The organism is Bradyrhizobium sp. cir1 (assembly GCF_014198245.1).
GTDB lineage: Bacteria > Pseudomonadota > Alphaproteobacteria > Rhizobiales > Xanthobacteraceae > Bradyrhizobium.
Genome location: NZ_JACIHE010000007.1, coordinates 115,343 through 332,960, shown reverse-complemented (window position 1 = coordinate 332,960; position 217,618 = coordinate 115,343). Strand labels below are relative to the sequence as shown.

The 217,618-nt window shown below is 62.5% G+C and carries 200 protein-coding genes, 1 tRNA gene and 2 pseudogenes (1 of these 203 only partly in view); 127 read left to right on the top strand and 76 right to left on the bottom strand.

Annotation, left to right across the window (positions count from 1 at the left end):
* Positions 1–203 precede the first annotated feature (203 nt).
* Entirely contained in the window at positions 204–1,046 is an 843-nt protein-coding gene (locus GGD63_RS17825) for an alpha/beta fold hydrolase (protein WP_183244192.1), read from the bottom strand.
* Between the two features lie 282 nt (positions 1,047–1,328).
* Here GGD63_RS17825 and GGD63_RS17820 point away from each other — a divergent pair, with 282 nt between their 5' ends.
* The 3 genes from GGD63_RS17820 (at position 1,329) to GGD63_RS17810 (ending at position 5,056) form a co-directional block, all read left to right on the top strand.
* Complete coding sequence (locus GGD63_RS17820) at positions 1,329–1,649, top strand: BA14K family protein (RefSeq protein WP_183244191.1); 321 nt, start codon at positions 1,329–1,331, stop codon at positions 1,647–1,649.
* A gap of 178 nt (positions 1,650–1,827) precedes the next feature.
* On the top strand, positions 1,828–3,033 hold the full coding sequence (locus GGD63_RS17815; protein WP_183244189.1) for an ABC transporter substrate-binding protein: 1,206 nt from the start codon (positions 1,828–1,830) through the stop codon (positions 3,031–3,033).
* A gap of 232 nt (positions 3,034–3,265) precedes the next feature.
* Complete coding sequence (locus tag GGD63_RS17810; protein WP_183244186.1) at positions 3,266–5,056, top strand: hypothetical protein; 1,791 nt, start codon at positions 3,266–3,268, stop codon at positions 5,054–5,056.
* 106 nt (positions 5,057–5,162) lie between these two features.
* On the opposite strand, the gene GGD63_RS17805 is transcribed toward GGD63_RS17810, so the two are convergent.
* The gene (locus tag GGD63_RS17805; RefSeq protein WP_183244184.1) at positions 5,163–6,629 is read right to left on the bottom strand and encodes a hypothetical protein; all 1,467 of its coding nucleotides are present in this window, start codon (positions 6,627–6,629) and stop codon (positions 5,163–5,165) included.
* Positions 6,630–6,919: 290 nt separating this feature from the next.
* Between GGD63_RS17805 and GGD63_RS17800 the strand changes: the two genes are divergently transcribed.
* A complete protein-coding gene (locus tag GGD63_RS17800) occupies positions 6,920–7,084 on the top strand; it encodes a Flp family type IVb pilin (protein ID WP_018641576.1) in 165 nt (54 codons plus the stop codon).
* Between the two features lie 264 nt (positions 7,085–7,348).
* Here the strand turns inward: GGD63_RS17800 and GGD63_RS17795 are convergent, their stop codons facing one another.
* Complete coding sequence (locus tag GGD63_RS17795; protein ID WP_183244182.1) at positions 7,349–8,332, bottom strand: phosphatase PAP2 family protein; 984 nt, start codon at positions 8,330–8,332, stop codon at positions 7,349–7,351.
* A 267-nt stretch (positions 8,333–8,599) separates the two neighbouring features.
* On the opposite strand from GGD63_RS17795, the gene GGD63_RS17790 reads away from it, so the two are divergent.
* Positions 8,600–9,280 (top strand): TetR/AcrR family transcriptional regulator, encoded by a 681-nt coding sequence (locus tag GGD63_RS17790; protein WP_008136878.1) that lies wholly within the window; start codon positions 8,600–8,602, stop codon positions 9,278–9,280.
* A 155-nt stretch (positions 9,281–9,435) separates the two neighbouring features.
* Here the strand turns inward: GGD63_RS17790 and pyk are convergent, their stop codons facing one another.
* Positions 9,436–10,872 carry a pyruvate kinase gene (gene pyk, locus GGD63_RS17785; protein ID WP_183244180.1) on the bottom strand — a complete coding sequence of 479 codons (1,437 nt, stop codon included), beginning with the start codon at positions 10,870–10,872 and terminating at the stop codon, positions 9,436–9,438.
* A complete protein-coding gene (locus tag GGD63_RS17780) occupies positions 10,869–11,450 on the bottom strand; it encodes a DUF1036 domain-containing protein (RefSeq protein WP_183244178.1) in 582 nt (193 codons plus the stop codon). The genes pyk and GGD63_RS17780 overlap by 4 nt, the downstream gene beginning before the upstream one ends.
* A gap of 179 nt (positions 11,451–11,629) precedes the next feature.
* On the opposite strand from GGD63_RS17780, the gene GGD63_RS17775 reads away from it, so the two are divergent.
* The 3 genes from GGD63_RS17775 to GGD63_RS17765 all read left to right on the top strand — a co-directional run bounded on the left by GGD63_RS17775 (position 11,630) and on the right by GGD63_RS17765 (position 14,286).
* Complete coding sequence (locus GGD63_RS17775; RefSeq protein WP_183244176.1) at positions 11,630–11,935, top strand: DUF1244 domain-containing protein; 306 nt, start codon at positions 11,630–11,632, stop codon at positions 11,933–11,935.
* A gap of 194 nt (positions 11,936–12,129) precedes the next feature.
* Positions 12,130–12,402: a DUF2312 domain-containing protein gene (locus tag GGD63_RS17770; RefSeq protein ID WP_018641571.1), complete on the top strand. Its 273-nt coding sequence runs from the start codon at positions 12,130–12,132 to the stop codon at positions 12,400–12,402.
* 117 nt (positions 12,403–12,519) lie between these two features.
* A complete protein-coding gene (locus GGD63_RS17765; RefSeq protein ID WP_183244174.1) occupies positions 12,520–14,286 on the top strand; it encodes an adenylate/guanylate cyclase domain-containing protein in 1,767 nt (588 codons plus the stop codon).
* A 157-nt stretch (positions 14,287–14,443) separates the two neighbouring features.
* Here the strand turns inward: GGD63_RS17765 and GGD63_RS17760 are convergent, their stop codons facing one another.
* The 3 genes from GGD63_RS17760 to GGD63_RS17750 form a co-directional block, all read right to left on the bottom strand.
* The gene (locus GGD63_RS17760) at positions 14,444–16,054 is read right to left on the bottom strand and encodes a DUF882 domain-containing protein (RefSeq protein ID WP_183244172.1); all 1,611 of its coding nucleotides are present in this window, start codon (positions 16,052–16,054) and stop codon (positions 14,444–14,446) included.
* A gap of 273 nt (positions 16,055–16,327) precedes the next feature.
* Positions 16,328–18,544 (bottom strand): murein L,D-transpeptidase, encoded by a 2,217-nt coding sequence (locus GGD63_RS17755; RefSeq protein ID WP_183244170.1) that lies wholly within the window; start codon positions 18,542–18,544, stop codon positions 16,328–16,330.
* Positions 18,545–18,890: 346 nt separating this feature from the next.
* Complete coding sequence (locus tag GGD63_RS17750; protein WP_183244168.1) at positions 18,891–20,387, bottom strand: sigma-54 dependent transcriptional regulator; 1,497 nt, start codon at positions 20,385–20,387, stop codon at positions 18,891–18,893.
* 127 nt (positions 20,388–20,514) lie between these two features.
* Here GGD63_RS17750 and GGD63_RS17745 point away from each other — a divergent pair, with 127 nt between their 5' ends.
* The 13 genes from GGD63_RS17745 (at position 20,515) to GGD63_RS17685 (ending at position 31,294) form a co-directional block, all read left to right on the top strand.
* A complete protein-coding gene (locus tag GGD63_RS17745; RefSeq protein WP_183244167.1) occupies positions 20,515–22,434 on the top strand; it encodes a M3 family oligoendopeptidase in 1,920 nt (639 codons plus the stop codon).
* Positions 22,435–22,526: 92 nt separating this feature from the next.
* The gene (locus tag GGD63_RS17740; protein ID WP_027545558.1) at positions 22,527–22,751 is read left to right on the top strand and encodes an AbrB family transcriptional regulator; all 225 of its coding nucleotides are present in this window, start codon (positions 22,527–22,529) and stop codon (positions 22,749–22,751) included.
* Positions 22,752–22,762: 11 nt separating this feature from the next.
* Complete coding sequence (locus tag GGD63_RS17735) at positions 22,763–23,158, top strand: type II toxin-antitoxin system death-on-curing family toxin (RefSeq protein WP_183244165.1); 396 nt, start codon at positions 22,763–22,765, stop codon at positions 23,156–23,158.
* Between the two features lie 97 nt (positions 23,159–23,255).
* Positions 23,256–23,408, top strand: coding sequence for an aa3-type cytochrome c oxidase subunit IV (locus GGD63_RS17730; protein WP_008136857.1), 153 nt, complete (start codon positions 23,256–23,258; stop codon positions 23,406–23,408).
* Positions 23,409–23,545: 137 nt separating this feature from the next.
* Positions 23,546–24,673, top strand: a complete 1,128-nt coding sequence (locus tag GGD63_RS17725; RefSeq protein WP_183244163.1) for a Re/Si-specific NAD(P)(+) transhydrogenase subunit alpha — start codon at positions 23,546–23,548, stop codon at positions 24,671–24,673.
* A 12-nt stretch (positions 24,674–24,685) separates the two neighbouring features.
* A complete protein-coding gene (locus GGD63_RS17720) occupies positions 24,686–25,003 on the top strand; it encodes a proton-translocating transhydrogenase family protein (RefSeq protein WP_014492434.1) in 318 nt (105 codons plus the stop codon).
* A gap of 39 nt (positions 25,004–25,042) precedes the next feature.
* Positions 25,043–26,440, top strand: coding sequence for an NAD(P)(+) transhydrogenase (Re/Si-specific) subunit beta (locus GGD63_RS17715; RefSeq protein WP_183244161.1), 1,398 nt, complete (start codon positions 25,043–25,045; stop codon positions 26,438–26,440).
* A 13-nt stretch (positions 26,441–26,453) separates the two neighbouring features.
* Complete coding sequence (locus GGD63_RS17710) at positions 26,454–26,624, top strand: hypothetical protein (protein ID WP_183244159.1); 171 nt, start codon at positions 26,454–26,456, stop codon at positions 26,622–26,624.
* Between the two features lie 22 nt (positions 26,625–26,646).
* A complete protein-coding gene (locus GGD63_RS17705) occupies positions 26,647–27,444 on the top strand; it encodes an alpha/beta hydrolase (protein WP_183244157.1) in 798 nt (265 codons plus the stop codon).
* On the top strand, positions 27,398–28,876 hold the full coding sequence (locus GGD63_RS17700; RefSeq protein ID WP_183244155.1) for a sodium:proton antiporter: 1,479 nt from the start codon (positions 27,398–27,400) through the stop codon (positions 28,874–28,876). The genes GGD63_RS17705 and GGD63_RS17700 overlap by 47 nt, the downstream gene beginning before the upstream one ends.
* A 49-nt stretch (positions 28,877–28,925) precedes the next feature.
* Positions 28,926–30,023, top strand: a complete 1,098-nt coding sequence (locus GGD63_RS17695; protein ID WP_183244153.1) for a calcium:proton antiporter — start codon at positions 28,926–28,928, stop codon at positions 30,021–30,023.
* Positions 30,024–30,035: 12 nt separating this feature from the next.
* Positions 30,036–30,320, top strand: a complete 285-nt coding sequence (locus GGD63_RS17690; protein ID WP_183244151.1) for a cupin domain-containing protein — start codon at positions 30,036–30,038, stop codon at positions 30,318–30,320.
* An 89-nt stretch (positions 30,321–30,409) separates the two neighbouring features.
* Entirely contained in the window at positions 30,410–31,294 is an 885-nt protein-coding gene (locus tag GGD63_RS17685; protein WP_183244149.1) for a hypothetical protein, read from the top strand.
* A 20-nt stretch (positions 31,295–31,314) separates the two neighbouring features.
* On the opposite strand, the gene GGD63_RS17680 is transcribed toward GGD63_RS17685, so the two are convergent.
* Positions 31,315–31,965: a tetratricopeptide repeat protein gene (locus GGD63_RS17680; protein WP_183244147.1), complete on the bottom strand. Its 651-nt coding sequence runs from the start codon at positions 31,963–31,965 to the stop codon at positions 31,315–31,317.
* Positions 31,966–32,092: 127 nt separating this feature from the next.
* Positions 32,093–32,389 carry a 30S ribosomal protein S21 gene (rpsU, locus tag GGD63_RS17675; RefSeq protein WP_027545547.1) on the bottom strand — a complete coding sequence of 99 codons (297 nt, stop codon included), beginning with the start codon at positions 32,387–32,389 and terminating at the stop codon, positions 32,093–32,095.
* Between the two features lie 260 nt (positions 32,390–32,649).
* Here rpsU and aqpZ point away from each other — a divergent pair, with 260 nt between their 5' ends.
* Positions 32,650–33,372 (top strand): aquaporin Z, encoded by a 723-nt coding sequence (aqpZ, locus tag GGD63_RS17670; protein ID WP_183244145.1) that lies wholly within the window; start codon positions 32,650–32,652, stop codon positions 33,370–33,372.
* Between the two features lie 51 nt (positions 33,373–33,423).
* Here the strand turns inward: aqpZ and GGD63_RS17665 are convergent, their stop codons facing one another.
* Positions 33,424–34,530: a 5-(carboxyamino)imidazole ribonucleotide synthase gene (locus tag GGD63_RS17665; protein ID WP_183244143.1), complete on the bottom strand. Its 1,107-nt coding sequence runs from the start codon at positions 34,528–34,530 to the stop codon at positions 33,424–33,426.
* The gene (gene purE, locus GGD63_RS17660) at positions 34,527–35,015 is read right to left on the bottom strand and encodes a 5-(carboxyamino)imidazole ribonucleotide mutase (protein WP_183244140.1); all 489 of its coding nucleotides are present in this window, start codon (positions 35,013–35,015) and stop codon (positions 34,527–34,529) included. The genes GGD63_RS17665 and purE overlap by 4 nt, the downstream gene beginning before the upstream one ends.
* 142 nt (positions 35,016–35,157) lie before the next feature.
* Here purE and GGD63_RS17655 point away from each other — a divergent pair, with 142 nt between their 5' ends.
* Complete coding sequence (locus tag GGD63_RS17655) at positions 35,158–35,859, top strand: GGDEF domain-containing protein (RefSeq protein ID WP_183244138.1); 702 nt, start codon at positions 35,158–35,160, stop codon at positions 35,857–35,859.
* 2 nt (positions 35,860–35,861) lie between these two features.
* Here GGD63_RS17655 and GGD63_RS17650 read toward each other — a convergent pair whose 3' ends face one another.
* The 3 genes from GGD63_RS17650 to GGD63_RS17640 all read right to left on the bottom strand — a co-directional run bounded on the left by GGD63_RS17650 (position 35,862) and on the right by GGD63_RS17640 (position 36,701).
* Positions 35,862–36,113, bottom strand: a complete 252-nt coding sequence (locus tag GGD63_RS17650) for a hypothetical protein (protein WP_183244136.1) — start codon at positions 36,111–36,113, stop codon at positions 35,862–35,864.
* Positions 36,114–36,135: 22 nt separating this feature from the next.
* Complete coding sequence (locus tag GGD63_RS17645) at positions 36,136–36,354, bottom strand: hypothetical protein (protein WP_018641548.1); 219 nt, start codon at positions 36,352–36,354, stop codon at positions 36,136–36,138.
* 140 nt (positions 36,355–36,494) lie between these two features.
* Positions 36,495–36,701: a YdcH family protein gene (locus GGD63_RS17640; protein ID WP_018641547.1), complete on the bottom strand. Its 207-nt coding sequence runs from the start codon at positions 36,699–36,701 to the stop codon at positions 36,495–36,497.
* A gap of 328 nt (positions 36,702–37,029) precedes the next feature.
* Here GGD63_RS17640 and GGD63_RS17635 point away from each other — a divergent pair, with 328 nt between their 5' ends.
* Complete coding sequence (locus tag GGD63_RS17635) at positions 37,030–37,209, top strand: YdcH family protein (RefSeq protein WP_183244134.1); 180 nt, start codon at positions 37,030–37,032, stop codon at positions 37,207–37,209.
* A 215-nt stretch (positions 37,210–37,424) separates the two neighbouring features.
* Here GGD63_RS17635 and GGD63_RS17630 read toward each other — a convergent pair whose 3' ends face one another.
* Positions 37,425–38,528: an NAD(P)/FAD-dependent oxidoreductase gene (locus tag GGD63_RS17630; RefSeq protein WP_183244132.1), complete on the bottom strand. Its 1,104-nt coding sequence runs from the start codon at positions 38,526–38,528 to the stop codon at positions 37,425–37,427.
* A gap of 202 nt (positions 38,529–38,730) precedes the next feature.
* On the opposite strand from GGD63_RS17630, the gene GGD63_RS17625 reads away from it, so the two are divergent.
* Together GGD63_RS17625 and GGD63_RS17620 are read left to right on the top strand one after the other, a co-directional pair.
* Positions 38,731–41,418, top strand: a complete 2,688-nt coding sequence (locus GGD63_RS17625) for an EAL domain-containing protein (RefSeq protein WP_183244130.1) — start codon at positions 38,731–38,733, stop codon at positions 41,416–41,418.
* A gap of 142 nt (positions 41,419–41,560) precedes the next feature.
* Positions 41,561–43,021 (top strand): glycerol-3-phosphate dehydrogenase, encoded by a 1,461-nt coding sequence (locus tag GGD63_RS17620; RefSeq protein ID WP_183244128.1) that lies wholly within the window; start codon positions 41,561–41,563, stop codon positions 43,019–43,021.
* Here GGD63_RS17620 and GGD63_RS17615 read toward each other — a convergent pair.
* Together GGD63_RS17615 and GGD63_RS17610 are read right to left on the bottom strand one after the other, a co-directional pair.
* Entirely contained in the window at positions 43,018–43,320 is a 303-nt protein-coding gene (locus tag GGD63_RS17615; protein ID WP_183244126.1) for a type II toxin-antitoxin system RelE/ParE family toxin, read from the bottom strand. The genes GGD63_RS17620 and GGD63_RS17615 overlap by 4 nt on opposite strands.
* Complete coding sequence (locus GGD63_RS17610; RefSeq protein ID WP_183244124.1) at positions 43,317–43,547, bottom strand: hypothetical protein; 231 nt, start codon at positions 43,545–43,547, stop codon at positions 43,317–43,319. The genes GGD63_RS17615 and GGD63_RS17610 overlap by 4 nt, the downstream gene beginning before the upstream one ends.
* Before the next feature lie 122 nt (positions 43,548–43,669).
* Here GGD63_RS17610 and GGD63_RS17605 point away from each other — a divergent pair, with 122 nt between their 5' ends.
* The 3 genes from GGD63_RS17605 to GGD63_RS17595 are packed head-to-tail and all read left to right on the top strand — an operon-like array spanning position 43,670 to position 46,570.
* Complete coding sequence (locus GGD63_RS17605) at positions 43,670–44,842, top strand: ABC transporter ATP-binding protein (protein ID WP_183244122.1); 1,173 nt, start codon at positions 43,670–43,672, stop codon at positions 44,840–44,842.
* The gene (locus GGD63_RS17600; RefSeq protein ID WP_183244120.1) at positions 44,839–45,753 is read left to right on the top strand and encodes an ABC transporter permease; all 915 of its coding nucleotides are present in this window, start codon (positions 44,839–44,841) and stop codon (positions 45,751–45,753) included. Before GGD63_RS17605 ends, GGD63_RS17600 begins: the two co-directional genes overlap by 4 nt.
* Before the next feature lie 4 nt (positions 45,754–45,757).
* Positions 45,758–46,570: an ABC transporter permease gene (locus GGD63_RS17595; protein ID WP_183244118.1), complete on the top strand. Its 813-nt coding sequence runs from the start codon at positions 45,758–45,760 to the stop codon at positions 46,568–46,570.
* 115 nt (positions 46,571–46,685) lie between these two features.
* Here GGD63_RS17595 and GGD63_RS17590 read toward each other — a convergent pair whose 3' ends face one another.
* The 4 genes from GGD63_RS17590 to GGD63_RS17575 form a co-directional block, all read right to left on the bottom strand.
* A complete protein-coding gene (locus tag GGD63_RS17590; protein WP_018641536.1) occupies positions 46,686–47,537 on the bottom strand; it encodes a carbohydrate ABC transporter permease in 852 nt (283 codons plus the stop codon).
* A complete protein-coding gene (locus tag GGD63_RS17585) occupies positions 47,534–48,406 on the bottom strand; it encodes a carbohydrate ABC transporter permease (protein ID WP_183244116.1) in 873 nt (290 codons plus the stop codon). Before GGD63_RS17585 ends, GGD63_RS17590 begins: the two co-directional genes overlap by 4 nt.
* 99 nt (positions 48,407–48,505) lie before the next feature.
* Positions 48,506–49,891, bottom strand: a complete 1,386-nt coding sequence (locus tag GGD63_RS17580) for an ABC transporter substrate-binding protein (protein WP_183244114.1) — start codon at positions 49,889–49,891, stop codon at positions 48,506–48,508.
* Between the two features lie 397 nt (positions 49,892–50,288).
* The gene (locus GGD63_RS17575) at positions 50,289–51,269 is read right to left on the bottom strand and encodes a LysR family transcriptional regulator (protein ID WP_183244112.1); all 981 of its coding nucleotides are present in this window, start codon (positions 51,267–51,269) and stop codon (positions 50,289–50,291) included.
* A 118-nt stretch (positions 51,270–51,387) separates the two neighbouring features.
* On the opposite strand from GGD63_RS17575, the gene GGD63_RS17570 reads away from it, so the two are divergent.
* A complete protein-coding gene (locus GGD63_RS17570; protein ID WP_183244110.1) occupies positions 51,388–52,461 on the top strand; it encodes a 4-oxalomesaconate tautomerase in 1,074 nt (357 codons plus the stop codon).
* A gap of 54 nt (positions 52,462–52,515) precedes the next feature.
* Complete coding sequence (gene dctA / locus GGD63_RS17565) at positions 52,516–53,901, top strand: C4-dicarboxylate transporter DctA (protein ID WP_183244108.1); 1,386 nt, start codon at positions 52,516–52,518, stop codon at positions 53,899–53,901.
* Positions 53,902–54,043: 142 nt separating this feature from the next.
* Here dctA (GGD63_RS17565) and GGD63_RS17560 read toward each other — a convergent pair whose 3' ends face one another.
* Positions 54,044–55,972 (bottom strand): AsmA family protein, encoded by a 1,929-nt coding sequence (locus GGD63_RS17560; RefSeq protein WP_183244246.1) that lies wholly within the window; start codon positions 55,970–55,972, stop codon positions 54,044–54,046.
* A gap of 304 nt (positions 55,973–56,276) precedes the next feature.
* Here GGD63_RS17560 and GGD63_RS17555 point away from each other — a divergent pair, with 304 nt between their 5' ends.
* Both GGD63_RS17555 and GGD63_RS17550 read left to right on the top strand, forming a co-directional pair.
* Positions 56,277–57,014 (top strand): CoA transferase subunit A, encoded by a 738-nt coding sequence (locus GGD63_RS17555; RefSeq protein ID WP_183244105.1) that lies wholly within the window; start codon positions 56,277–56,279, stop codon positions 57,012–57,014.
* Complete coding sequence (locus GGD63_RS17550; protein WP_183244103.1) at positions 57,014–57,664, top strand: CoA transferase subunit B; 651 nt, start codon at positions 57,014–57,016, stop codon at positions 57,662–57,664. Before GGD63_RS17555 ends, GGD63_RS17550 begins: the two co-directional genes overlap by 1 nt.
* A gap of 411 nt (positions 57,665–58,075) precedes the next feature.
* Here GGD63_RS17550 and GGD63_RS17545 read toward each other — a convergent pair whose 3' ends face one another.
* The 3 genes from GGD63_RS17545 to GGD63_RS17535 form a co-directional block, all read right to left on the bottom strand.
* Complete coding sequence (locus tag GGD63_RS17545) at positions 58,076–58,954, bottom strand: SUMF1/EgtB/PvdO family nonheme iron enzyme (protein ID WP_183244101.1); 879 nt, start codon at positions 58,952–58,954, stop codon at positions 58,076–58,078.
* A gap of 54 nt (positions 58,955–59,008) precedes the next feature.
* Complete coding sequence (gene nirK / locus GGD63_RS17540) at positions 59,009–60,103, bottom strand: copper-containing nitrite reductase (protein ID WP_183244090.1); 1,095 nt, start codon at positions 60,101–60,103, stop codon at positions 59,009–59,011.
* A 243-nt stretch (positions 60,104–60,346) separates the two neighbouring features.
* Complete coding sequence (locus GGD63_RS17535) at positions 60,347–60,553, bottom strand: hypothetical protein (RefSeq protein WP_183244088.1); 207 nt, start codon at positions 60,551–60,553, stop codon at positions 60,347–60,349.
* Between the two features lie 162 nt (positions 60,554–60,715).
* Between GGD63_RS17535 and hemN the strand changes: the two genes are divergently transcribed.
* Together hemN and GGD63_RS17525 are read left to right on the top strand one after the other, a co-directional pair.
* The gene (hemN, locus tag GGD63_RS17530) at positions 60,716–62,068 is read left to right on the top strand and encodes an oxygen-independent coproporphyrinogen III oxidase (protein WP_183244086.1); all 1,353 of its coding nucleotides are present in this window, start codon (positions 60,716–60,718) and stop codon (positions 62,066–62,068) included.
* A gap of 318 nt (positions 62,069–62,386) precedes the next feature.
* Positions 62,387–62,584: a DUF1858 domain-containing protein gene (locus GGD63_RS17525; RefSeq protein ID WP_011089822.1), complete on the top strand. Its 198-nt coding sequence runs from the start codon at positions 62,387–62,389 to the stop codon at positions 62,582–62,584.
* 106 nt (positions 62,585–62,690) lie between these two features.
* Here GGD63_RS17525 and GGD63_RS17520 read toward each other — a convergent pair whose 3' ends face one another.
* Positions 62,691–63,401: a Crp/Fnr family transcriptional regulator gene (locus tag GGD63_RS17520; RefSeq protein WP_183244084.1), complete on the bottom strand. Its 711-nt coding sequence runs from the start codon at positions 63,399–63,401 to the stop codon at positions 62,691–62,693.
* A 130-nt stretch (positions 63,402–63,531) separates the two neighbouring features.
* Here GGD63_RS17520 and GGD63_RS17515 point away from each other — a divergent pair, with 130 nt between their 5' ends.
* Positions 63,532–64,743: an NnrS family protein gene (locus GGD63_RS17515; protein WP_183244083.1), complete on the top strand. Its 1,212-nt coding sequence runs from the start codon at positions 63,532–63,534 to the stop codon at positions 64,741–64,743.
* A 3-nt stretch (positions 64,744–64,746) separates the two neighbouring features.
* On the opposite strand, the gene GGD63_RS17510 is transcribed toward GGD63_RS17515, so the two are convergent.
* Complete coding sequence (locus tag GGD63_RS17510) at positions 64,747–65,784, bottom strand: AraC family transcriptional regulator (RefSeq protein ID WP_183244081.1); 1,038 nt, start codon at positions 65,782–65,784, stop codon at positions 64,747–64,749.
* Between the two features lie 198 nt (positions 65,785–65,982).
* Here GGD63_RS17510 and GGD63_RS17505 point away from each other — a divergent pair, with 198 nt between their 5' ends.
* Positions 65,983–66,603, top strand: a complete 621-nt coding sequence (locus tag GGD63_RS17505; RefSeq protein ID WP_183244079.1) for a response regulator transcription factor — start codon at positions 65,983–65,985, stop codon at positions 66,601–66,603.
* Here the strand turns inward: GGD63_RS17505 and GGD63_RS17500 are convergent.
* Positions 66,600–66,890, bottom strand: coding sequence for a hypothetical protein (locus tag GGD63_RS17500; protein ID WP_183244248.1), 291 nt, complete (start codon positions 66,888–66,890; stop codon positions 66,600–66,602). The two genes, GGD63_RS17505 and GGD63_RS17500, sit on opposite strands and share 4 nt — an antisense overlap.
* Between GGD63_RS17500 and GGD63_RS17495 the strand changes: the two genes are divergently transcribed.
* On the top strand, positions 66,775–68,457 hold the full coding sequence (locus GGD63_RS17495; RefSeq protein ID WP_183244077.1) for a mucoidy inhibitor MuiA family protein: 1,683 nt from the start codon (positions 66,775–66,777) through the stop codon (positions 68,455–68,457). The genes GGD63_RS17500 and GGD63_RS17495 overlap by 116 nt on opposite strands.
* Positions 68,458–68,634: 177 nt before the next feature.
* Here GGD63_RS17495 and GGD63_RS17490 read toward each other — a convergent pair whose 3' ends face one another.
* The 4 genes from GGD63_RS17490 to GGD63_RS39980 are packed head-to-tail and all read right to left on the bottom strand — an operon-like array spanning position 68,635 to position 71,686.
* The gene (locus GGD63_RS17490) at positions 68,635–69,438 is read right to left on the bottom strand and encodes a heme ABC transporter ATP-binding protein (RefSeq protein WP_183244075.1); all 804 of its coding nucleotides are present in this window, start codon (positions 69,436–69,438) and stop codon (positions 68,635–68,637) included.
* Entirely contained in the window at positions 69,435–70,526 is a 1,092-nt protein-coding gene (locus GGD63_RS17485; RefSeq protein WP_183244073.1) for an iron ABC transporter permease, read from the bottom strand. The genes GGD63_RS17490 and GGD63_RS17485 overlap by 4 nt, the downstream gene beginning before the upstream one ends.
* Positions 70,523–71,473 (bottom strand): hemin ABC transporter substrate-binding protein, encoded by a 951-nt coding sequence (locus tag GGD63_RS17480; RefSeq protein WP_183244071.1) that lies wholly within the window; start codon positions 71,471–71,473, stop codon positions 70,523–70,525. The genes GGD63_RS17485 and GGD63_RS17480 overlap by 4 nt, the downstream gene beginning before the upstream one ends.
* Positions 71,474–71,479: 6 nt before the next feature.
* Entirely contained in the window at positions 71,480–71,686 is a 207-nt protein-coding gene (locus GGD63_RS39980; RefSeq protein ID WP_210315860.1) for a hemin uptake protein HemP, read from the bottom strand.
* A 262-nt stretch (positions 71,687–71,948) separates the two neighbouring features.
* Here GGD63_RS39980 and GGD63_RS17470 point away from each other — a divergent pair, with 262 nt between their 5' ends.
* From GGD63_RS17470 to GGD63_RS17445, 6 genes are all read left to right on the top strand, one after another.
* On the top strand, positions 71,949–74,288 hold the full coding sequence (locus GGD63_RS17470; protein WP_183244069.1) for a TonB-dependent hemoglobin/transferrin/lactoferrin family receptor: 2,340 nt from the start codon (positions 71,949–71,951) through the stop codon (positions 74,286–74,288).
* Positions 74,289–74,387: 99 nt separating this feature from the next.
* Positions 74,388–74,723 (top strand): antibiotic biosynthesis monooxygenase, encoded by a 336-nt coding sequence (locus GGD63_RS17465; RefSeq protein ID WP_183244067.1) that lies wholly within the window; start codon positions 74,388–74,390, stop codon positions 74,721–74,723.
* Positions 74,724–74,751: 28 nt separating this feature from the next.
* Positions 74,752–75,255, top strand: a complete 504-nt coding sequence (hutX, locus tag GGD63_RS17460) for a heme utilization cystosolic carrier protein HutX (protein WP_183244065.1) — start codon at positions 74,752–74,754, stop codon at positions 75,253–75,255.
* Between the two features lie 24 nt (positions 75,256–75,279).
* Complete coding sequence (gene exbB, locus GGD63_RS17455; RefSeq protein WP_183244063.1) at positions 75,280–76,056, top strand: tonB-system energizer ExbB; 777 nt, start codon at positions 75,280–75,282, stop codon at positions 76,054–76,056.
* Positions 76,057–76,059: 3 nt separating this feature from the next.
* Complete coding sequence (gene exbD, locus GGD63_RS17450; RefSeq protein ID WP_183244061.1) at positions 76,060–76,506, top strand: TonB system transport protein ExbD; 447 nt, start codon at positions 76,060–76,062, stop codon at positions 76,504–76,506.
* Positions 76,506–77,330 carry an energy transducer TonB gene (locus GGD63_RS17445; RefSeq protein ID WP_183244059.1) on the top strand — a complete coding sequence of 275 codons (825 nt, stop codon included), beginning with the start codon at positions 76,506–76,508 and terminating at the stop codon, positions 77,328–77,330. The genes exbD and GGD63_RS17445 overlap by 1 nt, the downstream gene beginning before the upstream one ends.
* A 198-nt stretch (positions 77,331–77,528) precedes the next feature.
* On the opposite strand, the gene GGD63_RS17440 is transcribed toward GGD63_RS17445, so the two are convergent.
* The 5 genes from GGD63_RS17440 to GGD63_RS17420 form a co-directional block, all read right to left on the bottom strand.
* The gene (locus GGD63_RS17440; protein WP_183244057.1) at positions 77,529–78,884 is read right to left on the bottom strand and encodes an esterase-like activity of phytase family protein; all 1,356 of its coding nucleotides are present in this window, start codon (positions 78,882–78,884) and stop codon (positions 77,529–77,531) included.
* 85 nt (positions 78,885–78,969) lie between these two features.
* Positions 78,970–79,866, bottom strand: a complete 897-nt coding sequence (locus GGD63_RS17435) for a carbohydrate ABC transporter permease (RefSeq protein ID WP_183244055.1) — start codon at positions 79,864–79,866, stop codon at positions 78,970–78,972.
* Entirely contained in the window at positions 79,859–80,815 is a 957-nt protein-coding gene (locus GGD63_RS17430; protein WP_183244053.1) for a carbohydrate ABC transporter permease, read from the bottom strand. The genes GGD63_RS17435 and GGD63_RS17430 overlap by 8 nt, the downstream gene beginning before the upstream one ends.
* A gap of 163 nt (positions 80,816–80,978) precedes the next feature.
* Positions 80,979–82,319 carry an ABC transporter substrate-binding protein gene (locus tag GGD63_RS17425; protein WP_183244051.1) on the bottom strand — a complete coding sequence of 447 codons (1,341 nt, stop codon included), beginning with the start codon at positions 82,317–82,319 and terminating at the stop codon, positions 80,979–80,981.
* Positions 82,320–82,408: 89 nt separating this feature from the next.
* Complete coding sequence (locus tag GGD63_RS17420; protein ID WP_183244049.1) at positions 82,409–83,452, bottom strand: C-terminal binding protein; 1,044 nt, start codon at positions 83,450–83,452, stop codon at positions 82,409–82,411.
* 252 nt (positions 83,453–83,704) lie between these two features.
* On the opposite strand from GGD63_RS17420, the gene GGD63_RS17415 reads away from it, so the two are divergent.
* The gene (locus GGD63_RS17415; protein ID WP_183244047.1) at positions 83,705–85,390 is read left to right on the top strand and encodes a methyl-accepting chemotaxis protein; all 1,686 of its coding nucleotides are present in this window, start codon (positions 83,705–83,707) and stop codon (positions 85,388–85,390) included.
* A 214-nt stretch (positions 85,391–85,604) separates the two neighbouring features.
* Here the strand turns inward: GGD63_RS17415 and GGD63_RS17410 are convergent, their stop codons facing one another.
* The 4 genes from GGD63_RS17410 to mgtA form a co-directional block, all read right to left on the bottom strand.
* Positions 85,605–86,579: a tripartite tricarboxylate transporter substrate binding protein gene (locus GGD63_RS17410; protein ID WP_183244045.1), complete on the bottom strand. Its 975-nt coding sequence runs from the start codon at positions 86,577–86,579 to the stop codon at positions 85,605–85,607.
* Between the two features lie 90 nt (positions 86,580–86,669).
* Positions 86,670–87,605, bottom strand: a complete 936-nt coding sequence (locus GGD63_RS17405; protein ID WP_183244043.1) for a DMT family transporter — start codon at positions 87,603–87,605, stop codon at positions 86,670–86,672.
* A 295-nt stretch (positions 87,606–87,900) separates the two neighbouring features.
* A complete protein-coding gene (locus tag GGD63_RS17400) occupies positions 87,901–88,830 on the bottom strand; it encodes a DMT family transporter (RefSeq protein ID WP_183244041.1) in 930 nt (309 codons plus the stop codon).
* 157 nt (positions 88,831–88,987) lie between these two features.
* Complete coding sequence (gene mgtA, locus GGD63_RS17395; protein WP_183244039.1) at positions 88,988–91,486, bottom strand: magnesium-translocating P-type ATPase; 2,499 nt, start codon at positions 91,484–91,486, stop codon at positions 88,988–88,990.
* Between the two features lie 373 nt (positions 91,487–91,859).
* On the opposite strand from mgtA, the gene GGD63_RS17390 reads away from it, so the two are divergent.
* Both GGD63_RS17390 and GGD63_RS17385 read left to right on the top strand, forming a co-directional pair.
* Entirely contained in the window at positions 91,860–93,152 is a 1,293-nt protein-coding gene (locus GGD63_RS17390) for an adenylosuccinate synthase (protein ID WP_183244037.1), read from the top strand.
* 37 nt (positions 93,153–93,189) lie between these two features.
* The gene (locus tag GGD63_RS17385; RefSeq protein ID WP_183244035.1) at positions 93,190–94,806 is read left to right on the top strand and encodes a hypothetical protein; all 1,617 of its coding nucleotides are present in this window, start codon (positions 93,190–93,192) and stop codon (positions 94,804–94,806) included.
* Between the two features lie 126 nt (positions 94,807–94,932).
* Here GGD63_RS17385 and GGD63_RS17380 read toward each other — a convergent pair whose 3' ends face one another.
* The 3 genes from GGD63_RS17380 to GGD63_RS17370 all read right to left on the bottom strand — a co-directional run bounded on the left by GGD63_RS17380 (position 94,933) and on the right by GGD63_RS17370 (position 95,973).
* Positions 94,933–95,205: a hypothetical protein gene (locus GGD63_RS17380; RefSeq protein ID WP_210315841.1), complete on the bottom strand. Its 273-nt coding sequence runs from the start codon at positions 95,203–95,205 to the stop codon at positions 94,933–94,935.
* 258 nt (positions 95,206–95,463) lie between these two features.
* Positions 95,464–95,694, bottom strand: coding sequence for a hypothetical protein (locus tag GGD63_RS17375; protein ID WP_183244033.1), 231 nt, complete (start codon positions 95,692–95,694; stop codon positions 95,464–95,466).
* Positions 95,695–95,730: 36 nt separating this feature from the next.
* On the bottom strand, positions 95,731–95,973 hold the full coding sequence (locus tag GGD63_RS17370) for a cysteine rich repeat-containing protein (protein WP_183244031.1): 243 nt from the start codon (positions 95,971–95,973) through the stop codon (positions 95,731–95,733).
* Between the two features lie 147 nt (positions 95,974–96,120).
* Here GGD63_RS17370 and GGD63_RS17365 point away from each other — a divergent pair, with 147 nt between their 5' ends.
* Together GGD63_RS17365 and GGD63_RS17360 are read left to right on the top strand one after the other, a co-directional pair.
* Positions 96,121–96,546 (top strand): DUF5413 family protein, encoded by a 426-nt coding sequence (locus tag GGD63_RS17365; RefSeq protein WP_183244029.1) that lies wholly within the window; start codon positions 96,121–96,123, stop codon positions 96,544–96,546.
* Positions 96,547–96,607: 61 nt separating this feature from the next.
* Positions 96,608–97,150 carry a DUF4112 domain-containing protein gene (locus GGD63_RS17360; RefSeq protein WP_183244027.1) on the top strand — a complete coding sequence of 181 codons (543 nt, stop codon included), beginning with the start codon at positions 96,608–96,610 and terminating at the stop codon, positions 97,148–97,150.
* A 128-nt stretch (positions 97,151–97,278) separates the two neighbouring features.
* Here GGD63_RS17360 and GGD63_RS17355 read toward each other — a convergent pair whose 3' ends face one another.
* From GGD63_RS17355 to msrA, 4 genes are all read right to left on the bottom strand, one after another.
* On the bottom strand, positions 97,279–97,572 hold the full coding sequence (locus GGD63_RS17355; protein ID WP_183244025.1) for a hypothetical protein: 294 nt from the start codon (positions 97,570–97,572) through the stop codon (positions 97,279–97,281).
* Between the two features lie 214 nt (positions 97,573–97,786).
* Positions 97,787–97,951 carry a DUF3309 family protein gene (locus tag GGD63_RS17350; RefSeq protein WP_183244023.1) on the bottom strand — a complete coding sequence of 55 codons (165 nt, stop codon included), beginning with the start codon at positions 97,949–97,951 and terminating at the stop codon, positions 97,787–97,789.
* Between the two features lie 107 nt (positions 97,952–98,058).
* Positions 98,059–98,478, bottom strand: coding sequence for a peptide-methionine (R)-S-oxide reductase MsrB (gene msrB / locus GGD63_RS17345; protein WP_183244021.1), 420 nt, complete (start codon positions 98,476–98,478; stop codon positions 98,059–98,061).
* A gap of 45 nt (positions 98,479–98,523) precedes the next feature.
* Entirely contained in the window at positions 98,524–99,228 is a 705-nt protein-coding gene (gene msrA, locus GGD63_RS17340) for a peptide-methionine (S)-S-oxide reductase MsrA (protein WP_183244019.1), read from the bottom strand.
* Between the two features lie 307 nt (positions 99,229–99,535).
* Here msrA and GGD63_RS17335 point away from each other — a divergent pair, with 307 nt between their 5' ends.
* Positions 99,536–101,221: a caspase family protein gene (locus tag GGD63_RS17335; RefSeq protein WP_183244017.1), complete on the top strand. Its 1,686-nt coding sequence runs from the start codon at positions 99,536–99,538 to the stop codon at positions 101,219–101,221.
* Between the two features lie 223 nt (positions 101,222–101,444).
* Here GGD63_RS17335 and GGD63_RS17330 read toward each other — a convergent pair whose 3' ends face one another.
* From GGD63_RS17330 to napE, 6 genes are all read right to left on the bottom strand, one after another.
* Positions 101,445–102,560 (bottom strand): ATP-dependent RecD-like DNA helicase, encoded by a 1,116-nt coding sequence (locus GGD63_RS17330; protein WP_183244015.1) that lies wholly within the window; start codon positions 102,558–102,560, stop codon positions 101,445–101,447.
* Between the two features lie 278 nt (positions 102,561–102,838).
* A complete protein-coding gene (locus GGD63_RS17325) occupies positions 102,839–103,492 on the bottom strand; it encodes a NapC/NirT family cytochrome c (RefSeq protein ID WP_246785529.1) in 654 nt (217 codons plus the stop codon).
* A complete protein-coding gene (locus GGD63_RS17320; protein WP_026311763.1) occupies positions 103,489–103,959 on the bottom strand; it encodes a nitrate reductase cytochrome c-type subunit in 471 nt (156 codons plus the stop codon). Before GGD63_RS17320 ends, GGD63_RS17325 begins: the two co-directional genes overlap by 4 nt.
* Positions 103,956–106,469: a nitrate reductase catalytic subunit NapA gene (napA, locus tag GGD63_RS17315; RefSeq protein WP_183244013.1), complete on the bottom strand. Its 2,514-nt coding sequence runs from the start codon at positions 106,467–106,469 to the stop codon at positions 103,956–103,958. Before napA ends, GGD63_RS17320 begins: the two co-directional genes overlap by 4 nt.
* Positions 106,470–106,485: 16 nt before the next feature.
* Positions 106,486–106,815 (bottom strand): chaperone NapD, encoded by a 330-nt coding sequence (locus GGD63_RS17310; RefSeq protein ID WP_183244011.1) that lies wholly within the window; start codon positions 106,813–106,815, stop codon positions 106,486–106,488.
* Positions 106,816–106,842: 27 nt separating this feature from the next.
* Positions 106,843–107,028, bottom strand: coding sequence for a periplasmic nitrate reductase, NapE protein (gene napE, locus GGD63_RS17305; protein WP_018641487.1), 186 nt, complete (start codon positions 107,026–107,028; stop codon positions 106,843–106,845).
* 270 nt (positions 107,029–107,298) lie between these two features.
* On the opposite strand from napE, the gene GGD63_RS17300 reads away from it, so the two are divergent.
* From GGD63_RS17300 to GGD63_RS17285, 4 genes are all read left to right on the top strand, one after another.
* Positions 107,299–108,504 carry an LLM class flavin-dependent oxidoreductase gene (locus GGD63_RS17300; protein WP_183244009.1) on the top strand — a complete coding sequence of 402 codons (1,206 nt, stop codon included), beginning with the start codon at positions 107,299–107,301 and terminating at the stop codon, positions 108,502–108,504.
* 215 nt (positions 108,505–108,719) lie between these two features.
* Positions 108,720–109,214: a septal ring lytic transglycosylase RlpA family protein gene (locus tag GGD63_RS17295; RefSeq protein ID WP_183244007.1), complete on the top strand. Its 495-nt coding sequence runs from the start codon at positions 108,720–108,722 to the stop codon at positions 109,212–109,214.
* Positions 109,215–109,250: 36 nt separating this feature from the next.
* Positions 109,251–109,583, top strand: coding sequence for a hypothetical protein (locus GGD63_RS17290; RefSeq protein WP_183244006.1), 333 nt, complete (start codon positions 109,251–109,253; stop codon positions 109,581–109,583).
* A 372-nt stretch (positions 109,584–109,955) separates the two neighbouring features.
* A complete protein-coding gene (locus tag GGD63_RS17285; RefSeq protein ID WP_183244003.1) occupies positions 109,956–110,738 on the top strand; it encodes a LuxR C-terminal-related transcriptional regulator in 783 nt (260 codons plus the stop codon).
* A gap of 472 nt (positions 110,739–111,210) precedes the next feature.
* On the opposite strand, the gene GGD63_RS17280 is transcribed toward GGD63_RS17285, so the two are convergent.
* The gene (locus GGD63_RS17280; protein WP_183244001.1) at positions 111,211–112,323 is read right to left on the bottom strand and encodes a helix-turn-helix transcriptional regulator; all 1,113 of its coding nucleotides are present in this window, start codon (positions 112,321–112,323) and stop codon (positions 111,211–111,213) included.
* Between the two features lie 567 nt (positions 112,324–112,890).
* On the opposite strand from GGD63_RS17280, the gene GGD63_RS17275 reads away from it, so the two are divergent.
* The 11 genes and pseudogenes from GGD63_RS17275 to GGD63_RS17230 all read left to right on the top strand — a co-directional run bounded on the left by GGD63_RS17275 (position 112,891) and on the right by GGD63_RS17230 (position 122,642).
* Complete coding sequence (locus GGD63_RS17275; protein WP_183243999.1) at positions 112,891–113,070, top strand: hypothetical protein; 180 nt, start codon at positions 112,891–112,893, stop codon at positions 113,068–113,070.
* A 413-nt stretch (positions 113,071–113,483) separates the two neighbouring features.
* Positions 113,484–113,768 (top strand): annotated as a pseudogene (locus tag GGD63_RS17270) (cytochrome P450); the annotation flags it as partial.
* Positions 113,769–114,032: 264 nt separating this feature from the next.
* On the top strand, positions 114,033–115,820 hold the full coding sequence (locus tag GGD63_RS17265) for a sulfatase-like hydrolase/transferase (RefSeq protein ID WP_183243997.1): 1,788 nt from the start codon (positions 114,033–114,035) through the stop codon (positions 115,818–115,820).
* A gap of 512 nt (positions 115,821–116,332) precedes the next feature.
* The gene (locus GGD63_RS17260; RefSeq protein WP_183243995.1) at positions 116,333–117,499 is read left to right on the top strand and encodes a cytochrome P450; all 1,167 of its coding nucleotides are present in this window, start codon (positions 116,333–116,335) and stop codon (positions 117,497–117,499) included.
* A gap of 370 nt (positions 117,500–117,869) precedes the next feature.
* On the top strand, positions 117,870–118,820 hold the full coding sequence (locus GGD63_RS17255) for a sulfonate ABC transporter substrate-binding protein (protein WP_183243993.1): 951 nt from the start codon (positions 117,870–117,872) through the stop codon (positions 118,818–118,820).
* Between the two features lie 2 nt (positions 118,821–118,822).
* Positions 118,823–118,945, top strand: a complete 123-nt coding sequence (locus GGD63_RS40595; RefSeq protein ID WP_283811960.1) for a hypothetical protein — start codon at positions 118,823–118,825, stop codon at positions 118,943–118,945.
* A 10-nt stretch (positions 118,946–118,955) separates the two neighbouring features.
* Positions 118,956–120,119: an FMNH2-dependent alkanesulfonate monooxygenase gene (gene ssuD / locus GGD63_RS17250; protein ID WP_183243990.1), complete on the top strand. Its 1,164-nt coding sequence runs from the start codon at positions 118,956–118,958 to the stop codon at positions 120,117–120,119.
* Positions 120,116–120,922, top strand: coding sequence for an ABC transporter permease subunit (locus GGD63_RS17245; RefSeq protein WP_183243988.1), 807 nt, complete (start codon positions 120,116–120,118; stop codon positions 120,920–120,922). Before ssuD ends, GGD63_RS17245 begins: the two co-directional genes overlap by 4 nt.
* A 20-nt stretch (positions 120,923–120,942) precedes the next feature.
* Entirely contained in the window at positions 120,943–121,779 is an 837-nt protein-coding gene (locus GGD63_RS17240) for an ATP-binding cassette domain-containing protein (protein WP_183243986.1), read from the top strand.
* 32 nt (positions 121,780–121,811) lie between these two features.
* Positions 121,812–122,393, top strand: coding sequence for a flavin reductase family protein (locus GGD63_RS17235; protein WP_183243984.1), 582 nt, complete (start codon positions 121,812–121,814; stop codon positions 122,391–122,393).
* 93 nt (positions 122,394–122,486) lie between these two features.
* The gene (locus tag GGD63_RS17230) at positions 122,487–122,642 is read left to right on the top strand and encodes a hypothetical protein (RefSeq protein ID WP_167523728.1); all 156 of its coding nucleotides are present in this window, start codon (positions 122,487–122,489) and stop codon (positions 122,640–122,642) included.
* Between the two features lie 129 nt (positions 122,643–122,771).
* On the opposite strand, the gene GGD63_RS17225 is transcribed toward GGD63_RS17230, so the two are convergent.
* Together GGD63_RS17225 and GGD63_RS17220 are read right to left on the bottom strand one after the other, a co-directional pair.
* Positions 122,772–123,920 (bottom strand): M20 family metallopeptidase, encoded by a 1,149-nt coding sequence (locus GGD63_RS17225; RefSeq protein ID WP_183243982.1) that lies wholly within the window; start codon positions 123,918–123,920, stop codon positions 122,772–122,774.
* Positions 123,921–124,027: 107 nt separating this feature from the next.
* A complete protein-coding gene (locus GGD63_RS17220; protein WP_183243980.1) occupies positions 124,028–125,278 on the bottom strand; it encodes a vanadium-dependent haloperoxidase in 1,251 nt (416 codons plus the stop codon).
* Between the two features lie 344 nt (positions 125,279–125,622).
* Between GGD63_RS17220 and GGD63_RS17215 the strand changes: the two genes are divergently transcribed.
* The gene (locus tag GGD63_RS17215; protein ID WP_183243978.1) at positions 125,623–125,955 is read left to right on the top strand and encodes a GYD domain-containing protein; all 333 of its coding nucleotides are present in this window, start codon (positions 125,623–125,625) and stop codon (positions 125,953–125,955) included.
* 107 nt (positions 125,956–126,062) lie between these two features.
* Here the strand turns inward: GGD63_RS17215 and GGD63_RS17210 are convergent, their stop codons facing one another.
* The 8 genes from GGD63_RS17210 to GGD63_RS17175 form a co-directional block, all read right to left on the bottom strand.
* Entirely contained in the window at positions 126,063–127,445 is a 1,383-nt protein-coding gene (locus tag GGD63_RS17210) for a sigma-54-dependent Fis family transcriptional regulator (RefSeq protein WP_183243976.1), read from the bottom strand.
* Positions 127,446–127,484: 39 nt separating this feature from the next.
* Positions 127,485–127,835 (bottom strand): flagellar motor switch protein FliN, encoded by a 351-nt coding sequence (gene fliN, locus GGD63_RS17205; protein WP_018641467.1) that lies wholly within the window; start codon positions 127,833–127,835, stop codon positions 127,485–127,487.
* Positions 127,836–127,838: 3 nt separating this feature from the next.
* The gene (locus GGD63_RS17200; RefSeq protein ID WP_183243974.1) at positions 127,839–128,462 is read right to left on the bottom strand and encodes a FliH/SctL family protein; all 624 of its coding nucleotides are present in this window, start codon (positions 128,460–128,462) and stop codon (positions 127,839–127,841) included.
* Positions 128,462–129,559, bottom strand: a complete 1,098-nt coding sequence (gene fliG / locus GGD63_RS17195) for a flagellar motor switch protein FliG (protein WP_183243972.1) — start codon at positions 129,557–129,559, stop codon at positions 128,462–128,464. Before fliG ends, GGD63_RS17200 begins: the two co-directional genes overlap by 1 nt.
* A 29-nt stretch (positions 129,560–129,588) precedes the next feature.
* Positions 129,589–131,196, bottom strand: a complete 1,608-nt coding sequence (gene fliF / locus GGD63_RS17190; RefSeq protein WP_183243970.1) for a flagellar basal-body MS-ring/collar protein FliF — start codon at positions 131,194–131,196, stop codon at positions 129,589–129,591.
* Between the two features lie 179 nt (positions 131,197–131,375).
* Entirely contained in the window at positions 131,376–131,651 is a 276-nt protein-coding gene (locus GGD63_RS17185) for a DUF1153 domain-containing protein (RefSeq protein WP_002714638.1), read from the bottom strand.
* Positions 131,652–132,057: 406 nt separating this feature from the next.
* Positions 132,058–132,765 carry a flagellar hook assembly protein FlgD gene (locus GGD63_RS17180; protein WP_183243968.1) on the bottom strand — a complete coding sequence of 236 codons (708 nt, stop codon included), beginning with the start codon at positions 132,763–132,765 and terminating at the stop codon, positions 132,058–132,060.
* A 13-nt stretch (positions 132,766–132,778) separates the two neighbouring features.
* On the bottom strand, positions 132,779–134,398 hold the full coding sequence (locus GGD63_RS17175) for a flagellar hook-length control protein FliK (RefSeq protein ID WP_183243965.1): 1,620 nt from the start codon (positions 134,396–134,398) through the stop codon (positions 132,779–132,781).
* Between the two features lie 344 nt (positions 134,399–134,742).
* Here GGD63_RS17175 and mnmA point away from each other — a divergent pair, with 344 nt between their 5' ends.
* The 4 genes from mnmA to GGD63_RS17155 all read left to right on the top strand — a co-directional run bounded on the left by mnmA (position 134,743) and on the right by GGD63_RS17155 (position 137,547).
* Positions 134,743–135,924, top strand: coding sequence for a tRNA 2-thiouridine(34) synthase MnmA (gene mnmA / locus GGD63_RS17170; protein ID WP_183243963.1), 1,182 nt, complete (start codon positions 134,743–134,745; stop codon positions 135,922–135,924).
* Between the two features lie 233 nt (positions 135,925–136,157).
* On the top strand, positions 136,158–136,796 hold the full coding sequence (locus tag GGD63_RS17165) for a class I SAM-dependent methyltransferase (protein WP_183243961.1): 639 nt from the start codon (positions 136,158–136,160) through the stop codon (positions 136,794–136,796).
* 44 nt (positions 136,797–136,840) lie between these two features.
* On the top strand, positions 136,841–137,197 hold the full coding sequence (locus tag GGD63_RS17160) for a hypothetical protein (RefSeq protein WP_183243959.1): 357 nt from the start codon (positions 136,841–136,843) through the stop codon (positions 137,195–137,197).
* Positions 137,198–137,470: 273 nt separating this feature from the next.
* A tRNA-Met gene (locus tag GGD63_RS17155) sits at positions 137,471–137,547 on the top strand.
* On the opposite strand, the gene GGD63_RS17150 is transcribed toward GGD63_RS17155, so the two are convergent.
* The gene (locus GGD63_RS17150; protein ID WP_183244240.1) at positions 137,504–139,219 is read right to left on the bottom strand and encodes a recombinase family protein; all 1,716 of its coding nucleotides are present in this window, start codon (positions 139,217–139,219) and stop codon (positions 137,504–137,506) included. The genes GGD63_RS17155 and GGD63_RS17150 overlap by 44 nt on opposite strands.
* Positions 139,220–142,292: 3,073 nt before the next feature.
* Between GGD63_RS17150 and GGD63_RS17145 the strand changes: the two genes are divergently transcribed.
* From GGD63_RS17145 to GGD63_RS17130, 4 genes are all read left to right on the top strand, one after another.
* Positions 142,293–142,517: a hypothetical protein gene (locus tag GGD63_RS17145; RefSeq protein WP_183243957.1), complete on the top strand. Its 225-nt coding sequence runs from the start codon at positions 142,293–142,295 to the stop codon at positions 142,515–142,517.
* Positions 142,518–143,041: 524 nt separating this feature from the next.
* Entirely contained in the window at positions 143,042–143,404 is a 363-nt protein-coding gene (locus tag GGD63_RS17140; RefSeq protein ID WP_183243955.1) for a hypothetical protein, read from the top strand.
* 2,559 nt (positions 143,405–145,963) lie between these two features.
* On the top strand, positions 145,964–149,065 hold the full coding sequence (locus GGD63_RS17135; protein WP_183243953.1) for an efflux RND transporter permease subunit: 3,102 nt from the start codon (positions 145,964–145,966) through the stop codon (positions 149,063–149,065).
* A gap of 1,276 nt (positions 149,066–150,341) precedes the next feature.
* Entirely contained in the window at positions 150,342–151,481 is a 1,140-nt protein-coding gene (locus GGD63_RS17130; protein ID WP_183244238.1) for an MFS transporter, read from the top strand.
* A 309-nt stretch (positions 151,482–151,790) separates the two neighbouring features.
* On the opposite strand, the gene GGD63_RS17125 is transcribed toward GGD63_RS17130, so the two are convergent.
* Positions 151,791–152,768: a GDP-L-fucose synthase family protein gene (locus GGD63_RS17125; RefSeq protein ID WP_409334075.1), complete on the bottom strand. Its 978-nt coding sequence runs from the start codon at positions 152,766–152,768 to the stop codon at positions 151,791–151,793.
* Complete coding sequence (gene gmd / locus GGD63_RS17120) at positions 152,749–153,834, bottom strand: GDP-mannose 4,6-dehydratase (RefSeq protein ID WP_183243952.1); 1,086 nt, start codon at positions 153,832–153,834, stop codon at positions 152,749–152,751. The genes GGD63_RS17125 and gmd overlap by 20 nt, the downstream gene beginning before the upstream one ends.
* Positions 153,835–154,814: 980 nt before the next feature.
* On the opposite strand from gmd, the gene glmS reads away from it, so the two are divergent.
* Together glmS and GGD63_RS17110 are read left to right on the top strand one after the other, a co-directional pair.
* A complete protein-coding gene (gene glmS / locus GGD63_RS17115; RefSeq protein WP_183244234.1) occupies positions 154,815–156,641 on the top strand; it encodes a glutamine--fructose-6-phosphate transaminase (isomerizing) in 1,827 nt (608 codons plus the stop codon).
* Positions 156,642–157,642: 1,001 nt separating this feature from the next.
* Positions 157,643–158,296: a beta-L-arabinofuranosidase domain-containing protein gene (locus GGD63_RS17110; RefSeq protein ID WP_409334074.1), complete on the top strand. Its 654-nt coding sequence runs from the start codon at positions 157,643–157,645 to the stop codon at positions 158,294–158,296.
* 1,070 nt (positions 158,297–159,366) lie between these two features.
* Here the strand turns inward: GGD63_RS17110 and GGD63_RS17105 are convergent.
* The 4 genes from GGD63_RS17105 to dctA (GGD63_RS17090) form a co-directional block, all read right to left on the bottom strand.
* A complete protein-coding gene (locus tag GGD63_RS17105; protein WP_246785527.1) occupies positions 159,367–159,753 on the bottom strand; it encodes a response regulator transcription factor in 387 nt (128 codons plus the stop codon).
* 85 nt (positions 159,754–159,838) lie between these two features.
* Positions 159,839–160,522 (bottom strand): response regulator transcription factor, encoded by a 684-nt coding sequence (locus GGD63_RS17100; protein WP_409334073.1) that lies wholly within the window; start codon positions 160,520–160,522, stop codon positions 159,839–159,841.
* Positions 160,519–163,194 carry a PAS domain-containing protein gene (locus GGD63_RS17095; protein WP_183243947.1) on the bottom strand — a complete coding sequence of 892 codons (2,676 nt, stop codon included), beginning with the start codon at positions 163,192–163,194 and terminating at the stop codon, positions 160,519–160,521. The genes GGD63_RS17100 and GGD63_RS17095 overlap by 4 nt, the downstream gene beginning before the upstream one ends.
* Positions 163,195–164,277: 1,083 nt before the next feature.
* Entirely contained in the window at positions 164,278–165,588 is a 1,311-nt protein-coding gene (gene dctA / locus GGD63_RS17090) for a C4-dicarboxylate transporter DctA (RefSeq protein WP_183243945.1), read from the bottom strand.
* Between the two features lie 1,176 nt (positions 165,589–166,764).
* Here dctA (GGD63_RS17090) and GGD63_RS17085 point away from each other — a divergent pair.
* The 33 genes and pseudogenes from GGD63_RS17085 (at position 166,765) to GGD63_RS16925 (ending at position 200,832) form a co-directional block, all read left to right on the top strand.
* Positions 166,765–167,454 carry a molybdenum ABC transporter permease gene (locus tag GGD63_RS17085; protein WP_183244230.1) on the top strand — a complete coding sequence of 230 codons (690 nt, stop codon included), beginning with the start codon at positions 166,765–166,767 and terminating at the stop codon, positions 167,452–167,454.
* A gap of 78 nt (positions 167,455–167,532) precedes the next feature.
* Positions 167,533–168,795, top strand: a complete 1,263-nt coding sequence (locus GGD63_RS17080; protein WP_183243944.1) for a serine hydrolase — start codon at positions 167,533–167,535, stop codon at positions 168,793–168,795.
* Positions 168,796–169,580: 785 nt separating this feature from the next.
* A complete protein-coding gene (locus tag GGD63_RS17075) occupies positions 169,581–170,681 on the top strand; it encodes a hydrogenase small subunit (protein ID WP_183244226.1) in 1,101 nt (366 codons plus the stop codon).
* Between the two features lie 13 nt (positions 170,682–170,694).
* Entirely contained in the window at positions 170,695–172,485 is a 1,791-nt protein-coding gene (locus GGD63_RS17070) for a nickel-dependent hydrogenase large subunit (RefSeq protein ID WP_100233595.1), read from the top strand.
* 4 nt (positions 172,486–172,489) lie between these two features.
* A pseudogene (gene cybH / locus GGD63_RS17065) lies at positions 172,490–173,199 on the top strand (Ni/Fe-hydrogenase, b-type cytochrome subunit).
* Between the two features lie 11 nt (positions 173,200–173,210).
* The gene (locus tag GGD63_RS17060; RefSeq protein ID WP_183243943.1) at positions 173,211–173,795 is read left to right on the top strand and encodes a HyaD/HybD family hydrogenase maturation endopeptidase; all 585 of its coding nucleotides are present in this window, start codon (positions 173,211–173,213) and stop codon (positions 173,793–173,795) included.
* 16 nt (positions 173,796–173,811) lie between these two features.
* Positions 173,812–174,102 carry a HypC/HybG/HupF family hydrogenase formation chaperone gene (locus GGD63_RS17055; protein WP_183243942.1) on the top strand — a complete coding sequence of 97 codons (291 nt, stop codon included), beginning with the start codon at positions 173,812–173,814 and terminating at the stop codon, positions 174,100–174,102.
* A 156-nt stretch (positions 174,103–174,258) separates the two neighbouring features.
* Entirely contained in the window at positions 174,259–174,615 is a 357-nt protein-coding gene (locus GGD63_RS17050) for a hypothetical protein (RefSeq protein WP_183243941.1), read from the top strand.
* Positions 174,612–175,475 (top strand): hydrogenase expression/formation protein, encoded by an 864-nt coding sequence (locus GGD63_RS17045; protein ID WP_183243940.1) that lies wholly within the window; start codon positions 174,612–174,614, stop codon positions 175,473–175,475. The genes GGD63_RS17050 and GGD63_RS17045 overlap by 4 nt, the downstream gene beginning before the upstream one ends.
* Before the next feature lie 100 nt (positions 175,476–175,575).
* The gene (locus GGD63_RS17040) at positions 175,576–176,670 is read left to right on the top strand and encodes a hypothetical protein (protein ID WP_183243938.1); all 1,095 of its coding nucleotides are present in this window, start codon (positions 175,576–175,578) and stop codon (positions 176,668–176,670) included.
* Positions 176,663–177,004: a hydrogenase maturation nickel metallochaperone HypA gene (hypA, locus tag GGD63_RS17035; RefSeq protein WP_183243936.1), complete on the top strand. Its 342-nt coding sequence runs from the start codon at positions 176,663–176,665 to the stop codon at positions 177,002–177,004. Before GGD63_RS17040 ends, hypA begins: the two co-directional genes overlap by 8 nt.
* Positions 177,004–177,963, top strand: coding sequence for a hydrogenase nickel incorporation protein HypB (hypB, locus tag GGD63_RS17030; RefSeq protein WP_246785526.1), 960 nt, complete (start codon positions 177,004–177,006; stop codon positions 177,961–177,963). The genes hypA and hypB overlap by 1 nt, the downstream gene beginning before the upstream one ends.
* Complete coding sequence (hypF, locus tag GGD63_RS17025; protein ID WP_183243934.1) at positions 177,960–180,215, top strand: carbamoyltransferase HypF; 2,256 nt, start codon at positions 177,960–177,962, stop codon at positions 180,213–180,215. Before hypB ends, hypF begins: the two co-directional genes overlap by 4 nt.
* A gap of 49 nt (positions 180,216–180,264) precedes the next feature.
* Positions 180,265–180,450: a HypC/HybG/HupF family hydrogenase formation chaperone gene (locus tag GGD63_RS17020; protein WP_312013319.1), complete on the top strand. Its 186-nt coding sequence runs from the start codon at positions 180,265–180,267 to the stop codon at positions 180,448–180,450.
* A complete protein-coding gene (gene hypD / locus GGD63_RS17015; RefSeq protein WP_183243930.1) occupies positions 180,447–181,589 on the top strand; it encodes a hydrogenase formation protein HypD in 1,143 nt (380 codons plus the stop codon). The genes GGD63_RS17020 and hypD overlap by 4 nt, the downstream gene beginning before the upstream one ends.
* Entirely contained in the window at positions 181,586–182,632 is a 1,047-nt protein-coding gene (gene hypE, locus GGD63_RS17010) for a hydrogenase expression/formation protein HypE (RefSeq protein ID WP_183243929.1), read from the top strand. The genes hypD and hypE overlap by 4 nt, the downstream gene beginning before the upstream one ends.
* Positions 182,633–183,028: 396 nt before the next feature.
* Entirely contained in the window at positions 183,029–184,141 is a 1,113-nt protein-coding gene (gene ald / locus GGD63_RS17005) for an alanine dehydrogenase (RefSeq protein ID WP_183243927.1), read from the top strand.
* Between the two features lie 748 nt (positions 184,142–184,889).
* Positions 184,890–185,084, top strand: coding sequence for a 4Fe-4S binding protein (locus GGD63_RS17000; RefSeq protein WP_091956552.1), 195 nt, complete (start codon positions 184,890–184,892; stop codon positions 185,082–185,084).
* A 194-nt stretch (positions 185,085–185,278) separates the two neighbouring features.
* Positions 185,279–186,775 (top strand): Fe-S cluster assembly protein SufB, encoded by a 1,497-nt coding sequence (gene sufB, locus GGD63_RS16995; RefSeq protein ID WP_183243925.1) that lies wholly within the window; start codon positions 185,279–185,281, stop codon positions 186,773–186,775.
* A gap of 64 nt (positions 186,776–186,839) precedes the next feature.
* Positions 186,840–187,592 carry a Fe-S cluster assembly ATPase SufC gene (gene sufC / locus GGD63_RS16990; RefSeq protein WP_183243923.1) on the top strand — a complete coding sequence of 251 codons (753 nt, stop codon included), beginning with the start codon at positions 186,840–186,842 and terminating at the stop codon, positions 187,590–187,592.
* 17 nt (positions 187,593–187,609) lie between these two features.
* Positions 187,610–188,932, top strand: a complete 1,323-nt coding sequence (sufD, locus tag GGD63_RS16985) for a Fe-S cluster assembly protein SufD (RefSeq protein WP_183243921.1) — start codon at positions 187,610–187,612, stop codon at positions 188,930–188,932.
* Entirely contained in the window at positions 188,929–190,176 is a 1,248-nt protein-coding gene (locus GGD63_RS16980; RefSeq protein ID WP_183243919.1) for a cysteine desulfurase, read from the top strand. The genes sufD and GGD63_RS16980 overlap by 4 nt, the downstream gene beginning before the upstream one ends.
* 434 nt (positions 190,177–190,610) lie before the next feature.
* Positions 190,611–192,113: a nitrogenase molybdenum-iron protein alpha chain gene (nifD, locus tag GGD63_RS16975; protein ID WP_183244222.1), complete on the top strand. Its 1,503-nt coding sequence runs from the start codon at positions 190,611–190,613 to the stop codon at positions 192,111–192,113.
* Positions 192,114–192,179: 66 nt separating this feature from the next.
* A complete protein-coding gene (nifK, locus tag GGD63_RS16970; RefSeq protein ID WP_183243917.1) occupies positions 192,180–193,736 on the top strand; it encodes a nitrogenase molybdenum-iron protein subunit beta in 1,557 nt (518 codons plus the stop codon).
* Positions 193,737–193,834: 98 nt separating this feature from the next.
* A complete protein-coding gene (gene nifE, locus GGD63_RS16965; protein ID WP_183243915.1) occupies positions 193,835–195,481 on the top strand; it encodes a nitrogenase iron-molybdenum cofactor biosynthesis protein NifE in 1,647 nt (548 codons plus the stop codon).
* A gap of 9 nt (positions 195,482–195,490) precedes the next feature.
* The gene (gene nifN, locus GGD63_RS16960; protein WP_183243913.1) at positions 195,491–196,900 is read left to right on the top strand and encodes a nitrogenase iron-molybdenum cofactor biosynthesis protein NifN; all 1,410 of its coding nucleotides are present in this window, start codon (positions 195,491–195,493) and stop codon (positions 196,898–196,900) included.
* Positions 196,897–197,292 carry a nitrogen fixation protein NifX gene (gene nifX / locus GGD63_RS16955; protein ID WP_183243911.1) on the top strand — a complete coding sequence of 132 codons (396 nt, stop codon included), beginning with the start codon at positions 196,897–196,899 and terminating at the stop codon, positions 197,290–197,292. Before nifN ends, nifX begins: the two co-directional genes overlap by 4 nt.
* Before the next feature lie 6 nt (positions 197,293–197,298).
* The gene (locus GGD63_RS16950; RefSeq protein WP_183243909.1) at positions 197,299–197,775 is read left to right on the top strand and encodes a NifX-associated nitrogen fixation protein; all 477 of its coding nucleotides are present in this window, start codon (positions 197,299–197,301) and stop codon (positions 197,773–197,775) included.
* On the top strand, positions 197,772–197,972 hold the full coding sequence (locus tag GGD63_RS16945) for a CCE_0567 family metalloprotein (protein ID WP_183243907.1): 201 nt from the start codon (positions 197,772–197,774) through the stop codon (positions 197,970–197,972). Before GGD63_RS16950 ends, GGD63_RS16945 begins: the two co-directional genes overlap by 4 nt.
* 11 nt (positions 197,973–197,983) lie before the next feature.
* Positions 197,984–198,280 carry a ferredoxin III, nif-specific gene (gene fdxB / locus GGD63_RS16940; protein WP_183243905.1) on the top strand — a complete coding sequence of 99 codons (297 nt, stop codon included), beginning with the start codon at positions 197,984–197,986 and terminating at the stop codon, positions 198,278–198,280.
* 1,072 nt (positions 198,281–199,352) lie between these two features.
* Entirely contained in the window at positions 199,353–199,976 is a 624-nt protein-coding gene (locus GGD63_RS16935; protein WP_246785525.1) for a host specificity protein, read from the top strand.
* Positions 199,977–200,148: 172 nt separating this feature from the next.
* A complete protein-coding gene (locus tag GGD63_RS16930) occupies positions 200,149–200,391 on the top strand; it encodes a hypothetical protein (RefSeq protein WP_183243903.1) in 243 nt (80 codons plus the stop codon).
* A 45-nt stretch (positions 200,392–200,436) separates the two neighbouring features.
* Complete coding sequence (locus GGD63_RS16925; RefSeq protein WP_183243901.1) at positions 200,437–200,832, top strand: Rieske 2Fe-2S domain-containing protein; 396 nt, start codon at positions 200,437–200,439, stop codon at positions 200,830–200,832.
* 9 nt (positions 200,833–200,841) lie between these two features.
* Here GGD63_RS16925 and GGD63_RS16920 read toward each other — a convergent pair whose 3' ends face one another.
* Positions 200,842–201,432, bottom strand: coding sequence for a hypothetical protein (locus tag GGD63_RS16920; protein WP_183243899.1), 591 nt, complete (start codon positions 201,430–201,432; stop codon positions 200,842–200,844).
* A gap of 272 nt (positions 201,433–201,704) precedes the next feature.
* Between GGD63_RS16920 and GGD63_RS16915 the strand changes: the two genes are divergently transcribed.
* From GGD63_RS16915 to GGD63_RS16845, 15 genes are all read left to right on the top strand, one after another.
* The gene (locus GGD63_RS16915) at positions 201,705–202,025 is read left to right on the top strand and encodes an iron-sulfur cluster assembly accessory protein (protein ID WP_183243897.1); all 321 of its coding nucleotides are present in this window, start codon (positions 201,705–201,707) and stop codon (positions 202,023–202,025) included.
* A gap of 41 nt (positions 202,026–202,066) precedes the next feature.
* On the top strand, positions 202,067–202,354 hold the full coding sequence (locus GGD63_RS16910; protein WP_183244218.1) for a NifU family protein: 288 nt from the start codon (positions 202,067–202,069) through the stop codon (positions 202,352–202,354).
* Positions 202,351–203,523, top strand: coding sequence for a cysteine desulfurase NifS (gene nifS, locus GGD63_RS16905; protein WP_183243895.1), 1,173 nt, complete (start codon positions 202,351–202,353; stop codon positions 203,521–203,523). The genes GGD63_RS16910 and nifS overlap by 4 nt, the downstream gene beginning before the upstream one ends.
* Before the next feature lie 4 nt (positions 203,524–203,527).
* Positions 203,528–203,752: a putative nitrogen fixation protein NifT gene (nifT, locus tag GGD63_RS16900; protein ID WP_183243893.1), complete on the top strand. Its 225-nt coding sequence runs from the start codon at positions 203,528–203,530 to the stop codon at positions 203,750–203,752.
* The gene (locus GGD63_RS16895; RefSeq protein ID WP_183243891.1) at positions 203,749–204,609 is read left to right on the top strand and encodes an SIR2 family protein; all 861 of its coding nucleotides are present in this window, start codon (positions 203,749–203,751) and stop codon (positions 204,607–204,609) included. Before nifT ends, GGD63_RS16895 begins: the two co-directional genes overlap by 4 nt.
* Positions 204,610–204,953: 344 nt before the next feature.
* Entirely contained in the window at positions 204,954–206,510 is a 1,557-nt protein-coding gene (gene nifB / locus GGD63_RS16890) for a nitrogenase cofactor biosynthesis protein NifB (protein ID WP_183243889.1), read from the top strand.
* Between the two features lie 11 nt (positions 206,511–206,521).
* Entirely contained in the window at positions 206,522–206,746 is a 225-nt protein-coding gene (locus GGD63_RS16885; protein ID WP_183243887.1) for a 4Fe-4S binding protein, read from the top strand.
* 356 nt (positions 206,747–207,102) lie between these two features.
* Positions 207,103–207,417, top strand: a complete 315-nt coding sequence (locus GGD63_RS16880; RefSeq protein ID WP_183243885.1) for a nitrogen fixation protein NifZ — start codon at positions 207,103–207,105, stop codon at positions 207,415–207,417.
* The gene (locus tag GGD63_RS16875; RefSeq protein ID WP_126261658.1) at positions 207,414–207,653 is read left to right on the top strand and encodes a nitrogen fixation protein NifZ; all 240 of its coding nucleotides are present in this window, start codon (positions 207,414–207,416) and stop codon (positions 207,651–207,653) included. The genes GGD63_RS16880 and GGD63_RS16875 overlap by 4 nt, the downstream gene beginning before the upstream one ends.
* A gap of 15 nt (positions 207,654–207,668) precedes the next feature.
* A complete protein-coding gene (locus GGD63_RS16870) occupies positions 207,669–208,028 on the top strand; it encodes a DUF3024 domain-containing protein (RefSeq protein ID WP_183243883.1) in 360 nt (119 codons plus the stop codon).
* Positions 208,029–208,060: 32 nt separating this feature from the next.
* Positions 208,061–208,330: a hypothetical protein gene (locus tag GGD63_RS16865; RefSeq protein WP_183243881.1), complete on the top strand. Its 270-nt coding sequence runs from the start codon at positions 208,061–208,063 to the stop codon at positions 208,328–208,330.
* Positions 208,331–208,371: 41 nt separating this feature from the next.
* Complete coding sequence (locus GGD63_RS16860; RefSeq protein WP_183244216.1) at positions 208,372–209,526, top strand: DegT/DnrJ/EryC1/StrS aminotransferase family protein; 1,155 nt, start codon at positions 208,372–208,374, stop codon at positions 209,524–209,526.
* Between the two features lie 358 nt (positions 209,527–209,884).
* Positions 209,885–210,106 (top strand): hypothetical protein, encoded by a 222-nt coding sequence (locus tag GGD63_RS16855; RefSeq protein ID WP_183243879.1) that lies wholly within the window; start codon positions 209,885–209,887, stop codon positions 210,104–210,106.
* A gap of 22 nt (positions 210,107–210,128) precedes the next feature.
* On the top strand, positions 210,129–210,575 hold the full coding sequence (locus tag GGD63_RS16850; protein WP_183243877.1) for a Rieske 2Fe-2S domain-containing protein: 447 nt from the start codon (positions 210,129–210,131) through the stop codon (positions 210,573–210,575).
* A 1,382-nt stretch (positions 210,576–211,957) separates the two neighbouring features.
* Positions 211,958–212,305, top strand: coding sequence for a ferredoxin (locus tag GGD63_RS16845; protein ID WP_126261662.1), 348 nt, complete (start codon positions 211,958–211,960; stop codon positions 212,303–212,305).
* A gap of 419 nt (positions 212,306–212,724) precedes the next feature.
* Here GGD63_RS16845 and GGD63_RS16840 read toward each other — a convergent pair whose 3' ends face one another.
* Both GGD63_RS16840 and GGD63_RS16835 read right to left on the bottom strand, forming a co-directional pair.
* On the bottom strand, positions 212,725–213,468 hold the full coding sequence (locus GGD63_RS16840) for an OmpW family protein (RefSeq protein ID WP_183243875.1): 744 nt from the start codon (positions 213,466–213,468) through the stop codon (positions 212,725–212,727).
* A gap of 446 nt (positions 213,469–213,914) precedes the next feature.
* A complete protein-coding gene (locus GGD63_RS16835) occupies positions 213,915–214,328 on the bottom strand; it encodes an ArsC/Spx/MgsR family protein (protein WP_183243873.1) in 414 nt (137 codons plus the stop codon).
* A gap of 553 nt (positions 214,329–214,881) precedes the next feature.
* Here GGD63_RS16835 and nifH point away from each other — a divergent pair.
* The 3 genes from nifH to nifV all read left to right on the top strand — a co-directional run.
* Positions 214,882–215,766, top strand: a complete 885-nt coding sequence (gene nifH, locus GGD63_RS16830; protein WP_092218329.1) for a nitrogenase iron protein — start codon at positions 214,882–214,884, stop codon at positions 215,764–215,766.
* A gap of 175 nt (positions 215,767–215,941) precedes the next feature.
* Entirely contained in the window at positions 215,942–216,706 is a 765-nt protein-coding gene (locus GGD63_RS16825; protein WP_210315851.1) for a nitrogen fixation protein NifQ, read from the top strand.
* A gap of 217 nt (positions 216,707–216,923) precedes the next feature.
* Positions 216,924–217,618: the 5' portion of a homocitrate synthase gene (gene nifV / locus GGD63_RS16820; RefSeq protein ID WP_409334072.1), read on the top strand. The gene runs 496 nt beyond the window's last position; 695 of the gene's 1,191 nt are visible here — the first part of the coding sequence; its start codon is at positions 216,924–216,926; its stop codon lies off the right edge, out of view.

Here is a 217,618-nt window from a genome sequence, read left to right as displayed (position 1 = left end):
GCAGCCCAGCTCGGGCGGCCACCCGGGCTGGGCCATTCCTCACGGAACGAGGCCATTCTAATCCAGTGCGCTAAAACAAGGGTGGGCAAAGGCGCTCTTGCGCCGTGCCCACCATCTCTCTCGGGTGTTCATGCAAGAGATGGTGGGCACGCTGTCGCTTTGCCCACCCTACGATATCTCACTACGCGGCCGCTGCTGGCCTCTCACCGCCGCCGCAGAAAACGCAGCACATCGTCGTTGAACTGCTCCGGATCCTGCAGGAACGAGAAGTGGCTGACCTCCGGCTGAATCAAGAGGCCGGCCCCCGGAATGTTCGCCGCCATGAATTCGGTGTTCTCGCGCTTGATCGCCTCGTCGTGGTCGCCGTCCACGATCCAGGTCGGCACCTTGATCGCCGCGAGGTCCGAGGCCGTCCATTTCGGCTGGCTCTCCCACATCTTGGTGATCTCGTCGACGAAGCCCTTGTACTGCGTCGGCGTCGGCGAGAGGCGCTTGTACTCTTCGCCGGCCCGCGCGATGTAGGCGTTGAAGACCTCGCTTGAGGCGATGTCGGCAACGCCTGACGGATCCGAGTTCGCCGCGAAGGCGAACAGCTTGTTCACCCGCTCCGGATGCTTCATGGCGATGTCGAGACCGATGATCGCGCCGTCGCTCCAGCCGACGATCGCCGCCTTCCTGATCTTGAGACGGTCGAGCAACCCGACCACGTCCGAGGCCATCAGATCGTAGCCATAGGGCTCCTGGTTGCGACTGCTGCGCCCGTGTCCGCGGCTTTCCATGACGATGACCTGATAATGTCGTTGCAGCGCGCGGACCTGGTGGCCCCAATAGTTGGCGTTGGCGAGACCGCCATGCAGTAGCAGCACGGGCTCACCGCGGCCGTACACGGCGTACCAGACCTTGATGCCGTTGACCGGCGCAATGCCGCTCTGTGCCGCCTTGGGCAAGGTCGGCGTCGGCGGCAGGTTCAGCCATCGCGGCGCCGCATGCGCGGCCGTGATCGAGATCGTGACGAGCAATGCGGCGAAGAGATTGCGAAAGATCATGATGCGCCTTCCTGTTCGATCGCCGGATATTAGCGCATTGCGACGCCGGCGCGTCAGTCTCGAGGCAGCGTCGCACCGAGACGTGAAGACGGCAGAGATCGCGGCCCCGCGGAGATGGATCCTTCGTTGCGTTCCGCAAACAAACGACTCTTTCTGCATTTGAACGGCGACATTGCGTTCGGCCGCGCGTATCGGGCGCGTCGGGCTTGTCCGGTGCACCATGTCGATCCACTTCCTGCCGCACCGGCCGCGCGATGCACCGGCCCATGATGGAGATCGACCATGACTGGATTCAAGACTTTCGCTGCCGTGGCTTTGTTGTCGGCCCTGACCGCAACCACCGCCTACGCGCAATCCGGCTTTGCAAGCAGCCATCCGGATACGTACGAGGCGGAGAACCCCAATCGCAACCTGAATGGCACGCTGACGCCGGCAGGCCGGCTGGGCCTCGAACTGCCGGACGGCGCAGCGCGTGCGCAAGGCGTGGACAACGTTCTGGCTCGCGCGGATGGCTCGCGGTCCTGCGCCGAGCGCTATCGTTCCTTCGACCTGGCCAGCGGCACCTATCTGGGCTTCGACGGCAGCCGTCATCCCTGCAGGTAATGCGCCGCGCAGGTCACCGATCCGGATAGCGAGACGCAGGGTGGGCAAAGGCGCTTTTGCGCCGTGCCCGCCCTGCCATCGCCGGTCGATAATGATTGGAGTTCGCCCCGATGTCATGGCATGCTCCTCCCAAATAAAGGTGCGACGCGATCGCACCAATAGTGGGGAGGGGAAGCCGATGCGCGTTAAGGCGACATTGGGCGCGCTTGGCGCCGTTTCATTCCTGCTGTGGCCTGCTGCTTCCTTCGCCGCCGAGATGCGCGGCGTCACCGCGACCGAAATCAGGATCGGCCAGACCATGCCCTATAGCGGCCCGGTGTCGGCCTTCGGCGCGCTCGGCAAGGGCGAGGTCGGCTATTTCAAGATGCTGAACGAGAAGGGCGGCATCAACGGCCGCAAGGTCAATCTGATCTCGCTCGACGACAGCTACGCGCCGCCGAAATCGGTCGAGCAGACGCGCCGCCTGGTCGAGAGCGACGAGGTCGCGTTGATCTTCTCCTCGATCGGCACCGCCCACAACACCGCGATCGCAAAATATCTCCAGTCCAAGAACGTGCCGCAGCTCTTTATCGGCTCCGGCGCCTCGAAATTCGCCGACATCGCACAATATCCGCAGGCGACCATGGGCGTGCAGGCGCCGTTCCGCTACGAGGCGCGGCTGTACGCGCGCTATGCGCTGGCGAAGAATCCCAACGCGAAATTCGCGGTCATCTCCCAGAATGACGATTACGGCCGCGACTATCTCGCCGGGCTGAAGGACGTGCTCGGCGAAAAATACGAGTCCGTGGTCACCAATGCCACCTATGAAATCCAGGATCCGACCATCGATTCCCAGATCGTGAAGCTGAAGGCTTCGGGCGCCGACGTGTTCGTGATCGCGGCGACGCCGAAATTCGCGGCGCAGGCGATCCGCAAATCCTTCGAGATCAACTGGCGGCCGATGACGTTCCTCTCGAACGTGTCGGTATGGGTCTCGACCGTGATGGAGCCGGCCGGGCTGGAAGCCGGCACCGGCATTCTCTCCACCGCCTATGTCAAGGATCCCGACGATCCCGCCTGGAAGGACGATCCCGGCGTCAAGGTCTGGCGCGAGTTCATGACCAGATACATGCCGGAGGCCGATCAGCACGACACCAACTACGTCAATTCCTACAACAGCGCGATGGCGCTGGAGGCGGTGCTGAGAGCCTGCGGCGACGATCTGTCGACCGAGAACATCCTGAAGCAGGCGTTTGCGATCCGCGATCTCGAATTGCCGATGCTGCTGCCCGGCATCAAGGTCAACACCAGCCCGACCGATCACGTTCCGGTCGATCAGATGCAGTTCATGCGCTTTAACGGCAAGAGCTGGCAGCGCTTTGGCGAGCTGCAGACGGGAAATTGACCTGTCCCGGAATGGAGCGATCGTGCCGCGGGCCTTAGCCCGGCATTTACCATCAGCCCGTGTGCCAGTTCCGAGACGTCGCTTAAGCCGCCCTTAGCGTTTGTGGTTTAGCTCTGCTGCTGTCCGTCCTCATCGCTCTGCGCGGGCAAGCCAGGCGGGCGCTTTCGGACGGATCGCCGGCATGGCGCTCGACCGAGGCTGATCCGCAGCGGTCGCTTTCACCGGCAGTTGAATGGCAGACGTCGACGTCACCTCTGACATGATCGGCCGCGATCGCGCGGTCCGCACCTCGAATTCCTGGGTCGAGATATTTTCGGTCGCCGTCTTCGCGTCGGCGGTTTCGGTGTTGCGGACGGGATTCGTCTTCGGCCTCACCAACAACCTCTATCACCTTCCGATCGTTGCCGGTCTCTACAATGAGCCGCAATACGCGGATGACCGGTTCATCCAGTCGTTGCGCTATTTTGCGTCCGGTGTCTGGCTGATCCTGAGCGGCGTCGAACGATACTTTGACAACGTTCCGTTGCTGTTCCTCGTTCTGTTCTTCCTGTCCCGGCTGCTCAGCTTTGTCGGATTCCTGTGTTGCGCTTCGCTGCTGGGGGTCACGGAGCAACGCGACAGGATCGTCTTCAGCCTGATCCTCTGCTTCGTTGCGTTTCTTGACGGCTACAGCTATGCCGGCTCCGGTGGCCTGTTCATCAACACCTTCACCCATTCGGAGATGGCGAATGGCGTGGCCCTGCTGGCGATCTACTTTGCCGCCCGGGGCCGCTTCACCGCGGCGGCGGTTGCTGTCGGGATCACGTTCTTCATCAACGCCTTCTTTGCCGTCTGGCTCGTGCTGCCGTTGGGGCTGATCGGGATACGCTTCCTGTCGCAGCGCAGGGCGACATTCGGCGAGATCTCCTCGCGCGTGCTGATCGGTCTCGTCCTGTGCCTGCCGCTTGCGTTTGCAGTGCTTCACGGCTTCCTGGCAAATCCGGAGTTCGGTCGTCCGTTCGGCTTCGATTATGCCGAGTTCCTGCGTCAGTACTTTCCCGGTCACGTGCTGATCGACTCGACCTCGCCAGGCGATCTTGTCGGGCTCCTGGGCGTCACCGTCATTGGAGCGCTCGCGTTTTTCCTGCTGAGGCAGGCTGCCGCGGAATTGCGGGCGGCCTATGCGGGCGCGATCCTGGTCTATCTGATCGGCATCGTCGTTCCTTTCGCCACGGGATCGCCGTTCATCCTCAACCTTCATTTCCTGCGATCGAGCACGGTCATTCATCTCCTGGCCGCCCTCGCGATCGCGGCATTGGCGACGAAGTGGCTGCGACGGGACACGGAGGCGACTTTCCTTCCTGCCTGTCTCATCGTGCTGTTCCTGAGCTTCGACGGCTGGGCCGGCCTCGCCTTTGTCATCGCCGCCTTGATGTATGTTGTTCGAGCGACCGGATCGACACCGGTCCCATCCTATCAGCGCACCATGGGCCATCTGGTGCTCGCCACGACAGTCTTGCTCGCTTACCCGCTCGCGATCCGGTCCAGTCTCAACTTCAACCGGATCTGCAACGAAGCTATCGAAGAGTGGGGCGCCGTCGGCGCATGGGCGCGCAGCAACACGCCTTTGAATGCCATGTTTCTCACCCCAAGGCGGCCGGGACTTGATGGCCACTCGGAGGTGAGCACCGCCGACATGGCGCTCGATCGCGCCAGCGTCTTTGAATACGTCTCGCACCGCCGCGTCTGGATCGATCACAAGCGCGGCGGAACCGCGATGTGGATGCCGTCCTATTACCAGACGTGGCGAAGCAAGTTGACGGATGTCGACAGTTTGAATTCGCTGGACGAGCGACTGGCCTATGCGTCGCGCAACGGCATCGGTTATGTCATCGATATCTGCGAGAGCCCGGACGTGCAGAGCGGCGCGCTCTATCGAACGAAACGGCTCTGCGTATTTTCCGCGGGTGCGAGCGAACTTCCTGAGCGGAAGAACGCTTCGTCGGTGACAGAGCGGTTGAGCAGCCGGGCGTCGCGCGCGTGAGCCGGCTAAAGCATGGGCCGGAAAAGTGCGAAGCGGTTTTCCGGAAAGATCATGCGCAAACAACAACCTAAAGCGCGATGATGATTCATTCCAATCTCATCGCGCTTTAAGGCGCGTCCTCCCGCACATGGATCACCGCGATATCGTCCGCATAGATCCGCTTCCACCCCTTGAGGTGATCGAGGATCTGGGGGCCCGGGGCATCGGCGGCCAGCAGCGTCGCGTCGATCCTGTACTCCTCGAGCATCCGGGGCAGCAGTTCGGGCTTTTTCCCCTCGGTCGCCTTGAAGAAGTCCATCACGAACTTCTCGCCATAGAGTTCGGCGCGGCCGTCGATGAAGACCGGGATGTCGCGCCCGATCAGGTAGCCGCCGAACCTGTAGGCGTTGAAGATGCGCTGCGCTCCACGCTTCTCGAGCAGGTCGGTCGCCGCGACCGGCGTCTGATCCATCGTGAAGTTGAAGCGATGGTGCGACATGAAGATCGAGGTCGAGGTCCAGCTTGCTGCCACGATCATCAACGCGCCCGCTGCAGTTAGGTACCGGGCAGGCCAGCTCTCGTCAGTCTGCGCATCGGCTTGCGGCAGGGACGATTTCTCGCCGAGCGGCTTGGCCAGCACCAGCGGCACCAGGAAGGCAAAGGCCTCGATGCTCCTGACATGGCTGAGCGCCATCCAGGTCAGCAGCAGGATCAGCAGAATGCGCGGCGGCGACAGTGTCAGGCCGCGATAGAGCCCGATCGCGATCAGGCCGAGCAGCGCGCCTTCGAACGCGGTGAAGGATGCGAAGTTGGCCGGCGACCATTCGGAAATGACCGTCAACAGCTCGCCGAGATTGAGGATGTTGGTCGCACCCAGCAGCGTGCGCCAGCCATAGGGCGTGACGCAGCTCGCGGCGAGGGCCGCAACGCCGAACAGGAACCAGCGCAGCAGCAGCCGGACCTGCTTGTTGGACTCCAGGCCCCACAGCGCCACGAACGACATCGGGCCGATCAGTGCGAGACCCAGCGCGAAGCCGCCGTGCAGGTTCGCCCACAGCGACATCAGCGGCAGCCAGTGCCATGACGGCGTGCCCCTGCGATCGGCTGCCGCCATCAGCATGCCGACCCATGCGATCATCACGGGCAGCGCCAGCATGTGCGGGCGCGCCAGGATGTGATGCAGCGACAGCACGACCGCCAGCATCGCGAACAGCACCGAGCGCGGCATCTCCAGATGCGCGTCGAGCAGATAGACGAGGACCGCCGCCGACAATGCGACCGCGACCGCGGTGAGGATCACCGGGCCGGCCCAGCCCCATTGTGTATAGGAGAGCGCGAACGCGACCTGCGACAGCCATGAGGTTGAAACCCAGGGCGCCCCGGGCCGCGTGAAGGAATAGAAGTCGGTGTAGGGCAGGGCGCGGTGATCGAGGATCCATTGTCCGATCTTGATCTGCCAGAACGAGTCGGAGTCCTGAAGCAGCGTATCGCCGACACAGAGGAAGAAGAGATAGGCGCCCGCTCCGACGCAGAGCGGTACCAGCGCGCGCGCGCGGCTCTGTACTGCGATGCTGTTGGCAAAGGAAAGGGACATGCCGCCTCGTCGTCCTGCTTGTTCTTGTCGGATTGGCGAGCGGCATTGGACCACGTTGGTCATAACTTCGGGTAAACCGCGACGACCGTGTGATGTCGTTACAATTTAACGGATTGTTTTCAATTTCGATTTACCATCGGCGGATACTCGCAAACCGCCGTTTGTTTCCGCAGTCGAATTAACTGCGGCGCAATTCTTTGCCTCTAGGTTCGGTTCCATGGTCGGACGGCGCTGGGAAGCCGAAGAGACCAGACCAGTTGTAGCCTTGTGTACTTTTTTGGGAGCACTCTATGAAGAACCTTGTTGCGCGTTTCGTGAAGGATGAATCCGGCGCCACCGCCATTGAATACGGCCTGATCGCTGCCGGCATCGCGCTCGCGATCATCACCGTGGTCAACAACCTCGGCAGCACGCTGAACACCAAGTTCGGCTCGATCTCGTCCAGCCTCAAGTAAGGCCGAACGACCTGGGAATTCTGAGAGCCTCGTCTTCGACGAGGCTCTTTTCTTTTGGGGGGCCCACGCCGTCATTGCGAGCGCAGCGAAGCAATCCAGGGTCTCTCCGCGGTGGCAGTCTGGATTGCTTCGCTGCGCTCGCAATGACGAGGAAGTGTCAGCGGGCCATCACTTCTATAGCGGTTGCGGAGAGATGGTGGGCACGGCGCGATGCGCCTTTGCCCACCCTACAGCAGCGTGCTTGTGACGGCGAATCTCGCGCCGCTATTCCGCGAGGCTGGGTTGCCAGACCGGCGGTAGCGCAGGTGCGGCGGACACAGGCGCCGTGCGGCCGAGTCGTTCAACATAGAACTTCGTTACCCAGATCGAGGCTGCGGCGAGGGCGATGCCGCCGGCGACGTCGATGAGGTAATGTGCACCGATCGCCGGTGTCGCCGCGATCATCAACAGGTTGAGCGCGGCTGCGATGCCGCCGATGCCGCGCACCGGCCACAGCGCCCACATGTAGAGCACGGCGGATGCGGCGTGAAAGCTCGGAAACGAGACGATGCCGGAGAGGAAGAACAGCCGCAGCTCGTGCAGGCTGCCGTCGCGCAGTGCGAGGATGTCGCGCAGCTGACCGGCATAGACTGCGGTGTTGATCTCGGGGAAATGCGCGGCCGGCAATTGCAGCCCGTAATAGGTGCCGATCGCCGGCACCATTGCGGAGATCGCAATGGTAACCGCGAGCGCAAGGCTCATCGCCAGCATGAACATCTGTAGCCGTACATGACGCGCCGTCAGCGTCAGCACGACGGGAACGCCGAGCAGAGGCCATTTGATCAGCCCGTAGCCGCGGGCCAGGACGTCCGCCAGCCAGGGATGGTCGTTGATGTAACGCGCGATCGGTTCGGGATCGAGGCCGAGCGCACGGTCGATCGCAAGCAGCGCCTCGTCCTGCAGCGGCCAGTTCAGTCTGCCCGCGACATAGCTCAGCGGCCCGACGATGGCGCAGGTGAGAATGACTTGGCCGATCGTGCCGAGCGAGAACACCAGCTTCGGATCGGCAAGCTCTCCCTTGGTCAGGCGGTGGCCACAGGCGACGCCGACCAGGATGGCCGCGATGGCCAGCGTGATGCTGTAGGCGACAGGCTCGAGGCTCAGACCGGTCGCGGGGAGGCCGAACGCCAGCAGGCTGCCCATGGCAACGATGGGAAGCCAGTTCAGGTGGAAGAGCCGCCAGGCGGTTCGGGCGTCCGAATCGAGCATGCTGCACCGAGGTGGGATCGCATTCCGCCGGTAAGGTCGCGGACCTGCTTTAAGATGGCGGTAACAATCGTGGTTAGCCGTCCATCAACCGGCTCTCGCACTTTGCGCATTTGTCGCCTGCGGCTTTGGCGTGACGCTTTGCGCAAATGCATCTTGTCTTCCTTCCTGAATAGTTGTTCAGTCCTTGCGGGGCGATTTGCATCTTTTAAGTGACGAAGCGTTCGGCCGCGGGGCGTGCGGACGGCGTGGTGGGACAGGAAGCGCGCCATGGTTTATCGGCGGACGCATCAAGTGGTTAAGCGCCTTGCGGCCCGGCGCAGTGCGATATTGGCGGCGGCGCGGGAGGCGGCGGCGGAAGGCGGGATGGCGGCGGTGCAGATCGCGCCGGTCGCGGTCCGGGCCAATGTCGCGGCCGGCACGGTCTACCGCTACTTCCCCTCCAAGGCCGAGCTGATCTCCGAATTGATCGCCGAGGTCTCCCGCGACGAGCTCGCGGCGATCCGCCGGGCGGCCGACGCCGCGCCGGGCCCGTCCTCGGCGCTGGCAGCCGCGGTCACCACGGTGGCGGTCCATACCCTGTCGCAGCGGCGGCTCGCCTGGGGCATCCTGGCCGAGCCTGTCGATGTCGATGTCAGCGCCTCCCGCCTCGCCAGCCGGCGCGAGATCGCCGGCGAGATCGCGGGCCGCATCGACGCTGCCGTGCGCGCCGGTCATCTGCCGGCGCAGGATACCGCCCTTGCCGCGACCGCGCTGCTCGGGGCGCTGCACGAGGCTCTGGTCGGGCCGCTCGCGCCCGACAATCTCGAAGATCCCGTCAAGATGCGCGATGCGGTGCAGACCGTGACGCTGCTGGCGCTGCGCGCCGTCGGCGTCATGGACGCCCGCGCCCGCGGCCTCGTGGTCCAGCAGACGCTGCTCCCGACGACCAAGGCGCTGGTTGGGGCGTAACATTCGCGCCGCGACGACCGGGGTGTCGCCCTGAGCGTGCTCAGGTCATTGCCTGAGCGCGCCTTTTCGCGAAACCCCGGCAAAGCCCGCCAGACCGGCCGGCTACTGTGCATGGGGTTGTTTTTCGACTTTTTTGTTTGGCCGCGCCGGCGGACCTAAATGTTCGCGTCGCCCTCGGGGCCGACCGAAGCGATGCGCACCATGTTGGTGGTGCCGGGGATGCCGAGCGGCACGCCGGCGACGATGATTACGCGCTGGCCGGCGCGGACGAAACCGTCGCGGAAGGCGATCTGGCCGGCGCGGCTCACCATGTCGTCCTGGTCGCGCGCGTCTTCCGCCACGACGCAATGCACGCCCCAGGCGACGGCGAGCCGGCGGCCGGCGGTGATGTTCGGCGTGATCGCCACGATCGGCGGCTTCGGCCGCTCGCGCGCCACGCGCACGGCGGTCGAGCCCGATGAGGTCCAGCAGATCAGGGCCGGCAGGTCCAGCGTCTCGGCGATCACGCGCGCGGCGTCCGCGATCGCATCGCCTACCGTCGATTCCGGGTCCGGCCGCTGCGCCGTGATCACCGAACGATAGGTCGGGTCGCGCTCGACCTCCTCGCCGATGCGGTTCATGGTCGAGACCGCCTCGACCGGGAATTTGCCGGCCGCCGATTCCGCCGACAGCATGATGGCATCGGCGCCTTCATAGACGGCGGTGGCGACGTCGGAGACTTCGGCGCGGGTCGGCACCGGCGACTGGATCATCGATTCCAGCATCTGGGTCGCGATCACCACCGGCTTGCCGGCGCGGCGCGCCATCCGCGTCATCTGCTTCTGCAGGCTCGGCACGCGCTCCAGCGGCAGCTCGACGCCGAGGTCGCCGCGCGCCACCATCAGCGCATCGGAGGCCTCGATGATGTCGGCGAGGCGGTCGATCGCCTGCGGCTTCTCGATCTTGGCCATGACGGCGGCGCGGCCGCGGATCATCTTCTTGGCCTCGATCACGTCGTCGGCACGCTGCACGAAGGACAGCGCGATCCAGTCGACGCCGGTGACCAGTGCCGCCTCGAGGTCGGCGCGGTCCTTGGGTGTCATCGCCGAGACCGGCAGGTCGGTGTCGGGCAGGCTGACGCCCTTGCGGTCGCTCATCTTGCCGCCGACCACGACGCGCGTCACCGCGTGCTCCTTGGAGGTCTCCTCCGCGATCAGCCGCACCTTTCCGTCGTCGAGCAGCAGCGCATGGCCGGGCCTGAGCGCGGCCAGGATCTCCGGATGCGGGAGGTGGACGCGCGTGGCATCGCCCGGCGCCTTGTCGGAATCCAGGGTAAAGGTCTGGCCGTTCTGGAGCTGGACGGCGCCTTCGGCGAAGGCGCCGAGCCTGAGCTTGGGGCCTTGGAGGTCGACCAGGATGCCGATCGGCCGGCCGTAGCTGCTCTCGACATTGCGGATCGTCGCCACCAGCTCCCGCATCTTGTCATGCGGGGTGTGGCTCATGTTGATGCGGAACAGATCGGCGCCAGCCTCGAACAGGCGGCGGATCATCGCGAGGTCTGAAGAGGCGGGTCCCAGGGTCGCGAGAATCTTGATACGGCGAAGACGCCTCATGGCTTATTTCCAGACGGGGGTGGCAGGCCGGGCGAGCCCGGGGGCGTAGCACCGGGCGGGCCATTGGGCAAACCCGGAACGCCGCCCGGGCCAACCGGTCCGGGCAGGCCAGGCACGCGCTGCTGCGCCGGCTGTTCGTTGGCGTCAGTGAGCTGCACCGTCCAGGCGCGCTGCTCGCCGGTATCGACCTCGAAATAGCCGGTGCGGTCATAGCCGCGTGCCAGGCAGTCCTCGGTGCCGCGGATGGTGAACTCCTTGTCGCGCGAGCACATGAAGGCCTGGCCCGACCATTCGCCGCCGCGGTCATAGTCGATGGCGTAGATGTAGTAATAACGGGCGACCAGCGTGCCCCGCAGCAGCGTCTCGCAGGAGCGGGACGAGATGTTCCACCAGCCCTCCGTGGTCCAGCCCTCGGCGTCCTTGTAGCCGAGCGCGATGCCGACCCGGCTCGAGGTGTTGTTGCAGAGGCGGAAGTCGGCCGAGGCCGGGCTGCTCCAGAGGCACAGCAGGACGACCGCCAGCACCGGGACCAACCGGGCGAGCAGGCGAAGCGGGGAGCGGGGAGATTCGGCAATCATTGTCGCGGAAGCTATACCAGATCATTGACGATTTGGCGTAGGGCCGGGGAACCGCCCCAAAGTGGCTCACCGCCCGTTTGCCGCCCGTTTGCGCCGCGATATGGCAAAATCTGTGACAGGACCCCACCTGATCCCGTAAGGGTGACCGCCATCGGGCCGGAGCTTTAAGGAATTCAGTTATGGCAATCGACGACAAAACCAGAACGGAGCTCGAGGCCGCCGCTTTCCGGCGCCTGGTCGACCATCTGCGGAGCCGGACGGACGTCCAGAACATCGATCTGATGAATCTGGCCGGCTTCTGCCGCAACTGCCTGTCCAACTGGCTCAAGGACGCCGCAGACGCGCAAGGGGTCGCCTTGAGCAAGGATGAGAGCCGGGAGGCCGTCTACGGCATGCCCTACGAGACCTGGAAGGCGAAGTACCAGGGCACGGCCACGCCCGAGCAGCTCGAGGCGATGAAGAAGGTCCATCCGCACGGGCATTGACTAATTTCGTCCCGTCATTCCGGGTTCGCCCTTCGGGCGCCCCGGAACGACGACGTCATCTCCTGTGGGCGCGCTGTGGACGAGCACGATGCTTGCTTGAACGCCGGGGGCGCCGACCCTAAGGGTCTACCCAGCACGCGCGGTGAGGGATGCCGGCGTCACCTCGTTTTGCCAGTTCCATTGGGAGTACCAAGATGGCCACCTCCGCCGCCGTCCGCGACGATGAGCCCGCGACGAAATTTGCCAAGGACCAGCTCAAATCCATCATCGAGCGCATCGAGCGGCTGGAGGAAGAGAAGAAGGCGATCTCCGACGACATCCGCGACGTTTATGCCGAGAGCAAGGGCAACGGCTATGACGTCAAGGCGCTGCGCACCATCGTGCGCCTGCGCAAGCAGGACCCCAACGAGCGCGCCGAGGCCGAGACCATCCTCGAGACCTACATGCAGGCGCTGGGGATGCTCTGAAGGCGACAGGACCGCGCCTCATCCGTAAGACTACCTCGCCGGGCCGCAATTTGCGGACGGCCTGCGCTTGGGTAAAATCCGCTGGTCTGCTAGAATGCTCGGTAAAGGGACCGAGCTATGGATGTGCCTGGACCAGAGCGCAGGCTCGCCGCGGTCCTCGCGGCTGACATGGTCGGCTTTAGTCGGCTCATGGAGGTCGACGAGGGTGGCACGCTCGCGCGTCTCAAGACCCACCGGATCGAACTCATCGATCCGGCGATTGCCAAAAACCACGGCCGCATCATCAAGACCACGGGCGACGGCCTGCTCGTCGAATTCCACAGCGTCGTCGACGCAGTGTCATGCGCTGCTGAAATTCAGAGCCGGATGGGGCGCCGCAACGCCGATGTCCCGCCGCCGCGATGGATACAATTCCGCATCGGTATCAATCTGGGCGACGTGATCGTCGACCAGAACGACATTTTCGGCGACGGTGTCAACGTCGCGGCACGGTTGGAGGCGCTGGCCGAGCCTGGAGGCATCTGCATCTCCAGCGCGGTGCGCGACCAGCTGGGCCAGCGTCTCGATGGTGTCGCATTCGAAGACATCGGCGAGCAGAACGTCAAGAACATCGCGCGTTCCATCCGCGTCTACCGGATTCGATTGGAGGATGGGCTGGCAAGCGCGCCAGCCGGCACGACGGGCGCCGCAAAGGCGACTGGCAAGTCGAAGAAGCCGTCCATCGCCGTGCTGCCCTTCGCCAATATGAGCGGCGATCCGGAGCAGGAGTTCTTTGCGGACGGTTTGACCGAGGACATCATCACGGAGCTTTCACGCTTCCACGACCTGCTGGTGATCTCGCGCAACTCGACCTTCGTGTACAAGGGAAAGTCGGTCAAGGTGCAGGATGTCGGCCGCGAATTCGGTGTCGACTACGTCATCGAGGGAAGCGTGCGAAAGGCCGGAGATCGCGTCCGCGTCACCGTGCAGCTGATCGATGCGGAGACCGACCGGCATATTTGGGCCGAGCGCTATGACGGCGAGCTTAAGGACATCTTCGCGATCCAGGACGAGATGACCCGGGCGATCGTCGCCACGCTGCCCGGCCGTGTCGAGGCGGCGACGCACGATCGGGCGAACCGCAAGCCGACGGACAACATGGCGGCCTATGAATGCGTGCTGGCCGCAAAGGTCTTGCACCATCGCTCCAATCGCGAAGACAATGCGCGGGCGCAACTTCTGCTCGACCGGGCGCTCGAACTCGACGCGAACTATGCGCACGCACACGCGTGGAAGGCGTGCGTTCTGGGCCAGACCTGGGTCTATAGCTGGTGCGCGGATCGCGACGCCACCTTCCAGCAGGTGGCCTCGGAGCTGGAGACCGCGCTGGTCCTCGACGACAATGACAGCGATGTCCACCGCATTCTCGCCGCACTCAATCTGAACCGCGACGACCATGATAAGGCCACTTACCATCAGGAGCGTGCGCTCGCGCTCAACCCGAACTATGACCTCGTGGTGGTGCAGCAGGGCGAACTGCTGACCTGGCTGGGGAGGCCGGAGGAAGGCATCGACTGGATCAAGAAGGCGATGCGGCTCAACCCGTATCATCCGGAACGATTCTGGAGCCATCTCGGGCGTGCCTATTACTGTGCCGAGAAATACGCCGAAGCCGCCGAAGCCTTCTCGAGGATCTCACGCCCCGATCATACCCATCATGCGTTCCTTGCCGGGATCTTCGCGCAGATGGGCAATGCAGTGGCTGCCGGCGCGCACGCGGCCGAAGTGCTCAAGCGTGAGCCGGCATTCTCGGTGGCCAATCATCTTGCGACCCAGCACTACAAGCGGCAGGTCGATCGTCAGCGCTATGAGGCAGGCCTTCTCCGGGCAGGCCTGCCGGCTTGATCCGGCGCACGGCGGAGACCGATTGCGAGATAAAAGCCGCAGACTTGTAGCCCGGATGAGCGTAGCGATATCCGGGAACGCAACGCGCGGCAGATTCCCGGATGTCGCTATGCTCATCCGGGCTACGAGACCGCGTTCGTGGAAATAGTATGGGCTATCAGCGCAGCGCCGCAGTACGCATGACGAAGGACGTCGTCTCGAGCTTCGCGGTCGCGCTGCCCGAGAAACTGTCGCAGGACAGGCCCGGCATCGGATCGTCGGTGAAGCCCATCGCGATCACCGTCTGCGGCTTGACGAAATAGCCGCGCAGCGCCGCCGTATCGAGCTCGCCCATCAGCGTGACCGACATCGCGCGGCTGGCGCTCGGCGACAGCATCACGATCTTGAGCCAGATGCTCTCGTTCTTGGCCGCGGACAGGCGGGTCGCGGTCGCGACCATGCCGTCGACGCTCTTGCCGACCACACTGTTGATCTCGGTGGCGGGCGCAGCGCTTCGCGCGCCGGGACGGGGAGAGCGCGGGATCGGCGCGGAGGCGGCGACGACATTGGCGCGATCGACCGGGGAGGCGGCAGGCGCGTAGGCCAGCGCCTGAAGAGTTGCGCTGGACACGCTCGCGGTGGGTTGCGGATCGGTCGCGGAGGCAAGCGCCTGGCGGGCCTTCAGCGCCGCGACCTGCGCCGGCGTCGCCTGCTGCGGCGTGGCGGGCGTATCCCAGAAGCCGCGGGCATTGATGATGTCGGCCGGGGTCTCAGGCTTGCCGGCGGCAGGCTTGTCAGCCACGGGTGCGGGCTTCGGCTTGGGCGGCGCGACGAGCTGCGCATCGGCCGAGGCGAGCTGGAGGGTGGCTGCGGCCTGCGGCTTGGCGCGCGGCGTCGGCACCGGATCGGCCGGCCTGGCTGCGGCGGCGACCACGGTCGGCGCGGACGACTTCGCGGCCGGGGCCGGCGCGCCCTCGTCATCCTCGTCGCTGCTGGCGGCGGCCGGAGCTGACTTGCTCTTGAACAGGGCGGCGAAGAAGTTCGGCTTGCTGGCGCCGTCATCGCCGCTGCCGCGACGCTCGATCTCGGCCTTGGCGAGCTCATAACCCTTCAGCGGCGTGCCGTCGGTCGGCAGATGCACCGTCTTTCCGTCCGGGAAGACGCGGGCGAGCTGGTCATGCGTCATCCGCGGCCAGTGCCGGATGCTGCCGGTGTCCAGATGCACGAAAGGCGAGCCCGAGGTCGGATAGAAGCCGACGCCGCCGCGCTGCAGGCGCAGGCCGGCGAAGCGGATCTGCTCCAGCGCCACGCCCGGAATGTAGAAGTCCATCGCATGTCCCAGCATGTGCTGGCTGAAGCGCGCCACGCCGGAGGAGCGGCGGCGGAGCATGGCGTTGGTGGCGGGGGAGCGGTAGGAGGAGATGATCTGGATCGGCTGCTTGCCGTCGACGTCGCGGTAGACTTCCCAGAGGATGTCGAAGAGGTGACGGTCCATGACCGTCTCGTCCTGGGTGCGCCAGTCGCGCAGGAAATGATTGAGTTGCTTCAGCGCGCCTTCGTCATAGCGCCCGTCGCGCTTGAAGGTGACGGTGAGGTCTTCGCCGGAATGGGTGTGGTGGAAGGTGAGCGTCTTGGTCTCGTTCAGCGCGGCGGCGTTGTGGACTGAACCTGCGGCAGCCAGCAGCAATACGGAAGCGAGGCCGATCCTGGATCCGACCTTCACTCCCGCATGGGACAACGACAGCACAGCAAATTGGCGTGCGAGACCAGTCAGCACGTATGAGCCCACCCAGTCGACGAGCGTTCAAAATGGACTCTCCCGCCAACCCCGTTAGCGCGCGAAAGAGGGTGAACGCTTTCTTAAAGCAAGAAGGTTAATTTGAGGTTGACCTTCCCGCCCCCAAACCAAGTCAGAATACAAACCTAAACGGTTGACTGTGGCGAAAAAACGCCCGCTGCCCGAGGGCAGGTTGGAGGATGGTTAACGTTGAGCGCCCCCATCCTGGGGATGGGAGCGCTGATTTCATTGTAGAATTTCAGGCGATGAGGCGCCGGGCGGGCCTCAGCGGGTGAACACCCGCTGCGGCCGGCGGCCGACCGGAGCCGGCGGCACGGTCGGGGTCGGGGCCCCGAACAGCCGCTCGAAGAAGTTCGGACCCGACGAGCCGAAGCCGCCATTGTTGGCCACCGCAACGCCCGAGGGCAGCGTCGTCGCCGGGCGCGAATAGCTCGGCTGCGAGTGCGCGACGATGTTCTCGAGGTCCTTGCCGCGGCCGTTCTTCAGGATGTTGAGCATGGTCGCGTCGCGGCCATAGACGTCCTTGCGGAATTGCAGCTTGCCGGCATCGTCCACGAACGCGGTCTGGTAGGTGATGTTGACCGGGATCGGCGTCGGGAATTTCAGGTCGATCTCGCTCTTGCCGTACATGCTGCGCACGCGCTCCGGCGTGTACTTCTCGTTCGGCATGGTGATGTTGAGCAGCACGGAGGCGTACTGGTCCGGGTTCTGCACGCGCATGCAGCCATGGCTGAAGGCGCGGTCTTCCCTGGCGAACAGGTTCTTGTCCGGCGTGTCGTGCTGATAGACCAGGAACTTGTTCGGGAAGTTGAAGCGGATGCGGCCGAGCGCGTTGGCTTCACCCGGCGGCTGCGAGATGTGCACCGAGCCGTCGCGGTTCTGCTCGAGCTTCAGGCCCATGCGCTGGAGCACGGTCGGGTCCTGCTGAAGCGCCGGCAGATATTCGTTGTAGACGATCGACGGCGGCACGTTCCAGGTCGGGTTGACCGTGATGTACTTCATCGTCTCGGTCAGCAGCGGGGTGGCGTGCTGGCCCGGCTTGCCGGTGACGACGCGGGTGGTCCAGACCGGCTGGCCGCGCTGCATCACCTTCAGCGTGTAATCGGGAATGTTCAGGATGACATAGGCATCGCCCAGCGAGGGCACGCCGAGGTCGCGCGGCAGCCAGCGCCAGCGCTCCATGTTCACCAGCACGGTGTCGATCTGCTTGTCGCGCTTGGGGGTGTTGAGCGCCTTGACCGTCTTGTCGTCGAGGATGCCGGTCGGCTTCATCTCGGCGCCGTTCTGGAATTTGCGCACGGCCTCGGCGACCGTCGCGTCATAGCGGGTGTCGCTGGCGTTCTCGGTGATGCCGAGCTTGGCGCGCAGCTGCGGCACGCGCGGATCGTCGACGACGATCTCAGCCTGCTTCTTGCCGGCGGGGGTGTATTTCAGCGCCGGACCGTCGGCGATCTCGATCACCGGGCCGCCGCCCTGGCCGCGCAGTTCCGCGAGCTTGGCCTTCAGCTCCCTGTAGAGCTTCTGCGGCGGGTTGTAGCTGTCGAGTGCCGCGGAAGCATCCGTCGCGGTCGTGACCTTGGTCAGCACCTCGCTCGGATCGGTGGGATGCTCGGGATAGAGGATGTCGGCGCTGACCTGCGACCAATGCATGCGGCCGCTCTGCGCCTGGCGCGCATAGTCGAACATGCTGGCGGTCAGCTTCAGCTCGGCGTCGGCGAGCGCATCGGGCGTCGTGGCGGCGGCGAAATCCGGCACCGGATAGTCGGCGGGATTGAGACCGTCGGAGGCGGCATCCTTGAGCCGTGCGATTACGCCCTTGGCAGCACTGGTCAGGCTGCCGCCTTGCGTCCAGACCGGCGCGAAATCGCGTGCGCCGTAGAACTTCTCGATCGCCGCACGCTCGTTCTTGCGGTCGAAATGGCGCGAGGTCTTGGCGCCGATGATATCCTTGAGCTTGTCGGCGACCGGCTGGTCGGCGGCGGGAACGTTGCTGGCGGCCTTGACCGGCTCGGCGGCCGGAGCCGCCGCAGTGGCAGGTGCTGCGGGCGCGGCCGGCGCCGTCGCAGTGTCGGCCTTGGCGGGCTCGGTCTTTGCAGGTTCTGTCTTGGCCGTCTCGCTCTTCGGCGCCTCGGGGGCGGGCGTGGTGGCGACGTCGGACGGCTTGGTCTCGACCTTGTCCGGCGCGGGCGCGGCGTCCGCCTTGGCCGGCTCCTTGACAGTTTCCTTCACAGTTTCCTTGGCAGTTTCCTTCGCCGGATCCTGCACCGTGGCGGTGGTGTCGAGCTTGATGTCGGCTGCGGTCGGGGGCGAGACGTTGGCAGGCTCGGGGCGCGGGATCGCTGCGTCGATCGCGAGCTCGGCAGCGCTGCTGCGCGCCTGATCCTGCGCCAGCGCTGAGCTGGCCGACACCGTGAGGAAGGTTGCCGCGACCGTCATCAAGACACGGTCAAAGCCTGCACGGTGGTTCAAACAGTCACGCATTGTGTCACACCCCTCGGGTGAACTGCCCCTCGTGGGACAGCTTTGTTATCGCCTAATTGAGCTTCGGCTAATCGCGCCGGCCTCTCGAAAGTCGCACGCCTGCACGCAACGATTCCTACGCCAGACGATATACAGGCCCCGATTTTGCAGCCAGCGCTACCGGGGACAACTCACGACAAACTGACTTCAAGGGAGCCTCTTGGCAACGGATTGTGCGCTTGCGGCACGCGCTTTTCCCTCTGTCTGTCACTTCCAAGTCACGGTTCAAGTCGCAGTCAATTTTGCCGTCATGCGAACGGCTTACGGCCGCGTCCCAGTCTCGCGCGAACCTCCGTTCGCATCAGGCTCAGTGCGTCTCCTCGCCGCTTTTCCCGCCATGGCCGGGAACCCCGGCTTCGTCGAGTTTCCGGTAGAGGGTGGACCGGCCGATTTTGAGGCGGCGGGCGACTTCCGACATCTGTCCGCGATAATGCGAGATCGCAAAGCGGATGATCTCGTTCTCCATGTCCTCCAGCGGGCGGACGTCGCCGGTCGCCGTCAGCATCGACAAGCTTCCCGCCAGGGGCAGCGGCGCAATCGGTATTTCGCTACCCGATACCAGCGAAGGCGCCGCGATCGGCTCCAGCATCAGCGGTGCGGTCGGGATGTCCGTTGCGGCATGCGGCTGGGCGGTGAGCAGGGGGAAGTCGGCGAGGCCGAGCTGGTCGCCGTCGCTCATCACCACGGCGCGGTAGACCGCGTTCTCGAGCTGTCGAATGTTGCCGGGCCAGTCGAGCTGGGCGAGGTGCGCCATGGCCTCGCCGCTGATGCCGGTGATGGGGCGGTTCTCCTCGGCGGCAAAGCGCGCGAGGAAATGCCGGAGCAGATGCGGAATGTCCTCGCGCCGGGCGCGGAGCGAGGGGATCGTCAGCGGCAGCACATGGAGGCGGTAGAACAGGTCTTCCCGGAAGTGGCCCTGCTTCACCCGCTCCAGCAGCTTGCGGTTGGTGGCGGAGACGATGCGGACGTCGACCTTGACGGGCTTGCGGCCGCCGACCGCCTCGACCGCGCCTTCCTGCAGCGCGCGCAGCAGCTTGACCTGCGCGGTCAGCGGCAGCTCACTGACCTCGTCGAGGAACAGCGTGCCGCCGTGGGCCTCGACGAACTTGCCGGTGTGGCGTTCGGTGGCGCCGGTGAAGGCACCCTTCTCGTGACCGAACAGGATGGACTCGACGAGGTTGTCGGGGATCGCGCCGCAATTGACCGCGACGAAGGGCTTTGCCTTGCGCTCGCCGCTGCCATGGATGGCGCGCGCGAACATCTCCTTGCCGACGCCGGACTCGCCTTCGATCAACACGGGGATCGAGGAATTCGCCGCCTTCTGCGCCGCGCGCATGACGGGTGCCATCGCCTCGGCACGGGTGATGATGTCGGAGAAGGTCAGCCGGCCCTCGCGGCTGTGACGGATGCGCTGCAATTCGCCTTTGAGCGCGGAGGTGTTGAGCGCGTTGCGCAAGCTGACCTGGAGCCGCTCCATGCCGACCGGCTTGACCACGAAATCGGCGGCGCCTGCGCGCATCGCCGAGATCACATTGTCAATGCCGCCATGGGCGGTCTGCACGATGACTGGCACGGAGAGGCCCGCTTCGCGGATTTTCGCCAGCACGCCCATGCCGTCGAGGCCGGGCATCACGAGATCGAGGATGACGCCGTCGATGGCAGGCGCGTCGGGCGCGGTGAGGGTGGCGATCGCGGCGTCGCCGGACTCCACGACGATCGTTTCATAGCCGCATTTCTGCACCATGTTCTCGACCAGCCGGCGGGCTACAGCGTCGTCGTCGGCGATCAAAATACTGGCAGCCATGGTGTTCCCCGCACGCTACAACTATCTGTCTCGAATCGGGGCACTCTGGCCGAAGCCGATTAACGCACTCTTAAACCTTGATGCCCCCGCCCGCCGCCGCGCTTGTTGAACACAGGTTTCCCACACAATGAATTCGCGCTCCAAGTCTGCCTTGAACAAGCCCGCTCTCAAAAAGCCCGCTCTCCGCAAGTCAGCTACCAAGACATCCGTCGCCAAGAAATCCGCCAAGGCAAAGCCCTCCAAAACCTCACTCGCAAAGCCCGCCAGCAAGACCGGCAAGCTTCCGGAGTGGAACCTCGCCGATCTCTATTCCGGGATCGATGCGCCGGAAGTGGCGCGCGATCTCGAGAAGATGGATGCCGATTGCGTCGCGTTCGAGACCGACTACAAGGGCAAGCTCGCGACAGGGACAGCAAACGAAGATGGCGGAAAATGGCTCGCTGAGGCCGTGCGACGCTATGAGGCGATCGACGATCTCGCCGGCCGTCTCGGCTCCTATGCCGGTCTTGTCCATGCCGGCGACAGCGTTGATCCCAAGATTTCAAAGTTTTACGGCGATGTGTCCGAACGCCTGACGGCGGCGTCCACGCACCTTCTGTTCTTCGCGCTCGAGCTCAACCGTATCGATGACGATATTTTGACCCGCGCGATGCAGGCCCCGGAGCTGGCGTATTACCGTCCGTGGATCGAGGATCTGCGCAAGGAGAAGCCGTACCAGCTCGACGACAAGCTCGAGCAGCTCTTCCTGGAGAAGGCGCAGACCGGCTATTCCGCCTTCAACCGCCTGTTCGACCAGACCATCTCCAGCCTGCGCTTCAAGGTCGGGGCCAAGGAGCTCGCGATCGAGCCGACGCTCAACCTGCTGCAGGACCGCGACGGCTCAAAGCGCAAGAGCGCGGCGGAGGCGCTGGCGAAGACCTTCAAGGCCAATGAGCGCACCTTCGCGCTGATCACCAACACGCTCGCCAAGGACAAGGACATCTCCGATCGCTGGCGCGGTTTCAAGGACGTCGCGGATTCCCGCCATCTGAACAACCGCGTCGAGCGCGAGGTGGTGGATGCGCTGGTCGCCTCGGTCCGCGCCGCCTATCCAAAGCTGTCGCATCGCTATTACGCGCTGAAGGCAAAGTGGTTCGGCAAGAAGCGCCTGGCCTATTGGGATCGCAACGCGCCGCTGCCGTTCGCGGCGACCGACGTCATCGGCTGGCCCGATGCGCGCAACATGGTGCTGACGGCCTATCGGGGCTTCTCGCCTGAGATGGCCGACATCGCCGAGCGCTTCTTCACCGATCGCTGGATCGATGCGCCGGTGCGTCCGGGCAAGGTGCCGGGCGCGTTCTCGCATCCGACCACGCCGTCGGCGCACCCCTACGTGCTGATGAACTACCAGGGCAAGCCGCGCGACGTGATGACGCTCGCCCATGAGCTCGGCCATGGCGTGCATCAGGTGCTGGCGGCGAAGAACGGCGCGCTGATGGCGCCGACGCCGCTGACGCTGGCGGAGACCGCGAGCGTGTTCGGCGAGATGCTCACCTTCAAGCGGCTGCTTGCCCAGACCAAAAACGCAAGACAGCGCCAGGCGCTGCTCGCCGGCAAGGTCGAGGACATGATCAACACCGTGGTGCGGCAGATCGCGTTCTATTCCTTTGAGCGCGCGGTCCACACCGAGCGCAAGAACGGCGAGCTCACCGCGACGCGGCTCGGCGAGATCTGGCTGTCGGTGCAGGGCGAGAGCCTGGGGCCGGCGATCGAGATCAAGTCGGGCTACGAGAACTACTGGATGTACATCCCGCACTTCATCCATTCGCCGTTCTACGTCTACGCCTATGCCTTCGGCGATTGCCTCGTGAACTCGCTCTACGCCGTCTACGAGAACGCGGCCGAAGGCTTTGCCGAGCGCTATCTCGACATGCTCGCCGCCGGCGGCACCAAGCACTATTCCGAACTGCTGCGGCCGTTCGGGTTAGATGCCAAGGATCCCAAATTCTGGGATGGCGGCCTCTCGGTCATCGCCGGCATGATCGACGAGCTGGAGGCGATGGGCTGAGGCGGCGGGCGCCCTTGCGGCACGTAAAACATCTGTTGAACCAGGTCTTCGGCGATGTTATACATATGTATAACGCGCTGGAGCCAAGGGCCATGAAAATTGAGATCAAGAAGATCGGCAATTCAGACGGACTGCTGCTGCCGCGCGAATTGATGCAGCGGCTCGATCTCAAGCGCGGGCAGCAACTGCATATCGTGGAATTGCCCGGCGGTGGCTTCCAGGCGCTGCCCTACGATCCCGACTTCGAGCGGACGATGGAAATCGCCGACGAAGTGATGGACAAGTATCGCGACACGCTCGCGGCGCTTGCGAAATAATCGGCCATGCAATGAGCGATCCTCAGGAGCCGCTCTGGATCACTTACGAGCAGGCCGTCGCCATTCACAGTCGGCAACTCCGACGCTTCGGAGGCGCGCCTGGACTGCGTGACGCAGGCATGTTGCGGTCGGCGCTCGATCGCCCGATCAACAAATGGCGCTACGAGCAGGCGCCGTTGGACGAACTTGCCGCAGCCAATGCATTCGGGCTCGCGAAGAACCATGCATTTGTCGATGGAAACAAGCGCATTGCCTTCTTGGCGATGATGATCTTTCTGCACAAGAATGGTGTGGCGTTCAGTCCCGATCCGGCGGAAGCGACAACCATCATGCTCTCTCTCGCCGCCGGCGAAGTCAGCGAGCAGAGTCTCACGCGCTGGATCCGCGACAATCGGAATTCCAAATGACCCGATTTGCGGGAAAACCGCGCCTGCCTGCCGTTGCCCTGCCCGAAAGATTAAGGTATCCCAGCCCGAGAATTCGACTTTCGACTGGGGACAATCCATGGCTGACCATAGCGAAGTGGCGTACACCACTGCCGACGGCAACGACTACGTTGCCCACGAGCAGACCTATGAGGGCTTCATCAAGCTGGTGAAGTACGGCACGGCCTCGGTCGCGCTCATCGTGATCCTGATGGCGATCTTCCTCACCTGATCCATCGCCTGGTGCACCGCCAGCGTCGTCGGTGCTCATAAAATTTGCATTCAAGCCGGTACCAAAACCGGTATCCAACGTTGCGGGAGTGACGCTAAGTTTGCGTGCGCGCTTTTTCCCGCGCCGCCGGAGGGACTATGAAGATCGCCGTTGCCAAGGAAATCGATCCGTCGGAGCCGCGTGTCGCCGCTTCGCCTGATACGGTGAAGAAATTCAAGGCGCTGGGCGCCGAAATCGCCGTGGAGCCGGGCGCCGGCATCAAGTCGGGCCTGCCGGATTCCGAATTCACCGCCGTGGGTGCCACCGTCAGCGCTGACGCGCTCAAGGACGCCGACATCATCATCAAGGTGAAGCGCCCCGAGGCCTCCGAGCTTGCGCAGTACAAGCGCGGCGCGCTCGTCATCGCCATCATGGACCCCTACGGCAACGAGGCCGCGCTGAAGACGATGGCTGATGCCGGCGTCGCCGCTTTCGCGATGGAACTGATGCCGCGCATCACCCGCGCGCAGGTGATGGACGTGCTGTCCTCGCAGGCCAACCTCGCCGGCTACCGCGCCGTGATCGAGGGCGCCGAGGCCTTCGGCCGCGCCTTTCCGATGATGATGACCGCGGCCGGAACCGTGCCTGCCGCCAAGGTGTTCGTGATGGGCGTCGGCGTCGCCGGCCTGCAGGCGATCGCGACCGCGCGCCGTCTCGGCGCGGTGGTGACCGCGACCGACGTCCGGCCCGCGACGAAGGAGCAGGTGGAATCGCTCGGTGCGAAATTCCTCGCCGTCGAGGACGAGGAGTTCAAGAACGCGCAGACCGCCGGCGGCTACGCCAAGGAAATGTCCAGGGAATACCAGGCCAAGCAGGCCGCGCTCACCGCCGAGCACATCAAGAAGCAGGACATCGTCATCACCACCGCGCTGATTCCGGGCCGGCCGGCGCCCAAGCTCGTGTCCGGCGAGATGGTCAAGTCGATGAAGCCCGGCTCGGTGCTGGTCGATCTCGCCGTCGAGCGCGGCGGCAATGTCGAAGGCGCCAAGGCCGGCGAGGTCGTCGACCTCGATGGCATCAAGATCGTCGGCTACACCAACGTCGCCGGCCGCGTCGCGGCCTCTGCCTCCAGCCTCTATGCGCGCAATCTGTTCTCCTTCATCGAGACCATGGTCGACAAGAAGGAGAAGAAGCTCGCCGTGAACTGGGATGACGAGCTGGTCAAGGCCACTGCGCTGACCAAGGATGGCGCCGTCATTCACCCGAACTTCCAGCCGAAAGCGTAAGGAGAGATCGCCATGGAGCATGCTGCACAGGTCGTCGACCCCTTCATCTTCCGGCTGTCGATCTTCGTTCTCGCCGTCTTCGTCGGCTATTTCGTGGTGTGGTCGGTGACCCCGGCGCTGCACACGCCGCTGATGAGCGTGACTAACGCGATCTCCTCGGTGATCGTGGTCGGTGCGCTGCTTGCCGGCGGCGTCGCCAATGTTTCGAGCGGCTCGGGCTGGGCGCGCGCCTTCGGCTTCGTTGCGCTGATCTTTGCCTGCATCAACATCTTCGGCGGCTTCCTTGTCACCCAGCGCATGCTGGCGATGTACAAGAAGAAGTCGAAGTAAGCGGCCACCTCGGGCTGATGGGATCAATGGGGACCTGAGATGAGCGCCAACCTCTCTGCATTTCTGTATCTCGTGGCGGGAGTGCTGTTCATCCTGTCGCTGCGCGGGCTGTCGAGCCCGGCTTCGTCGCGCCAGGGCAATTTGTTCGGCATGATCGGCATGGCGATCGCGGTCGCCACCACGCTTGCCAATCATCCGCCGGCAGACGGTCTGGCCTGGGTGCTGGTGATTGTCGGCATCGCGATCGGCGCTGCGATCGGCGCGGTGATTGCGCGGCGCGTGCCGATGACGTCGATGCCGGAGCTCGTCGCGGCCTTCCACTCGCTGGTCGGCATGGCCGCGGTGCTGGTCGCCGCCGGTGCGTTCTATGCGCCCGAGGCTTTCGACATCGGTACGCCCGGCAATATCCACACCCAGAGCCTGGTCGAAATGTCGCTCGGCGTCGCCATCGGCGCGCTGACCTTCACCGGCTCGGTGATCGCATTCCTGAAGCTGTCGGCGCGGATGAGCGGCGCTCCGATCATCCTGCCGGCCCGCCACGTGATCAACGTCGTGCTCGCGGTGGCGCTGGTCGCCTGCATCGTCGGCCTCGTCATCACCGGCAGCCCCGTGTTCTTCTGGCTGAACGTGATCCTGGCGCTGCTGCTCGGCGTCCTCATGATCATCCCGATCGGCGGCGCCGACATGCCGGTCGTGATCTCGATGCTGAACTCCTATTCGGGGTGGGCCGCGGCCGGCATCGGCTTCACGTTGGGTAACTCGGCGCTGATCATCACCGGCGCGCTGGTCGGCTCGTCCGGTGCGATCCTGTCCTACATCATGTGCCACGCGATGAACCGGTCCTTCATCTCGGTCATCCTCGGTGGCTTCGGCGGCGAGACCGCCGCAGCCGGCGGCGGTACGGGCGAGCAGAAGCCCGCCAAGCTCGGCTCGGCGGACGATGCCGCCTTCATCATGAAGAACGCCTCCAAGGTCATCATCGTGCCCGGCTACGGCATGGCGGTGGCGCAGGCCCAGCACGCGCTGCGCGAGATGGCCGACATCCTGAAGAAGGAAGGCGTCGAGGTGAAATACGCCATTCACCCGGTCGCGGGCCGCATGCCCGGCCACATGAACGTCCTGCTGGCCGAAGCCAACGTGCCCTACGACGAGGTGTTCGAGCTCGAGGACATCAACTCCGAATTCGCGCAGGCCGACATCGCCTTCGTGATCGGCGCCAACGACGTCACCAACCCGGCGGCCGAAGAGGACAAGACCTCGCCGATCTACGGCATGCCGGTGCTCCAGGTCTGGAAGGCCGGAACGGTGATGTTCATCAAGCGGTCGCTGGCGTCGGGTTACGCGGGCATCGACAACCCGCTGTTCTACCGGGACAACACCATGATGCTGCTCGGCGACGCCAAGAAGGTCACCGAGAACATCGTCAAGGCGATGTAACGCGGGAGGGACCGTGGCCATCAACAAGGATTGGCACCGGTCCCATCGCATGCCGCCCAAGGCGACGCGCGAGCGGCGCATCGCCTGGCACGCCGCCCACAAGGCGGCGTGCGGCTGTCGCGACGTTCCGGCGAGTCTGCGGCCCGACGTCATGAAATTGCTGCGGAGCAGTCGCAAGCCCTGAGGTGGAGACCGGCCGCCTCATCATGACCATCGTCAAGTGGATCGCAATTCTGCTCGTGACCGTCTATCTTGTCGGTCTCGTCGTGCTGTATGTCCGCCAGCGCGAGATGCTGTTTCCGATCCCGCCGGTCGGCCGCACCGCACCCGATGCCGCTGGCATTCCCGAGGCGGAAGAGCATGTCCTGACCACGTCGGATGGTGAGAAGGTCATTGTCTGGCACGTGCCGGCCAAGCCGGGCCGTCCGGTCATCCTCTATTTCCCGGGGAACGGCGATTTTCTTGCGGGCGGCGTCAGCCGCTTCAAGGCGATGACCGCGGATGGGACCGGCCTCGTGGCGCTGTCCTATCGCGGCTATGCCGGCTCGAGCGGGGCGCCGAGCGAGGAGGGGCTGTTGCGCGATGCCGCTGCCGCCTACGCCTTCACCACTGCCCGCTATGCCGCCGAGCGAATCGTTGCCTGGGGCTTTTCGCTCGGGACGGGCGTCGCGGTTGCCATCGCGTCCGAACATCCCGTCGGCAAATTGATCCTGGAGGCGCCGTACACCTCGACGGTCGATGTCGCTGCCGCGGCGTTCCGCTTCGTTCCGGTCCGCCTCCTGATGCGCGATCAGTTTCGCTCCGACGAGCGGATCGCGCGCGTCACGGTGCCGCTATTGGTGATGCATGGCACCAATGACCTTGCCATTTCGCTCGTGTTCGGAGAGCGTCTGTGCGCGCTCGCGCATGAACCGAAGCAGTTCGTTCGCTTTGCGGGCGGCGGACACGACAACCTCGATGCGTTCGGCGCGATCGAGACAGCGAGGCGCTTCATTGAATCCTGAGCGACTCGTCACGCGGCTCCGGGGCGTATGCTTCGCCGCCATCCTCACTTTGTTGCCGCAGCAGGCATGGGCCGCGACCGAGCTCGACGGTGCGGCGATGCGCTGGCCCTATGCGCTGCCCTTTGCCGGCCTGTTGTTGTCGATCGCGCTCGGACCGCTGCTGTTTCCGAAGATCTGGCACCATCATTACGGCAAGATCGCCGCGGCTTGGTCGCTGCTGGCGCTCGTCTCGCTCGCCATCTTTGCCGGAACCATGGCGGCACTGGCGACGCTGGTCCATGCTCTGCTTGCCGAATATCTCGGCTTCATCGTGCTGCTGTTCTCGCTCTACGTCGTGGCCGGCGGCATTCTCATCACTGGCGACATCAAGGCCACGCCGGCGACCAATGTCGGCATCCTCGCACTCGGCACGTTGGGGGCGAGCATTGTCGGCACCACCGGAGCCGCGATGATCCTGATCCGCCCCCTGATCCGCGCCAACCGGCCGCGGCGCCACAACGCTCATGTCGTCATCTTCTTCATCATCCTGGTCGCCAATGTCGGCGGCGCGCTGAGCCCGCTTGGCGATCCCCCGCTGTTCGTAGGCTTCCTGCACGGCGTCGACTTCTTCTGGACCACGCGGAACATCTGGCTGCAGACGGTGATCGTTGCCGGACTGCTGCTCGTCATTTTCGCCGCCGTCGACGTCTGGCGTTTCAGGAGCGAGCCGGTGCTCAGCGACGCGGGTCCTGCGGAGCCGGTGCGGATCCGCGGCCTCGTCAATCTGGTGCTGATCGCAGCCATCGTCGCCAGCCTGCTGGTGTCGGCGATGTGGAAGCCCGGCATCGCCTTCGACGTTCTCGGAACGAAGCTGGAGCTGGAAGACGCCGCCCGCAACGTGGCGCTGCTGGCGATTGCGGCGCTGTCGGTGTGGCTGACGCCGGACGAGCACCGGCAGGCCAACGGTTTCACCTGGGAGCCGATCCGCGAGGTCGCAAAGCTGTTCGCGGCCATCTTCGTCGCCATCATTCCGGTCATTGCCATGCTCAATGCCGGCCATCACGGCGCCTTCGCCTGGCTGTTGTCGGCCGTGACGGCGCCGGACGGCGCGCCGCGCGAGGTCGCCTATTTCTGGTGCACCGGCCTGATGTCGGCGTTCCTCGACAATGCGCCGACCTATCTGTTGTTCTTCGAGCTGGCGGGCGGGGACCCGCAAGTGCTGATGCATGCCTTGTCCGGCACGCTCGCCTCCATCTCCATGGGCGCGGTCTACATGGGCGCGCTCACCTATATCGGCAATGCGCCGAACTTCATGGTCAGCAGCATCGCCAATGAGAACGGCATCGAGATGCCGAGCTTCTTCGGCTATCTCCTGCGCGCCGGCGCCGTGCTGATCCCGCTGTTCCTGCTGCTGACCTTGCTGCCGATCGCGCCGATCCTGCACTTGCATTGAATCTCGCGCCTGATTTGATACTGCTCACTCGAGCAAATGGAAGCGGTTGATGAGCGCGCATAGTCCGATGCCCCGGTCGGCCTGGATCTTCCCGGCGCTGGCCGTGCTGTTGTTCGCAGCCGTGAGTGTGACGGATTACGTCTTCACGCTGTCGCTGGCCGGGCTCGTCTTCGCCATCGTCCTGCTGGTCATCCTATTCGGCACGGTGTTCGCCGCCGTCCACCATGCCGAGGTGATCGCCGAACGGGTCGGCGAGCCCTATGGCACGCTGGTGCTGACGCTCTCGGTGACCATCATCGAGGTGGCGCTGATCACCACGATCATGCTGGGCGACAAGCCGGCGCCGGAACTGGCGCGCGACACGGTGTTCGCGGTGGTCATGATCGTCTGCAACGGCCTCGTCGGGCTCTGCATCTTCATCGGCGGCCTGCGCTATCGCGAGCAGGGCTTTCAGCTCTCCGGCGCCAACGTCTATCTCAGCGTCCTGTTCGCGCTCGCGACCATCACGCTGATCATGCCGAACTACACGACCACCACGCCGGGACCGGTCTATTCGACCGTCCAGCTCGGCTTCGTCGATGTGGTTACGCTCGCGCTTTACGCGGTGTTCCTCTACACCCAGACCGTCCTGCACAAGGATTACTTCGTTCATGAACGGGCCGAGGGCGAGGGCGGGGCGGTGCACCTGTCGGTCGGAGCGCTCGCGCTCACCGTGGCGCTGCTCCTGGTCTCGCTGCTGGCGGTCGTGCTGCTGGCCAAGAAGTTCTCGCTGGTGGTCGATGCCGTGGGCGCCAGGATCGGCGCGCCACCGGCCTTCGCCGGCCTTCTGGTCGCGCTGCTGATCCTGATGCCGGAGGGTGTCGCGGCCATTGCGGCCGCCCGCAAGAACGACCTCCAGAAGAGCATCAATCTCGCCCTCGGGTCCTCGCTGGCGACCATCGGCCTGACCATCCCCGCGGTCGGCGTCGCCACCTACGCGCTCGACAAGGAGCTTGAGCTCGGCCTCAGCGCCCAGGGCAGCGTCCTTTTGCTGCTGACCTTCTTCCTGAGCATGCTGACCTTCGGCACGGGCAGGACCAATGTCCTGTTCGGCCTGGTCCATATGGTGGTATTTGCCGTCTACGTGTTCATGGTTTTCGTGCCGTAGAAGGAACTCCCGATGCTTGCCGCCAAGTCTGACGTCCAGATCGACAACGAACAGGTCCGGGTGACCGAGTGGCGGCTCGCCCCGGGCAGCGCGACCGGGCACCACACCCACGGGATGGACTATGTGATTGTTCCCGTCGTCGCCGGCGAAATGACCATCGTGGCGCCCGGGGGCGAGCGTTCCAAGGCGCAGCTTGCGGCCGGGAAATCCTACTTCCGCAAGGCCGGCGTCCAACACGACGTACTTAACGAAACCTCAACTGAGATCGTGTTCCTTGAGATCGAGCTGAAGGCGTAGGGTTACCCTTTGCCATCGATCCGTCGCAGTTGATCCCTTACAATTGCCCCAAAGTTCCCGCATCTGGTCGCGCGGGGAGTGGCCGAGAAATGCTGAAATACCTCGCTAAAATCTCGATGGATATTTTCCCCTCGGTGCTCGCGACGATCATCGGGGCCTACATCGTTAACCACTACATCAACGCCAAGCCGGCGGCCGACACCCCTACGGCGGTGGTAGCACCTGCCGAGGCCGGCAAGGACGCCAAGCCGACGGACACCGCCAAGCTTCCCGCGCCCAACGTCAAGGCCAAGGGCGTCTCCGAGAAGAGCGTGACGGACAAGGCTGCGGCCGAGAAGCCCGCCGACAAGCCTGAGACCAAGGCTGCGGACGTCGCTCCCGCGGACACCGCCTCGCACGGCCGCCCCCCGGCGCGCGAGAAGGCAGCCGCGAAGTCGACCCCGGCCGCCACCGCTCCGGTGGTGGAGGCTAACTCCGCGCCGGCCGCTGCATCCGCGGCTGCGACCCCCGACGCCAACGATCTGGCGCGGGCCGCCATTGAGCGTCTTCGCAAATCGCCTGAGGGCAAAGCTGCCGAAGCCAAGGCTGCCGAGACCAGGCCGGTCGAACGGACTCCCGAGCCCGCGGTGCGCGAAGCCACCCGCGTCCCCGAGGCCCCGCGTGTCGTCACGACGGAGCCGTCCGCGGTCCGTCCGTTGCCGCCGCCGATCACGGTGTCCACGCCCTCACCCGAGGCGTATGGCAATGCCGGTTCGCCGCCGTCCTACACGGCCTCGGTCGGCATCGACGATCCGAATCGGATCACGCCGCCGGCTGACATTCCCGTGCCGGTGATCGCGCCGCCGCTCGACCTGCGTGCCGATGCCGGTGGGGCCATGCCTCGGCCGAAGAAGACCAACGTCGCGGACGAGATGCTGTCGGGCATGAAGTCGATGTTCCACTCCGTCCTGCCCAAGAGCTCCACCCCCGACTAAGGCGCTGGCTTAGGGCGTTTTCAGCCGCCGACGCGGGTGAGGCCGCTGCGGGCGGCATCGTCGCGTGGACGAAGGGCAACCGCCTTGTTGTAGGATGCCGCCGCCTTGGCCCTGTCGCCGAGCCGCTCATAAGCCTGCCCGCGCGCGGTCCAGACCTGGGCGTTGTGCGGGTCGGCCTCGGAGGCTTCATCCAGGTCGGCCGCGGCTTCCTTGAGCTTGCCGAGCGCGAGATAGCTGGTGGCGCGGCCGAGCAGCGGCTCGGCCTTTTGCGGGTTGAGCCCGCTCGCCGCGCTGAAATCGGCAACGGCGAAATCGTGCTGGTTATTGCCCTGGTAGATCAGCGCGCGGCCATAGAGCGCCTGCGCATTGTAGGGATCGAGCCCGACGGCGCGATTGAACTCGTCGAGCGCTGCTGCCGTCTCGCCTGACTTGGCGAGGGACTGGGCCTTTGCGGTGTGGGCCTGGGCCTCGGTGACGTTGCCGGCGCTGACCGCGCTCTCGGCAGTTGGCGCCGCCTTCGGTGCCTCCTGCGGCTTCTCCTTCTCCGGCATCAGCGATCCCAGATCGAAGGAGCAGCCGCACAGTGCGATCCCCGTCAAGGCCAGCGCGAGCGGCTGCTGCCAGGTTCGGCGTCGTCGCGCCAAGCCGCGCTCGGGGAAAGGGGAGGCCATCTACGGGTTCGCTCGCGCTGGTGCCGCACCGGTAAGTGCCCCGTCCCAGAAAAGGCACCGCTCACAAACAATAACGCGGGCCAAGGGCCCGCGTCATCGAAAACTGAGGTCTCAAAGCTTCGGCAAATCAGCGCGGTCCGCGCGGACCTGCACCCGGGCCGCCACGACCACCACGCTCGCCACCGGGGCCGGCGCCGAACACCGGCTTCGGCTTCATCGGCAGCAGGCCTTCGCGCTGCAGCTTCTTGCGGGCCAGCTTGCGCGCGCGGCGCACGGCCTCGGCCTTTTCGCGGGCCTTCTTCTCGGAGGGCTTTTCGTAGTGACCGCGGAGCTTCATCTCGCGGAAAATCCCCTCGCGCTGCATCTTCTTCTTCAGCGCCTTGAGGGCTTGATCGACGTTGTTATCGCGAACGAGAACCTGCACGCGGCATCCTCTTCAGTGGATCGGATTTGAATTCTGGTAAGTCAAAGGGGATGGCGAAACGCGCAAGCCCTTAACCTTGAGCGCGCGGATGTATCAGACAAAACCCGGGATGTCCACCGGCCAAGCGGGTTTTCGGGCCAAGTTCGGCCATTAAATGCGGCGAAAATACCTTTGTGCGGCCCCGATTTGGGAGATTTGGCGCCCTTAGCGGGGCCGCGACCGGAGCTTTGTTCCGGAATCTTTGAAATGAGGGGACGACAATGGATATGAAAAAATATGCTGCCGAGGCTATCGGCACCTTCTGGCTCACATTCGCAGGTTGTGGCAGCGCGGTGATCGCGGCCGGCTTCCCGCAAGTCGGAATAGGTCTGGTCGGCGTGTCCCTGGCTTTCGGTTTGAGCGTCGTCACGATGGCCTACGCGATCGGCCATATCTCGGGCTGTCATCTCAATCCGGCTGTCACGGTCGGCCTTGCCGCCGGCGGGCGCTTTCCCGCCGGCCAGATCCTGCCTTACGTGGTCGCGCAGGTGGCCGGCGCGATCGTGGCCGCCTGGCTCCTCTATGTCATCGCGAGCGGGGCCCCCGGCTTCGACGTCACCAAGGGCTTCGCGTCGAACGGATACGATGCGCATTCGCCCGGTCAGTACAGCATGATGGTCTGCTTCCTCACCGAGGTGGTGATGACCATGATGTTCCTGTTCATCATCATGGGTGCGACCCACGGTCGCGCGCCCGCGGGCTTCGCGCCGCTCGCGATCGGGCTTGCGCTGGTGATGATCCATCTCGTCAGCATTCCCGTCACCAACACGTCGGTGAACCCGGCGCGCAGCACCGGTCCCGCGCTGTTCGTCGGCGGCTGGGCGCTGTCGCAGCTCTGGCTGTTCTGGGTTGCGCCGCTGATCGGCGGTGCGCTCGGCGGGGTGATCTATCGCTGGCTCAGCGAGGAGCCCACGGGCGTCGTTGCAGGCGTAAAGACGGCGTAATTATCGAGCGGGATTGCAGCCTCTGCTGCAGTCCCCTCACTTGCCCTTGATTCACTTGCCTTTGGGCGGCCGAACTTCGGTGACGTGGCCCATCTTGCGGCCGGGGCGCGGCGCGCCCTTGCCGTAGATGTGCACCGTGGCGCCCGGGACGGTCAGCCACTTTTCGTAGTCGTTGATCTCGTCGCCGATCAGATTGGTCATGGTGACGATCTCGCCGTGGCGCACCGGCTTGCCGAGCGGCCAGCCGGCAATGGCGCGGATGTGCTGCTCGAACTGCGAGACGGAGGCGCCGTCCAGCGTCCAGTGCCCGGAATTGTGCACGCGCGGGGCGATCTCGTTGACCAGCACTTTCGGTCCGGTGCCGTTGGCGAGCACGAACATCTCCACCGCCAGCACGCCGACATAGTCGAGCGCAGTCGCGATCTTGCTCGCGACGTTGCGCGCTTCGTCCGCGAGCGCGTCCGGGATCGGCGCGGGCGCGCGCGATACTTTCAGGATGTGGTCGCGGTGCTCGTTCTCGGTCACGTCGAAACACTCGACCTCACCTGTGGCCGCGCGCGCGGCGATCACCGAGATCTCGCGCTCGAACGGCACGAAGGCCTCCAGGATTGCCGATTTGGTGGCGAGGCTGGTCCACACCTTGGCGATGTCGTCGCCCTCGCGGATGATGGTCTGGCCCTTGCCGTCATAGCCGAAGCGGCGGGTCTTCAGGACCGCCGGGAGGCCGATCCTCAGGATCGCCTCGCGCAGCGCGGAGACGGAGGTGACGTCAGCATAGGCCGCAGTGCCGATGCCGAGCTTCGTCACAAAATCCTTCTCGGCGAGTCGATCCTGGGTGGTCTCGAGGACCTTGCGATTGGGCAGCACCGGGCGGCGCGCGTCCAGCACCATCGCGGCGGCCGCCGGTACGTTCTCGAATTCGTAGGTGATGACGTCGACGTCGCTCGCGAACAACTCCAGCGCTTCGACGTCGGCATATTCGGCGCAGGTCGCATTCAGCACGACGTCGAAGGCCGGCGAATCCGGATCGGGCGAGAACACCTGGCAGCGAAGGCCGAGCCGCGCCGCAGCCATCGCCAGCATCCGCCCCAATTGTCCGCCGCCGAGGATTCCGATGGTGTCGCCGGGCTTCAGCTTCACCTGCTTTGCGTCAGTCACGCCTTGTCCTCCGGACGCTCGGCAACCGCGTCGCTCTGCGCCTTGCGCCAGGCGGCGAGACGGTCGGACAGGGCCGGGTCGGCCAATGCCAGCACGGCAGCCGCAAGCAGCGCCGCGTTGATCGCGCCGGCCTTGCCGATGGCGAGGGTGCCTACCGGGATGCCCGCGGGCATCTGCACGATCGAATAGAGCGAATCGAGGCCCTTGAGAGTCTTCGATTCGACGGGAACGCCGAACACCGGGAGTTCCGTCAGCGCCGCCGTCATGCCCGGCAGATGCGCAGCGCCGCCGGCGCCGGCGATGATGACCTTGTAACCCGTCGCCTTGGCGCCCTTGGCGAAGGCAAACAGCCGGTCAGGGGTGCGGTGGGCCGAAACGATGCGGGTCTCGGCGGCGATGCCGAGCGCATCGAGCGTCTCGGCGGCATGCCGCATCGTGTCCCAATCCGACTGGCTTCCCATGATGATGGCGATCGGCGCGGTCATGACGTCAATTGTGCTCGGGAAAACAGAAACATAGGCCAGATTAACGGTTCCGGCCGGCGGCTCGCAAGGCGGTGGCAAGGAGAAGGGAATGCACTATCCTGTCTTGGTGAATCCCCGCAAGCCTTCATTGAGCAGGAAGCCCATGAAGAAATCAAAAAGGGCGAGCGCTGCGAAGGCCCAAAAGGGCCGGAAGACCAGCGCCGGCCGATCCAAAGCCGTCTCGAATCGCCCGGCCAAGCCGGCCTCGCGCAGAGCGCCGGTTGCCGGCGACAGCAAGGCGACCATCCGCGGCCTCAAGGGTAAGCTCAAGGCGGCCCTGCTGCGGGTCTCGGAACTCGAGGCGGCCGCCGACACCGACTTCCTGCTCGAGATTCCGAACCGGCGCGGCTTCGAGCGCGAGCTCACGCGCGCCATTGCCTACATGAAGCGGTATCGCGCCAGCGGTGCGCTGATCGTGCTCGATGTCGACCGGCTGAAGCCGATCAACGATTCCTTCGGCCATGCCGCCGGCGACGAGGTGCTGAAGGCGATTGTCGCGACGCTGACGCGGCAGGTCCGCGCCTCCGACGTTGTCGGCCGGCTCGGCGGCGACGAGTTCGCACTGCTGTTGTGGAATCTCAACGAGACCGATGCCAAGGCGAAGGCCGCGACCTTCGAGCAGGCGATCGACGAATTGTCCTTCGCGTTCCGCGGCCAGCACGTGACGGCGGGCGCCTCCGCCGGTGTCGCCTTGCTCGGTCCGCACTCCGACCCAGCCAGCGCCCTGGAAGAGGCCGATGCCGCCATGTATCTGCGCAAGGCGCGCCGCCGGCACGAGCCGCCGATCAGGCTCGTCAGCAGCTGATCCTACAGCGCGGCAAGATCTTCCGGCACGTTGCCGAATTTGCGCAGCAGTGTCGCGTCGCCAAATTCGCCGGTCATGGGATCGCCGCTGCGGCTGAAGGCGACCGCGCCGATATGGCCGGCACCGCGCGCCAGAATCTCGGCGCGCCGGAGTGCCGCCGATGAGGACTGACACTCTTCCGCCGCGCCTGCGACGGGAGATCCGTCGGCATCGATCAAAAAGGGCATTGCAACGTAGTAGGTCACGTCCGACATGGCGTTGCTCCAATGTTGAAAGTTAAGCGGCGCTGCTCTTGCTCCGCACCTTGCTGCGCGTGGTCTCGGGAATGCAGCCGGCAGAAATCGCCGCCTGCAACTCTTCCAGCTCCGCCTCCAGATACTCGTTGGCCATGATCAGCGCCTTGATGGTGCTGCGCAGATTGCCGTCGCACATCGCGATCGCCTGATCGCAGGCCTGTTCGTAATGGCTGTTGTCCAAAAGGGCTGGTGCGGGCATCTGCGTTGTCCTTGTGAGTTTCCTTGGGTGTTTCCCTTGGGCGTTTCCTGGGGCGTCTGGCGCAGGAATGTTCCTATTTTGTTCTTTTTGAGTCAAGCGGATTCAGACGCGGGAACGCGTCTCGGCAGCGCGGGGGCCGATCAGGCGATGATGTCGGGCGTGATCTGGTCTTCGATGAACGCGATGCGGTCGCGCAACAACAGCTTGCGCTTCTTCAACCGCTGCAACCGCAACAGGTCGGGGGCAGGCGATTGATGCAGTGCATCGATCGCGGCATCGAGATCTCGGTGTTCCTGCTGCAACCGGGTGAGCTCGGCTTCGAGCTCACGCTCGTCTTCATGGGTCATGTCTGCGGTGGCCGAAAACCGATAGGCGTGTGATCTGGGCTGTGGATGCCCTGTGGAAATTATCGTCCTTGCGCGGCGTGACCGCAAGCGATCTCGGGCCGTCGCTCACCGATCTCTCGCAAGATATTTCGAGGGTTCGCTGCGGCGCTGCGCAAGCGCATTGATATCATGGATTTTTCCCGCGCGGTTCCGTACTCACGCTTCATTACATATGAATTTTCAAAAATGACACCGCGACGACGGATACCCATCGACAGAACGAATCGGTGATGTAGACTTCGCCGTCCGGATCGAATCCTGAGGTTCACCCCTACCGAGGAGGTTTCGAATGACAATTCAGGCACATCTTGTTGAATTGGAGCGGAAACACAAACTTCTCGAAAACGAATTGCACGAAGCTCTCGTGCACCTTTCAACAGACGACCTGCAAATTGTTGAGTTGAAGCGCCGGAAGTTGTTGGTCAAGGACCAGATCGAGCGTCTGAAGCAAGGCGATACGCTCCACTAGTAACCCCCATAACAGTGTTGAGTTGATCGTACCCTTTCAGGCAGGGATGAGAGCCTTTGAGCTCATCCCTGCTGCAAGGTGCGAGACCCCGCGCAATCATCGTTGCGTGTGGCCTAAAGCGCGATGGGATCAGGATGAATCGCCATCGCGCTTTAGGTTATTCGTTTGAGCATGATCTTTTCGGAAAACCGCTGCACACTTTTCCGGATCATGCTCTAGATCTCTGCGAGCTCGGCGACGTGATCGGCGATCGCGAGCGAGGACGTCAGTCCCGGCGATTCGATGCCGAACAGGTTGATCAGACCTGCGACGCCGTGATCGCGCGGCCCCTGCATCAGGAAATCCTGCGTGGCCACGGCCGGCGGCACGATCTTCGGGCGGATGCCCGAATAGCTCGGCATCAATGCGCCGTCGGGCAGCGTCGGCCAGTATTTGCGGATGGCCGGGTAGAAGCGCTCGGCGCGTGATGGATCGACCTCGTAGTTGATCGTCTCGATCCACTCGACATCAGGACCGAAACGCGCCTGCCCTGCCATGTCCAGTGTCAAATGTACCCCTAGCCCGCCGGGCTCGGGCACCGGATAGATCAGGCGAGAGAACGGCGCCCTGGCGTTGCAGCTGAAGTAGTTTCCCTTGGCGAGATAGGCCGGCGGAATCCGGTCCAGCGGCATGCCCTCGATATTGCGCGCGACCGTCGTCGCCGAGAGACCCGCGGCGTTGACGAGGAGGCTGCATTGCAGCGTCATCGGCGCATCGCCACCGGCCTCGACCTCGATCATGCCGGCCGCCGCCTTGGCGCGGACCAGCGGAGTGTGAAACGCGAAGGCCGCGCCGGCTTCCTCGGCCTCGCCGCGCAGCGAGAGCATGTAGGCGTGGCTGTCGATGATGCCGGTCGAGGGCGAGAGCAGCGCGGCGTCGCAGGCGAGGGCAGGCTCCAGCGCGCGTGCGGCCTCGCCCGTGAGCAGCTGCATGTCGAGCACGCCATTGGCCTCGGCGTGCGCCTTGATCGATTGCAGCTTCTCGGTCTCTTTCGCATTGGTCGCGACGATCAGCTTGCCGCAATTCTTGTGGGGGATGCCGCGCTCGGCGCAGTAGCGATAGAGCGCGTGCTTGCCGCTGACGCACATCCGCGCCATCCAACTCCCGGCGCGGTAGTAGATGCCGGCATGGATCACCTCGCTGTTGCGCGAGGAGGTGATGGTGCCGATGGCCTCGGCCTCCTCGAGCACGATGACCTCGCGCCCGGCCTGGGCAAGCTTCCGGGCCACCGCGAGCCCGACCACGCCGGCTCCGATGACGATGCAGTCGACCTTATCCATGGTTGTGCAGGATGTCCGCTGGAAGCGCCGGTGGCATTGGACCTGAGAACGAGGGCTTGGGGCCGTTTTCCGTTAAGGAGGCATTTATCATGTCAGGGCAATTGCCGTGTTTGGCGTCACATTTTTCTGTTGCGCGTACAGGCGTTTACCCGATCCAAACCCGCGAGGCCAGACAATCCGACGTTGAAATCGCGGGTGGCTGATGGCTGAGAAGAACTGGCACGTGGGCGGCACGCTTCCGATTGCTGTGCAGGCCGTTGCGTGCCTGGCCGGCGCGGTCGTGCCCGCACGCGCCTTTGCACTCTCGGACAGCCACGTCCCGCCGAGCTATCTCGGCCAGCTCGATCCCAACGTGATCTGGGAAGCCCTGATCGCGGGCATCGTCGTCTGCGCATTCCTCGCCGCGATCGCGCTGTGGATCCATTCCTCGCTGCGCCGGACCCGGCGTCTGCAGCTGCGGCGCAACGCCTTCGTCTCCTCCGCCATGAACAATCTCAACCAGGGCGTGGTCATGACGGATGCGCAGCGGCGCATCATCTTCTGCAATGACCGCTATCTCGATATCTACGGCCTGGCGCGGTCGGATCTCTGGGCCGACATGAACGGCCACGAGCTCCTCGATCTGCGACGCAAGCGCGGCGTGCTCGGCGGGGTCTCCGACGGCGAGTTCTTCGAGAAGGCGGCGAGCCCCAACGGCCTGATCACGGAACTGCCGGATGGCCGTGCCATCCTGGTGAAATATTACGTGCTGCCGAACGGCGGCTCGGTGGCGACGCATCTGGACGTCAGCGAGCAGCGCAGGCTGTCGCGGCAGCTCGCCTCGACCAAGCAGTTCCTGGAAACCGTGCTGGACAATGTGCCGGCCTGCGTCGCCGCCAAGAACATCGAGGACGGCCGCTACATTTTCGCCAACAGCGCCTATGAGCGGTTCTGGGGGTTCTCGCGGGATCATGTCGTCGGCAAGAATGCGCGCGAGCTGTTCGCGCCGATCTCGGCCGCCAGCATCGAGGCGACCGACCGGGCGGCGCTCAATTCGCCGGACGGCCAGTTCCGCAATGAGTTCGAGGTCGACCGCGGCGGGGAGCGGCGCATGGTGGCCTCGATCCGGATCGTCGTCCGCAACGAGAGCAACAAGCCCGAATTCCTGATGCTGGTGTTCGAGGACATCACGGACCGCCGCTCGCTGTCGCAGGAGCTGGAGAGCACCAAGAAGTTCCTCGAGCTCGTGGTCGACAACATCCCGGTCGCGCTGATCGTGGAGCAGGTCAAGGACGGCCGTTATCTCCTCGCCAACCGCAGCGCCGAGACGATCCTCAACCGCCGGCGCGAGGAAGCCACGGGCCTGACCGCATCCGACATCTTCAATCCCAAGGAAGCCAAGCTGATCATCGCGCGCGACGAGGCGGCGATCAAGAAGCGCGGGATGATCACCGAGGAACATCCGATCTCCACCAAGGACGGCCTGCGGCTGTTCCTGACCCGCCGCGCCACCGTGCTCAGCGATGCCGGTGAGCCGCAATATCTGATCAAGACCCACGAGGACGTCACCGACCGCCGGCAGACCGAGTCGCGCATGGCGCACATGGCCTATCATGACGGTCTCACGGACTTGCCGAACCGCGCCGCCTTCCTGCAGGCGCTGACCCAGATGATCGAGGCCTGCGAAGGCACCGGCGAGGAGTTCGCCGTCCTCTGCATCGACCTCGACGGGCTCAAGGAGGTCAACGACGTCTTCGGCCATGCGCTCGGCGACAAGCTCCTGATCGAGGTGGCCCAGCGGCTCCAGGACTCCGCGCGGGGCGGCGTGGTGGCGCGCCTGTCCGGTGACGAGTTCGGCCTGATCATCGACGGCAAGCAGCCGGAAGCGGGTCTCGCGCTGGCGCAGCTGATCGGCGAAGCCGTCGCGCAGGAGTTCCAGATCGATGGCCGGCCGGTCCGTGCCGGTGTCACCACCGGCATGTCGATCTTCCCGCACAACGGCGCTGATGGTGCCTCGCTGCTCGCCAATGCCGGCGCGGCGCTGTTCCGCGCCAAGCAGAAGTCGCGCGGCACCATCAGCCTCTACCAGCCGGAGATGGACCAGCAGATCCGCGATCGCCGCGTGCTGCATCAGGACCTCTCGATGGCGATCAAGAACGGCGAGCTCTCGCTCGCCTTCCAGCCGCAGGGGGCCGCGGGCCTCAGCGTCGCCGAGAGCGAGATCATCGGCTTCGAGGCGCTGGCGCGCTGGCAGCATCCGGTGCGCGGCCAGGTCTCGCCGGCCGAATTCATCCCGATCGCCGAGGAGAGCGGCCTGATCGTCGAGATGGGCGAGTGGATCTTGCGTGAGGCCTGCCGCGAGGCGGCGTCCTGGCCAAAGCCGCTCCAGGTCGCGGTCAATTTGTCGCCGGCGCAGTTCATGCACGGCGACGTGGTCGGGCTGGTCCACTCGATCCTGATCGAGACGGGGCTTGCGCCCGGCCGGCTCGAGCTCGAGATCACCGAGGGCGTGCTGATCGAGGACTTCGACCGGGGCCTTGCGCTGCTGCGCCGCCTCAAGGCGCTCGGCGTGCGCATTTCCATGGACGATTTCGGCAGCGGCTATTCCTCGCTGAGCTATCTCCAGGCGTTCCCGTTCGACAAGATCAAGATCGACCGCGCCTTCATCATCAATCTCGGCCGCAACCCGCAATCGGCGGCGATCGTGCGCGCCGTGATCGATCTCGGCCACGGCCTCGAAATGTCGATTATCGCTGAGGGCGTCGAGACGGTCGAACAGCTCACCTTCCTCGCCAAGGAGGGCTGCGACGGCGTGCAGGGCTATCTGCTCGGCAAGCCCCTGCCGATCGGCAAATATGCCGATCTCGTCGGCCGCGACGAGACCATGGAGCTCGCGCTCAAGACCGGTTAGCTCGTTTTCGAGCGAAGTGGATACCGGTTCGCGTCAAGGAAAACGCGTCAAAATAAGAATCTAGAGCCCCGTTCCGATTTCATCGGAACGAAAATGGCTCTAGGGATGAGAGCGTTTCGTTTCGCGCCCTCTCGACGGTTTCATGGCGGACTATGACCTTGCGATCATCGGCGGCGGCCTGAACGGTGTCAGCCTCGCGCGCGATGCGGCCGGCCGCGGTCTGCGCGTGATTCTGTTCGAGCAGGGCGATCTTGCCGGCGCTGCGTCGTCGGCGACACCGCGGCTGATCCATGGCGACCTGTCGGTGCTGGAGCGCCGCGGCTTCTGGCGGGTGCGCCGGGCGCTCGCCGAGCGCCGGATCTGGCTCCGGATCGCGCCGCACCTGGTCCGGCCGATGCGCTTCGTGATCCCCGCGCATTCCGAGGAGCGTCCGCCATGGCTATTGCGCGCCGGTCTCTATGTTTATGACGGCATCACGAACCGGGGCGGCCTGCCGCCCTCAGTGACCCTCGACATCACGCATCATCCGGTCGGCAACGCGCTGAAACGTCCGTTCGGCACGGCGTTCGAATATTCGGACTGCGTCGTCGACGATTCCCGCCTGGTCGTGCTCACGGCGCTGGATGCCGCCGAACGTGGCGCGGCGATCCGGACCGGGGCGCGCTGCGTCCGTGCCGATCGAACCGAGACCTGGCGGCTCGCTGTGGTCGATCGCGGCCATCGCCGTACGGTCACGGCGCGGGCACTGGCCAACGCCACCGGCGCCTGGACCGCGATGGTCGCGGAGACCGTGCTGCGGCAGCCGCAGCCGGCGATGGCGGCCATGCAGATGAGCCAGATCGTCGTGCCGCGCCTGTTCGATTGTGAAAACGTGTACGTCTTTCAGAACAATGATGGGCGGCTGATCTTCGCCCGGCCCTTCGAGCGGGACTTCACGCTGATCGGGACGGTCACGCATGCTTTCACCGGCGACCCCGCGATCGTCGCGATGCCGGGCGCCGACGTCAGCTATCTCTGCGAGGCCGCCAGCCGCTATTTCCGCGAGCGCGTTGCCCCGACCGACGTGGTCCGCACGGTGTCCGGCGTCAATTTGGCGCTGGCGTCCGCGCGCGGGCGCGAGGGCGCGACGTTGTTCCATGCGCGCCGGCGCAAGGCGCCGCTGCTGACGATGTTCGGCGGCGATGTCACCACCTCGCGCCTGCGCGCGGAGCGGGCGGTGACGAAGCTGACCCCGTTCTATCCGATGTCGCCGCCCTGGACCGCCGGCGCGGCGCTGCCCGGTGGAGATTTCGCCTGGGACCGTTTCGACACCGAGGTCGACCTCGCGCGCGACAGCTGGCGCTTTCTGTCGGAGCCAGAGGCCCAGCGGCTGGTCGCGGCCTATGGCTCGCGATTGCCGGCAATGCTGGGCGAAGCGAAGACGCGCGAGGAGCTCGGCCCAGCCTTTGGTCCCGAACTGACCGGTGCCGAGGTGCGTTATCTTATGGCCAACGAATGGGCGCGCTTTCCGGACGACATCCTTTGGCGCCGTTCCAAGCTGGGCCTGACAATGCCTCCAGCGGACCGCGACGCGCTGGCCGCGTTCATGGCGAATGTGAGCTAGTCGGAATCTCGCGCACCCGGCATCCTTCCGGGATCGCGAGCCCCATGGCGGATAGCATGGATGATGATCTCCTGAGTCCCGATCTCGTAAATGACGAGAAACGGGTAGGGCGTTGTGGTCAATCTCCGGATATCCGGATCGTCAGTTCGCAGACCGATCTCGGGATGTGCCAGCAGCAGACCAATAACGTCCTGAATGCGCTTTTGGACGCGTGCCGCTCCCTGAGGAGACGCTTCTGCAATGTAAGTCAGAATGGAATCGAGGTCGGCGAGCGCCGGAAGTGTGTAGCGAATATTCACAGGCCGTGTTTGGCCCAAGTCGCTCGGACCTGAGCCTCGGTTGCGAATTCACCCCGTTTAGCCGCAGCCTTCGATGCGGCAATTGCCGATCTTTCATCATCCGACAGGATGACAGGAGGCGCTGCCTCGGCACCGGCGAGCTGGAGTACGATCCGGGCAATGTCGTCCTGCGCGTCCGAAGGCAGACTGCGCGCGATCTCCAGGGCCTGATCCAGCAACTTGGTCATGTCGCGATCATACGCCCTTTGGCGCCCCGCATGAAGGCCAATTTGGGCTGATCCACCCTGTAGCGGTTGAGCAAAGGCCGATCGGCCGCTAGCGTGCGGCGGAATCGGGGTTGGCAGGGACCATGGCGGAAGAGTTACCCGGAACGAATTTGGCGGCGGATGCAGCTGCCAGAGATGCATTTCCGGCCGCGGGCCAGCCGCTGCTGCGCATCGAGGCTGTCGCCAAGACCTTTGGGACGTTCCGGGCCGTGGACGGCGTGTCGCTCGACATCAAGGCCGGCGAGTTCTTCGCGCTGCTGGGCCCCAGCGGCTGCGGCAAGACCACGCTCTTGCGCATGCTCGCGGGCTTCGAGGCGCCGGATGGGGGGCGCATCCTGCTCGGCGGCAAGGATATCGCGCAGGCGCTGCCGCACGAGCGCCCGATCAACATGATGTTCCAGAACTACGCGCTGTTTCCGCATCTGTCGGTGCGCGACAACATCGCCTTCGGCCTGAAGCGCGCCGGCATGGCGCGCGCCGACATCGCCACGCGTGTTGCGGAGATGGTCGCGCTGGTGAAGCTCGAGGGCCTGGAGAAGCGCAAGCCGGACCAGCTTTCCGGCGGCCAGCGCCAGCGCGTCGCGCTCGCCCGCGCCCTGGCGCGACGGCCGCAATTGTTGCTGCTCGACGAGCCGCTCGCAGCCCTGGACAAGAAGCTGCGCGAGAGCACGCAAGGCGAGCTGATGGAGCTGCAGCGGCGGCTCGGCATGACTTTCATCATCGTCACCCACGACCAGGAGGAGGCGATGACGATGGCGAGCCGGATCGGCGTGATGAAAGCCGGCAAGCTCGCCCAGGTCGCGAGCCCCCGCGAGCTCTACGAGGCGCCGCGCTCGCGCTGGATCGCGGAGTTCGTCGGCGACATCAATTTGTTCGACGGCGAGTCCAAATTGCGCGATGGCCATCGTCTGGTCATTGGCACGCGCGATGCGGGTGCGCTGGTGGTGGCCGAACCACGCGAGCCGGTCGGCACCGGAAGATTCACGGTCGCGATTCGCCCCGAGAAGGTCAAGCTCTCGCGCCGCGGCCCGGTGAGCGAGGCCGGTCGTGAGACGGCGATCAACACCCTCGACGGCGTGATCGCCGACATCTGCTATCTCGGCGGCACCACCACCTACAAGGTAAAGCTCGACACCGGCGGGATGCTGCAGGCTTCGGTCGCCAACAGTGCGCGCATCGATGTCGACGCCTACAGCCTGAACCAGAATGTCGTCGCCTGGTTCACGCCCGACGATTGCGTGGTGCTGCCGTCATGAGCTCCCGCCGCATTTTCGCGCGACCGGCGCGCTTTGCCGCGATCGCACCCTATGTCTGGATGGCGCTGTTCTTCCTGGTGCCGTTCGCTTTCGTGCTCAAGATCAGCCTGTCGCAGACCGCAATCGCGCAGCCGCCTTACGAGCCTGTGTTCGACCTGACGGCGGGATGGGAAGCGCTCAAGGCCGCCTTCGCCGCGCTGTCGGTCGACAATTTCAGGCTGCTTGGCTCCGACGACATCTATGTGTTCGCCTATGTGCGCAGTCTCACCGTTGCCGTCACAGCGACCGCGCTGCTGCTTCTGATCGGCTATCCCATTGCCTATGGCATGGCGCGATTGCCGAAGCGCTGGCAGGCCATAGCGATGGTGCTGGTGATCGTGCCGTTCTGGACCTCGTTCCTGATCCGCATCTATGCCTGGATCAACATCCTCCAGCATGACGGCCTGCTCAACCAGATCCTGCTGGCGCTGCATCTGGTCAGCCAGCCCGTGGTGTGGCTCTCCACAGATACCGCGATGTATATCGGCATCGTCTATTCGTATTTGCCGTTCATGATCCTGCCGCTCTACGCCACACTCGCCAAGATGGAGCCGGTGCTGGAGGAGGCGGCCTCCGATCTCGGCGCGCCGCCGTGGCAGGTGTTCTGGCTCGTCACCTTTCCGCTGTCGCTGCCCGGCGTCGGTGCCGGCGTGCTGCTGTGCTTCATCCCCATCGTCGGCGAGTTCGTCATCCCTGATCTCCTGGCCGGCTCCAATTCGCTGATGATCGGCCAGACCCTGTGGCTCGAATTCTTCACCAACAAGGACTGGCCGGTCGCCTCCGCCGCGGCCATCGTGCTGCTGGTGGTGCTGCTGCTGCCGCTGCTGCTCTACGAGCGGCTGCAGAAGCGGCAGCTCGAACAGGGAAGGTAGGGCGATGCGCAAGGTCTCCCGCCTGTCCCGCTTCAACATCGCCTCGCTGGCGCTGGGGCTGGCGTTCCTTTACTTGCCGATCCTGATCCTCGTTCTCTACTCCTTCAACGCCTCGCGGCTGGTGACAGTGTGGGGCGGCTGGTCGCTGCGCTGGTATCGCGAATTCTTCAACGACCGCGCCATGATCGAGGCGGCCTGGATGAGCCTACGGGTTGCGGTCTGCTCCGCGACGATCGCCACGCTGCTCGGCACGCTCGCGGCGGTGGCGCTGTCGCGCGGCGAGCGGTTCCGCGGCCGCACGCTGTTCTCCGGCATGCTCTATGCGCCGCTGGTGATGCCGGAGGTGATCACAGGACTGTCGCTGCTGCTGCTGTTCGTGGCGCTGAACGCCGAGCGCGGCTTCTGGACGGTGACGATCGCCCACACCACGCTGACCATGTGCTTTGTCGCGGTGGTCGTGCAGTCCCGCATCGGCTCGCTCGACCGTTCGCTGGAGGAGGCGGCGATGGACCTCGGCTGCAACCCGGTCCGCGCGTTCGTCGCCGTGACGCTGCCGCTGATCGCGCCGGCGATCGTCGCCGGCTGGATGCTGGCGTTCACGCTGTCGCTGGACGATCTCGTGATCGCGAGCTTCACCACCGGTCCCGGCTCGGCGACGCTGCCGATCCGGATCTATTCGGAGGTCCGGCTCGGGGTGAAGCCGGAGATCAACGCGATCTGCACGCTGGTGATCGCCCTGATCGCGGTCGTCATCGTCATCGCCTCGCTCGCCTCAAAACTGTCGAGCTCGCAGGGCGAGAGCGCGGCGCCGCTATAGGGGAGAGCGTCATTCCGGGGCGATGCGAAGCATCGAACTCAGGTGCGCAATTGCGCACCTGAGAATCTCGAGATTCCGGGTCTGGTCCTCGGACCATCCCGGAATGACGGCCTGTTTACGACTTCACCGCGCCCGCCGTGAGTCCGCCCACCATGTAGCGGCGGAAGGCGTAATAGACCGCGGCCGGCGGCAGCGCGTAGATGAAGCCGGTGGTCATCAGCAGCTCCCACGGCGAGTCGTCGGCGGCAAGGAAGTTGCCGAGCGCGACGGGGAGGGTGATCTCACGGTCGTTCGAGAGCAGCAGGAACGCGTAGAGATATTCGTTCCAGGCGAGCAACACTGCGTAGGTGCCGATCGCGACCAGCGAGGGCATCATCAGCGGCAGATAGACCAGGCGGAAGATCTGCAGCGTCGTGGCGCCGTCCATGACCGCTGCTTCATCCAGCTCGACCGGCAGCTTGTCGGAGGCCTGCTTGAGCACCCAGATCGCGTAGGGGCTGGCGATCGTCACCATGGCCAGGATCAGCGACCAGTGATTGTTGAGCAGGCCGTAATTGCCCATGGTGCGATACATCGGCACCGCGAGGAACGCCGCGGGGATGAAATAGGTGAAGAGCGCGAGGTTGAGCACCATGCGCCCGCCCGGCACTTTCAGCCGCGAGATCGAGAACGCCGCGGCGGTGGCGATGAACAGCGTCAGCACGCCGACGGCCGCCGCGATCAGCGTCGAATTCCAGAACTGGACGTAGAAGTCGCGCAGGAAGTAATGCTGCTGCTTGAACACGATCTCGAAGTTGTGCAGCGTCGGATGGTCCGGCCACAGTTTGCCCGAGAACGCGTCCTCCTTCGGCGAGATCGCGAACAGGAACATGTGGTAGATCGGGATCATCGTCCACAGGAAGACGGGAATGCCGATCAGGAGCAGCCGCGCTTCCGTCGCGACGTCACGGAGAGAGGGAAGCTTCATCGCGACAACCGTTTCATCATGAAGTACACGAGCGGCAGGACGAACGGCATCGCGCAGACGATGGAGGCCATCGCGAGCGAGAGCTGGTCGAGCCGGAGATAGCGGATACCGAGCGTCGACAGCACGTGCGTGAGGTCGGCCGGGCCACCGCCGGTGAGCAGGTAGACGCTGTTGAAATCGCCGAGCGTCCAGATCATCGAGAGCAGCGTGCAGGTCACGTAGAGCGTCTGCATCGACGGCCAGGTGATGTAGCGGAATTTCTGCCACAAGCTGGCGCCGTCCACCTCGGCGGCCTCGAACAGGTCGTGCGAGATCGCAAGGCGTCCGGTGATCAGGATCAGCGTCCAGAACGGCAGCGACTTCCAGATGTGCACGCCGATCGCCATGCTGAGCGCCACGGTCGGGTCGTTCAGCCAGTTCGGGCCGTCATCGCCGGTGAAGGAGAAGATGAGGTGGTTGATGACGCCCCACTCGGGATTGAGCATGAAGCGCACCGACAGGATGGTCGGGATCGACGGCACCGCCCAGGGCAGGATGAAGATCACCGAGAGCCATTTGATCCAGGTGCGCTGCTGCGCGAAGAATCCCGACAAGAGCAGCGCGATCAGCATCTTGATGTTGATGCCGATGACCAGGAAGATCAGCGTGTTGACCGCGGCACGCGCAAAGATCGGATCGTTGTACAGCGCGACATAGTTCGCGGGGGCCCGCGCCAGCCATAGCCCGTAGCAGACGGGATAGACGACGAAGGCGAGAAAAACCAGCAGATAGGGCGCGAGCAGAATGATGCCCCAGACCTGCGCCGGGGTCAGCCGCGACGACAAGGGCGGTGCGGGGATCGACTGATCGCCAGAGAGCGTGATCGCCATTCTTTCGAAACTCTTTGAAAGGACTTCCGGCCGCACGAGGCGGCCGGTGTTAGCGTTTCACCTCTCCCCGCGAGGCGCGGGGAGAGGGAGGGATAGACCTTAGCCCGCGACCTGCTTGATGCGGGCGATCAGTTCGTCGACGGCCTTGTCGACCGGAACCTTCTCGCTGACGACGCGGTTCATCGCCTTGGCCCAGACGTTCTCGTTGTTCAGAATCGTGAACTTCCAGTTCTTGGTGAAGTCAAACGCCGCGGTGCCGCCCTTGAACTGGGCGTAGACCGCCTTGCGGTGCTTGTCAGCCTGCCAGAACGGGCTTTCCTGGCTTTCCTTCGTCACCGGGAACCAGCGGCCGAGCGCGCCCTCGATGTAGGGACGGACGTTCTCTTCCTGGAGCAGGAAGCTGATGAACTGCTTGGCCTCGGCCTTGTTCTTGGCCGCGGTGAAGACCAGTCCGGTCTTGACGTCGGAGCGGTAGCGGATGGTCGAGCCGTCCGGAGCCTTCGGGAAGGACGCCGTGATGATGTCCTGCTCATAGGCCTTCTTGCCGGCGTCGCGTTGCTCCTGGGTCAGGGCCTGGTTCTGGGAGTCCTCGAACCACTTCGCAGCGATCGAGATCGTGAAGTTGTGAGTCATCACGATGGTCTTGTTGTGGAAGGCGACGTTGTTGTCCGGGTCCTTCCAGGTGGTCGAGGAGGGCGGCGTGCAGCCCTTGATATAGGTGTCGGTGTAGTCCTTCATCGCCTTGATCAGGTTCTCGCGAACCGTGGGATCGTCGACCAGGAGCTTGCCGTCGTTGTCGACCAGCTTGACGTGGTAGGCGTCCATGAAGGTGTAGAACGACTGGAAGGCGTCGGTGGATTCCACGCCCATCGGCTGGCCGACGGCGTAGATGCGCTGGCCGGTGGCCTTGCGGATCCCCGGCTGCACCTTGTCGCACCAGAACGTCCAATAGCCCGTCCAGTCGTTCGGGATGTCGCTCTGCTTGAAGCCGGCCTTCTCCAGCATGTCGTTCCAGATCTGGACGTGCATGCTCTGCTGCTTCAGCGGGAAGCCGTAATAGGCCTTCTTCTTGGCGACGTCGTTATAGAGGATCGAGGCATCCAGCGTGTTCTGCACGAACCGGTCCTTGATCGGCTCCATGACGTCCGTGAGGTCCTCGAGCTTGCCCTCATAGGCCCACTTGCCCTGCGCCTGCACGTCATAGGAATCGGAATAGGCCACATCGGGCACGGTGCCGGCATCGAGCGCGGCAACCGTCTTCGGAATCATGTCCTGGATCGCGTATTGCGACAATTCGACCTTGATGCCGGTCTTGGCTTCGAATTTCTTGATCGTATCGATCAGCGCGTCGTCTTCGGAGCGATAGAAGCCCTTGCCCCACCAGACCGTAATCGTCTTCTGCTGCGCAAAGGCAGGTGCAGTGACCGCGAACAGCCCAACCGCAGCGACCGCCAGTGACACTGCGCCAATAACCTTGGATCTCACGTTTTTCTCCCTCAAACGGCCGGTGTTTTTAACCGGTCGTGTAAAACACTAGCGCATGGCGGTGAGCCGATCTAGCGGCATCTTGTCAGACCTATGTTGTGGGATATCGGGGCGAAGGAGATGCTTAACCCGCGCATCGATCCAATCGCCGCATCAATTCGCGGCAATCAATTCGGGTTCTGCGTTCTGATCGCCTGACCATGTGCAATTCCGTACCTGCTCGCGACTGGCGAAGCCGGGCTTTGTAAGCGGTATGAAGACCGAACGCAACGCACTTGGCTGGCCACACCACACCGCTGTGTCCGGAGGAGCTGGAATGCCTCTGAAAAGGCAGGGCTGATCCGAGGAACTTCCGTTTCGACGGGAACGGTCCTCGCACCGCTGCGCCGCCGAGCTATCAGCGTTTTCCCTTCCGGCCCGCCGAAACGGCATTCGAATTTGCCTGAGCCGATCGGGACCGCGGCTTGTCTTGCCCGCTCGGCCCGGAAGGCGTGTGCCAGGCCTCGAGGAGCATCTTGAGAAACTGGCTGGCATGAGGAGATAGTGTGGCCCCGTGCCTGCGCACGATTCCGATCGTCCGCGACACTTCCGGCTCGTTTAAGCGAATGGTGTGGATGATGGGATGACCGGCCGCGGGCGTCGCGAGCCTCGGCAGTACGGCGATGCCAAGTCCCGCTTCGACGAGGCCAAGCGAGCCGGAGAGGTGAGCGACTTCATAGGACCAGTTCAGCTGCAGGCCATGCCGCGCCAGCGCATTGTCGATCAGCGCGCGATTGCCGCTGTTGCGACCGACGGTGATGACCCGGTGCGACACGATCTCCGACCAGCTGACCTGTTTGCGCGATGCCAACGGATGATCATGACGACAGGCCAGGACGAAGGGATCCTCGACCAGTTTCTCGAATTCGATTTCGGCATGCGATGCACCGATGAAATTGATGCCGAAATCGGCTTCTCCGCGCGCGACCGCCTCCAATCCCTCATTGGCACCGATGTCCAGAATCCGGATGCGAATGCGCGGATAAGCTTCGGCAAACCGGCCGATCGCACGCGGCAGGAAATAGAACACCGCCGTCGGCACCGCAGCCACAGAGACGAGGCCTGAACTTCGCGCGCCGATATCGTGGATGGCGAGCACCGAGGTCTCGAACTCATCGATGAGGCGGCGCACCTTCGGCAGGAAGTCGCGCCCCGTCATGGTGAGATTGACGTGGCGCGTCGACCGCTCGAGCAACGGCGCACCGAGGCCTTCTTCCAGTTTCTGAATGCGCCGGCTGAGCGCCGGCTGCGACAGGTTCAGCGCCCTGGCGGTACGGACGAAACTTCCCGTCTCCGCCACGGTGATGAACGCCTTGAGGTCGAGCAGTTCCGCGTTCATGGCAAGGCTCCATTATATCGGTAACTGGAATAATACCTCAGATATTTGCATTTCACAAAAGAGTTCTGGTCGACGATGCTTCGGCTCGGGCGAAGTTGTCGCCGAACGGAACAGCCTCATGAACGATCAGATTGCCATTCCCTGTGTGGTCATGCGCGGGGGTACCTCGCGCGGGCCGTTTTTCCTGGCCCGCGATCTTCCGGCCGATCCCAGACTGCGCGACGCGATCCTGCTGTCTGTGATGGGAGGGGGACACGATCTTGGAATCGACGGGATCGGCGGTGGCAATGCCGTCATCAACAAGGTCGCGATCGTCGGACCGGCATCGGTGCCCGGCGCCGATGTCGATTATCTGTTCGCCCAGGTGCGTGTTCGTGAAGGCATCGTGGATACCTCGCCGAACTGCGGAAACATGCTGGCGGCGGTTGGGCCGTTCGCAATCGAAGCCGGCCTGGTCGCCGCCGCCGCAGACCGCACCCATGTGCGGATCCACAACGTCAATACCGGCAAGCTGATTGATGCGACCGTGCCGACCCCCGCAGGGCGCGTGACTTACGACGGCGAGGCGCGGATCGACGGTGTGCCGGGAACGGCCGCGCCGATCGAACTGTCGTTTCCCAACGCGGCCGGCGCACGCACCGGTCGTCTCCTGCCCACCGGACGACCGGTCGATCGCATCGAAGGGATCGATGTGACCTGCATCGACGCGGCGATGCCCGTCATGTTGGTCCGCGCGGCGGATCTGGGATGGACCGGCCGCGAGGCTCCCTCGGATTTCGCCGACGGCAGCTTTCGCGCGCGTCTCGAAGTTTTGCGCATCGAGGCCGGACGCCGGATGGGCTTTCCAGATTCCGCGGCAATGGTGATCCCGAAGCCGGTCCTGATTGCGCGCGGGGGCGAGGCGACGTTGACCACCAGATACTTCATGCCGCACGACTGCCATAGCGCGCTGGCGGTGACCGGCGCCGTCGCGATCGCGACGGCATGCGTCACGCCCGGGACGATCGCGGCAGAGATGGTCGGACCACTGGCGCCGCCGGTGCCGATCACCCTCGCCCATCCCTCCGGCCAACTCGTGGTTCGGCTGGAGCCCGGCCCGGTTGCCAGGGTGCTGCGGACAGCCCGGCGAATCTTCGAGGGCCACGTCTTCGCCCGTCGATCACACGTGCCTCATTCGGTGCTGGCGGCCTGAAGCCCGCCGTTTCCGAAGCCATCACAAAAAATCAGAGCCATGGGAGAAATGAGAATGCACAAGGAAGCGCCGGTTGGACACCCGAACACCGAGACTGGAAAGCCCTTCTACCGGATTCTGTATGTCCAGGTGCTGATCGGCCTGATGCTGGGTGTCCTCACCGGCCATTTCTGGCCCGAATTCGGCGCCGCGCTGAAGCCCTTTGGCGACGGCTTCGTCAAGCTGGTGAAGATGATGATCGCGCCGATCGTGTTCTGCACCATCGTGAGCGGCATCAACAGCATCAGCGATTCCCGCGAGGTTGGCCGCACGCTGGTGAAGTCCATGGCGCTGTTTTACCTGCTGACGGTGCTCGCACTGCTGGCCGGGTTGATGGCCGTGTCGCTGATCCAGCCGGGCGTCGGCATGCATGTTGCGGTCAATACGCTGGATCCGTCAGTGGCCGCGAAATTCACCAAGCAGGCAGGTGCGACCGGATTTACGGACTTCATGCTGCACATCATCCCGCACTCCTTCTTTGGTGCGTTTGCTGATGGCGAAGTGCTGCCGGTCCTGTTGATCTCCATTCTGATCGCCTTTGGCCTGAGCCGCGCCGGCGACGGCGGCGTTGTGGTGACGAAGGCAGTGGAGTCCTTTTCACAAGTGCTTTTCGTGTCCTTCGGCTTCATCATGAAGCTCGCTCCGCTCGGCGCCTTTGGGGCCATGGCTTTCACGGTGGGCCGCTACGGCATCCGTTCGATCGGCTCGCTCGGACTGCTGATCCTGACCTTCTATATCGCCTGCTCCGTTTTCGTGGTGGTCGTGCTTGGTACGCTGGCGCGGCTGAACGGCTTCAGCCTGTGGAAGACGATCCGCTACTTCAAGGAAGAGCTGCTGATCGTGCTCGGCACGTCGTCGTCCGAGCCGGCGCTGCCTGGCGCCCTGCGCAAGCTGGAGCAGCTCGGATGCCGGAAAGGCGTGTCAGGGCTCGTGTTGCCGATGGGCTATTCCTTCAATCTGGACGGCAGCGCCATCTATCTCACCCTGGCCTCCATCTTCATCGCGCAGGCCTGCGACATTCATCTGTCGTGGGGGCAGATCGCGGCGATGCTCGGATTGATGCTGCTGACGTCCAAAGGGGCGGCTGGTGTCACCGGCAGCGGCTTCGTCGCCCTTGTCGCGACCCTCTCCGTCATGCCGGATCTGCCCGTGACCGGCGTGGCGCTGCTCGTCGGCATCGACCGCTTCATGTCGGAAGCGCGGGCGCTGACCAGCATGATCAGCAACTGTGTCGCATCCATCACCATTTCGCTGTGGGAGGATGCCTGTGACCGCGAGGTGTTGGCCCGTGAACTGGGGCAGGGTGCCACTCTCAAGGCCGCGGCCGGGACGACGATCGGCGAAGCACCAGTGGTGCAGGAGAACAAGAGCTGGATTTCGACAACGCAATCGGCCGCTTGAACCCGAAGAGAGCGACGCCGATCACTCTAAAGCGCGATGAGAAAAGCGCGATGAGATTCGGATGAATCGTCATCGCGCTTTCGGTTGTTGTTTACGCATGATCTTTCCGGAAAAACCGCTTCGCACTTTTCCGGATCATGCCTTAGTTCGACTTGGCGTTTTCCTTGGCGTTCTCCGCCGTCGGCGATTCTGCCGGCGCGGGTCGCTTGCCTGCGCCGGTGATGCGCTCGATGGCGGAGCGCACGGCATCGCTCCCCTTGCGGTCCTTGAGCATGTCGAGCAGCGGGGCGGAGGCCGGCGAGCGGCGGATCAGGCTTTCCGGATCTGGGAAGATCAGGGGATCATCCCAGGGCCCCTGCACCACGAAGGGCAGTTCGAAGCCCGACGCACTGTTGAGGCTCGCCACGCCCTTCATGTCGTATTCGCGCGTCGGCACCGATGCGGTGCCGGTGAGCGTGATCTTCGCCGCCGGCCCTTCGACGCGGATGTCCTCGGCGGTGGCGACGCCATCGGAGAATTTCACGGCGATGGTGAGGTTGTCGTAGGGGGTCGAGCCGCTACGGAAATTGCCGCCGCCCGACAGCGGCCGCCGCTCCAGCCGCTTCAGGAGCTGCTCGGCGTTGAAGCCCGCGATCGCGCCGTCATGGCCGGTGACCGTGGCACTGCCGTCGAGCGACTGCACGAGGCCGAACGGGCTCGAGCCGGAGGCAAGGAGGGAGACGTTGATGTTGCCGCGTCCGGACAGCTTGTTGAGGCCGAACAGCTCGGTTGCGCAGGCCTGCAGGTCGACGTCGGTGAACTGAAACTGCGCCTTGATGTCGGCGACGCTGTCGGTGCGGGCGATGCCGAACGAACCCTTGGCGATGCCGCCATAGACCTGGGCCTCACCTACCGAGAGCGCCAGCGTGCCGTTGCGCAAATTGGTGCCGATCGCGGTCCGGCCGAGCTTCGTTGGTCCGACGGTCAGCCGAGCGGCCGACAGGCGCATGTCGAGGTCGGTGGTCGACAGCCCGTTGAGATCGAACAGCTGCCTGTTCCAGTCCCGGGCGCCGCTCGCGAGCAGGCGGAAGGTCGAGATATAAGGTGTGAAGTCGAGCGCGTCGGCGGCGAGCGTCGCCTGTAGCATCTGCCGGCCGTTGTTGGCGTAGGTCATGACGCCTTCGGCGGTGTTGCCGTCGAGCTCGACATTGACATTGGTGAGCGCGATCGAGGCGCCCACCACATTGGCGCGGGCTTTCAGCGCGAAGCGGCCGAAGCCGCCGCTGGCCGGCTGCGGCTGTCCGGTCCAGCGCAGCGCGTTGCGCAGGGACGGGCTGTCGATGGTGAGCGTGCCCTCCATCATCGGGCTGGTGCGGTTGGCAACGCTCCCGTCGAAGGCGAGCTTGAGCGGAGCGCTGGCGATCCGCGCCTTCAGGCCGGACCGGTCGCCGGAGAGGGCGGCGACGAAATCGGAGAAGCTGATCGAGCCGTCGACGCGCTCGCCGCGCCAGTCGAATTGCCCGGTCGCGGCAAAGGAGCGCGAGATCGACGGCCAGGCCAGCGACAGGTCGATGTCCTCGAACTTCTCGATGGCGTGGGTGGCGGCGTCCTCGTAATTGAGCACGCCATCCTGGATCCGGATTTCGGAGAACGACACCTGGTTGTCGGCCCCGGGCTTCATGGTGCGCGCAATGGTCTGGATGAAGGGCGTCCAGTTGCTCTCGCCGTCCGGCTTCAGGCTGATATGGATGCGCGGCCTGAGCAGCGTCAGGTCGGCGATCTCGAACCGCTGCAGCAGCAGCGGCAGCAGCCGCAGATTCGCGGTGAGCACGTCGACATGGAGCGCGGGATCGCTGGTGCCGCCACCCTTCAGGCCGACGTCACGGAAGGAGATGTAGCTCGCCGGCAGCACCGAGATGTCGATACTGCCCGCGACATTGAGCTCCAGGCCGGTGACGTCGCGGATCTGTGCTTCCACCGCCTTGCGCAACGCGTCGCGGTTGATGAGCCATGAGGTCGCGATCAGGGCGATCAGCGCAACGCCGAGCAGCGCCGCGATCGGCGTCCCGAGGCGCTTCATTCCTTGGGCCATGGTCAATGGCATGTCCTGATCGGGTTGGTCGTTGGAGCCAGAAGGGCGGGCCGGGCAACCTGCGCACCCCACGTCCAAGCCTTGTTAGGTTACAAGTCCTGTTACGTTAAGTGCCGCAACTTGATGGGTTTTCTTGTCGCTTTCAAGGCCGCGGGCGGTTCTGCCCACGGCGTGGGCAGCTTCTACCACCGACCCGCGGAGCCGAGAACCCCGTATCATTGACGGCTTTGGAGGATTTCGCCTAATAATCGCCGCCAATAGGGTGCGACGGCTGCAAGCCGAAGGTTCAGTCGAGGTTTTTTGCATGAACAAGGTCTATCCCGACGCCAAGTCGGCGCTCGACGGCATTTTGAAGGACAACATGATGATCATGTCGGGGGGCTTCGGCCTCTGCGGCATTGCCGAGGCGCTGTCGGACGCGATCCGCGAATCGGGCGTCAAGGGGCTGACGGTCGTCTCCAACAATGCCGGCGTCGACGGCATCGGGCTCAGCCGCCTGTTGGAAACCCGGCAGATCAAGAAGATGATCTCGTCCTATGTGGGCGAGAACAAGCTGTTCGCCCAGCAATTCCTCGCCGGCGAGCTGGAACTCGAATTCAACCCGCAGGGCACGCTGGCCGAGCGCATCCGCGCCGGCGGCGCCGGCATCCCGGCCTTCTACACCAAGACCGGCGTCGGCACGCTCATCGCCGAAGGCAAGGAAGTGAAGGAGTTCGACGGCGAGAAGTATCTGATGGAGCGTGGCCTGTTCGCCGACCTTGCCATCGTGCACGCCTGGAAGGGCGATACCGCCGGCAACCTCATCTATCGCAAGACCGCGCGCAACTTTAACCCGATGATGGCAACCGCCGCCAAGATCACGGTGGCCGAGGTCGAGCATCTGGTTCCGGCCGGTGAACTCAATCCCGACCACATCCACACGCCCGGCATCTTCGTGAAGCGCATCGTCGAGGTCGGTACGGCCAAGAAGCGCATCGAATTCCGCAACACTCGCCCGCGTCCGACGACGGCGCCGGCGGCCGGCACTGGAGTTGAAATCTGATGGCCTGGACCCGTGAACAGATGGCCGCGCGCGCCGCGAAGGAATTGCGCGACGGCTACTACGTCAATCTCGGCATCGGCATCCCGACGCTGGTCTCGAACTACATTCCCGACGGCATGGACGTCAGCCTGCAGAGCGAGAACGGCATGCTCGGTATGGGCCCGTTCCCCTATGAGGGCGAGGAAGACGCCGATCTCATCAACGCCGGCAAGCAGACCGTGAGCGAGCTGCCCTCGACCTCGTATTTCTCGAGCGCGGATTCCTTCGGCATGATCCGCGGCGGCCACATGGATCTGTCGATCCTCGGCGCCATGCAGGTGGCCCAGAACGGCGATCTCGCCAACTGGATGATCCCCGGCAAGATGGTCAAGGGCATGGGCGGCGCGATGGATCTCGTCGCCGGCGTCAAGCGCGTCGTCGTGGTGATGGAGCATTCGGCCAAGGACGGCGCCAAGCTGCTGAAGCAGTGCAATTTGCCGCTGACCGGCGAGCGCGTGGTCGACATGGTCGTCACGGATCTCGCCGTCTTCACCATCGACAAGCACGGCGACGGCGGCATGGCCCTGATCGAGCTCGCCGACGGCGTCTCGCTCGACGAGGTCAAGTCCAAGACCGAAGCCGAATTCCGCGTCGCGCTGAAGAACACCTAAGGTAGTTAAAGCAGCTGCGAATGGCCGGGCTTGCCCGGCCATTTTCGTTGGAACGACGGTAGCCCGCGACGATCGCTCCTACGAGGCGGTGAGGCAGGAGATTCTCTCCTCATCTCCGCTGTCGTCCTGGCGAAAGCCAGGACCCATACCGCGAGGTCCATCGATTTGCGGTCGGTGATCGTCCCGAACGACCGGCCTTCGCCAAACTCTGTTCGGTGGTTATGGGTCCTGGCCTTCGCCGGGACGACGTTGGAGAGGCATGGGCGCGCTGCCTCCACACCGTCATTGCGAGGAACTCTTGCGACGAAGCAATCCAGGCTGCTTCCGCGGAGAGATTCTGGATTGCTTTGCTTCGCTCGCAATGACGGAGTGCGAGGCGCGGCCGAGTTTCCATTTCATCATCAGTGCCGGCTACGACCTCGAGGCCCACACCTTGCCCCACCGCGCCGACACGTTCGCCATCCACGTCCGTTCCTCCCGCACCAGGCGGAAGCCGAGATTGGCGGGCGGCACGCCTTGCGCGCAGCCGCCGGCGCGGGCGTCGCGGATGAAGTCGGTGACATAGGCGCGGTGCGCGCCTTCCGCGATGCGCACGCCGCAATTCACGGTCGGCCGGCCGGCGTTGCCGGCCTCGTCGACCCGCGAGCGCACAAAGCAGGTCGAGGTCCACTCCCAGACATTGCCGGCGAGATCTTCGATGCCGTGCTCGTTCGCGCCGAACTTGCCGAACGGATGCGCCGCGGTGTCGAAGGGGTCGCGCTCGGACTCGCGCTCATAACGGCTGATCCAGCGCTTCGAAGGATCTCCTGCGTCCACCGCTGCGCCGTCGTCCTTGAATCTGGAGCCCGCCGCAAACGCCCACTCCTCGTCGCTGGGCAGGCGGTAGTGCTGGCCGGTCTTGCGCGAGAGCCAGCCGGCATAGGCCTCGGCATCGTGCCAGTTCACCTGCACCGCGGGACGATCGATGGCGACCGCCACGCCGCGATCGAGCGCGCGGCAGCCGCCGTCCTGCACGCAGATCTGATAGTCGGATGACGAGACCTGATTCCGCATGATGTGCAGCGGATTCGTGAAGCGCATCGCGCGCAGCGGCGCTTCCGCCTGCTGCCCGCCACGCGTGAAATCGCCGGCCTCGCGATAGGAGAAATTGCCCGCCGCGATCCTGACGATCGCGGGCTCCGCCGCCGTACCGTGGACCGCCATGTCCGAGGCCAGGGGTGCTATTGCGATCGGCCCCGCGAGCCCGGCGGCGCAGGCGAGCAGCAGCTTCAGCTTGAATGCGATCAGCATGGTCGTCCCCCGAAAGGAAGAAGGGGCCGGTGGATCACCGGCCCCTTGTCGCGTCTAGTTGGTGGCGGCCGGGATTTCCGCAGGCGCCTTCACCTGGGTCATCAGATCGTCGTTCCACTTGCCTTCGACCTTGAAGTGCGCGGTGGCGCCGAGATCGGCGGCCTCGATCAGGTTATGCGTGACATAGGCGTAGATGCCGGGCTGCTGGAATTTGTACAGCGCAGCTCCCGCCGAACCACCGCGGATGAACCAGGTCTCGAGCCCGATCTCGGGCGCATTGCCGAACTTGCCGGTCTCCCAGACATAGTCGCCATGGCCGCCGATCAGGTGCGGACGGCTGTCGCGATTGGCCTGCGAGTGCACGATCAGCACGTTCTCGCCCACATTGGCGGTCAGCGCGTTCTTGCCGGTGAGTGAGCCCACCTTGCCGTTGAACACGACGTGGGTCGGCGTGAGCTTCTTCATCACCTCTTCGGTCTCGGTGAAGGCTTCGTCCGGCGATTCATAGGACTTGAAGTTGCCCTTCTCGTCGCGCGGCACGTACATGTCCTGCTCGCCGATATAGTAGACCTTGTCGTACTTCAGTGCGTGGCCCTTGCCGTCGTTCAGTCCCTCGCGCGGCAGCACCATCACGGCACCGTTCATGCCGGAGACGACGTGCCAGGGGATCATCGGGCCGCCCGGTGCGCAGTGATAGACGAACACGCCGGTCTTGGTTGCCTTCCAGCGCAGCACGACCTGTTCGCCGGGATTGATCAGCGTGAGCGCGCCGCCGCCGAGCGCACCGGTCGCGGAATGGAAGTCGATGTTGTGCGGCATGGTGTTGGTGGCGGGATTGACCAGCGTCGTCTCGACGTAGTCGCCCTCATGCACGACCATCAGCGGGCCCGGCATCGAGCCGTTGAAGGTCATGGCCTGGAAGGTCGTGCCCTTCTCGTCGATGACGACCTTCTTCTCCTCGATCGTGAGCTTGAACTCGATGATCTTGGGGCCCTGCTTGGTCGCCTGCTCGTGCGCATGCACGAACGGCGGAGCGACCAGCTCGACCTTCTGACGCGGCAGTTTGAGATCATCGGCAGCCAAGGCGGGTGTCGCCAGCATCAGGGCGGTCGCGGCAGCGCTGATCAATGCGGCTCTGCGGGTGAACATCGGAAGCATCCTTCATCTGAAATGGTCTTGATGACGGAATGCAGTGTGCGCCTGTTACGGCAAGCGTGTTTGCGCTGCGACAAGCTTTTGCCGGATTCGTCTTCGCGGAGATACTTAAGAGGTTCGCCGAAGCACCGGCGAGAGAAAGGGCGAGATATGGACATGGCGCAGCGTCAACAGCGCCAACGGCAACTCGTTCGCATGTTCAGCTGCATTCGGTCGCGCGCGTATGGAAGCATCCGATCAGAGCAGGTGTATCGCCATCCAGACTGTGCCCCAGACCGCGAGCGACAGCGCGGTGAAGACGGCAGCCATGAGGGCCAGGACCCGTGCGAGGTGGCTGGCGCCGGTTGCGGGCGCGGCGGGGACAGGACGAAAATCGTCGAAGCGCGGGATATGGCCACGAATGCCGGTGAGCCAGAGAACGAGATCGAGCGCGAACAACGCCATGGCCTATCTCCCAGAGGGCAATGATTAAACGTCACAATGGCCCAGATCCGGCGCCCGAACTTTGAGCGAGCGCAATGTGAGCGCGCCGCAAGCGGGTAAATTGAGGATTATCCGGGACTTGCCGCGATGGTTCGCGGTCGGAATTTACGAACGGGTAAGAGCATGAGGACTGATCTCGCAGCGAGTTACGGCGAAGAAAGATTGCCGCGCTATACGAGCTATCCGACCGCGCCGCACTTCTCGCCGGCGATCGGTGCCGATACCTATGCCCGGTGGCTGTCCGAGCTCCCTGCCGGCGCCAGCGCGTCGCTCTATCTGCACGTGCCGTTCTGCCGCGAGATGTGCTGGTATTGCGGTTGCCATACCCAGATCGTCCGGCGCGACGAATTGATCGAGGCCTACCAGCGGACGCTGCGCAGCGAGATCGCGCTGGTCGCCGAAACCATCGGCCGCCGCATCAAGGTCGAGCATATCCATTTCGGCGGCGGCACGCCGACGATCATGGCGCCGGAGGCTTTTGCCGAGTTGATGGCGGCGATGCGCCAGTCGTTCTTCGTGCTGCCGTCGGCGGAGATCGCGGTCGAGATTGACCCGAGAACGCTGACCGCCGACATGGTCGAGGCCATGCGGCTTTCCGGCGTCAACCGCGCGAGCCTTGGCGTGCAGAGCTTCGATCCCGTCGTGCAGCGTGCGATCAACCGCGTGCAAAGTTTTGAGCAGACCGCTTCCGTCGTGGACATGCTCAGGGGCGCCGGCATCGCAGGAATCAACTTCGACCTGATCTACGGGCTGCCGTATCAGACCGTCGCCTCCTGCCTCGACACGGTGCGGCGCAGCCTCTCGCTCGCGCCCGACCGCTTCTCGGTGTTCGGCTATGCGCACGTGCCGAGCTTCAAGAAGCACCAGCGCTTGATCAGCGAGGCCGCTCTGCCCGACGGTCTGGCGCGTCACGACCAGGCCTGCGCGATCGCCAATGCGCTGAAGGAGGCCGGTTACGTGCAGATCGGGCTCGATCATTTCGCGCGGCCCGACGATGCCATGGCCGTGGCCTTCGAGGAGCACACGCTGCGGCGCAATTTCCAGGGCTATACCACCGACAAAGGCGAAGTCCTGCTCGGCTTCGGCGCCAGTGCCATCGGGCACCTGCCGCAGGGATATGTGCAGAATGAGGTGCAGATCGGCGCCTACGCGCAAAGCATCACCAGCGGCCGCCTCGCCACCGCCAAGGGCTATGGGCTCACCGACGACGACCGGCTGCGTGCCGACATCATCGAGCGCATCATGTGCGAGTTCAGCGCCGATCTCGGCGACATCTGCGCGCGCCATGGGGTCGAGGCCGGCGCGATGCTGAAATCGGCCTCCCGTCTGAAGCCGCTGATCTCAGACGGCGTCGTGAGGCTGGATGGCGACCGGCTCGCCGTCGCAAACGACTCGCGCTTCCTGGTCCGCAGCGTCGCCGCCGCGTTCGACGCGCATCTGGATCCTGGAAAGCAGTTGCACAGCAGGGCGGTATAGTCACCTCTCCCCGCTTGCGGAAGGGCTTTCGCGTATGCGCGTGGCGAGGCCTGAGCAAGCGCCTCGTCCTTCGAGACGACCGCTCCGCGGTCTCCTCAGGATGAGGCTGAGTGGCAGTTTTGCTTGTCGAAATTGCAGCTCTGCACTCCGTCCTCATCCTGAGGGCCCGCCGAAGGCGGGCGTCTCGAAGGATGCGCCACAGGCAAGCTTCTCGTCACGCAAGTACGATCGTGAGAGGAAGAAGCGACCACGCAGCTTGCGCTCCAACAAAGAAACCGGCACCCGCTCCGCTATCGTCGTTTCGGAACGGAGTTGTCCATGCCTTTTGGATCCGACGATCTGGTCGATGACATCATGCGCACGGCGCCGCACACGATCCGCGTGTTTCTTGCTTTCAGGCTGGCCTGCGTCGGCTGCCCGATCGCAACCTTCCACACGGTGGAAGACGCCTGCCGCGAGCACGGCATCGACCGCGACAAATTCCTCGCTGCGCTCTGCGACTGCGTGCCGGCGTAAGACGATCCGGAGTTCGCGCGGGCGCGTGCGAAGTCCCGGGTGAGGGCGGCTTTCGCCGTAAGCGTAAGCTCCCTCACCCCTGTCTTCAGAGGCAGCGGAGCGGTGCTCACGCCGCGCCGCTGTCGGGAGTCCGCTCCGCCAGCACGACGATCTTGTGCGGTTCGCGCAGGATGATGCGCTGGCGGCCGCTCTCGACGAGGCCCTGGCTTTCCCAGCCGCTCAGGATACGGCTCACGGTGTGCAGGGTGGTGCCGGTCATCTGCGCGATGTCCTGGCGGCTGATCGGGAAGTCGATCTCGATGCCCTGGTCGAGCTTCTTGCCGGACTGTTTGGCGAGGCGCAGCAGCGCATGGGCGATGCGCTGCTCGACCTGCTGGGTCGACATTTCCAGGATGCGGGTGTGACTCTCCTGCAGCCGCGTCCCGACGGTCTGCAGCGTATTGGCGGCGAGCGCCGGAAACCGCTCGACCAGCCGCGGCCAGGCCGAGGTCGGCCAGATCAGCACCACGCTGTCATCGACAGCCATCGCGGTTGCCGGGTAGCGCGCGGCTCCGATCGCCATCGCGAGCCCGAACGTCTCGCCGGGCGCGACATAGCGCACCACGATCTGCTCGCCGGTCGGGGTGGTCTTGGCCGCGCGGACGTGGCCGTGCAGCAGCAGGAAGAACGACTGCGCGTCTGCGCCCTGCTCGAAGATGGCGCTGTTCTTCGGGTAGCGCGCCGAACGGGCCTCGCGCAGGATCTCGTCCAGGGCTTCCGGCGCGACCCCGGCAAACAGCGGCAAATGCGCAACCAGCGATGTGTCGACCTTGGCCATTCTGCCTCCTTGGCGCTCCGGAGTTTGATGGCACCTGCAATCGTCCTGCAATTTGCGATAGCGCAAAACCGGCTGCCCGGGGCGGCAGTATTTTTCCAATTAACGGTCTGAATTTACAGGAGTTGCCCCCATGGCTGGCGCCCGATCCCGCAATTTTGCGGGCTGGCCGCTGTTCGCGAACAGTTTTCGGCCCTTCTTTCTGCTCGCCGCCATTCAGGCCGGGCTGTCGATTCTGGCCTGGCTGCCGATGTTCTACGGTGAATTGTCTGTGACGTCAGCCTTCGCGCCGCGCGACTGGCACGTCCACGAGATGCTCTATGGCTTCCTGCCGGCGGTGATTACCGGGTTCCTGTTCACGGCGATCCCGAACTGGACCGGGCGGCTGCCGATCCAGGGGACGTCGCTCGCAGCACTGCTGATGGTCTGGCTCGCCGGTCGCGCCGCGATGACCTTGTCCGCGGAGATCGGCTGGGGCTTTGCGCTCACCGTCGATGCCGCTTTCCTGGCGCTTGTCGTCGCGGCTGCGACGCGCGAGATCATCGCGGGCGGGAACTGGCGCAACCTGCCGGTGGTGGTGCTGGTGCTCATGCTGCTCGCCGGCAATGTCGGTTTTCATCTCGAAGCGCACTACGAAGGCGCGGCCGATGTCAGCATCCGCGTCGGCATCGCCGTAGTCGTGCTGCTGATCGCGCTGATTGGCGGCCGCATCATTCCGAGCTTCACCCGCAACTGGCTGGTCAAGTTCAACCCCGGACGCCTGCCGGTGCCGTTCGGACGTTTTGACGGCGCGGTGATCGGATCGAGCGCGCTGGCGCTGATCGCGTGGATCGTGGCACCGCTGAACATGATGACCGGTGTCCTGATGGCGTTGGTCGGCGTGCTGCATCTGGTTCGGCTCGCGCGCTGGGCTGGCGATCGCACCACGCGCGAGCGGCTGCTGCTGATCCTGCATGTCGGTTATGTCTTCTTGCCGTTTGGCTTCCTGCTGCATGCCCTGGCGGCCTTCGGCGTGTTGCCTCCGAGTGCCGGCATTCATGCCTGGATGGCCGGCGCGGCCGGAACCATGACGCTTGCGGTGATGACGCGTGCAAGCCTCGGTCACACCGGACAGGCGCTGACCGCCTCGCCGGCGACGCAAGCCATTTATGTCGCGATCGTCGTCGCGGCACTGGCGCGGGTCTGCGCAGTGATCGTGCCCGCGCATGGTGATGTGCTGCTGCACGTTGCGGCCTTCGGCTGGGTCGCTGCATTCCTCGGCTTTGCCGTCGCATTCGGCCCGCTGCTCGCCGGCAGCCGCCGGCGCGCGCTCGCCATCATGGGCGTGCCGGCCCCGGCACGCTGAATCCTAGGCGGCCGACGCCGAAGCGGTTTCGTCCGGCTTTGCCAGCGGTCGCACGCCCTTGCGCCATGCGGTGATGGTGCAGCCGAAGCGGGCGCGGAACCAGCGGGCCATCGCGCTTTGCGCGGAGAAGCCGAGCTGCGCGGCGATATTGGCCAGCGGCCGGTCGGGATCGTCGATCAGCTGGATCACGAGATCGGCGCGCCGCGCGTCGAGGATGGCCGAGAAGCTGGTGCCAGACGCGGCGAGGCGACGGTGGATGGTGCGGCGGGTACAGGCGAGATGCTCGGCCACGCGCTCGATAGTACAGTCGCTACTGGCGAGCAGGGTCCGCACGACCTCGTCGACCTTCTCCTCCCAGCTCGCCGGTCTGCTCTCGATCGCCTCGATCCGCTTGCGCAGATAATTCGCGATCAAGGGATGTGCGCTCGGAATCCGCCGCTCCATGTCGTGCGCCGACAGCAGGATCGAATCGTCATCCGCATTGAAGGTCACCCGGCATCCGAAGAAGTCGCGGTAGCGCTTGCGGTCGTGCGGTGGCGGATAATGCAGATGCACCTCCTGCGGCCGCCAATCGCTGCCGAACAGCGACTGGATGATGCGGTGGACGCTGCCGAGCGCCATGTCGATCGACTGCCGCGGCGCGCGCGGCTGCCGGCCGCGCAGGTGCAGCGTGATGGCCACGGTCTGCTTGCCACGCGTGATGTCGAGCCGCATGCCGTCATGATGGATATGAATGAAACGCGAGAATGCTTCGATCGCTTCGCCGACGGTCGCCTGTTCGCGCACGATCAGGCCGACTGCGCCAAAATTGGTGAGGCCGCCGCGCTCGGCGAGGCGCAGACCAAAATCTTCGGCACCGGAAGCCTCTGCCGACAATTCCAGCAGGCGACGCAGGCCGGTGACGGCGATGGGGATGTCCGGCTTGTCGAGGCAGGCCAGCGGCAGCCTGACCTTGCGCATCATTTGTCTGGGGTCGAGCCCGACCGACCGGGCGACCTCCGGGTAGTAGCTCAGGCCTGCGCTGCGAACGAGGTCGGTCATGCGAACCGGTCCTGCCAGCCATTCCCGCAGATGTCCCGAAATGTAAAGTTTCTGTCCCCATCCGTCAAATCCGGGAACAGGACGGAACATACATAGGGGAAACCGAAGCACTGGCGTGAATGCCGTGCGCGATGGCGGGCGCGACGGGGCCCCCGGCCGTCTCGGCCCATTTGACCAAGACATTGCTGGATCGGGATTATGCCGGGGAACACGCTTTCCAAGGGCGAGGTATTCGTCATCGACACTGACGCCGCCTCCCGCGAGCAACTCTCCACCGCGCTGCGACAGAGCGCCTATAACGTGATCTGCTTCGCCGATGGCGCATCGCTGTTGTCGGAAGCCAGGACGCGGATGCCGGCTTGCGTGCTGCTGGAGATGCCGCCGGATCGCTCCGCCCTCGACGTGCTCAAGCGGCTGCGCGAGGAGAACTGCATGGCGCCGGTCCTGGTGACCTCGGCGAACGGCAGCATCGCCATGGCGGTCGACGCGATCAAGAGCGGCGCGACCGACTTCATCGAAAAGCCGTTCCGCACCCATGACATCGTTGGCCGGATCGATGCCGCCATCGACGAGGTCGCGCAGCCCGGCGCGAGCCGCCAGCGCTGGCTGTCCGGTTGCGAGCCCCTGACGGAGCGCGAAGGCGACGTGCTCGAGCATCTTGCCGCCGGCCTCACCAACAAGGAGATCGCCCGGCGCATGCATCTGAGCGCCCGGACAGTCGAGGGCTACCGCGCCAGCATCCTGAAGAAGGCCGGCGCAAAGAACGTGACTGATCTGCTGCGCCGCATCTTCGGCCAGGGCTCGCCCGCTCAGGCCTAACGGCTCCGCCGCAGGACGATGATGCGTTCCGTGGCCATGGTGCCGCCGCAGCGGCGCCCCACGGAAACCCCAATCGAACCGGTTCCTTCGCTGCCGCGTCCAACCATGTTGGCGAGGCATTTGATCGCGCGTCCGGCTGGCGGCGCGGCGATACCGGCAGGAGGGATTTTGATGCGCATCACCGCAAAATGTTTGGCAACGACGAGCCTGGTTCTGGTGACCACGGCATTCGCGTTGCCGTCATGGGCTGCCGACGTGGACGCTATGTCGGCCATCGACACCGTCACGGTTTATCCTGACGGCGCCACCGTCACCCGCGTCATTTCGCTGGACCTTGCCTCCGGCGACTCAACGCTGGTTGCGAAGGATTTTCCGCTGTCGCTCGATCCGTCCTCCCTCCGCGTCGAAGGCGAGGCGGGGGCCAAGCTCACCATCGGCACGATCGACGCACGGCCGCCGCGTGCGGCACCTCCCGTCAACCTGCCCGAGCTCGACAAGCGCATCGAGGCGCTGAAGGACCGGCGCGCCGACCTGCAGGGGGCGATCGATTCCGCCGCGGCGCGGCGCAAATTCGCGCAGCATTTTGCCGAAGCCTCGCCGGCCGGCCTCGGGGAGAAGGGTGAGGCGAGACCGATCACCGAATGGCGCGCGGCCTTTGCGGCGGTTGCCGAGGAGATCGCGACCGCCGACACCGCAATTCGCGATGCCACGCGAAAGCAGCGCGAGATCGATCGCCAGATTGCGCAATTGGAAGCCGAGCGCTCGGCCAAGCCGCCGAGCAAGCTCGAGGTTCGCATCGACGTCGCCTCGGCGGCCGCGACCAAGGCGACGCTGCGGGTGACTTACGCCGTGCGCAACGCGCGCTGGCTGCCGCTCTATGACGCCCGGCTCGACACCGGCGCCAAGGACCGCAAGCCGCAGCTTGAGCTGGTTCGCCGCGCCGAGGTCACGCAGTCGACCGGCGAGGACTGGTCGAACGTGACGCTCGGTGTCTCCACGGTCCGCATCAGCCGAGGCGGCAGCGCGCCGGAGCTGGGTTCGCTGGTGGCACAATATCCGCAGGTGCCGAAGCCGCTGGCGCTCGGGACTGCGTCGGACTTGGCGCGGCCCGCGCCAGCCATGCGGGAGCGTTCTGCGCAAGTTATGCCATTGTCCAAGGCCCTCGAAGCCGAGCCGCGCGAACGCGCAGACGAGCAGCAGGCCATTGCCGAGATCGGCGACTTCCAGGCCACCTTCAAGATTCCCGGCCGTGTCAGCCTCGGCGCCGCCGAGGGCGCCAAGAGCCTGAAAATCGCTTCTGTGAGCGTGCCCGCCGATCTCGCAGTCCGCGCAGCGCCTGTGATGGATACCACCGCCTTTCTCGAAGCCAGCTTCAAGCAGACTGACGACACCACCCTGCTGCCGGGCAAGGTCGCGATCTATCGCGACGGCGTCTTCGTCGGCCGCGGCAGGATTTCGGCGTCGGCCAAGGACGAAATCGTACGGCTCGGCGTCGGCGCCGACGACAAGGTTAGAATCGAGCGCGCCGTGCTCAAGCGCAACGAAGGCTCGGCGGGCCTCTTGGTCACGACGTCGAAGACCGACGAGCGCTCGTTCAAGACCACGATCCGCAACGGTCACGATTTCCCGATCAAGGTCGCGATCGAGGACCAGTTGCCGGTGAGCGAGAACGAGGACATCGTCGTCGAGATGCTGCCCTCGACCACGCCGCCGACCGCGAGCAACATCCGCGACAAGCGCGGCGTGCTGGAGTGGTCGTTCGACGCCAAGCCCGGCGAAGTCAAGGACATCAATTTCGCCTGGCGCATCCGCTGGCCCAAGGACAAGAGCATGGTGATCGTGCCGGCGGGGTAGCCTTTCGTCACAGGCGGCGCTTCCTTACCTCGCCCCGCTTGCGGGGAGAGGTCGAATTCGATCGCAGATCGAATTCGGGTGAGGGGGACTCTCCGCGAGTCCAACTCTCACCGTCCCCGCGGAGACTCCCCCTCACCCCAACCCTCTCCCCGCAAAGCGGGGCGAGGGAGTGCACCGTCATCGCGAAGCGGACGCCGCCGCCCGCATCGATTGCGGCAGCACATACGGCACCCCGTCGGCCTCGTGAACGACGGCGTCGATCTCGAAAATATCGCGGATCATCTCGCGCGTGACGACCTCGGTGCGCGGGCCGTCGGCGGCGAGCCTGCCGCCGCTCAGCACGACCAGCCGGTCGGCGAAGCGGGTCGCGAGGTTGAGGTCGTGCAGGATCGCGATCACGGCGGTGCCGCTGCCAGCGCGGCGGCGCGCCGCTTCGACGAGGTCGATCTGGTGGCGGAGATCGAGGCTCGAGGTCGGCTCGTCCAGCAGCAGAAGTCCCGGCCCATGCTCGGCCTCGCCGCAGGCGAGCTGCACCAGGACGCGGGCGAAATGGGCGCGCTGCTGCTCACCGCCCGACAGCGTCGGCAATTGCCGTTCGCGGAAATGCGCTAGGCCCACCTCATCCAGCGCGGCGTCGACGAGCCGGCTTGCCTCGCGCGGACTGCGCTCGCCCGCGCCCATCAGCACGATCTCTTCCACGGTGAACGGGAAGGTGACGTTGACGTGCTGGGACAGCATGGCGCGCCGCGCGGCAAGCTCGCGCGGCGTATAGCTGCCGATGTCGCGCTGCTTCAGCCGCACCTCGCCCTGGTTCGGGCGGAGATCGCCGGAGAGCAGCCGCAGCAGCGTCGACTTGCCGGCGCCGTTCGGGCCGATGATGGCGACCATCTCGCCGGCCGCAACCGTTAGACCGACGCCATCAAGCAATGTGGCGCGGCCGGCGCGCTTGCTTAATTGTCGCGCCTCGATCACGGCGCTCATAGCGCGGCGAGCCCGCGCTGCCGCAGCAGGATGCCGAGGAAGACAGGCGCGCCGACGGCGGCGGTCAAAATGCCGATCGGCATCTCCGCCGGCGCCACGATGGTGCGCGCCAGCGTGTCGGCGCCGACCATCAGGATTGCACCGAGCAGCACCGAGCCTGGCAGCAGCAGCCGATGCGCCGGTCCAATGACAAGGCGCAGCAGATGCGGCACGACGATGCCGACGAAACCGATCACGCCGCTGATCGACACCGCGACGCCGGTCATGGCCGAGACCATGACGATCGAGATCTTCTTGAGGCGCTCGACATCGACCCCGCCGTGAAAGGCGTCGGCCTCGCCGAGCACAAGCAGATCGAGGCCGCGCGCGATGTACGCACAGGCGCCAAGCCCGATGATGAGGATCGGCGCGAGCACCACGGTCTTGGTCCAGGTCGCCCCGCTCATCGAGCCCAGCAGCCAGAACGTGATGTCGCGCAGCTGGCGGTCGTCGGCGATGAACACCAGGAGCCCGATGCCCGCGTTGGCGATCGCGGTGATGGCGACGCCGGCAAGCAGGAAGATCGCAATCGAGGTCCGCCCCGAGCGGCTGGAGATGCCGTAGAGGACAGCCGTCGTGGCAAGCGAACCTGCGAAGGCCGCGAGCGGCAACAGCTCGGTCTGGAGGAAGCGCAGCGCCTCGCCGAAACGTGAATCCGTGAACACGATCGCGCTTGCGGCCGCCAGCGCGCCGCCGCTGGAGACGCCGACCAGCGCCGGATCGGCGAGCGGATTGCGGAACAGCCCCTGCATGATTGCGCCGGCCGCCGCAAGCAGGCCGCCGACTATCGCAGTCGCCACGATGCGGGGGATACGGATCGACCACAGCACGAGCTGGTCGCGGGCCGTCATGGCATCGGCGGCGGGGCTGCTGGTCAAGCCAAGCGCCGCAGGCAGCCGGGACAGGGGAATGCCGGCTGCACCGACTGTCAGGGCGACGATGGCGGTAGCGAACAGCAGCGCAAGCAGAAGAGGGATCGCGAACGATGCGGATCGCCTTCCTGCATGTCGTCGCAGGCTTCGTGCCTCGGTCCCGATCGCCACGCTCATTGCCGGCAGTTCGCCGCCGACAGAGCCGACGTGAATGCGCCGCCATCGGCCAAGGCCGGATAGAGCTTGACCGAGAGATCGCGCGCCGCCGCCGCCGTGCGCGGCCCGAAGCCGAGCAGATAAAGCCCGTCCATCGTGACAAAACTCTTGTTGGCCGCGACCGGCGTCAGCGCAAAGCCGGGGTGCGCATAGACTGCATCGGCTTGCAGCGAATCCTTGCCGCGCTCGATCGACAGCACGACGTCCGGCTTAGCGGCCACGATCGCCTCGTCCCCGATGATCTTGTAGCCGTCGTAGTCGTCGACCGCGTTGGCGGCGCCCGCGAGCTGGATGATCTCGTCGGCCGCGGTCTTGTGACCGGCGACCATCGCGCGACCGTTCTGGAGCGACATCACGAACATCACGCGCACCGGCTTTTTCACCCTCGCGCGCAGCGCGCGGAGCTGGGCGAGATCGGCGCCGACGGCAGTGCTAAGGCATTCAGCGCGTGCATCGACGCCCATGGCATGGCCCACCAGCTTGATCTTCTCGATCAATCCGTCCTCGGAGAAGGTCTCGGGCACCAGCACCAGCGGCACCTTCGCCGTCTCCAGGATGTCCATGGTCTCGCGCGGGCCCGAGCCCTGGATCGCCAGGATCAGCGTCGGGTTGAGGCCGAGCACGCCCTCGGCCGAAATCTGGCGCATGTAGCCGACATTGGGTTTGTCGTGCAGCGCCGCCGCCGGATAAAGGCTCGTGGTGTCGACGCCGACCAGCCGGCTTTCCAGCCCGAGCGCATAGAGGATCTCGGTGATGGCGCCGCCGATCGAGACCGTGCGGGCAAAATCGGTGACCGCGACATCGCGATTGCGCGCATCATGCACCGTGATGCCTGCGGCGTGCGCGCTGGACGCAAGCGTGATGGTGCCTGACAGCACGAGGTTTGCAAGGGTGCGACAAAATGTCATTACAGGTTACTTCGTCAGGATCAGCTTGTTCTGCGAGGTCAGGCGAAGCCGATAGCTGTCCGCGCCATGTGCGATGATGATCTCGCGCTCATGCGCGAACAGCTCGCGGCTTTCGATCCGGCTTCCTCGCACGATGAGGGTTCTCGTTGTTGCAGAAGGGTTTTGTGCCGGCCCTGCCGCATCGCCGCGGTCGTCTCCTGATGTTGCCGACATAGTGGGTGTGATGCGCTTTCGAAATTCCGGATGCTGCTTGTTTGTATAAGCGGCATGAGGCGCATTCCAACGGCGGCAATTTACAATTGATATAAACTGCAACCTGCGGTCATTGACCGTCAGAGTGTTGCCACGTAACCAAATATGGCGGCGGGACGGCATGTCCGCGCCTTGAGAAATTCAGCCAGCCAGTCGCCGCGTCGTGCGGCGCACGCCAGCCAGTCGACAACAAAACTGAAGTGAAGTGCAGGCTGGGGCTGATATGGCTGACGGGGCTAGGTATTCGCGCGCCCTGATTTTGGGCGCGTCGGTGGTTTCAATTGCGGCAGTGATGCCGGCAAGCGGCTTTGCGCAGACCGCATCGCCGCAGGCCGAAAACGCGTCGCCGAAGCAGGCCAAGCGCAAGCCGCCCAAGCCGCAAGCCGCACAGCAGGCAACGCCTGACGTCCTGAACGCCCGCGCCCAGGCCGGTGGCACGGCGCCCGTTCAGGTGCTCGACACCATTACCGTCGCCGCAACCAAGACCAAGGAGCGCGCCATCGATGCGCTCGCGCCCGTCAGCTCCATTTCGCTCGACCAGATCCAGGGGATTCAGCCCAACCGGTTGTCCGGCATCTTCTATGCGGTGCCTGGCGTGTCGTTCCAGGAGCGCGGCGACGATCCCGCGACGGTCATCAACATCCGCGGCCTGCAGGATTTCGGCCGCGTCGCAGTCGTCGTCGACGGTGCGCGACAGAATTACCAGCGCACCGGTCATAACGCCAACGGCTCCTTCTTCCTCGATCCTGAATTGATCGGCGGCGTCGACGTCGTGCGGGGCCCGACCGCGAACATCTACGGCTCCGGCGCGATCGGCGGCGTGGTCTCGTTCCGGACCAAGGACATCAACGACGTGCTGCGTCCCGGCGAGCGCTGGGGCGTCGATCTCTCCGGCACCTACGGCACCAACAACAATCGCGGCCTCGGCTCGGTTTTCGGCGGCGTACGCGCCACGCCCGACGTCGATATCTTCGGCGGCGCGGTCTACCGCACGCAAGGCAACTACAAGGACGGCAACGGCACCGAGATCGGCAACACCGGCAACCAGGTCGAAGCCGGGCTGATGAAGCTCACGGTGCGGCCAGCCCTCGGTCACGAGGTCAAGTTCGGCGCGGTGTTCCAGGACTATCAATACGATATCGGCCAGCTCAATCGCGGCCCGGTGGCAACCGCGGCCCAGCGCGCGCTCTATCAGGGCTCGTCGGTCTATGCGTCTGACGCGAAGAACTACACGGGAACGGTGACCTGGAACTACTCGCTGCCGAGCGACAATCTGTTCGACACGCACGTATCGATCTACGGCAATCGCGTCGATAACGACCAGACCAAGACTTATCACTATTCGACGTCGGGCGCGGCCTATTGCGGCACCGGCAATTTCGGCAATAACATCTCCGGCTGCGTCGGCGACAAGCGCGGCTATACGCTCAACACCGTCGGCTTCGACGCCAACAACACCACGCGCTTCAACGTCGGCGACTGGCGCAATGCCGTGACCTACGGCGTCGATGCGTTCCAGGACGACGTGATCACGACCGACAGCCGCGGCAATTCCAACATCACGACGCCGAGCGGTATCCGCACCGTGTCGGGCGGCTTCCTCCAGCTCAAGCAGAACTACAGCACATGGTTCGAGGCCGTCAGCGCGATCCGCTATGACCGCTACAATCTGCAGTCGGGCACGACGAATACCGGCGGCGACCGCTTCTCGCCGAAGATCACGCTCGGCGTCACGCCGGTCCCGGGCTTCCAGCCCTATGTCAGCTATGCCGAAGGCTATCGCGCGCCCTCGATCACCGAGACCGTGATCTCCGGTGCCCATGCCACCGGCGGCGGTCCCGCCTTCTTCGTCTGCCCGGACGGCACCAGCGGCCTGTTCTGTTTCTTGCCCAATCCGAACCTTCGTCCTGAAGTCGGCAAGAACAAGGAAGTCGGCTTTAACCTGAAATACGACAACATCTTCACCGCGTCGGACTCGTTCCGCGGCAAGATCAACCTGTTCCGCAACGACGTCTCCGACTACATCGACCTCGTCGCCTCGACACCGGTCCCGACCGGGTTCGGATCGTTCAGCCAGTTCTACCAGTACCAGAACATCGCCAATGCCCGCATCGAAGGCTTCGAGGCCGAGACGATGTACGATGCCGGCGACTGGTTCATCGGCGTCGCCGGTCACTACATCAAGGGCAAGAACGTCCAGACCAATATCGGGCTCGCAACCATCACCCCGACCAAGGTTGTCACGACCGGCGGTGTCCGCCTGCTCGATCGCACCCTGATCCTGTCGGCGCAGTGGGCCTCGTACGGTCCGAACAACGACGTGCCCGCCAACTATATCCCGTCGACCGGGTACGACCTGGTCAATCTGTACCTGACCTACAACGCGACCAGAGACATCGTGTTCTCGGCCGCGATCGACAACCTCCTGAACCAGTACTACCGGCCTTACGCCATTCCCGGCAGTTCGACCGACGGCACGTCGCAGAACGATGTGCTGTGGACGAGCCCGGGACCGGGCAGGATCTACAAGGCTGGCATGAAGATCCACTTTGGAGGTGCGTAAGCCGGGAGGCGCCGCAACGTCGTAAACTTCCGCCGGGCCGCGCTGATGCTCCAGCGCGGCCTCAGTGTGTTTTCGTCTTGATAACAAGGAGAGACCTTTATGTTCATCGCCATGAATCGTTTCCAGGTGAAGCTCGGCTCGGAAGCCGCGTTCGAGACCGTCTGGCGCACCCGTGAATCCTATCTCGGCAGCATGGCCGGCTTCGTCGAATTCCACCTGCTCAAGGGGCCGGTCGCCGAGGACCACACGCTATATTCCTCGCACACGGTGTGGGTCGACAAGGCGGCCTTCGAGGCCTGGACGCGTTCGGAGGAATTCCGCCGCGCGCATGCGCGCGCCGACAACAAGACCGGCGAAAGCCTCTATCTCGGTCACCCCAGGTTTGAGGGGTTCGAGGTCATCATGACCGAGCGCACGACGAACGCGGCTGCCTGAGGTGGCCGATCACGAAAGGGAGCCGGACATGTTGAGCAAGGATCTCGCCGATCTCAGAGCGCATATGGCCGACAATCCCGGCGCGGTGATCGAGGACGTCGCGCGCGAGCGCAAGGTCACCCCGCGTGCGGTGATCGAGGCGCTGCCTCCGTCGATGGTGCGCATCGGCGGCGGCGAGCATTTCGCCGCGGCCATGCAGGACATTGCCCGGTGGGGCGAGGTCACGCTGATCGTCCACACGGATGACACGATCTTCGAGTTCACCGGCACAATTCCCGCGGGCGAGATCGGCCGCGGCTACTTCAACCTGATGCAGCCCAAGGGATTGCACGGTCATCTCCGCCACGAGCGTTGCGCGGCCGTTGCCTTCGTCGAGCGGCCCTTCATGGGCAAGAGCTCGGCCTTCATTGCTTTCGTCAATGCCGATGGCGGCATCATGTTCAAGGTGTTCGTCGGCCGCGACGAGACCCGGGCGCTACGCAGCGACCAGCTGGTGCGGTTTCGCCAGCTCGCAGATCGGATCGCGGCGTAGCTTCTTTTCTGTCGGGAGATCAGGATGCAGAGCAATTTCGGGCTTCGGCACGTGATCCTAGCAACCGCGCTGACGCTCATGCCGGCGCCGGCCTTCGCGATCGACGAGGCACTGTTGCCGCGCAATTTGTCGCCCTGGGGCATGTTTCTCGGTGCCGACATCGTCGTGAAGACGGTGATGGTCGGGCTCGCAATTGCCTCGCTGGTGACGTGGACGGTGTGGCTCGCCAAGAGCATCGAGCTGCGCCGCAAGAGCGCGCTGGCCGTGCAGCGTACGCGCGCGCTCGAAGGCCGGATCAAGCTGGCTGAAGCGGCGGAGCGGACCAGGGATGCGCACGATGCCGTCGCCCAGCTCATCCAGTCCTGCGCGAAGGAGGCGGAGCTCTCCGGCGGCATCATCGATGACGGCCTTCAGGAGCGGGTGGCGCTGCGGCTGGAGCGCGTCGAGGCGGCGATGTCCCGGCAGATCGCGCGCGGCACCGGCGCGCTTGCGACCATCGGCGCCACCGCTCCCTTCGTCGGCCTGTTCGGCACGGTCTGGGGCATCATGAACTCGTTCATCGGCATCTCCGAGAGCCACACGACCAGCCTTGCAGTGGTCGCGCCGGGCATCGCGGAGGCGCTGCTCGCCACCGCGCTCGGCCTGGTCGCCGCGATTCCGGCGGTGGTCATCTACAATCATCTGGTCCGCGGTATCGCCAACTATCGGGCGCTGCTCAGCGACGCCTCGGCGCAGCTGATGCTGCTGGTCAGCCGTCAGCGTGACCACAGGGAGTTCCGCCTGGCACGGGCGGCGGAGTAGGCCATGGCTGCGAAGCTCGGCGCACGTTCTCCATCGCCGCTCAGGCGCGGCGACCCCGGTGATCTCGACGTCACCCATGAAATCAACGTCACGCCGTTCATCGACGTGATGCTCGTACTCTTGATCATCTTCATGGTGGCCGCCCCGCTCGCCACCGTCGACATCGGCGTCGAGCTGCCGGCGACCGCGGCCGAGCCGCAGCCGCGGCCGGACAAGCCGACCTTCGTGACGGTGAAGCCGGATCTCACAATTGCCGTCGGCGAGGACACAATGACCCGCGATGGTCTCGTCCACGCGCTCGAGGCCGCCACCAAGGGACGTAAGGACGAGCGCATCTATCTACGCGCCGACAAGGCCGTCTCCTATGGTGACCTGATGGAAGTGATGAACACCTTGCGCAATGCCGGCTATCTCAAGGTCGCCCTCGTCGGCCTCGACGGACGCAACTGATGGCAGCGAACGCCTTCGCCTTGCATGAGCCGCTCAGCGAGCGTGAAACCGCGCGCTGGGGCGTATCGGCGGGCGTGATCGTGGCGTTGCATGTTGCCGCCGCGCTGCTTGCGATGAGCTGGCTGAGGTCGCCACCGCAGCAGGGCGTCAGCCTGCCGGCGATCATGGTCGACATGTCGCCGGTGACATCGGCGCCGCAGCCGACGCTGGACAACGTCGCGCCGGGGCCGCTGATGCAGGAGGCGGATGCCTCGCCGCCGGAGCCGGTGCAGCGGCAGACGGTCGAGGAGACCATCGCGCCGACGCTGCCGCAGGAAAAGCCGGACGTGGTGGCGCCGCCGGAACAGAAACTGGAGCCGACGCCGGCCAAACCCGAGCCGGCGAAGATCGTGCGGCAAGAGAAGCCGGCGCCTGAAAAGGTGGTCCGCCGCGAGGCGAAGAAACCGTCCGATGCGCCTCCCGCGCCGCGCACCAGCGCGCCGCCGCGTGCCGAGCGTGAGGCGCCGGCGGCGTCCGCCATGAGCGCGGGTGCGGTGGCCTCCGCGATCGCGTCCTACAATCAACGCGTTCGCGCGCATCTGATGCGCTTCCATCAATACCCGTCCGCCGGTGGCGGCGCGCGCGGCGTTGCAAGGCTGAGTTTCACTCTCAGCCGGAGCGGGCAGGTCATATCCAGCCGTCTTGCCGGCTCGTCCGGCGTTGCCGCCTTCGACGCCCAGGCCATGTCGATGATCCGCCAGGCCTCGCCGTTTCCGTCGATCCCGGATGAGATCAAGAACGGTTCGATGAGCTTTTCGATTCCGGTGGAGTTTACGGTGAGGTAGGGGCAGTCTCCGCGGGCCCATCGAGAGTGCGGAAATGCAGTCCTATCCTCGTCATTGCGAGCGCAGCGAAGCAATCCAGACTTACCCCCCGGAAAGGACTCTGGATTGCTTCGCTGTGCTCGCAATGACGGAGGTTGGAGTGACGCTGTCGTCTCCAATCCTCTCCCGCGCCAGGCGGGAGAGGAGAGAGCGTCGGCCTTACTTCGCCTTCAGGAAATCCGCGACTTCGAGCAGCATGAACTCGTCGTCATCGGCCTTGTTGGGATCGCGGCTGGAGGAGAACGGCAGGTTGTTGTCGTTGCCGACGATGATGTGGGTGTCGTCGACGCGATCGACGTTCTCGATGGTGAAGAACGGGAAGGTGTAGACGCCGTCGTTGAGAGGCTTCTTCGCCTTCTTGTCGGGATCCTGGATCTTCATCAGGTCGATATAGCCAATCTTGCGCACGGGCTTGCCGACATTGGCGTCCGTCAGCTCGATCTTGTAGATGCGCTTGAACTTGGCGAGATCGGGGAAGCAGTTCTCGCCGCGCTGGCCTTGCGGGCAGGCCTTGTCGGCGGTGCCTTCGCCATTGTCGCGCTCGATGATGAGGCCGGAGGCCTGATCGATCATGTTGAAGTCGCCGATGGCGTTGCCGTTCTGCTCGAACACATATTGCCAGTAGCGGCCGGTGAATTTTTCGGCAGCGACGTCGAATTCGAGGATGCGGGAGGCTTCCTTGCCGTCGACCTTCTCCCAGTCCTTCTTGTCGGCGTCCCACAGCGGCCCCTCGAGCAGGCCGTAGAGGAATTTGCCGTCCTTCGACGAGGCGAAGCCCTCATAGCCCTTGGAGCGGCGGAGGTTGACATTGGTGTAGGTCGCGCCTGGTGCGCCGGGCGTCGCGACGGCCCAGTTGTCCGGCGAGCGCACCGGCTTGCCGTCGGCAACCGTCTCGAACACGCCGAGGATCTTTCCGGTCTTGTCCGCCTTCAGGATGTAGGGGCCGAACTCGTCACCGATCCAGAAGACATCACCGATGATCTGGAAGCCCTCGGTGTCGAAGTCCGAGCCGGTGAGGTAGCGCTTCTGGGTGTCCTCATGCACGATGCGGAAGGGTACCTTCTTGTCGGGATCGTGCAGGAAGATGGTCTCCAGGCGCTCGATCTTGCCGTTCGCCCAGTCCATCTTGTAGCGGTTGAGGTACAGCATCGAGTCCGGCGAGTTGGCGCGCGCGCCCATGCCGTTGTCGGTGATCACCCAGAAGCTGCCGTCGGGCATGGTCTTGATGCCGGAATGGCCCTGCAGCGGCTGGCCCTTGAACGGCAGCGACACGCCGGTCGGACGCTCATAGGACTTGCCCATGACGGTGCCGAGCGCGTCGACGCGTTTTCCCGTGGTGTACTTGCCCGAGGTCTTGAGATCGGCCGGCGCATCTGCCGGCGCGTCGATGAAGGTGGCGGCCGGCATCACCACGTGGCCGGCGAGCTTGGCCGGAAATTCGCCCTCGTTCTGGGCGAGCGCGGTGCTCGCGGTGAGAATGACCGTTGCGACGGTGCTGAGAAAAGTCGCGCGCATGTGCGTCTCCTGTTGGCGGACGCACGCCTTATGCGGATCGCGTGTTGCAGTTTTGTGAAGCCGGGCGAAAGGCCGCAGCCGCGATCTACTCCTTTACCGCGCCTGTCAGCGACGACACGTAGTAGTCCACGAACAGCGAGTAGAAGATCGCGACCGGCAGCGAGCCGAGCAGCGAGCCCGCCATCAGCGCGCCCCACTGGTAGACGTCGCCGGTGACGAGCTCGGTCAGGATCGCGACCGGCACGGTCTTGTTGGCGCCGCTCTGGATGAAGGCGAGCGCGTAGATGAACTCGTTCCAGGACAGCGTGAAGGAGAAGATGCCGGCCGAGATCAGGCCGGGGACGGCCAGCGGCAGCGTGATCCGGCGCAGGATCTGAAGCCGCGTCGCGCCATCGACCAGCGCGCATTCCTCGAGCTCGTAGGGGATCGACTTGAAATAGCCGATCAGGAGCCAGGTGCAGAACGGCACCAGGAAGGTCGGATACACCAGGATCAGGGCCAGCGGCGAGTCGAACAGGCCGAACTGCACGACGACGGTCGCGAGCGGAATGAACAGGATCGAGGGCGGCACGAGATAGGCGAGATAGATGCCGAGGCCGACATAGGGACTGCCGCGGAAACGCAGGCGTTCGATCGCATAGGCCGCCAGCGTGCTCGCGATCAGCGACAGCGTGGTCGAGCCGATCGCGACCAGCATCGTCGTCTTCAGCCAGCGCGGATAGGCAGTGTCGAACAACAGATGCTTGATGTGGGCGAGCGTCGGCGAGGAGATCCAGAACGGATTATGATCCTTGTAGTTCATCAGCTCCGCGTTCGGCTTGAACGAGGTGATCGCCATCCAGTAGAACGGGAACAGCAGGATCAGCACGAAGCAGCCGAGCGGCAGATAGATCATCATCAGCCGCCGCAGCCCGGAATCCCAGGCCATGGTGTCGGGTGCGGCTTTGGCGACGGCGGAGCCTTGCGCGACGGTGTCAGTCATTGGCCTCTCCCTGCTGCCATTTGCGGCGCGCCAGGCCGAAATAGGAAAACAGCGTCGCGAACACCAGGAACGGGATCATCGACACTGCGATCGCGGCACCTTCGCCGAGCTCGCCGCCGGCAATGCCGCGCTGGAACGCCAGCGTCGCGAGCAGGTGGGTCGAGTTCACGGGTCCGCCGCGGGTGATGGCGTAGACGAGCTGGAAGTCGGTGAAGGTGAAGATGATCGAGAACGTCATGACGATGGCGAGGATCGGCATCATCATCGGGAAGGTAATGTAGCGGAAGCGCTGCCAGGCGCTGGCGCCGTCGAGCATCGCGGCCTCGTAGAGCGAGGGCGAGATGGTCTGCAGGCCCGCCAGCAGCGAGATCGCGACGAAGGGGATGCCGCGCCAGATGTTGGCTGCGATCAGCGAGAACCGCGCCGGCCAGGGCGAGCCGAGGAAGTCGATATTGCTCGACCTCCAGTGCAGCACGTCGACCAGGAGGTACGAGATGATCGAGAATTGCGGATCGTAGATCCACCAGAACGCCAGCGCCGAGAGCACCGTCGGCACGATCCAGGGCAACAGCACGATGGCGCGCAGCACGCTCTTGAACGGGAAATGATTGTTGAGCAGCAGCGCGAGCCAGAAGCCGAGCGCGAACTTCCCGAAGGTCGCGACTGCCGTGTAGAACACGCTGTAGAACACCGCGTTCCACCACAGGGGATCGGTGAGCAGATACTGGAAATTCTCGAGACCGACGAAGATGCCGCGTCGTCCGATCGTGGTGTCGGTGAAGGCAAGCCAGACACCGAGGCCGAGCGGATAGGTGAGGAATACGGCGAGCAGCCCGAGCGCCGGTGCAAGGCACATCACGATCAGGAACGGCTTGTAGTCGAACAGCCGCACGAGCCAGTTCGGCTGCCGCTGCGCCAGCGCGGGGGAGGAGAATGTGGTCACGGACATCAGTCTGTTGTCCTGCTCTAGAAAGTCACTCCACCGTCATTGCGAGGAGCCCGCGACAAAATTGCGAAGCAATTTTGCGCTGGTGCGACGAAGCAATCCAGACTGCTTCCGCGGAGGGATTCTGGATTGCTTCGCTTCGCTCGCAATGACGGCCTATCGGCCATCACTTCTGCCGCCGGAAGTAGCGCTTGCAGCGCTGCTCGGCTTCCGCGGCCGCGGCTTCCGGCGTGGCAGCGCCGGTGGCGACGGACGCGCACATCTGAATCAGCACATAATCGGCGCTGACCGCGCCGGTCGCGGTCGAGATCGGGCCCTTGTAGCCGTCATAGTAGGTGCTGTTCATCGTGTTCTTGAACAGGCTCACCTTCGGATCCTGCGACCACACGGCGGCCTCGGTATAGGCGGCCAGCGGCTGGGACCAGTAGCCGGAGTTGGCATTGAGCCACGGCTCGTATTGGTCCTTTTCCAGCATGTATTGCAGGAAGGCCTTGGCGGCGTTGGGGTACGGGCTGTGCTTGAACACCATGGCGTTCAGCGTCAGGCCCGCCATCGGAGAGACCTTGGCCAGGCCCTTGGGCAGCAGCTGATGCTCGCTATCCTCGGCGATCGCCTTGGTCGCCGGGTCGTTCTTGAGCGAGAAGTACAGCGAGACGCCGTTGGCCGTCAGCGAGATTTCCTGCGAGGAATAGGCGCGATTGTTGCTGACGTCGTTCCATGACGGCGTGCCGGCGATGAAGGTCGGGTACTGCTCCTTGACCCAGTTCAGCGCGGCGATCGTCTCCTTGCTGTTGATGGTGACGTTGCCCTCCTCGTCGAGCAGGGCGGCATTGTGCGACCACAGCGCCCAGTTGGCGAAGCCGTTGCCGTCGCCCTTGGCGTTGCCGAGCGCGAAGCCGGCCGGCTTGCCGGCCTTGTGCAGCTTGCGGCACAGGTCGAGCACGCCGGCATGGTCTTCCGGCACCTTGTCGAAGCCGACCGATTGCAGGATCGACTTGCGGTAGATCAGGGGACCCGCAGTGGCGCCGAACGGCAGTCCGATCCAGGACTCGCTCTTGTGCTTCTTGCCGTAGCGCTGCGCCAGCGGCAGCCAGCCCCCGTACCGCTTGCCGAGATAGTCGGCGACGTCGGTGAGCTCGATCAGCTCGTCGATGTAGATATGAGGCGCGTCGGAGAAGCCGATGATGATGTCGGGCCCGGCGCCGGAGTTCGAGGTCACCGCGGTCTGCTGGTTGATGTCTTCCCAGCCGACGAAGTCGACCTTGACCTCGACCCCGGTGTCCTTGGTGAACTTTGCCGCATTGGCGCGGAACACGTCCTCGTCGGCCTGGACGAAGCGCACCGGGCGCAGCATGCGTAAGGATGCGCCCTTCTCGATCTCGCGCTTGGGTGCCGGGACATCGGCAGCTCTAATATTGGATGTTTGCGCTGCAGCACCGGTGGCCACGAGCGTTGCAGCGGACAGGCCCAGCGCCAAGGCATCACGACGTGTGATGTCGTTCCTCATCAGTACCTCCCTATATATATGTTCCCTTCCCGGCGTTGATCGCCGGTGAAGGGCCGTTTCGGTCTTCGGCGCGTTTGGCGCCGGCCCCCCTAGCTGTTCGGTCCGCGATCCATGCTGACGGGCTGCCAGCGGCGGAGCGCGGTGTTTTGCAGCACCGACGGGTTGACGCAGCTTACCGGCCACATGCCCTGAAGCACCAGTGACAATTCGTAGCCCACGCGGCGCTTGCGCGCCTCGTCGAACCGTGCCGAGGCCGAGGCGACATGGGCGGTCAGGGTCACGTTCTCCATGCCGAGCAGCGGATTGTTGTGCGAGGGCGGCTCCTTCTCCAGCACGTCGAGGGCGGCGTGCGCGATCCAGCCGTCCTGCAGCGCCTTGATCAGGCTCTCCTCGTCCACCGTGGCGCCGCGACCGGTGTTGATGAAGATCGAGCCCTTCTTCATCTGCCGGAAGTGCTTCTCGGTCAGCATGTGATGCACCTCGGGTCTTGCAGGGGCGTGCATCGAGACGAAGTCGGACTGCGACAGCACCTCGTTCAGCGTCGCGGGGATGACGCCGTGGTCGTACATCAGCGTTTCCTGGATGAAGGGATCGTAGGCCATCATGCGCAGGCCGAACGGCGCGGCGCGTTTCGCAACCGCACGCGCCACGCGTCCGAACGAGATGAAGCCGAGCGTCTGGCCCATCAGCCTCGGAATCTTGAGCAGCGCCGGCCGGCCCTCGGCCCAGCGGCCGTCGCGTACCATGCGGTCCTGCTCGACCAGGCGGCGGAAGCCGGCGAGCAGCAGCATCATGGCGTGGTCGGCGACCTCCTCGATGAAGGTGTCGGGAATGTTGGTCACCGGAATTCCGCGGGCGGTGGCGGCCTTCACGTCGACGCTGTCGACGCCGACCGAGCCGAGCGTGATGACCTTGCAGCTCTGCAGGCTGTCGATGATGGTCTTGGTGATCGGGATGCCCTTGGCATAGATGGCGTCGGCATCCTTCGCGGCGGCGATGAACTCGGCCTCGTTCGCGGGGGCCTCGACGATCTCGGCATCGATCGGATCGAGCGCCTCGCGCTCAAAGGAATAATCGCTGCCCGCGACCGTGAAGCTCGCACCCTTCGGCGTCACCACCCTGTATTTCGGCATTTCCTGCTCCCGATTTGGTTTCTTGTTGTGACCCGGCCTTCTCCCGGGCCTTTGCGTCTTTTACGCGAAATCGAGGCGGGTGCGTACAATTGCCGGTTGTCCGGAGCGATGAATATTGCCGTTTTCGCCGGCATTTGTCGGGGCTTCTACGGAGGCGCGTAAGTAACTTGCTAAGGGGTCGCTCCCTAAAAGTTGATTCAATTTCGATCCATTCGCTCGCGTACCCGTATCCTTTTTTGCCGGAGCTATCCCGTGAAGTTGAGCAATCTGAAGATCGCCCCCAAGCTTGGCATTCTTGTCGGCGTCACCCTGTTCGGCCTTTGCATCTCCGGAGTTCTCGCCGGCTACCTGATGAAGCGCGAGATGGTGAATGCACGCATCGACCAGACCAAGGCGATCGTCGAGATGGCGCGCAACTATGCGGCTGCCTTGATGAAGCGCGTCAATGCCGGCGAGATGACGAAGGATGCCGCGTTCGCGGAGCTTCGTCGTTACGGCAATGCCATGACCTACGACAAGAACACCGGTTATCTGTTCGGCACGTCCTATGACGGCATCACGCAGCTTGCGCCCGATCCGAAGATGATCGGCCAGAACCGCATGGACACGGAGACGAACGGACGGAAGCTGTCGCGCGAGCTCATGGACGGGGTCAAGGCCAACGGCGAGATCCTGCTGTTCTATGAATATATGAAGCCCGGTCAGGACAAGCCCATTCGCAAGCTCGGCTACGCCGTCGCGGTGCCCGGTTTCGAGATGTACCTCGGCACCGGCGCCTATCTCGAGGACATCGACGAGAAGATGGGTCCGGTCTACTGGCTGCTCGGCCTTGCCATGCTCGGCATCGTCATCGTTGCCGGCAGCGTCGCCTGGATGATCGGTCGCAGCATCAGCCGTCCGTTGGCGCTGCTCGGCATGCGCATGAAGGATCTCGCCGACGGCAAGCTCGAGGGTGACATTCCCGGCGTCGGCCGCGCCGACGAGGTCGGCGCGATGGCCTCGACCGTCCAGATCTTCAAGGACAACGCGGTCCGCATCCGCGACCTCGAGAAGACCGAGGCGGATACCAAGGAGCGCGCCGCGGCGGAACGTCGCAGCGCCATGGAAGAGATCGCCAACGACTTCGAGCGCAGCGTCAACGGCATCGTCCGCTCGGTCTCCTCGGCCGCGGCCGGCATGCAGAGCACGGCGCAGTCGATGACCGCGACCGCGAGCGACGCCTCCTCGCGCGCGGCGACCGTCGGTGCCGCCTCGCAGAAGGCGTCCGGCAACGTCGGCACCGTTGCGGCCGCCGCCGAGGAGCTGTCGAGCTCCGTTGCGGAAATCTCCCGCCAGGTGACGCGCTCGACTGAAGTTGCGAGCCGTGCCGTCAGCGATGCCGAGCGCACCAACGCCACGGTGCAGGAGCTCTCCACCGGTGCCGAGAAGATCGGCGAGGTGGTCAAGCTCATTCACTCGATCGCGGCGCAGACCAATCTCCTGGCGCTCAACGCCACCATCGAGGCGGCGCGCGCCGGCGAGTCCGGCCGCGGCTTCGCCGTCGTCGCCTCCGAGGTCAAGGCGCTCGCCAACCAGACCGCCAAGGCGACCGAGGAAATCTCGGCCCAGGTGGCGGCGATGCAGACCTCGACCAGCGACGCGGTCGCGGCGATCGGCGGCATCACCCAGACCATCGCCGAGATGAGCGAAATCACGGCGGGCATTTCCGCCTCGATCGAGCAGCAGGGCGAGGCGACGCGCGAGATCGCCCGCAACATCCAATCGGTCGCGGCCGGCTCGAGCGAGATCAACGCCAATATCGGCAGCGTCACCTCGGCCGCGGAAGCGACCGGCACCGCGGCCGGCGACGTGCTCACCAACGCCCGCGAGCTGGACAGCCAATCCGGCGCGTTGCGCAATGCGGTGGACGGCTTCCTCGCCAAGGTTCGCGCGGCGTAAATTCTTGCGCTGAATTCGTAAGGTGGGCAAAGAGGCGAAAGCGTCGTGCCCACCTTTTCGTTTTTGAGCGACCGTCATGCCCCGCGAAGGCGGGGCATCCAGTACGCCGCGGCCCATCGGTTCAATCACAACCGTCTCGGATTGCTGGATCGTCCGCCCCAGTGCGCAATTGCGCATAAGGCGGACGATGACAGCATCACCGGAGTTCGCACCTCTACTGCTTCTCGATCCCCGCGTCGCGGATCAGTCTCTCCCACAACACCAACTGCTCGTTCACGAACGTGCCGAGCTGCTCCGGCGTGCCCGAGAAGGCATCCATGCCGAGCGTCGCCAGCTGGGCCTTGATCTCCGGCTTCTCGACGATCTTGCGGATCTCGGCGTTGAGCCGCGTCACGATCTCCTTCGGCATGCCGGCGGGACCGAAATAGCCCTGCCACGACGAGATGTCGAAATCGGGCACGCCGGCCTCCTGCATCGAGGGCAGGTTCGGCACCAGCGGCGAGCGGTCCTTGGTGGTGACGGCGAGCGCGCGCAGCGCGTTGCCCTGGACGTGCGGCAGGCCGGTCAGGATGTCCACGAACATCATCGAGACGCGCCCGCCCATGACGTCGTTGAGCGCCGGCGGCGAGCTCTTGTAGGGCACGTGCAAGAGGTCGAGCCCGGCATTGTGCGCAAACGTCGCACCCGACACGATCGCCGAGGACGAGCCCGAGGCGTAGCTCAGCTTGCCCGGATTGGCCTTGCCGTAGGCGACGAGCTCGCCGACGGTCTTGGCGGGCACCTCGGGGTGAACGACCAGCATGAAGGGCAGGTCGCCGGTGCGGGCGATCGGGGTGAAATCCTTGACGGGATCGTAAGTGAGGCTCTTGAGCAGATAGGGATTGGCCGAATGCGTGGTGTTGGTCGTCACCAGCAGCGTGTAGCCGTCGGGTGCGGCGCGCGCGACATAGGTCGCCGCGATCATGCCGTTGGCGCCGGCCTTGTTCTCGATCACGATGCCGACGCCGAGCGCCTGCGACAGATGCTGCGAGATCAGCCGCGTCGTGGTGTCGGTGCCGCTGCCGGCCGCGAACGGCAGCACCAGCGTGATGTTGCGGCTGGGGTAATTGTCGGCCTGGGCAGCGGACGCGCCGAGACAAAGCGCGGCCGTGCCGATGATGCGCAGGTTTCGAATCAACGCTGAAAGCATGTCTGGTCGTTCCCTCTTTTTCGTTGGCGGGGAACCTAGCTTCTCTTCGCTGAAATCGGAAGGCGGGAGTTTGTCGCCCGCGCCACGGAATTACTTCGCCGCCGGGCCCTGGCGCGAGGCGATCACGACGCCGGCGAGCACCAGGGCGTAGCCGATCAGGTGAAACGGCTGCAGCTTTTCGCCGAGCAGCAGGATCGCCATCGCCGAGCCGAACACCGGCACCAGATGGAAGAACGGTGCGGCCCGGTTCGGGCCGATCAGCGCGACGCCGCGGTTGAAGAAGAGATAAGCCAGCGTCGACGGAAAGATCAGGATGTAGCCCAGCGTTGCCAGCGTCACGGTGTCGAATTGCAGGATGCGGCCGCTGGAGGCTTCCCAGGCTGCCGCGGGCAGCAGCATCATCGCGCCGCAGCAGGTGGTGAAGGACAGAAAGGACAGCTGGTGGATCCTGGGCCGGCGCGGGATGAAGGCGGAGTAGAGGCCGAAGGCGATCAGCGAGGAGGCGAACATGAGATCGCCCCGGTTGAAGCTGATGCCGGCCAGCGCCGCGAGATCGCCGCGCAGGATGATGATCAGCACGCCGAGCAGCGAGATCGCGATGCCGGCGAGCTGCCCGCCGGTCAGCCGCACGCCGAACAGCACCAGCGACCACAGCGCCACGAACAGGGGACCCGCCGATTGGATCAGCAGCGCATTCAGCGCCTCGGTGTACTGCATCGCCCAGTACGAGATCGCGTTGTTGAAGGCGAAGCCCACCAGCGACAGGAACAGCATCAGCGGCAGGCTCCTGCGCAAAGCGGGCCAGTCGCGCTTCAGGTGCGGCCAGGCGAACGGCAACAGGATCAGGAACACGCCGAACCAGCGGATCGTGGTCATCGTCAGCGGCGGCACATGCGCGCCGACATGGCGCGCGAGCACGATGTTGCCGGCCCAGAACAGCGAGCTCAGGCTGAGCAGCAGATAAGGCTGGTTGTTGAGCCAACTGGCCGGACTGGCGGCCGGTGGCGCGGGCGAAGCAATCGTCATGGGTGTCTGATGCAACCTTGCCCCTGATCGCGACGGTGGCACAAGTCACGCCGCCGCAATGCTACAATGCAGGCATGAGCCGGGGCGCGGCGTCCGCGGCTAATATGTTGGACGCGTCCTTGATGCAGTGCGCGCTCTTCCCCTCTCCCCTTGCGGGAGAGGGTGGCTCGCCGCGGAGCGGCGAGACGGGTGAGGGGTACCTGTCCGCGAGTCCAATTCTAATTTGAATGCGCGGATAGATACCCCTCATCCGGCGCTTCGTGCCACCTTCTCCCACAAGGGGAGGAGGAAGAAACTACCCCGCCTGCTTCCTTGACGCGGCGAACACGCCCGACAGCACCAGCGCGAAGCCGATGAAGTGGAACGCTTGCGGGTGCTCACCCAGGAACACCATTGCCATGATCGAGCCGAACACCGGTACGACGTGGAAGAACGGCGCGGCGCGGTTGGCGCCGATCAGGCGCACGCCGCGATTGAAGCAGAGATAGGCGAGCGTGGAGGGAAACACCGCGACATAGAACAAGGTGAGCAGGTTCGGCGCATCGAGCTTCATCACCGGACGCGCGGAGAGCTCCCAGATCTCCAGCGGGATCAGGCATGCGGCGCCGGCGCCGAAGGTGAAGGCGAGGAACGACAGGCCATGCATCGCCGGCCGCTTCAGGCTCAGCACCGAATAAAGCGCGAAGATCAACAGCGCGAGCAGGAAGATGAGGTCGCCCTTGTTGAACTCGATATTCGACAGCGTGGTGAAGTCGCCATGCAGGAGGATGGTCAGCACGCCGCACATCGACAGCAGCACGCCGAAGGCCTGCGCCGCGGTGAGGCGGATGCCGAGGATGACCAGCGACCACAGCGCCACCAGCAGCGGCGCGGCCGACTGCAGCAGCAGCGTGTTGAGCGCCTGCGTGTGCTCGAGCGCCCAGTATTGCAGCGTGTTGAAGGCGCCGATGCCGGTGACCGAGAGCGTGACCATCAGGCCGAGCCGCCCGCGGATCGCGGGCCAGTCCTGCACCAGATGTTTCCAGGCGAACGGCAGCACCAGCAGGAACGCGAACAGCCAGCGCAGGAATGACAGCGTCACCGGCGGGATGTGGCCCGCGGCGAGCCGGCCGACGATGGCGTTGCCGGCCCAGCACAGCGCGGTGATGCTGAGCAGCAGGTAAGGCTGGTTGGCGACCCAGTGACCGGATGTGTCGGCGCTCGTGGTCTGGCCGGTGGCGGACATTGTGGTTGTTATGGCCCCGCATCATGCGCCGAGGCCCCGGCCCGGCGATATCCGGGCCGGCTTCAATCGCCCGGCCAGCCCAAAGACACGGAAATGTCCCCGATATCAATGGGGCGAGGCGCATCGCCTCCATGCGCAGGCGATACGGCAGGAACCGTCAGTGCTTTCGTCGGCTGCGGATCGCGAAGGGCTTCACGAACTCGGCGCAGGCGAGATAGACGACGACGAGCAGCGCGATGCCGGCCATCATGGCCGGCGGCGGCGTGACGAAGCCGAACCAGGCCCCGAGCGGCGTGAACGGCAGCACCATCGCGGCGAGCAGTGCGACCAGCGAGGACGCCGCGAGCGCGGGATCGGGCCAGTTGCGCCAGGGCCGGCCATTGGTGCGGATGATGAAGATCACGAGGATCTGCGTCGCCATCGATTCCACGAACCAGGCCGTGCGGAATTCCTCGGGCGAGGCCTTGAACAGCACCAGCAGCGCGACGAAGGTCAGGGCGTCGAACACCGACGACAGTAGTCCCATGATCGCGGCGAACCGCACCAGGCGCGACATGCTCCACACCTGCGGCCGGGCCGTTGCCTGTGCCGAGACCCGGTCGAAGGGAATGCCGAGCTCGGAGAGATCGTAGAGCAGATTGTTGAGCAGGATCTGCGTCGGCAGCATCGGCAGGAACGGCAGGGCGATCGAGGCGGCCGCCATCGACAGCATGTTGCCGAAATTGGAGCTGGCGCCCATGCGGACATATTTGAGGATGTTGGCGAAGGTGCGCCGTCCTTCCTCGACACCGTCGGCGACGACTTCGAGGTCCGAAGCCAGCAGGATCATGTCGGCGGCGGCCTGCGCCACGCCGGTCGCGCCGTCGACCGACAAGCCGACATCGGCGACCTTCAGGGCCGGTGCGTCGTTGATGCCGTCGCCGAGGAAGCCGACCACCTCGCCGCCGGCCTGCAGCGCCTTCACGATGCGTGACTTCTGGTCCGGCGCGAGGCGGCCGAACGCATCGCTGGAGCGCACCTGCACCGCGAGGGCCTCGTCGCTGAGCGCGGCAATGTCGGCCCCCGACAGCACGCGCTCGGGATTGAGCCCGACCAGGCCCGCAAGCCGCTTCACCACCACGGGATCGTCGCCCGAGAGGATTTTCAGCCGCACGCCGCTGGCAGCGAGCTGCGCAATCGCTGCCGCAGCGGTCGGCTTCGGCGGATCGGCAAAGGCGCAAAGACCTTCGAAGGCGAGATCGATCTCATCCTCCGTCTCGACCTCGCGCAGCGTACCGATCCACGCCCGCGAGGCGATCGCCACGGTCCGCAGGCCCTCGCGTGCGAGCTCGCGCACGCGTGCCATGGCCGCCTCGCGCGCGCGGTCGTCCATCGTGCACAATGCGAGCACCGCTTCCGGCGCGCCCTTGACGATCAGCAGCGCACCTTCCGGGCCGGTGGCGAGCACCGATCCCAGCCGGCGCGAGAAGTCGAACGCCTGCCGCCCGGCGAGCCGCCAGCCTTGCGCGGCATCTACCCGGCCGGCGGTGAGGGCGGCATCGAGCGAGCCGCGGCCGCCGCCGAGCGATGCGGCGATGGCGCCGAGCTGCGCTGCGCGCGGCTCGTCCTTGCCCTCGGCATCGATGCTCCTGGCGAGCGTGATCTCGGCGGAAGTCAGCGTGCCGGTCTTGTCCGTGCACAGCACCGTCATGGCCCCGAGGTCGTGGATCGCAGCCAGCCGCTTCACGATCACCTTGCGGCCGGCCATGCGCAGCGCGCCGCGCGACAGCGTCACCGTAGTGATCATCGGCAGCAGTTCCGGCGTCAGCCCGACCGCGAGCGCGACCGCGAACAGCAGCGAATCCAGGATCTCGCGGCCGAGCAGGACGCGAACGGTGAGCACGACCAGCACCAGCGCCAGCGTGGCGCGCGCCACCACGAAGCCGAATTCGCGCAGGTCGCGCTCGAAGGGGGAGGGAGCCTGCGTCTCGGCAAGCGCCGCGGCCGCCGCGCCGAACACGCTGTTGCGGCCGGTCCCGACCACGAGCGCGATCGCCTCGCCGGTCTGCGCCACGGCGCCGCGGAACAGCGCGTTCGAGGTGTCGTCGGGATCGGTGACGGCGCCGGCGTGCTTCTGCACCGGATAGGGCTCGCCCGTCAGCGCCGCTTCACCCGCGGCGAAGGCGGTGCTCTCCAGCACCAGCGCGTCGGCAGGGATGATGTCGCCGGCGCGGACGCGCAGGAGATCGCCGGGAACGACGCGCTCGACGTCGATCTCGCGGAAGGCGCCGTCACGCTTGACCTCAGCCTTCAGCGCCACCGAGCGGCGAAGGATCTCGGCGGCACGGACCGCATGCCCCTCCTGGACGGTGTCGAGCCCGATCGAGCCTGCGAGGATCAGCACGATGATGAGCCCGCCGATGTCGTCGCCGGTCAGCATCGAGACGATGCCGGCGACCAGCAGGATCAGCGACAGCGGCTCCAGCAGCCGGCGCAGGATCGCGCGCATCGTGCCCTCGATGCGCGGCGGCGCATCGCTGTTCGGTCCGAAACGGCCGAGGCGTTCGGCGGCTTCGCTGGCGCTCAAGCCCTGCAGGGAGCAGCCGAGCCGGGCGCAGAGCGCATCGGTCGACAGGCGCCAGAACTGGCTCGCTTGGCTGTCCGGTGGCTTGGTCACGGCATGTCCGAAAAATCGAGGGTTCAAGGATTGGGAAGGGTAAGCTGCGGAGGTGACAGCCGTCCCTTGGCTATCCCTTGGCGCAATTGCGGGCCGGAACGGTTGATGCGGGTCAATCGGGCTGCCTGCCGGCTGCCAAGGTTGCGAGATTTTAAGGGGATATCAAAGGCTTGGGGGGCCTTTCGGACCCCGAAAAAGCCTCGTTCTTGCTTGCCTAGAGGGGCCGCTTCCTTTATCCGGTTGGCTGCCTTGCGTGCGAGCGGTCCTGGGCCGCGGATTGGCTGGGCGTCAGGCATGATCCCGGAAAAGTGGGCACCGGTTTTCCGCGAGGATCATGCCTCCTTGAGACAGATTGAACAGGGATTACCCGCGAATGGCCAACGTTGTCGTCGTCGGCGCCCAGTGGGGCGACGAAGGGAAGGGCAAGATCGTCGACTGGTTGTCGGAGCAGGCGGACATCGTCGTCCGCTTCCAGGGCGGCCATAACGCCGGCCACACGCTGGTCATCAACGGCAAGACCTACAAGCTCGCGCTGCTGCCCTCCGGCGTGCTGCGCGACCAGAAACTGTCGGTGATCGGCAACGGCGTGGTGTTCGATCCCGCCGCCTTCCTCGACGAGGTCACCAAGCTGCGCTCGCAGGGCGTCGCAGTCTCGCCCGATAATCTGCGTGTCGCCGAGAACGTCACCCTGATCCTGCCGCTGCACCGCGAACTCGACGCCTTGCGCGAGTCCTCCAACGCGGCGACTGCGATCGGCACCACCCGCCGCGGTATTGGCCCGGCGTATGAAGACAAGGTCGGCCGCCGCGCCATCCGCCTGATGGACCTCGCCGATCTCAACACCCTGCCGCACAAGATCGACCGGCTGCTGGCGCACCACAACGCCTTGCGCCGCGGTCTCAACCTGCCGGAGTTCGACGGCAAGGAGATCCTGAAAGAGCTGAGCGCGCTGGCGCCGCAGCTGCTGCCTTATGCAGAGACGGTGTGGCGCCTGCTCGACATCGAGCGGCGCGCCGGCAAGCGCATGCTGTTCGAGGGCGCGCAGGGCGCGCTGCTCGACGTCGACCACGGCACCTATCCCTACGTCACATCGTCCAACACGGTGGCGGCGCAGGCTGCGACCGGCGCCGGCCTCGGGCCGGGCGCGGTCGGTTATGTGCTTGGCCTGTGCAAGGCCTACACGACCCGCGTCGGCCAGGGCCCGTTCCCGACCGAGCAGGACAACGAGATCGGCCGCAAGATCGGCGAGCGCGGCCGCGAGTTCGGCACCAATACCGGCCGGCCCCGCCGCTGCGGCTGGTTCGACGCCGTGCTGGTCCGCCAGGCGGTCCGCACCTGCGGCATCAACGGCCTCGCGCTGACCAAGCTCGACATCCTCGACGGCTTCGATTCGATCGAGGTCTGCACCGGCTACAAGCTCGACGGCAAGGAGATCGACCATTTCCCGGCCGGCGAGGGCGCCCAGGCCCGGGTCGAGCCGATCTACGAGACCATCGAGGGCTGGAAGGAGCCGACCGCCAACGCCCGGTCATGGGCTCAGCTGCCGGCCCAGGCCATCAAATATGTCCGCCGGATCGAGGAATTGGTGGGGTGCCCCGTCGCGCTGCTTTCCACCAGCCCCGAACGCGAGGATACTATCCTGGTGCAAAATCCGTTTGAGGCTTAACGATATCTTACCGGGACGCGCGCATAGTTGAGTAGAAATGGCTGATTACTATCCGCTGATCGCCCGCGCTATTGCCGCCCTGGACCCCAACGCTCCCGGCGAAAGCCGTCGCGCGCTCTATGAGCGGGCGCGCACGGCCCTGATCGCGCAGCTGCGCAGCGTGCAGCCGCCGCTTTCCGAATCCGAGATCACCCGCGAACGGCTGTCGCTGGAAGAGGCCGTCCGCAAGGTCGAATCGGAGGCGGCCCAGCGCGCCCGCGACGCCTCGCGCCCCGGCGGGGCGGGGCGCAGCGGCGGCAGCGGCGACGCCTTCCGCCGCGCCAGCACCCGTGCCGCCGAGGGCAATCCGCCCGCATCCCAGCCCGGTGCACCGCCGCGCACCCGTCCGGCCCCGCCGCCGCCGCGGGCCGACCGTCCGTCCTTCAACGTCGATGACCAGGGCGGCGATGCCCAGCGTCCGCCGCGCGCGCCGCGTTTCGACGCGCCGCGCCAGCCCGGTCCGCCCGCGCCGCCATCGATGCCGGAGCCGCCGCCGGCCGGCCGCGATCGTGCGGGTGGGCGCCGTCCGCCGGACATCGGACCGCCGCCGGCGCTGCCGCCGGCTCCGGGGGTGCGCGGTTTCCGCGACATCACGGCCGATGCCAACGATCTCGGCGGCGCTGCCGCACAGGCCAACCGCGCCGCACGCCGCACCTATGCCAACGTACCCTCGCCCTCGCCGGAATTCGACCGGCTCGAGCCGAGCCTGGAGAACCGCGCCGGCGAGCAGGACGCGCCCTATTCCTATGACGAGTCGATCGAGGAGGCCGAGCGCTACGCGCCGCAGCCGCCTTCGCCGCGTCCGCGTATCGCGCCCGACCGCGACGCCAAGAAGGCCAAGCGCGGCGGCTCCGCGTTCCCGTTCAAGAGTGCGATCGCCGTCGGCATCGTGCTGATCCTGGTCGGCGCCGGCATCCTCTGGGGCAAGCCGTTGCTCCAGACCGCCACCAACCTGTTCAAGTCCTCACCGACCCAGGTGGTGGAGGCGCCGAAGGATTCGTCGCAGCCGCAGAGCAAGCCGAAGATCCCCGACCGCGTCGGCCAGCCCTCGGCGAGCGACCAGCCGGTTGCGCCGGTGGCGCAGAAGGTCGTGCTCTATGACGAGGACCCGTCCGACCCGAAGGGCAAGCAATATGTCGGCTCGGTGGTGTGGCGGCTCGAGCCGATCAAGGCGTCGGGCAACCAGAAGGCCGACGTCGCCGTGCGCGCCGAGATCGAGATCCCCGACCGCAAGTTCAAGATGACGATGTCGTTCCGCCGCAATACCGACTCCTCGCTGCCGGCGAGCCACACCGCGGAACTGACCTTCATCCTGCCGCCGGATTTTCCGGGCGGCAGCGTCTCCAACGTGCCGGGCATCCTGATGAAGTCGAACGAGCAGGCGCGCGGCACGCCGCTCGCCGGCCTCGCGGTCAAGGTCACCGACGGCTTCTTCCTGGTCGGCCTCTCCAATGTCGACGCCGACCGCGCCCGCAACGTCCAGCTCCTGAAGGAGCGTTCCTGGTTCGACGTGCCCCTGGTCTACGCCAACCAGCGCCGCGCCATCATCGCCATCGAGAAGGGCGCCCCCGGCGAGCGCGCCTTCAACGACGCCTTCGCGCAGTGGGGCGATTGAGGCGCTGCTGTCATTCCGGGGCGTGCGAAGCACGAACCCGGAATCCATTGCGCAGCACGTGACGTCAGAAGTGGATTCCGGGTTCGGTGCTGCGCACCGCCCCGGAATGACATCCTGGATGGATGACTACTGCGCCGCCGCTTCCCGCTTGCGGGCTGCCGCGGCGGCGGCGTGCTCGCGGTCCATCACGGCGCGGCAGCCGGGGCTGACATGCGCCTTGTTCCTGACCATGCAGGCGGTAATGCGCGGGATGTCAGGGATTTCACTGGAGCACAGCCGCATCGCGTCGGCCGAGCACATCTGCTGCGCTTCGGACGAGAAGGCGAGGCCGGGCGATGTCTGGAGTGCGATGGCAGCGGAGAAGGCGAACAGCGAAGCGATGGTTTGATAGCGTGTCATGAAGGATGGGTCCCCGAGTTCCCTAGGGCTTGAGCCGCTTGGTTTTGGGGCGCCGCACGCGGCTTGACCTGCCGCATGTCACAGCCTTCACGCCGGGATCCTAATCCCGCATGTGGTCGCTCGATTACGTGTGATGTCGAATCGAAAGTGCTGCGCCGCCCGAGCGAAGTATGCGCCATTGTCACGGGCCTGCAATGGTCATCGCAAAGGAATTCGCAATTGTTGCGCGCACGTCACGCAGCAAGCGGGGTGGGGCGATCAGATCAGCCGGTCGGATGATGCGCTCGCTTGTTCCGTATCGCTCGCACCGAGCGAGGCGGCATGTTCCTCGACCGCCGTGACGCCCTTCGCGGTGAGCTCGAACAGATCGCCGTCCTTCATCACATAGCCGGCGGCGATCAGCTCGCCGATCTTGCCGTGGCGGTCGTCGGCGAAGGCAATGGACTGGCTGATGTCCCTGAGGATCGAGAGTTGTTCGTCGCGCAGCATGGCTTCACTTTCCGTTCACAGGGCTGTTTCCGATCCTCACATGCCGTGGCTGGCGAACACCTTGCTGCATGATCTCGACAGCTTGGCCCGGTTGGCCTGCAGGCAGCTCTGCACTGCGCCGTCATTGCCGAGTTCCTTGCGGCAGAGCCGCGACGCATCGCGCGAGCAGGCATTCTGCTCCTGCGGCGTGCCCATGTGGCCTTGGGCGAAAGCGGGTGCGCCCGACGGGCCGCTCAGCGCGACCAGCGTGATCGTCGCCAGGATAAATTTACGGGACATCGGCGGCTCCAGTCCGACTGGGATGATTTCCAGGTCCTGTCTGAACTCGTCGCCTTGCCACTTGTTCCCCTCAAGGCGGCCCGCCGCCCCGCTGTTCAAGGTTCCCGCCGCGCTGCTATAACGGGGGCGACGTGTGAGGGGTATTTGATGAAACGCTATCTGGTGTTTGCGCTGGTCGGCCCGTTCGTCGGCGGGTTCCTGCTGCTGCTGACGACGACCTACCAGTCCGGCTATTGGACCCAGACCAGTCTCGGCGAGGTCGGCAAGCTGTTCGTGGTGTTCTTCAAGACCCTGCAATACAGCTATCTGTTCGGCTTCCTGCCCTCGCTGATGATCGGCGCGGTCGACGACATCCTGATCCATGTCCGCCGGATCGGCCCGGGCCTGCGGATGCTCCTCGTCGGCCTGTTCGCCTTCGTGCTGGCCTCGCTGACCTACAGCTCGCGCGGGCCGGATTCGGGGGTGGTGCAGTTCATCCTGTACGGCATGGTCGGCTTCGTGCCGTCGGTGATTTCCTCCTGGCTCGTGCATAGATATGTCGAGGAGCCGCAAGCGGCGGCGGCACCGACCTGAACGCGCGGCGTTCGGGCGCGGCGCAGCAACCCTGCCGGCGCATGCGCGTTTGCTCTGGACGATGACCATGTCTGACGATGACATTGTGACGAGACGCGGGCCCCGTTCCGGGCGAGCCTCGCATGCGAGCTTCTCGGGTGCCGAGGCGCGCGGGCCGATCATCGACCAGGACGGCCATGAGATCCGGCCCGAGACGCTGGAGCAGGGATTTCGCGAGTTTCGTTTCGAGTTCGGGCAAGCAGGCCCATTCGGCAATCTCACCCGCGAGCAACGGATCGCGCGGATCGAGGCCATCGCAAAACTGCTCGACGTTGCCTTCATCCTGCCCGGCACCAACATCCGCTACGGCATCGACGGGCTGATCGGGCTGATCCCCGTGGTCGGCGACATCATCACCACCGCGATCTCGCTGTGGCTGGTGCGCGAGGCGCGGGCGCTGGGCGCGCCCTGGTACATCACCGCGCGCATGCTCGGCAATGTCGCGGTCGACGGCGTGGTCGGCATGGTCCCGTTCGCAGGCGATGCCTTCGACGTCATGTTCCGCGCCAACATGCGCAACGTGCGGCTCTTGCGCCGCTGGCTCGACAAGCAGCCGCGGATGTAGCGGCCTCTTCGCCTCTCCCCGCAAGAGCGGGGCGAGGGAGATGACAGAGCGTGCCTCCAAAACGCAAAAAGCGCGACGGCCTTTCGGCCATCGCGCTTTCCGCGCACATCGTAAGGCTTGGCGAAAACTTACGCCGCGTCGGCGTCGGTCTGGGCGGCCGGCGCGGGCTTGGGCCGGCGGGGCAGCGGGAAGGCTTCACTCTCATAGAGCGAGCGGATGCCGTTCTGGTCGAAGCGCGCTTCCTCGACCTGGAGATAGGCGCCGTTCAGCGAATCCGTCGGCAACTGCTCCATCGCGAACTGCACGGCTTCGGCCGCGGTGCCGAACCGGCGATAGGTGAAGCCCGCACGCTTCTTCTTGCGGATCGCGGCGGGAAAGAGTTCGGCGGAGGTGTTGAAGTTGAACGGACGCAGTGGACGCATGGTCAAAGACCTCGTGATCTTCTCTGGGGCTTTAAGCGCGTGGGGTTTGGGAGGGCAGGGGCCACACTCGAGCGAGCCCGCCGCACATGTCATTTTCGCCCCCTAATATAGGCCGTTTTGACAAAAATGCGACCCCTGCGATGCGAGATGATGAATCCACGCATGGCAGCCCCGCAATCGCGGTAATCGAAGCTATTTCAATGACTTAGATGGTTTACACTTTGCCAGCAAGCAGCAGCACGATCAGCACCACCAGCACGACCCCGCCGATGCCCATGCCGGAATGGCCGAGGCCATAGCCGTAGCCACCGAACCGGCCGGACAGGCCGCCGAGCAGATAGATGATCACGAGGATGATCAGGATGGTCCCAAGCGTCATGGCATCCTCCCTGGCGGCCACCGAAATGCGATGATCGGCCGGACCGCCAGAGGAGAAAAGCACATCGCGCGGCCGGGTTCCACGGGGGAACCCGGCCGCGCGCCGGGTTATTTGGGCTCGAGCTTGAGCGCCGCGGAGTTGATGCAGTAGCGCAGGCCGGTCGGCCCGGGGCCGTCGGGGAAGACGTGGCCGAGATGGCCGCTGCACTTGGAGCAGAGCACCTCGGTGCGGATCATGCCGTGGCTCAGATCCCGCTCCTCGTCGATATGGCTCTCGGCGGCGGGCTGGGTGAAGCTCGGCCAGCCGCAGCCGGAATCGAACTTGGCATCGGACTCGAACAGCACGTTGCCGCACCCGGCGCAGACATAGGTGCCGGCACGGTGGTCGTGCTCATATTCGCCGGAGAAGGGACGCTCGGTCGCCTTCTCGCGCAGCACCGCGTACTGCATCGGCGTCAACTCGCGCCGCCACTGCTCGTCGCTCTTGATGACCTTGTCGTCGGTGGTTTTTGTTCTGGTGTCGGGCATGGGTCTCCCGTTTCTTCGATGATCTTGCTTTCGGTGATCTTGCGATCAGTTGGTAGCCTTGCTGGCATTCACCAGCGTCGGCTTCTCGATGTAGTTATCCGCGAACAGCTTTTTCAGGTTCTCGACCTTGGGCAGGTCGTTATAGGCGATGTAGGGCTGGTTCGGGTGCAGCGTCAGATAATCCTGGTGGTAGGCCTCCGCCGGATAGAACGCCTCCAGCGCGCCGACCTTGGTCACGATCGGCTTGCCGAACACCTTGGCGCCGTTGAGCTGGGCGATATAGGCCTCCGCCACCTTCTTCTGCTCGTCCGAGGTGGTGAAGATCGCCGAGCGATACTGCGTGCCGATGTCGGGGCCCTGGCGGTTGAGCTGGGTCGGGTCGTGCACCACCGAGAAGTAGATCTGGAGGATCTTTCCGTAAGAGATCTTCTTCGGGTCGTACTTGATCTCGACCGATTCCGCGTGGCCGGTCCGGCCGCTCGAGACGGTCTGATAGTCGGCGGTCGCCTTGGTGCCGCCGGCATAACCGGAGACCGCGTTGACGACGCCGGCGGTGTGCTGGAAGACGCCCTGCACGCCCCAGAAGCAGCCGCCGGCAACCACCGCGGTCTGGATGCCGCTTGCGGGTGCTGCGTCCACGGCGGGGGCGGGGATCACGACGGCGTCCTCGGCGGCGCGGGACGGCATGGCAAAGGCCAATGTCGCGGCGGCGGTGGCGGCGAGCAGGGTCAGGAGGGCAGGACGACGCATGGCGGAGGCCTCTTTCCGGATGGTGGAGCAGTCTAGGTCGGTTGGCGCCGGGCGAACAGCCTGCCCGGCCGCATTTCAGTCACCGGAGATACGGCGACAGGCACCGATTGTTACGCCGGCACGGACACGAGTCTGTGAAAGCGGCGGCCTGAGACAGCCGGCTTGGCGGGGTGGGGAGCTCCGCGCTAAGAGCATGATCCGAAAAAGTGTGAAGCGGTTTTCCGCAAAGATCATGCTCAAACAAGTGATGAACCCGCGCCATCGACGATAGACCTGGAAAAGTGCTGGCTGGAGCTGACCTGACAACATGCTGCGCGTCGTTTCCCTGACCCTCGTTACCCTGATTGCCAGTGTTGCGCTCGCCGCGGCAGATCAAGTCAGCGACGATCTCGCCATCTGCCGCGATCGCCAGGCGGACATGCAGGCCCGCGCACCGGCCTGCGACAATCTGCTCAACGCCGATCGCCTCACCGGCAAGGACAAGGCCATCGCGCTGTCCGTGCGCGGCAATACCCTGATCAACAAGCGCGACTACGTCCACGCCATCGAGACCCTGTCCATCGCCGTCGACCTCGATCCTGATTACGTCATTGCGCTCAACCTGCGCGGCCTTGCCTATGAGCGCAAGGGCCAGGACGATCTCGCGATGGCCGACTACAACCTCGCGCTCCAGAAGCGGCCGACCTACGGTGTCCCCTACAACAATCGCGGCGTCATCCACGCGCGCCGGGGCGCGCTGCAAAGCGCGCTCGACGATTTCAACCTGTCGATCAAATACACCCCGAAATTCCTGCTCGGCTGGACCAATCGTGCCCGCGTGCGCACGCTGATGAAGGATTTCAATGGCGCGATCGCCGACTTTGCGGAAGCGGAGAAGATCGATCCGGCCGCGCCGCAGATCGCCAGCAACCGCTGCATCACCTGGGGCATGATGGGCAAGTATGAGCAGGCCTTCGCCGACTGCAACGGCCTGATCGAGCGACAGCCGAAGAACGTGTACGCGATCAACAACCGCGCCGACGTCAGCATGATGAAGGGCGACCTCGAGGCCGCGCTGAAGGACTACAACACGGCGATCGAGATCAACCCGAACAATGTCCGCGCCCATTCCGGCCGCGGCCAGATCTACGAGCGCAAGAAGGATCTCGCCCAGGCTAGAGCCGACTATCGCGCGGCGGCCTACTCGCTGACGAGGTTCGACGAGATCGATGTCGCGCGCGCCCGCACCATAGCGCAGGAGCGGCTCGCCGCGCTGACGCCGCAAGCGCCGGCGGGTGCGCCCGGCGGGCGCCGCGTCGCGCTGGTGATCGGCAACGGCGCCTACAAGAACGTCCACGCTCTGCCCAATCCGCCGCGAGATTCGAAATTGATCGCAGGCGTGCTGCGCGATGTCGGCTTCCAGACCGTGATCTCCGTCAGCGATCTCACCCGCGACAAGTTCTTCGACGCACTGAAGGCCTTCGCGGAGGAAGCGGAGAAGGCCGACTGGGCCGTGGTCTATTACGCCGGCCACGGTTTTGAGATCGGCGGCGTGAACTATCTCGTTCCGGTCGATGCCAGGCTTGCCGCCGACAGGGACGCCGAGACGCAGGCGGTCGCGCTGGAGCAGGTGATCGCCGCAGTCGGTGCCGCGCGAAAGATGCGTCTGGTGGTCCTGGATGCCTGCCGTGACAATCCGTTCGCGCCGACCATGCAGCGCACCTTGTCGCTGAAGCTGGTCGACAAGGGCTTTTCCAACATCGAGCCCGGCGCCGGCTTCATGGTGGTCTACGCCGCCAAGCACGGCGAGACCGCGATGGACGGCGACGGCAGCGCCAACAGCCCGTTCGCCACCGCGCTCGCCCGCGAGATCAGGGAGCCGCGCGTCGAGATCAGAAAGCTGTTCGACATCATCCGCGACGACGTCTGGGCCGCCACCAGGCACGAGCAGCAGCCCTTCACCTATGGCTCGCCGCCGGGGCGTGAGGACTTCTATTTCGTTGCGGGGAAGTGACGAATTGGGTTGCTGAGCAACTCAATTCGTCATTCCGGGTTCGATGCTTCGCATCGCCCCGGAATGACAGGGTAGGCAGTGGTGCCGTCAGGGTGGGCAAAGCGACTTGTCCGCCGTAGCTCGAAGAGCGAAGGCGGAAGCGTGCCCACGCGTTTATTTGCTTATGGAGAGAGATGGTGGGCACGGCGCGCTGCGCCTTTGCCCACCCGACGGCAGCGGAGTTCTAAACGACGATACTCAGCCTTTTCGCCGCGCGCGTAATGCCCGTATACAGCCACCGTGCCCGGCTATCCCCAAACGCAAAGCTCTCGTCGAACAACACGACGTCGTCCCATTGCGAGCCCTGCGATTTGTGCACGGTCAGCACGTAGCCGTAGTCGAACTCGTCGTAAGGCTTGCGCTGCTCCCAGGCGATCTGCTCGACGCCGCCCTCGAAGCAGTCGGCGCGCACGGACACCTTGGTCACCTTGTGCCCGAAATCCTCGTCCGGTGACAGCCGCATGGAGAGGATGCGCGATTTCGAGCGCGAGGTGTTGCGCGACTTCACGCGCCACAGGCCGCCGTTGAACAGACCCTTCTTGCGGTTGTTGCGCAGGCACACCAGCTTGTCGCCGGCGACGGGAAATTGATCCTCGATGTTCTGGCGCTGGCGCACCCGCATGTTGTACGCGCGTCGCGTGTTGTTGCGCCCGACCAGGACCTGATCGGCGCCCATGACGCGATCGGGGTCGAGCTCTTTCCGCGACACCACCTCGCTCTCGCCGTAGCGGCCGATGTCGAGCTCGCGGCCCTCGCGCACGTCCATCGACATCCGCACGATCGGATCGTCCTGGGCCTGGCGGTGCACCTCGGTCAGCATCGCGTCGGGCTCTGAATTGGTGAAGAAGCCGCCGCCCTGGATCGGCGGCAGCTGCGCGGGATCGCCCAGCACCAGCAGCGGACAGTCGAACGACATCAGGTCGCGGCCGAGCTCGGCATCGACCATGGAGCATTCGTCGATCACGATCAGCTTGGCCTTCGAGGCCGGCGCGTCGTCCCACAATTCGAAGCTCGGCTGCTCCTCGCCGGATTCGCGGGCGCGGTAGATCAGCGAGTGGATGGTGGAGGCCTCGTCGCAGCCCTTGTTGCGCATGACGAGGGCCGCCTTGCCGGTGAAGGCGGCGAATTTCACCTCGCCGTCCACACCCTCGGCGATATGCCGCGCCAGCGTGGTCTTGCCGGTGCCGGCAAAGCCGAACAGGCGGAAGACCGGCGGCGTGCCGTTGCGGCCGGGTTTGGCTTTGAGCCAGTCGCCGACGGCCTTGAGAGCGGCATCCTGATGCGGGGTGAAAGTGGCCATGTCTGTCTTGAGAGGTGCGAAACGACGCGATTCGCCACCCCCAAAACTAACCATTCCCCCCGCCGGTTCAAGCGCGGGGAGGCCGTCTCCGTGCGGCCCATCCTTCGAGACACCCGCCTTTGGCGGGCCCTCAGGATGAGGACGGAGTGCGCGGCGGCAGTTTCGGCAGGCAAGGACGCCACTCAGCCTCATCCTGAGGAGACCGCGTAAGCGGTCGTCTCGAAGGACGAGGCGCTTGCTCGGACCTCGCCAAAACGCCGCTAGGAAGAGGCCGGCCCCTACTGCCAGCCGGGAACGCCGCGCATGTCGGGCAGCTGGTGGGCGATGCCCTTGTGGCAGTCGATGCAGGTCTTTTCCTTGGTGAACAGGAAGCGCTGGTGCGCCACCGAGGCCCGCGGCGACTGTTTGGTGATGTCCATGGAATCGGCGCTGTGGCAGTTGCGGCATTCCAGGGAATCATTGGCCTTGAAGCGCGCCCATTCATGCGCGGCGAGCTCGAGCCGGTGGTCAAGGAATTTCTCTCTCGTGTCGATCGTGCCGAAGATCTTGCCCCAGACCTCCTTGGAGGCCTGCATCTTGCGCGCGATCTTGTCGGTCCAGTTGTGCGGCACGTGGCAGTCCGGGCAGGTCGCGCGCACGCCGGAGCGGTTGGTGAAGTGGATGGTCGACTTCAGCTCGGCGAAGACGTTGTCCTTCATCTCGTGGCAGCCGGTGCAGAACTTCTCGGTGTTGGTGATTTCCAGCGCGGTGTTGAAGCCGCCCCAGAAGATCACGCCGGCCATGAAGCCCGCGAGCACCAGCGTGCCGAGCGCAAACACCGAGCTCGGCCGGGTCAGCACGCCCCAGAGTTCGCGCACGAAATCCCCGCTTCGCGCGATGAAGCCGCGCTTGGCTTTCAGTTCTGCATTGGGCTCGTCAGCAGTCGTCGTCATCGGCGGCCACCGGGGCTTGCGCGCGACAGCAGCGTGTCGATGTCGGTGAAGTCGTTGCTGACGGGCGGATTGGCCGTGTTCTGCGGCACATGGCATTCGGTGCAGAAGAAGCGGCGCGGCGAGATCGAGGCCAGGAACTGGCCGTCGCGGTCCATGAAGTGCGTGATCGACACCATCGGCGCCTGCGATTCCGCGGTGCGCGCCCGCGCGTGGCAGGACAGGCATTTGTTGCCGTTGAGGTCGATCTGGTAGCCGTCGATCGTGTGCGGGATGACGGGCGGCTGCTCCGGATAGTTGCGCACCTCCTTCTCGGACGTATTGCGGTTGGGCAGCATCGGCGGTGCCGGGCCCTCGTCATTGAGCGGCGCGGCGCCGCGCAGCCCCGAAGTCACCGTCTGCGCGGTCAGCGAACTCGCGCCGGCGGCAATCGCGACCGCGAGCAGGGCGATACCAAATCGTTTCATCATGACACGTTCACCCGCTCGATGCGCACGGCGCATTTCTTGAAATCGGTTTGCAGCGAGATCGGATCGGTGGCGTCCAGCGTCACCTTGTTGATCAGCTTGGATTCGTCGAACCACGGCACGAACACGAGGCCGCGCGGCGGCCGGTCGCGGCCGCGCGTCTCGACGCGGGCGCGGATGAAGCCGCGGCGCGAGACCACCTTCACCTCATCGCCGCGCCGCAGCTTCATGTCCTGCGCGTCGTCCGGATGCATGAAGCACACCGCCTCGGGGAATGCCTTGTAGAGCTCGGGCACGCGGCGCGTCATGGTGCCGGAATGCCAGTGCTCCAGCACGCGGCCGGTCGAGAGCCAGTAGGGATATTCGTTGTCGGGGGATTCCGCCGGCGGCTCGTAAGGCAGCGCGAAGATGCGCGCCTTGCCGTCGGGATAGCCGTAGAACTGCACGTCGGTGCCCTGCTTGACATAGGGGTCGCTGCCCTCGCGGAAACGCCACTTCGTTTCCTGGCCGTTGACCACCGGCCAGCGCAGGCCGCGCTCCCGGTGATAGGCGTCGAACGGCGCGAGGTCGTGGCCATGGCCGCGGCCGAAGCTGGCGTATTCCTCGAACAGGCCCTTGTGGACGTAGAAGCCGAACGCCTTGGACTCGTCGTTGAGATAGCCCGCCTCGATGTCGGTCACAGGGAATTTGTCGACCTGGCCGTTCCTGTAGAGCACGTCGAACAGCGTCTTGCCGCGATATTCCGGCTTCTTGGCGATCAGCTCCTCGGGCCAGACCTCCTCGATCTTGAAGCGCTTGGAGAACTCCATGAGCTGCCAGAGATCCGACTTCGACTCGCCGGGCGCGGAGACGAGCTGGTGCCAGAACTGGGTGCGCCGCTCGGCATTGCCATAGGCGCCTTCCTTCTCCACCCACATCGCGGTTGGCAGGATCAAATCGGCCGCGAGCGCCGTCACCGACGGATAGGCATCCGACACCACGATGAAATTGTCGGGGTTTCGGAAGCCCGGATAGGTCTCCTCGTTGGCGTTGGGGCCGGCCTGGAGGTTGTTGTTGACCTGCACCCAATAGGCGTTGATCAGGCCGTCCTTCAGCATCCGGCTCTGCAGCACGGCGTGCGCGCCGGGCTTGTCGGGAATGGTGCCCGCGGGCAGCTGCCAGATGTGCTCGGCGTGGTCGCGATGCGCCTTGTTGGTCACGACCATGTCGGCGGGCAGGCGGTGTGAGAACGTGCCGACCTCGCGCGCGGTGCCGCAGGCGGAGGGCTGGCCGGTCAGCGAGAACGGACTGTTGCCGGGCGCGGAGATCTTTCCGGTCAGAAGGTGGATGTTGTAGACGAGGTTGTTGCACCAGACGCCGCGGGTGTGCTGGTTGAACCCCATGGTCCAGAACGAGACCACTTTTGTTTTTGGATCGGCGTAGAGCTCGGCGAGCGCTTCCAGCCGGTTCAGCGGCACGCCGGACATCTCGGCGGCCTTCTCCAGCGTGTATTCCGAGACGAACTTGACGTACTCGTCATAGCTCATGTCGGTGGAGTCGTTTGGCTTCGCCGCGCCCGTCGCCTTCTTCTGCAGCGGGTGCTCGGGCCGCAGGCCATAGCCGATGTCGGTCTGGCCACGCTTGAACACCGTATGCGCGGCAACAAAATCCTTTTTGACGCGGCCGGTCTTGATGATGTGGTTGGCGATGGCGTTGAGGATGTAGAGATCGGTCTGCGGCTTGAACACCATGCCGATGTCGGCGAGGTCGAACGAGCGGTGCTCGAAGGTGGAGAGCACGGCGACGCGGACATGCGGCGCGGACAGCCGGCGGTCGGTCAGGCGCGTCCACAGAATCGGGTGCATCTCCGCCATGTTGGAGCCCCACAGCACGAAGGCGTCGGTGGCCTCGATGTCGTCATAGCAGCCGGGCGGCTCGTCGATGCCGAAGGTGCGCATCATGCCGGCGACGGCCGAGGCCATGCAGTGCCGCGCATTGGGGTCGATGTTGTTGGTGCGGAAGCCGGCCTTGAACAGCTTCGACGCCGCATAGCCCTCCCAGATCGTCCACTGGCCGGAGCCGAACATGGCGACGCCGTTCGGCCCGCGCTTCCTGATCGCCTCCTTCCACTTCAGCTCCATGATGTCGAAGGCTTCGGTCCAGGACACGGGCGTGAAGTCGCCGTTCTTGTCGTACTTGCCGCCTCTCTTGCGCAGCATCGGCTGGGTCAGGCGGTCGTGGCCGTACATGATCTTGGAGAGGAAGTAGCCCTTGACGCAGTTGAGGCCGCGATTGACCTCGGCCTTGATGTCGCCGTGCGTGGCGACGACGCGGTTGTCCTTGGTCGCGACCATCACCGAGCAGCCGGTGCCGCAGAAGCGGCAGGCGGCCTTGTCCCATTTCAATTCGCTCACCTCGCGCTCGGCGGCGAGGTTGGCGGCGAGCGCCGGTGCCGGGAGGCCGGCGGCGGCCGCGGCGATCGCGGCGGCCTCGAGCTTCAGCATCTGGCGGCGGTCGAGCTTCGGCGATGTCATGATGGCTCTTCCTGACTCAGGCGGTTTCGATGGCGTGGAAGACCAGCGCCGCGGAATAGACGTGTTGCAGCGACTGGATGGTGTTGAGCATGGTGCCGAGGCTGCCGGCATCGGGCGCTTCGGTCACGACGACGAGCTTGCCGCGCGGGTCGCGGCCGTGAATCTCGCAGCCGGGCAGCGCCGTGATCTCGGCTTCGACCTCGGCGAGCCGCTCGGGGCGCGCCTGCACGATGATGCTGGCGATCTCGGCGCCCGGCGGCGGCACGATGCGGTCGGCGCTGAGCACGCGGCCGGTGATCAGTGCACGGCGGTTGAGTGCGGTTCTGTTGACTGTGGCTTGGGCCATGATGCCTGTCTTTCGCTGTTCGAACGATCAATGCGCGGAGGTCGGCGGGCCGGGAGGGCCGGCAAACATCTGGTAGATCCAGACGCCGAGCCCGTAGGAGCCGACCGTTCCGACCGCGAGGACGGGCATCACGACCGCGGTCAGAAACAGGAAAGCGAAAATCTCCATGCGCTTACGGCGCACGCGCGACGTCGTGTCGTCAGGGGCCGACATATTCGGTCTCTTCGGGATGGTAATGATGGGGAATCGGGACGGCATCCGGGCCGTTGCCTTGATGCACATTTGAGGCATTCGGGCCGTTGCGGCGTTGATCTGGATCAACCTGTCGACTTGCGCGGATGTCGCAGCGGCAGTGCCGAGGGCGGACATGCGCGGCGATGCCAGGCTCGGAATCATTCTCCCGCGCCGCGGAATTGCGACTGCGTAGACAGCTCCGCTTCACACTTTAAGATGACCTCAACAACAAGAAGCGGGAGAGGCGTCATGAAGTTCGGCATCTTCTATGAGCTGCAGCTGCCGCGGCCCTGGGTGGCCGGCGACGAGCTCAGACTCTACCAGAATGCCCTCTCGCAGATGGAACTCGCCGACAGGCTCGGCTACGACCACGCCTGGGTCGTCGAGCATCACTTCCTCGAGGAATATTCCCACTCGCCCTCGCCGGAATCCTTCCTGGCCGCCGCGAGCCAGCGCACGAAGAACATCCGCCTCGGCCACGGCATCCTCCAGCTCACCACCAATCACCCGGCGCGCGTCGCCGAACGTGTCGCGGTGCTCGATCTGCTCAGCAACGGGCGCTGCGAGTTCGGCATGGGCGAGAGCGCGTCCATCACCGAGCTCGAGCCGTTCGGCCGCGACATGGAGACCAAGAAGGAGGTGTTCGAGGAGGCCGTCGCTGCGATCTTCCCGATGTTCAGGGATGCAGGCGCCGAGCACCACGGCAAGTATTTCGACATTCCCCTGCGCAACGTCGTGCCGAAGCCGGTGCAGAAGCCGCATCCGCCGCTGTGGATGGCCTGCTCGCAGCTGCCGACCATCGAGCGCGCCGGCCGTCATGGATTCGGCGCGCTCGGCTTCCAGTTCGTCAGCGCCGATGCTGCGCATGCCTGGGTGCACGCCTATTACAATGCCATGACCAAGCGCCTGCACAAGCTTGCCGACTACGAGATCAACCCGAACGTGGCGCTGGTCTCGTTCTTCATGTGCGCGAAGACGGATGAAGAGGCGCGTGCGCGCGCCGACGGCGCCACCTTCTTCCAGTTCGCGCTGCGCTACTACGGCGCCTCGCAGAACCGCCAGCGTCCCGCGCCCTACACCGTCAACATGTGGGACGAGTACAACAAGTGGAAGCGCGACAATCCGGAAGCGCAGGAGGCCGCGCTGCGCGGCGGCCTGATCGGCTCGCCCGAGACGATCCGAAAGAAGCTGAAGCGCTTCCAGGCTTCGCATATCGACCAGGTCATCCTGCTCAACCAGGCCGGCAAGAACAGCCACGAGCACATCTGCGAATCGCTCGAGCTGTTCGGCCGCGAGGTGATGCCGGAGTTCCAGAACGATCCGGCGCAGGCGGCGTGGAAACAGGGCGTAATGAGCGGCGAAATCAAGCTGGAAGAGATCGACACCCGGGCTTTTACGGATCGCTACGGCAAGCTCGCGATCAATGTCGCCCCAGTGAAGACCGCTGCAGAATAGGATGCTCGTTAAGTCATGTTGCTGACGCATTCTCTGTCTTAGTCGGGACAACGTAAAACACTGCGTGGGAACCACTCTGGTTCGCACATCGGTTCCATAGCCAAGGGGTTGGCACGAACCCGTAAAAATCCGGTGCAAGCTTCATGAACGCGTCCGCGTTCGCTTGTGCTTGTTTGCGGTGTCGGGAACCGGCGATCTAAAAAATCACAGGAGTTATGATGCTGTTCCGCTCGAGCGCCGCATTCTGCGGCGCCCTGGTTGCGCTTGCCGTTTCTGTCACTGTTGCCCGAAGTGAATCGCGTGAATTTCACGCAAATGCCGTCGTCGATGCCGCTTCCGGGGATGCGGTCGTCGGCGCTGCATCCACCTACAATCCGTTCAAGCCCGGCAAGGAGGAGGGCGGTCCGCGCACAGCCTCCGGAGAGCGTTATGATCCCTCTGCCTGGACGGCTGCCATCAAGACGACTCTGCGCCGGAAATTCGGAGGGGTCCAATTCGGTGTGAGGCCGACATATGCCCTCGTCGAGGCCGTCGGCAAGAAGGTCATCGTCAAGATCAATGACGTGGGACCGCTCAGGCCCGGCCGCATCATCGACCTCAACGAGCGGACGATGCGCCATTTCGATCCGAGCATGGAGCGCGGAGTGATCAAGGACGTGAAAGTCAGCCCGCTTTCAGGAGACGATTGGACATTGGGACCGGTGGGCTGAACATGCCGCGCGGAAGCTCAAGTCCCGAGCTTCGTCTTGCTCGGACAATCGCATCACGAACCGACGCGGCAGCTCCTAACTGCTGCCGTGCTGGTCTTGATCGTAGGACTGCAGGATCCGGACAAAATCAGCCATGCTGGATCGATCCCGGTTTTCGGCAACAGCCGCAACCTGAGTATCGGATGCGGGCTGGCTCTCTTGCCAGAACCGCATGAGGAGATCGGCGATGTTTCTCATGGCGTGTTCTCTGCGGCCAAGCGTGGCAGTAGACACCAATTGAGCGGCAATGCGCCGCTAAAGCATGATCCGGACCCGAAGGGCCGCGCTAGCGCAAAGTGCGAAGCGGTTTTCCGGAAAGATCATGCGTAAACAAACAACCTAAAGGTCGAGAAAGGCCGGCGGGCGTTACGCCGCCGACCCCGCTCCGCAACTGCCGGCTCGCGGGCCCGGTTCCGTTGCTTTTCACTCTGGATTTATTGGTAGCATCGGCATTCGCTTGGCTCCATTGCGCACGGGTATGAAGGGGCCATACCTAGGTAGGCTTGGACTGGTGAATCGGAATCGATCGACCGGGTATCGAATTCCGTTGATGCCCCGGAGCCGACCTGCCTGACGCTTCTCGTCGCCCTTGCGTACTCCCGGAACGTGATCGGGGCCTGTGTCCGCAGACACAGGCCCCTCTGCCTTCCGCAAAAATCACCTTGCTGCTATCCTCCCGCAAAACGACTTGCGGAGGAAACAATGCGGTCTCGGGCGGTGCCCACAAATCCGTCGGCGGGTGATGTCACGTCCGCGGTGCTCGCCATCGGCCGCTCCGATTTCCCAAAGATCCTGATCGACACGCTGCGCCGGCAGGCGGACGTCGGTCATTGCATGGTGTTTTCGCTGAGCCGCGGCGGTGCCGCACACTGCCTGCTCGATGCCGGCAATATCCCGATCGGCGGCGATCTCGGCGCGGCCTATGCCGGCCAGTTTCACGAATCCGATCCGAACCGCGATGCGCTGTTCGAAGGCGAGGGCGGCGCGCCGATCATGCTGCCGGCGTTCGCGCCGCGCATGTACGGCGCGCGCTACCGCAAGATCTTCTTCCAGGATTCCGGCATCGTCGACAAATGCGCGACCGCGATCTGGACCGGCGACACCTGCTTCTATGTCAATTTCTACCGCATCGCCGCGCAGGGCCGTTTCAGCGCTGCGCAGCGCGAGCGGCTTGGAGCGATCGCGCCGGCGATCGTGGCCAGCGTCGCGCGTCATTTCCAGCGGGCGGAGACCGCGACGCCCGACCAGAACCTCGCCGCGTTGTTCGCCACGCGCGCGCCGCTCTCCGCGCTGACGCCGCGCGAGCAGGAAGTCTGCCGCCGCATCCTCGCAGGCTTCAGCTCCGAGGCGATCTCGCAAGCGCTCGGCATCAGCCTGCATTCGACGCTGACCTACCGCAAGCGCGCCTATGAGCGGCTCGGCATCTCCTCGCAGAGCGAGCTGTTTGCGATCGTGCTGCGTCTGCTCACGCGCAGCCTGAACTAGAGCATGATCCGGAAAAGTGCGAAGCGGTTTTCCGGAAAGATCATGCGTAGACAACAACCTAAAGCGCGATGACGATTCATCCAAATCTCATCGTGCTTTAGGCGCCGGCAAACCCTGCAGCCTCAACGAGCGCCTTGCTATACGGAAAGCCGCGACCGGTAGGGCGCGGTGAGCAGCAGCATGAAAAGCGCTCTTTCGGCCTGGTACTTTGCGGCGGGTCGACTGGATTCCCGGCCCTGCATCACGACCGCGCCTTGGACGGTGCAGACGCTCCAGCTCCAACTCCTCCGCCTGCGCTGTGCCAGGGTCACTTCGAAAATCGGAAATTCCGGTGCCACCATCCCCGCCGCTCGTCAGACATCCAACTGAGGCGGAGTTGAACCCGGAGGGCCGATCTGTGTCTTCACCCATTTGGGTGAAGGCGAGCTTGCCGGTACCAGGGTAAATCCGGTCTGGCTGGATAAGTCTGGCCTCAGTCCTTAAGCGGCAATCTGGGGATGGCACCGAAGAGCGCAGCTGCGCTCTTCTGGTTGCGTGCTCCCGTCTTGGCAAGGACGGCCTTGATCTGCGTGCGGATCGTCTCGCGACTTAGTCCGTGATGCGCCGCGATGTCGCCGATCGTCTGTCCTTGCGCGATTCCGCGCGCAACGCGCGCCTCGCTGGGGGTGAGATCGAACAGGCCACGAATGAGCGCCAGGCTCGGCGCCTGGGAGGCGGTGACTGGCGTCGCAATGAGAAGGCCAACCGCCCCGTCAAACAGATCGCGTGCTTCACCCGGCATCGAAACGAGATGAAGGACCACCCGATCAAGATCGCTTGTGCGACGCGCGGCGAAGGAGCAGACGGCTTTGTCCGGCGAATCCAGTTGAGCCAGGCCGGCGCGCAGCAGCGTGTCGGCCGCGCGGTCTTTTATGGCGATCCGGTCCTTCGGCAACCAGTGCAGAACGTCCGTCATGCCCTCGATCAGGGCGTTCGCTGCCAGAACCCGTCCGGAGCGCGTGATCGCGAGGGCCGGCAAACCGACCAGCGACAACGCCTCGGTCGCCGCCCGCATCCGGGTGAGACGCCAGCGCGTTGACAGCAGAGCCGCCCGCGCGAGATGGGGGCGAAACCGGTCGAGAAAATCGACGTCTTGCCGCGAAAAGGCGGGGCGGCCGGCCAATCTTTCCATATGGAAGACGATGATCTCACCGGAAGGGCTGCGGACCGCCGTCGCGCAAGCGTGCTCGAAGCCCCACTTCTTGCTCCATTCCATCCGATATGGATCGCGCTCCCATTCCTCCGGCGAAAACGCCTCCTGCTCGCCAACGAAGCCGGGGTGATCAAGCGCCAGGAGTCGCGGGGTCGTCTCCGTCCGGCTGGAGAGGTCGCTATGCAGGAACGCCGAGAAGGCCTCGCGGATCGACGGCGACGTCACGACACCATTCCAGACGCCGGACCACTGATCGGAGTCCGTGGTGATCATGACCATGCCGTGCGCACCTGCGGCATGAGCGATGTCTTCCAGAACGTCCGGCCAGAGCTCGGGAGCAGTCGCAGCCTCGTGGATGCGATCCACAATGTGCTCGAAATCGATGCCCGTCATTGCCACGATGGACCCATCAGATTCGACCGATCTTTCAGACGCGCGACGTGCATTTCCGCATGAGGCTTCGTGCTCGTCCAGGGCCTTGATACCAACCCGCTTCAGGGGAACTCAATTGCTACTTTTTCCCGATATGGCCCGGCTGGACGGCTGGCAGAAAACATGTCCATATTTCAACTATTTGAGAGGTCTGAGGTTATCCCGGCACAGGTGATCGCCGGGCTCCAGCCGGCCGTTGGCGGGGCGCCTCTGTTTGAAACCATGCCGGCGAGCGGAAAACGTCGGCTTGTCGCCGCAGATCGAAAATGGCGCGCAGGGGCAGACCGGCGTGATACCCGAAGGCGAACATCGCCATCGTGTCCAGCGTGTCCGCGGCTGAGACCAGACCGCCCAGTGGGGAGACGTGGGCAAGCCGACGCGAGTGACCCGAATGCGACGAACTCGGACACGCGTCTCTAGCTCGTCTGACAGAGATGACCGGACCTCGCCCGCGGCGGCAGCCAATTTCGTGTCTGCTCCGCCGAATAGGGGTAGAGTGTCCCAGGGTCACATCCGAGGAGCAACAACATGACCCTACTTCCTGAGCTGGTTACTGCTGGGATCGACCGGCATGTCTTCGCGGTCATGACCAACACGATGCCGCCCCGAGATCCTGATGACGACGAAGAGGATGAGGAGGACGAGCAAGACGATGAAGAAAACCAAACCGACGAACCGGCGGTCGTGCGCGAGCCGGACGAGGACTAAGCAGGACGCTTGGACATAGTCTGAGCTTCGGTGAGTGCGATCTCCAGCCTGCGTGCAGCGCGCTGGTCCGCCCGGCGGCTTTCAAGGTCGGTCTGATTCCGAGAGCAGCGGGCAGACGTTGAATGGACCACGGTTCTCGGCGCAGCAATCTATCGGCGTTCGCGGATAGAGGAGGTGAGCATGACTCTCATATGGCTTGGAGTGCTCCTTGTTTTCGGCGGCATCTTCCAAATGGCGTATCAGCCCATTTGGCGAGGCCGATTCAGCGGTGGGAAGTGGCTTCGCTCCGGGCGTGACACGCTGGAGCCTGAAAGGCCCGGTAGCGGCTTCGGCGTCAAATCGAACTGGCCTGGACTGGTGATGGTCGCGCTTGGCGGCGCTTTCTTGCTGGCCGGAGCTGCCATCTGAGTTGCAAGGCGATCGCAGCCACGGTCTGGGCGCTGCTGAGCCATCCGGAGCAACTCGATCTCGTGCGCAAGTGTGAGGTGACCTGGCTCCAGGCGTTCGAGGAATATGCCCGCTGGATCTCGCTGATCGGCATGTCGCCGCGGCGTATCGCAAAGCCCTGGACCATCCGCGACGTATCTTTTGAGCCGGATGAGCGCGTGTTCCTGATGTTCGGCTTCGCCACTGCGCCTCGCGCTATGATCGCCGATGTCGCGCTGCCGACCGTGTTCGCGCGTGCCGGGCGCATCGATTGAGGGCGACGTTCACACCCGATGAGCACACACTCGAAGGTGAGCACCAAATGCGGCTGACACAATCAAGCAGCACGGTAGAGCAGTCCGGCCGCGTCCCGACAACTGGTTGTCTCAAACGACTGCCTGACGGATGCCTCACCATTGTACCGGCTTGGACGACTTGAGTGGCGCGGCAATCTAAGCTCTGATCCATTCAATACGCCGATGAAGATAATCGAAGGATTTTCAGCTCGTGTAGCAATAATTCTATTGGAGGCGGCGATGAAGGACGACGGCACGGCATCCGGAGGGAGTTCGAGACGCGAATTTCTTGGGCTAGCCGGCGCGGCAGCGGCGGCCATGGGGGGCACGACGTTGGATTCCGCGCTGCGGACGGCGCAGGCGGAAACGTCGCCTGAATTGCCGCGCAAGCGGACGAGCCAGGGCAGACCCAACATTCTCTTTATCTTCACGGACCAGGAGCGCTACAGCACGAAATGGGCTCCGGGTCTGTCCTTGCCCGCTCATGAGCGCCTGCAGAAAACGGGCGTAACCTTTCACCATCACTATTGTCCGGCGGTGATGTGCACGTCTTCGCGTGCTGTGCTCTTGACCGGACTTCAAACACCCGACAACCGGATGTTCGAAAATTGCGACGTGCCATGGGTCAAGAATCTCTCGACCAAGATACCGACCATCGGCCACATGTTGCGGAAGGCCGGCTACTACACGGCTTATAAGGGCAAATGGCACCTGAACCGCAAGTTCGACAGCGAGGATCCGGACCGGCTGTTCACCAAGGAAATGGATGAATACGGCTTCTCGGATTATTTCTCCGCCGGCGACATCATCGGTCACACGCTCGGCGGATATCAGTTCGATCCGTTGATTGCCAGCAGCGCGATCACCTGGCTGCGCCGCCATGGACGTCCGCTGACCGATGACAGCAAGCCGTGGGCCCTGTTCGTGAGCCTCGTCAATCCGCACGACGTCATGTATTTCAATACTGATCGTCCCGGGGAAAAGGTCCAGGACACCGGGGCCTTGATCAAGCACGCGGCGCGCGCGCCCGAGCACCAGATGTTCAAGGCCACCTGGGACGTCTCACTGCCGAAGAACATCAAGGAGCCCATGGACGCAACCGGGCGCCCGAAGGCTCACGGCGAATTTCTGAAGATCTGGGACTACGTGCTCGGCCATATTCCGCCCGAGGAGGAGCGTTGGCGGCGCTTCCACGACTATTATGTCAATTGCACGCGTTCTGTTGATTTGCAGGTCGACCGGGTCCTGCAGGAGCTGGATGCGCTCGGGCTGACCGATAATACCGTCATCTGCTTCACCTCCGATCACGGAGAGATGGCGGGAGCGCATGGTTTGCACGGCAAAGGCCCGTTCGCCTACGAGGAGACGATCCATCTCCCGTTCTACATGGTGCATCCGGATGTCCGCGGAGGACAGGAATGCCACGCGCTGACGGGACATATCGATGTCGTGCCGACGCTGCTGTCGGTCGCCGGCATACCCGCGAGCAAGTCGGGCGAGATCGCCGGACGCACCTTGCCCGGGAAAGACATGACGAGCCTGCTGACCAACCCGGGTGCGGCGGATGTTCATGCGCTGCGCGAGGCGATCCTGTTCACGTATAGCGGCCTTGGCGCCAATGACAGCACCTTGTGGCAGGTCGTTTCGGATGCGCGCGTTGCAGGCAAGAAACCCGCGTTGGAGCTCCTCAAGCACGGGTTCAAGCCTGACCTGAAGAAGCGCGGCAGCCTGCGTTCCATGTTTGACGGCCGCTACAAGTTCACGCGCTATTTCGCTCCCGGAGAGCGCAATCGTCCCGCAAGCCTGGACGAGCTGTACAAGCACAACGACGTCGAACTGTTTGATCTGAATAACGATCCTGACGAGATGAAGAACCTGGCCGTGGACAGGGCCGGCAACGCTTTGCTGATCGCCGCAATGAGTGACAAGCTCGAACGAACGATCAAGGTGGAGATCGGCGTCGACGACGGACGCGAGATGCCGAAACTGCCCTTGATCGACTGGAGCATCGAACGCGTCGATCTGTGAATCCACGTGAGACGATTTCGGCAGCCACGGCCTGTTGCCCACGAAGTGGTCATGCCCAAACAATCGATAAGTTCGAATTAGTTCGTTAAACCCGCCGAAGTGGAGCCCCCGTATCAGTTTCGAGATTGCTAACTTGGTCGGAAGAGATGTTGGCCACCATGTCTCGCGGCTCCTCGGTGAAAAGACCTTCGCTTACCGAGAAAATCGAGCTGTGGCTGTCGAACGGCCGCGTGATCGATGGCCTTTGGATTGGAAGTTTTCTATCGGATGATCCCGAGCGAATCCTGCAACGCGTTGAAGCCGCGCTTCGGTTGATCGAACCGTCTGCTCCTCTTCATTACCAGCGTGTCAAGAAAAGCCTCTCTCGAATCTGGGTGCAGCTGGCCTTTGCGGCGAGCATCCGACTTGTGGTGACAGGGCTGATGCCGCCTGTCCCAATCGCTGGGGACAGACGCCGGCGCCGGATTTCGCTAGTCTGGCCAGGAGGAAACGAGAATCCAGGGGCCGCCGTCTTGAGCACCGCGCCGCGCATCGACATCGACCCTGGTACATTCTGGGCCGATCCCTATCCGATGCTGGCGAAAATGCGCCAGGAGGCGCCGATCGCGTTCGTGCCGCAGCTCGGCTCGACGCTGCTGACTAGCCGCGACGACATCTCGATTTCCGAGAAGCAGATCGACGTGTTCTCCTCGCACCAGCCCGCCGGCCTGATGAACCGGCTGATGGGCCACAACATGATGCGCAAGGACGGCGAGGCGCATCAGGTCGAGCGTCGCGCGATGTTTCCGACGGTGTCGCCGAAGACGGTGAAGGCGCATTGGACCGCGCTGTTCCAGGCCCATGCCGACCGCATCATCGACGGCATCGGACCGGGCCGGATCGACTTCATGCGCGACTTCGCGCTGCCGTTCTCCGGCGAATGCCTGAAGTCGATCACCGGCCTCACCAATATCGGCTTTGAGGACATGGATGCGTGGTCGCAGGGAATGATCGAGGGCATCGCCAATTACGCCGGCGATCCCGCGGTCGAGGCGCGCTGCCACGCCGCGACGGCGGGCATCGATGCCGCGATCGACGACATCCTGCCGGTGATGCGCAAGCATCCCGACCAGAGCATTTTGGGCGTGCTCCTCGCTTCGGGCATGCCGATGGAGAGCGTGCGCGCCAACGTCAAGCTCGCGATCTCAGGCGGCCAGAACGAGCCGCGCAAGGCGATTGCTGGCACGGTGTGGGCGCTGCTCTCCCATCCCGACCAGCTCGATCTGGTCCTGCGCGGCGAAGTGAGCTGGCTGCAGGCCTTCGAGGAATATGCCCGCTGGATCTCGCCGATCGGCATGTCGCCGCGGCGCATCGCAAAGCCGTGGAGCATCCGCGATGTGTCGTTCGAGCTCGACGAGCGCGTGTTCCTGATGTTCGGCTCCGCCAACCGCGACGAGAAGCATTTTGAACGCGCCGACGAATTTGATGTGAGGCGAGACACCACCAGGAGCGTCGCCTTCGGCGCCGGCCCGCATTTCTGCGCCGGCGCCTTCGCTTCGCGCGCGATGATCGCCGACGTCGCGCTGCCGACATTGTTCGCTCGCGCCAAACGGTTCGAGATCGCCGATGACGAGCCGGTGCGGATCGGCGGCTGGGCGTTCCGAGGTCTGCAGAACTTGCCGGTGAAGTGGCGGCATTAGCCCGGCGGGACCCTCCGTCCCGAGCGCCGCCATGGTGCCATTTTGCTCCTGTTTTGCCCGACGAGTCAAACAAATTTCGGATAATGCGCAAGTCATTGTTTTCGCAAGCCCCGGCTACTGTGCATGGGGTTGTTTTCGCATTTTATGTTCCGGCCCCAGGAGCGTTGGGCCGAATCCGTGCAGCTCTCACATTCGCGTGCAGAAAAATTCCATCTTCATTCGCTCCGCCGCTTGAAAGATTAATCATGCGCTGCGCCACACGCGCAGTGCGCGCATCGCTATTTTCCCGCGCGTCTCGACAGCTTTCCTAACCCGCACCATCATTCCCGAAACCTGGATGATGACGGCCGCGGGTGGCCGGGAGTTTGGAATGCTGCGTCGAGACTTTCTGAAACTGTCGATGGGAACAGCGGCCGCCGCTGCCTTCGCCTCACGCGCCAACGCGCAGGGCGCCGTGAAGGAAATTCGTATCGGCTACCAGAAGACCGGCGTGCTGGTCATCACGCGCCAGCAGGCTTCCCTGGAAAAACATTTCACGCCGCAAGGCATCGAGGTGAAATGGATCGAGTTCTCGTCGGGGCCTCCGATGATGGAGGCGATGAACGTCGGCAGCGTCGATTTTGGCGCGGTCGGCGATTCCCCGCCGGTGTTCGCCCAGGCCGCGGGCGCGGCGATCGTCTATGCCGCCGGCCAGCCCATCACCAACGGCCAGGGCATCCTGGTGCCGAAGGACTCGCCGATCCGCTCCATCGCCGACTTGAAGGGCAAGCGCATCGGCTTCACCAAGGGCTCCAGCGCGCACAACGTCGTGGTGCAGACGCTGGAGAAGGCCGGCCTCACCTATGCCGACATCACGCCGGTCTATCTGACGCCGCCGGACGCCGGCCCCGCCTTTGCCAATGGCAGCATCGAGGCCTGGGCGATCTGGGATCCGTATTTCGCCATCGGCGAGACCAAGCAGAACGGCCGCATCCTGATCAACGCGCGCGAGGTCACCAAGACCAACTCCTTCTACCTCGCCAATCGCGATTTCGCGAAGAACCATGGCGCCATCCTGCAGCAGATCGTCGATGTAACGACGGCGGCCGGCAAATGGGCCGAACAGCACCGCGACGAAGTGGCCAAATCGCTTGCGGCGATCACCGGCGTCCCGCTGGACATCCAGACCGTCGCCGCCAATCGCGCGAACTTCGTCGTCGGTCCTGTCACCGACGATATCGTCGTGACCCAGCAGGCCGTCGCCGACCGCTTCTACAAGCTCGGCCTGATCCCCAAGCCGATCGTCATCCGCGACATCGTCTGGCGCAACCCGGCAGCCTGACCGTGCCGACCGATCTTCCCATTTCAAAAGGTGTGAACATGAAGCGCATCGTTCAACGCGTGATCGCAGCCATCGTGCTGTCGATCGGCATCGTCGCCGCCGCCGTCGGCACGACCTACGGCTAGGGGCACATCCATGAGCCAATCGAGCGCCAACATCCTCTGGTTCCTGCCGACCCATGGCGACGGCCGCTATCTCGGTACCGGCATCGGCGGCCGCGAGGTCAATTTCAACTATCTGCGCCAGATCGCGCAGGCCGCCGACCAGCTCGGCTATTTCGGCGTGCTGCTGCCGACGGGACGGTCTTGCGAGGATTCCTGGATCGTTGCTTCCAGCGTCGCGCCGTTCACCGAGCGGCTGCGCTATCTCGTCGCCGTTCGCCCCGGCCTGCAATCGCCGAGCGTCGCCGCGCGCATGACCGCGACGCTCGACCGTGTCACCAATGGCCGGCTTCTCGTCAACGTCGTCACCGGCGGCGATCCCGTCGAGAACAAGGGCGATGGCGTCTTCCTCGCTCACGACGAGCGCTACGAGGTCACCCGCGAGTTCCTCAACGTCTATAGCGACCTGCTCGCCGGCAAGACCGTGAATGTCGAGGGCAAGCACATCCGCATCGAGGACGGCAAGCTTCTGTTTCCTCCCGTGCAGTCGCCGCGTCCGCCGCTGTATTTCGGCGGCTCGTCGGATGCCGGCATCGACGTCGCCGTCGACACCGTCGACAAATATCTGACCTGGGGCGAACCGCCGGCCCTGGTTGCCGAGAAGATCGCCAAGGTGAGGGAGGTTGCCGCCGCGCGCGGCCGAAAACTCTCCTTCGGTATCCGCCTTCACGTGATCGTCCGCGAGACCAATGACGAGGCCTGGCGCGCGGCCAACGAATTGATCAAGCATGTCAGCGACGACACCATCGCGCTGGCGCAGAAGAACTTTGCCCGCATGGACTCCGTCGGCCAGCAGCGCATGGCGCAGCTTCATGGCGGCAAGCGCGACAAGCTCGAGATCGCCCCGAACCTGTGGGCCGGTGTCGGCCTCGTCCGCGGCGGCGCCGGCACGGCGCTGGTCGGTGACGCCCAGACCGTCGCGGCGCGGATCAAGGAGTATCAGGATCTCGGCATCGATACGTTCATCATGTCGGGCTACCCGCATCTGGAGGAAGCCTATCGCTTCGCCGAGCTGGTGTTCCCGCTGCTTTCGCTGGAGCAGCCCAGCAACGTGACGAAGCTTCATTTCAACGGCGGTCCTTTCGGCGAGACCGTCGGCAGCGATTTCCGTCCGCAGCATCGGGTGTCGCAATCATGAGCCTCATCGACAGCATCTCTCTTCCTCGCAGCGTCCGCCTGCCGCGGGTCGACGGCCTGGTCCAGTGGATCGTGCCGCTTGCCATCATCGCGATCTGGCAAATCGCCTCCGTCACCGGCTTCGTGCCGACGCGCGTGCTGCCGGCACCGAGCGACGTCGCGCTGGCGGGCTGGAAGCTGCTGCTCTCCGGCGAACTCGTCCGCAACATCTGGGTCTCGTTCTGGCGCGCCTCGATCGGCTTTCTGATCGGCGGCAGCATCGGCTTCGCCTTCGGGCTCGCCAACGGCCTGTCGCAGATCTCGGCCAAGCTCACCGACACCACGCTGCAGATGGTGCGCAACGTGCCGCATCTGGCGCTGATCCCGCTGGTCATCCTGTGGTTCGGCATCGACGAGAGCGCCAAGCTGTTCCTGGTGGCGCTGGGCGTGTTCTTCCCGATCTACCTCAACACGCTGCACGGCATCCGCACGGTCGATCCGCAGCTGATCGAGATGGGCCGCATCTACGGCATGACCGACGGCGAGTTGTTCCGCCGCGTCATCTTCCCCGGCGCGCTGCCCTCGATCTTCGTCGGCATCCGCTTCGCGCTCGGCATCATGTGGCTGACGCTGATCGTGGCCGAGACCATCGCAGCGTCATCGGGCCTCGGCTACATGGCAATGCAGGCGCGCGAGTTCATGCTGATCGACGTCGTGGTGCTCTCGATCCTGATCTACGCCCTGCTCGGCAAGCTCGCCGACAGCGCCTCCCGCGTGCTGGAGCGGGCGACGCTCTTCTGGCACCCCGCCTTCCAGAAACGTTGAGCAGAAATACTGGGAATCACATGCAGACAGCGCTTCGTACCTCCCTTCCCGAGACCGAGCTCGCCAGCCCCGCCAATTTCGCGCCCCACGCCCGCGTGGTCCGCGAGGAGCGGCCGATTCATACCAGCGGCCTGCCGCTCAGCATCCGTGGCCTGCGAAAGTCCTTCGGCGACAACGAGGTGCTGCGTGGCATCGATCTGCACATCCCCGCGGGTCAGTTCGTCGCGATCGTGGGAAAAAGCGGCTGCGGCAAGAGCACGCTGCTGCGTCTGATCGCCGGCCTGGACAAGATCGATGCCGGCAGCGTCAGCTTCGGCCAGGATATCCAGCCCGAAGACATCCGCGTGATGTTCCAGGAGCCGCGACTGCTACCCTGGGCCCGCGTGCTCGCCAATGTCGAGGTCGGTCTCGGCCGCGATCGCGCCTCGAAGGATGCGCATGCCCGCGCCGAGAAGGCGCTGACCGAGGTTGGCCTCGCCGACAAGCGCGACCAGTGGCCGTCGGTGCTGTCGGGCGGCCAGAAGCAGCGCGTCGCGCTCGGCCGCGCGCTGGTGTCCCGTCCGCGCGTGCTCGCCTTCGACGAGCCGCTCGGCGCGCTGGACGCGCTGACCCGCATCTCGATGCAGCGCCTTCTGGAGCGCGTCTGGCGCGACCAGGGCTTTACCGCGATCCTGGTCACCCACGACGTCGCCGAAGCCGTCGCCCTGGCCGACCGGGTGCTGGTCATCGAGGAGGGCCGCATTGCCCACGACGTCGTGGTTAACGTGGCCCGGCCGCGCCAGCGCGGCTCAGCCGAGCTTGCGGGCCTCGAAGGCTCGATCCTGAGCCACCTGTTGTCGGCGGACGATCGTACCTAAATAGAGAGGGAACCCCGCTCGGGGACCATGCCATGAATGTAGTGCCCCGCGATCTCATGACTGAAATCCCCGTTTCGCCCGCCGATTTCCGCGGCGCCATGCGCCACCTCACCGGCGGCGTCAGCGTCATCACCGCCGGGCGGGGCAAGGACATCACCGGCATGACGGTGACCTCGGTGACCTCGCTGTCGGTCGAGCCGCCGACCCTGCTGGTCAGCATCAACCGCGATGCCTCGTCCTTTCCGCTGATCAAGCGCCATGGCGCCTTCGGGGTAAACATCCTCAATGCCGACCAGCTCGACATTGCCGAGCGCTTTGCCGGCAAGGGCGGGCTGAAGGGCGCCGACCGCTTCGCGGGCGCCAAGTGGGTGACATCAGTCTCGGGAATCCCGCTGCTGGTCGGTGCGTTGTCGGTGTTCGACTGTGAGGTCGAGGAGATCGTCGAGCGGCACTCGCACGGCATCGTCATCGGCCGTGTCCGGGACGTCAGGAACTCGACGCGCAATGCGGCGCTCGCCTATTGGCACGGCCAGTATGTGGCGGTCGACCAGGACGAGGACGCCGCAAGGCTTGCCGATGTCAGCGTTCCCGCGCGCGGCGGGCGCGGCATTTGATCGCCGCCGGCAGGCGCCGGCTGGCCTTTTCCGCCTCATCGCTCTAGAAGCGCTGCTTGAGCCTTCCCTCCGGGATGGCCATGGAGCGGATCGATGAAGCGCGTCGCGACCCTAGCCTTCTACGCCATCGGCGCGCTCGCGATCGCCTATCTCGCGCTCTACGCCTACGCGATGTTCTCGGGACAGCCGATCGTGCCGGGCGATCCCATCCACATCTTCCGCAAGCCCGACGCGCCGAGTTATTCGTAGACCTTGGCAGGTCTCGTAGGGTGGGCAAAGCGAAGCGTGCCCACGCATTTTTCGTGATCGAGAGAGATGGTGGGCACGGCGCAAGGGCGCCTTTGCCCACCCTACGGCACCGTCGTTACGGCACCTCCCTCACCCCTTTAAAATCGCCAGCGCCAGCGCCTGTGCGCGCGGCACGATGCTGTCGATCTCGAGATATTCCTCCGGCGTGTGCGCGAGCCCGCCGACCGGGCCGAGGCCGCAGATGGTCGGCGTACCCACGGCGGCGGTGAAGCCGGAATCGGCGCAGCCGCCGGAGAACTCGCCCTGCAGCGTGGTGAGGCCCACCTGTCTTGCGGCGGCCTGATAGCCTTCGAACAGTGCCTTCGATTCCGCGCTCTGCACCACCGGCACGAACTCGCCCTTGATCGTCAGTGTCGCGCTGGTGCCCGGCACGTAAGAGGTCGCGACGATCTTTTCGATCGCACCCATGATCCGCGCGCGATCGGCAGGATCGACATAGCGCAGATCGATCTGGCCTTCGGCGTAAGGCGCCGTCGTGTTGACGGACTGTCCGCCCGAGACGAGGCCGACATTGAGCGTGATGCCCTTGTCGAGATCGGTCAGCGCGTGGATCTGCACGATCTTGTGCGCGAGCTCGCCGATCGCGCTGACGCCGGCGGCGAAATTGGCGCCGGAATGCGCGGCCTTGCCGGTGATGGCCATGTGCATGAAGATGCCGCCCTTGCGCCCCGTCACGACATTGCCCGTGGGCCGTCCCGGCTCGGAATTGAACACGGCGCGCGCAGCGCGCCCCTCGCGCTCGATGACGGGACGCGAGGAGGGCGAACCGATCTCCTCGTCCGAGGTGATCAGCACCTTGATCGGATGCGGTGAGCCGCCGAACTTGTGGAAGGCGGTCGCCACGAACACGTTCATGACGAGGCCGGACTTCATGTCGGCGACGCCGGGGCCATAGGCGCGGCCATCCTTGATGGTGAACGGACGCCGCCCCGCCTCGCCCTTGCCGAACACGGTGTCACGATGCCCCATCAGCAGCACCGGCTTCTCGTTGCTGCCGGGCTTTGCCACCTCGGCATGGATCGCATCGCCGAAGGTGCTGTCGCCCTCGCGCCGGAACGGAATGCCGTGCTCGGCAAAATGCCGCTCGAACCGCGCACCGACCGCATCGACGCCTTCCTTGTCATAGGATCCGGAATCGATGTTCACGACATCGCGCAAGAGATCGATCATCGCCTGCTTCTGCGATGCCAGCCAGTCCGTGATTTGAGCTTCAGACATATGTACCCTCGTGGTTCTCACGCGGGGTTATAGGGCCTTGCGCTGGCGTGACCTAGTCGCCGGATGCGGTGCGGCCATGTGTTAGGCGCTCAAAAAAAGCGGCCGGTTTAGCGGCTTGGCTGCGCCATTGCCTCGACACCGCGAAGCTGCGTCGCGACGACCAACGCGCCGATCTTCCGGCCCATGTCCTTGCCGACTTCGGTCGAGAACCGGTAGTGAAAACCGGCCCAGATCCGCGCATTGGAGACTTCGTCGCTATAGTCCTGCAGTCGCGACCATTTGCGTGTGACCCCCGGTGCCGTCGGGCTGGTCAGGGAGAATTCGCCAAAATCTCCAACGACAGTCTGGAGCACGGTCGAAATCGCGGCCGAGACGATGCAGTGCGCGCAGGGATATTCCGGATGCATCGGCGTGTCCCCGAGCGGCAGCCAGGAGGCATCGCGGGGCGTCGCGGCATTCGAGGTCAGATCGGCGTTGCGTATGGCCGTGACCGGGCGCCAGAAATTGTAGTGATACTTGGCGTCGAACACGGCGACGATGGCATCGTTGCCGGTGATCGACGTCAAGGCGAACAGGCGGGCACAGTCGACGAGATCCATTCCCTTGGCCATCGCAGCCTGCCTCACGATGGGATTGTAGGTGCGGGCGCCGACAAAGAACCAGAAGCGGCCGATCGTCGTTTGCTCAGGCGTCCGGGCCGGGCTCGCTCGGCTGCCGACTTCGCGGATTTCGTTGACGTCCCTGGTCCAGACCTCTGAATCGAGCGCGGGCGGTGGTCCGGGGCGGAACTGCGATCCCGACGTCATGACCCACGGCGTCGTCGCACCTGTGGTCGAGAAAAGCGGGACGACGGTTGGAACATAGGCGCCGGGCGTGGTCAGGGGCCGGTACGTTTCCACGGCGGCGCTGCCATCCTTCGCACGAAGCTGGATGATCTGCACGGCCGCCTCTTTCCCGAGGGCGATGCCGGCGGTCTTGGACTCACCGTCAGCGATCGGCGCCAGAGAGCTTGTCAGCGCCGAGCTCAGGTCCGACTTGAGGTCGGGATAGATCGACAGCAGCACATCGTGCGCCGCAACTGCCGCTGCGGCCTCCCGCGAGGTCGAACGGTCCGCGGACAACGAGATCTTGTATGGCGCGTAGCGGCGGTCGATCGCATTGACGGCCTCGAACATCGCAACGTGCATCATGGACAAGACGCGGCTGTACGGCGCCGGCGGGATCTGCTTCTCGGCAGCGATCGCGTCGGCCTTTGCATTCCAGTCCATGATCACGTCGGCGCGCGCAAGCGGCGCCGCTGCTGCGATCAGCGTTGCAATCAGCGATAAGTGGGAGATCATCGACAAAGGGTATTTCATGGCTTGCCCTTTCGATTTGAAGGACTTTCGCGAAGGCGGACGCGGCATTTGGCCGACATCACCTCACTCTAAAATTCTACAGATCCTGATGCGTATCGCTAGTGAACTGCTTCACTCGCGGCGGCACGATAGTCGCGCTCCAAATGGGTAGGCTCGCTTACCGTTCGCGCTGCATTGCGGAGTCGGTTATAGTCGCCACAAGCTGCCAGTTGGATGTGCCGAGGTCCGCAGCTCTATCTTCAAGGGCAGCTCGCGTGCTGTCGGCAGGCCGTGCCTTGCTCTCGCTCGGAGAGCTCTTTTCAAAACTACAGGTGTTGCCGCTCTAACTTCGACGGAGAGAAAACATGCCGCTGTTCATCTCGTACGTCTCTTACTCAACTTCCGGCATCAAGGGAATGGTCGACAAGCCGGCCGATCGCACCGCGGTCATCGGAGCGATGATCGAGAAGGCCGGCGGGAAGCTCCAGGGAGCGTTCATGACGACAGGCGCACATGATGCGGTCGTCGTTGCTGAGTTGCCCGACGGAGCCGATGCTGTCGCCATCGGAATGGCGGCCGCGGCGAGCGGCGCCATCGCCAAGATCGAAACCGTACGCGCCTGGAAGATGGCTGATTTCAAGGGAATCGCGGAAAAGGCCGCGAAGCTTGCCAGCGTCTATGTTCCGCCTGGCAAGTAGCCTGGCGTGAGCGTGGCGCCGCCATAAGACACGCGATGGCCGGGCTCGTCCCGGCCATCGCACGCTTCATGTGAAGGTCCGGGTGATGGGATCGAAGAGCTGTTTGCTCAGCCCATCATCGGCACGCGCGGATATTCACCCGGCGTGCCCGCCGGCGGGATCGGGATGCCGCCATCGGCGTATTCGTTGAGCTTGTTGCGCAGCGTGCGGATGGAGATGCCGAGGATGTTGGCGGCGTGAGTCCGGTTGCCGAGGCAGTGCTTCAGCGTCTCCAGGATCAGGTCGCGTTCGACGTCGGCGACAGTGCGACCCACAAGCGCGCGCGTCACTTGCTCGGCGGCCATGGTCGCGTGCGCCACGGCGGGGGCCGTCTTGGCGAGATCGAGGCGATCGCCGTCCGGGGTGATGATCGCGTCGGCGCCGATCTCGTCACCCTGCGCCATCAGCACCGCGCGGTGCATGGTGTTTTCGAGCTCGCGGACGTTACCCTGCCAGCGGTTGGTGGAGAGCACGCGGCGCGCCTCGGCCGAGAGCGGGCGCATCGGCACGCCGTTGGCCTCGGCGTATTTCTTCACGAAGTGCTGGGCGAGCTCGAGGATGTCGGCGGGACGCTCGCGCAGCGGCGGAATCTTCAGGTTCACGACGTTGAGGCGGAACAACAGATCCTCGCGGAACCTGCCCTCGCGCACGGCTTCGGCGAGATTGCGGTTCGAGGTCGCAATGATGCGGATGTCGACCGGAACCGGCTTGGTGCCGCCGACGCGGTCGATCACGCGCTCCTGGATGGCGCGCAAGAGCTTGGATTGCAGGCGGACGTCCATCTCGGAGATTTCGTCCAGCAGCAGCGTGCCGCCGGTCGCTTCCTCGAACTTGCCGATGCGGCGGGCGACGGCGCCGGTGAAGGCGCCCTTCTCGTGGCCGAACAGCTCGGACTCCAGCAAGTGCTCGGGGATCGCGGCGCAGTTGATCGAGATGAACGGCCGCTTGGCGCGCGCCGAGCGGGTGTGGACGTAGCGGGCCAGCACTTCCTTGCCGGTGCCGGACTCGCCGGTGATCATCACCGAGGCGTCGGAGCCGGCGATCTGCTGGGCGAGCTTGATCACCTTGGCCATGGCTTCGTCGCGATAGACCAGCTCGCGGGAATCGTTGGCGACGGCAGCGAGCACTGCGGCGATCAGCTCCGGATCCGGCGGCAGCGGGATGTATTCCTTGGCGCCGGCATGGATCGCGGCGACGGCGGCGCGGGCGTCGTTGGTGATGCCGCAGGCGACGATCGGGGCGTGGATGTGTTCGGCTTCCAGCCGCATCACGAGGTCGCGGATGTCGAGGGCGACATCGACCAGCAGGAGATCGGCGCCCTTGCCGCCGCGCAGCACGCGCATGGCCTGCTCGTGATCCTCGGCATGGGTCACGGTGGCGCCGTTCTCCATCGCGATCTTGGTGGCGGTGGTGAGCTGGCCCTTCAATGTGCCAACGATGAGAAGCCGCATGTCAGTCTCCTGTCCGTCTGGTCGCGCTGCCGTGCGTCATCACGTGCGTTCGGTCTTGATGATTTCGGTCATGGTCACGCCGAGCTTGTCCTCGACCAGGACGACTTCGCCGCGGGCAACCAGCTTGTTGTTGACGTAGATGTCGATGGCCTCGCCGACGCGGCGGTCGAGCTCGAGCACCGTGCCGGGCCCGAGTTTGAGCAGCTCGCTGACGTCCATCTTGGAGCGGCCGAGCACGGCCGAGACCTGCACCGGCACGTCGAACACGGCTTCGAGGTCGGCGGCGGCGCGCGCCGCATATTCGTCCTCGTTGTAGCCGACATCGGTGCCGGCAGGCGGCATCGGGCCGTTGAGATCGGGCAGCGGGACCTGTCCGTCGGTGTCGCTCATGGCTTAGCTCCCCCTCCGGGACGCGATATAGCGTCCGACCATGTCGTCGATCTTGGCCGCGATGGCGCCGCGCTCCAGCACGACACCGCCATCGGCCCATTCGATCCGGCAGTCGCCGGTGGCAATTTCCGGCTCGGCCAGGATCACCAGCCGGCCTTCGAAGCCGCTCTGCTTGGCCAGCCGATCGATCTTCTCGCGCGCGCTGTCGTAGAGCGCATCGTTGATGCGGACGACGAGATGCGGTGTCGCGACCAGATGCGAGAAGCAGTCCTTGACCAGCGCGACGATCTCGCCGAGCGGCTCGGCGGCGACGAGGTCGGCGCACAGCTTGCGCGCCACCGCGACCGCGACGTCGACCGCCTCGGTCTCCATCCTGGACTCGATGTTGCCGATGCCGGATGCGATGCCCCGGATGCCGATGTTGATCTCCTCCATGGCGAGCGCGACGCGGCGGTCGCTCTCGGCCTTGGCCTCGCGCTGGCCGGCGGCAAAGCCGTCCTGATAGGCGCGCGCCTCGGCTTCCGCGATCTTCTGGGCGATCTCGGCGGCGGTCGCAGCCTTCTCACGCGTCGTCCGCTCGGGCGCCGCGAAGTCGGTATCGAACAGGAATTTTGCCGGAGCGGCCATCAATACACCAGCTCGTCGTCGGCGCGGTTCTTGGTCAGCATGATCTCACCCTTGGCGGCGAGGTCCTTTGCGAGATTGACCAGCAGCGCCTGGGCCTCGTCGACGTCGCGCAGGCGCACCGGGCCCATCGCCGCCATGTCGTCCTGGAGCATCTTGGCCGCGCGCGAGGACATGTTGCCGAAGAAGAAGTTGCGGACGTCCTCGTTGGCGCTCTTCAGCGCGACGCCGAGCTTGTCCTTGTCGACGTTGCGCATCAGGGTCTGGGCCGAGCCGGAATCCAGCTTCACGAGGTCGTCGAAGGTGAACATCAGCGCCTTGATGCGCTCGGCCGATTCGCGGTTGTCCTCTTCCAGCGAGGTGATGAAGCGGGTTTCGGTCTGGCGGTCAAAATTGTTGAAGATTTCGGCCATCACCTCGTGGGCGTCGCGGCGGCGGGTCTGCGACAAATTGGACATGAACTCGGTGCGCAGCGTCTTCTCGACGCTCTCGATCACCTCCTTCTGGACCGCCTCCATCTTCAGCATGCGATTGACGACGTCGAGCGCGAGTTCCTCCGGGAAGATGCCGAGCACGCGGGCGGCGTGCTCCGGCTTCAGCTTCGACAGCACCACCGCGATGGTCTGCGGATATTCGTTCTTGAGGTAGTTGGCGAGCACCTCTTCCTGCACGTTGGAGAGCTTCTCCCACATGTTGCGGCCGGCCGGGCCGCGGATCTCGTCCATGATGCCGTTGACGCGCTCCGGCGGCAGATACTGCTGCAGCAGGCGCTCGGTGGCGTCGAAATTGCCCATCAGCGCGCCCGAGGCCGACATGCGCGAGACGAATTCGAGCAGCATGTCCTCGACGGTGTCGACCTCGACGGTGCCGAGCGTCGACATCTCCAGCGAGAGCTGGCGCACCTCGTCGTCGTCGAGCAGGCCCCAGATCTTGCCGCCATATTGCTCGCCCAGCGCCAGCATCAGGATCGCGGCGCGGCGCGGTCCGGACAGCTGCTCGGCGCCCTTGCCATCCTTGGCCCGGTTGCCGGCACGCTGGCCCAGCGTGGAGATCACGCTGGTGATGTCGGTGGAGTTGGCGTTTTGCAAGGAGGCGGCCATGTCAGATCACTTCTTGATTCACTTGGCGGTTACTTCGTTGGCTCGGTGAGCCACTGGCGGATGATGGCGACGGTTTCGTTGGGGTTGCGCTCGGCGAGCTCGCCGACGCGATGAACGGACTGGGCGTGGACCTGGCCCTGGATGGTGGCGACGTCGATCGCGCTGGCGGCGCCGCCGGGCAGCAGGGCCGGGGCGGGCGCTGTCTCTTCGGAGGCGGCGGGGCCGGCGAGCACGCCGGAGATGGCGGCGGCGACTTCGTCGGAGGCGAGGATGCGCTTGACCAGCGGGCGGATCACCATGAACAGCACGACGAGGCCGAGCAGCATCATCACGCCGAGCTCGACGAAGTACATGACGTCGTCCTTGGTGAACTGCAGCATGCCGAGGAAGCCGCCAGGTTCGCCGATCGGGGCGGTGGAGGGGGCATCGGCAAAGCGCAAATTGACGACCTCGACCTGGTCACCGCGCCTCTGGTCGAAGCCGATCGCCGAGCGCACCAGGGTGGCGATGCGGTCGAGCTGCTCCTTGGTGCGGTCCTGGTAGGCCAGCTCGCCCTTGTCGTTCTTGGTGTAGATGCCGTCGACCAGCACCGCGACCGAGATGCGGTTGACCCGGCCGGCCTCGGTCACCTCGGTCTTGGTGGTGCGGGAGATCTCGTAATTGTTGGTCTCCTCGGTCTTCTTGCTCTGGTCCTTGGCCGCGACGCCGTTGTTCTGCTGGTTGCCGGGCAGCTCGTTGTTGACGGTGACCTGGCCGTTGTTGTCGGCGGTCATGCTGCTTTCTTCGCGGGTCTGGCTCGAGCGCAGCACGCGGCCCTCGGGGTCGAACTTGTCCGAGGTCTGGGTGATCTTGTTGAAGTCGAAATCGGCGGAGAGCTGGACGCGGGCGCGGCCGGAGCCGACCACCGAGGAGACGATGTCCTCGACCTGCTTGCGCATCCGCTTCTCGAAGGCGGTGCGGCGCTCGTCGCCGAGCGCCTGCTCCGGATCAGTCTGGGCGCCGTCGGCGAGCAGCTGGCCGGCCTCGTCCACGATCGAGACGCGCTGCGGCTTCAGCCCGTTGACGGCGGAGGCGACGAGATGGCGGATGGCGCGGATCTGCTGCGCCTCGAGTGAACCGCGGACGCGCACCACGATCGAGGCCGACGGCTCCGGCGCCTCGCGCGCGAACAGCGGGCGCTCGGGCAGCACGAGGTGGACGCGGGCGGCCTGGATGCGGTCGATGGCGCGGATGGTGCGGGCGAGCTCGCCTTCCAGCGCGCGGAGATGATTGATGTTCTGGACGAAGGAGGTGGTGCCGAGCGCGTCCGACTTGTCGAACACCTCGTAGCCGACGCCGCCGCCCTTGGGCAGGCCGCCTTCGGCGAGCTTCATCCGCAGGCGCGTGACCTTGTCCTTGGGCACCATGATGATGGAGCCCTCATTGCGGATCTCGAACTGGATGCCCTGGCGTTCCAGATCCTTGATAATGCTGGAAGAATCTTCGACGCTGAGGTCGGTGAACAGCGTCGTCATCTGCGGCGTGGTGACCCGCATGATGACGAACGCGAAGAAGCCGATGAGCGCGGCGGTGACCGCGATCATCGCCCCGAACCGGGCGGCGCCGATACTTTTTAAGAAGTCCCCAAGACCTTGCAAGCAACCGCCCCGACCAATTCGATCCGCAACCGAGCGGTCGACTGGGCAATTATTGCCTAGGGGATGGTTTCGATATGGTTAACGAAGGTTAAGAGGTCGGACAAAAGTCGCGTCATGAAAAAAATCGGCCTCGCTAGGCGAGGCCGATTTTCGTCAAAAGCCGCAGATTTCCGGATCGCTTACTGGCGATATTGCTGGATGCGGGTGGTGCGAAGACCCGCCAGACCGTGCTGGTCGATGGAAAACTGCCAGGAGAGGAATTCGTCGACCGTCAGGGTGTAACGGCTGCAGGCCTCCTCGAGGGAGAGAAGTCCGCCACGCACAGCGGCGACGACCTCGGCCTTGCGGCGGATGACCCAGCGTTTGGTGCCGGGCGCGGGCAGATCTGCAATCGTCAGCGGACTGCCGTCCGGCCCGATGACGTATTTTACCCTCGGGCGATGGGGTTCTGTCATGGCGTACTCACAAACTCTCAACCACTGAACTCACGCCGTAACCGTAACCCCGGCGGCTTAAAAATCCGCTAAGCCTAAGGCTTCAATACAATTCTCGTTGAAACTTGCGGGAACGCGGCCGGCCTGGCGGGCGGAACAGCATGGTTCGAGCCGGCCGGGCGGGGCAGAAGGTAAATACTTTACTAACGACGAGGCCTGCACGGGACGCTGCAAAGCCCTCAAACCGTCGTCCCGGGGCGCGCGTAGCGCGAGCCCGGGACCCATAACCCCAGGGAGTAGTTTGACGACGACTCGGGGTTACGACCTCACGCGAAAACGACTTCCTGGGGTTATGGATCCCCGCCCCCCGTGCGCAATTGCGCACTAGGCGGGGATGACATCTCGTATGTGGCGAGCGTGGCCAGCCTCAATTGCTGCTCGTCGCAATAATGCTCTTCACCTGGCTCAGCGTGTAGCTGGCGCCGTCAATGGTGAGCAGCGGCGGCGACTGGGTCAGGTCGACGGACGACACCACACCCTGCACCTGCGCGGCGATGCCGACATTATTGTTCGCGACGTCCTTGCCCGTGGCCGAGATCGTGTATTTGCCGTCGGGCCATTGCGTGCCGTCATTGCCCATGCCGTTCCAGGTGAAGGGAATGTCGGTGCCGGCGGCGGCGGTGTATTTGCCGGTGAACACGGTCTGGCCGCTCGCATTGGCGACGGTGATGTCGACGGTGGAATCGGTGGGCACGTTGAGATGCCAGGTCGCCGACGACTTCGTCATGGTCGCGGTCGAGCCGTCGACCAGCGCGGTCTTGCCGACGAAGCCCAGCGCCTGGGTCGCCTGCGTGGTCTGCTGCAGGGTGACGAGCTGGGCCAGCGAGTCGTTGGTCTTGAGCTGCTGCTCGACGCCGGCGAACTGCACCAACTGCTGGGTGAACTGGTTGGTGTCGAGCGGATCGAGCGGGTTCTGATTCTGCAGCTGCGTCGTCAGCAGCGTCAGGAAGGTCTGGAAGTTGCCGGCGAGCGTCGAGCCCGTGGTCGAGCTCATGTTCGAGCTCGATGAGGATTTCGGGATGTCGGTCGTGCCGGAGACGACGGAAGGCGCGGTGGCGGCATTCGTGGTGGTCATAGTCGAATACTCCTCACACTCTGATGTCGACGCCGCTGCTCGATCCGAGCATGCGGCCGTAGCCGCGCCCCACGGGCGCTGCGGGAACGCTGTCGTCCTCGCTGATGATCAGCCGGCGGGCATTGCCGCCATTGTCGTTGTTCTGGCCGGAGTTCTGGCCCGACGAATTCTGGTCGCGCAGACTGAAGGACAGCCCGTTGCTGCCGGTCTTGAAGCCGGCATCGTCGAGCGCGCGCTGCAATTGCGGCGCGTCCTGCCGCAGCATCTGCAGCGTCTCCGGCTTCTCCACCGTGAGATGCGAGGTGACCTGGCCGTTGCGGTCGACATTGATGCGGACGTCGATGCGGCCGAGATCGACCGGATCGAGGCTGATGTCGAACCGCGTCTTGCCGGCGCGCGCGGCGGCCGCGATCTCGATCGGCACGGCGTTGATCGGCACCGCCGTCGAGGTCGCCGCGGTCGCGGTCAGTGTTGCGGTCGATGCGGTCGCCGCCGAAGTGGTCGTGGTCAGCGGGGCCTGAATGGCGGCGGCCTGTGCGCTGCTGTCGGTCGCGTTGAAAGCGGCCTGCGCATTGGCATGGGCGTGGGCGGCCGGTGCGGCCGGGATCGCATCGGGCGCACGGTCCGCGGCGCCGGGCTTTGTGTCGGTCGCACTGCCATCGGCCTGCGGCTTGGCGGCTTGCGGATGTGCGGCGTTGGCGGCTGTCGCATTCGCTGGCGTGAGCGCGGCGTTCGCTTTGCCCGCGTCCTGGCCGATATTGGAGATGTCGGTCTGCGCCTGCGCGGTGGCGGCGGCCTTGAACGAGGTTTTTGGCGTGCCCTGGTCCACAGCGGTGATCAGCTCGCCATTGGTTTTGGCATCGGTCGCGGTGCCGTCGGTCGCGCCGGTGGCGGCATCGGCCAGCGTCGCCGAGGTGTCGGCGTCGACTTTCGCTCCGGCGGTCTTGGCGCTCTTGTCGCCGGGCGTCGCGGTATCGGTCTTGGTGCCGGCGATCTGCGCCGCGGTGGAGGCGCTGGCGGCGAGGCCGGCGGCGGCGATCGTCAGCGGCGAGGCGGCGGCATCGCCGGCCTGGCTTGCGGCCGCATTCGGATCGACCGGCACCACGGGCGCCGCCACCACGATTGCGTTCGGATCTGGCTGCGTCGCGTCCGCCTGCGCGGCGGTTGCCGTATCGATGGCGGCGATCCCATCGCTGCCGTCGGTCTTGTCTCCCTTGGTCTCCTCGGACTTGTCAGCCGATTTGGCCTCGGAGGTCTCGGACTTGTCCTTGGTCTTGCCGGCCTTGAGCGGATCCTTGACCTGATCCTTGGCCGGATCGTCGCTGGCCTCGCTCGTGGTATCGCTCCGGGTCGGCGCGGAATCGTCGGTGTCGTCGCTGGCCTTTGCCGCGTCGGTGGAGGACGTGCCGCGCGAGCTGCGGTCGGAGGCGGAGGACGACGAGGCGGAATCGGTCCGGCGCGGCGGGGTGTCCTGGGCCGGCGCGTTGTTGCTGATCGCCTGGGTGCTGCTGTCGACCAGAGAGCCGAAGGAGTCGCTCGCCGAATTGTCCTTCCGCCCTTGCGAGCGCGCAGGCTTCTGCTGCGCGCTCGAAACCTGTACGCTGGCAGCTAGATCTGACGAAACACTGACCACCGGCGACCCCTTGGAAACATCTTCGGCTTGGGGGTAGCAAGGAGCGGGCCAGCCTCCTGGATGACGATTTTATCAAGTAAAATCAATGTATTAATGGATTGGCAGCCGAGCTGCGAGGGGCGCAACAGCCCCGCCATTTCTGCCTCCCCGGCAAGAATTGCCCTAAGCAGGCCTGCCCTGTGATTGCTTCACCGGAATGCCGCCTATATTAAAGAGGCAGCTCTCAGCCGCTTTCGACCGGGCAAGTCGCGCCCCCGCGGGAACCGAAGTTCCCCCGGGACCGTTCATGTCCCGGCCAGAAGCAAATCGCGGATCGCCGAACCGCCGTCACAGCTTAAGAACCCATGCTCAACAGTCTGGATCTTGAAGGCCGTCCTGAGGACACCAGGGTCGTCGTCGCCATGTCGGGCGGCGTCGATTCCTCGACGACGGCTGCGCTGCTGAAGGCTGAAGGCTATGACGTCGTCGGCATCACGCTGCAGCTTTACGACCATGGCGCGGCCACCCATCGCAAGGGTGCCTGCTGCGCCGGCCAGGACATCCACGACGCCCGCGACGTCGCGGCCAAGCTCGGCATTCCCCATTACGTGCTCGACTACGAGGATCGTTTTCGCGAGTCCGTCATCGACAATTTCGCCGACAGCTACGCGCTCGGCGAAACGCCGGTGCCGTGCATCGAGTGCAACCGCAGCGTCAAATTCCGCGACCTCCTGAAGACCGCGCGTGAGTTAGGGGCGCAGGCGCTCGCCACCGGCCATTACGTCGCCTCGCGCCGCCAGGGCGACGGCTCGCGCGCGCTGGTCTGCGCCGCCGACGCCGACCGCGACCAGAGCTATTTCCTGTTCGCGACCACGCAGGAACAGCTCGACTTCCTGCGCTTTCCGCTTGGCGACATGACCAAGCCCGAGACGCGCGAGCTCGCGCGGCGCTTTGGCCTCAGCGTTGCCGACAAGCACGACAGCCAGGACATCTGCTTCGTGCCGACGGGCCGCTACACCGACATCATCACCCGCCTGCGTCCGAACGCGATGGACCCCGGCGACATCGTCGATCTCGAGGGACGCGTGCTCGGCCAGCATCACGGCATCGCCAATTTCACCGTCGGCCAGCGCCGCGGCCTCGGCATCGCCTCGGGCTCGCCGCTGTTCGTGGTGCGGCTGGATGCAGCGCACCGCCGCGTCGTCGTCGGCCCGCGTGATGCGCTGAAGATGCACCGCATCAGCTTGCGCGACGTCAACTGGATCGGCGGCGGCGACATCGACGGCGCGATCGGAAGCGGCCTCGAAATGTTCGTGCGCGTGCGCTCGACCCGCTCGCCGCAGCCGGCCTGGCTGCGCGGCGGAGGCGGCCATTACGAGGTCGAGCTCGTCGCCGGCGAAGAGGGCGTCTCGCCCGGCCAGGCCTGCGTGTTCTACGATGCCCCGTCAGGCCAGGCCCGCGTACTCGGCGGCGGTTTTATTCAAAGCGCCGCGGCGAAGGTCGCGAGCAATGCGGCACGCCCGCTCGCGGAAGCCGTGCGCGGCTGAACTTGCCGAGATCGGGCCCACCTGCTACCGCGAAGGAAGCGCGCCCCCTCTCCCGCCTGCGGGAGAGGGTTGGGGAGAGGGCTCTCTCCACCAGCGACATATCGCGAACGGATAAAGCCCTCACCCGGCACTGCGTGCCGACCTCTCCCGCAAGCGGGAGAGGTGCAGCGCATGCGGGGCTGACGTCGATTTCACCGATGGTCGTACTCTAAGAGTTGTTCAGGGCAGGGGGCATGGCAGCAGACATCTCGCGGGCGGGGGTCGAGAAGGCCTATGGCCGCTGGGCGCCGGTCTACGATCTCGTGTTCGGCAAGGTCTTCGACGCCGGACGGCAGTCGACCATCGCGGAAGCCGACCGCATCGGCGGCCGCATCCTCGACGTCGGCGTCGGCACGGGTCTTTCGCTCTCCGACTACGCGCGCACCACAAAGATCTGCGGCGTCGACATCTCCGAGCCGATGCTGCGCAAGGCGCAGGCGCGCGTGCGGGCGCTGCGGCTTTCCAATGTCGAAGTGCTCTCGGTGATGGATGCGAAGAATCTCGCCTTCCCCGACAACGCCTTCGACGCGGTGGTGGCGCAATATGTCATCACCGCCGTGCCTGATCCGGAAGGCACGCTCGACGAGTTCGTCCGCGTGCTCAAGCCGGGCGGCGAGCTGATTCTCGTCAACCACATCGGCGCGGAAAAGGGTCTTCGCAAGCTCTCCGAGCTCGCCTTCGCCCCCGTCGCCCGCCGTCTCGGCTGGCGCCCGGAATTCCCGTGGGCCCGCCTCGTCAACTGGGCCGCCAGGCACGGCGGCGTCACGCTCACCGAGCGCCGCCCAATGCCGCCGATGGGCCATTTCTCGCTGATCCGCTACCGCAAATCGTGATCGCGCGATGGGAACGCGCGCCAAGGCCGGCGCGTTTTCCTCCCATGCGCACGACATCAAACATCATCCTGGCAAGCCTCCTCATCGCCGCCTCCGGCAGTGCGATCGCGCAGGCCCCGCCCGCCCCGGCGACGCCGCCGCAACAGACCGCGCCGCCATCCCCGCAGCATGCGGCCAATTGCACGCCGCAGGACCGCCCGAACCGCCAGGCCGATGGCACCACCACCGGCCAGTCCCGGGAACCGCTCGGCGACAAGCTCGCAAAATCCGACGGCGTGATCTGCCCGCCCTCGGGCGTCGACCCCGAAATGCACGCCCCGGCCCCCGACTCCGGCGCCAACACCCCGGTCATCCCGCCCCCCGGCAGCCCCGGCGGCGACCCGAATGTGAGGCCGAAATAGGCGGTTTCTCCTTTGCCTCTCCCCGCGCTTGTCCCGCCGACTTGTCCGCCGAAGCTTTAGCGAAGGCGGAAGCCTTGGCGGATGCGGATTTCGGGTGAGGGGGCGCTCCGCGAGTCTGGTGCGAGAAATAGGGCGAGATCGGCCCCCAAACAGGGCGATTTCGTCAGCGAATTCACCCCATCAATCGCCGCCACTTTGCTTGACTTCCCGCCGCCCCCTTCCTTATATGCCGCGCGTTCGCGAGATCGGCCGTTTCGCCGTTCGCGACCCTGTGGCGGGGTAGCTCAGCTGGTTAGAGCACGGGAATCATAATCCTGGGGTCGGGGGTTCGAGTCCCTCCCCCGCTACCACCTTTACCCCCGACGCGTCGTCTTGGGGGGATTGGCGGTAGCGCCCTCCCGCTACCACCTTTCCCCACACTCCTTCGACTTGGTTGGGATAGGCCCTTTCCCCGAGCAGGGCATTTAGCCGGCCTGCTATCTTCACAGCTACACCACCGCGCGTTGGATCGCGGAACACAGTGACCGTCTCGACCAGGTCTCTGATGGCTTCTGCGGCCTCTCCGTCGCCCGCACTGACACCTTTTGCTAGTGATTCTTCAAGCCGACCGAGTTGCTCCTCGTATCGTTTGAGGGTGGCCGGATGTAGCGCGACTTCCTTCGGGGCGAGCGGTTCACTCTGCAACTCCTCGGATATCCGCTTTCGTTCGGCATCCAGTGCGGTTGATCGCGGTCCGAGAACAGACGGATCGCCATGTCCTTTTGCGATCGCATCCACCAGTCGTTCGATCTCCCGGTTTAATTGCCCAAGCTGCTGCTCAAGGCGCTGCCGTTTTGCGTTTGATGTAGCTGCGAGGCGCTTCCGCTCCTCGAGATATGTGTGCACGTACTCCGAAAGAACCTTCGGCGCGCGCAATTCGGCCTTTAGCCCGCTGAGGACTGCACTCTCGACCGTGTCTAAATAGAACGTCTTGGCGTCAGGACACGTGCCACTTTCGGTGGCCGCCGAGCAGCGAATCCGAACGCGCCCCGATTTGTCCCGTCCATTCGTTGCCATACCCGAGCCGCATGAACCGCAACGGAGTAAGCCAGATAGCATCCTACGGGGCCGACGTTGATGGCTGGGGTGGCCGTGGCTGCGCTCCCCTTTGCGTTGCTGGGCGGCTGTGAACAACTCTGGACTGACAATTGCAAGATGTGGCACTTCAGCGATCTGCCAGTCACTCCTCGGATTCGGTCGTGACAGGCGCTTTCCCGAGTCGGGATCTTTCACCATCCTGACTTTGTTCCAGATAAGGCGTCCCATATAAAGTTCGTTCAGCAGAATGCCGGCGCCCCTCTCATGATTGCCATTGATTGTTGAGGCATTCCAGGCTCGCCCCCGCGGAGGTGATACCCTCTCCCTATTGAGATCATGCGCGATTTCCCGAGGCGTACGACCGTCCACATATTCCTGAAATATGCGCTTGATCACTTGTGCCTCGGCCTCGACAACCACTCGTTCGCCACTTCTTCCAGTGACCGCGGCGTACCCGTATGTCAGGCCGCCGCCAGCCAAACCTTGCTTGACCCGCCCCGCTTGGCCGCGACGCACTTTGTGCGCATTGTCCTCACGATAGAGTTGTCCGACCAAACCGCGAAGGCCGACCAGCACGGTGTTAACGACTCCCTCGTGGACCGCCCGGATCTCGATCCCGAGAAATGACAGCCGCTTATGAATGCCAGCGAGATCTTCCATATCGCGAGAGAGGCGATCGAGCGCTTCGACGATTACCACGTCGAAGGATCTCTCTCGCGCCTGGTCCAACATCCGCAGAAGGCCATCGCGGCCCATGACGGACCCGCCTGAACGAGCCCGATCTTCATGGGTACTGACAACAGTTAAACCTTCGCGCTCGGCATAGCTTTGACAAAGTGAAAGCTGATCCTCAATCGATCGCTCGTTCTGCAGATCGGTTGAGAATCGAGCATAGATCGTCGCTCTTTTCCTTGTCGTCTCTTCGATTGGCGAGCTCTCTTTCATGATCTTCCCTCGCGGCCACACGAGCAAGTACTCGCGCGAGACGTAAGATCGCCTTGTCTGGATTCGTCTGCAAGAAAAATTTGCGATCAGCTTCCCGCACGATCGAGCCTCTAGGCCATCGCGCGGCTCAACGAGGTGCACGCACCTGCGCTGGCGCCAGTCGAAAAGAGGTGGTGGGGGCTGATCATCTCGAGCATCCTGCTCGGATGATAACTAAGTGCAACGGCCGCTATGAGCTCGTCGTGCAATCGGATGCTTAAGCGAAGAAAAAGAGAGCAGCGAACGGCTTTGCTTGCGCCGAATTGGTACTGCTGGGAAGGGCATATCGACTTAATCTAGCGAATACCAGGGTGGAAACTCCGGGCTCCGTCACGGGACTCTGTTCCAGCTATCGATTTCGCCACCAGTTCGCTCTGATTGGAGCCCGTAGCTAGACCGTAGGCGAGGAGGTGGTGGATAGTGCGTGGCACCCGAAGCTTCTTGCCTTACCCGACAATCTCGCCGTACCTGATGAGCCAAGCGCGTCGGGAACTATATTGTTCGCTGCAGTTAGAGCTTACGAACGGCATCTTGGTCTAGGGACCGGCGGCACACGGTAAGACCCACGCGCTCGACACAATCGTCACCGACGTCGAGAGACAACCTTCAAGTTTGACGAAGTTACCTCGTGGGCCCTTCGCCACCAGATAACTTCCTCGATGAAATAGGCGTTCGAACAAGCGAAGAGCACCATAGCTACCGATCTTTGACGAAATCGATGCCTTTCGCTGGCCCACGACCCTTGTTCCCATGAGCGAAAGATGCACCGACGAGAGGCGGGAATGGCGAGCCACAGGATGAGGCCCGAAGGTCCGATGAATTGATGTCCTTACATGCCTCTCTGTGACGGCCAAAGGCAGCGACCGTACCAAACTCGTTGTTAAAGGGACTTTGATGCGACCATTCTTACTCCCGTTTGCACCGAGGATTGGGGGTCTCATCGTGCCGATGAGCTCTGATGCGTCTTCAATACGTCCGCCACCGCGGAGGACGGATCGACTGTCGCGCCGTTCTAGACGGTTTACAATTAGCGGTATTGCTCGCGGCAGCCGTGGTGCGCATCGAATGACCGCTGTACGATCGACCTCAGCGCCAGATCCCAGAACCCATCACACTTGCTTATCTGAGGTGAGAAGCACCGCGGGCAATCTAGGCTGAGGAGGCACCGTAATCAGCTATCCATCCGGGGACCCATTGGAGCAGCGGGGAAGTTCAACCTGCCCGGGATTAGCGGAGTAAACGCGCATGTTGGTGCGACAACTCATGACGGCTAACGTCGTGTGAAGCTATAAAATCTGGCAGGTGCCTTGCGGGACTTTTCTACTCTACAATCCAGATTGCCCATTATTCCTACAGGCGCCGCCGCTTAGAGGCGGCTGCGATATGTGGGCATGCAGCTTTCCAGCTTGATAGGACAAGCCATGGTACTTGGCATAGATGTGTTGAAAGAAAGTTTTGGTGAGTTGGAAAGGCGCAGTTTGATCGCGACAATGATCGGACCGTCATTCCTTTTCCGAAGCCCCCCGGTTTGGAAGAGAAATTTACACAGACTCTCATAGGGGATTGGCGCAACCACCGTAAGTATAGGGCGCGGTACGATTTTCTGCCGAATTTTGTCTCAAATGGAGGGCTTATAGCGAATTCTGCGAAACGCCTTCAGGTTCTGACATTTTGATATTCCTGAAAGAGGGCCGGTGGCTTTCACGTGCGCTCCAATGATGCGGAAGTCGCGAATCAGATCCGGCCTCCTGTGGGGGCGGGGGCAGGTTGGTCGGCACAACGAGTCGTTTTCACTCCAGCTTCTCCTTCGTAAACCAGCGCAACCGACTAAGTCTGACAGGTGGCTTGCGGGACTTCTCGACGGTAAAAGGCAGAGCGCCCTGGGGCAGCCGCCCAAGGGTGCGAGGTGGCAGCGTTGCAATGCCGTGACGCTGGCGAGCGGAGTTAGTGGCGCACGTGATAGGGACAGCGCTTTCCAAGGGCCTCTTCGACGAGCGCCGAGTCACGTCGTCATTTAACTTCGCTGGCAGCGCGGAGCCGGTAGTTACAGCCGCTTTGAACAGCGCGCAGAGCCGGCCCGCGCTGCCTTCCCTCTAGTTCTAGACCTTCCGGGCTCGGAATACTTCAAAACAATAACCGGTTAGCCGTATCCGATTCCTGCTCGTCGATTCCTGTCAGCCAGAACCTCGAAACGCTGAACGGCTGGCAGCCAGTTACGCTGCGGTGCGTAACTATCGCGATCTGCTGCATAAGTGGGCCGACACGTTCTTTGGCCAATGTCATCATGAGTTGAGGCGCTCCCCAACGATACCGAGCGCCCACGAGATCGCCTCTTTCACCCAATGGACAGCGGCTCTGATCTCGACGAGCGACGTCGGCTTGCGCCCTCTTAGATCCGATAGGTCACTGCCCCCTCGACCCCGCCTAAGCTGAAGAGGAGGCCGAAGTATGCTGGTTCCGCCAAGCGCCCGCCGATTGATGCGCGCCTTTGCGGTCCGGCAGGCGAGCGGACCTTTGCAGCAAGTACAGATCTCACCGATGAGTCGAGATTTTTGGCGAGAGCGAAGAGGTAAACGCGTAAATCAAATAGTCAAACGGAGCGTTGCGCAGCTACAAGCTCCTTTCCGACCGTGGTCGCAAAGTAAATCGTGGCAAACCCTAAGGCCGCCGACGCAGCGTTCTCTTCCGCGCCAATTTTCGCAGCCGATCCCGCACATTCGCACTTTGCAATATTACCAGTTGTTCCGCCGAGTCCCGACGAAGCAAAATGGTGGCATGCCGTTGACGAACCGGCAGACGCGAATTCCAAAGCTATGCGAACACAGATAACATCAAGACTGATCGCTTCGCAGCCACATAAGTTGAGGCCGCGCGAATTCTCGGGATCGAAAGATCCTGCGGAATTCAGAGCGATGCGCTGACTGTACGCAAAAAGCCTAGCTGCATTGTGGCACGCATAGCCGTCATCGCGTTACTCGCGTTTCCTTTTGGGAACGCACACTGTTTGGTCGCCCGCGAGAGAAGGAGTTGACCGATGCTCAAGGATAAGAGGAGCATGCAGACGCTTGCGCCTCTCTGCAAACCAAAGGCTCTGCCTGACATCGAGCTGTTCGCCGCGAACTTCATCGCGCAACTGCGCTCCACAACGGCGGGAAGCTCGCTGCAAACCTTAGCCCGAGTAACAAAAGCTCCGACCCAATGCTCGCTGCGCAATCCGTGGTCGGCCACACATTGGTCTGTCGAAAAGCAAGGGGCGTGAAGGCGCCCGGGAACGAGAAGGCTGCCGGAATCGCGAACAGCGCTGAGAGGTATATCGCCGGCAAAGGCCGCGGTGTAGCGAGGGGCTTTAATGCTTGTACGTAAACATGCCGGCGCTAAGCAGCGCCCGATACCGGTGCTCGACGCTGAAACATTGGTTTATGAACCGACGAGAACTAGAACCCTGCTGAGGTGACCACGAAACCCAATGTCGCAACGCAATGGAGACAGCGTCGCGGCAGTGTCGCGCTTCCACCGATTTTTCGACCGAGGTTCCTGGGGCGGCGACACCCCGACGCACCTGAAAAGTTTGATTCGTTCGTGGCTGAGCGGCCGCTTCGAAGTGAAGCCAGTACCGAGTTTGACGCAATCTCCGGTTCCCTGAAACGAGATCGCGAGTTTCTCTCATGGCTGAGGGTCGAATCATTGTCTTCCCCGAAGACCGCAACAATCGGAGCCGGCACTACGACGATATCGTCGACGCGGCGCTTGGTAAGGGGTGCGACCGTGAGCTAACCGTCTACTTTGACGAGCGCGATCTGGTTCGGCTGCGGCGCGAGCGAGATAGACGCGCCGCATACGAGGGTTAGCTTCGACTATGGCATACGACGTATGGGTCGAAATCCGCGCGCGCGGAACGTTCGGCTTCTGCCATTGCCTGAAACGCTTGGCCGAGTCGTCAAGATCAAGCCGAACGATCGCGGCTACTATGGCCTCCTGCATGCCGATGGCGAGACGCGCGATTATTATTTCACAGACCGAACCGTGATCAATTGCGACGTCTCGCTTTCGGTTGGGGCGCGAGTACACTTCTGGTATGATACGGCGGCGCAAATGGGCGAGCGTACCGCGTTGAACTGGTCGAAGAGAATAAAAGCCATGGCCTAACGTCGTCAACGCTAATTTCTGGCCGAGCAGGGCCAATCAGTCCGGGATCAGCGTCATTGGTGCCCGAAGAAGGTTGAGAAGAATTCTTTCGCTTCACAGATCGACCGACGCGCGAACTCGTCATCGCAGGTGGGTGGGGAACGATTCAGCGAACGCAAGATCGCTCGCGTAGAAGGCTAGGCGGCCAAGAACGCACCCCGCTTGATCGACGAGTGCTGCGGTTAGCCGCGCTTTTGGATGTGCTCGGTCTTTTTTATTTACCGCAGCTGAAGAAGAGATACGGCGAGATAGCGGCGCCCTGGCGTCGTCTGATCGCTCTGGAGGACTGAGCGGCGTTAACCCGCTCGCTCTTCAAGTTTGACCAACAGTTTCTCGATTGCTGTGCATGACCACCAATGCTGGTAGGTCACCCGAGGACGCTCTATCGCTAAAGTCCCACCGTACCCTGAGGCGACGGCCCACGGGCCGGGGGCGTAAGGTCAATCAGACATAAACGTTCAGTGGATTGGCTGCGCGCCATCCGGCGCGTCGCCCCGGAGCGGCTGCCGGTGATCGCAAGCATGCCGGGTGGCTACTGTCTGACGCGGAAACGTCGATATTGCTCTGGCGGCAAGCAGCCACATGGGGCCACTTTTCGTTATGTAAATTGCTGCGCAGGTCTGTCAGCTTTCTGTAAGCCAGCCCCGATAAACAATCATTGGGTTTAACGGGGGCGTGGCAGGGACAGCGCATGAGCTGAAGGACCACCATGTGCCGAGTTACGCTTCCGTTAAGCTCATTGCACCGCGGATGCGGCAGGGATCGTGCCTCATGATGCCCCCAGGCCGTCAGGCGTCGACCCGTTCGCACCGCTTCCAACTCGGGTTAGGTCTCGTTCTGGCAGTATTACTCGTTTTGCGGAGCTCCCGATCAGCATCTTGCCACCGCTAGCTGAGCTTGGAGCCGGTTAGCGGGGTTGCAGGGACAGCGCTGCCCCGTGGGGGGGCGAGCGCGGAGTGTCAAGTTCAACTAGCAGTAGAGGCAGGCAGTGACAGCGTCTGCTCCAGTAGTGCAACCAAACGACGCCGAGTCGCGCCGCACTGCTTCCGATCAATCATCACCAACCCTCTGGAGGGGAGGAGATTGCCTGCGAAGCCCGTCCGCTGTTGTCTTGGTGCAATTGTGTCCGCCATTTGTGGCGACGACGGCGCCGACTGCGTTGCCGATTCTTCAACGTGGTACTCCCTATCGTGGCTTTCGGCGTCTCGGATAATCTTTCCAAAGGGACTGCTTCTATCGCGTTCCGTCTGGATTTACTTCGTCAACATTCTTGCGTCTCACATGCGTGTTTGGCCCGTCATTCTTGTTCATGCAAAGCGCACCTGTCTGGACATGCTGGTGTTTCTCCCAAGCAAGGCCCCAACCTAGAGAGCTGCCGATGAGGGGTGGGGCCGACCGATTTTGGTAGGTGCCCTTCGGTACTTCTAGAAGATACAAGTTGATAGCCTTGAGAATTTGAGCCTCACGGGAGCAAAGGTGGCCAGCTCCAGTCTTCGCGACGGGGTTGGCCGCCAGCGCTTGCGGCACCATGCCCACAGGGCAGCTACAGGCCAACAAATGCATGTATTCGAGCGGCATATCACGTCCTTGCGGTCGCAAGCCCTTGCGGTGCTTGCGGCCAATCAAGCCCGTGCCGCCGATCAGTCTCTGGGACGATCAGATCGCAACGCCGCCGCATTTAACATCGACGAAGTTCAGGCGATGCTAGCCATACTCGATTGCATGAAGCCCAACCTGCGGCCGAAGGAAGCACGGGAGATCGCTGCGCGCATACGCGCGCTTCTAGAGGGGTCGCAGCGGGGGCAAGTGGTTCGAATAGGATGTCTGTGAGACCACTCGGTAGCACAATGAGTAGCCAAACCGTGCGCAGTATATCGAGCTGAAAGAAACGCTCAAGCCACTGTTACGAGAGGCGTACCGAGCTGGTAGCAGAGGGCGAGCGCCGATACTACTTTGTTCGTGAGTGAGCGAAGCGACAGCGCGTGCGCACGAAATATGTGGGGCCGTGAACCTTGTGTTCGGAAACCCCGCAAGTCTTACGGCGGCGATCAGCAGCCAATTCGACAAACCTTGGTATAGTATTTTGTAGCCGATGCTATATCACCCACTTACCTTTGTAGAGTTGAGCGCCGGTTAGATCGTTTGTACTTTCGATGTCGAACCTGGATCATTCGATCTGCGGTTCAGTGCGAAGTCTGAACTGATGCCTTGCCAGAAGTCGGCGCGTTCCAATCAGGTGTTGAGACGAACATCTTGTTGCACGCAAAAAGGGCAAGAGCTTTCTAGAAGGTGCCACTATCGAGATCGCGATCAGCCACCAGATTAGCGGAATAGCATTTATTTGAGCGACGAAATTGGAAGCGGAGGATAGAGCGTCCGCGCTCGCGAGCGTGTGAGCCCTTAGAGTAGCCAATAACGCGTCGCTTGTGCTGGGGGCTTTAGTACAGTCGCCGCATTGATGATCCTCGCTGGTGTACGTTGCCGGCGAATTTGCATCCCACTTTCGAAGGACGAGTCGACATGACCACCGAGCTTTTCATCAAACGCCCGGTATTGTCTATCGTCGTCAGTTTCCTGATCCTGCTGATCGGCCTGCGCGCCGCCACCCTACTGCCGATCCGGCAATATCCCAAGCTATCCAGTACGGTCATCAATATCACGACTTCCTATCCTGGTGCCTCCGCCGACATGATCCAGGGGTTCATCACCACTCCCCTCGAGCAAGCAGTCGCGTCCGCCGAGGGCGTCGACTACATCACTTCCTCGTCTGTGCTTGGTACCTCGACCATCCAAGTTCATGTCAAGCTTAATTTCAGCTCCAACGAAGCGCTCACGGAGGTGCTCTCCAAGGTCAACTCAGTCAAATACCTGATCCCTAAGGAATCAAACGATCCTGTCGTCACGAAGTCGACCGGTCAGGCCACGGCTGTCATGTTTATTGCCTTCTCCAGCGAGGAACTTGCGGCCAGCGCGATCTCCGACTACCTCTCGCGCGTGGTGCAACCGGTTATCTCAACGGTCGACGGGGTCGCAACTGCAGAGATGCTGGGTGGCCAGAGTTTTGCGATGCGGCTATGGCTCGACCCTGCGAAAATGGCTGGGCACGATGTGTCGCCGGCTGAGGTTTCGGCTGCAATTGCCGCTAACAACTTCCAGGCCGCGGTCGGTCAGACCAAAGGCTATTTCACTATCTCTGATGTTACGGCAAATACAGATCTGAGGAGTGTCGATGATTTCAAGCGCATGATCGTCAAAGCCAATGACGGTGGACTGGTGCGCATGGAGGACATTGCAACGGTCGAGCTTGCCGCGCAGACGACAGACACTAGCGTCACGATGAACGGCGAGCACGCGGTCTTTATCGGCGTGCAGGCGAGCCCACAGGGCAATCCGCTAAACATAGTGCAAGGCGTTCGGGCGCTGTTTCCGGAAATTGAGCGTAACCTGCCGCCGTCGGTGAGGATGAAAGTGGCCTACGACTCCACCACATTTATTCAATCATCGATCGATGAAGTGGAGAAGACGCTCATTGAGGCCGTCGCGGTCGTGGTCGTCGTGATCTTTCTGTTCCTGGCCTCGCTGCGGTCGGTCATCATTCCTGTGGTCACCATTCCGTTGTCGCTCATTGGCGTCTGCAGCATGATGCTGGCGCTGGGGTTTTCGTTTAATCTGCTGACTCTCCTTGCGATGGTTCTCGCGATCGGTCTCGTTGTCGATGACGCGATTGTGGTGGTGGAGAACATTCATCGCCATTTAGAAGAAGGTGCACCGCCCCTACAGGCGGCCACAACCGGCGCGCGCGAGATCGTCGGTCCCGTTATCTCCATGACGATTACCTTGGCTGCGGTATATGCCCCAATCGGATTTCTCGGCGGCCTCACCGGTGCGTTGTTCCGCGAATTTGCATTTACGCTAGCGGGAGCGGTGATTGTGTCAGGCGTGATCGCATTGACGCTGTCACCCATGATGTGCTCGCTATTCTTGAGGCGCGCCGAGGGGGGGCGATTTGCAAGCCTTGTGAACCGCGGCTTCGGCGCCATAACACGATGGTACGGCCACAAGCTCGACCGTTCGCTCGACTATCGCCCAGTTGTCGGCCTGTTTGCGCTGACCATGCTGGGCCTTGTCGGCTTTCTCTATATGAATATTTCCAAGGAGCTCGCGCCGGAGGAGGATCAAGGTATCGTATTCGCGCTAACGAAGGCGCCGAAATACGCCAATATCGACTACCTCGACTATTACGGCACCAAGCTTGAAAACGTGTTCAAGAAATTTCCAGAGACTGACTTGAGCTTCGTGCTCAACGGCGTTAGCGGAAAGCAGAGTGGCATGGCCGGCATGTTGCTCAAGCCGTGGGACGAGCGCAAGCGATCATCGATTGGACTAAAGTCGCTTGTCCAGACCGAGCTATCCAAAATCGAAGGCATCAACGCGTTTGCCTTTAGCTTACCTCCCCTTCCCGGGGGGTCGGATGGCTTACCAGTGCAAATGGTACTCAATTCGACGCTTAGCTTTCACTCCATCTACGAGCAGATGTCGAAGCTGAAGGATGCCGCGCAGAAGAGCGGTCTTTTCGTGGTGAGCGACTCCGATCTCGAGTTTAACCAGCCGGTGGTGCGAATCAAGATTGATCGTTCCAAGGCTGGCGAGCTTGGCGTTACCATGCAGACGATCGGTAACGCGCTCGCCACCTTACTTGGGGGGAACTACGTCAACCGCTTCAGTTTGCAGGGCCGCTCGTACCAGGTGATCCCGCAGGTGCCACGAGAGGAACGCATGGCGGCGCAAGCAATCGGGAGCTATTATGTGAAGACTGCGACGGGATCGATGCTTCCGCTGTCTACCGTAGTCTCAACCGAGACTGCGACCGATCCGAACGCGCTCACCCACTATAATCAGCTCAACTGCGCGACCTTTCAGGCCGTGCCGATGCCCGGCGTCACGATCGAACAGGCTGTGGATTTCCTAGAAGCCGAAGCGAAGAAACTTCCCGCAGGCTTCAGTCACGACTTCCTGGCCGACGCCCGCCAGTATGTGCACGAGGGTAATCAACTCGCCATTACATTTGCATTTGCACTGATCATCATATTCTTAGTGCTTTCAGCGCAGTTCGAAAGTCTGCGCGATCCGCTCATCATCATGATCAGCGTGCCGATGGCAATGGTCGGCGCCTTGATTCCGCCATTCTTTGGCTGGGCGACTATGAACATCTACACCCAGGTTGGACTGTTGACACTGGTCGGGTTGATTTCCAAGCATGGCATCCTGATGGTTGAGTTCGCCAATGAACTACAGCTCAAGGAGAGACTTGACCGTCGCTCGGCTATAGAGATGGCGGCGCGCGTCCGACTGCGCCCAATCTTGATGACTACGGCGGCAATGGTCACGGGCTTTATACCCTTGTTGACCGCAACGGGGGCTGGCGCCGCGAGCCGCTTCTCGATCGGGCTCGTGCTGGTCGCTGGCATGTCGGTCGGCACGCTGATCACGCTCTTCGTGCTGCCGGCGGTGTATGTCGCAATCGCGTCCGACCACCGTGCTGATGTGAGCTCTGACCGCGCGAACATCACCACCGAGCTGGACCTAACCGGCGCTGGTGATGCCCAGATGGCCAGGCAATGATGATAAATTGAATTCAGGTTCGCTCAGTGTGGCAAGGGAAGCCGCTTGCGACCGCTTCGCGCCTCACCTGCAAATCGAGATCTTCACGCCCCGTGATGCCGAGCTTGGCAAGTCCGGTGCTCGGCGAAGAACGGGTGCTCCGCTGCTGCTCCGCCAAGGTGAATTACGCTCGACATTCACGGCAGTAGAGCACCAAGATCGACCTTCTTGAGGGTGAGAAGAGAATTTATGCTCTCCTGATAAATAGTGGAATCCCAAGCACTGCCGATCAGGTATTATTTGCGTCCGTTTGATCGAGTTGGTCGCTGGCAGAAAAAGAGGCAAGCCGGTTTAAAATACCTTGTGCGAGGAAACAGCCGTGAGGAGGCCCGTATCCATGACAGGCTGGTTTCCTGAGGGTGACCCGACGCTCTCTGGAGTGGAGCTAAGGAGAGTGTGGTATGTGGCCGCAGCGACGCATTTTGCGTTCTTTGCAAACGGAACCATCGGCTGCGGCTTTTCGTGCTCATTGTACCCTTGCGCCGGTTCTCTACACCAATCGCATTCTCACCCGCGATTTGATCGAGATCCTCCCGAGCGTTTACGTGAAGGTGTGCAGGTGATTTCGAGACGCGTGTTTCCCATCTTCCTCGCACCTTGCCGCGCATCGCGCTCCACTATGCGTTGAGCTGCCTGCAGCCGGCTAGTTCAATTCGCCATCTACACGATCGTTCTGCCCGCCCCTGCTGCAACCTCCGGGCCGCCGCCCTATCGAAGTAAGCGGATGATAAGTCTGCCATTCGGATCGATGCTCGCATGCTCTATTCGTCACGACTATCTTCGTCCCGTCCTTAACGATGCTGTTTAACAACCAGCCCGTCAGAAACCAGGAATAATCGATCGGGCTGAGATTGGCGGCTTGAGAGCTTCCGATTGGCTGCAAAAGCTGGCTGAAAACCTACGGCGGTGTTCGCGCCAAGTACACAGTGGCGTCGGGCGCCGTTTGCTTTGCAGGGTTTGTAGGCTTGGCGACAAAGCCATAGCCAGCGTTGCGCCTCCGGTTGTCGCAGACCAGCTCATCTGGGAAGGATTACCCGGAACACCGCATCCACGGGCTCGACGACCACCCCAATTTGACGCTCGCCCTGTGACGCAGACCAGTTTTTGCGACGGCATTGCATTTGCAGGGATAAGGAATGTCAACTTGAGGTCATCATTGTCGAGCGCCGCTTGCAGCCAACGCACGCAGGATGAGGGGCGCGGCGCTCACGAGCCCGTTCTCTCAGGAGCGCCCGTGATACCATCTGCCAATTGGTCTGCCGGCCTAGTTGGGACGCGGCTCGCATTTTTTGTGGCCGGATTCGGCCTCGCGGCCTGGGCGCCTTTGGTGCCACTCGCCAAGGAGCGGCTCGCGGTGGATGACCGCATGCTTGGTCTTCTTCTGCTCTGCCTCGGGACGGGATCCGTCATCGCTATGCTTTTGACGAGCCTGTGGAATGCGCGGTACGGCAGCAGGCCCATTATCCTCGCGGGTGGACTTGGACTCGCGATCATGCTGCCGTGCCTTGCAATTGCCGACACACCTGTCAGGCTCGGTGCTGCGCTGTCTGCTTTCGGCGTTTCACTCGGCTCGATCGATGTGGCCATGAACATTCATGCGATTGAATTGGAGCGCGCCACGGGCCGTCCATTGATGTCTGGCTTCCACGCCCAGTACAGCATTGGGGAATTCACCGGCTCTGCCGCCGTGACCTCGTTCCTGTCGCTGCAGCTTGGCCCGCTTTTTTCGACGTTGGTCTGTTCGGCGTTAATGACAAGCGCGATTGTATCGGCCTGGCCGGGGTTGCTCGCGGCGGGGTCGGGGCAGCAGGGGCCATCGTTTGTTTTGCCCCATCGCAGTGTGTTGCTAATAGCTGTGCTCGCGGCTATCACCTTTCTTGTCGAAGGTGCAATGCTCGATTGGAGCGCTTTGCTTCTCGTTGAACGAGATCTTCTCGCGGAAGCGCACGGGGGCATTGGTTGTATGCTCTTCTCAATCGCAATGGCCGCAGGGCGTCTCAGCGGAGATGCCGTGGTGGCGCGAATCGGAGATCGTGCCACATTGATAGTCGGGACTCTGCCGATCGTAACAGGATTCTTGGCTGTGCTGGCCGCGCCCGTTGCGTTGATTGCTATGGCGGGGTTCCTGCTTATTGGATTGGGTATTTCAAATGTTGTACCTGTACTTTGTCGACGCGCCGGAAAACAGAAAATGATGCCAGCAGGCGTTGCGATCGCGGTCATCACGACAGCCGGCTATGCGGGTATACTCGTTGGGCCCGCCGGCATTGGGCTCGTCGCAGACATGTTTGGCTTGCGCTTGGCGTTTGGGATGTTGGGCGCGCTCATGGCCATCGTTACGCTGTCGGCGAGGATGATGATGACAGAGCCTCGCTAAGGCGTTGGCCGAGAGGAAAGGGACACCAGTACGCTTTCGGCTAATGACCGTCCAGCGCTCGGCGCTTCGCGGCTTAGAGACGATGAGCTCTCAACTTCATGGCAGCAGGTCTCGATCGTGGCCATTCTCCTTTTCCTGCAAGTGGTTGGCTGCGTCCTAGGTAGGATACACCGCGTCACTTGGCGTCCGACCGAGCCCGCGTCGTTGACAATGAACGCTTGTCAACTGCGAAGCAAAGTTGGTCGTTACGTGAGCGGCAAGTCCGCTAGGCTGGACATTCACCGCCGATTGATACCTCGGATTGGCCCGTTATCCCGGAACAGGCAGATCACTCTGGTGCCGCCCATCGCTGTCGGCGCGATACGCCCGGTATGCCAGCTGAATGCCGTCCTCAAGCGAGGTCGTGGCGCGCCAGCCGAGCCCGGACAGCCGCCCGACGTCGAGAAGCTTGCGCGGCGTGCCGCCAGGGCGCGACGTGTCGAACCTGATCTCACCGCGAAAACCGATGGCGGACGCGACCATGAGTGCTAACTCGGCGATGCTGATGTCCTCGCCGGTACCGATATTGATCAGTTCCGGCGAGGAATAGGTCTTCATCAGATAAATGCAGGCGTCGGCGAGATCGTCAACGTAGAGGAATTCGCGGCGCGGCGTGCCGGTGCCCCAGACCACCACGCTCTTCGAGCCCGCGAGCTTCGCCTCGTGGAAGCGGCGGACCAGGGCGGCAACCACGTGGCTGTACTCGGGATGATAATTGTCGCCGGGACCGTAGAGATTGGTCGGCATCACGCTGATGAAGTCGCTGCCATACTGGCTGCGATAGGCCTCCGCCATCTTGATGCCGGCGATCTTGGCGATCGCATAGGGCTCGTTGGTCGGCTCCAGCGGGCCCGTCAGCACCGAGTCCTCGCGCAGGGGCTGCGGCGCCAGCTTCGGATAGATGCAGGAGGAGCCGAGGAACATCAGCTTCTCGGTGCGATTCTGATGCGCGGCCTGGATCACGTTCGCGGCGATCGCGATGTTGTCGTAGATGAACTCGGCGCGCAGCGTGTCATTGGCGACGATGCCGCCGACTTTGGCGGCAGCAAGGAACACCACCTGCGGCCGCATGCGCGCGAACCAGTCGAACACGGCGGCCTGGTTGCGCAGATCGACCTCGCCCCTGGCCGCCGTGACGAGCTGGACGTCTTCCTGCTCGAGCCGGCGCACGAGCGCGCTGCCGACCATGCCGCGATGACCGGCGACGTAGACGCTTTTGCCCCTCAGCTCAAACGCTGTGTTGACCATGGCCTGCATCCCGCTTCGCCTCGGCCAGATCGCTTCTCATCATTTCCGCGACCAGCTCCGCAAACGTCCGCTTCGGCGTCCAGCCGAGCACCTCGCGCGCCTTGCTGGCATCGCCGATCAGGAGATCGACCTCGGTCGGGCGGAAATAGGTCGGATCGATCTTCACGACCGTCTTGCCGCTCTTCTCGTCGATGCCGGTCTCGTCGACGCCCTTGCCGCGCCAGACGATGCGGCGGCCGACCTGCGCGAACGACAGCTCGACCATCTCGCGCACCGAGTGCATCTCGCCGGTGGCGAGCACGAAATCGTCCGGCTTGTCGGCCTGCAGGATCTTGTGCATGCCCTCGACGTAATCCCTGGCATGACCCCAGTCGCGTTTGGCCTCGAGATTGCCGAGATAGAGCGCGTCTTCCAGGCCGACCTCGATGCGCGACACGCAGCGCGTGATCTTGCGCGTCACAAACGTCTCGCCGCGGATCGGGCTCTCATGGTTGAACAGGATGCCGTTGCTGGCGAACATGCCGTAGGCTTCGCGGTAGTTCACCGTGATCCAGTAGCCGTAGAGCTTGGCGACGCCATAAGGCGAGCGCGGATAGAACGGCGTCGTCTCCTTCTGCGGGATCTCCTGCACGAGACCGTAGAGCTCGGAGGTTGAAGCCTGGTAGAACCGCGTCTCCTTCTCCATGCCGAGGATGCGGATCGCTTCCAGCAGGCGCAGCACGCCGATGGCGTCGGCGTTGGCGGTGTATTCCGGGCTCTCGAAGCTGACGGCGACGTGGCTTTGCGCGGCGAGATTGTAGATCTCTGTGGGGCGGATCTGTTGCACCAGGCGGATCAGATTGGTCGAATCCGTCATGTCGCCATAGTGCATCAGGAACGGCACGTTGCCGACATGCGGGTCCTGGTAGAGGTGGTCGACACGCGCCGTGTTGAACGAGGACGAGCGCCGCTTGATGCCGTGCACGACATAGCCGAGCGACAGCAGATATTCGGCGAGATAGGCGCCGTCCTGACCGGTGACGCCCGTAATCAACGCAACGCGCCGCTTTGTGTCCTGAGCCGCCATGGTCTCCCTTAGTAGCGCCGCAAAGAAACACCATTGCGGAGCCGTTTCTCGAAAAATCTAGATGCGCACGCCCGCTCCACCCGCAATCAAAGGAAAGCGATCGTTAGCTCCAGTCATACACATCATGCAGGAATGCACACTCTATACATTCATTTATATTTGGACTGCAGGATGCCAACACATTGAGCTTCAAAAATGAAGCCCACTAACCCTAGCGGCGCGATACTCTAAGCAGGCGAGATGGATGGCAAAACGCCCTTACGCGCGCCCGGGGCGCGCTTGCCCCTGGGCGATATTTCCAATGAGATAGAAGCGACGCTCTGTGCTCCTTATCTATCCTCAAGAAGCATATGTGCATTTCGCGTGGTCTCGTCATGGCGTGGGAGAGCGACAAGCTTAGGTCGCATTCGTCAAGGCATTTGTCGGAAAGATGGCGAGCAAGCTAGCACACGGCTAAGCCTGCTCCTAGAGTCGCAGACTACAAAGCGCTGTTAACTGCCGAACAGAACGCGCAATCTTGTAGGTCGACCCATCAACCATGATCAGCGCCGTTGCCAATATCCACCTCGCGGCCGGCAGTGACGGTCGACGCGAGACAAAGTGAGAAAGAGTAGCAAACGTTGGTATAGATCGTCGAACGTTTCGATATCGAGAGCTTACTTTCGTACAATGGAGCTTCGGCGACAATCCTTTAATCTTGACCGAGCGTAAGTTGCCTCCGTTCGAGTATGATCTAAGAGGGGACAATTCAAGCTAGAGCTCCTGCGCGGTTTGTACTCGATCGGCAGTCAAAAGCGGAATGTAGCCGGGCGAAGCGATGATGGCTGAAAGAGATCTAACTCACGCTTGTGAATACGGCGGCGATACAGGCGGCCGCGAAAACCGAACTTGACACCTGCTACCATCGGGCAAGCGAATTTCAGGACCGTGTTCCTGTAGGGGAACGTCCGACTCCTTAAACTTGGGCTGCATTGATCGATATGTGTGGAATTGTCGGCATTTTGGGACGTGGTCCGGTCGTTGGGCAGTTGGTCGCCTCGCTCAAGAGATTGGAATATCGTGGCTACGACTCCGCAGGCCTCGCGACTCTCGAAGGTCTCCGTATCGAGCGCCGCCGCGCTGAAGGTAAGCTGAGAAACCTTGAGGAGCAGCTGCGCTATTATCCGCCGTCGGGTCATACAGGCATCGGTCATACCCGCTGGGCGACCCATGGAAGGCCGACCGAGAGCAATGCTCACCCGCATGCGACGGAAAATGTCGCGGTCGTTCATAACGGGATCATTGAGAATTTCCGCGAGCTGCGAGGCGAACTGGAGGGGAATGGAGCCCATTTTAACTCAGAGACAGACACGGAGGTGGTGGCGCATCTCGTCGAATCTTATCTCAAGAAGGGTTACTCGCCGCAGGATGCGGTACAAGCGTCGCTGCCGCGGCTGCGCGGTGCCTTCGCGCTGGCATTCCTTTTCAAGGCCCACGACGATCTTTTGATCGGCGCGCGTAAGGGGTCGCCCCTTGCGATCGGACATGGTAACGGCGAAATGTATCTAGGATCGGACGCGATCGCGCTCGCGCCTTTGACCGACACCATCACCTATCTTGAAGACGGCGACTGGGCCGTGCTTACGCGCACGATGTGCGCGATTTATAGCGTAGACGGATCTGTCGTCGAGCGGGAAACATCAAAGTCTGGCGTATCGTCACTCCTTGTGGACAAAGCGAATTATCGCCACTTCATGGCCAAGGAAATCCACGAACAGCCGACAGTGGCCGGCAAGACATTGGCGCATTATCTTGACACGGCGGCCAAGCGCGTCGCCCTGCCGCTCACATTGCCGTTCGACTTTAAATCCATTCAGCGCATCTCAATTACCGCGTGCGGCACCGCAAGCTATGCCGGGCACATCGCCAAATACTGGTTCGAGCGGCTGGCGCGCTTGCCTGTCGAGATCGATGTAGCGTCCGAGTTCCGCTACAGGGAGGCGCCATTGCGCCGGGGCGATCTCGCGATCGTCATCTCGCAGTCGGGCGAAACCGCTGACACGCTAGCTGCGTTGCGATACGCCAAGGGCCAGGGCGTGCACACGATTTCTGTGGTCAATGTCCCGACGTCGACGATTGCGCGGGAGAGCGAAACCGTTCTGCCGACGCTGGCCGGCCCAGAAATCGGCGTCGCCTCCACCAAGGCATTCATCTGCCAGCTGATGGTATTGGCCGCGCTTGCCGTCGCAGCAGGCAAAGAGCGTGATAAGCTGTCTGAGATCGATGAAACGAAGCTTGTGCGTGAGCTTATCGAAGTGCCGCGGTTGATTGCTGCGGCACTGTTGATTGAACCGCAGATCGAGAAGCTCGCGCGTTATATCGCCGACACAAGGGACGTGCTCTATATCGGTCGTGGCACATCGGCCCCCCTGGCGCTGGAGGGCGCACTCAAGCTGAAGGAAATTGCCTATATCCACTCAGAAGGTTATGCCGCCGGCGAGCTCAAGCACGGACCGATCGCACTGATAGATGAGGCAGTGCCTGTGGTGGTGATCGCGCCTTATGACGAGGTCTTCGAGAAGACCGTCTCGAATATGCAAGAAGTTGCAGCTCGGGGCGGCAAGATCATCCTGATCACCGATTCGAAGGGTGCTTTGGAAGCGACGGTGGACACACTCATGACCATTGTGCTGCCGGAGATGATCGCAAGCTTTACGCCGATGGTCTATGCCATTCCGGTTCAGCTCTTGGCTTACCATACCGCGCTCGTAAGGGGCGCGGACGTGGATCAGCCGCGTAATCTAGCAAAATCGGTGACTGTGGAATGAGGCGGCAGTGTTATATTGGAGCATTTACGCCACTAATGGAGTGGGCGAGCTCAAGGAGAACGATCCCAGTATCAACAGGTCAATGATAGACCAATCCAGCAGGGTCAGTCCTGCTTGCGTCATCATCGTCAATCGACCAACGCCAATGGGGTGAGCGTTACCTTTCGTTCGAGCGGAACGGTCGATAACGGGGGAAATACGCACATTTGGGAGATCCAAGTCGGCTCTCGGTTACCCAGCCTGCTATCTCCTTTGCAGGGCCAAATCAGCCTGAAGCTCGGTGCATAAAAGTGACTCTCTAGCTCATCCCTCCCACCTTGCCGAAGCCGACGAGCAAGTCGGTGCACACAACAGCTTCGGGCCGCTCCGTCGCGGCTTATTCACTGGCCGCGTATACGCGCGACAACGGACTTTTCCCGATTGCCAGCATCCGCCCCATGTTGGGCACGTTGAGCATGCACTTCGACCCTGGCGACGATTGCTTAGGATTTAGCAGTCCAGTTTGCCGCTTCGGCGGGTAGCAGCGGCTCACGCAATCCGGTTGGACCATACGCGCCACCGCGGCCCTCCCAGCTGCTACGTGTCATCAAACGGATTGTTAGAAACTGGACATTCCCGCGCAAGTTCGAGGGCCTAAAATCGAGTGCAGGGCGGCGCCGCACCGGAAGGATGCGGCGCCCCCGACTGTAGCGGCAGGAGAGTACTACTAGTCGTTATATGATCCGGCGACGGCCGACCCGCTCGTATAGCAGGATCGACCAGCCCTGCAGCGACGCGGGATCTGTACGACTGGCAAATCCGGTTGGTGGGCCAGCGATCGCATCGGGTTGCTACGGGGAGCCACAGATCTGGTTGACCAGAAGAACCGCTCCTTATTCCGGGCACGGGATTTGCTGTCCCGCTCCTCGACCGACTGCTGTCGACGCATGTCTGGGAGGGCGGCGCTCGTTTGCAGGCTTGCTGACCACCTCTGCACAGTTTTCGGCCCAGAGCGCGATCAGTTGCACGGCTATGATGGCCATCCGGAAATCGAACTTGCGTTGGCACGCCTCTACGAAGCGACAAAGGAGCAGCGATATCTCACGCTAGCCAATTATTTCGTGGAGCAACGCGGCACGGAGCCACACTTCTACGACATTGAGTACGAGAAGCGCCAGCAATCCTGCGTCCCCAAATCCGACGGCACGCCTTGGATGATAAAAAGCAAAGCGTATAGCCAAGCGCACTTGCCGCTTTCGGAGCAGCGGACTGCAACCGGTCAAGCGGTGCGTTTTGTATACCTGATGACGGCAGTAGCTCATCTCGCGCGTCTGCGCCAGAACGAGCAGCAGCGCCAAACTTGCCTGCGGCTATGGCAAAACATGGTCCAGCGCCAGATCTATATTACCGGAGCCATCGGCTCGCAAGGCGCCGGCGAAGCGTTCAGCAGCGATTACGATTTGCCAAATGATACGGCGTACGCGGAAAGTTGCGCGCTGCTCGAGCACCAGCTTCGAATAGAGGGCGAACAGCCGCTGCTCAATTTGCGTCCGGCTAATCCGGAAGCAAGAGCCCGTGCGGCAAAGATGGGATTCGTCGAGGTTGACGCCGACAACATGGTCCTCGACCCAGAGAAGTCAGACAAGTGGGTAAGGAATAGCGACGGCGAATGGTAGCGAAAAGGCACTGTTGCGCGGTATCTTTCCAAAGCTGACGACAGTGAAGGTAGTGATACCGAGATCCCAGCCGGATGAGATGGACAAGCGATTTTTTGTGACCGCGCCGCCGAGGCCCTCAACATACGATTATGAGGATGATTTTATGTGACCCATGGGATCCCGGTGTTTGCGCCCGATGGAGTAGACTAATCTAGCCTGCTCCGGGCTTCTTGATGTTTATAGCCTTTTCGACTGAGAGTTCCTCTGAGTTGGCTCAGAAGACTGCCCCCAGAGTGCTCCTTGGCCCGGCGGTTGCTGAGTTCTTTGAGCGTTGGAAGTAGGGGGCTCACTGCGCAAGGCAATTGCGGCAATGCTCGCTGCGGCGAGGACCTGCATGGGACGCCGCCAAAGCGCGCCCGGCCGCCGATGGGCCGGGCCTGTTGCGCCGAGCACGTTGGACGGCTTGGAGGCAGAAGTCTTCTACAGAGGACGGCCTACGAAGTAGTAAGCGCGTCGCGCCTGCCGTGAGTCGGTGGGCAAGGAAATGCACAGCGAAGCGGCGCCCGATGGGCAAGACGGCCGGCATGCGTCAACGGACCTAACGACGCCGTGAGCACGAGCATCGTGCAGCGCTCTTTCACCAGAAAAGCCTCAACACAACACGCGAGGCGGTTGTCCTAGGCGAAGCTTCGTTATCATCGTCACTGCAGTCGGGCTGCAAACAGCCAATCTCTTGCTTTGTCGAGCGCTCTCGCGCCAGCTCCACTCTGCAATGGAGTATAGCCTCGATGCAGACAAGTTAAGAAGTGCTTAGGGTCGTCGATTGCTTTGGGCGAGCATTACGTTGAACGTCGACCTACAGAATGAGTCGGGCTAGCGTACTCTTCCGGCCCTCGCAGCGATAACGTTGTTCTGCACCAATGTAGCCGCCCGGCGATAGTCGGTAAAGCATGGACAAGGCAACCAATTGGCCTCTCGCTCTCGTTTTAGAGCAAGTAGCGTGTTTGACCGCGAAGAGGTTGATCGGTGGCGAGATCGACGCGTGGGGCGTTTAGATCGATATCAATTCAAGCCGCAGGTTGATTGCATCAGATGCCGCCTCGGCCGTCATACGCGTTCAGTGCGGTGTCGAGGCACTCGATTAAGGCTTGTCCGGCAAAGGGTTTGGCGAGGAAGCCAATAGCTCCGGCGCGCAGCGCTGACGCGCGCACGCGGTCGTCGGGGAAAGCGGTAATGAAAATGAATGGTGCGTCGTAACCACGTGTCCGCATCTCTGCCAACAGCTCCAGGCCGCTCATAGCCGACATCTGCACATCGGTAATGACACAGGATGTCTCGTCCAATTGCGGGGACCTCAGGAGTTCCTCGGCCGACGCAAATATTTGGGCGATGTAGCCACGCGATTTCAAAAGATTATCTGTCGCCGCACGGACTGAGGCGTCGTCGTCAACGACGGAAATCAAAGGCGTGGGCAAGACGAGCCCTCCTGAAGGAAGAATAGCGGCTGCAAGCATTAGCCACCTTCAGCGAAAAGTGGGCTCGACTGATGAAATTGTAAAATCATACTTGGGTTTGTTCAGGACGATTGGCGCGAATTCCCAGCGTCTCAGTCATTCTGATCAAGTCGGCCAGCGACCGTGCACGCATCTTTTTCATGACGTGTCCCCGGTAGATCTTGACCGTGATCTCGGCGAGCCCAAGCTCGGCGGCTACCTGCTTGTTCATCAGGCCGGCAGCGACCAGTTTCATCACCCCCTGCTCGCGCGGGCTTAAGGTCTCAAATAGAGACTGCAGGTTCGCGACGATCTGCTGAGCCTCCCGTCTTTTGCGATCGCGTTCGGTCGCCGCAACCACGGCATCAAGCAGTTCCTGATCGCGAAACGGTTTGCTGAGAAAATCGACCGCTCCTTCCTTCATGGCTCTGACGGTCATGGGAATGTCGCCATGGCCGGTAATAAAAATGATCGGAACATGTATGTTCAACCTCGCTAGCTCGGTCTGGTAGTCAAGGCCGCTCAAGCCCGGCAGCCGGACATCAAGAACTAGGCAGCTGATAACGTCCGGAATTGTGCTCTGCAGCATTTCGCGAGCCGATCCGAATGCAATGACGTCCAACCCTACCGATTGAAAAAGGTTCGTAAGCGAGCGACGCATGGAAATGTCATCCTCGACGACGAAGACCATCGCCTTTGTCGAGGTCTTGGCGTTGCTGCCTTCACTTGGCGAGTCAAATCGTGCTGTCACGAGACGGCCTCCTTATGCAGCGGCAGGGCAAACTGGAACGTCGCGCCCGGTCCATTTTTGTGGACCATTGACAGTCGTCCTCCATGAGCTTCCACGATCGACCGGCAGATCGAAAGACCCATTCCAAGGCCAGTCGATTTGGTGGTGAAGAAGGGATCCAAGATGCGGTCCGCGTCGTTCTCGGCGATGCCGACGCCGCAATCGGTCACGGCAAGCTGGACGTGCCCCACATCGTCCTTCGACGATTGAATCAGCAGTTCGCGCGTCCGGTCTGTAACTGCGTCCATGGCCTCAATTCCGTTCATCACCAGATTGATGATCACCTGTTGTAGCTGAATCCGATCGCCGAGGATCATAGGCAGCCCTTCCGTCAACTCGGTTCGTAACGTCACTCGGTGACTCACCAGCTCTCGTGTTACCAACGCAATGACGTCCTTAACAACCTCATTGATATCGAGCGGCACCATCTCGATCTCGCCTTTCTTCGCGAGCGCGCGAACACGACGGATTACCTCGCTTGCCCGGATTGCGTCTTCGATGATCCACTCCACCGAAGAGCGCGCGGCGGGAAGATTAGGAGCTTCCCGCCCCATCCAACCGAGGCACGCATCGGCGTTGCTGATAATAGCGGCGAGCGGCTGGTTTATTTCGTGCGCGATCGAAGTTGTCAGCTCTCCTAACGTTGTTACACGCGTCACATGCGCAAGCTCCGCCTGTGCCTTTCGTAGTTCTTGTTCGGCTTGATCGGCGCGAATGGTAGCGGTGATGTCAGTGCTGACGCCACGGTAGCCGAGAAAATTACCCTTTCCATCGAAAAAAGGCTTGCCGCTCGTGCGGACGTAGATCGGAGAACCTGTCCGATTCACGGTGCGGTAGACGAGATCCCGAAACGGAAGATGGGCCTCCAATGTCGCCCGATGCTGCCGCCACTTCTCGGGTTCCTCTTCGACGTCGCACGCAATGTCCCAGCGAAGCAGGCCCATCAATCCTGTCGCCAAAATTCCCGCAGCGCTGGTGTGCTCGGATAAGTGAGTGACCTGATGATCCGGCCCGGTCTCCCAGAGCCAGTCGGAAGCTGTTTCGGCGTAGTCGCGAAAGCGCTGTTCGCTTTCGCGCAGCGCGGCAAGTGTGTTTTCCAGTCGTTCCCTAGCTGCGTGTTGCTCGGTCACATCCATATGTGTTCCGATCAGTTCGCTGACGTTACCATCGCTGCCGACCGCCACGTGCGCAACGGAGTGTATGCGTCTTATCCCGCCATCTGGTAGAAGGATACGAAAGTCATATTCGAACCGTTCCTCCTCGTGTTCAATCGCCTGGCGCTGCACCTCCTGTAACCGTGGCAAGTCTTCCGGATGGATGCGCGATCGAATTGTGTCTATCGAAACCGGCTCTTGTGGGTTAAATCCAAACAGGCGATCGACCTCAGCGGAGCGATAAACGAAATCTAGAGCGTGGACGTCCCAGGACCAGCTGCCTGTGTGAGTGAGATGCTGGGCTTCGGCCAGATAGGCCTCGCTGCGGCGCAGCTGTTGTTCTGCTCGCCTCGCCGCCGTAACATCCGTAGCTGCCCCAACAAACTCGACCTCACCAGAGGCTGTCCTCGTCGCTCGTGCCTGCGCATGGATATGCTTTACCGAGCCGTCCGGTAGCAGAAGCCGGTATTCGTGCTCGAAATCGCTCAGGTCTCGCATCGCGCGATCGATAATTTCCTTAACCGAAGCCCTATCATCTGGATGAGTGCGCTCAACGACGAGCTGCGGCCCCGGCGGCACTGTCTCAGGATCTAATTGGAAAATCCGAAATGTTTCCCTTGACCAGAAGGCTTCGCCCGTGGTGGGGTTCCAGCTGAAGCTGCCTGTGTGACTCAACTCCTGCGCCTGGGCCAAATGTGCTTCGCTCCGCTGGAGGGCAAGTTCCGTCCGCCTTCGCTCCGTGATATCTTCGCAGGCGATAAGGACAATGGGCTGCTCATCGCCCCAGAGCATGGCTTTGGCGTTTTCACGCACCCACAACACCGAGCCGTCCTTCCTGACTTTCTGGACGTCCCACGTGCGCGTTTGTCCGACATCCTCAAGGCACGTCCGAACGCATTCGCGAACGAACGCGCGATCCTCCTCGAGAAATACGTCCAGCACGGATCGACCGATCAGTTCAGCACGAGGATAGCCTAGTTGTGTCGCGCCGAGCGTATTGACGTTGAGGACAATGCCGGCTTCATCGACCATGAAGTACATGGCCGGATTGTGCTCGAAGATGGCGCGCCAGCGTTTTTCGCGATCCTCCAAATCGGCCGCACTCCGCTGAAGCTTGGCCGCAACCACACGCGCAGCCTCTCTTTCCTGGCGGAGCTTTCCGATCAGGTGCGCTCCCGCAATCGAGGCGATAAAGAATGCAACAACCACCGGCAGATCTTGGGGGTCATCGATTCGCAGGCTGAACGCCGGCGGCGCAAAGTAGTAAGCGAGAGCAGCGATGGCTACGATGCAAAGCGCGGACGACGCGATGAAGCTGCCCATCAACGAAAACAGCAATACCACTAACAAATAGGCGAACGCCGTCGCGGCGAAATGCGCGTGAAGGTACAAGCAAGCCAGTGTTACCACGGCCAGCGCTATGCTGCCGAAGGTAAACTGAGGGGCTGAACATTCTAAACTGCTGATCGGGCTACGCATTTTGATGCCGTCCGGCTTGTTCTCCGGCGGGAGACCCATAACATTTTAGGCAAAAATAGGGCAATACTCGGCACCAGCACCCAGCTGGTGAGCGGTTCCGCTCGATTGCTTGGTGGTGAACTGAGCACGCGCCGAGAAAAATTGCATCACAGACGTACGTATAGTTGTCCTAAACCTTTCAATATGGCGCTCTGACACGCCTGCAATCGATGCTCAGATGTCTGCTTTCCTCCGCTGCCGATAACTCCGGGCAGGCGCTCCAGGCTGCAGCCGAGGATAACTCCCTTACCCAGCCGCACGAGGACAGCGGCTGCAGTTCAGTCGAGACGTTGAGCCGGAGCAATCGGCGCCCCTCGCCGAACCGGAAAGAACAAAGACAAGCTGCCGGACCACTCATCTCGCCGGTGCGATCGGTCATGCGGAAAGAAAGCGCAATGGTGATGTGCCGAGATACGAAGGCGAAGTTACGCGAAGCTTTGTATGTCCTAGGGCCATCACGCCTCGGTGCGGAGGACTTGCCTCCGGGTCGTTGGCCGGAATCGAGCGCGCGCAGCGACGCCGAACCGACACTAGCCGTCTGCGAGCCGCCACGGCTCTGTCGAGGTGCCATCTAATCCGTGCTGATCACACACCATCTGATCTAATGCGGCAGCGCGGACCGTAACAAGGGATGATGAGTTGCGTCAGCAAGATCGCAACCACTCGTTGGTCGGACGAGGCAAGCGCAGTGACCGCGCACATGCGATTGTAGGCAAAGCAACACCTAGTTCGTCAGGCTGGACACGTTCTGTCGCAGTCCTATTATCTGGCACGGCAAATGTCGCAGAAGCGTTCAGATGGCCGGACGCTTGACGGTGAAGACGCGCTTGAAAATGACTGTTAAAAAAGCCCCGACTCTTTTGCTCGGCGGGCTCTTCAGGGCGGCTGCCGGGGGCGAGGCGGGGCAAGGGCTGCGCACTGGAGATCGCGCGTGAAAGTTCCGGCTCGTGTCAAGTCAGCTGTCTCGATTCGAACTACGAGAAATGTCGCTGCGCTCGCATTCGACGCGTCTTTGAATGGCGGCGGTTAGGATCCGGGACTATCTCATCGTGTGTCGATAGTGGTGGAAACGTTGGGCTGGTTGAGCCGAGCTTGCAGCGTCGCGTGCTCGAGCTCGTCCTCCCACCAGGACACGAACACTGCGGCGATGCCATTGCCGGTGATGTTAGTAAGGGCGCGCACCTCGCTCATGAACTTGTCGATCGAAAATACGATTGCCATACCCGGCACCAGCGCTGGGTTGACCACCGACAACGTCGCAGCGAGCGTGATGAAGCCCGCGCCGGTGACGCCGCTTGCTCCCTTCGACGTTAGCATTGCCACGAGCAGGATCGTGAGCTGCTGGCCAAAGGTGAGATCGACCCCGAGTGCCTGGGCAATGAACAATGTCGCAAGTGTCATATAGATATTGGTGCCGTCGAGGTTGAAGGAGTAGCCAGTTGGCACCACCAGGCCGACCACGGGCTTGGAGCAGCCCAGCCGTTCCAGCTTCTCCATTAATTGCGGCAGCGCGCTTTCAGAGGACGATGTGCCGAGCACGATCAGAATCTCGTCCTTGATATAGACAATGAACTTGAAGATTGAAAAGCCGACGAGGCGCGCGATCAAACCGAGCACCACCACGACAAATAACGCCGCCGTCGCGTAAAACAGCGCGATCAGACCGATCAAATTGCCGAGTGCTGCCGGCCCGAACTTGCCGATAGTGAAGGCCATGGCCGCGAAGGCGCCGATCGGAGCCGCTTTCATGATGATAGCGATCACGCCGAACACCGCATGCGCGACGTCGTCAATCATGCCTCGCAGCCGCTCCCCACGGTTTCCCAACGCCATCAGCGAAAAGCCGAATAGGATCGCGAACAGGAGAACCTGCAGAACATCGCCGCGGGCGAAGGCGCCGACCACGGTATCGGGAATGATGTTGAGAAAGAAATCGACGGTCTTCGAGGCTTCCGCCTGCTTGACGTAACTGGCGACCGCCGCAGCATCCGGCTTGACCGCAAGGCCATGACCGATTTGGACCAGATTGCCCATAAGAAGGCCCAACACCAAGGCAAAGCTGGAGACGATCTCGAAATAGACCAGCGCCTTGACGCCGACGCGCCCGACTTTCTTCGCATCCTGAATATGCGCAATACCAGATGTGACGGTGCAGAAAATAATCGGCGCGATCACCATCTTGATAAGCTTGATAAACCCGTCACCGAGCGCCTTGACCCAGTCGTTGGTCGCGACAGACGGCCATAGGCAACCGACCATGGCGCCAATCAAGATCGCGATAAGCACCTGCACGTAGAGAATCTTATACCAAGCTTGCGACGCGCGTGCGGGCGCCGCAGTTGCCATGGTGGTCATTGACGCTTCCTTCCCGAATATACTCGAATGTGGGCCGCCGCGTCATTGAGAGACGACAGCGTCATACGAGACTCATCATTTTTAGCCGTGTCCGATTGAAGACGGTTCCGAGAGCCGGTGGCGTCGTTCCAAAGGCAGGCGTTTAGTTGCGTTATCCTTTGTCGTTAAGCAAGATGTGCACCAGTTGCCAAAAGTGCGCCCGATTAAGCAGTCTCGGACAAACCGTCTGTCTCCGGGCGGCACCGGTTTGAGTGCTCGGCTCGCGTTCGCAAGGTCGAACAAAAATGCAGCGAGACGCGTAATTGATCGGCTGAGCGCATTAGCGGAGTCCCGTCTCGGGATGGAAGCCCGAGCGTGATCGATATGCGCCAACTGCTGAGATGGATGCAACAGTAGAGGACATTGGTAAAATTGATAGTTTGGATTGTACTCATCCACGCGATGGAAGCCTGGTTTGGGAGCTCGATTGCGCGGCGTAATTTTGAATCGATGCACGGCCTTGTCGCTAGCGGCAAAGCTCGTTCGTGCACGAGGCATTTGTCTCCAGGCCTGTGCCAACGCTACGCATTAGGCAGATTGATCGAGAGGCGGCCTTCGCTCTCGGCCCCTCAGCGCCTTTTGCCGCGTCGCAGAAGCAGCGTCACGATGATTACTCAGCTAGATCCTTTGTGCTCTGCCAAAGGGCAGGCTCACTGCGACCCTTTCCATTACCGGCCCGGCGAGTGCGGCGTTTGAGCCACCGACAAACCACATAGGCATCTCTGGTGGCGTCAAATTCTGCCGTTCCGTTGCGCGGCCGTCGCTGTCTACTCGGCAACAGAGATGCCAGAAATCTGACATAGCGTTAGGTCCACGCCACAGTGACGTCGAAGTCTGTGCGAATTTCCCCCATGTTGCGCGTAGCACGCCCCGCAGTTCGGCCGCGGCATAGGAATTGCTGATTTCAAACGAGGAAGGTGCCGCCGTCAGATGGATGGAAGCGGCCCTGTCACAGGAGTTGCCGATGAGACTTGCGACGCTGCTCTTGCTCGTAGAGACGACGCGCGTGAATGTGGCGGCCGCCATGAAGTGCGGCGCGACTAAAAGGCCATCCGCGCCACATACCTGGGCGAGCCGGACGTGCAGGCGATCACCGGGCCCGTAAGACGACCTGCTTTCACTCTTGGGCTGACGCACATGGATGTCTTTTCGACAGAGATTGCGCAATCCGTTGCGCTCACGATTGAGCTCGCCAGCGTAACGACCGTGATCCTCCTCGTGATTGGTGTGCCCCTCGCTTGGTGGCTAGCGCGCTCAAAGACGCTTTTGAGCGAGGCGGTGACGACGATGATCGCCCTGCCGCTAGTGCTACCGCCGACGGCTCTCGGCTTTTGCTTACTCGTATTGCTCGGCCCAGACGGACCGGGTGGCGTTCTCGCCTCTTTGTGGGGCGAGCGCTCGCTCGCTTTTACCTTCGTGGGAATTGTGATCGGATCGGTCCTCTCGGCGCTGCCGTTGGTGGTGCAGCCGATCCGTAACGCCTTTGTTGCGATAGGAGATCGCCAGTTGGAAACTACCGGGCGCGTTTCGTCGTTGTATGCCCTCATTACCATCAAGGGGCCGCGGGCGCGATTGGAGTTTGTTAAAGCCGCCGTGGTTGGCTTTTCTCATACGATCGGCACATTCGGCGTCGTGATGATGATCGGCGGCAACATCCCTGGGCGCACCAAGGTTTTGTCAGCCTACGTCGTAGACTACGTCCAAGCATCGCGCTGGCGCGAGGCGAGTGTGGTTGCCGGCGGTATGGTGTTGTTCGCCTTTGCGGCAATCTTCACCTTAGCCCACATCGACAGACACTGTGCCAGGAGAGGCACCGAACCGTCTTAGGTTAACCGGCTGGACATATCCGATCACGACCGAGCAGCAGTATTGCAAACCGGATCCATCAATCCTTGCGAGGCTACAATGAACAAGCTTATTATGGCCGCTGCGGCTGCTGGAATCGGCTTCAATTCAGTGCACCCCGCGCCTCTGCCCGAAGCGACGGCCCACGACGTCGGCTTTTCTCAGCAGCGCCTCACCAAGCTCGACGAGTTCTTCGCTCGCGAAATCGCTAGTAAACGCGTGCCGGGTGCGGTAGTGGCAATCGCCAGGGACGGCAGGTTGATTCACTACAAGGCGTATGGGCAACTCGATCCTGCAAAAGGAAAGTCGATGCGGCTCGACGCGATGTTCGCGCTTGCGTCTATGACCAAGCCGATGGTGGCCGTTGCGGGACTTATCCTCATGGAGCAAGGTCGCCTGCCTCTACGGGCCAGGCTTACGGATTACTACCCGGAATTCGCAAACATGAAGGTGGGAGTGCCACAGCATGACGGCTCATTGGAATTTCAAACGCAGAGTTCTCCGATCTACATCCACGATCTCTATCGCCACACATCCGGACTCACCTACGGCGTGCCCCCCGACAGCTCAGACCAAGTGGCGCGTCTCTATCCCGATTTCGCCGCTCCGCCACTAAGGGGCGATAAGCAGGCGTTCATCGAAACCATTACCAAGCTGCCGCTAGCGCACCAACCGGGTACGGAATTCGAATACGGCTTCTCGACCGATGTGCTGGGAGCTGTCGTGGAACAGGTCAGCGAACAGCGATTGGGCGACTATCTTGCCAGCAATCTGTGGAAGCCCATCGAGATGCAGGATGCCACTTTCCATTTGTCTGAATCGCAACGCGAACGCCTCGCTCATCCATTTCCAGCCGACCCGCTTACGGGAAAGCCACAAGACATCGAGCTCCTCGAAAGTTCGACGAAGTTTGACTGCGGGGGAGCCTGCGCATTTGCGACAGTCGGTGACTACGTGCGCTTTGGACAAATGCTGCTCAACGGCGGGGAGCTCGATGGGCAGCGCATTCTCGGTCCGAAGACGGTGCGCCACATGATTTCCGACCACCTCGGGGCAGAGATCAAAAATAAGGTCGCCAATGTGGAGGCGCACCGTGCCGGCTTCGGCTTCGGGCTCGGAGTAGCTGTACGTATAAACGAGGGTCTCTCGGCGGTTCCGGGCAGTCAAGGTGAGTTCACTTGGACTGGCGCCTACGGGACACAATTTTTCTGCGACCCCAAGGAGCGTCTCGTCGTGGTGGTCGGAACGGCAGCACCCGGAGAAATCCGGAAGTATTACCGCGAACAAGTCCAATATATCGTCTATGCTGCAATAATCCGATAATCCGCTTTCGGCCGAAAGGCTCGGCCAGCCGTTTGGGGTGGTCGGCAGACGTGCTGCTACGCATCGATGTCGACTGAAGTCGGCGCCGTTACCTGATATCCGCGTTTGGCGCGGGTCGCGCCAGTGCTTCAACAACGAGATTGCCTCCGCTATCGCGAAGAAGCGATGCGCCAAGCTGATCGCGAATTGCTATCGATCGGCTCGCGCGACGAGCGCTCCTGTGATAGCTCTGCAGGCTCTCGCTTACGATCCTGCAGCGATGCCGTGCGGCGCGGCACTTTAAATCAAAGGCAGATTGGATCGATCAGACCTAAAAAGCGACGGCGGTGTGCGCACCGCGGTTCGCCTTCGTCGCTCGACAGGCGCTTTGGTACAGACTGCTTTCGCGGTTGCGACTATGAGCGGATTAACGCCCCATTGGTCAGCAATCGGCAAGTCTGATTAGCACTGGAGGGCAGGTCGGTGCCGGTCAACCTCACCAATTCCATTGAACGAACGGCACGACGCGTGAGTGTCGCGGTCGTGCAAACGTGAGCAAGACGTAGTCGCCGTGCAGTGGTGAAACATCGTGCTGCTCTGTTGAAGCGCTCACATGGACGTCCAAAACCGGACACCATTGGCATGACACATCAATCGCGCAGCTTGTGGTTCGCTGGCTGCTTTCGACAGTCCGCAAATCCCGAAGCGGTGACATGGTATCTGTCAAGTGTTTCGCTTCGGTGGCTTGGTTCTTGCTGAACGTCAGTAATTCGTTATGGCCGACGACAACTCACATGGAACGCTTCATGGGTGGTGCAACGGAAACGTTCTACAGCGTGATCAGACGTCAGGGTATGACGCGCCGTAGTTTCCACAAATTCTGCAGTTTGACTGCAGCGAGCTTGGGACTTGGTCCGCTCGCCGCAAGCAGTATTGCCAACGCCCTGGAGACCAAACCGCGTTTGCCGGTTATTTGGCTGCACGGGCTCGAGTGTACCTGCTGCTCGGAAAGCTTTATCCGCTCGGCCCATCCCTTGATCAAGGACGCGCTGCTGTCGATGATTTCGCTCGACTATGACGATACGATCATGGCGGCGGCGGGACTCCAGGCCGAAGCCATCTTGGAGGAAACTCGTGCCAAGTACAGAGGCAGGTATGTGCTCGCCGTCGAAGGCAATCCACCGCTGAACGAGGGTGGCATGTTCTGCATTGACGGCGGCAAGCCGTTCGTTGAAAAGCTCAGGTCCATGGCGGAAGAGTCCATGGCGATCATCGCTTGGGGCACGTGTGCGTCTTGGGGATGCGTGCAAGCGGCCAAGCCCAATCCAACTGGCGCGGCGCCGATCGATAAGGTGATCACCAACAAGCCGATCATGAAAGTGCCCGGGTGCCCGCCTATCGCAGAGGTCATGAGTGGCCTCGTGACTTTCATCACCACGTTCGGAGAGCTTCCGGAGCTCGATCGCCAAGGGCGCCCAAGTATGTTCTATTCCGAGCGCATTCACGACAAGTGCTATCGGCGTTCCCATTTCGACGCTGGCCAATTCGTCGAAGAGTGGGACGATAAGTACGCACGCAAAGGCTATTGCCTGTACAAGATGGGCTGCAAGGGACCAACCACCTACAATGCCTGTTCGGCCCTTCGATGGAACGGCGGCGTTTCATTTCCGATTCAATCCGGCCACGGCTGCTTTGGCTGCTCCGAAGACGGCTTCTGGGATAAGGGGTCATTTTACGACCGACTCACAACCATCAAGCAATTCGGGATCGAGGAGAACGCCGACCAGATCGGCATGGCGGCTGCCGGCGTAGTTGGGCTAACCGTCGCTGCCCATGCGGCGGTCACCGCCGTGAAGCGGTTGACCCACAAGCCGGATCGCGCAGCCCACAAAAGCAAACCGAGTTGAGGAGGGGGCGACGGTGGCCGTCCAGACACCGAATGGGTTCAATCTTGATCGTTCAGGCAGGCGAATCGTCATCGATCCGCTGACGCGGATCGAAGGCCACCTGCGTGTCGAAGCCAATCTCGATTCCGACAATGTGATCCGCAATGCGGTCTCAAGCGGGACGATGTGGCGTGGCATCGAAGTCATCCTGCGCGGGCGCGATCCTCGCGACGCCTGGGCGTTCACCGAGCGGATTTGCGGGGTCTGCACCGGCACCCATGCGCTCACCTCCGTGCGCGCGGTTGAAAATGCACTAGGAATTGCGATTCCCGAGAATGCCAATTCGATCCGCAACATCATGCAGCTGTGCCTGCTCGTGCATGATCACCTCGTACATTTCTATCACCTGCACGCGCTGGATTGGGTCGACGTGGTCTCCGCGCTCAAGGCCGATCCCAAGTCGACCTCGGCGCTCGCGCAGTCTATCTCGCCCTGGCCGCTGTCGTCCCCTGGTTATTTTAAGGATTTGCAGATCCGGCTCACCAAATTCTTCGGATCAGGGCAACTCGGTCCGTTCAAGAATGGCTATTGGGGGCATCCGGCCTACAAGCTGCCACCGGAAGCGAACCTGATGGCTGTAGCGCATTATCTGGAAGCGCTGGATTTCCAGAAGGAGATCGTCAAGATCCAAGCTATCTATGGTGGTAAGAACCCGCATCCGAACTGGCTGGTCGGCGGCGTGCCCTGCGCGATCAACATCGACGGACCCGGTGCGGTGGGTGCGATCAATATGGAGCGACTGAACATCGTGGCCTCGATCATCGAGCGCTCGATCGAGTTTGTCGAGCAGGTCTACCTGCCCGACATTGCCGCGATCTGCTCGTTCTATAAGGACTGGCTCCATGGCGGCGGACTTTCAAGCAAGAGCGTGATGTCCTATGGCGACATCCCCGAAAACGCAAATGACTGTTCCGCCAAAAGTTTCAAGCTGCCGCGAGGGGTCATTCTTGGTGGCAATCTCAAGGAGATACTGCCGATCGACCATGGTGATCCCGAGCAGATCCAGGAATTCGTCGCGCATTCATGGTACAAATACCCCAGTGATTGCTGCGGGCTGCATCCCTGGGACGGTATCACCGAGCCGCATTTTGAACTTGGGCCAAAACTCAAAGGCAGCAAGACAGATATTAAGGAACTCGACGAAGGCGGCAAGTATTCCTGGATCAAAGCGCCGCGCTGGCGCGGCCACGCCATGGAGGTCGGGCCGTTGGCGCGATACATCATCGGTTATGCGCAAGGCAAAGCCGAGTTCAAGGAGCCGGCCGAGAGACTGCTCAAGGGGCTCAATCTTCCCCTGACTGCGCTGTTCTCGACGCTTGGTCGTACTGCGGCGCGGGCGCTCGAATGCCAGTGGGCGGCGCATCAGATGCGTTATTTCCAGGATAAGCTGGTAATCCACATCAAGGCAGGCAATACGGCAACTGCCGATGTGAGCAGGTGGAAGCCCGAAAGCTGGCACAAGGAGGCCAAGGGCTACGGGTTCAGTGAGGCCCCGCGCGGTGCGCTTGGGCACTGGATCAAGATCAAGGGCGCCAAGATCGACAATTATCAATGTGTCGTGCCGACGACGTGGAACGGATCTCCTCGCGATCCCAAGGGCAATATTGGCGCTTTCGAAGCCTCCCTAATCGGTACACCGATGGTCGATCCGCAGCGGCCGCTGGAGATCTTGCGCACGATCCATTCCTTTGATCCGTGCTTGGCTTGCTCGACCCACGTGATGAGTCCTGACGGCCAGGAAGTGGCCTCAATCAATGTTCGGTAACGACATGCTGGACAGAGCTCGGAAGCTCTTTGCCGCCGTCGATGCGAAACCCACTGAACGGAGCATCGGCATTGCCATCAGTTACGCGCCGGTGCGACTGTGGCATTGGGTTAATGCGGCAGCCATACTGATGCTGAGTTTAACCGGCTATGTCATTGGAACCGGGACACCGGCGATGTCGGGAGAGGCAAGCGGCAATTTCCTGTTCGGCTATATCCGCTTTGCCCATTTCTCGGCGGGATATGTGCTCAGTATCGGCTTTCTTCTGCGGATCTACTGGGCTTTAATCGGAACCGCGCATGCCATGCAGATCTTTTGGGTGCCGCTCTGGCGCAAGTGCTTTTGGCGAGAGGTGTACCACGAGATTCGCCGGTATGCGTTCCTTACAGTTGAGCCCGAGAGGCGCGTCGGGCCGAACCGTCTTGCTCAGCTCGCGATGTTCTTCATGTTTACGCAGACGATCACGTTCATGGTCGTCACAGGCTTTGCACTTTATGGGCAAGGTGCCGGTACCGACAGCTGGCAGTACAAGCTGTTCGGCTGGGTATTTTCAATTTCGCCGAACAGTCAGGACGTCCATACTTGGCATCATCTCGGCCTGTGGGTGATCGTGACCTTTGCGCTGGTCCATATCTACGCGGTGGTCCGGGAAGACTCATGTCGCGCCGGAGCATCTCTTCTGTGATATCGGGTGAGCGCGGGTTTCGCGATTGACTGGGAAGCGGATGCTGAATCCGAAAGACAAGAAAAGGATCCTGGTGCTCGGCATCGGCAATATCCTGTGGGCCGACGAGGGATTCGGCGTGCGGGTGGTCGAGGAGTTTCATCGCCGCTACGCCACCGATGACAACGTAACCGTCCTCGATGGCGGCACACAGGGGCTCTACCTCGTCAGTTTTCTCGAGCAGGCCGATTGCCTGATCGTGTTCGATGCCATCGACTATGGATTGCTGCCCGGGCAGTTGAAGCTTGTGCGAGATGACGAAGTGCCAAAATTTACCGCCGCCAAGAAGGTGAGCCTGCATCAGACCGGCTTTCAGGAGGTCTTGAGTGCGGCCGATCTGCTTGGCCGCCGCCCGCGAGAGCTCGCTCTCATCGGCTGTCAGCCGCTGGACCTGGAGCACTGGGGCGGTCCGCTGACCGCCCCGGTACGCCTCCAGATTGCGCCTGCGATTGAACTGGCTTGCAAACTCCTGGCGCAGTGGGACTCGCCGGCAAAGCCGCGGACCGCGCCGCTGCCTGCATCAGAACGGCTGTTGGCGAACAATATCGACCATGCAAACTATGAGATCGGGGCGCAGCCGATCTAGCGGCCCGAGACTGACCATGTGCCTTGGCTTGCCAATGACGATTGTCGAGACCGACGGCATCACGGCGCTGTGCGAGTATGGCAATGAACGGCGGCGCGTCTCGGTCATGCTGCTCTCCGACGCCTCGGCCGGCGCCAAGGTGCTCGTTCATATCGACAGCGCGGTGCGGCTTTTGACCGAAAATGAAGCGAGGCTGATCTCGGAAGCACTTGACGGGCTTAAGGCCAGCCTCAACGGCCAGGACTGCGATCGCTTCTTTGCCGACTTGATCGGTCATGAGCCGCAATTGCCGGAGCACCTACGCTAGCAGTTCCGCTCGCCGGGCCCAGTCGCACGTAACCTTGCATCGAAAATGTCAGGCTTCGAGCCGTTGCTTCGAGCGCGGGTCGCGGCCAGACGGTGATTGGCATACGCCTTGCTAATACCCTGCTAGCAGAACCGAACATTATCAGGAAGGCGTGTGATGAAGTTGCAGCCGACGGAGCATGGTCTTGCGCGGCCCGCTTCGTACGACGTGGAGGGCGTCAGCGTCGATGCGCGCCTGGTCGTGCACGCTCCCGTGAGGACGGCCGTGATGCAGCTGCCGGCGGTCGATCCCCTATATTTGCTCCGGATCATCCACGTCGCACTCCTACTTCCTAAGATGGTCAAGGCGTTTCGGCGGCGCCTGCAAGGTGAAGTGCCTGCGCGCGGCGTAGGTGACGAACTGGTTGAGTGGCTCGGCCGCGTCGCGGTACCGATGGTTCGGCCACACGCCGGCAGCGCTTGTGTCGGCAAGTGCATTGCCTCTCGATACAGCCAACGGAACATCGCATCATGAAAACAGCGATCCGCGTTGTATCCGCCGACGCCGACGGGGCGGCGAGTGACCTTGCTACGGGCTCTGGAAGTCTCGATGTATTCTATAGCGGGTTGACGAGCGCTCGTGCGCTCGCCAAGCGCGCTTGGCGCGACGGCGACGAGCTTGCAAGGAACTATCCAAATGCCATGGCGCTATTATCGAATGCCGCTGCTGCCGTTGGCAGCCAGAGAAGCTGCGCTCGGACACAACTGTACGGACTCGCGAATCTCAGCGATCCCGAGCGCAAGCTGATTGGCGAAGTGCTCGGAGAAGGTGAGGTCGCCGGCGTGGTTGCGCTGCCAGATGGCTCTTTCGCGCAAATCCGGGAGTCCGTGCTTGCGGGAATCTGGCGCGTGCGCATCGGGAGCGAGCCGGCGAACGAATATCTTGAGGTCGGAGCGATCCCGCAGATTGTCCGGCGCGCCGCAACTGACCTGACGTCTGCCGATCTTGCGATTGGCGCGGCGCCGGACGGCGCGATGAACGTGCAACCGGTGCTCGCCGAAATACGCGAGCGGGCGCGCGTCTGGAGCTTTGGCATGCGCACGCATGTCATCAATCTCACCTTGCTGCCGATGAGCGTTATCGACCTGACATTCCTGCAGCAAAGCGTGGGCAATGGCCCGGTCCAACTCATCTTCCGTGGCTACGGCACGTGCCGAGTGCAGGCGACCGGGATCAGGAACGTCTGGTCGGTGCAGTTCTTCAGTTCTACGGACAATATCATCCTTGATACGCTGGAGGTCGGCGGCGTGCCGATTGTTGCGTTGGCTGCCGACGAAGATTTCCAGGACTCGGCCGAGCGCATGCAGGAAATTATTAAGGCGTATTTCACATGAAGAGCTTGGAGAATGTTCGGCGTCGAGTGGGATCCCGTAGACGGCGCGGGCGCAGCGACCGCCGGCATACCTCGCGCAGGATGTTGGTGGAGCGGTGCTCATGAGCCTCGCTGCCCAAAACAAAATCGATGTCACCGTATCGCTAGCTGCCGACGTAGTCGCCGCGATCGAGATCCAGCCGCGAGTCCGGCCGCCGCTGGCGCGGCTGTTCGCTGGCAAACAAGCCTCGTTGCTGCTCGAGGTGCTGCCGCGGCTCTTTGCGTTGTGTGCCGCTGCGCAGCAAACTGCACTGCTGTCCGCGATCGAGACGGCGCGCGACGAGGTGATCACCCGCACAACAAAACAGCATCGTATTGCGCTTATCGTTACCGAGCGCATCGCGGAACTGCTTCGGGGCCTGTTTGTCGGACATCTTACGCCAGACGTCGCCAGTGCGGCAGCAATCCGCTCCCTGATGCGGGGAATGTCAGCCCTTCTCGGCAGCGCCCAGCCAGCCTGGGGCTCCGCTCAATGCGAAGCAACAGCGCGGATCGTGGCTGCGCTGAACGCGCTCGGCATGTCGAATGAGGGGGACGCGGTGAGGTCCGGTAGCCCATTAGCGCTTCGCATTGCAGCGCTTGATGAGATCGACCTGAAGTCAATTCCGGCGGAGCACTCGTTCCTGTCCGTTGCTGACGACCTCAACATCATTAAACGGCTGCTCGTGGATGGCGCGACATTTTGCTATTGTCCGGATCTTGACGGACATGTGCCCGAGACGGGTCCATGGGCGCGCCGAATGACGCGTGATCGGCTCTCGCCGAGCCCCTCCGGTGCGGCCGAGCGGCTGAGGGCCAGGATTGCTGAAGCCCTCCGGTTATGTGCGTGGCTCAAGGCCGGTGCTCAGATTGACTCGGCGGAGCATGGGATTATCGAAAGATATAAGTTAGGGCCCGGCCGTGCGGCGGCCGCGGTCGAATGCGCCAGGGGGCGTCTCTACCACGCGGTTGAGCTTGATCCTCAGGGCCGGATATCCCGCTTCGAATTCCTTGCGCCGACGGAGTGGAATTTCCACCCGCGCGGACCGCTTGTCCGCAGCCTGCAGGGCGCGGTGCTGACGGCTAGACGGCGTCGGGATGCAGTCGATGCGGTGATTGCATCGCTGGATCCGTGCGTCGGGTTCACTCTCAATTTTCGCGAAGTTGGCGATGCATGAAATGGCGATTTGTCTTGGCATCATTCAAATCGTCGAGGAGGAGGTACGTCACCGATCGTTTTCGCGGGTGCGGAGCGTCTGTCTAGAGATCGGAGCGCTGAGTCATGCCGCGCCGGAAGCGATCAGGTTCTGCTTTGCTGTCGTTGCGACGCGGACCGTTGCCGAGGGTGCAGTCCTTAATATCGTCGAACTGCCAGGAGCTGCCTGGTGCATGAGCTGTTCGAAGAGGGTCGAGATTGCGCGACGCGGTGAATGCTGTCCTTGCTGCGGCAGCTATCAGTTGCAGGTAACCGCGGGGGAACAGATGCGCGTGAAAGAGCTGGAGATCGATTGATGTGTACCGTTTGCGGCTGCACCGAAGGGACGCCGTCGACCAAACGCGCCAAGGCGCATGATGCGGAGAGCCATGAGCGATACGATGCCCATGTGCAGGACGATTGCGATCGCCATCGTGCCTATCCGCATGGCGACCAAGGCCCGCAGCGTTCAAACCATGCAGGCGATAGTCATAGTCGCCATCGTCGCTCTGCCCATCACCAGGCTCATGGTGGGCAGGCGCTTCTGAGTGGCGGCGCCGGCCCGGCTGGCTTGAAGCTCGCGGGCATGAGCAGAGAGCGGGTCATTCAGATCGGGCGCGATATTCTTGGCAAGAATAATGGGATTGCGGCGGACAACCGCGCGCTCTTCGTCGCCGATGACCTGCTTGTATTTAATCTTTTGTCCAGTCCCGGTGCAGGTAAAACGACGCTGCTCGTCCGCGGGGTGTCTGAGCTCAAGCGTAGCCGGCCGGTCGGGGTCATCGAAGGCGACCAGCAAACCTCGAACGATGCCGAGCGCATTCGGGCCGCCGGCGTGCCAGCCATTCAAGTCAACACCGGCAAGGGTTGTCATCTCGACGCTGCGATGATTGGCGAGGCTTATCGCCGCTTGCCGTTGCTCACGGGGGGTATTCTCTTCATCGAGAACGTCGGTAATCTGATCTGTCCCGCAGCCTTCGATCTTGGCGAGGCTTGCAAGATTGTAGTGCTGTCGATTACCGAAGGTGAAGACAAGCCGCTCAAATATCCTGATATGTTCGCCGCTTCTTCGCTCATGGTGATTAACAAGATTGATCTGGCCCCGCTGCTTGATTTCGATTTGGGAAAGGCGATCGAATACGCCAGACGAGTCAATCCCAAGATCGACGTGCTTGTAGTTTCGGCGCGTACGGGCGAGGGTTTTGGCGCGCTGTACGCCTGGATCGATAGACAGGCGAGGCAGCAGAGGCGCGCCCTAGTGGACACAAGGCGATGAGCGCCCCAACCACCTGCGACCGAACGCGGCTGCGCGTGCGCGTGAGTGGGGCCGTGCAAGGGGTCGGATTTCGTCCTTACGTCTATGGACTCGCCATGCGCTACGGATTGGCGGGATTTGTCATCAATGGCCCCGAGGGCGTTACGATCGAGGTCGAGGGCCACCGCGCGTCGGAGTTTGTCGCCACGTTGCCGCTCGAGGCGCCTCCATTGGCACGCATCGACCACATCTGCGTTCGGGAAACTGCGGGGCTCGCGGCGAAAGACTTTTTGATCGGCACGAGCGAAGGCGGCAAATTGTCAACGCAGATCGTTGCTGATGCTGCTGTCTGCCGGCAATGTCTCAGCGAGCTGTTCGATCCAAAAAATCGGCATTACCATTACCCCTTCATCAGTTGCTGCCATTGCGGCCCACGCTACACCATCGCCGAACGGCTTCCGTACGACCGCCGCAACACCGTGATGGGGGCTTTTAGGCTGTGCGCCGCCTGCGCGGCCGAATACGCCGATCCGGCGAGCCGCAGGTTTCATACGGAGGCGATCGCGTGTCCGACATGCGGGCCTCGGCTCAGCCATGGGATCAGCGCCATTGTCGCGGCTATCGCGGGGGGACAAATAGTGGCGATAAAGGGGCTGGGGGGATACCAGCTTCTTTGCGATGCGCGTAACCAGGACGCCGTGCAGCGTTTGCGCAGGAGAAAGCAGCGCCTTCAGAAGCCGTTCGCGGTTATGGTAGATTCCATAGAGCGCGTCAGCGACATCGCGGAGGCTAACGCGCCCGAGCTTGCGCTGGTCGAATCCGTAGCACGTCCCATCGTCCTTCTGCCTTCGCGCAACAATTTGGCGCCCGCCATAGCTCCTGGCTTATCGCGCGTGGGTGTCATGCTGCCTGTAGCGCCGCTGCATCACCTCATCCTTCATGCGCTTCGCTCGGCAGAAGCATATGCGGGCACCGGCCCGGTCATCGTCGCCACCAGTGCCAATCTTTGCGGCGAACCACTCCTGATCGACAACGCGCAGGCGCTGCGGCGGCTCAAGGGGATCTCCGACCTTATCGTGACCCATGATCGCGATATAGTGACGCGTGCTGATGATTCCGTGGTGTCGGTGGTGGCTGGCCGGCCGCAATTCATTCGTCGTGCCCGCGGCTATGTTCCCGAACCGATCAGGCTTGCGAAGTCGGTGCCGTCCGTGCTCGCCGTCGGCGGCGCACTGAAATCGACCGTCACCATCACGCGGGACAACCAAGCGTTCGTCTCCCAGCATATTGGCGATCTGGATACGGCCGAAGGCATCCGCGCGTTGGAGGAGACGATCCGACACCTTACATCGAGCCTTGATGTAGAGCCTGTCGCCATCGCCCATGATCTGCATCCTGATATGGCTTCTACCCGGTTTGCGGAAGCAAATGGCCGCGCGCTGGTCGCTGTCCAGCATCACCACGCACACGCTGCCGCAGTGATCGCCGAGCATGGCCATGCGGGACCTGCGCTTGCCCTGGTGCTCGATGGCCATGGCCTTGGCTCCGAGGGAGGAAACTGGGGTGGCGAGCTATTGTTGTGCGAAGGGACGGGGTGCCGACGCATCGGGCACTTAGCGCCCCTGCAAATGCCTGGTGGAGATCGTGCAGCCCGCGAGCCGTGGCGCATGGCCAGCGCAGTATTACACGCGCTCGGCCGGGGTAACGAAATCGGGCCGCGCTTTGCGGCGCAACGGCAGGCTGGATGTGTGTCGGCCTTGCTCGAACAGCCGGGCGGGGCCACCACGACCAGTGCGGGCCGGTTGTTCGACGCCGCAGCGGCGCTGCTGGGGATTGCGAGTTTGCAGAGCTATGAGGGCGAAGCGGCGATGAAGCTCGAGGCGCTTGTGCGGCGGACTGCGATTCTCGAAGCCGGCTGGACGATCGATGGCGGCGTGCTGTCGCTTCGTCCGCTGTTTGCGCGGTTGATTGCAGATGACATTGACCCGGTGGGCGGAGCCGGGCTGTTTCATGGCACCTTCGCCGCTGCCTGCGTTGACTGGGTCACGCGGTCTTCGCGGACAACGGGCGTTAATACCGTCGTTCTGAGCGGCGGCTGCTTCCTGAACGCGGCGCTGGCGGATGAAATCCCGCGCGGTTGCAGCGCGGCCGGCCTTACCCCGCTCGTGCCACGGCGAGTGCCGCCCAATGATGGCGGTTTGAGCCTTGGCCAGGCCTGGATTGCCGCTCTGCAGATAGCTCAACAGTCGTCCGGCACGGGAGGATCAGCCTGAGATGTGTCTTTCGGTTCCGGCAAAGATTGCGAAAATTCTTCCCAACGACATGGCCATAGTGTCCATCGATGGCATCAGCCTGGAGATATCGATTGCTCTCGTCGACGAGCTCGAGGTCGGCGATTCCGTCCTTGTCCATGTCGGCTATGCGCTGGCCAAGATCGATCCGACGGAAGCCGAGCGCACGCTGGAGCTGCTGCAGGAGCTAGGCAGCGCAGGGGAACGCCGATCATGAAATATGCCGACGAATTTCGCGACAAGGCCATCGCGCAGGGAATTGCGCGTGCGATTGGCGCCGAGGTTAGTTCGCAAAGAGCCTATCGGTTCATGGAATTCTGCGGCGGGCACACTCATGCGATCTCCCGTTATGGCCTGGAGGATCTGCTGCCCGCGAACGTCCGCATGATCCACGGGCCCGGTTGTCCGGTCTGCGTTCTGCCCGCCAGTCGAATCGATATGGCGATCCGGCTTGTCGAACGACCAGAGGTCACTCTGTGCGTCTACGGCGACCTGATGCGCGCGCCTGGGTCGCAAGGACAGTCCCTGTTGCGAGCTAAAGCGCTCGGCGCCGACATTCGGATGGTCTACTCGACGCTCGACGCTATCCGGCTCGCCGAACAGGCACCGAGCCGCGAGGTGGTCTTCTTTGCCATCGGATTTGAGACCACGACGCCCCCGACGGCGGTGATGATCCGAATTGCCGAGAAGAAGCGGCTGAAGGGCCTCAGCGTGTTCTGCAACCACGTGCTTACACCCTCTGCGATGCACAGCATTCTCGAGAACCCCAAAATCCGCGACACCGGGGGGGTTCCAATTGACGGCTTCATCGGGCCTGCACATGTCAGCACCATTATCGGTACGCAGCCTTACGAGCCCCTGGCAGAACAATTTGGCAAGCCGATCGTGATCGCGGGATTTGAACCGCTCGATGTGATGCAGGCGATTCTGATGCTGGTGCGGCAGGTGAACGAAGATCGCTACCAGGTGGAGAACCAATACAGTCGTGCGGTGACGCGTGAAGGAAATCGGCGCGCCAAGGACGAGGTATCGCAGATATTCGAACTGCGCGAGCAGTTTGAATGGCGTGGGCTCGGACTCGTACCTAACAGCGGAATGAAGCTGAAACGGGCTTACGCGCAATTCGACGCTGAGACGCGTTTTGCGATCCACGACCTGCGTGTCGCAGACAATCCGGCGTGCGAGTGCTGCGCGATCCTGCGTGGCGCCAAGCGGCCGGTCGAGTGTAAGCTGTTTGGAACCGTCTGCACGCCGGAAACGCCCATAGGGTCCTGCATGGTATCATCGGAAGGCGCTTGTGCGGCGTATTGGACCTATGGCCGAGTTCGCGATGAACAGTTGAGGCGGACGTCATGAGCGTAAAGGGCTATCAACGCAAGCTCGACCTCGAGCACGGACGCGTTGATCTTTCCCACGGATCCGGGGGCCGTGCCATGGCACAGCTGATCTCCGGCCTTTTTCACCAAGCCTTTGGTAATGAATGGCTCGCCCGCTGCAATGATCAGTCGGCGTTTGACGTTGCGGCAGGCAGGATGGTGATGACGACCGACGGCTATGTGGTCTCGCCGCTGTTCTTTCCCGGCGGCAATATCGGGTCACTGGCTGTGCACGGCACGATCAATGATGTCGCGATGTCCGGCGCTCGTCCCCTCTATCTGTCGGCCAGTTTTATCATCGAGGAGGGCTTCCCGTTTTCTGATCTGAAGGCGATCGCGGATTCCATGGGCGCGGCAGCGCGCAGTGCCGGCGTTTACATCATTGCCGGAGACACCAAGGTCGTCGATCGCGGCAAGGCGGATGGTCTGTTCATCTCTACGACCGGGATCGGGATTGTGGCCGATGGGCTCGATCTCTCCGCCGACAAGGCAATGGTCGGCGACCGTGTGCTGGTCTCCGGTAGCCTCGGCGATCATGGAGTGGCGGTCATGTCAAGACGCCAGAATGTCGCTTTTCAAACCGAGGTCGTCTCGGATTCCGCAGCGTTGCATAACCTCGTAGCGGTCATGGTTGCCGCCGGCGGTAGCGGCATCCGGGTAATGCGCGACCCCACGCGCGGTGGGCTTGCCGCAACCCTCAACGAGATTGCGCATCAATCCGAGCTCGGGTTCCGTCTGCAGGAAGCATCCATTCCGGTGAAGCCGGCGGTTGCGGCTACCTGCGAACTCCTTGGACTCGATCCCATCCATGTTGCCAACGAAGGCAAGCTCGTTGCGATCGTCGCGCCTGATTTGGCCGATGCCGTGCTTGCAGCCATGAAGGCGCACCCGCTCGGGTCCGACGCAGCTGATATTGGCGAAGCGGTGGCTGACAATCGGAAATTCGTGCAGATGGCGACCAGTTTCGGCGGTCGACGAATCGTCGACTGGTTGTCGGGCGAACAATTGCCCCGGATCTGTTGACACGCTGCGCATCGTCCAGCTTTTGCAAACCAAGTTTATGATCAATGGTCGTGAGCCATCACCCATCACCCCCCATTACCCATTAGCTCTGAAACGATCCCTTCTATGGGCAATCTGTCCAACCGGCAGACTGCGACTTCGCTCTTTAGGCGTGCTGAATATCGGTTGTTAGCTTTTCCACGAGCCGAGAACGCAATTCGAAACGATTTATCGCCATCGCGCAGTTTCGACGGCTAAGCTCGGCGAGCATGGTCACACGATCCGCTCGGTACCCGTGGTTTGAAATCCTGCGAAGCTTGTCAAATATCGTTGAATTTCTGCGCCGTTTTGACGGCTGCGTCGCAATATCGCTGGGTGCTTCCGATTAGAAAGGCACTCCAGGCAGGGAGTTTTCAAATGAAGGTCGGAGTCCCCAAGGAAATCAAGGCGCACGAATATCGCGTGGGCCTTACCCCGGGAGCTGTCCGCGAATACGTGGCAGCGGGCCACCGCGTGATGATCGAGACCAATGCCGGCGCTGGCATTGGTGCAACCGATGACGATTATCGCATTGTTGGCGGAACGATTCTAACTTCCGCGGCTGAGGTATTCGCATCGAGCGAGATGATCGTAAAGGTTAAGGAACCTCAGCCGTCCGAGTGGTGTCAGCTGCGGGAAAATCAGATCCTGTTCACTTATCTGCATCTGGCCCCCGACCCGGATCAGGCCAAGGGCCTCCTGAAATCTGGATGCACTGCGGTCGCCTACGAGACCGTAACTGATGCGCATGGTGGCCTTCCGCTGCTGGCGCCGATGAGCGAGGTCGCGGGTAGGCTTGCGATCGAAGCGGCGGGCAGCGCCCTGAAGCGGAGTGCAGGCGGACGAGGGCTGTTGATCGGTGGGGTGCCCGGTGTTCAGCCTGCCCGAATCGTGGTGATCGGAGGTGGCGTCGTTGGTACGCACGCGGCACGCATGGCGGTTGGTCTGGGCGCAGAGGTGACCATCATCGACCGTTCGATACTCCGGCTCCGCGAGTTGGACGAGCTATTCGAAGGACGCGCTCGCACCAGGTTTTCGACTATCGACTCTGTGGAGGAAGAGGTATTTGCGGCGGATGTGGTGATTGGTGCGGTGCTCGTTCCAGGTGCGAGCGCGCCGAAGCTGGTCCGCCGGAGCATGCTGAGCTCGATGCGCAAGAGGGCGGTGCTCGTGGACGTCGCTATCGATCAGGGCGGCTGCTTTGAGACATCGCACCCAACCACTCACGCTGATCCTACTTACGAAGTGGATGGCATCATTCATTATTGCGTGGCCAATATGCCCGGGGCCGTGCCGCTGACCTCGAGCCAGGCACTGAACAACGCGACGCTGCCGTTTGGTTTGGCTCTGGCCAACAAGGGCTTTTCCGCCGTGCTCGAAAATCCGCATTTGCGCGCAGGCCTCAACGTCCATCGGGGCCGGCTAACTTACGAAGCGGTGGCCGAAAGCCTCGGGCTGCCCTTCTCACCGATCGAACAGGCTGCGGCCTGATCCCAGAGGCCCTTACGGGCGTTTCCTCCCTGACTTAGGCCACCCTTCGGGGTGGCTTTTTTTTCGGCTCCATCGATCTGCTGACCGGCGCCCGCATGCATTTCGAACTTGGAACGAAGCGGAGGATCACCAGACGAACGCCTGGCTTTAGTCCCCGCACGATGCGAGACAATGTACTTTCGGTCCATACAGCGCATATGAATGCCGCTTTTGCCAGGTAATCCAAGGCAATTGAGAATGCGTCCTGCGGGTCCGCTGGGAGACCGCGATCACCGGACCGACTTTGTCTGGCCCGATCGCCGCGATTCTGACTGTCTGTGGAGACGCCAACCGGGCCGGTGATGACTGCGCGGGTTACCGTGGTGCTGTCGCCGAAGCCGCCGCTGCCCGGTGAGTGGAACCATCAAGATGCGGCTCGGGGTCAACCTGACAGACCGGCGGAGAACTTTTTGAAGTCGCGCGGCGCATCCATCATCGCCGCGGCACGGCGGCCTTAGCAAGGATCGCAGATCGTTCCCTGAGCCTGGCGAACGCGGTTCACCTGATCGCTGACTGCCGTGAGATCGACCATGCGCAAACCACGGCATCGAGCGCAAGCTACTGTCATGCGCGGTGTAGGATTTGCGACACCGTGTCGAGACGGGACGTGCGTTCTCGAAAATAGCCCAGACAAATCAAGTTAAACTGTCTGGCACAAGACTTGAAAGCCAGTAACTGTCCCGCAACTTTCGCTCGTGGAATCGCAGTGATGGCCTACAAGATAATCGCATCCCAGTGCACCGTCTGCGGTGCATGTGAGTTCGAATGTCCCAATGCCGCGATCAACCTGAAGAACGACATATATGTGATCAATCCGACCCAGTGTACTCAATGTGAGGGGCACTTTGACGCGCCGCAATGCGCCGTCGTTTGCCCGGTGCCCGATACCTGCGTGCCGGCATAGGTGGGGTAGCCGATGAGAGGAGCTCGGGCGCAAAACATGATGAAAACGCGATCGACAGCCGCCGCCTTTTGGATCCGTCTTCTGTTTCTCTCACTCGCTGGCCCCGAGTCGGCGGCAACTTGCGCGATCCGCTCAGATAGATTGCGGCGGAGTCCTCGCCAGCGGGAGTTGTCGTTGCGCGAGTGGAGCGGGCAATGGTAGCCGTACAAGAGACGGTCGAGCGCGTGAAGCGCATCGACGTCGACCAGTATCGTTATGGGTTTGAGACCCTGATCGACTCCGAGAAGGCCCCGAAGGGGCTGTCGGAAGAGATCGTAAAATTCATCTCGCAGAAGAAGAACGAGCCCGCCTGGATGCTCCAGTGGCGGCTCAAGGCTTATCGGCGCTGGCTGACCATGACCGAGCCGACCTGGGCGCGCGTCGACTATCCCAAGATCGACTTCCAGGACCTCTATTATTACGCGGCCCCCAAGCCGAAGAAGTCGGTCTCGTCCCTGGACGAGGTCGATCCGGAGATCCTGAAGACCTACGAAAAGCTCGGCATTCCCTTGCGGGAAGTCGCCATGCTCGAAGGCGTCGAGCCGAAGCCGGGCGAGGAAGACCCGGCGCGCCGCAAGATCGCGGTCGATGCTGTCTTCGATTCGGTCTCGGTTGCGACCACGTTCAAGGCGGAGCTGAAGAAGGCCGGCGTGATCTTCATGCCGATCTCGGAGGCGATCCGCGAGCACCCCGAGCTGGTGCAGAAGTATCTCGGTTCGGTGGTTCCGACCTCGGACAATTTCTATGCGACGCTGAACTCGGCGGTGTTCTCCGACGGCTCGTTCGTCTACGTGCCGCCGGGCGTGCGCTGCCCGATGGAGCTGTCGACCTATTTCCGCATCAACGAGCGCAACACCGGCCAGTTCGAGCGCACGCTGATCATCGCCGACAAGGGCTCCTACGTCTCCTATCTCGAGGGCTGCACCGCGCCGCAGCGCGACGAGAACCAGCTGCATGCGGCCGTGGTCGAGCTCGTCGCGCTCGACGATGCCGAGATCAAATATTCGACGGTGCAGAACTGGTATCCCGGCAATTCGGAAGGCAAGGGCGGCATCTACAATTTCGTCACCAAGCGTGGCGACTGTCGCGGCGCCAACTCCAAGATCTCCTGGACCCAGGTCGAGACGGGATCTGCGATCACCTGGAAATATCCGAGCTGCATCCTGCGCGGCGACAACTCGCGCGGTGAGTTCTATTCGATCGCGATCTCGAACGGCTTCCAGCAGGTCGACTCGGGCACCAAGATGATCCATCTCGGCAAGAACACGTCGAGCCGCATCATCTCCAAGGGCATCGCCGCCGGCAAGTCGCAGAACACCTATCGCGGTCTCGTCACCGCGCATCGGAAGGCGCTAGGGGCGCGCAACTTCACCGCCTGCGACTCGCTGTTGATCGGCGATAAATGCGGCGCGCACACCGTGCCGTACATCGAGGCGAAGAACTCCTCGGCGACGTTCGAGCACGAAGCGACGACCTCGAAGATCTCCGAGGACGTGCTGTTCTACTGCATCCAGCGTGGCCTTTCGCAGGAAGAGGCTGTCGGGCTCGTCGTCAACGGCTTCGTCAAGCAAGTTCTGCAAAAACTGCCGATGGAGTTCGCAGTGGAGGCCCAGAAGCTAATCTCGATCTCGCTCGACGGATCTGTCGGATAACCAAACCTCCCGCGAGCCCCCTCGAAGGCGGCTCGCCAGACGACATTTCAGGGATCAGATCAGAATGGCGCTACTCGAAATCCGAGATTTGCATGTTGGTGTCGAAGACCGCGAAGTTATTCGCGGCCTCGATCTTAACGTCGATGCAGGTGAGGTGCACGCGATCATGGGGCCGAACGGCTCCGGCAAGTCGACGCTGTCCCACGTCATCGCCGGAAAGCTCGGTTATGAGATCACCGGCGGACAAATCCTGTTCAGGGGCGAGAACCTGTTGCGGATGGAGCCAAATGAACGCGCCGCCAAGGGCGTGTTCCTGGGATTCCAGTATCCGGTCGAGATCCCCGGCGTGACCACCATGAACTTCCTGCGGGCGGCACTGAACGCCCAGCGGAAGGCGCGGGACCAACAGGAATTCTCCACCCCCGAATTTCTGAAAAGAATCCGCGAGGTGGCCGGATCGCTCAACATTCCCCAGGACATGCTCAAGCGTGGCGTCAATGTCGGATTCTCCGGCGGCGAGAAGAAGCGCAACGAAATTTTGCAGATGGCGTTGTTCGAGCCGAGTCTGTGCATCCTTGACGAGATCGATTCCGGCCTCGACATCGACGCGCTGCGTATCGTCGCCAGCGGCATCAACGCCTTGCGTTCGCCGGAACGAGCGATGATCGTGATCACGCACTATCGGCGGCTTCTCGACCATGTCGTGCCGGACGTTGTGCACGTGATGTCGAGAGGGCGGATCATGAAGAGCGCCGGCAAGGAACTCGCGCTGGAGCTTGAGGCTTCTGGCTACGCCCAATTCGAAGACGCGGCCTGACGGCTCTAGGGACTCCGATGAAGCAGGTTTTGCCCAAAGCCGACCCCGAACGCTCAATTGGCAATGTTTTCGCTGCGGCGCGTGGACGGCTGCCAGGTGCAGGCCTTGTCCCCCAAATCCGGGCGAGCGCATTTGAGGTCTACGAGCGTACCGGCCTCCCGCATCGGGGCATGGAGGACTGGAAATACACAGATCTGCGCGCCCTGATCGGCGAGGTGCTGCCACTCGCTCCGCGACCCGATGCGGAGGCGCTGGTGCGCGCAAAGGTGTCGGCCGAGCAAGTGTCTGTCGATCAGGCGGTCAAACTGGTTATGGTGGATGGCATATTCGCGCCGGAGCTATCTGATCTCGGCAGGCTGGAAAATGAAGTTGTTGTGCGGTCGCTGCGAGAGGTTCTGGAGAATTCGTCCCCTGGCGACATGGCAGGTCTGCTGCTGTCGACGACGAGCGATTCCGCTATCTCGCTCAACGCCGCAATGGCGACAGATGGCCTGGTGATTACGGTCGCCGACGGCAACGCGGTGAAGCGGCCAATTCAAATCGTTCACGTCGCAACCGCACTGTCGGTGTCCACCTTTACACGGTCGTATCTACAGCTTGGTAAAGGAGCGCATGCGGCCATCGTGGAAAGTTTCGTCTCGGCTGAACGCGCGAGCGGCTATCAAGCCAACGATGCGATAATCGCCCTGGTTGGTAACGAGGCGAGCCTGTCGCACATCCGCGTCGCAGCCGCTGCCTCTGACGCCGTGAATATCTCGTCGGCGATCATCGCAGTCGGCGCCAGGGCTAAGCTCGACCTCTTCAGCATGACCTGCAGCGGCTCCATCAGCCGCTATCAGGGATTCATCAAGCTGGCTGGCGAGGGAACCAAGGTCTCGGCGAATGGCGTTAATCTCATCAGGGACGAGCTTCACGCCGACACAACGATGGTGGTCGACCACGCCGTGCCACATTGCACCAGTCGGGAGAAGTTCCGCGCGGTCATCGACGATTGCGGCCGCTCGGTATTTCAGGGCCGAATTGTCGTTCGTCCTGCCGCCCGGAAGACGGACGCTAACCTGACGACGCGAGCGTTGCTCCTATCCGACCAGGCCGAGGCCGACAGTAAGCCGGAACTTGAAATCTTGGCTGACGACGTGACCTGCGGCCACGGAGCGACATCGGGTGCGCTGGACAACAGTCTCGTATTCTATCTGCGCGCTCGGGGACTATCCGAGAAGGATGCGAAGATGTTGCTGATTAAAGCCTTCGTTGGCGAGTCGATTGAGGAGATCACTTCCGAGAATCTGCGCGATTTTGTGACAGCTCAAGCTGAACACTGGCTGCAGGCGGGGCGATGAGCGCTCATCCCGCCGTGAGCAATGGCAGTTACGACGTCAACCGTCTACGTACGGACTTTCCTGCGCTCCGCATGACGGTGTACGGCAAGCCGCTTGTTTACCTCGATAACGCTGCATCCGCGCAAAAGCCCAACGCGGTGCTTGACCGTATGATGCAGGTGTACTCCAGCGAATACGCCAACGTTCATCGCGGCTTGCACTACCTCGCTAACGCGGCGACCGAGGCTTATGAAGGCGCCCGTACCAAGGTTGCGCGGTTTGTGAACGCGCGTTCAAACGAAGAGATCATCTTCACTCGGAGCGCCACGGAAGCAATCAATCTGGTCGCCCAGACGTTTGGCCGTGAACGCATTACCCCGGGTGATGAGATCGTTCTCTCGATTATGGAACACCACTCCAACATTGTGCCATGGCACCTTCTCAGGGAACGACTCGGTGCAGTGATCAAATGGGCGCCAGTGGATGATGAGGGCAACTTCTTGCTCGAGGATTTTGAGCGACTGCTGACCCCGCGCACCAAGATGGTTGCAATCACACAAATGTCGAACGTGCTCGGCACGGTATTGCCGGTGAAAGAGGTGGTGAGGATCGCGCATGCTCGTGGTATCCCGGTTCTGGTCGACGGCTCGCAAGCTTGCGTCCACCTGAGCGCCGACGTCTGCGACATGGATTGCGATTTCTACGTCATGACGGGCCACAAACTCTATGGTCCGACTGGGATCGGTGTGCTTTACGGCAAGTCTGAGCATCTGGTATCGATGCCGCCTTTCAATGGCGGCGGGGAGATGATCCGCGAGGTCTCGCGTTCCGGCGTCATTTATGGTGATCCGCCACACCGGTTCGAAGCGGGTACGCCGCCGATCGTCGAAGCCATCGGTTTAGGAGCGGCTATCGATTACATCAATTCAATAGGCAAGGTGCAGATCCGCAGGCACGAGAGCGTACTGCTCGCTTACACGCAGGAGAGGCTGGCGGAGATCAATTTCATGCGTATGATCGGGACCCCGGCCGACAGGGGACCGATCATTTCCTTTGATATGAAGGGAGCGCATGCGCATGATGTTGCCACCGTCATCGACCGCGCCGGTGTAGCGGTGCGGGCGGGAACCCATTGTGCGATGCCGCTGCTTGAGCGCTTCGGCGTGCTGGCAACGTGCCGTACGTCCCTCGGACTTTACAATACACGCGAAGAGATCGATGTGCTCGTGCGTGCGCTAATCAAGGCGCGGCAGCTGTTCTCGTGATTCGGCGAGCCTACGCTGGATGAGGTCAGGCACCTCATCGCATCGCAGCAGGTAAGCACCTGTAGGTCGCTGCAAGCATAGCCAGCATTGGCAGGCCTGTGTGGGCCAGCCGCTCTTGCGGCCGGTCTTCCTGTGCAGGGCCTTCGGCGAGCGCGATCGCAGAGTACTGCGATCGCGGACACGCTCGAGAATTGGGCGGGGCGGGCGATTTCACGCATAGGCAGCCCTTGTTTCATTTCGAACAGAGCCAAACCAAGAGTTCTCTGCCCAAAGCTAATGTCGGGTTCGCAACAACACCCCCCCCCACCGCAGGAGGCTCGCTAAGAGATTTTGTTTGCTATGTTTTTTGGTGCTCACGAGACGCTGGCATGCTCGTTGCTAAAGTCTTGCTCAAGAAGCCGCCCTCGCAACAGCTAACCTTTGAAGGACATCAGATGAGTCTCGCCACGACCCAGAGCATCGCAGAAATCAGGGCTCGCAACAAAGAGCTGATCGAGGAGGTGCTGAAGGTCTATCCGGAGAAAACCGCGAAACGGCGTGCCAAGCACCTCAACGTTCACCAAGCCGGCAAGTCAGATTGCGGGGTGAAGTCCAACATCAAATCCATACCTGGCGTGATGACGATCAGAGGCTGCGCCTACGCAGGGTCAAAGGGAGTGGTCTGGGGACCGATCAAGGACATGGTCCATATCAGCCACGGCCCGGTCGGCTGCGGTCAGTATTCGTGGGGCTCGCGACGCAATTATTACGTTGGCACGACGGGCATCGATAGCTTCGTGACCCTGCAGTTCACCTCGGACTTCCAGGAAAAGGATATCGTGTTCGGTGGCGACAAAAAGCTGGTCAAAATTCTTGATGAAATCCAGGAGCTGTTTCCGCTCAACAACGGCATCACGATCCAATCGGAATGCCCGATCGGATTGATCGGTGACGACATCGAGGCCGTGTCGAGAGCAAAATCCAAGGAATATGGCGGCAAGACCATCGTGCCGGTCCGTTGTGAGGGCTTTCGGGGCGTGTCGCAGTCACTAGGCCACCATATTGCCAACGACGCGGTGCGCGATTGGATTTTCGACAAGCTCGAGTCCGATGGCAAACCAACTTTTGAGCCGACGCCGTACGATGTTGCGATCATCGGAGACTACAATATCGGCGGCGACGCCTGGTCATCGCGAATTCTGCTAGAGGAGATGGGCCTGCGGGTGATCGCGCAGTGGTCGGGCGACGGTTCGCTAGCTGAGCTCGAGGCAACGCCGAAGGCAAAGCTCAACATTCTGCATTGCTACCGTTCCATGAACTACATCTCACGCCACATGGAAGAGAAGTTCGGCATCCCCTGGTGCGAGTACAACTTCTTCGGACCTTCAAAGATCGCAGAGTCGCTGCGCAAGATTGCGGGCTATTTCGACGACAAGATCAAGGAAGGCGCCGAGCGGGTGATTGAAAAGTACCAACCGCTGGTGAACGCCGTGATCGCAAAATATCGCCCGCGCCTGGAGGGCAAGACGGTGATGCTGTACGTCGGCGGGCTCCGTCCGCGTCATGTGATTGGCGCATACGAGGACCTCGGGATGGAAGTCATTGGTACCGGATACGAGTTCGGTCACAACGACGACTATCAGCGCACAGCTCAGCACTACGTAAAGGACAGCACGCTCATCTACGATGACGTCAATGGCTACGAGTTCGAGCGCTTCGTCGAAAAGCTCCAGCCTGACCTCGTCGGCTCGGGCATCAAGGAAAAATACGTTTTTCAAAAGATGGGTGTGCCGTTCCGGCAGATGCACTCCTGGGACTATTCGGGCCCATATCACGGCTATGACGGCTTTGCGATCTTTGCGCGCGACATGGACATGGCCATCAACTCGCCGGTCTGGAAGAAAACGAAGGCCCCCTGGAAGGAAGCTTCGAGAGCCAAGCTCCTGGCTGCAGAATAAACCGACTCATCGCGCTCTGTGGGAAAGCCGGGGCGACACCAATCTCGATAGTGAAGGATTTCAACAATGGCGCAGAGTGCCGAACACGTGCTCGATCATCTCGAGCTGTTCCGCGGTCCAGAATACCAGCAGATGCTGGCCAAGAAGAAGATATTCGAGAATCCTCGCGATCCCGCCGAGGTCGAACGCATCAAGGAATGGACGAAGACGGCCGAATATCGCGAAAAGAACTTTGCGCGGGAGGCGCTAGCGGTAAATCCGGCCAAGGCATGCCAGCCGCTTGGCGCCGTATTTGCCTCTGTTGGCTTTGAGGGCACGCTGCCCTTCGTCCACGGCTCGCAAGGCTGCGTGGCTTATTACCGCAGCCATCTGTCGCGGCACTTTAAGGAGCCTTCTTCCTGCGTCTCCTCGTCGATGACGGAAGACGCTGCCGTATTCGGGGGCCTGAACAACATGATCGACGGGCTCGCGAACAGCTACAACATGTACAAACCCAAGATGATTGCGGTCTCCACGACCTGCATGGCCGAGGTGATCGGCGATGACCTCAACGCCTTCATCAAAACGTCGAAAGAAAAAGGCTCGGTTCCGGCGGACTTCGACGTGCCATTCGCCCATACGCCGGCGTTCGTAGGCAGCCACGTCACTGGTTATGACAATGCGCTCAAGGGCATTCTGGAGCATTTTTGGGACGGTAAGGCCGGGACAGCGCCGAAGCTGGAGCGCAAGCAGAACGGGGCGATCAACATCATTGGTGGGTTCGATGGCTATACCGTCGGGAACCTTCGCGAGATCAAGCGCATCTTGGCGTTGATGGGCATCCAGCACACGATTCTCGCGGATAATTCCGAAGTCTTCGATACTCCGACAGACGGCGAATTCCGGATGTATGACGGAGGCACGACGCTGGAAGATGCGGCCAACGCGGTTCACGCCAAGGCGACGATCTCCATGCAGCAGTGGTGCACCGAAAAAACGCTGCCATTCGTGGCTGAGCATGGCCAGGACGTCGTATCCTTCAACTACCCGGTGGGCTTATCCGCAACGGATGACTTTATCGTGGCGCTGTCACGCATCAGCGGCAAGGAGATTCCCGAGCAACTCGCGCGAGAACGTGGCCGCCTGGTCGACGCCATCGCTGACTCCAGCGCGCATATCCATGGCAAGAAGTTCGCCATCTATGGCGATCCGGATCTTTGCTATGGGTTGGCTGCGTTTCTGCTCGAACTCGGCGCCGAACCGACCCATGTGCTGTCCACGAACGGCAGCAAGACATGGCACGAAAAAATGCAGGTGCTGTTTGCAAGCTCGCCATTTGGGCAGGGCTGCCAAGCCTATCCGGGCCGAGACCTCTGGCACATGCGCTCACTCCTGTTCACCGAGCCAGTCGATTTTCTGATTGGCAACACCTACGGCAAGTATCTGGAGCGCGATACTGGAACGCCACTGATCCGCATCGGCTTTCCGGTTTTTGATCGGCATCACCATCACCGCTCCCCCCTATGGGGCTATCAGGGCGGCCTGAATGTGCTGGTGAAGATCCTGGACAAGATCTTCGATGAGATCGACAAGAAGACAAACGTTCTTGGCAAAACTGACTACAGCTTCGACATCATTCGTTGATGAGCGACCCGTGGCGCGTGCCATCGTCCAAGCACTCGGCGATGGCACAAGCACACGACCGTTGACCATGCAATTAGTTTGCGCTGAGAGGAAAAGGGATGAGTTCGCTAGCGGCCACGGTCCAGAATATTTTTGACGAGCCGGGCTGCGCCAAAAACGGCAGTAAGTCGGAGGCTGAGCGCAAGAACGGCTGCACCAAACAACTGCTGCCGGGTAGCGCTGCCGGGGGCTGTGCTTTCGATGGCGCCAAGGTTGCGCTGCAGCCGTTCACCGATGTCGCTCACTTGGTGCATGGTCCGATCGCGTGCGAAGGTAATTCCTGGGACAATCGCGGCGCGGCGTCGTCAGGCTCGAATCTGTGGCGCACCTCGTTCACAACAGATTTAAGCGAAACCGATATTGTATTCGGAGGCGAGAAGCGGCTCTGTAAAGCGATCAAGGAGATCATCGACAAGTGCGACCCGCCCGCCATCTTCGTCTATCAAACCTGCATCCCGGCGATGATCGGCGACGACATCAACGCAGTCTGTAAGGCAGCATCTCAAAGGTTCGCAAAGCCGGTGATCCCGATCAATTCCCCGGGCTTCGTCGGCTCGAAGAACCTCGGTAACAAGCTCGCCGGCGAGGCATTGCTCGACCATGTGATCGGGACGCAAGAGCCGGACTACACCACCCCGTACGATATCAACCTGATCGGGGAATACAACCTTTCGGGAGAGCTCTGGCAAGTGAAGCCATTGCTAGACGAGCTCGGAGTACGGATCCTCTCCTGCATCTCCGGCGATGGCAAGTATCGCGAAGTCGCTTCATCTCATCGCGCGCGGGCGGCGATGTTGGTGTGCTCAAAGTCCATGATCAACGTCGCACGCAAGATGGAGCAACGCTACGGAATCCCGTTCTTCGAGGGGTCGTTCTACGGTATTCAAGATTCGAGCGAATCGCTGCGTCAGCTTGCCCGCTTATTGGTTGAGCGCGGCGCGCCTGCAGATCTGCTCGGGCGCACTGAAGCGGTGATCGCGCGCGAGGAAGCGTGGGCCCGGGCTGCGATAGGGCCGTACAAGCCACGCTTCGTAGGCAAGAAGGCCTTGTTGATTACCGGCGGCGTCAAGTCATGGTCGATCGTTGCGGCACTCCAGGAAGCTGGGCTTGAGTTAGTCGGAACCAGCGTCAAGAAATCGACCAGGAAAGACAAGGAGCGCATCAAGGAGCTCATGGGGCAGGATGCCCACATGATTGAGGACATGACTCCGCGCGAGATGTTTAAGATGTTAAAGGACGCACAAGCGGACATCATGCTATCGGGCGGCAAGTCGCAGTTCGTCGCGCTGAAAGCGGCGATGCCCTGGCTCGATATCAACCAGGAGCGTTGCCACGCCTATATGGGCTATGTCGGAATGGTCAAGCTGGTGGAGGAGATCGATAGGTCGCTCTCGAGTCCGATGTGGGAGCAGCTACGTCGACCGGCCCCATGGGAGGCATTAGCCAAGGCGATGGAGCAGATGCAATCGCCCGTGGCCGCGATCGCCCGCGATCCGGCGCTCGCCGAAACCGCGCGCCGCGCGAGGAAGATCTGCGTGTGTAACACGGTCGATCTGGGCGCGATTGAGGATGCAATCTACGCGCACGGCCTGAGGAGCGTCGCAGCGGTGAGAGAGCATACCGATGCGTTCGGTGGCTGCTGCCGGAGGCGCATCGAAGGTATCTTGGTGTCCGAGCCATCTGCCATGGGACAGGCGGCAGAATAAGGAGGCGTCATGGCCATCGTCACGGCGCCGACGAAAGCCTGCGCTGTCAACCCGCTGAAGATGAGTCAGCCGATCGGCGGCGCATTCGCCTTCATGGGGCTGCGCGGGGCGATGCCGCTTCTGCACGGCTCCCAGGGATGCACATCCTTCGGGCTCACGCTCTTCGTCCGGCATTTCAAAGAGGCAGTACCGCTGCAGACCACCGCGATGAGCGAGGTCGCGACCGTACTCGGCGGTTATGAGAATCTCGAGCAGGCGATACTGAACATCTACAACCGTACCAAGCCAAAGATCATCGGAATCTGCTCGACCGGTGTCACCGAGACCAACGGCGACGATGTGGATGCCTACCTCAAGCTAATCCGGAGCAAGCATCCCCAACTCGCAAAGTTGCCACTGGTGTATGTCTCGACGCCTGATTTCAAGGGCGCGTTCCAGGACGGCTGGGAGAAGGCTGTGGCGCGCATTGTGGAGGTGCTGGTGGAAGGGCCCAGCGCCAATGGCCTGCGGGACCCATCGAAAGTGAATGTTCTGCCGGGATGTCACCTCACCCCCGGCGACATTGATGAACTCCGTGTCATACTGGAAGATTTCGGGTTGTGCCCGTCCTTCCTCCCTGACGTAGCAGGATCGCTCGATGGACATATCCCCGATGAGTTTACGCCAACGACCATCGGCGGCATCGGCGTCGACGAAATTGCGAGCATGGGCCGCGCCGGATGGTCGATTGCAATCGGGGCGCAGATGCAGCGTGCGGCAGAGGTCATGCAGGTCAAGACCGGCGTGCCGTTTCGTGTCTTCGAGCGGCTGTGTGGTCTCTGTCCGAACGACGAATTCATGACGTTCTTGAGCGAGATCAGCGGCCGCCCCATACCCTTAAAATATCGGCGCCAGCGCGGTCAGCTCGCCGATGCAATGCTGGACGCGCACTTCCATATTGGCGGTCGCAAAGTTGCTATCGGCGCTGAGCCAGACCTTCTGTTCGATTTGTCCGGCATGCTGCACGACATGGGAGCGCAGGTGACAGCGGCCGTGACGACCACTCAGTCGGAGGTGATCGAGCGGATCAAGACCAAGGAGGTACTCATTGGCGATCTCGAGGATCTGGAAGGGCTTGCCAAAACACACCATTGCGACCTGCTGATCACGCATTCGCATGGCAGGCAAGCGGCGGCTCGGCTGAAATTGCCGTTCTATCGTACGGGTTTTCCGATGTTCGATCGACTTGGTGCGGGACACCAACTTTCCGTGGGCTATCGTGGTACCCGCAATCTGATCTTCGAAATCGCCAACCTCGTGATCGCGCACCGCGAGGAGAACGATCAGCCTACGCCCGATAGATGGCGGACTGCGGCCGGTCTGCCACGATGCTCGGGGTATCGCAGCTCCACCGGCGCGGCTGGGAGGTCGATTGCATGAAGGTCGCGTTTGCCACTCAGGACATGAGACGGGTCGATGCCCATTTTGGTTGGGCAAAGAATATCGCAATCTACGATGTCGCGCCTGGCGGGCACGTGTTTCTCAAAGCGATTGAGTTTGAGGGCGACCTTAAGGAAGACGGCAACGACGATAAGTTGGCGCCGAAGATCGAGGCGATCAAGGATTGCGCGATTCTTTACGTCGCCGCCATCGGCGGTGCCGGGGCTGCGCGAGTGGTGGCCAACAAGATTCATCCTATCAAGGTGAACAAACCAGAAAGCATTCTGGTGTTGCTCGAAAAACTCGAGCGCGTACTGAACGGCACGCCACCTCCCTGGCTACGCAAGGCCATGGCAAAGGACCGACGGCGTACGTTCGAGTTCGACGAATGAGGTGATATGACCGCTAAAATGGAGCAGCAGGGCAGCGCCGTCGACGCGCCGTTCCTCAAGGAGTTGATCAAGATTTGGCGTGCTCAGGATACCAACGGAGCCTGGGACGGAAAAAACGATCTTGACCTGCTCGAACCCTATATCCTGGACAAGGAGAAAAGGCGCGCATTGCCGATTATCGCTGATCCTGATCCCGATACGCTGTGGCGGCTTAAGCTGTTCTTCGATGCGGTCGCGCTCTCGATCGAGAGGGAGACCGGCGTGATGATCCAGCCGATTCTGGATCTGCATCATGAAGGCTTCGGCCGCATGGTGCTCATCTCAGGCCGGCTGATCGCCGTGAACAAGCAGCTGCGCGATGTGCATCGCTTTGGATTTGATAGTTTCGTAAAGCTCGCGCAGGAGGGCGACAAGTATGTCAGCGACGGAATCGACCTAATTCGGAAATTTCCGCAGGTGGCGAACTATTGGGGATACTCATGAGCGATCGTGAAATACTGAAGGCCGAACTAAGGAAAGTGTCCGCCAAGGCGACGCAAGCCAAGATGGATTTGCACGACCTTTCGGAAGAATTACCCATCAACTGGACCTCGATCATGGTGGTGGCGCAGAAGGCGTACGATGCCTATGCCGAACTTGAGCGCAAGGGCCTCGACTTGAAGGCGCTTGAAAAGACTTAAAGGGGCAATGCATGTCGTTTCAAACACGAGACGGACGCGACTGGACGCCACAATACCTGATCTCGATCGATGCCAAGAAGTGCATCGGCTGTGGCCGCTGTTTCAAGGTCTGCGGCCGAGATGTTATGACGTTGAAAGGAATCAGCGAGGATGGCGAATTTGTCAACCTCGATGACGACGACGATGAGATCGAAAAGAAGATTATGGTTCTGAATGATCAAGGCGCCTGCATTGGCTGCGGTGCATGCGCGAGGGTTTGCCCGGCCAACTGCCAGACTCACACTTCAGCCGTACCTGAAGCGGCGTGAGCGAACACACTCGTCCTGCCGCGGCAGGCGAGATATAGGTGAGGAAAGATGCAATTTGGATCAGGTGAACTCATGGTGAGGACGGCGCGCCAGAAGGATCTCGATTAAACATCGAATAGCAGGATCGAGCGAGCGAAAGCGCAAGCATTGCCAGGTGATGGTTGGGCGCCGGCTATGTTATGCCGATACAATAGCCGTTGCTCACAAACGACTCGTCTCCAAGGTCCGCCTATTCGTAGAAGGCGAGCCGCGCCTCCCGAGTCCGAAGAGCATAGTTCAAGGCAGGGAGCCACTACGTCGGGCGATTTGATCCGAGGGGATGCTGTGCATGTCTGCTTGCGATCAGGAGCAGCTTACGTGTCCGGCTCGCCGCCGATCGTGGACAATGATGTCTGCCTAGATGGTCGATTCTATAGAGAACGTGATGTGCCGGGAACACCTTAGTTGGTCTTTTGCGCACGCCCGGTGGCGGAGGACATTTCGCTGCCCAGTACACAGTCGTTGCAATAGAGCACGTGGACATCGAGAGCACACCGCAAAAACGCAGGTCTCTAATCGTCGTTGCGCGGGTACTTGGTCGGGCCGGGTACCCATCTGCTGATAGGAACCTGCGAGTCATTATCATTAGACGTCGGCCTTTTTGACGGATCGGCGCCGGCGATCTTACGTGCGATTCTACCTACAGATCGCGGCTTATCGCAGCGACTATCTGTAACTCACGCGCAGAGTGCGTCGGGTAGTCACGCCGAAGCGCGCAGAGTGCTTGGTCAGGTTGTGGTCAGCTAGGAATTCTATCCTAGCCGGCAGAGCTTGCACGGCACGAGCTCAATTTCAACTTTGCCGATAGGAGAGCGCTCTCATGTATGGCATTGGCCCATCCAGCCAGTTCACAACCCGTAACCAAACTGACGATTCGTCAGAAGCGGGAGATAGTCCCCGGTTTGCGGAAACAGTTGCAGGAATGGAGCGAGGTGGGTCGTCATCCGAACCAGCGGCGTCATACTCTCTCGTTTCCGAACCGCCTATTAGAGAGATCGACCGAGAGTCCTTCTTGCGCGGAGTTGAGAGATTCTTGCGCAATGATATCAGGCACATCGCAGAGAACCCAGAAGAGTACTCGGACTTCGTCTCCCAGAAGGCTGAGCGCGCAGCGACGGTTGCTGGAAGTTACGCCAACACCTACGACGATCCAAATAAGCCGGCACGGTTTTACAGCTACCGGTTGGGCGACGATATTGTGGGGCTTCTAAGAGCAGGAGGCCCGGCTCGGATTAAAGGAGACCATTTTCAGCAGCAGTTTGGGCGCAACGATATCACATCCGTCGTAGATCTTAGGGTGACTCATCCGCTTGTCGAGAACGCTGGTGATATCTTGCTAGAACATCAACTGCGAGAGGACGGGGACCATCCGCTGATCTTGTCGCGGCCGGCCCTAGCGGGCATGGAACCTCGTCTAGCGGACATGGGTTTTGTTTACGTGGGGCGTAACCACTGGGTGCTTGATCCTCACCAGCGCCCCGATGTGTGGGCGAAGAACGAGAACGACGAGTGGCAGCGGGTAGGCAAGCCTACGAAGTATCTTTCCAAAGATGGGGGCAGTGATGTCGGCCCTCAGAGAAGCTACGAAACGGATTCGTCGGACGATGACCCTTCATTTTACTTGGAGCGCGCTCTTAGCGGGATGCGCATGGAGTAAATTGGCTGCAATAGCAGCAGCGGGCCTGAAATGACGGACATTTGACCGTTCTATCCCGGGCTCAACGGTCTTGCTCCAAAGGGGGCGCACGCTCTCTGCGTCGCCCCCCGCCGGCTTACGAAGCTGTGGTGGGATGCGATCCGAGGGGGGCGTAACGGGGGCTCCCTACGGAGTGGCCATCAACGAGCAGCAACGACCAGCCACCGCAGGCAGCTATCCGGCAAATGGTGCGGGGGCTTGGACCCGAAAGCTGCAGCTGCACGGCCTTCATGCAAACGGCAGCAAGGCCCAAATTGTCGAACTGATTGGTCTGAATTATGCGTCGGGTAATTGGGTGAGCCAGCAATGGCTGGCTTGCGCGTTGGATTACCACAGACACTATCAGCTCGGCACTTGTACGGTTCTTGCAGGTTGATTGCACAGCGATAATGAAAAGCGTCTTGCAATAAATGGCCGATAAATGAAGCCAAATCCCATTTACGCGATCTGCAGCTTTAACGACATTCCGAGCCGCCAGGCCATGGGATTCCACCTCATGGTTGTCGATGATCACGGCAATCATCGGCCGTGGTCCATCATTGTAGTGCGCTGGGGCAAAAAGGTGCTTGGCTACGCCAATAAATGCCCGCATAACGGCGTCAATTTGGACTGGGAGCGGAACGAATTCCTCGATCCATACGGTATCCGGCTGATGTGCGGCAAGCATGGTTCGACCTTCGAACTCGGCACCGGCCGGTGCGTCGAAGGTCCATGTCAAGGTAGAGCGCTCACGCCGATCGCGTTGGCAGTTCTGGATGGTGATATCTGCGTCGTTGGTGTGCACCTTGTCGAAGACGATGCGTCGGCCAACAACTGAAGACCGCGCTCAGACCGGCCGGTTCTCGTTGCGGTTTTTCACGGGCTCCATCCTCTTTAGCCCGTCGTCGTACGAGATCTCCTCATAAGACAGGTCGAGATCCTTTGCGGCATCGAGGAGGTAATCAAGCTTGCCGCCCGGATCGAGCTTCTTGATTTCGTCCTTGTTGAGCCCGACCAGGTCCATCATCTCCTTCCAAACCGTGGATTCATCGCACGGTAGGACGTGGAAGCTAATATCACCGAACGTCACCCGGTACTTCGCCAGTAAATCAATGTTGTTGCAGAAAATGAAGTAGCTTCCGGTTGGGCTTAAGGCGCCGTCAAGGACGGTCGCGACGTCAGCAAGATAGGCGAAGGAATGTAGGTAGCCGGCCAGCACCGGAATAGTGCGTTCGTCGTCCTGCGCGATCGTCAACACCTGCTCAATCGAATAGTCTGGCGGCCGTTTCTCGTCCGCGACCTGAGTCTGGAATTTTAGTGCCACGTCGCCGCGAAAGCCGAACCGGCCCGGCTTGGTAGTCCCGCCTTTGAGTACGGCATTGAGCAAGCGCCCCTCCTTCTCAAGTCTGCCGAGTGCGGTGTTCTCGATTGCAGTCATTAAACTTTTCCTCGATCTAAGCTCTTCACCGACGCCTTGGCCGGTGCCAGATGCGATGCAAATTGCTTGCCGTCGCATGAGTAGGGGCCTTCGCGGTAGCTTAGAACGAAAACGCGTCAGTGTCTGCGACCGGATCAAGGAGCCTTGTCGGGAACGCGACAGCGGTTCCAAAGCCATCACGCGCGATCCGAAAACGGGAGCATCATCAAGCGTCTGCGCGCTGGCACGTGACTTGCCCTTAGCAGCTAGATCCAAGCTGATGAGGGAAAGCCGTGATCAACCTGACGGATAGCGCAGTGAATGCAATCAAGAGCGCGATTTCATCCTCGACGCACCCGACCGGCGGCCTGCGCATCATGATCGAAGCAGGCGGCTGCAATGGATTCAAGTATAAGATGGGTCTGGTCGAAGAACCGAAGCCTGGCGACACCGTGATCGAGTGCGACGGGCTGAAGGTGTTCGTCGATAACAAGAGCTGTGAGCATCTGATCGGCACGACCATCGATTTCGTGATGGCAATGGAGAGTTCTGGCTTTACTTTTCACAACCCGAACGCCACCGCGAACTGCTCATGCGGAAAATCGTTCAGTTGATGAAACAAATCGTCAAACTGCTGAGGAGGAGACATCGAAGCATGCCGCCCGAACCGGGACAACTGAGGCAATCGTCCACTGCGACAGACCGAGAGCGTCGTATTCGCGGCGCAGTCGAAGAGATCCGCCCCAATCTGCAACGCGACGGTGGCGACTGTCACCTGATCGGGATCGATGGCAGCAGGGTCGTGGTCAGGCTGACCGGTGCCTGCACGTTGTGTAAGCTTTCGAGCGTGACGCTGGAAAGCATTCAGGCGCGGCTGGTCGATAAACTCGGCGAATTAGTTCGCCTGATCCCCGTCGCTGCTGCAGGCCAGGCAGTGGATTGAGCGAAAATCGAGTGCCGATTTACCTCGATAACAATGCAACGACGCGGACCGACCCATCGGTCTTGCAAGCCATGTTGCCGTTCTTCACCGAGCAATTCGGCAATGCCTCGTCCACGCATGCCTTTGGCAGCGAGGTCGCAGTCGCTGTGAGGCAGGCTCGGCGTAGCTTGCGGGGCCTGCTAGGGAACGCATACGATCATGAAATCGTTTTCACCTCGGGAGGGACCGAGGCCAACAATGCCGCGGTCCTCTCTGCGCTTGCGACACAGGAAGACCGCGACGAGATCGTCACCACCTCAGTTGAGCACTCCGCCGTTCTTGCGCTAACCGAGCAACTGGCGACAAGAGGAGTCAAGACACACATCGTACCCGTAGATGCCCGCGGCCGGCTCGATATCGAGGCGTTTCGCGGCGCACTCGGGCCACGCACAGCGATTGCCTCGGTTATGTGGGCCAACAACGAGACCGGAACGATGTTTCCCGTGCGGTTTCTGGCCGGGTTGACCCGTGAGGCGGGCGCGCTGTTTCACACTGATGCGGTCCAGGCCATCGGTAAGGTGCGCGTGAACCTAAAGGACAGTGCCATCGACATGCTGTCGCTATCCGGGCACAAACTGCACGGCCCCAAGGGGATCGGCGCGCTATATTTGCGCACAGGGACAAAATTCCGGCCGATGATCTGCGGCGGATCACAGGAACGAGGGCGCCGCGGCGGGACTGAGAATATTCCCGGCATTGTCGGCCTGGGAAAGGCCGCCGAGCTTGCGGCGGAGCGGCTCGAACCGGAGCGCGTTCGCATTGGTGCGTTACGCGACCGCCTTGAGCAGGGAATTTTGCACAATGGCGAGTGCGTTGCGCTCGGCGATATCAGCAATCGATTAGGGAACACGGCCAATATTGCTTTCGATCGTCTCGAAGGCGAAGCCATCGCCCACCATCTCAATAGGGCGGGCATTGCCGTGTCGCTCGGATCAGCCTGCAACGCCGGCTCAATGCAGCCATCGCATGTTCTGCGTGCCATGCAGGTGCCGGCGTGGCGCATGCGTGGCGCGGTGCGCTTTTCTCTGTCGCGTGAGACCTCCGTCGCGGAGGTCGATGAGGTCGTGTGCGCAGTGTCCGACATCGTGGCTCGCTTGCGCGCCACCTCCCCCGTCGCAGTCAGGGAGTAGACTCGTGAAAATCATGATCCGCCGGTCTCCGGACGCGGGCCTGTCGATCTACGTGCCAAAAAAGGATCTCGAAGAGCCAATCGTTGAATCCGAGTACGAGACGCTATGGGGCGGCTGGATCAAAGCAGCTAATGGCTGGGTGCTCGATTTGCCTGAGATGCCGAGCGGCACACGGTTACCGATCACAATCAACGCTAAAAAACGGGGTGAGACCGGGGACGATCCGTGAAGGCGCCCCCACAGATCGGCTTTGTCGATGCTGCCGATGCAAAGGCGACGCTCGTGGACATCGCTGCCGGCCTGAGGGCCGCGAGCGTCATTCCCTATCTCGGTCCTGGCCTCGCCGAATTGTGCAGATCCGATATGCCGACCACGCCAGAGGCGTTGGCCAGCTTCTTCGGGAGCAAGGTTGCGCTGCCGCGGCGGGCTAGGGGCAATGCGTGGGCCGCGGCGCAGCATATCGAGATCAGCAAGCACCGGTCCGCCCTGACGGCATTGATGACGCAGGCCTTCGCTCGGCCAGTCGAGCCGACGCGGTTGCACCATCATCTTGCGTCCCTGTCCCTGCCCGTCATAGTAGACGCGTGGTATGATGCCGCCATGCGCGAGGCGCTGGGTAAGCGCGATGGATGGGGCGAAGTGCAGGGTATCACCCGCATCGTTGGCGAGGATCGCTGGTATCGCTTTTACGATTCACTTGGCCAAGAGGTCGACAGTGCCGTGGCCGGCAGCTGGGCGACGGTGTTGTACAAGCCGCACGGCAGCGTGCAGCCGGCCAACAACTTCCTTATCTCCGACGCTGACTATGTCGAGGCGTTGACCGAAATCGACATTCAGACACCAATTCCGGACATCATCAAGGAAAGGAGAACCGGACAGACCTTTCTCTTCATCGGCTGTCGCTTCAACGACCAGCTCTTGCGTGGCTATGCCAGGCAGATCATCAAGCGCTCGGCCGACACACACTATGCGATCGTTGATCCGGACGCGCTCTCGCGCAACGAGCTCCGCTTTCTACTCGAGCAGGGCCTCACACCGCTTGCGATTGGGCTCTCTTGCGCGGTTGAGATACTGATCACCCATTAGCGTCCTTGTGAAGCCCGATCCCCCAGCTCGTATCGACTTATTGGCGAGAGCCGCAACGCGAGAAGACCCGTTCAGATGGTGCCGGGTTCCGGCGAGCTTAGCGCGAGAATGAATGCGCAAGCCATCGAGCGCTGCGTGAGAATGACGACGTATCTGTCGCACTGACAACAAGAGCATCATTGCACGTTCTTACATGAGCCGGCGCCCCTCGTTTTCGCTAACTCGTTGGCGTATGGCTGCAATTTCATTGTCTCCGCCATGGCATGCAAGTTGCTACCCAGCTTCTTGAGGCTCGCTCACGGATAGTCCTGGGAGGCCGATGATGCCTGCAGGGAAAAATGAAAATGAACGCGGTCGTCGGACGCGCAAAATATGCCAAAGCTGCAGTGGATGGCGGCAAGATGAAGCCCGCCGCCGAGCATAAGGGCTGCCGCGCTTCGGCCAACACCGGGCAGGCGAGCTGCGGCTCGCAGGCGGGGCAAGGCGATCTGCCGATCGAAATCTGGGAAAAGGTCAAGAACCATCCCTGCTACAGCGAAGAAGCGCATCATCATTACGCCCGCATGCATGTCGCGGTCGCGCCTGCCTGCAACATCCAGTGCAATTACTGCAACCGAAAATACGACTGCGCCAATGAATCGCGTCCGGGTGTGGTGAGCGAGAAGCTCACGCCCGAGCAGGCGGTAAGAAAAGTGCTCGCGGTCGCGACCACCATTCCGCAGATGACGGTCCTTGGCATCGCTGGTCCCGGCGACCCCCTGGCCAATCCAGCAAAGACGTTCAAGACCTTCGAGCTGGTCGCCAAGGCGGCTCCGGATATCAAGCTTTGTTTGTCAACCAACGGACTGGCTCTGCCGGACCATATTGATACCATCGCCAGGTCCAAAGTTGACCACGTCACCATCACCATCAACATGGTCGATCCCGAAATCGGCGCCAAGATCTATCCGTGGATCTTCTTCAACCACAAGCGCTACACCGGCATGGACGCGGCAAGGATACTCACCGATCGCCAGCTGCAAGGCCTCGAGATGCTTAGCGAACGGGGTATCCTGTGCAAGGTCAACTCGGTGATGATCCCAAACATCAACGACCGTCACTTGGTCGAGGTCAACAAGGCGGTGAAGTCGCGCGGTGCCTTCCTTCACAATATCATGCCACTGATCTCCGCGCCCGAGCACGGCACGGTATTTGGCCTCAATGGTCAGCGCGGACCGACTGCGTGGGAATTGAAGGCGCTGCAAGATGCTTGCGAAGGGGAGATAAAAATGATGCGGCATTGCCGCCAGTGCCGCGCCGATGCGGTCGGTCTACTCGGGGAGGATCGCAGCGCAGAGTTCACCACCGATCAGGTCATGAAAATGGACGTCCAATATGACTTAGAGATGCGCAAGGGTTATCAGGACAGGGTAGAGCATGAGCGTGCCGCCAAAGTCGCGGCCGCCCAAAAGGAGCTTGCCGAATTTGCCGGAGAGATGAGCGCGATCACTCTTCTAGTGGCCGTCGCAACCAAGGGCTCGGGGTTGATCAACGAGCACTTTGGGCATGCAAAGGAATTCCAGGTTTACGAACTTTCTACATCCGGCGCCAAATTCGTCGGCCACCGCCGCGTGGACGTTTACTGCCAGGGCGGTTATGGCGAAGAGGACAGGCTTTCCGCCATCATGCGTGCCATCCATGACTGCCATGCGGTCTTCGTGTCCAAGATTGGCGGCTGCCCGAAAAGCAATCTGATCAAGGCGGGGATTGAGCCGATCGATCAATACGCCCATGAGTTCATTGAGAAGTCGGCGGTCGCCTGGTTCAAATCCTATCTGGACAAGGTGAAACGCGGGGAGATCCAGCACGTGCAACGCGGCGACGCCGCGATCCGGCAAGGATCTCGGATCTCTGCAGCGTAAAGGGGGAATATGTGCCATTCAAGATCATCGCCTCGCAGTGTACGAGCTGCTCAGCCTGCGAACCCTTATGCCCGAACGATGCCATCTCGGAGAAGGGGGGGAGCTTTGTCATTGAAGCGGCAAAATGTACTGAATGTATTGGCCATTTCGACGAGCCGCAATGTGTCGCCGCCTGTCCGGTCGACAATACCTGCGTGGTTGACACATCCTTGCCTCGCTACCAGGCGCCAGCCTAAAGCGTGAGGCCTATGAGTGGCATGCCAGGAGCTGGTTGTGAAAGCGTCATAAGCTACGTGCTGCACGTTCGCGGCGGCGCAGGCGCCGACGTTCGGTCCTTCATCACGGACGACGACTGCGCTGGATTGCCCTGCGTTCGTGCTGTAGCTGGTCGGCAGAACGGCCCTGGCGCGCATTTCATTCCGCGCGGTAATCCAAAGGCGCTTCGCGCTGCCGAGAGCGGCCTTCTCGGCAGCGCTGCCATCGTCGATGTGACTGACTATGCCGCGCGATGATGAAGTGATGCAGGATCTCGCCTGCGGTGGGCGAGGCGGCTCTCCGCATCTCCAAAGGAGCGATGCATGAGGAGCGATACATGAACAGTATCGTTCGCGACAGCGACGTCGTCGAGCTCAGCCAGCCGCCTGTCTTCAGCTTTGGCCAAAAAGTGCGAGCCAATCGCACCATCCGCAATGATGGCACCTATCGCGGCAAGGAGATTGGCGACGTTTTAGTCAAGAAGGGCGAGGTAGGTTACGTCGTATCGATCGGCACGTTCCTGCAGCAATTCTATATCTACGGCGTCGAGTATCTGGAAAGCGGCTACCGCGTTGGCATGAAGCGCAAGGAACTGGAGCCGGTGGACGCCTGCGAGGAGATCGATGATCTGCCATTGCCGGAGGAGTCATGACGCAGCCCGGCTTTCCGAAATATCGACGTGGCCAGCGGATCAAGACCGCAGTCGACCTCATCAACGACCACTCATTTCCCGATACGGAGCCCGAAGGAGTCTTGCTCGCCGCCGGAGCGACCGGTGAGATCATCAACGTCGCGATCCATACTGAAGCGAACGTGCCGATCTACATTGTCGATTTTGGTGAGCAGCTGCTCATCGGCTGTCTTGAAGAAGAAATCACAGTGCTTTGAATGGAGGCTTTCGCCATGAATGCTGCGCTGATGAGAAAGGTAAAGGCCGGGCTGGTGCCTCACCCCAACGAGCTCGATCGTAAACGGATCGAGCGCGGCTTGAGCTCGCGAAAGCGCTATCTCTACGTCTCGCCGAACGTGACGCCGGTGAGGGGCGGCTACCTCGTCGAGAGCCCCTGTTGCTCGCGCAACATCGACAAGAATGGCGCACCCATCGATGTCGCGCTGATTCTTTACGATGCCGTGAGCGGGATCTGGAAGCTGTTTCGCAAGAACCACGCGCGAGGAATCTGGGAATTTTACAGCCTTTACCATCGGTTGACTTCTGCAATCGAGGAATTGAATGCGGATCCGGAGCGCCTGTTTTGGCAATGATGCCCCCACTTTCACGAGTCAGAGGAGCCACGATGGCGCTCACCGCGGAGGAATTGATCGAAATCGAGCGGCTGCTTGCAGCCGATGGCCCCGAGATGGGTCCGTTTGTCGCGCTGCAGCGCTGCTTTCCGCAGCTTGCTTGGGTGCGCTGTGATGCGTCGGATGTGGCGGACCAGCCGTTCCGGCAGTTTCCGCGTTTCGACCTTCATCTGATCGATGCATCGGATCACTGCGTGCAGATTACGGCCGATCCGACGCGGGCGACCGGCATCGTATTGGCCAAAAGGAATGTTGGGCGGTGAGCACTGAACTGGCAGAGTATCGGCTTGATGGCGCGCACACTGTGGAGGAGAATGCATCATTCATTCCACTGTCCGATCCCGATATCACCTTTGCCGAGCTCTCTGCCGTGGAAACGCTGCTGTGTTCGCCGCAGATCTCCAACGGGCGGATTACTGAGGCGTTTGAGCACGCTTTCGCCGCCTATCTTGGTCGCAAATATGCTGTTGCGGTCTCGAGTGGTACCATAGGGCTCCTCCTTGCGCTGAGGGCGCTCGGCATTGGCCCCGGGCACGAGGTTATCGCCTCGCCCTACTCCTTTCGTGAGACCGCGCATGCCATCAGTCTCGCAGGCGCACGAGCGGTATTTGCAGATATCGACTATTGGTCGGGAGCATTAGTCCCAGCGAAGGCCGAAGAGCGCATCACGGCCAATACGCGGGCGATTGTCGCCGGCAATCCCAACGGTCATCCAGCGCCATGGTCGGAGCTGCGCGCCGTCGCGCAGCGCCATCAGCTGCTGCTTTTGGAGGATTCCACCGAGGCGATCGGATCGAGCTATAAGGGTGAGCTCGTCGGCCGGTTTGGCGACATCGCGGTGTTCGACTTTGCTCAGCCGGTGGCCCTAACCTGTGGTGAAGGCGCAATGGTGGTGACCGACGATATCGACATCGCGCTCGGCTTGCGTCGCCATCGCGCACATCGCCTGGACGAGCGCTCTTCCGTTGTTGTCGGTAGCACGGCGCCTTATCAGGCCGCCATGTGCGATCTCACGGCGACCTTGGGCCTAGCGCAGCTCAAGCGTCTCGATGAAATCCTGGAGCGGCGTCGGTTTATCGAGCAGCTTTATAACGCGCATATGCAATCGTTTGAGGGCATCAAGCCGCCTTATGTTGGCCCCGATGTGACCGAGGTGAACTGGTTGCTTTATCTCGTTCATCTGGGGACGCGCTTCACGCGATCGGGGCGCGACGCCATTATCGATGATCTGCGCGGCGCGCAGGTTGAATCCGCCGCCTATAGCCAACCGCTGCACTTGCAACGCCACTACTTTGACTTCGGCTATCGGCGTGGCGATTTCCTGGTTGCGGAAAAAATAGCAGATCGCGCTCTTGCGCTTCCCTTTCACACCCATCTCACGAACAAGCAGATCGAGTTTATCGTCGAGACCATGAAAGATGCTTCGATAAACGTGGGAGCGGGTGCCGCGATTTATTAAGATGATCGTCATCTACGTCACGGAAGAACGAGGGTTTAATTATGAGCGTGGTACTTCTCATCGCGAGAGATGAGCAAGTGGACCGAGGATACGTCGTTTGTGGCAGCGTTGTCGGATACATCGTGATCCACATGGCGGGAGCGCGCCGGATGCCGCTGGAGGCATGCACTCGTCTTAAGACCGCAAGAGAAATGCTCCAAGCGAGCGCGAAGAAGACCTGCTCGATAGCAGAGAAGACGGCGCGTCCAAGGCGCGGCTTGAGAGCCTACGCGCCAAGGTGCCCAAAAACCAAGCACATCAAAGTCGAGATGCTCGGTGTCCGCTCAGATCTTTAGAGTTACTAAAACAGGGGGTCGGTATGAACTCGCAAAAAGTCATCATCCACGTCCGCTTCGCTCCGAACGGAAGGGTGATCCAAATCAGCGAGCGTCCGGCGAAGCTCACGCCGAACCAGTGGTTTGACGTCCTCAACACCCGTGCCAGCTCGGCTTATCGGGCGCTCGCTCGTGGCCGTGGGATTTTTCAGCTGAGCCGGACTGCGATCGAAGCCTTCAAGCAGGAAACTGCGAGGCCGGGATGAGCGAACTACAATCGGCAACCTGATGAGCGGTCACATCGAGGTTTTTGTCGTCTGTCCGGCCGATGCCATCGAGCGGAGTGGGGCCATGAGCTTTAGCCTGTCGCGGATTGACGATAGGGGCGAGAGCCGGCCGTTTCCGATTATTGTGGTGCGCACCTTCGCCAATGACTATTTTGGTTACGTGAATCGTTGTCCGCATGAGAGCGTCTGGCTGAATATCGGCTCCGGTACGTTTTTCTCGGCGGACCGCTCCTTTCTTAGATGCGGCCGGCACGGTGCAAGATTCGAGATCGACACTGGGATGTGCATCGACGGCCCCTGCGATGGACAATCGCTCGAGCCGGTCGCGCTCGCCGTGATCGAAGGTGACGTCTGCCTGTGCGGCGTCAAGCTGCTCGAGGACGATCGGTTTGGCGACCCCTTCGGGGACAGCGACGAAACCATGGATGTCACGATCCATCCGGACTAACGGGCCTATCGCTTTATTGTGCTCAAGCTGCCTTAGGGCGCTTTTCCCTCGAAATGAGGCCATTGTACGCGTGAGCGTTGGTAGATGCGTGTCCCAGCTTTTGATGAGACAAAACGGGCACGTCGTCGGATTGCGGCCCTGCACTCCGCGACCTCCGCAGCACCAACAACTTACTCTCGCGCTGGCTCGCCAAATCGAGCCCGCAGCGGGACATGCCTCGTACCGCCGTGGATATGTTTGAGGGGAAATGCCCCCGGCGGCTGGAAGTTCGCCGAGGGCATCGTCTGGGCGTGGAGAATGGCGGGACCCAGACTGACAGGATCGTTTGGGGATGAGGAATGACGATCCTGTGTCAGAAGGCCGGCCGGTGCAGCTGGCGTTATTGCCGGCGCTGCAACTGCCATGCCAAACCTCGGCTTGTGCGACGCTCTTAGCGAATGGCGCCACCATCGTCAGTAAGGGCCGGTTAGAGCAAATGCATTCATGGGAACGTACTCGTTGTTCCGCATTTCCGGCTGCAAGCGCGCGTCTTGACGCGCATCGTTTGAAGCGTGATCCCAATCTGGGACCGCTGTGTTGCGTTTTAGCGTCGCTGCCGATGGGGATGCGACCAGCTTGGTCTGCAGCCTCAAAGGTGGCTCGGCGTTCATCCCTGCCTCGTTGGGCTCTCGCGACAGGCGCTATCTGTTGAGCAAACGATGGATGGGCAGCGGCGGAGCGCAGCGTCCAGCTTCAGGGCGAAAAAGATGCTGTAGGCTCGCGCCGGTCAATGCGGCCAGCCGATCACCCATGGCAGGACACGGCGCTCGATCCGCCGCGCGATCTTCGAGCTCCTCGCTAGGCGGCTCGAGGGTCATGAAGATCGCTGCTCATTCCAAGATACGATAGCGCAAGAGCTGGGCCAAATAACCGAGCATCTCGGTTGTTCTGCGTACGAACTGCAGAAGGTTGAACGGGAGGTCAAACGCTATGCGAGGTTTGTCGTGTCCGAAACAGAGGCGAACGACATTGTCGTAACCTTCGCAACAATTGTGAGTCGCGCAAAGCAAGGGATCGTTGCGGAAGCGAACGTTACGCATCTGGTGTGCAACTTGCTTTGGAGAAGTTGGATGGTGAGCAAGCGGGAGCAGAAAGATCGTGATGAGGGCAGAAGAGGTTGGAGTTGATCAAGGAGGCTGCTCTGGACGCGAAGATATCTATCGCTGATCTTCGGCGACGACCATCACTATGGCGCCCGCTCATTTTGCCTGCTTTGGCGAGCGCGTGTGGGAATCATTAGCATTAGTTGGTCGATGCGGCGTTTAATCGTAAGAGATTGTTGGGGCGATGTGCTCGCATCTTGTCTCTTCTCAGATGAAGCCCATTGATCACAGGATAGGCGCATGAACTCAGAAACCGAATTCGAGCTTCCTCAACTTTATAGACATCATGTCTTTGCCTGCAACACGCAGCGTCCGCCAACGCATCCGCACGGCAGCTGTGGCGCCTCCGGCGCACAAGCCCTATGGGATCGAATGGCCAAGGCGATCGAAGCGCAAGGCCTCAACGATATTGGCTTCACGATGGCAGGCTGCCTTGGCTTTTGTAACTCTGGTCCCTTGATGGTCGTCTATCCCGATGGAGTGTGGTATCGCGCGTCAACGCCTGAGGATGTCGACGAAATCGTAAACTCCCACCTCGCGCAAGGCAAACGTGTCGACCGCCTTGTGATGGTGTTAAAGCGAACCTAGAGGGCTCGATTAGCGGCCACTTGCCAAGGCTAGCAAGCATCGACGGCTTGTGCGGCGATGAGCTGGCCGCTCGGAGGTCAGATCGTCTGAGATTGAGCGTAGCCATCACGCCCCGGATTTGAGAACAGAAAGTCATTGACGTTTTCGCGGCGTGCCGCCTTTCTTCTCCGGCCCAATCGGCAAATGGCGGCCTTTGCAACTCGCGTGTTGGGTCGATCTGGTTGTGTACCGTCACCGCTTGCCGCGCGACCCGGAGTTCACAGCGAGAGCGGTGCTGGGCTCCCCGCGTCTCGCGAGATGACGCGTACTTGACGCGTCATCTCGCTCTGTTTGCACTGCGGTGAGGTTAGGGACGCGCTCGATGAGCTCGCCGCGTCCGGTTTGATCAAACGGATCCCCTTTCTGATCCTGTTCTAGCGTCAGAACTTGTAAGTGACGCCGCCGCTGACGAGCCATGGGTCGATGTTGGCGCGACCGGTGACGGCAATCGCATTGTTTACGGTCGCGGAGTACTCCGGCCGCAGCCATAGCTTCTTCACGTCAAAGTTGAGGCCCCAGTGCCGATCAAGCATGTAATCGAAGCCGAATTGGACCGCCGCGCCGAATTGGTTGCTGATGCGCAAATCGGTAACTGCAAGACCGGCGAGCGACGTATTGGCTGCCGATTGGTTGAAGAATGCGGTGTAGTTGATGCCCGCGCCGATATAGGGCTTGAGCGCGCCGAAATCGGTGAAGTGATATTGCAGGGTCAGTGTTGGCGGCAGCAGCCAGGCTTTGCCGATATCGAGGCCAGTGAGCGCGCCATTGCCGCTGATGTGATGGCTAGTTACGCCGAGAATGAGTTCGGCGGCAACGTTTCTCGTGAAGAAATAGGTGATGTCGAGCTCGGGTATGACTTGATCGCTGATCGAAAGCCAAGAACTTGGTGAGGACAGCGAGGGCACCCCGGCGACGCTGACTGAGCTGCCTTCGGTGTCCGGCAAAACGCCAAGCACGCGCAGGCGGATCATCCATGGATTGAAGGGTTCGATCGGGGGCGCTTTATAGTAGATCGGCGCCCGACCCAGATCTGCAGCCTGTACCGGGATGCCGACCAACGAGGTTGCTAGCGCGAGGAGTGACGCCCTCGTCAGAACTGTCCTTGTTCTCATCGAATTCTCCATTCCAAAATCCGCGCGAAGAGCCGCGCGATATCTCTGTCACACACTGGGAAGGGCGGAGGATTTGATGCCGATCAAAATGGAAGCGAGCAGAGCGCAATTATGCCGCTAAGTTGCATAAGGATCACTGCCGCGCAGGGTGGAGATCTGTTCTGATCCTTATTCAATTCAAGAGAGGCGGGTCTGTTCAAGAAGCCGCATCTCGGATTGTTGCTCTGATCCAATCCAGGCCGCGGACATCATGCGCGACAAAGGCGGCACCTTCGCCGCCTCTCACAAGAGCGAGAAGCGCGGCAATCGAGCGCAATATAGACGATGCCCCTTACGGGCAGCCACTCGCGTGGGCCGTCTCAGCGAAGGTCCCGTCGCTTATTGCCCGTAAAGGAAGCCGGAAGTGGGAAACGTCATCCTTCCTTGTTTGATGGACTGGGGGCCGCTCCTTCGTTTCCTCAGGCCTGCGCACAACGCGTGGGGTTTGCTTCGTGCAAACACCCCTCGAGATCATCTTGCGTCTTGCGGCCAAGCAGCGACAGCACGGGCTCATGATCGAGCCCGGCACATCGTGCCCCGTCTACGTCGATCAGCGGTCGTCGTATCAGGAGCGGTTCGCCCACCATCAATGCGAGTGCGCTTGCCGCGTCGATAGTATCGGGATTGATTTCGCCTGACTTGATACGAGCCGCAGCTCGGTTGAACCAGGAGCCGACGGGCATATTGCCGAAGAAGCTACGTAATTCCTCCGCATCCCATGGCTCGTTCAAGATGTGTTGGGCGATCACGTCGTGGCCGGCGGACTTCCGCGCTTGAATCTGACGCGCGTTAGTGGCGCAGCCGGGTTTCTGATAGAAGATGATTGTCGCCACGATATACCTCTGTAGGCGCGCTGAGCTGAACGATTGGCACGGCGCGGCTGCTTCGGCGGCCTGTTCAATTTCTTGCCGATCATCTCCAAAGTCAGCGCACGAAGCGCCGTACCATGTATGCAACCTCGCCGCTGGTGCACCAGGTTTCGGGCCCGACCGGCATATTCACTGTTGTCGAATCGGAGCAAGTTCCGTTCCACACCTGAAGGCATCAGACAGGTCACGCCAAATCGGCTTTTCGCGTTGATGGTTGTGGTCGTTGTTAGTTTTCTGACAGCCGCGCAGATCCTGTTAGATCCAAAACAGGCAGGACCTTGCTCATCAGCCAGTTGGTTTTCAGAAACGTAATCAGAGGCTTAAGGAGCGCAGTCAAGCGTTGGCACGGCGGTTGCTACTGAGCGGCAGCAACACTGAGTGAGGGCTGAGTGCACGCCGACGCGTAAGACGAGCGATGCGCTCCTTCCCTTGAACCCGTGTGCCCCCGTTTCTGAGAGAGAAACAAGCTCGCGCGCAAGAAGCGCAACTTTTGGCAAATCGGTTGATGGAGAACAACATGTCTTCACTGAGACAAATCGCGTTCTACGGGAAGGGCGGCATCGGCAAGTCGACCACTTCGCAGAACACGCTGGCGGCGCTGGCCGAGATGGGTCAAAAAATCCTGATTGTAGGGTGCGACCCGAAAGCGGACTCGACCCGCCTGATTCTGCACGCTAAGGCGCAAGACACGATTTTGAGCCTTGCAGCGAGCGCCGGCAGCGTGGAGGACCTCGAGCTCGAGGACGTGATGAAGGTCGGCTACAAGGATATTCGCTGCGTGGAGTCCGGTGGTCCTGAGCCGGGTGTCGGCTGCGCCGGCCGCGGCGTCATTACCTCGATCAATTTCCTGGAGGAGAACGGCGCCTACGAAAACATTGACTATGTCTCATACGACGTGCTCGGCGACGTCGTTTGCGGTGGCTTTGCGATGCCGATCCGCGAGAACAAGGCGCAGGAAATCTATATCGTGATGTCCGGTGAAATGATGGCGATGTATGCCGCGAACAACATTTCCAAGGGGATCCTGAAATACGCCAACTCTGGCGGCGTGCGGCTGGGCGGTCTGATCTGCAATGAGCGGCAGACCGACAAGGAGCTGGAACTGGCGGAAGCGTTGGCCAAGAAGCTCGGCACTCAGCTGATCTACTTCGTGCCGCGCGACAACGTGGTGCAGCATGCCGAGTTACGGCGCATGACGGTGCTCGAATATGCACCCGATTCCAAGCAGGCCGATCACTATCGCAATCTTGCGACCAAGGTTCACAAAAATGGCGGCAAAGGCATCATCCCGACTCCAATCTCCATGGACGAGCTCGAGGACATGCTGATGGAGCATGGCATTATGAAGCCCGTGGACGAATCCATCGTCGGCAAGACCGCCGCCGAACTCGCGGCCTCGTAAAGGTCGCGAGGCGCGGCCTTGTGAAAGGCGCGACGAATGCCGGTCTCCCTCACCGCCCATCCCGGGAGGCCGGCATTCTGACGATCGAGCCTGATCAAAACCAGGATGCGGCAGCGCAAGCCAGACCATTGTGGAAACTCGCAAAATTATATCCGAAGCGCACTTCCTTCCGCTGATGGCTGATTGTGCCGTTGATGCCAACAGTCAGATGCACAGGGGAATTGCAACCTACCGCCTACTCACCGGTGGGCCTCCTGCAGATGCCGATATTGCCATTGACAGCAATTTCGATCGCCATGTCCTGGCGTCTATCTTGGCGGCTGCCACAATGGATGGTGGCTCCCTTCCCGAGAAGGCCGGCCTGTCCGGCCTTGAACTGGCGGCCTTGCTGGAGCAGTACTTTCCCTCGCTTGAGATCAAGCTGGCGGAGCAGCTCTCGGTTTTTAAGTGCGAAGGGGACGAAGAGATCGCAATGCTGCGCGATCTCTTGCTCAAGCAACGCTCGACGGAACGGGATATCGGCCACTGGCTGGCTGCGATGATAGCGCGGCGCGCCATTGAGCCAGGCCATCTGTGGGAAGCTCTCGGCTTGCGCAATCGCGGCGAACTCTCCCGGCTGCTGAGTCGCCATTTCGCGCCGCTCGCCGCGCGCAATGTCAACAATATGCGCTGGAAGCGCTTCTTCTACCGCATGCTTTGTGAGAATGAAGGCCTCGTGATGTGCACGACACCCGTGTGCAACCAATGTGACGACTTCAACATCTGCTTCGACGAAGAAAGCGGTGAGAGCCGGATGGCCGAGCGCCGGCGCGATTTTCTGTTGCAGTCGGCTCGGCCGGTCGTTGCCGGCGACTGGCCATCTGAACTGCCACAAGGGTCCGCGATCGCACCATCATCGGGGAAAGCCTCGCAGGATTCGGTAAGCCGCGCGGAAGGTTGAGGGCGCGGCTGACGCCGTTTCGAGCGAGTGACCATGTGTCCAAGGCGGCGGCGGGCTTAAGTGCTCCGCAACAATTCTTACATCCTGGCCCGCCGCAACTGCATTAAAGTTCGAACTCGGCGGGGCAGTAGGCAAGGCGTCCGCTTCATAGGCCTGTCGCATTTACGACAATCCATTTGCTGAAGCTTAGGTAGGTCAAACAATGAGGAGCTCTCGCGTGATTGCCGCTAGCACCGCCGCAAAATCGTCTTGGTCCGACCAGGTGCGCGCCAAGCCCACCGTGCTCAACGACACGACATTACGCGACGGCGAGCAGGCACCTGGCGTTGCGTTCACCACAGAGGAAAAGCTAGCGATCGCGCAGGCGCTGGCGCGGGCCGGAGTCACGGAGATCGAGGCCGGAACGCCGGCGATGGGCAACGAGGAGATCGCCGCCATTCGCGCCATTGTCGAAGCAGATCTTCCGCTGACCACCATAGGCTGGTGCCGGATGCGGGAATCGGATGTCGACGCGGCGATCGAAGCAAAGGTGTCCATGATCAATATGTCGATCCCGACCTCCGATGTCCAGATCGCGGCCAAGCTAGGTGGTCATCGCGACCTGGCGCTGGAACGGGTGAAGCGATTGGTAGGCTATGCCTGTGCGCGCGGACTTGAGGTCGCCGTCGGTGGTGAGGACTCCTCCCGCGCCGACATCGATTTTCTCATCAAACTGATGGCAACTGCAAAAGCCGCGGGCGCGCGTCGCTTTCGTATTGCAGATACGCTCAGTGTGCTCGATCCCGACGCAACCTACGTGCTGGTCAGGAATTTGCGTGCGACCACCGATCTCGAACTCGAATTTCACGGTCACGATGATCTCGGACTCGCAACCGCCAACACGCTCTCCGCTATCAAGGCCGGCGTGAGCCA

What these genes read in the sequence shown, in the direction of transcription:
- GGD63_RS17825 (WP_183244192.1), bottom strand. Translation starts at nt 1,046, where the DNA reads ATGATCTTTCGCAATCTCTTCGCCGCATTGCTCGTCACGATCTCGATC.
- GGD63_RS17820 (WP_183244191.1), top strand. Translation starts at nt 1,329, where the DNA reads ATGACTGGATTCAAGACTTTCGCTGCCGTGGCTTTGTTGTCGGCCCTG.
- GGD63_RS17815 (WP_183244189.1), top strand. Translation starts at nt 1,828, where the DNA reads ATGCGCGTTAAGGCGACATTGGGCGCGCTTGGCGCCGTTTCATTCCTG.
- GGD63_RS17810 (WP_183244186.1), top strand. Translation starts at nt 3,266, where the DNA reads ATGGCAGACGTCGACGTCACCTCTGACATGATCGGCCGCGATCGCGCG.
- GGD63_RS17805 (WP_183244184.1), bottom strand. Translation starts at nt 6,629, where the DNA reads ATGTCCCTTTCCTTTGCCAACAGCATCGCAGTACAGAGCCGCGCGCGC.
- GGD63_RS17800 (WP_018641576.1), top strand. Translation starts at nt 6,920, where the DNA reads ATGAAGAACCTTGTTGCGCGTTTCGTGAAGGATGAATCCGGCGCCACC.
- GGD63_RS17795 (WP_183244182.1), bottom strand. Translation starts at nt 8,332, where the DNA reads ATGCTCGATTCGGACGCCCGAACCGCCTGGCGGCTCTTCCACCTGAAC.
- GGD63_RS17790 (WP_008136878.1), top strand. Translation starts at nt 8,600, where the DNA reads ATGGTTTATCGGCGGACGCATCAAGTGGTTAAGCGCCTTGCGGCCCGG.
- pyk (WP_183244180.1), bottom strand. Translation starts at nt 10,872, where the DNA reads ATGAGGCGTCTTCGCCGTATCAAGATTCTCGCGACCCTGGGACCCGCC.
- GGD63_RS17780 (WP_183244178.1), bottom strand. Translation starts at nt 11,450, where the DNA reads ATGATTGCCGAATCTCCCCGCTCCCCGCTTCGCCTGCTCGCCCGGTTG.
- GGD63_RS17775 (WP_183244176.1), top strand. Translation starts at nt 11,630, where the DNA reads ATGGCAATCGACGACAAAACCAGAACGGAGCTCGAGGCCGCCGCTTTC.
- GGD63_RS17770 (WP_018641571.1), top strand. Translation starts at nt 12,130, where the DNA reads ATGGCCACCTCCGCCGCCGTCCGCGACGATGAGCCCGCGACGAAATTT.
- GGD63_RS17765 (WP_183244174.1), top strand. Translation starts at nt 12,520, where the DNA reads ATGGATGTGCCTGGACCAGAGCGCAGGCTCGCCGCGGTCCTCGCGGCT.
- GGD63_RS17755 (WP_183244170.1), bottom strand. Translation starts at nt 18,544, where the DNA reads ATGCGTGACTGTTTGAACCACCGTGCAGGCTTTGACCGTGTCTTGATG.
- GGD63_RS17750 (WP_183244168.1), bottom strand. Translation starts at nt 20,387, where the DNA reads ATGGCTGCCAGTATTTTGATCGCCGACGACGACGCTGTAGCCCGCCGG.
- GGD63_RS17745 (WP_183244167.1), top strand. Translation starts at nt 20,515, where the DNA reads ATGAATTCGCGCTCCAAGTCTGCCTTGAACAAGCCCGCTCTCAAAAAG.
- GGD63_RS17740 (WP_027545558.1), top strand. Translation starts at nt 22,527, where the DNA reads ATGAAAATTGAGATCAAGAAGATCGGCAATTCAGACGGACTGCTGCTG.
- GGD63_RS17735 (WP_183244165.1), top strand. Translation starts at nt 22,763, where the DNA reads ATGAGCGATCCTCAGGAGCCGCTCTGGATCACTTACGAGCAGGCCGTC.
- GGD63_RS17730 (WP_008136857.1), top strand. Translation starts at nt 23,256, where the DNA reads ATGGCTGACCATAGCGAAGTGGCGTACACCACTGCCGACGGCAACGAC.
- GGD63_RS17725 (WP_183244163.1), top strand. Translation starts at nt 23,546, where the DNA reads ATGAAGATCGCCGTTGCCAAGGAAATCGATCCGTCGGAGCCGCGTGTC.
- GGD63_RS17720 (WP_014492434.1), top strand. Translation starts at nt 24,686, where the DNA reads ATGGAGCATGCTGCACAGGTCGTCGACCCCTTCATCTTCCGGCTGTCG.
- GGD63_RS17715 (WP_183244161.1), top strand. Translation starts at nt 25,043, where the DNA reads ATGAGCGCCAACCTCTCTGCATTTCTGTATCTCGTGGCGGGAGTGCTG.
- GGD63_RS17705 (WP_183244157.1), top strand. Translation starts at nt 26,647, where the DNA reads ATGACCATCGTCAAGTGGATCGCAATTCTGCTCGTGACCGTCTATCTT.
- GGD63_RS17700 (WP_183244155.1), top strand. Translation starts at nt 27,398, where the DNA reads ATGCGTTCGGCGCGATCGAGACAGCGAGGCGCTTCATTGAATCCTGAG.
- GGD63_RS17695 (WP_183244153.1), top strand. Translation starts at nt 28,926, where the DNA reads ATGAGCGCGCATAGTCCGATGCCCCGGTCGGCCTGGATCTTCCCGGCG.
- GGD63_RS17690 (WP_183244151.1), top strand. Translation starts at nt 30,036, where the DNA reads ATGCTTGCCGCCAAGTCTGACGTCCAGATCGACAACGAACAGGTCCGG.
- GGD63_RS17685 (WP_183244149.1), top strand. Translation starts at nt 30,410, where the DNA reads ATGCTGAAATACCTCGCTAAAATCTCGATGGATATTTTCCCCTCGGTG.
- GGD63_RS17680 (WP_183244147.1), bottom strand. Translation starts at nt 31,965, where the DNA reads ATGGCCTCCCCTTTCCCCGAGCGCGGCTTGGCGCGACGACGCCGAACC.
- aqpZ (WP_183244145.1), top strand. Translation starts at nt 32,650, where the DNA reads ATGGATATGAAAAAATATGCTGCCGAGGCTATCGGCACCTTCTGGCTC.
- purE (WP_183244140.1), bottom strand. Translation starts at nt 35,015, where the DNA reads ATGACCGCGCCGATCGCCATCATCATGGGAAGCCAGTCGGATTGGGAC.
- GGD63_RS17655 (WP_183244138.1), top strand. Translation starts at nt 35,158, where the DNA reads ATGAAGAAATCAAAAAGGGCGAGCGCTGCGAAGGCCCAAAAGGGCCGG.
- GGD63_RS17650 (WP_183244136.1), bottom strand. Translation starts at nt 36,113, where the DNA reads ATGTCGGACGTGACCTACTACGTTGCAATGCCCTTTTTGATCGATGCC.
- GGD63_RS17645 (WP_018641548.1), bottom strand. Translation starts at nt 36,354, where the DNA reads ATGCCCGCACCAGCCCTTTTGGACAACAGCCATTACGAACAGGCCTGC.
- GGD63_RS17640 (WP_018641547.1), bottom strand. Translation starts at nt 36,701, where the DNA reads ATGACCCATGAAGACGAGCGTGAGCTCGAAGCCGAGCTCACCCGGTTG.
- GGD63_RS17635 (WP_183244134.1), top strand. Translation starts at nt 37,030, where the DNA reads ATGACAATTCAGGCACATCTTGTTGAATTGGAGCGGAAACACAAACTT.
- GGD63_RS17630 (WP_183244132.1), bottom strand. Translation starts at nt 38,528, where the DNA reads ATGGATAAGGTCGACTGCATCGTCATCGGAGCCGGCGTGGTCGGGCTC.
- GGD63_RS17625 (WP_183244130.1), top strand. Translation starts at nt 38,731, where the DNA reads ATGGCTGAGAAGAACTGGCACGTGGGCGGCACGCTTCCGATTGCTGTG.
- GGD63_RS17620 (WP_183244128.1), top strand. Translation starts at nt 41,561, where the DNA reads ATGGCGGACTATGACCTTGCGATCATCGGCGGCGGCCTGAACGGTGTC.
- GGD63_RS17610 (WP_183244124.1), bottom strand. Translation starts at nt 43,547, where the DNA reads ATGACCAAGTTGCTGGATCAGGCCCTGGAGATCGCGCGCAGTCTGCCT.
- GGD63_RS17605 (WP_183244122.1), top strand. Translation starts at nt 43,670, where the DNA reads ATGGCGGAAGAGTTACCCGGAACGAATTTGGCGGCGGATGCAGCTGCC.
- GGD63_RS17600 (WP_183244120.1), top strand. Translation starts at nt 44,839, where the DNA reads ATGAGCTCCCGCCGCATTTTCGCGCGACCGGCGCGCTTTGCCGCGATC.
- GGD63_RS17595 (WP_183244118.1), top strand. Translation starts at nt 45,758, where the DNA reads ATGCGCAAGGTCTCCCGCCTGTCCCGCTTCAACATCGCCTCGCTGGCG.
- GGD63_RS17590 (WP_018641536.1), bottom strand. Translation starts at nt 47,537, where the DNA reads ATGAAGCTTCCCTCTCTCCGTGACGTCGCGACGGAAGCGCGGCTGCTC.
- GGD63_RS17585 (WP_183244116.1), bottom strand. Translation starts at nt 48,406, where the DNA reads ATGGCGATCACGCTCTCTGGCGATCAGTCGATCCCCGCACCGCCCTTG.
- GGD63_RS17575 (WP_183244112.1), bottom strand. Translation starts at nt 51,269, where the DNA reads ATGAACGCGGAACTGCTCGACCTCAAGGCGTTCATCACCGTGGCGGAG.
- GGD63_RS17570 (WP_183244110.1), top strand. Translation starts at nt 51,388, where the DNA reads ATGAACGATCAGATTGCCATTCCCTGTGTGGTCATGCGCGGGGGTACC.
- dctA (WP_183244108.1), top strand. Translation starts at nt 52,516, where the DNA reads ATGCACAAGGAAGCGCCGGTTGGACACCCGAACACCGAGACTGGAAAG.
- GGD63_RS17560 (WP_183244246.1), bottom strand. Translation starts at nt 55,972, where the DNA reads ATGGCCCAAGGAATGAAGCGCCTCGGGACGCCGATCGCGGCGCTGCTC.
- GGD63_RS17555 (WP_183244105.1), top strand. Translation starts at nt 56,277, where the DNA reads ATGAACAAGGTCTATCCCGACGCCAAGTCGGCGCTCGACGGCATTTTG.
- GGD63_RS17550 (WP_183244103.1), top strand. Translation starts at nt 57,014, where the DNA reads ATGGCCTGGACCCGTGAACAGATGGCCGCGCGCGCCGCGAAGGAATTG.
- GGD63_RS17545 (WP_183244101.1), bottom strand. Translation starts at nt 58,954, where the DNA reads ATGCTGATCGCATTCAAGCTGAAGCTGCTGCTCGCCTGCGCCGCCGGG.
- nirK (WP_183244090.1), bottom strand. Translation starts at nt 60,103, where the DNA reads ATGTTCACCCGCAGAGCCGCATTGATCAGCGCTGCCGCGACCGCCCTG.
- GGD63_RS17535 (WP_183244088.1), bottom strand. Translation starts at nt 60,553, where the DNA reads ATGGCGTTGTTCGCGCTCGATCTCGTTCTCTGGCTCACCGGCATTCGT.
- hemN (WP_183244086.1), top strand. Translation starts at nt 60,716, where the DNA reads ATGAGGACTGATCTCGCAGCGAGTTACGGCGAAGAAAGATTGCCGCGC.
- GGD63_RS17525 (WP_011089822.1), top strand. Translation starts at nt 62,387, where the DNA reads ATGCCTTTTGGATCCGACGATCTGGTCGATGACATCATGCGCACGGCG.
- GGD63_RS17520 (WP_183244084.1), bottom strand. Translation starts at nt 63,401, where the DNA reads ATGGCCAAGGTCGACACATCGCTGGTTGCGCATTTGCCGCTGTTTGCC.
- GGD63_RS17515 (WP_183244083.1), top strand. Translation starts at nt 63,532, where the DNA reads ATGGCTGGCGCCCGATCCCGCAATTTTGCGGGCTGGCCGCTGTTCGCG.
- GGD63_RS17510 (WP_183244081.1), bottom strand. Translation starts at nt 65,784, where the DNA reads ATGACCGACCTCGTTCGCAGCGCAGGCCTGAGCTACTACCCGGAGGTC.
- GGD63_RS17505 (WP_183244079.1), top strand. Translation starts at nt 65,983, where the DNA reads ATGCCGGGGAACACGCTTTCCAAGGGCGAGGTATTCGTCATCGACACT.
- GGD63_RS17495 (WP_183244077.1), top strand. Translation starts at nt 66,775, where the DNA reads ATGCGCATCACCGCAAAATGTTTGGCAACGACGAGCCTGGTTCTGGTG.
- GGD63_RS17490 (WP_183244075.1), bottom strand. Translation starts at nt 69,438, where the DNA reads ATGAGCGCCGTGATCGAGGCGCGACAATTAAGCAAGCGCGCCGGCCGC.
- GGD63_RS17485 (WP_183244073.1), bottom strand. Translation starts at nt 70,526, where the DNA reads ATGAGCGTGGCGATCGGGACCGAGGCACGAAGCCTGCGACGACATGCA.
- GGD63_RS17480 (WP_183244071.1), bottom strand. Translation starts at nt 71,473, where the DNA reads ATGACATTTTGTCGCACCCTTGCAAACCTCGTGCTGTCAGGCACCATC.
- GGD63_RS39980 (WP_210315860.1), bottom strand. Translation starts at nt 71,686, where the DNA reads ATGTCGGCAACATCAGGAGACGACCGCGGCGATGCGGCAGGGCCGGCA.
- GGD63_RS17470 (WP_183244069.1), top strand. Translation starts at nt 71,949, where the DNA reads ATGGCTGACGGGGCTAGGTATTCGCGCGCCCTGATTTTGGGCGCGTCG.
- GGD63_RS17465 (WP_183244067.1), top strand. Translation starts at nt 74,388, where the DNA reads ATGTTCATCGCCATGAATCGTTTCCAGGTGAAGCTCGGCTCGGAAGCC.
- hutX (WP_183244065.1), top strand. Translation starts at nt 74,752, where the DNA reads ATGTTGAGCAAGGATCTCGCCGATCTCAGAGCGCATATGGCCGACAAT.
- exbB (WP_183244063.1), top strand. Translation starts at nt 75,280, where the DNA reads ATGCAGAGCAATTTCGGGCTTCGGCACGTGATCCTAGCAACCGCGCTG.
- exbD (WP_183244061.1), top strand. Translation starts at nt 76,060, where the DNA reads ATGGCTGCGAAGCTCGGCGCACGTTCTCCATCGCCGCTCAGGCGCGGC.
- GGD63_RS17445 (WP_183244059.1), top strand. Translation starts at nt 76,506, where the DNA reads ATGGCAGCGAACGCCTTCGCCTTGCATGAGCCGCTCAGCGAGCGTGAA.
- GGD63_RS17440 (WP_183244057.1), bottom strand. Translation starts at nt 78,884, where the DNA reads ATGCGCGCGACTTTTCTCAGCACCGTCGCAACGGTCATTCTCACCGCG.
- GGD63_RS17435 (WP_183244055.1), bottom strand. Translation starts at nt 79,866, where the DNA reads ATGACTGACACCGTCGCGCAAGGCTCCGCCGTCGCCAAAGCCGCACCC.
- GGD63_RS17430 (WP_183244053.1), bottom strand. Translation starts at nt 80,815, where the DNA reads ATGTCCGTGACCACATTCTCCTCCCCCGCGCTGGCGCAGCGGCAGCCG.
- GGD63_RS17425 (WP_183244051.1), bottom strand. Translation starts at nt 82,319, where the DNA reads ATGAGGAACGACATCACACGTCGTGATGCCTTGGCGCTGGGCCTGTCC.
- GGD63_RS17420 (WP_183244049.1), bottom strand. Translation starts at nt 83,452, where the DNA reads ATGCCGAAATACAGGGTGGTGACGCCGAAGGGTGCGAGCTTCACGGTC.
- GGD63_RS17410 (WP_183244045.1), bottom strand. Translation starts at nt 86,579, where the DNA reads ATGCTTTCAGCGTTGATTCGAAACCTGCGCATCATCGGCACGGCCGCG.
- GGD63_RS17405 (WP_183244043.1), bottom strand. Translation starts at nt 87,605, where the DNA reads ATGACGATTGCTTCGCCCGCGCCACCGGCCGCCAGTCCGGCCAGTTGG.
- GGD63_RS17400 (WP_183244041.1), bottom strand. Translation starts at nt 88,830, where the DNA reads ATGTCCGCCACCGGCCAGACCACGAGCGCCGACACATCCGGTCACTGG.
- GGD63_RS17390 (WP_183244037.1), top strand. Translation starts at nt 91,860, where the DNA reads ATGGCCAACGTTGTCGTCGTCGGCGCCCAGTGGGGCGACGAAGGGAAG.
- GGD63_RS17385 (WP_183244035.1), top strand. Translation starts at nt 93,190, where the DNA reads ATGGCTGATTACTATCCGCTGATCGCCCGCGCTATTGCCGCCCTGGAC.
- GGD63_RS17380 (WP_210315841.1), bottom strand. Translation starts at nt 95,205, where the DNA reads ATGACACGCTATCAAACCATCGCTTCGCTGTTCGCCTTCTCCGCTGCC.
- GGD63_RS17375 (WP_183244033.1), bottom strand. Translation starts at nt 95,694, where the DNA reads ATGCTGCGCGACGAACAACTCTCGATCCTCAGGGACATCAGCCAGTCC.
- GGD63_RS17370 (WP_183244031.1), bottom strand. Translation starts at nt 95,973, where the DNA reads ATGTCCCGTAAATTTATCCTGGCGACGATCACGCTGGTCGCGCTGAGC.
- GGD63_RS17365 (WP_183244029.1), top strand. Translation starts at nt 96,121, where the DNA reads ATGAAACGCTATCTGGTGTTTGCGCTGGTCGGCCCGTTCGTCGGCGGG.
- GGD63_RS17360 (WP_183244027.1), top strand. Translation starts at nt 96,608, where the DNA reads ATGACCATGTCTGACGATGACATTGTGACGAGACGCGGGCCCCGTTCC.
- GGD63_RS17355 (WP_183244025.1), bottom strand. Translation starts at nt 97,572, where the DNA reads ATGCGTCCACTGCGTCCGTTCAACTTCAACACCTCCGCCGAACTCTTT.
- GGD63_RS17350 (WP_183244023.1), bottom strand. Translation starts at nt 97,951, where the DNA reads ATGACGCTTGGGACCATCCTGATCATCCTCGTGATCATCTATCTGCTC.
- msrB (WP_183244021.1), bottom strand. Translation starts at nt 98,478, where the DNA reads ATGCCCGACACCAGAACAAAAACCACCGACGACAAGGTCATCAAGAGC.
- msrA (WP_183244019.1), bottom strand. Translation starts at nt 99,228, where the DNA reads ATGCGTCGTCCTGCCCTCCTGACCCTGCTCGCCGCCACCGCCGCCGCG.
- GGD63_RS17335 (WP_183244017.1), top strand. Translation starts at nt 99,536, where the DNA reads ATGCTGCGCGTCGTTTCCCTGACCCTCGTTACCCTGATTGCCAGTGTT.
- GGD63_RS17330 (WP_183244015.1), bottom strand. Translation starts at nt 102,560, where the DNA reads ATGGCCACTTTCACCCCGCATCAGGATGCCGCTCTCAAGGCCGTCGGC.
- GGD63_RS17325 (WP_246785529.1), bottom strand. Translation starts at nt 103,492, where the DNA reads ATGACGACGACTGCTGACGAGCCCAATGCAGAACTGAAAGCCAAGCGC.
- GGD63_RS17320 (WP_026311763.1), bottom strand. Translation starts at nt 103,959, where the DNA reads ATGATGAAACGATTTGGTATCGCCCTGCTCGCGGTCGCGATTGCCGCC.
- napA (WP_183244013.1), bottom strand. Translation starts at nt 106,469, where the DNA reads ATGACATCGCCGAAGCTCGACCGCCGCCAGATGCTGAAGCTCGAGGCC.
- GGD63_RS17310 (WP_183244011.1), bottom strand. Translation starts at nt 106,815, where the DNA reads ATGGCCCAAGCCACAGTCAACAGAACCGCACTCAACCGCCGTGCACTG.
- napE (WP_018641487.1), bottom strand. Translation starts at nt 107,028, where the DNA reads ATGTCGGCCCCTGACGACACGACGTCGCGCGTGCGCCGTAAGCGCATG.
- GGD63_RS17300 (WP_183244009.1), top strand. Translation starts at nt 107,299, where the DNA reads ATGAAGTTCGGCATCTTCTATGAGCTGCAGCTGCCGCGGCCCTGGGTG.
- GGD63_RS17295 (WP_183244007.1), top strand. Translation starts at nt 108,720, where the DNA reads ATGATGCTGTTCCGCTCGAGCGCCGCATTCTGCGGCGCCCTGGTTGCG.
- GGD63_RS17285 (WP_183244003.1), top strand. Translation starts at nt 109,956, where the DNA reads ATGCGGTCTCGGGCGGTGCCCACAAATCCGTCGGCGGGTGATGTCACG.
- GGD63_RS17280 (WP_183244001.1), bottom strand. Translation starts at nt 112,323, where the DNA reads ATGACGGGCATCGATTTCGAGCACATTGTGGATCGCATCCACGAGGCT.
- GGD63_RS17275 (WP_183243999.1), top strand. Translation starts at nt 112,891, where the DNA reads ATGACCCTACTTCCTGAGCTGGTTACTGCTGGGATCGACCGGCATGTC.
- GGD63_RS17265 (WP_183243997.1), top strand. Translation starts at nt 114,033, where the DNA reads ATGAAGGACGACGGCACGGCATCCGGAGGGAGTTCGAGACGCGAATTT.
- GGD63_RS17255 (WP_183243993.1), top strand. Translation starts at nt 117,870, where the DNA reads ATGCTGCGTCGAGACTTTCTGAAACTGTCGATGGGAACAGCGGCCGCC.
- ssuD (WP_183243990.1), top strand. Translation starts at nt 118,956, where the DNA reads ATGAGCCAATCGAGCGCCAACATCCTCTGGTTCCTGCCGACCCATGGC.
- GGD63_RS17245 (WP_183243988.1), top strand. Translation starts at nt 120,116, where the DNA reads ATGAGCCTCATCGACAGCATCTCTCTTCCTCGCAGCGTCCGCCTGCCG.
- GGD63_RS17240 (WP_183243986.1), top strand. Translation starts at nt 120,943, where the DNA reads ATGCAGACAGCGCTTCGTACCTCCCTTCCCGAGACCGAGCTCGCCAGC.
- GGD63_RS17235 (WP_183243984.1), top strand. Translation starts at nt 121,812, where the DNA reads ATGAATGTAGTGCCCCGCGATCTCATGACTGAAATCCCCGTTTCGCCC.
- GGD63_RS17230 (WP_167523728.1), top strand. Translation starts at nt 122,487, where the DNA reads ATGAAGCGCGTCGCGACCCTAGCCTTCTACGCCATCGGCGCGCTCGCG.
- GGD63_RS17225 (WP_183243982.1), bottom strand. Translation starts at nt 123,920, where the DNA reads ATGTCTGAAGCTCAAATCACGGACTGGCTGGCATCGCAGAAGCAGGCG.
- GGD63_RS17220 (WP_183243980.1), bottom strand. Translation starts at nt 125,278, where the DNA reads ATGAAATACCCTTTGTCGATGATCTCCCACTTATCGCTGATTGCAACG.
- GGD63_RS17215 (WP_183243978.1), top strand. Translation starts at nt 125,623, where the DNA reads ATGCCGCTGTTCATCTCGTACGTCTCTTACTCAACTTCCGGCATCAAG.
- GGD63_RS17210 (WP_183243976.1), bottom strand. Translation starts at nt 127,445, where the DNA reads ATGCGGCTTCTCATCGTTGGCACATTGAAGGGCCAGCTCACCACCGCC.
- fliN (WP_018641467.1), bottom strand. Translation starts at nt 127,835, where the DNA reads ATGAGCGACACCGACGGACAGGTCCCGCTGCCCGATCTCAACGGCCCG.
- GGD63_RS17200 (WP_183243974.1), bottom strand. Translation starts at nt 128,462, where the DNA reads ATGGCCGCTCCGGCAAAATTCCTGTTCGATACCGACTTCGCGGCGCCC.
- fliG (WP_183243972.1), bottom strand. Translation starts at nt 129,559, where the DNA reads ATGGCCGCCTCCTTGCAAAACGCCAACTCCACCGACATCACCAGCGTG.
- GGD63_RS17185 (WP_002714638.1), bottom strand. Translation starts at nt 131,651, where the DNA reads ATGACAGAACCCCATCGCCCGAGGGTAAAATACGTCATCGGGCCGGAC.
- GGD63_RS17180 (WP_183243968.1), bottom strand. Translation starts at nt 132,765, where the DNA reads ATGACCACCACGAATGCCGCCACCGCGCCTTCCGTCGTCTCCGGCACG.
- mnmA (WP_183243963.1), top strand. Translation starts at nt 134,743, where the DNA reads ATGCTCAACAGTCTGGATCTTGAAGGCCGTCCTGAGGACACCAGGGTC.
- GGD63_RS17165 (WP_183243961.1), top strand. Translation starts at nt 136,158, where the DNA reads ATGGCAGCAGACATCTCGCGGGCGGGGGTCGAGAAGGCCTATGGCCGC.
- GGD63_RS17160 (WP_183243959.1), top strand. Translation starts at nt 136,841, where the DNA reads ATGCGCACGACATCAAACATCATCCTGGCAAGCCTCCTCATCGCCGCC.
- GGD63_RS17150 (WP_183244240.1), bottom strand. Translation starts at nt 139,219, where the DNA reads ATGAAAGAGAGCTCGCCAATCGAAGAGACGACAAGGAAAAGAGCGACG.
- GGD63_RS17145 (WP_183243957.1), top strand. Translation starts at nt 142,293, where the DNA reads ATGCTCAAGGATAAGAGGAGCATGCAGACGCTTGCGCCTCTCTGCAAA.
- GGD63_RS17135 (WP_183243953.1), top strand. Translation starts at nt 145,964, where the DNA reads ATGACCACCGAGCTTTTCATCAAACGCCCGGTATTGTCTATCGTCGTC.
- GGD63_RS17125 (WP_409334075.1), bottom strand. Translation starts at nt 152,768, where the DNA reads ATGGTCAACACAGCGTTTGAGCTGAGGGGCAAAAGCGTCTACGTCGCC.
- gmd (WP_183243952.1), bottom strand. Translation starts at nt 153,834, where the DNA reads ATGGCGGCTCAGGACACAAAGCGGCGCGTTGCGTTGATTACGGGCGTC.
- glmS (WP_183244234.1), top strand. Translation starts at nt 154,815, where the DNA reads ATGTGTGGAATTGTCGGCATTTTGGGACGTGGTCCGGTCGTTGGGCAG.
- GGD63_RS17095 (WP_183243947.1), bottom strand. Translation starts at nt 163,194, where the DNA reads ATGCGTAGCCCGATCAGCAGTTTAGAATGTTCAGCCCCTCAGTTTACC.
- dctA (WP_183243945.1), bottom strand. Translation starts at nt 165,588, where the DNA reads ATGACCACCATGGCAACTGCGGCGCCCGCACGCGCGTCGCAAGCTTGG.
- GGD63_RS17085 (WP_183244230.1), top strand. Translation starts at nt 166,765, where the DNA reads ATGGATGTCTTTTCGACAGAGATTGCGCAATCCGTTGCGCTCACGATT.
- GGD63_RS17080 (WP_183243944.1), top strand. Translation starts at nt 167,533, where the DNA reads ATGAACAAGCTTATTATGGCCGCTGCGGCTGCTGGAATCGGCTTCAAT.
- GGD63_RS17075 (WP_183244226.1), top strand. Translation starts at nt 169,581, where the DNA reads ATGGGTGGTGCAACGGAAACGTTCTACAGCGTGATCAGACGTCAGGGT.
- GGD63_RS17060 (WP_183243943.1), top strand. Translation starts at nt 173,211, where the DNA reads ATGCTGAATCCGAAAGACAAGAAAAGGATCCTGGTGCTCGGCATCGGC.
- GGD63_RS17055 (WP_183243942.1), top strand. Translation starts at nt 173,812, where the DNA reads ATGTGCCTTGGCTTGCCAATGACGATTGTCGAGACCGACGGCATCACG.
- GGD63_RS17050 (WP_183243941.1), top strand. Translation starts at nt 174,259, where the DNA reads ATGAAGTTGCAGCCGACGGAGCATGGTCTTGCGCGGCCCGCTTCGTAC.
- GGD63_RS17045 (WP_183243940.1), top strand. Translation starts at nt 174,612, where the DNA reads ATGAAAACAGCGATCCGCGTTGTATCCGCCGACGCCGACGGGGCGGCG.
- GGD63_RS17040 (WP_183243938.1), top strand. Translation starts at nt 175,576, where the DNA reads ATGAGCCTCGCTGCCCAAAACAAAATCGATGTCACCGTATCGCTAGCT.
- hypA (WP_183243936.1), top strand. Translation starts at nt 176,663, where the DNA reads ATGCATGAAATGGCGATTTGTCTTGGCATCATTCAAATCGTCGAGGAG.
- hypB (WP_246785526.1), top strand. Translation starts at nt 177,004, where the DNA reads ATGTGTACCGTTTGCGGCTGCACCGAAGGGACGCCGTCGACCAAACGC.
- hypF (WP_183243934.1), top strand. Translation starts at nt 177,960, where the DNA reads ATGAGCGCCCCAACCACCTGCGACCGAACGCGGCTGCGCGTGCGCGTG.
- GGD63_RS17020 (WP_312013319.1), top strand. Translation starts at nt 180,265, where the DNA reads ATGGCCATAGTGTCCATCGATGGCATCAGCCTGGAGATATCGATTGCT.
- hypD (WP_183243930.1), top strand. Translation starts at nt 180,447, where the DNA reads ATGAAATATGCCGACGAATTTCGCGACAAGGCCATCGCGCAGGGAATT.
- hypE (WP_183243929.1), top strand. Translation starts at nt 181,586, where the DNA reads ATGAGCGTAAAGGGCTATCAACGCAAGCTCGACCTCGAGCACGGACGC.
- ald (WP_183243927.1), top strand. Translation starts at nt 183,029, where the DNA reads ATGAAGGTCGGAGTCCCCAAGGAAATCAAGGCGCACGAATATCGCGTG.
- GGD63_RS17000 (WP_091956552.1), top strand. Translation starts at nt 184,890, where the DNA reads ATGGCCTACAAGATAATCGCATCCCAGTGCACCGTCTGCGGTGCATGT.
- sufB (WP_183243925.1), top strand. Translation starts at nt 185,279, where the DNA reads ATGGTAGCCGTACAAGAGACGGTCGAGCGCGTGAAGCGCATCGACGTC.
- sufC (WP_183243923.1), top strand. Translation starts at nt 186,840, where the DNA reads ATGGCGCTACTCGAAATCCGAGATTTGCATGTTGGTGTCGAAGACCGC.
- sufD (WP_183243921.1), top strand. Translation starts at nt 187,610, where the DNA reads ATGAAGCAGGTTTTGCCCAAAGCCGACCCCGAACGCTCAATTGGCAAT.
- GGD63_RS16980 (WP_183243919.1), top strand. Translation starts at nt 188,929, where the DNA reads ATGAGCGCTCATCCCGCCGTGAGCAATGGCAGTTACGACGTCAACCGT.
- nifD (WP_183244222.1), top strand. Translation starts at nt 190,611, where the DNA reads ATGAGTCTCGCCACGACCCAGAGCATCGCAGAAATCAGGGCTCGCAAC.
- nifK (WP_183243917.1), top strand. Translation starts at nt 192,180, where the DNA reads ATGGCGCAGAGTGCCGAACACGTGCTCGATCATCTCGAGCTGTTCCGC.
- nifE (WP_183243915.1), top strand. Translation starts at nt 193,835, where the DNA reads ATGAGTTCGCTAGCGGCCACGGTCCAGAATATTTTTGACGAGCCGGGC.
- nifN (WP_183243913.1), top strand. Translation starts at nt 195,491, where the DNA reads ATGGCCATCGTCACGGCGCCGACGAAAGCCTGCGCTGTCAACCCGCTG.
- nifX (WP_183243911.1), top strand. Translation starts at nt 196,897, where the DNA reads ATGAAGGTCGCGTTTGCCACTCAGGACATGAGACGGGTCGATGCCCAT.
- GGD63_RS16950 (WP_183243909.1), top strand. Translation starts at nt 197,299, where the DNA reads ATGACCGCTAAAATGGAGCAGCAGGGCAGCGCCGTCGACGCGCCGTTC.
- GGD63_RS16945 (WP_183243907.1), top strand. Translation starts at nt 197,772, where the DNA reads ATGAGCGATCGTGAAATACTGAAGGCCGAACTAAGGAAAGTGTCCGCC.
- fdxB (WP_183243905.1), top strand. Translation starts at nt 197,984, where the DNA reads ATGTCGTTTCAAACACGAGACGGACGCGACTGGACGCCACAATACCTG.
- GGD63_RS16925 (WP_183243901.1), top strand. Translation starts at nt 200,437, where the DNA reads ATGAAGCCAAATCCCATTTACGCGATCTGCAGCTTTAACGACATTCCG.
- GGD63_RS16920 (WP_183243899.1), bottom strand. Translation starts at nt 201,432, where the DNA reads ATGACTGCAATCGAGAACACCGCACTCGGCAGACTTGAGAAGGAGGGG.
- GGD63_RS16910 (WP_183244218.1), top strand. Translation starts at nt 202,067, where the DNA reads ATGCCGCCCGAACCGGGACAACTGAGGCAATCGTCCACTGCGACAGAC.
- nifB (WP_183243889.1), top strand. Translation starts at nt 204,954, where the DNA reads ATGAACGCGGTCGTCGGACGCGCAAAATATGCCAAAGCTGCAGTGGAT.
- GGD63_RS16880 (WP_183243885.1), top strand. Translation starts at nt 207,103, where the DNA reads ATGAACAGTATCGTTCGCGACAGCGACGTCGTCGAGCTCAGCCAGCCG.
- GGD63_RS16875 (WP_126261658.1), top strand. Translation starts at nt 207,414, where the DNA reads ATGACGCAGCCCGGCTTTCCGAAATATCGACGTGGCCAGCGGATCAAG.
- GGD63_RS16870 (WP_183243883.1), top strand. Translation starts at nt 207,669, where the DNA reads ATGAATGCTGCGCTGATGAGAAAGGTAAAGGCCGGGCTGGTGCCTCAC.
- GGD63_RS16865 (WP_183243881.1), top strand. Translation starts at nt 208,061, where the DNA reads ATGGCGCTCACCGCGGAGGAATTGATCGAAATCGAGCGGCTGCTTGCA.
- GGD63_RS16855 (WP_183243879.1), top strand. Translation starts at nt 209,885, where the DNA reads ATGAACTCGCAAAAAGTCATCATCCACGTCCGCTTCGCTCCGAACGGA.
- GGD63_RS16850 (WP_183243877.1), top strand. Translation starts at nt 210,129, where the DNA reads ATGAGCGGTCACATCGAGGTTTTTGTCGTCTGTCCGGCCGATGCCATC.
- GGD63_RS16845 (WP_126261662.1), top strand. Translation starts at nt 211,958, where the DNA reads ATGAACTCAGAAACCGAATTCGAGCTTCCTCAACTTTATAGACATCAT.
- GGD63_RS16840 (WP_183243875.1), bottom strand. Translation starts at nt 213,468, where the DNA reads ATGGAGAATTCGATGAGAACAAGGACAGTTCTGACGAGGGCGTCACTC.
- nifH (WP_092218329.1), top strand. Translation starts at nt 214,882, where the DNA reads ATGTCTTCACTGAGACAAATCGCGTTCTACGGGAAGGGCGGCATCGGC.
- GGD63_RS16825 (WP_210315851.1), top strand. Translation starts at nt 215,942, where the DNA reads ATGGCTGATTGTGCCGTTGATGCCAACAGTCAGATGCACAGGGGAATT.